Consider the following 230,686-nt stretch of genomic DNA (forward strand, 5'->3'; position numbering starts at 1 on the left):
TGCGGCTCGACCGCGAGGGCTCGGGCAATGCAAAGGCGCTGCTGCTGGCCTCCCGAGAGCCCCAGGCCCGATTCTTCGATGCGATCCTTCACCTCGTCCCAGATGGCGGCCTGACGCAGCGCGCGCTCGACCCGGTCGCGCAGGGTGCTCGCGTCCTTGATACCCGCAACCCGCAAGCCATACGCCACGTTCTCGAAGATGCTCTTGGGGAACGGGTTCGACTTCTGGAACACCATGCCGACGCGCTTGCGCAGCTCGGTCACATCCATCGAGCCGTGGTACACGTCGCGGCCGGCCACCAGGATCCGACCGGTGATCCGAACGCCGTCGACCAGGTCGTTCATGCGGTTGAGGCAGCGGAGCAGGGTCGTCTTGCCGCAGCCCGAAGGACCGATGAAGGCGGTGACCCGGTTCTTCGGCACCTGCATCGAGATGCCCTTGAGCGCCGGCTTGTCGCCGTAATGGAGCGTCAGACCCTCGATCAGGATCATCGGCTCCTCGGCCTTGGCCTCGTCGCGGCCCGGGGCTCGCGGCTTCGCTCTCGTCTCGATTTTCACCGCGGTCATCAGGGCCTGTCTCACGGACGGTGCATCCTTTCGAGGCGGCGGGTCATCGCCCGGGCGAGGAGCGAAAACGTCAGGATGGCCCCGATCAGCACGGTCGCCCCGGCCCAGGCCTGCCGGTGCCAGTCATCATAAGGAGAAATGGCGTAGGTGTAAACCTGCACCGTCAGCGAGGCGATCGGCTGGTCGAGACGCGTCGACCAGAAGCGGTTGTTGAAGGCGGTGAACAGGAGCGGGGCGGTCTCCCCCGCGATGCGGGCGAGGGCCACGAGCACGCCGGTCAGGATCCCGGGCAGGGCGGCCGACAGGATCACCGTGAACACAGCCCGCGCCCGCGTGGCGCCGAGGGCGAGCGCCCCGTCGCGCAGAGTCGGCGGAACGAGGTTCAGGAGCTCCTCGGTCATCCGGACGATGAGCGGGATCATCATGATCCCGAGCGCCAGGCCGCCCGCGATCGCCGAGAAGCGCTGGAACGGCAGGACCGCCGTCGTGTACGCGAAGAGGCCGATGACGATCGAGGGGACGCCGTTCAGGATGTCCGCCGAGAACCTGACGGCGGAGGCCAGGGATGTCTTGCGGTACTCGGAGACGTAGATGCCCGAGACGATCCCGATCGGCACGGCGATGCCGGCCGCCAGTCCGATGAGGATCAGCGTTCCGGCGATGGCGTTCGCCATGCCGCCGCCGGGCTCCCCCACCGGCTTGGGCATCTGGGTGAAGAACGCCGCGTTCAAGGCCGGGAGCCCGTGCCCGATCACGAAGAACAGGATGAAGCCGAGGGGGATCAGGGCCAGCACGACCGCGGCCGCGCAGAACGCGACGACCGCACCGGAGACGACCTTGCGGCGCAGGCGGTTCCAGGACATGGCGCTCACACCGCCGCCGCGGGGACCGGCCGCCCGGCCCGGACCGTCCGCTCCCTGCCCACGCGCCAGACGAGGACGCGCGACAGGGCGTTGATCGCGACGGTGATCAGGAACAGGACGAGGCCGATTTCGACCAGGGCGTCGAGGTAGAGCGGGTCCGCCGCCTCGGTGAACTCGTTGGCGATGACCGCGGCCATGGTGTACTGCGGCGCGAACAGCGACAAGGAGATCCTGGGGTTGTTGCCGATCAGCATGGTGACGGCCATCGTCTCGCCCAGCGCCCGCCCGAGCCCGAGCATGACGGCGCCGATGATCCCCGTCCGCCCATAGAACAGCGCCATCCGGATCGCCTCCCAGCGGGTCGCGCCGAGGGCGTAGGCCCCTTCGCGCTGCGCGGAGGGGACCGCCTTGAGGATCTCGCGCGCGACGCTCGCCGTGAACGGCACCATCATCACGGCCAGCACGAGGCTGGCGGCGAGAAGACCCACGCCGAGCGGCGGCCCCTCGAAGAGCGGCACGCCCTTCAGCCAGGCGGGGGTGGCGATTTCCAGGCGGCGGACCAGCGGAACGAGAACGAAAATGCCCCACAGGCCGTAGACGATCGAGGGGATCGCCGCCAGGAGCTCGGTCAGGAAGATCAGCGGCTGCCTCAGGGCGTGCGGCGACAGATCCGACAGGAAGATGGCGATCCCGAGCGCTACCGGCGCCGACAGAAGCAGCGCCAGGAGCGACGAGTAGAGCGTCCCCCAGATGAACGGCAAGGCGCCGAACTGCCCCGCGACCGGGTCCCAGATGGATGTGCGCCAGAAGGCGAACCCGAACTCGCGGATCGAAAGGAGCGATTCCCGCCAGAGGACGAGCGCGATCCCGGCGACCAGGCATGGGACGAGAACGGCCGCGGCGCCGGTCAAAAGCGGGAAGAGCCTCCCCTCGCCGGACGATCGCCCGAGTGGTCCCGTCGTGCTCATTCGACCTTGATCTTCTTCAAGGCGGCGTCCTCAAGGCTGACGACCGTCTGCGGGAGAGGGGCGTAGCCAAGATCGCCGGCGAATTTCTGTCCGTCCGTCAGGGCCCACTTCATGAAGTCGACCATGAGACGGGACTTGTGCTTGTCCTTGGGGCTCTCGTACAGGAGGATCCAGGTGAACGAGGAGATCGGATAGACGTTCTTCCCCGGAGCGTTCGTGATCGAGACACGGAAGTCGGCGGGCATCTTCGCCGTCGCGGAGGCGGCCGCGGCCGATACCGAATCGATGGACGCGCGGACGAACTCTCCGTCGAAGCTCTTCACCGAGCCGAAGGCGATCTTGTTCTGCAGCGCGTAGATCAGCTCGACGTAGCCGATGGCCCCCGGAGTCTGCTTCACGAGACCGGCGACCCCCTCGTTCCCCTTGCCGCCGATCCCGGCCGGCCAGTTCACCGAGGTGGCCACGCCCACCTTCGACTTGTACTCGGGGGAGACCTTGGCCAGGTAGTCGCAGAAAATGTAGGACGTTCCCGATCCGTCAGCACGATGGACGACGGTGATGTCGCTGTCGGGCAGATTCACGCCGGGGTTGTCCTTGGCGATCGCCTGATCGCTCCACTTGGTGATCTTCCCCAGGAAGATGTCGGCCAGAACCGTTCCTGCAAACTTCAGCTCGGCATCGACGCCCGGAAGGTTGTAGATCGGCACGACGCCCCCCAGCACCGTCGGAAAGTGGAAGACCTTCCCAGGGGCGCCCTGGAGCTGATCGTTGGTCATAGGGCCGTCCGAGGCGCCGAAGAATACGGTCTGGGCGGTGAGCTGGCGGATACCGCCGCCCGATCCTATCGACTGGTAGTTGATCCGGACGTCGGGGTGGAGTTTGTTGTATTCGGAGAACCACTTCGAATAGATCGGGTACGGGAAGGTCGCCCCCGCGCCGTCGATCTGGACCGGATCGGCCCAGACGGGCGGGACCAGGACGGCCGCCACGGCGGCCAGGAGCAGCGCGATGAGCAGGCAGCGCGACAGTTTCGGCACGATGTCACCTCGTGTGAGCGGCATGATCAGCCTCAGAAATTGAACAGGGTGTGGACGGCGTAGCGCTTCTCGTCCGGCTTGGCGAGCAACGTGTCGTAGGTCACGTTCTCGTAGTCCAGCAGGATCGCGGCGGTGGCCGGCGCCTGCTGGCTGTGGAACCAGTAGGCGACGCCCGCGATCTTGCGATCCTTCGCCGCATCGACCGACTTGTTCGGCTTCAGGTAGTCATAACGCAGCAACGCCTCCCATCCCTTTGGGAAGCGAGGCGTCGCCCAGACCGAGTACCCCTGCGCCTTCACTTCGGCCGCGACGGCGGTCGGCTGATCCGTGGCGTCGAGGTGCGTGTAGCCGGCGTTGACGTACTTGTGCTCGAAGGTCGCCGCGTAGATGGTCCGACGCCGTGCGTCCCCCTGCATGTAGTTGTCGGCGTCATAGAAGGCGGTGAGGCGGAGCCCCTTGAGCACCCCCAGCATCGGGAAAGGGCGCAGGGTGGCGCGGATCTGCACGGCCTTCTGGTCGTTCGCCTCGGCTTTGCTGTAGGTGTCGCCGTTGTAGTAGCCGCCGTGCACGTCGCCGAAATTTCCCTTGAAGTTGTAGTGGGTCGAGAGACCAAAATCTGACGAACTGATGAAACCCTCCCGCTCCGCCATGATCTGCCCCTGGAAGCGGTACCTGTAGACTTGCTCCTCCCAGTCCACGTAGGGCGTGTGGTGCTCCCCCAGGCGGACCCAGGAGCCCTTGGACCACCTGTCGTCCAGGTTGAACTGGCCGTAGGCGTACTTGAGGCGGAAGGTGAGGCTGCCGTCCAGGCTGGTGGTCGCTCCCGTGGTGGTCAGCCGCGAGACATCGGGCGTGACCCGGAACGAGACATTGTGCGAGATGTTCCCGGTCACGTTGATGTAGGCGCGCGTGACGTTGAAGGCCGCCGGATGAATCGTATTGCCGTCCGTGTCCACGGTCGTGGGCTCTTCCGTATAGGTGTAGTCGGTGTAGATCGTCGTCCCCACCTTGATCGTCGGCGTGTCGTCCGGGGGCGTATATCCGGCGGCCGGCGTCACCTGGGCGAAGACCGGCAGGCCGCGCAGCAGGCCCACCGTCGTTGCGAGGGCGGCCAGCGACCGCAGGGTGGTTCTCGATGCGTTCATCGACAGGGCTCCTCCATGAGGGTTCACCTCTCCTTGTCCAGTTTCGGCGGGGAGAATGTATCGGTGGGGTGACGCCGCGGAGTCGGTCGTGTGACGGTCGTGTGACGACCGCCCTCAGACGGCGGGAAGACCGACCCGGAGATCTTTCAGCCTGTCGGGCGGGCTGGTGATGATTCCCCGGACGTCAATGTCCGGCCTGCCGAACCGTCGATCCCCTCCTGGAGCTCATCGAGCCGCTTGGGTTGCCGCCAGGTCGCGCTAAAAGCAAGCCTGCCCGGTAGGAACCTCGGCCAGGAACACGTCGCTTCGCCCGCAGGGCCGCGTCTCGCACGCCTGCGGGCTGTACTCACACCCGGAGGGCAATTGGACCTTCTGGGTCGCCTTAGTCCCCGCGTTCGGGTGCGTGCCGTCCGCCCAGCAGGGGCCGTTGCATGCCGTATTCGAGCACTGATCGTTCATGTTGGACGTGAACAGGACGTAGCGTCCGTCCGGCGACAGCTTCGCGAAGGAGTAGAAGTTGTACACCTCGCTCGTGTTGTAGGGGTGGCCGAGGAGGCGACGCTCGCCGCCCGGCGTGATGAAGACCATCCCTCCGGGGGAGAGCCAGCTCCAAGCGGGGTCCGGCACCAGGCCGCCATAGCTGGAAAATAGCGCCCACTGGTTCTCGAGAGAGGCGGCTTCCTGGATCCAGTTCCCGTTGCCGTAGATAAGGCTCCCGTTCGCGGGGCCGCCGATATGGTCGGTAGGGCCGAGCGGAGTGAACTTGGTGAATCCCGTGGGAAAGGAAAGGTTCCAGTCCACTCCCAGCCAGCGATCCCTGAGGCTGGCGACGTGGGCGAAGGGGACCGTCCCGTCGGCTCTCTGAACTACGGTCATCGGCGCGTAACGATCCGGTGGATCGGCCGAGCCGAAGTCCAAGACGACTATGCCGTTCTGCGGGTCGTCCATGGTGAGTCCGATGTATCGGCCCTCGCGGTCGATCCGAGGCTCGTTGATGGCGCATTCGTTGTAGGTCTTCCGTGTTCCACTGGCGGGGTGGTAGGCGACCACGACATCCGTGTTGCCGCGCATCCAGACGAAGAGCCCGTCATTCTTGCTCTGGTGCATCCACGACGGACGATAAATCAGATCGTCTACCAGGGGCCAGCCGTTCCCCATGATTTCGGTGCAGGCCTGGGTCTGGGTGCAGGTCGTGAAGTCGACCTGATGGATCGCCCCGTCCCAGCCCGCGATGTAGGCATAGTTCGGCGTCGCAGGGTTGTTGGAGAAGGCGAAGGCCAGATCGGTCCAGGGGGAGATGGTCCCCGTGAGCTTGCGCCAGTTCGAGACCCCTGTACTCGGGTTGAAATCGATCAGCCAGTGAAAGCCGTCAATCGTGGTGAGGTGGATGGTTCGGGTCGAGCCGTTGTAGGGCAGGGACACCTCGTCCCCCCCTTCGGAGTAAGCGTGCCCCCAGGAGAAGCCCGTGGTCGGGAAAGTGGCCGACGTGAGCTTGTAGACCTTCACCTGCGTCCTCGGGTCCGGATAGTAACTGCCCGCAGCCAGCGCAGGCACATTGAGCGCGCTATAGGCGCTCGTCATGGGCGTTTGATCAGTCCCGGCCGCCAGAAGATGGCATGGAGCCGGCTCGTCGGCCGATGCCTGCCGCCACCCCGAGAATGGAACGATCGATGCGATCATCAGGAGTCCCACCGCACGCCAGCTCTTTCTCATGGTTTGCACTCCTTCCTGAGGTTGACGAGCTGCCCGATGTCAGATGACCCACTGACAGGTTTCGACCCGATTAAGGTAGGCGGGAAGTGCTCGACAACAACAAGCCGAATCCTGAATCCCTGATGCGGGGATCCCGGAAAACGGCTCCGGGATATCCCGGGCCGATCGACCCGGTGTTCACCCGAGACCCGCTGGAAGGGCGTGAGTGGCGCCGGGTCTGCCGGACGAACCGCAGCCTGACGGAGCGGTCAGGTCCTGGACAGGACGGCGTCGGGGTAGGGAGCCGTCAGGCGGACGGGAGACTCACCCGGAAGGTGGTGCCTGAGCCCTGGGTGCTTTCGACCTCGATCGTCCCGCCCATCGCCTGGGTCAGGTGCTTGGCGATCGCCAGGCCGAGCCCCGTCCCCCCCTCCCGGCGGTCGCGGGAGCGGCCGACTCGGTAGAACCGCTCGAAGATGCGCGGCAGGTCACCGGGAGGGATCCCGACCCCGTTGTCACTCACCGCCAGGACGACGCGTCCGTCCGCCATCTTCGCCGACAACGTGACCCGCCCCCCCTCGGGCGTGAACTTCACGGCGTTGTCGAGCAGGTTGATCAGGATCTGGGCGAGCCGATCCCGATCGGCGAGGATGTCCGGGAGATCGGCGGGCAGGTCGATGGCAAGGGTCTGACCGCGGGCCTCGGCCGCGGGACGAACCAGGCCCTCGGCCTGGGCGACGACGTCGCGCGCCCGGACGACGGCGGGCTTCAGGCGCGCCTCCCCCTGCTCCACCGCGGCCAGATCGAGGAGGTCCTCGATCAGGGCGCGCAGTCGCTCGGCGTGCCTGTGGATGACACGCACGAACTCGGCCGCCGTCTCGGGATCGCGCAGGCCGCCGTCGCGCAGAGTCTCAGCGTACCCCTTGATCGCCGTCAGCGGGGTGCGCAGCTCGTGCGACACGTTGGCCACGAACTCCTGCCGCACCCTCTCCAGTCTCTTCAGCTCGGTGACGTCGTGGAACACGGCCACCGCTCCGACCGTAGCACCGCGCTCGCGGATGGCGGCGAGGCTGGCCTGGATCACTTTCTGCTGAGCGCCGCCGAGTGCTATCTCCCGCGTGAGCGGCTCGTCCGCCTCGAGCGCCGACTCGATCGCGTCCTGGAGCGCCGGCACGCGCGCGGTCTCGAGCGGCCGGCGGCCCTCCACCGGGAGCTGCGCGTCGAAGATCCTCCGGAACGCATCGTTGGCGACCAGGATGCGTCCGGTCGGGTCGGTCAGGACCACCCCCTCGACCATCCCCTCGAGAACGGTGCGGAGCTGGCTTCTCTCGCGCTCCACGAGGATCAGGCGCTCCTCGAGCTGGTCCGCCATGCGGTTGAGCGACCTCGCCAGGACCGAGGTCTCGTCGTCACCGCCCGGCTCGGCCCGCACGTCCATCCGGCCGGCGGCGAATTGCGACGCGACGCGCGCGATCGCCTCCAGGCGGCGCGCCGGGCCGCGCGCCACCGCCCACCCGATGAGCCCCGCGACCAAAAGCGACAGGACGGCCGCGAGGAGGATCGGCACGCGCACGGCCTCCTGGGCCCGGGTCACGTCGGTGAGCGGGAGGGCCAGGCGGATCACCCCGCGGGCAGGATCGTCCGGGTCGATGCGCGAGGCCACGTACAGCATGTTCTCGGCGACCGTCCGGCTGTAGCGCATGGATCGGCCCGTCCCGTCACGCACCGCCTCCATCACCTCGGGCCGGCTCGCGTGGTTCTCGACCTCGCGAAGCGCCGCGCCGTCCAGATCGGTGTCGCCCAGCACCGCCCCGTCGGAGGAAATGATCGTCACCCTCACACCGAGGTCTCGTCCAAGACGATCGGCCAGCCGGTCGGCCGTCGAGGGCAGGTCCGGCTCGGCGCGAGCCAGGTCGCGGGCGAGCCGGACCTCGTCTCCCAGGCGGGCGGCGATCTGCTCGGTCACGCGCCGTGCCACGGCGCGATCGAGGACCAGCGCGGCGAGAAACGACGAGAGACCGGCCACGAGGACGAACAACAGAGTGAGCCGGTGCTGGATTCGCAGGGAAGGATCCTTCCGTCAGTCCGCGGCCGCGAAACCGGCCGGCCGGAATCGGTACCCGACGCCGCGCACCGTCTGGATCCAGTCTCCGACCGGTCCCAGCTTCGCCCGCAGACGCTTCATGTGCGTGTCCACGGTGCGTGTCTCGATCTCTCCGCCGTAGCCCCACACCTCCGAGAGGAGCTGGTCCCGGCTGAACGCGCGGCCGGGCCGCCGGGCCAGACGGTGCAGGAGCTTGAACTCGGTGGCGGTCAGGACGATCTCCTTTCCCTTCAGCCGGACGAGGTGCGCGCCGACGTCGATGACCAGCGGCTCGTGGACGATGCGCTCGTCCGGCCCCTCCTTCTCGTCGCGTCTCAGGATCGCCTGCACGCGCAGAACCAGCTCGCGCGGCGAGAACGGCTTCACCACGTAATCGTCCGCGCCCAGCTCGAAGCCGACGACCCGGTCGACCTCCTCGCCCCGCGCGGTCAGCATCACGATCGGGATGCCGCGGGTCTTCTCATCCTGCTTCAGCATGCGGGCCACCTCGGCTCCGGGCAGGACCGGCAGCATCAGGTCGAGCACGACGAGGTCGGGCCGCTCGCGGCGCGCCATCTCCACAGCCTGGCGACCGTCGGTGGCCGACACCACCCGGTACCCGGCCTGCGCCAGGTTGTAGCGCACCAGCTCGACGATGTCGCGCTCGTCGTCCACCACCAGGATGGTCTGCGGCATGAGCGCTCTGTCTCCCCGGGACCCCGGCCGGACGGGCCGATTATAGCCCCCGGGCCCGCCGGCCCGGAGATTGCCCCGGCCAAGCGTGTGTCGGGAGGGTGAGAGCGGGATGGCGGTGGAGTGACGAATGGGTGACAACCACCTGGGCTGCCTATAATAATGATAGCGGACCCGGGCGGGCCCGGGTTCGAAGGAGGACCACTCCCCTGGGCCGTCCCCTCGCAGTCGGGTCACACGCGCCGGATTTCGACCTGCCGGGGATCCCCTCCCCCGTCTCGATCCGGACGATGGGCGCCGTGCCGCGCGTCATCGAGTTCCACCGCGGCACCTGGTGACCCGCCTGCCGCCACAGGCTCTCGCAGTTGCGAGACGGATGGGCGAGGGTGGAGGAGCGTGGCGCCCGCCTGGTGGTCGTCCTCTGTCAGGATCCGGGGGCCGCGCGGGCCTATTTCGACGCGCATCCCGTCCCGTACCCGGTGGCGATCGACCAGGAGAGAAGGGTCGCGAAAGCCTACGGTGTCTACCGTCTCCTCGGTTTCGACTCGGTTCACATCGCGCGTCCCGCCACCTTCATCGTCGACGGCGGCGGGATCGTCCGAGATCGGTTCGTGGCGCAGGTGCAGTGGCAGAAGATGCCGATCGATGCGATCCTGCGAGCCCTGACGGTCAAGGGTTCCTAATGGCAGCCCGGCGTCCGGCGCCCGAAGTACTGGACGAAGACGGCGAGATCGTTCCCGTCGACGACATCGTCTCCAGTCAGGTCCCACTGGGGACTGAAGCCCGGATCGGCGGACGTCGTGGCCCAGGCACGGGCGAGCACGTTGAGGTCGATCCCGTCCACCGTGCAATTGCCGTTGAGGTCCGGCGTGCGCACCACTTTCAACGCATTGCGGAGCGTGCCGGACAGCTGGTCCGGGTTGGTGACCGTGATGTCGCGAGGTCCGAGGGCAGCCGTCGTATCGACCGTGAGCGTCGCCTTCAGGTGCATCGCGTCGATGAGGACCGTCGGGCCGGATGTGATCCCGGATCCGAGGTTCAGGACGGCGCCCTGCTGAAAGCCTGTCCCGGTCACCTGGATATCCTGCACCCCCGGTTCAACGATGATGGTCGAATTGGTCGTCGTCTCCATGACCGAGGTCACGGTGGGTATGGAGGAGACCGTGGTGCTGACAGAGGCGCCCACGGTCGGCGCCGTCTCGACGGGGTCGATGCTGTAAGAGGCGTTCGTGATGACGGTCCCGCTCGCCAGCGGACTGGCGACACTGACCACCAGCTGCACGGAGCCTGAGCCGCCGGCCGCCAGAGCCCCGATCGACCAGGTTACGACACCGCCCGACAGCGCTCCGCCCCCTGTCGCGGACACGAACGTCGTATTGACCGGGACCGTGTCGGACAGCACCACTCCGGTCGCGCCCGAGTTCCCCGTGTTTGCGTAGGCGAGCGTGTAGGTGATCGTTCCACCCGCCGCTACCGGGTCCGGGGCGTCGGTCGCCGACACCGTCAGGACCGGCGCCGAGGTCACGGTCGTCGTGATGGCACTGCCATTGACCGGCGCGGTCTCCGTGGAGTCGATGCTGTAGTTGCCGTCTGTGATGACCGTCCCGTTCGCCAGCGGGCTGTTGACGCGGACCACGAGCTGGACGGAGCCCGAGCCGCCAGCCGCCAGCGCCCCGATCGACCAGGTGACCACGCTGCCCGACAGCGTCCCACCCCCGGTCGCCGACACGAACGTCGTATTCACCGGGACCGTGTCCGACAGCACCACTCCGGTCGCGCCCGAGTTCCCCGTGTTCGCATAGGCGAGCGTGTAGGTGATCGTGCCGCCCGCCGCCACCGGGTCCGGAGCGTCGGTCGCAGACACCGTCAGGACCGGCGCCGAGGTCACGGTCGTGGTGATGGCATTGCCGGTGACAGGCGAAGTCTCGGTGGAGTCGATGTTGAGTGTGCCGTTCGTGATGACGGTCCCGTTCGCCAGAGGACTGTTGACCCTGACCGTCAGCGTCAAGGATCCGGAGCCGCCCGCTGCCAGCGCGCCGATCGACCAGGTGACGACACCGGCCGACAACGTCCCGCCGCCGGTCGCCGACACGAACGTCGTATTGACCGGAACCGTGTCCGAGAGCATAACCGCGGTCGCGCCGGAGTTCCCCGTGTTCGAATAAACGAGCGTGTAGGTGATCGTGCCGCCCGCCGCCACCGGGTCCGGCGCGTCGGTCGCAGACACCGTCAGGACCGGCGCCGAAGTCACTGTGGTGGTGATGGCGCTCCCACTGACCGGCGCGGTCTCCGTGGAGTCGATGTTGTAGGTGCCGTCGGTGACGACGGTCCCGTTCGCCAGAGGACTGTTGACGCGGACCACGAGCTGCACCGAGCCGGAGCCGCCCGCCGCCAGCGCGCCGATCGACCAGGTCACGACTCCGGACGACAGCGTCCCGCCTCCCGTCGCCGACACGAACGTCGTATTGACCGGAACCGTGTCCGACAGCACGACCGCGGTCGCGCCCGAGTTCCCCGTGTTCGAGTAAGCGAGCGTGTAGGTGATCGTGCCGCCCGCCGCCACCGGGTCCGGCGCGTCGCTCGCCGACACCGCCAGGACCGGCGCCGAGGTCACGGTGGTCGTGTCGTCGACACCGTTGACCGCGGTGGTCTGGGCGCTCGCGACGCTGTACGTCTGGTTGTGGATCACGGTGCCGTTCGCAAGCGGGCTGGCGACGCGGACCGCGAGCTGGACGGTGCCTGAAGCGCCGGCGGCGAGCGAGGCGATCGACCAGGTGACGACGGAGCCGGAGAGGGTGCCGCTGCCGGCGGAGACCAACGTGGTGTTGGCCGGCAGGGTGTCGGTTACGCGGATCGACGTCGCGTCGGCATTGCCGGTGTTCGCGTAGGACAGCGTGTACGTCAGGGTCGCTCCCGCGGGGACCGGGTCGGGCGTATCGGTGGATACGATGGTCAGGACCGGTGTTGACATCACGGTCGTAGTGATGCCCGGTCCGGCGACAGAACCGGTCTCGTTGCTCACGATCGCATACGCGGCATGTGTGATCAGCGTCCCGTTCGGCAGCGGGCTGGCGACGCGGACGACGAGCTGCACGGAGCCGGAGGCGCCGGCCGCCAGCGCACCGATCGTCCAGGTGACGACGGAACCCGACAGGTTGCCGCCGGCGGTGGCGCTGACGAACGCCGTATTGGCTGGAACGGTGTCGCTGATCAGCACGCCGGTGGCCGTGACATTTCCCGAATTCGAATACGACAGCGTGTAGGTCAGGGTCGCTCCGGCGGCCACCGGGTCCGGCGCATCCGTCGCCGTGACGGTCGGGCTCGGCGCGAGCACGGTCGGTGTCGACGAGATCTCGTTCGAGGGCCCGCTCACGTTGCCGGCCAGGTCGTACGCGACGACGGTGAAGTAGTAGGTGGTGCTGGCCGTCAGGCCGCTCACGGCGTACGACGTCTGATTGCCGACATCGATGGTTGCGGTGTAGTTGCCCGAGGTCGTTCCGTACAGAATCCGGTAGCCGGAGAGATCCGACTCCGTGTTCGCGTCCCAGGCGAGCTGGACGACCGTCGATGCGTATGCCGTGCCCGTGGCCGCCCCCAGACACACGACGAGCCAGGACACGATTAGCCGGAGACTCCAGCGTCCCGACACTCAGCCACCCCCCCGCAGCACGGAAATGAAATCTCGACGGTCTCGCTCTCTTGAGAAGCAAGCGGGATGCCTGCACTCTTTCGAAATGCTTTCGAGATTCAGAATTCAAGAGATTGGACGGACAGAACTTGCGATGGGTGGATCTTCGACACGCGCGCCGTCAAAGAGATGTGGCACCGTCAAAGTGATCGCGCGTGACAGGAATGTGCTGTGCGGCGCTTCAGAAATGTCATGACGCGGGACTCACGCGCGGCTTCGAACGTGCTGATCCACGTCTGCGCGTTCTTCGGGGTGTCCGATGGGGAGGGCTTCTTGTCCCTTCAGGCTGGCAGGGCCGAGAGACAGTGGCTCAACGAGGACTCCGAAGGTCGGTGGCTTGACATGAACGGGAACGCGGATATATATGAATTCGCATTCATGTTCATGGACGCCTCGTGGCGGAGCCCGGCATGAAGAGAAGTCGGGCGGCGGCCCGCATCCCGGAACCTCAGCAGGAGAGAAGCCGGCGGACGATGCGGCGGCTGATGGAGGCCGCCGAAGAGGTCATCGCCGAGCGCGGAGTGAGCGGTCTGACGGTCGGCGAGGTGGCCCGGCGGGCCGGCACGGCGGTGGGGACGATCTACACCCGGTTCCCCGACAAGGACACCTTCCTGCGCACCCTCCATGACCGGTTCTTCGCGCGGGCATCCGTCACCGCGGATACCGTCTTCGATTCGTCGCGCCGTCGGAACCTGCCCGTGCGTGATTTGCTCGCCGGCTGTGTGCGGCTGCTGGTGAGGAACTACCGCGCGCGCCGCGGCCTGCTGCGTGCCCTTCTGCTGTACGTGCGCATGCATGACGATGGGGCGTTCCAGACGCGTGCCGAGCGCCTCAACCTGCGCTTCCTGGCTCGGCTCAAGGGGCTGATCCTGAGCCGTCGCTCGGAGTTGCGGCACCCCGATCCGGAGCGCGCCGTTCTGGTCGGCCTCATGATGATCGACGGGGCGGCCAAGGAGGCGATTCTCTTCGGCGAGGCGCGGCCGGCGTCGCTCTCCGTGTCCGACGCCTTCCTGGTCGCCGAGCTCACGCGGGCCATCTGCGCCCACCTCGGCGTGGAGACGGCACCCCGCCGACACGCGAGATTGAAGTCGTGAGGATCTACTTCTTCCTCAGTGACTGTGAGCCAGGAAACCCACTCGCCTCGCCCGGGCAGGCGAGATCGCAAAGCGTCGGCTCCTCCGGCCAGGGAGCCGTCTCCGTCCCCCACCCGCTCGGGGTCTGCGCGTCCCAGTACTGCACGAGATAGAAGAAGGCCTTCCCCGCTGTCGGGATATCAGCCGTATTCCCTTCCGTGTAGCTCGCCACCGGCAAGCCCGAGGCCAGGACACGGACCGGCCCCAGCCACAGCGTTCCCGATTGCTCCGTCACCTGATCGAGATCGCCCTGGATCACGTCGTACTTCAGCGCCCCCGGCACGTCATTCCAGTACACATGCGCCAGGGCAGGGGCCCCGCCCGGCTCGAGAATCATCAGCAGGGGCTCCGGCCCCGTCCCGAGATCGTGAGGCACCGTCACGACTCCGAGCGCGGACGTCGCGTTGCCCGAAGCGTCGCGTGCCCTGTACGTCAGCGTGTAGGTCCGCCCCGGTCCATCGGCGGATCGCTCCGCGCGCAAGTGCGGCCTGTTCGCCGCGGTGTCGTGGACCGCATCCTGGATGTCTCCCGAGGTGTTCCCGTCCCCGGCGCCCGGATCGTCGTCTGGCTCGCTGCTCGTCGCCGAGACCAGCACCGCGCCCGCCGTCGGGTCACAGACATCGCTCACCTGCCACGCCGCTGGGTCCGGAACCATACGGTGATTCGGCGGCCAGAGAACGGTCTCCGCAAGGGCGAGCGAGATCTGAGGCGGAGCCGTATCCACGACGTTGGCGACGACACCTTCCGTGGCTCTGCGGCCGTCGCTGTCCTCGACGGTCAGCGTCAGGTGACTCGTCCCGAGAGGAAGCGTGACCACGGGCGCGGCCTCCTTGAGTACGCCATCCCCCTCGGGGAACGGGCCGCTCCAGCTGAACGAGAGCTCGCTCGCGGGGTTGCAGCTGAGCGCCGTGGCGCTCAGCGCGACAGGCGTGCCGGCGGCCCGGGCGCACTCGATCGTCCGGCTCGCATCGGTCGAGATGCCGATCTCCCCGATCGCAGCAGGGATGTATTGACCGCCCGTGCTCTCGTCGCCCCAGAGGATCATCGAGGTGCCCGTCCAGATCGCCACGTGGGCCTCGCGTGCCGAGGGGGCATCGTCGAGCGAAGTCGCGCTCCATGCATCGCGGACCGGATCGTACCTTCCCCCTGTATTGAGGGTGTTGCCGTACCTGCCGCCCCACACGATCATCTCGTGCCCCGTCCAGACGGCCGAGTGCGACCAGCGGCCGGCGGGAGCAGCGACCGTGCTCGTGGGCGTCCAGGCATCGGCGATCGGATCGTACTGCCCCCCAGTGTCCAGTCCGGAGGACGCATCGTTGGCTCCGCCCCAGACGATCGCTTCGTGTCCGTCCCAGAGGATCGAGTGTCCGTATCGACCGGAGGGTGCGCCGGTCGTCGAAATCGGGGACCATGCATCGGCGAGCGGATCGTATCGCGCACCATCGTCATAGTAGGTCGTCGGATACTCCGCCGTCGCCCCTCCCCAGACGAGCATGACGCTCCCGGTCCAGGCCGCTGTGGTGTCGCTCCGGTAGGTCGGGAAATCCCGCGGCGCGGGCGCTCCGACGGTCGAGGTGGGCAGCCAGACGTCGGCGTCGGGATCGTAACGCCCGCCGGTGTTGAAACCCGCGGAGATGTAGGGGCCACCGCTGCGCCCGCCCCACACGATCATCTGGTGACCCGTCCAGACGGCCGTGTGATTTGCCCTGGGGGCCGGGGCATCGACCAATGAGGTCGTCTGCCACGCGTCCGCGATCGGATCGTACCGTCCCCCGCTGTCCAGATCGGTGGAGCCGAAGGATCCTCCCCAGACCACCATGCGAGTACCGGTCCAGATGGCCGTGTTGAAGCCGCGTGCCGACGGAACATCGATCATGGAGGTGGCCGCCCAGGAATCGGAAGCCGGGTCGTACCGTCCCCCGGTGTTCAACAGGCCCCCGCTGTACGTGCCTCCCCACACTGCCATCACGCTGCCAGTCCAGATTGCCGAGCTCGTGAAGCGCGGCGAGGGGGCATCGCCGGTCGAGATGGGCGTCCAGCTGTCGCTCGAGGGATCGTATCGTCCACCGTCTCCGGGAGGACCCGGAGTCGACTGGCCCCCCCAGACGAGCATGAGACCCCCCGTCCACACCGCCTCATGGTTGACCCGGGCGCCCGGCGCATTGCTCTGGGACGTGGGCGTCCAGCTGTCGACTTCCGGGTCGTATCGGCCTCCGGAGCTCGTCCCATTCGAGCCCGCCCAGACGATCATCAGGGACCCCGTCCAGACGGCGGAGTGAGACGAGCGCCCCTCCGGCGCCCCGGCCGTTGTCATCGGACTCCACGCATCTGTCTCGGGGTCGTATCGACCTCCGCTGTTCATGTCGTCGTGTCCTCGTCTCGGATCGTCGAGACCCCCGCCCCAGACGAGCATGACGCTCCCCGTCCAGACCGCGGAATGCGCCGAGCGCTTCGTGGGCACGTTGATAATCGAGGTGGTCTCCCAGCTGTCCGAGTCCGGATCGTAACGTCCCCCCGTGTTCAGGCTGAAGGTCCCGTCCGTGCCCCCCCAGACGACCATCCTCGTGCCTGTCCACACCGCCGTGTGTCCCGACCTTGGCGATGGAGCGTTCACCAGGGATGTTGGACTCCAGGCATCCGTCAGCGGGTCGTACATTCCCCCGGTGTCCTGACCGAAGCCTCCCCATACGATCATCCTGCTCCCGGTCCAGACCGTGGTGTGCTGTGTCCGGCCGCTCGGAGCATTGATCGTACTCATGGGCATCCAGGTGTCCGTGAGAGGGTTGTATCGGCCCCCCGTCGGAAGGTAATCGACCGTGATGCCGCTCCAGACCAGTCCGCCCCAGACGATCATCTCCGTACCGGTCCAGATCGCAGAATGCGCCAGGCGGGGGTCGGGCGCGCCCTTGGTCGTGATCGATGTCCAGGTGTCGGTCAAGGGATCGTATCGAGCCCCCGAATTTCGCGACGCACCCCCCCAGACGATCATGTCCGTGCCGGTCCAGACGGCCGATTGCCCCGTGACGAATTCGGGTACGTCATCCAGGCTGCCGTTGTCCCAGGTGTCGCCCGGGAGACAGGGCTGTCCCCCGACCGTGAGAGGACAGGCCTCGGGCATCCCGTCGATCACGGTCCCCACGGATTCCGCGCTCAGCGCGGCCGACCCCTGTCGCGTCTGCGCCCACCAATCGGCCCATGTCATCTTGGGAACCGTGTATGCCGCGAACGTGAGGTGTCGAGCATCCAGAGCGAGGGTCGCGGTCATGACGAACCTCTCCCGTTCTTCGGCGATGGGGCTCACCTGGCCGACCGCGGACGGGAGCCGACCTCGTAGTCTCTGGAACTCCTCCTCTGCCACCGGCAGGATCAGCCGGTCCGGTTTTCCGCCCGGGCCCTTCGGCTGTCCGTGAGCCATCGGCACGACTTCCATCACCGATCGCTGCGGCTCTTCCTCCCAGACACTGCGCCTTCCGCTCGACAGGGAGTCGTGCAGGTCCTGCGACTTCCGACGGCTGTCGCCGTGGATGCGCGTGTCATGGTCGAAGAAATTGTGCGCCAGACGCTCGGCCAGAATCGCCCGGACATAGCACTCCTGGAACAGGAATGAATCGCCGCCGAGAGCCGATCGAATCTCCCGCAGGCGCTCGGGCAGGCGCGAGTGGCGACTGATGCGCTCCTGCTCCGCGTGGAGCATCTTCGCGGTGATGGGAGTCCGCCAGATCGACCGGAGCGCCGTCGATTCCTCGAGGTAGGTCCTCACCTTGCGCTCCAGGGTCGCGCGCGGCACCGCCTCCTCGAACGACTTCGTCGCCCCGATCTGATGCGAGTAGTAGACGCGCTCGATCGCCTCCTGGGCCCTGACGCGGTCCTCGAAGGACAGATCGCGTGCAACGGCCCCGGTGGCGGAGGCGAGCAGAGTGCTGGACGCGAGGATTGAGGCTGCGGCCAGGCGACGTCGAATGGGGGTCAACTCCTGAAAGGCTCAACTCCGGCTAAGCCAGGTGAGATGCGGATCATTTACGCTGCACGGGCATTCGTGTCAAGGAGATTCACCCCCCGCCTCCGGGTGGGACCGCCTTTCGAAAAGGAGGCCGTCCGATTCCCAAAGCGTAAGACGCCGGGAACGCGCCCCCGACTCCGGGCGCTGAAGAACGGGACACGAGCCGGGCGTGGCGGGGACTTGGCTCCCGGAGCGCGCTTGGAGTACGATTCGGGCATCCTCGCGCCAGGACTCGATGGGGTACGCCGCGACTCGCGGCAAGGGGGGCGTCCGATGTCTTCGCGTCGAACCTGTCTTCCGCTCGCTCTCCTCCTCTTCTCCGGAGCCGGGTCTCTCGCCAGCCCCGCCGGCGGCGCTTCCCTGCCCCCTGACTTCGACGAGGAGGAGATCGTCGCTCCGCTCGATTTTCCGACCGCCTTCGCGTACGCCCCGGACGGCAGGCTGTTCGTCGCCGAGAAGGAGGGGAGGGTTCGCGTGGTGTCGGCTTCGGGGGCTCTTCTACCGACTCCTTTCGCGACAGTCGACGTCAACACCGACAACGACCGGGGGCTGATCGGGTTGGCCCTCGATCCGGATTTCCCGACCACGCCCTACGTCTACCTCGCGTACACGACCGACATCGTGCCGCCGAATCCCATCAACCGGCTCTCGAGGATCCACAGGATCACGCGCATGACGGCGAACGGAGACGTCGCGCTCCCGGGGAGCGAGGTCGTCCTGATCGACGGTATCCCGTCGGACACCGATTCGCACGCCGGCGGCGCCCTGCGGTTCGGACCGGACGGCAAGCTGTACGTCTCCACCGGCGACGGCTCCACCTATCACGGCGCCACGTCCCAGGCCTTGCGAGCCCTGGACATCGATCAGCTGGTCGGCAAGATCCTGCGCGTCAACCCGGACGGCTCGGCGCCCCCTGACAACCCGTTCTACAGCGGACCGGAGGCGGTGAGATCCAAGGTCTGGCAGTCGGGCCTGCGCAATCCGTTCAAGGCGAACTTTCGCCCGGGGACGGGAAGGCTCTACATCAACGATGTCGGATGGGACTCCTGGGAGGAAGTGAATCTGGGCTCCCCGGGCGCGAGCTTCGGCTGGCCCTGTTTCGAGGGGGATGCCCCGGAGGGGGAATACACTTCACTCTTCGGTTCCCTCTGCGCGTCCGTCCTGCCCGTGCCTCCGCTCTACAGTTACGAGCACCCTCCCAACCTGGGAGGGGCGATCACCGGAGGAGCATTCTACGAAGGCTCGAACTACCCTCTTCTCTACCGCGACACCTACTTCGTGGCCGACTATGTCCTGAGCCGGATCCAGGCCCTCACGCTCACGCCGGAGGACTCGCTCGTGTCGAGCGCCGACTTCGCGACGGGCGACACGACGTTCACCCCGGTCGATCTCACGATGGGCCCGGACGGCAACCTCGTGTACCTGAACCTGGCCAGCAATTTCACCATCCCCTCCGGCAGCGTCCACCGGGTCGTCTATGTCGGCGCGGGGAACCACGCGCCGCAGGCGGTCGCCTCGGCGACCCCGACCTCGGGGTACGCGCCCCTCTCCGTCTCCTTCTCGAATGCCGGTTCGATCGATCGGGACGGCGATTCGCTCTCCTGCCACTGGCAGTTCGGCGACGGCGGGGAGTCGGACACGTGCCTTGCGGAGCACGTCTATGGATCGGGCGGTCCCTATGTCGCCACCCTCCGGCTGAGCGACAGGACGGTGACGCGGGAGGCGAAGGTGACGATCACCGTCGGCTCGCTGCCTCCGACGGCGCTGATCACGGAGCCGCCCCCCTATGCGACCTTTCTGGACGATGACGGCGTCCGGTTCTTGGGTCTCGCCCAGGACCCGGACGATGGAGCGATCGATCCCGGCTCGCTTCGCTGGACCGTGATCCTGCACCACAATGAGCACCAGCACGACTACCTCGACGCGACCGGTCCGGAAGGATCGTTCATCGCCGCCGGGGGCGCCCCGGGCGACATCATCTCCTACGAGGTCGTCCTGACCGCGACCGACTCCTCGGGCCTCTCCGACACCCGCAGCGTCACGGTGCGCAAGAACCATCCTCCGATCGCAGTCGTCGGGCCCACCTGGACGGTCGGGTGCGCGCTGGCCGCTCCGACCGTCACCCTCGACGGCAGTCGGAGCGCCGACGCCGACAATCAGCCGTTCTCATATTCCTGGAGCCAGATCGGCGGCCCTCCGGTCTCCCTGACCCGGGCCGACACACCGTTCGTCTCCTTCCAGGCGCCCACCTTGCCGGGGGGGGCGATCCTGACGTTCAGGCTGGAAGTCGACGACAGCCACGAAGTCTCTTTCGCCACGATCGATTTGAGCGTCCCCGATCTGACAGACACGGACGGCGACGGCGGTCCTGCCTGCTCGGATTGCGCGCCGTTCGATTCCACTCTCGCGGCGCCGGCGGAGGCGGCCGACCTGTCGATCGACTCGGACGAAGCCACGATCTCGTGGACAGGTGTCCCGAATGCAACCGGCTACGATCTCGACCGAGGCCTCATCACGGGTCCATTCGTCTACGATCACGCGTGCCTGGGGACCGATCTCGGCGCGCCGGCGTTTCGAGATGTCGAAAGCCCTCCGACCGGCCGGGCGTTCTACTACGTGGCGCGCGCCCACAACGCGTGCGGCGCGGGAATACTGGGGATGGCCAGCCGGGGATCCGCGATCGAACAGACCACCTGCTCCGGTTCGCAATAACGATGAGGCGCGAAAGGGCGGGCGCTCCGCGGAGCGGCGGGGATCTCAGTCGGGCGGGTGGCGATCGAGGATCCGCTCGAGACCTGCCCGATCGAGCGAGCCCATCTGGACATGCTCGGCCACCCGGCCGTCCGGCCCGATCACGAGCGTGATCGGGAGGGACAGGACACCGTACGCGGCGGCCACCTTCCCGCGCGCGTCCAGCAGAATCGGGAAGGAAATGCCCGACGCCTTGACGTAGGTCGCGACCTTCGAGCGCTTCTCCCCCAGATTGACCCCCAGGATCACGAGCGTGCGCGGGTGGGCGCGCGCCGCCTCCTCCAGGATGGTCATTTCCTCGCGGCAGGTCGGGCACCAGGTCGCCCAGAAGTGCAGGAGGACGAGGCGGTCCTTGAATGACGATAGCGTCACCGGCCGGCCGTCGAGATCGGGAAGCGTGAACGGATGCGCCGGCTCCCCCGGGTCCGGGGGGCCGGAGGCGGGCGCGGGGCCTGCGAGGAGGAGCCCCGCGCCCAGGATCAGAAAGAAGAGGACGACAGCGCGCCGAGACAAGGTCAGTAGCTCTTCGAGACGCCCAGGAGCAGGGCGGTGCGTGGCGCCAGCTGCACCTCGTTGACATCCTGTCTCACCGGGACCTGGACGAAACCGTACAGGGACGTCCCGGTGGACGTTTCGAGGCGGAGGCCCGGGGTCAGGTCCAGGAAGGTCGCGCCCGTCGAGGGGACCACCTGGGACAGGAAACTGTCGCGGCCGGTGTGGCGCCAATTCACCTGAAGCGACCAGATCACGCGGTCGCCGGCTTTGTGCCACAGCCCGGCGTTCGCGACGGTCTCGTCGCCGAACTGGTATTCGAGATCGTTCTTGCGGCCGTCGCGCCAGGCAGCCGAGACGAACCACTCGAGACGCGCCGGCACGACCTGGTGGGCGTAGTGCGCCGACAGGATGACATCGGTCGTGCCGGTCCCAGGCTGGATCGTCGGCTCGTTGATCGCCCCCTCGCTGTCGTGCAGCGTGTACGCCCCGGTCGGCAGCTTGAGCGTCACGGCCCCGGTCAGGAGGTCCTTGGTCTTCACGATGAGAGCGTAGCGCGCCCCGAGCCGGACGTCGCCGAACCCGGAGGAGCCGTCCGAGCGGGTGAAGTGCTCGTCGACGGGATCCCCGACGTCATCCCAGTGCTCGTGGTCGCGCTGGTTGATGATCGGCAGCGATCCCGCCAGGGTCAGTCGCGGGGTCAGCCCGTACGACAGGTCGATCTGCACGAGCGTGTTCTGCGTGCGGATCTCGCGGTGATGGTCGAGAAGGAGAACACCGTTCTCGAAGTCGACCTTCGGGGTCAGGACCTCGCTGACCTCCTTCGTCCCGGACAGCTTGCGGCTCTGCGAGATGAACCGGTACGACAGATCCACGGTCAGGATGCCGGAGGCGCTGACCCCCTCCTGCGTCCCTGTGACCAGGAAGCAGTTGGCGGAACCGCAGGTGGCCCTAGCCGAGGGTGCAATGGTAAGAACACCGAGGAGCACGACGCTCCCCAGGAAAATCTGATGCCTCGCTTGCATGCGCGACTCTCCAGTCTCGCCGCGCGGGGAGCACCCTGTCTCCGCCGCGCCGCGGACCATCGTCTGTTGGTATGCCGATCCTTGCCTGTGGACGATCGAACGACTAGAGAGAGGGCTCGGGCGGCGGGTCGGGCGGGACAGCGGGGAGATCGGCCGGCTCGAAGGGAGAGTCGATCCGGAGGGCCGGTTGCGGCGCCGGCGGCACGAGGGGGGTGACCGGCGCTTCTGCCAGCGCCTTCTCCAGATCCTGTGGCGCCATCACGCCCTCACCGCCGGCGGCGGGTCCGCACGGACGGGCCAGCCCGCAGCCACCCGTTCCCCGCGAAGGAGCGCAGCAGCACCGTGCGGCCCCGGCGCAGCGAGCACAGTCGACGCGAGCCGAAGCGACGAGCGGCGCCGCCAGCGGACCCGCGATGGCCAGCGCCAGGACGAAAGCGACCCATCGGCGTTTCATGAGAGGCCCATCCTAGCACGGGCCCGCGCGACCCGCCACGCCACGGTCCTTTCAGTCGCTCATCAGGAAGATGATCGGCCGCACGTCGTCCTCGGGCGTCCACTGCCAGTAGCGCCTCAGGATCTTGTAGGTCATGAGTCCGATCTCCCCCTCGCCCCACAGGAGGTAACGCAGCGCCTGGGTCATCTGGTTCTCCCCCGTCAGGCTGAGGAACAGGCGGATCGGATCGATGAGCTCGCTGATGTAGGCGACGGTGTTGGCGACCGAGACGGCGCCGTGCACGTCGATGACGTAGTCGCCGCCGGCGCGCCGCACCGTGACGCGAAGGTCGGCCATGAACTCGCTGCGGTCGTCGATCAGGTGGACGTGCAGGAAGGCCAGGGGCCCGCTGACCGCGTAGTGACGGCGCAGCTCGGCCGTCTTGCGCTCGTAGGCCGCCGGCTCCTTCGAGCGCAGCGGCACGAGGTTGACCTTCTTCGACACGACCGACTTCCACAGCTCGATCGAGTCGTCGTCCTCGAAGCGGATCTTCGCCGCCCGCAGCTCGGTCGAGCGGATGTACCGGCTGATGCCTCCGAAGGCCATGATCCCGACGATGAAGACGCTGGCGATGATCACGCCGTCGGGCCGCGTGATCACGTTGTCGACGAAGGTGAACGTGAAGACACCGGTCACGACCCAGAAGTACAGGCTGAGACCGAGCGTCTGCAGGCGCTCGCGCAGGTCGCGTCCGGCCCGGGACTCCTTCCACAGGGCGAGCGCCACGGCGACGGCGGCGGACAGGATGAGCGCCAGGACGCCCGTGGCGTAGGCGCCCGCCTGCGACTCCACGTCGGCCCGGAAGATCAGGGTGACCACGACGCACACCGCGAACAGAAGCAGCACGAGAGGACGGCGGTACTCGGTCCACTGGGGGGCCATGCCGAATCGCGGCAGGTAGCGCGGCAGCAGATTCAGGAGCCCCGCCATGGCCGAGGCCCCCGCGAACCAGAGAATGGCGATGGTCCATAGGTCGTAGAGGGTGCCGAAGCCGCTCCCGAGGAGCCCGTGCGCCAGGTAGGCGATGGCGCGGCCCGAGGCGCTCCCTCCGCGGGCGTACGCCTCCGGCGGGATCAGGAGGGTGGTCACGACGCTCGACAGGAGCAGCATGAGGCTCATCATGAGGGCCGCCGACAGGAGGAGCCGGCGCGTGGCGCGGATGCGGCCGCGCGGGACGGGCGCCGCCTCGTCCCCGGGCTCCCCTTCCACGATCGGCATGACCGACACTCCGGTCTCGAAGCCGCTCAGCCCCAGCGCCAGCTTGGGGAAGATGATCGCCGAGGCCAGAAGGAGCGCCGGGAAGTCGCCGTGCACGTGCAGGGCGGCGCGCCAGTCCACGACCCGATCAGGGTGCACTAGGATCTCGACCAGGCCGCGCAGAAGGACCACGAGGTTCAGCCCCATGTACGGGATCGCCACCAGCATGGCGACCCGGATAGCCTCGCGGAACCCCTTGAAGAACACCGCCGTCAGGAGCGCCAGCAGTCCGAGGGTGAGGAGCAGGCGGTGACTTCCGAGGTAGGGATGCAGGAGCGGGTTCTCCACCGCGTGCTGCGCGGCGTCCGCCGCCGACAGGGTCATGGTGATCACGAAATCGGTGGCGGCGAAGCCGAGGAGGGCCAGGACGAACGTCTTGCCGGTCCACTCCGGCAGGAGCGCCTCGAGCATCGCGATCGACCCCTGCCCCGCGTACGACCGGCGCGCCACCTGCGCGTACACCGGCACCGCGCCGAGGAGAGTGACCAGGACGAGGATCCCGGTCGCCAGAGGGGACAGGGCCCCCGCCGCGAGCAGCGCGATCCCCGGCTGGTAGCCGAGGGTGGAGAAATAGTCCACGCCGGTCAGCCAGAGGACCTTGTGCCAGGGGTGCGGCGCCTCGGCCGCGTGCTGCGGCTCGCTCAACCGCTCCCCCGCCGTCAGCCAGCGCCCGACGGCGGTGCGCGGCGGCGTCGTGCGCGGCACCGGCAAGAGAGGAATCGTGTAGTCGACGGCCAAGGCACCTCCGTGCAGCGGGATTCTACGTCGTGTCGCCACGGCCCGGGCCGCCGCGTGTGTTAGCATGCCCGAACGTGAGCGCACCGGTCCTCGCTGGTGACCTGCGGGTCATTCCCCTCCCCGACATCCTTCTGCTCCTGAACACGAATCACAAGACCGGCACTCTGCGTTGCCTGGCGGCCGGAGCGACCAAGACGATCGAATGGGAGAAGGGGGACATCGTGTTCGCGCGCTCGACCATGCCCGGGGATCGACTGGGCGCCTTTCTCCTGGCCCAGGGCAGGATCACCACCGCGCAGCTGCAGGAAGCGTCCCCGCTGGTGTCCCGGCAGGACCGGCTCGGAAAGGTGCTCATCAAGATCGGCGCGCTGACGCCCGCGACCCTGTGGAGCGGTGTCCAGACACAGGTCACCGAGATCGTCTACTCCCTGTTCCACTGGAAGGAGGGGCTGTTCGAGTTCCGCGAGGGGCCCCCCTCGGGGGAGAAGATTGCCCTCGACATCAGCGTCATGAACCTCATCATGGAGGGGACGCGGCGCCTGGACGAGTGGTCGCGCGTCAAGGAGAAGATCCACAACGACCGGGTCATCCTCGCGCCGGTCAAGTCGGCCGACGAGCTGGCGCGCCAGGTGAAGCTGTCCGACTTCGAGAGGACCGTCCTGGGTCTGGTGGACGGGCGCCGCGCCGTGCGCGAGATCGTCGCCGTCGCCGGCCGCGCCGAGTTCGAGACCTGGCAGGCGCTGCACGCCCTGCTGTCCGCCGGCGTCATCCGGATCCAGCTCCTGTCGTTCGATCCCGCGGAGGCGGCCGCTGACCCGCCGGCCGCCGCCCGCACCGAGGACGACGCGGATCTGGAGAAGGCGATCGACCAGTATGGCGGAGCAGTGACGCTCCTCCTGGCCCGCGCCGCGACGGTCGGTCCCGACGAGACCGCCCGTCTGCGCCTCCGCCTGCGCGACGCGACGTTCGAGCGGGCCGAGCTCCTCAGGGAGATGGCGATCGATCCCGACGGCCGCATCGACCGCAGGGTCCTCCTGGCGAACGTCGCCGACTTTCCGCCCGGCGAGCGGGCGCACGCCCTGCAGGGCGCGCTCGAGCGGCTGCTGCGACTCTTGATGGAAGAGCTGAAGGGGAAGGTCTCGGTGGACGACGTGGCCGCGGCGCTGGAGCCGGAGGATTGAGGGCCAATTGGCGCCATGTCGCGGCGCTGGCGATCGCCGTCGCCGCCGATGCCGTGCAGATCGGCCTGCTGCCTCTGTTCATCGAGGGAGCCGCGGCGCCGTGGAACGACTCGCTGGACATCGCCGTGGGCGCGGCGTTGCTCGCGCTGCTCGGCTGGCACGTGGCGCTCCTGCCGGCGTTTCTCGGCGAGCTGGTGCCGGTCTTCGATCTATTCCCGACGTGGACGGCGGCCGTGCTGTTCGTGGTTACGAGGAAAAGATAGAACCGGCAGCGTCGGGTTGGCCGCCTGGCTTCCAGCGCGTCCATTATGTTTCATGGTGTACAATGCATCGCTCATTGGCGTTTCAGAGTCAGTCGACTCCCGGGAGCCTCCCACAACCCGGACTCTGGCCCCGACTCGGTTGGGCAAACCCGACCCGATGGAGGATAGCGATGTCCGACAGGGTGGACGCAGGTGAAGTCGACTTGAATGACGCTGAAGGGACCGCCGGATGGAGGGCCGGTGTCATCACGGTGCTGCTCGCGATGCTCTGGGCCGCGACGGAGAGCCGGGCGGCGGTCACTTTGGTGGATGGGGTGAAGGGGAAGCTCGAAATGGAGGCCCGATTCATGTTCTGGGCGGTGGACAGCGGGCCGGACCTGATAGCCGGAACCAACACCGCTCCGCCTCCGCCCCAGGAAGAGAACATGACTGACTTTTTCGTGCGCCGCGCCCGTCTGATCTTCCACGTGCAGCTTTCGAAATCCCTCGAAATCGGGCTCCAGGTCGGCCAGGACAACATCGGCAGCAAGGTGCTTCGGGACGACGCTGGATTTCGCGTGAAGGATGCTTTCATCAACTACAAGAAGAATGACACGCTGCAGCTGATGGCGGGGCAGTTCAAGATTCCGTTCCTCCGGCAGAACCTGCAATCAGGATTCAACCAGCTCCTCGTGGATCGCTCCCTGGTCACGGCGCTCCGGCCGGCGCTCGAAGGCTCACGTGACGAGGGGGGAATGATCTGGGGGAATCACAAAGGGCTCCAGTATCGCGTGGCCGTCTTTGACGGCTCCGACCAGGAGGACATCAACACCCGGAGCAGCGTGCGCGGCTCGGCGCGGGTGTCGTGGAACTGGTTCACTCCCGAGCCGACCTACGGCCTCACCGGCACGACCTTCGGGCAGAAGAAGATCCTGCAAATCGGCGTCCAGGGTGATGCCCAGAACGCCCGCCTCGATTCACGCGACGACCCGGCCTTTGCCACCCAGACGCGTGCCTACCGTAATTGGGCCGTGGACCTCTTCTACGACCAGCCCCTCGGAGCCGGAGCCTGGGCCGTGACCTTCGAAGGAGCGTGGCTTCAGCGCCGCGACGATTACGATGCGCCCGGCCTCGAGACCCGCTCGATCGACGGGGATTACGTGCAGGCTGGGGTGCTTATGCCCGGGCACCTGGGGCCGGGCCGGGTACAACTCAACGCACGCTACGAGAGCATCCACAGCGAGCGCGGCTCCGCCGACACCGATCTGGATGCGAGCACGTTCGGCATGACCTGGTTCACCAAGGGCCACGATCGCAAGATTCAATTCGACCACATCAACATCCACGAGCGGCCGACCGATCTTGACGACGACGTCTACCGGCTGTCCCTCGTGGTCTGCTTCTGACTCGCGTACCCGGGTTCTCGAACCGGATTCAGTTCTGCGGGGTGAGCGTCATCAGGTGGCGGGCGATCTCGAAGCGGGCCCGGCCGGCCGGCATCTCCTTCACGCGCTCTAGGAGAGCGTCGCGCGACTGTGAATCCAGGCGGACGGCGCGGCCGGTCGAGGCGATGACCTCGGCGACCACTTCCTCGTACAGCCCTTTGAGATTCGAGTCGCCGCCCGCCGGCCAGTCGAAGGTCGCGCACGACTGCGCCAGCTCGGGCGGAGCCGGCAGGCGGGGGGAGGTCAGGACCAGCATCAGACGCGAGGTCTCCAGGTCCATGACCATTTCGCGCAGGACGCGCACGACCGTCTTGTCGTCGAGACACGGCCGGAAATCGGCCAGGACGTAGAGTCCGTTGTTCTTCTGTCGCCTGATGAACTCCAGGGTGCGGCCGGCGTCGCGATAGGTTTCCCCCATCGCCTGGCCCCCCTCCTTGACCAGGCCGCGGGCGGCCGACCAGACGAAGAACTCGCGGTGCAGCTCTGTGGCGAGGCGACGCAGAGCCGCGATGGCGCCTCTTTCCTCCCAGGTCTGCAGACAGACGATCGGCACCTGCATGCGCATCCTGCCGGTGTCGAAGCTCGTGGCCATTCGGAAGATCGCCTCCAGATCGGCCGGCATCTCCGGGATCGCTTCTTCGGGCGCTTCGTGGACCGCCGTGTGATCGGGGCGGGGGTGCGCCGGGTGCGCCGCGGGACGGACAGTCTCGTGCGGGGTGGGCGGGCTGGGCGCGGGTGGTGCGTGGCGTGGATCAGGCGGCGGCGTTGCAGCGGGGCGCGCCGCCTGCACAGGCGCGGGGGCTGCCGGTGGTGCGATGGGTGCGGGCGTTGCGGTCGGGGCCGGGCGCGACGCCGGCGGCGATGCCGGGGGGCGCGCGGGGGACGCTGGTCGCGCCGGTGGGGCCGGCCGCGCAGGGGGCGGCTGGGGTGTCGCCTCGGTGCGGGCCGGTACCGGTGGAGCCGTCGGCATCGGCGATCCCTCGGGCACCACCGCGGCGCGTGCCGGCGCGGGTTCGGCCGGCGGCCTGGGCGATGGAGCCGGCGGCGTCTCGTTTCCCGTCAGATCGGCCTGCCATGTGTCGAGATCGGGAAGAGCCCCACCATCGGAGGACCCCGTGGTCACCACGGGCTCCGGCGCCGTCTCCGCCGGCGCCACCGGGACCGGCGCCGGCGCCGCGCTCTTGCGCGCCGGCCACAGCTCCTTCTTCGGCGCCGACCACGAAGCGGGCTTCACCGGCGGCGTCTTGACCGCATGGGGAGCGGGCCGCGCGGGCGTCTCGTGCGCGGGGGTCTCGCGTGCCGGCGGCTCGGGCCCGGCCTGCGCGACCTCGGCCGCGGCGACCGGCTGCGGCAGGCCGTGGCCGTTCCCGTCGCCGTTGATTCGGGCACGCGCGGTCTTGACGGACCGCAGCGCCTTGTTGATCTCCGCCTCGATCACCTCCAGGTCGTCGAACGGCTTGAGGATGACGCTGCGGGCGCCGAGCCTGCGCGCCGTCTCGACGTTCTCGGGCGTCGCGTTGGCGGTCATCACCAGGATCTCCGGCTTGAAGTTGATCTTCTTCATGTCGGCCATCAGCTCGAGCCCGGTGAACCCCGGCATGTGGATGTCGGTCAGGACCATGTCGATGCGGTTCGCCGCGAACTGCCGCACGGCCTCCTTGCCGTCGGCCGCGATCAGCAGACGGAATTCCGGCCGGCTCGCCAGGAGCTCCGACAGGAGCCTGCGGATGTTGGGATCGTCATCGATCACCAGAAGGTTGTAGGTGTCCATGGCTTCTCAGCGCAGGTTGATGACCCTGACGCGCTTCTCCTTCGCAGTCGACGGCGCCGCGGCCGCCTCCGCGCTCTGCTGCACCCGCGGGATCAGGATCGTGAACGTCGTCCCCTCGCCCATCCTGCTCTCGACCGAGATCTCCCCCTTGTGCTCTTTCACGATGCCGTACGACACCGACAGCCCGAGGCCGGTCCCCTTCCCCACCGGCTTGGTGGTGAAGAACGGATCGAAGATTTTCCCGACGACCTCCGGCGGGATGCCGCTGCCGTTGTCCCCCACCCGGATGCGCGCCATCGAGGCTTCCGGCGCATCGACGGTCACGGTGATCCTCCCCTCCCCCTTCCCCTCCATCGCGTCCCCGGCGTTGATGAACAGGTTGAGGAGGACCTGCTCGATCTGGTTGGCGTTCCCGTTGACGTAGAGGGATTGCGCGAACAGATGGGGCTCGAGCCGGACCTCCTTCATCATCAGCTGGTGCGACACCAGCTTGACGGTATCGGCGACGACCGCGTTGAGGTCGATCACCATCATCTCGGCGGTCTCCTGGCGCGAGAACTTCAGGAGGTTCTTCAGGATCTCCAGCGAGCGGTCGGTCTCCTTCTCGATCGTCTTGAAATACTCGCTCAGCGGGTGATCGTGCGGGATCTTGCGCTGCCCCATCTGGGCGTAGCCGCGGATCGAGGTCAGGGGGTTCTTCACCTCGTGCGCGATGCCGGCGCCGAGCTGCCCCAAGGCACTCATCTTCTCCGACTCCATGAGTCGCTGGTTGGCATTCTTCAGGGCGTGCTCGCGTGTCGACAGCTCCTCGGTCATCCGCTGGAAGCGGGTCGCGAGCGCTGCGATCTCTCCGCCGCCTGTCACCGGCACCTGGACGTCGAACTGTCCCTGCCCGATCTGCTCGGTGGCGCGCGCCAGGGTCACGAGCGACCGGGTCAAGGACGACGCGAACAGGAAGACGAGGGCGAGAGCGCCGACGCAGACGACGCCCGCGATGATGAGCGAGCGCGTCACCAGACGCCGGGCGGCCTCGAAGGCGCGCGCCTTCCGGATCTGCACGATGCTGAACAGCCCGAGGTCGCCGACCGGCGAGTAGGCCGCCAGCATCGGCACGCCCGAGGCGGCGTACTCGCGCGTGCCGGCCGTCTGCGCCGTCTTCGGCAGGAGGTCGGCGAACGACCCGGCGGCCCCGGCGCCGACCGCCGATTCCATCCCCTCGGTGACGGAGATCAGCGGTCTTCCCGTCGTATCGGTGACGTAGATCTCGAACAGCTTCGACTCGCCGCGCGCCGTGTACAGGCGGTCGAGGGGGAACTCGGCGATCAGGATCGGCCCGTCCGGCGCGGGGGCCGCCGCCGCGGCCCCGACGGCCGCACCGGCCGCGGGCGCCCCGCCCGACGGCAGGCCGCGCACGGCCAGGGTGAAGGTCGGGAGCTTCGCGGACAGGATGAGGCGCGCGATGCTCGGCCGCTCCCCTGTCAGGGCGTCGAGATTCAGGATGCCCTCCGAGTAGGCCACGTGCATCTTCTCCACGGACAGGCCGAGATCGGACAGGGTGCGCGACAGGAAGACGTTCTTGAGAGTTCCGTCGGTCTCGCGCACGCTGAACAGCAGGAACTCCGGGTACTGGCGCAGCATGGCCGACAGCATGACGCGCCTGTCGGTTCCCTCCGGCACCGGCAGGCGGGCCGCCTCGGCGAAGATGCGCATCTTCTCGGTGAGGTGCCGCACGTTCGCCTGGACCTCGTCCGCGATCTTGATGGCGCGCGAGGCGTTGAGGTCGAAGATGTAGGAGGACTTGTCCTGCTGGAACAGAAGGACCGCCTGGCTCGCCACGAGCCCGATCGACACGCTGATGATCAGGAACATCGCGAGCAGGAGCTTCGCCCGCAGGCCCAGCCGGTTCATCAGTGTCCCGTCATCGAGGCGGTCGCCCGCTTCGATCCCTTGTAGGTAATGAGACGCTTCCCGTACTCCGAGTTGCCGGCCGTGTCGATCGCCTCGATGGTGAACAGGTTGACCCCTTCCTTGAGCGTCAGAGGGAAGGTGAACGTCCCGTCGGGGCCGACAGTGACCTTCTGCCCGTTCACCTTGACCCTCGCGTCCCGCTCGGTCTTCCCCTTGAGCTCGACGCTCGGCGCGGGGGCGACGAACATCTCGGGGGGGGACAGGATGGCGAGCACCGGCGGCGTGTCGTCGTAGTCCGCCTTCACCGAGCGCACGACGCTGTAGGGTCCGGCGAAGCCGTCGGCGTCCTGCGCCCGCACCCGCCAGTAATAGGTCCCGGGCTGCCGGATCTGCACGGGGAGGGATGTGCCGTCGACCTTCTCGTCGGCGAAGATCCTCTGGAACCTGGGGTCGGTGGCCACAACCAATCGGTAGGAGCGGCCGCGATCGGCCGGACGCCACTTCAGCTCGACCTTGGGGGCCTTTCTCTGGAATCCGTAGGTCGCGCCGTCCGCGGGGAAGAGCGGCTCCGGGCTTCCGGGGAGAGCGCGCGGCTGCAGCACGCCGTTCTCGGTGACCTTCACCACCATCTTTTCCTTGAGGACCACCTCGCCCCCCTTCGGACCGGTGATCTTCAGCGATCCGGAGAGGGCGGCCACGCTCGTCGATCGATCCGGCAGCGTGTGCAGGGCGACGCGTGTCTTCTCTCCCGGCTTGCGGCTTCCCGGGACAGGCCTGATGGTCAACGAGCGACTCGAAGCGGCGGCCTGGATCGCCTTCGCCTGCTCGGGGGCCGGCTTCGACGCCAGACCGTCCAGGAAGTCGGAGGACAGGAGTGCCAGCGAGATCTCCGAATCCTCCGCCCCCTTCGCGCGCGGCTTGATGATCACCAGCGCGTTCTGGTCGACGTCGAGGAGGTCGTCCGGTCCGAACGCGATGGTCGCGGACGACTTGTCGAAGGTGCGCACCGCGTCGTTCTCGTACAGCGGCATCTGCTGCCGGGCGTCCTCCCACGACAGGTCGGAGGCGCGCTTCGCCTTCACGTTCCGCTCCAGGTTCACGAGGGTCGCCATGACGTCCCCCCCGGCCGGGGGCGCCGTGGGCTCGCCCGACAGGATCGGTGGCTGGAGCTCGACCGGAGCGGGGGTCTCGGCCGGGGGGGCCGCGGGCGGCAGCGGCTTCGGCGGCTGGAATCCCGGCAGGGAGCCCGTGAAGTAATAGAACCCTCCCCCGGCCAGTGCGGCCAGGACCAGCAGAACCGCCAGCACCGTGAACGTCTTCTTCATGTCCCCCCCCTCAATCCGCGGCGGCGGTCAGTACTTGCCCTGGATGCGGAAGAAGTAACCCTGGGCCGAATAGTCGTTCGCCGAGAACTCGTTGTCGGTGAAATCGGTGAAGTTGTAGCCGACGCCGATCCGCATGTGCTTGAAGAACAGGCGGTTCACTTCGAACAGCGAGCCGCTGGCCGAATCGTCCGCGCCCTGGTCCATGCTCAGGGTCCGGTACTCGAGCGCCGCGTCCCAGGTGTCGCTCAGGTGATAGCTGAACCGGTTGATCCAAAGCCGCATGCGGCTCTTGAGGTCCGCCAGAAGCGCCTGATCGATGGCGCGGTCGCGAACGGCGTACTTCTCTGTAAGCGACAGGCGGCGGTGCAGGTCGACGACTGTCTGCAGCGAGAAGACCTGGTCGGTCTTGCGATCCGGCACCGCGGCCGCCTGGATCGCGGGGGGCAGGTTCTGCACCTGCGTGTAGCGCGCCAGGACCTGGATCCAGTCGTAGCCGATGGGCCTGAAGGCGATGCCGTAGCTCTCCTCGCGGAACAGCGACTCGTCGATCCCGGCCACCTTGTCCCTGGTCACGCCATAATTGAGCCGGCCGAGGAAGGTGAAGTCGCGCGACAGTTTCACCTCCACCGCGTTGCTCGACACCCACTGGTCGCGGTCGGTCGGCGGCGCGGGCAGGCCCGGCGAGGGGGCCTCGTCGTGGCGCAGCTCGAACTTGGAGAAGATCTTGAACCAGGTCGAGGCGTACGACGCGCTGACCGACGCTGCCTGGCGCAGCGTATCGGGGTTCGTGCCCGTCCCGTCGAGGCGCGAGCGCTCGAAGTTCACTCCCGTCGTCAGGCGGTCGCTGACCTTGGTGTTGAGCCCGACCACCGTGCTGGCGCCGGCCTCGCTGGAGTTCGACTTGAACTGCTCCTCGGTGTACAGGCGCGTGCGATCGCCCAGGAGGGTGGCGGCGCCGGCGGTCAGGACCGAGGTCATGGCACCGGTGTGGTCGGGCGACATGGCGTAGGTCCCGTACAGGACCGTCTTCTCGTCGACTTTCGTGGTCAGGCCGACGAGGCCTCCGTCCCCCTCCTCGGCGGCGATCAACTCGGCCTTCGCGGTCACCTTCGGGCTCACCTGCGCGTCCAGGCCGACCGCCGTCTGCCGCTTGGTGCCGGTAATCGCGGTCGTCCCGCCCACCTGCTGCAGGAAGTCGTCCTGATAGCGGGTGTAGAAGTCGAGCCTGGTCGTCGGCCGGTAGTCGAAGCGCAGCGCGCCGATCCCCTCCGCCTGGTCGGGCTGTGTTGTGTTGTCGGTCGAGCGGTAGCGCGCCTCGATCGTCGCGCCGAACTTTCCGAACGTCTGCTGGTACTGCAGGGTCGACGTCAGGATGGTCGCCGTCCCCTTCACGTCGCGGTCGTCGACCATCAAGTTGAGGGTCCCGCTCTTGCCCATCCGGACTCCCAGCGTCACGCCGCTCTGGTCGCTCTCGTCCTGCGCCACGGTGAAGGAGGACGAGAAGCCGGCATCGATGTGGCGGAAGTAGCCGGTCGCACGGACGGGGCCGCCCCCCGTGGCGAACTCGAGCTTGTACGCCTGGGCCTTGCCGGCCGAGAACGGCACGGTCTTCTTCTGGAAGTCGAGACCGCCGTCGGTGGACACGTACTGCGGCAGCGCCTCGTTGGCGCTCTGGCTGAACTCGGCGGTCACCGAGGACGAAGAGCCGAGGCGCGCCGTCACATCGCCGCCCGTGAGCGTATAGGTCCCGGTCGGACGCTGCTCCTGCACGTAGGTGCCCCCGACAACGACTCCACCGCCGAGCGCCGTCTTCGCCCGTGCGCCGTAGGTGTTCACGTCGATCGCCGAGCCCGACAGATCGGTGTACTCATAGTCCACGACGACGAAGACCGGATTCCCGTTCAGGATCCCGTCGCTGATGATCGTCGACGAGTCGCTCACCGACGAGACGGGGGCACGGAACAGGATCCGGCCTTCCGCATAGTCAATCTCGTAATCAACGTAATTCCTGCGGGTTACGTTCGCAACCGGGATGCCGGTGATCTTGTCGCGCACCTCCAGGCGGACCTTCTCCGATCCCGGCACGACCCCCTGGTTGCGCAGGAAATAGAGCGACCCGCCGGTGCCGGCGAACTCGTCGTGCGCCGCGATGGTCTCCGGCACCGCGGCGAACACGAGGGCCTGACCGAGCGGCTGGCCGTCCTTCTGTTTCGCCAGGCTCTTCCAGGTGACCTTGCCGCCGTACAGGGAGCGATTGAAGGAGGAGAACTCGTTGCCGGTAATTCCGGAATTGTAATTGCCCCACTGCGCGCTGCCGTACGGCGCCTCCAGCAGGACGTAGAAGCGCCCCTGGCTGTTGGTGTCGGCGTAGGTGCGGCTGGAGTCGCCGTACACGGGATAGAACGCGTCCGGATCGAGGTTGCGGTAGAACGAGGAGTCGTCCCGCTGGCCGAGACGCGAGCCGGCGTCCTTCAGGTCCCCCTGGCCGGTGTCCATCGAGGCGGTGATCAGATATTTCCCCTGGATCCTTCCCTTCAGGTAGAAGGCGATCCTGCCGTCGACGAAGAGATCGTCCTTGTATTTGTCGGGGACCGGACCTTCGGTCGTGATCTTGTTGACCGTGGCGTCCCCCAGCGCGACCAGGAAGACGTAGTTGCTCTGCACCTGGACCGGCACCCCCACGCGCCCCTCGGTGCTGTTCGGCATCGACACCACGACGTCGATGACCGACGGCCCCTCGGGCAGGCGGACGGTCCCCAGGAACGCGCCGTTCGGCAGGACCGGCACGCGCCACTTGTTGATGGTCACGGTCGCCTTCGCGGGGGCCGTGCCGCGCACGAACAGGCTCGGGCTGGACAGGACGGCGCCGCGCGGCGGCAGCTCGATGCTGAACTGCGGCACCGGCTTGCGCACGACGATCAGATCCAGCTGCTTGTCGACGCCGCTCAGGTTGACCGCGAGGTTGACCAGGCTGGTGAGACCGCCCGGGGCCATGGCCACGACACCGAAGGTGTTCTCGCCGACCGCCAGGGGCAGGTCGGTCTCGAACGCGCCGGTCCCCTGGACCTGGACCGCCTCGCCGTCGATGAACACCTGGTTGCCCGGCTCCGTCCTCCCGCGCACGCGGATCTTGATGCTCGGGTAGCGCGGCCCGTCCTTCGACGGAGTCGGCTGCATCAGCTTGATGACGTCCTCGCGCTTGCCGATCTCGAGCTTCACGTCGGTCGTCGGCTCGAGGATGGCGATCGTCGGCAGGGTCACGGTGGTCGCCGCGACGCCGCCGTCCTCCGTCTTGATCCCGACGTACACCCTGCCGTGGTCCTTGATCGGATCGACGACCGTCCGGAACGAACCGTCCTCGTCGGCCGGGATGGTCTTGCCGTTGACCACGACCTCGCGCTCCCCCGAAGCGGACGTTTCGGCATAGGTGCGCGCCACTTCGGTGTCCTCGAGCTGGGCCTTGATCTCGACGCGGCGGTTGCGCGCCCGGCCCGCGGAGCTCGTGTTCGGCACCACCGGGCTGGCCGAGCCGCGCCCCTCGCTGGTGAGGCGCTCGCCGTCGATGCCGGCGGCCACGAGGTACACCTTCACCGCCTCGGCGCGCATCAGGGACAGCCTGGTGTTCCAGTCCGCCGCACCGGTGTTGTCCGTGTGGCCGCGGATCACCACCTTCTCGTCGGGATATTTCTTCAGGGTGTCGGCGACCTCCTTGAGCGTCGTCACGGCGGTCGAGTTGAGCACGGCGGTGTTCGTCTCGAAGGAGGCGCCGGTCAGCTCGAACGAGATGGCGTTGGTCCGGTTGACGCCGAAGATGCGCAGCGGGCTCTTCGACAACGACCCGTCGGTGAACTCGATGGTGAGCTGGTACGAGTAGATCGCACCCCCCTTGACCAGGTTGCCGGCGGCGTCCTTGCCGTCCCAGGTGAGCTGCGTGGTCTTCTGATCGGTGCCGCGGAAGCCCCGGATGCGCCGCATCTGCGCGTCGAAGATCTCGAACACCCACTCCTTCACGAAGCGATCGCCCGGATAGGAGATGCGGAACACCGCCGGTTTGTCGAGCCGGCCGTTCACCACGCGGAGGTTCCGCTCCAGGCTCATCACGTCCATCTTGACGCGTGTCTTCGGCAGGCGCGCCTGGACGCCGTTGACGACCGCCGTCATGTCGTCGAGGTTCCCGATGACCTCGGCCTGGGCCTCGACCTTCTCGTCGGTCACGGCGATCCCGTAGGTGCCGGGGCGGCCCTGGCGGATCACGACCGGCGGCTTCAGGCGGGCGGCGAAATTCACCTTGGCCAGAAGACCCGGCGTCAGCGTGATCGTCTGCGCCTCGGGGAGGGTCAGGCCGTCGTTCGGCGGCAGCGTGTGGACGTTGATCTTCACCAGGCGGTTTCCCGGACGCACGGCGGCGATGTGGTACAGGCCGTTGCCGTCGGTGACCGAGTAGACGCCGTCCTCCATCGCCACCATAACACCGCCGACGCCGTTCTCGCCCGGTCCCTGCACGCCGTTGCCGTCCTTGTCGTCGAACACCTTGCCGACGATCGTCCCGAGGTCGAACTCGGGGTCCTCGAGGAGCTCGACGGTGTTGTCCGCCTGCGCGGACAGCGGCTGGGCGATCGCGTCCTGCGCCCGGACCTTGGTCACGAGGCCGCCCAGGAGCGCGCCCGTGTTCACCAGCGCCCTGTAGCTCAGCGTGATCGTCTGTCCCGAGGCGATGGCGCCCACGGGGACGAGACGCGGGATGGCCGGTGCCGGATCGGGCTGTACTGTGCAGGCCGGGGAGCACATCGACATCGTCCCGGAAACCAGCTGCATCCCGACGGGCAGCAGGTCGCTCAGGTCCACGTTGGTCACCGCGAGCGCCGTGGGGTTGGCGAGAGTGACGGTGTACAGGATGAAGTCGCCCCGGCGCACGACCGGCGTGTCGGACGTGATCGACAGCCGCAGGACGTCGCCGAGGAAGACCGGAGCCGTCACGGTCGGATCGTCGTCGGCCGGGTCGGCCGGGTTGTTGCCGGTCTCGAGGGCGTCGGAACGGCCCGGGTCGTCGGAGATGGAGATCAGCGGCCCGGCAGCGGTGAGCGCCGCCTGGTTGCTGATCGCCGTGCCGCCCGGCGCCGCCCCGTCCACGGTGACGCGGTACATCAGGGTGGCCGAAGTCATCGACGGGACACCACCGACGTTCCACACCAGGCTCGGCAGAGCGGTGTCGTCGGCGCCGGGGCCGCTGATCGACGCCGGCACGTAGGTCGTGTTCGCCGGCACCGGGTCGGTCACCACGACCGCGGCGGCGGCGCCGAAGCCGCTGTTCCTGACGGTGATCGTGTAGACCAGCGTATCGCCTGGATTGAGGCTTCCGCCGTTCAGGTCGGCGACCGTCTCGAGGAGCTGGATCACGGGGCCGGACGACGTCACGACGAGTGCGGTCCCGTCGTTCGGGGCAGGCGTCGACGGGTCGTCCGAGACGAGGCTGACCCCTCCGTTGGCGATGACCGAGGCCTGGTTGGCGATCACCGTGCCGCCCGCCAGCGGACTGTTCAGACGCACCCGGAAGGTGATCACGACGTCGCTGTCGGCTCCGCCCGCGCCGTTGAGCGTGCCGATGGCCACCGACAGCGGGTTCCCCTCGACCGTGACATCGGCCGCATCGTCCGAGGCGAGGCTGCCGGCGACCAGAGTCGTGTTGGCCGGGATCGCATCCGTCAGGACGACGCCCGTGGCGTCGTCGTTGCCGGTGTTGGTCACGGTCACGGTGTAGGTGACCGTCTCGTTCTCGAACAGCGGCGCGCCGTTGTCGTCTGCGGCGGTCTTGGTCGCCCGCAGGACCGGCGCCGAGACCACGGTCCGGACCGTCGCGTCGTTCGGGACGGCCGTCGACGGATCGTCGGTGACGATGCTGACGCCTCCGTTGGCCGTGATCGTCGCCTGGTTCCCGATCGCGGTGCCGTTCGCGAGCGGCGTCTGGACCCGCACGCGGAACGTCACGACGACGTCGTTGTCCGCGCCGCCGGCCCCGGTCAGCGTCCCGATCGCCACGCTCAGCGGGTTGCCGGGGGTCAGCGCGTCGGTCGGATCATCCGAGGCCAGGCTGCCGGCCACGAGGACCGTGTTCGCCGGGATCGTGTCGGACAGGACCACTCCCGTGGCGTCGCCGTTCCCCGAGTTCGTCACCGTGATCGTGTAGGTGATCACGTCCCCCGGCTGCAGCGAACCGCCGTTGTTGTCCGTGAATGTCTTCGTCGCGGACAGGCTCACGGTCGAGGTCACGGTGTTGCTCGTGGCCAGCCCGGCGATCGCGGGCGTCTCGTTCGAATCGATGCTGTAGGCGCCGTTGGTGATCAGAAGCCCGTTCGGAAGCGGGCTGTTCACCCGCACGACGAGCTGCATCGAGCCCGACCCGCCTGCGGCCAGTACGCCGATGTTCCAGGTCACGACACCCGCGGCGACGGAACCGCCGGCGGTCGCCGACACGAACGTCGTATTGGCCGGCAGGGTGTCCCGCACCGCCACGCCCGTGGCGTTGGCGGTGCCGGTGTTGACGTAGGACAGCGTGTAGGTGATGTTCGACCCCGCATTGACCGGGTCGGGGGCCCCCGACTTGGTGATGCTGAGGACGGGGGACGAGTTCACCGTGGTGGTGACCGCGGCGCCGCCTACCGGGGCGGTCTCGTTCGAGTCGATGCCGTAACTGCCATTGGTGATGACCGTGCCGTTCGCCAGCGGCGTCACCACCTGCACGACGAGCTGCACGCTGCCGGAGGCGCTGGCCGGCAGGGTGCCGATCGCCCAGGTCACGATGCCCCCCGCCAGCGTCCCGCCGCCGGTCGCCGACACGAAGGTGGTGTTCACGGGAACTGTGTCGGTGATCGCCACACCGGTCGCGTCGGCCGTGCCTGTGTTGGAGTACGCGATCGTGTAGGTGATGTCGCTGCCGGCGTTAACCGGGTCCGGCGCGTCGGTCTTGGAGACGTTCAGCACCGGGGTCGACGTGACGGTCGTCGTCGCGGCCGCTCCGGCGACCGGCGCCGTCTCGTTCGAGTCGATCGTGTACGAGCCGTTCGTGATGACCGTGCCGTTCGCCAGCGGGCTGTTCACCCGGACCACGAGCAGCACCGAGGACGACACGCCGGTGTTGAGAGCCCCGATCGTCCAGGTCACGATGCCTCCCGCGAGCGTCCCGCCGCCGGTCGCGGACACGAAGGTCGTGTTCGCGGGGACCGCGTCGGAGACGACCACGCCGGTGGCGTTCTCGTTCCCGGTGTTCGAGTAGGACAGCGTGTACGTGATGTTCGCGCCCGCGGCCGCCGGGTCGGGCGCGTCCGTCTTCGAGATCCCGAGGACCGGGCTCGAGGCCACGGTCGTGGTCGCGTCCGGGCCGGTCTGCGGCAGGATCTCGTTGCTGTCGATCGTCCAGCCGGTGTTGGTGATCACCGTGCCGTTCAGGAGCGGACTGTTCGCGCGGACGACGAGCTGCACCGATCCCGACGCCCCGGCGCTCACCGCTCCGATGTTCCAGGTCACCACACCGGCGGACAGCGTCCCGCCGCCGGTGGCCGACACGAAGGATGTGCTGGCCGGAAGCGGGTCGCGCAGGACCACGCCGGTCGCGTTGCTGGTCCCGGTGTTCTGGTAGCCGAGCGTGTAGGTGATGTCGCTCCCGGCCGCCACGGGGTCCGGCGCGTCGGTCTTGGTCAGGGTGAACCGCACGCTGGAGAGGACCGTCGTCCCTATCGCCGTGCCGCTGACTGCGGCCGTCTCGTTGCAGTCGATGCTGTAGGTGCCGTTGGTGACCACCGCCCCGTTGGCCACCGGCGTGTTGATCGACACCACCAGCTGGACCGAACCGGAGCCGCCGGAGGGGACGTTGCCGACGGTCCAGGTCACGACACCCCCCGCCAGCGTCCCGCCGGCCGTGGCGCTGACGAAGGCGGTGCCCGCCGGCAGCGTGTCGGCGATCACGACGCCCGTGGCGTTGGCGTTGCCGGCGTTCGAGTACGACAGCGTGTAGGTGACGCTGTCCGTTCCCGCCACGGCGGGGTCGGGGGAGTCGGTCTTGCCGATGCTCAGGATCGGGTCCGATGTGACCGTGGTCGTGATGGGCGCTCCGGATACCGGGGCGGTCTCGTTGCTGTCGATGTCGTACGACCCGTTGGTGAGGAGCGTGCCGCTGGGCAGCGGGCTCGCCACCTGCACGACCATCTGCACCGAGCCGGACGAGCCGGCGTTCAGAGCGCCGATGTTCCAGGTCACGACACCGCCCGCGAGGGATCCGCCGCCCGTGGCCGACACGAACGCGGTGTTGGCCGGCACCGTGTCGGTGATCACCACGCCGGTGGCGTTCTCGTTCCCCGTGTTGGAGTACGAGAGGGTGTAGGTGACGTTGTTCCCCGCCGCGACCGGGTCGGGGGCGTCGGTCTTCGAGATGCCGAGGATCGGAGCCGACGTCACCGTGGTCGTGATGACCGCGCCGGCCACGGGGGGGGTCTCGTTGCTGTCGATGGCATAGGTCGAGTTGGTGATCACCGTGCCGTTCGCCAGCGGGCTCGCGACCTGCACGACCAGCTGTACCGAGCCGGACGACCCCGCGGGCAGGAACCCGAGATTCCAGGTCACGATTCCCCCCGCCTGCGTCCCGCCGGCCGTGGCCGAGACGAACGTCGTGTTCGCGGGCAGCGTGTCCGTGATCACGACGCCGCTGGCGTTGGCGTTGCCGGTGTTCGAGTACGACAGCGTGTAGGTGATGTTCGCGCCCGCGCCCACCGGGTCGGGCGCATCGGTCTTCGAGAGGCCGAGCACGGGGATCGATGTCACCGTCGTCGTGATGGCCGCACCGGCGGTGGGGGGGGTCTCGGTGCTGTCGACGCTGTAGGTCGAGTTCGTGATGACGGTGCCGTTCGCCAGCGGGCTCGCCACATGCACGACCACCTGCACCGATCCCGACGATGCCGCGTTCAACGCGCCGATGTTCCAGGTCACGACACCGGCCGACAGCGTCCCTCCCGCTGTCGCGGAGACGAAGGTGGTATTCGTCGGCACCGTGTCGGCGATCACGACGCCGCTGGCGTTGGCGTTGCCGCTGTTCGAGTAGGACAGCGTGTAGGTGATGTTCGCGCCGGCGCTCACCGGGTCGGGGGCGTCGGCCTTCGAGATCGCCAGGACCGGAGTCGAGGAGACGGTGGTCGGGATCGCCGCGCCTGCGGTCGGCGCGGTCTCGTTGCTGTCGATGCCGTAGGTCGCGTTGGTGATGACCGTCCCGTTCGCCAGCGGGCTGGCGGCCTGGACGACCATCTGCACCGAAGAGGACGACCCGGCGTTCAGCGCCCCGATGTTCCAGGTCACGACCCCGGCCGACAGGCTCCCGCCCGCCGTCGCCGACACGAAGGTCGTGTTCGCCGGCACCGTGTCGGTGATCACGACGCCGCTGGCGTTGGCGTTGCCGCTGTTCGAGTACGACAGCGTGTAGGTGATGCCGGCGCCGGCGTTCACCGGGTCGGGGGCGTCGGTCTTCGAGATGGTCAGGACCGGCACCGACGACACCGTCGTCGTGATCACAGCGCCCGCGACCGGGGCCGTCTCGTTGCTGTCGATGCCGTACGTCGCGTTGCTGATCACCGTTCCGTTCGCCAGCGGGCTCGCGGCCTGCACGATCATCTGCACCGACGAGGACGCCCCGGCGTTCAGCGCCCCGATGTTCCAGGTCACGACGCCTGCCGACAGGGTCCCGCCCGCCGTCGCCGACACGAAGGTCGTGTTCGCCGGCACCGTGTCGGTGATCACGACTCCGCTGGCGTTGGCGTTGCCGCCATTCGAGTACGACAGCGTGTAGGTGATGTTCGCGCCGGCGTTCACGGGATCCGGGGCGTCGGTCTTCGCGATCGCCAGGACCGGCGCCGACGACACCGTGGTCGTGATCGCGGCCCCCGGCGACGGCGCCGTCTCGTTGCTGTCGATGCTGTAGGTCGAGTTCGTGATCACGCTGCCGTTCGCCAGCGGGCTCGTCACCTGCACGACGAGCTGGACCGACGAGGACGACCCGGCGTTCAGCGCCCCGATGTTCCAGGTCACCACACCGGCCGACAGGCTCCCGCCCGCCGTCGCCGACACGAAGGTCGTGTTCGCGGGCAGCGTGTCGGCGATCACGACACCGGTGGCGTTCGCCGACCCGGTGTTCGAGAACGACAGGGTGTAGGTGATGTTGCTTCCCGCGACGACCGGGTCCGGGGCGTCCGTCTTGGAGATGCCCAGCACCGGGGTCGACGCCACCATGGTCGTCACGGCGGCGCCCGACGTGGGCGCCGTCTCGTTCGAGGTGACCTGGTAGGAGCCGTTCGTGATGACCGTGCCGTTCGCGAGCGGGCTCGCCACCTGCACGACCATCTGCACCGAGCCCGACAATGCGGCGTTCAGCGCCCCGATCGTCCAGGTCACGACACCGCCTGCGATCGTCCCCCCGGCGGTGGCGGAGACGAACGAGGTGTTGGCCGGCACCGTGTCGGTGATCGCGACTCCGGTGGCGTTCATGTTCCCGGTGTTGGCGTAGGACAAGGTGTAGGTGATGTTCGCGCCCGGCGCGACCGGATCCGGCGAGTCGGTCTTGGACAGGGTCAGGACCGGCGCCGCGGTCACCGTTGTCGTCGCGTTCGGGCCGGTCTGCGGCAGCGACTCGTTGCTGTCGATGGTCCAGCCGGTGTTGCTGATGACCGTGCCGTTGGCCAGCGGACTGTTGACGCGCACCACGAGCTGGACCGACCCGGACGTCCCGGCGTTCACGTTGCCGACGTTCCAGCTCACCACACCGCCCGAGGGCGTCCCGCCCGCGGTCGCCGACACGAACGTCGTGTTGGCCGGCAGCGTGTCGCTGATCACGACCCCCGTCGCGTTGTTGGTGCCGACGTTCTGGTAACCCAGCGTGTAGGTGATCGTGCTCCCCGCGGCCACCGGGTCGGGGGCGTCGGTCTTGGTGAGGGTGAATCGCGGGTCCGAAAGGACCGTGGTCGTGATGGCCGCCCCGGTCGTCGGCGCCGTCTCGGTGCAGTCGATGGCGTACGTGCCGTTGGTGATCGTCGTGTTGTTGGCGATCGGCGTGTTGATCGACACGACCATCTGCACCGAGCCGGAGCCAGCCGCCGCCAGGCCGCCGAGGGTCCAGGTGACGACGCCGCCCGACTGCGTCCCGCCCGCGGTCGCCGAAACGAAGGTCGTGCTGGCCGGCACGGTGTCGGTGATGACCACCCCGGTCGCGCCCGCCGTTCCGGTGTTCGAGTACGACAGCGTGTAGGTGATGTTGTCGGTCCCCGCGACCGCCGGATCGGGCGCGTCGCTCTTGGCGATGTTGAGGATCGGGTCGGACGTGACCGTCGTCGTGATCGCCGTTCCCGGGGCGGGGGCCGTCTCGTTGCTGTCGATGGCGTACGACCCGTTCGTGATCACGGTGCCGTTCGCCAGAGGGCTCGCGACCTGCACCACCAGCTGGACGCTGCCGGAGGCGCCGGCCGCCAGGTTCACGATGTTCCAGGTCACAACACCGCCGGCGAGCGCGCCGCCACCCGTGGCCGAGACGAACGCCGTGTTGGCCGGGACGGTGTCGGTGACGACGACACCGGTCGCATTGGCGTTCCCGGTGTTCGAGTAGGAGAGCGTGTACGTGATGTTGTTCCCCGCCGGGACCGGGTCCGGGGCGTCGCTCTTCGAGATCGACAGGATCGGCGACGACGTGACGGTGGTCGTGATCGCTCCCCCCGCGGCCGGCGCGGTCTCGTTCGAGTCCACGCTGTAAGAGCCGTTGGTGATGACCGTGCCGTTCACGAGCGGGCTCGCGACTTGAACGATCAGGGTGCGCGTCAGCGTCGTGCCGGCCGCCAGGATCCCGATGTTCCAGGTCACCACGCCGGCCGAAAGCGTGCCGCCGCCCGACGCCGATACGAAGCTGGTGTTCCCCGGGACGGTGTCCGTGACCACGACGCCGCTGGCGTTGGCGTTCCCCGTGTTGCCGAAGCTCAGCGTGTAGGTGATGTTGCCGCCGGCCGCCACGGGGTCGGGAGCGTCGCTCTTCGAGAGGGTCAGGATCGGCGAGGAGGACACGGTCGTGGTGATCGCCGTTCCCGCGACGGGCGCCGTCTCGTTGCTGTCGATGTTGAACGTCGCGTTGGTGATGACGGTGCCGTTCGCCAGCGGGCTCGCGACCTGCACGACCATCTGAACCGACCCCGAGGCGCCCGCGTTCAGGGCGCCGATGGTCCAGGTCACCACCCCGGCCGACACGCTCCCCCCGGCGGTCGCCGACACGAAGCTGGTGTTCCCGGGGACCGTGTCGGTGATCACGACGCCGCTGGCGTTGGCGTTCCCGGTGTTCGAGTACGACAGCGTGTAGGTGATGTTCGACCCCGCGTTCACCGGGTCGGGCGCGTCGGTCTTGGAGATCGTCAGGACCGGCAGGGACGACACCGTCGTCGTGATCGCCGTCCCCGCCACCGGCGCCGTCTCGTTGCTGTCGATGCTGAACGTGGCGTTGCTGATCACCGTGCCGTTCGCCAGGGGGCTGGCGACCTGCACCACCAGCTGCACCGACGCGGAACTGCCCGCGTTCAGCGCCCCGATGTTCCAGGTCACCACCCCGGCCGCCAGAGTGCCGCCGCCGGTCGCCGATACGAAGCTGGTGTTCCCCGGAACCGTGTCGGTGATCACGACGCCGCTGGCGTTCGCGTTCCCGGTGTTCGAGTACGACAGCGTATAGGTGATGTTCGACCCCGCGTTCACCGGGTCGGGCGCGTCGGCCTTCGAAATGGTCAGGACCGGCTGGGACGACACGGTCGTTGTGATCGCCGTCCCCGACACCGGCGTCGTCTCGTTGCTGTCGATATTGAAGGTCGAGTTGGCGATCACGGTGCCGTTCGCCAGCGGACTCGCGACCTGCACCACGAGCTGCACGGAGCCGGAGCCGCCGGCCGCCACGGCGCCGATGTTCCAGGTCACCAGCCCGGCCGCCAGGGCGCCGCCGGCCGTCGCCGAGACGAACGTGGTGTTCGCCGGAACGGTGTCGGTGATCACGACCCCCGTGGCGCCCGCCGTGCCGGTGTTCGAGTACGACAACGTGTAGGTGATGTTGCTCCCCGCGTTGACCGGGTCCGGCGCGTCGGTCTTGGAGATCGTCAGGACCGGCTTCACGACCGTCGTGGTTGCGGTGTAGTTCGCGGGACCGCCCAGGTTGTTGCAGCTGTCGGCGTAGGTCGTGGTGAGGACGTCGTCCCTGGCGACCGCCAGGACACCCACGGCCGGATCCGGGACCGATCCTTCCGAGCTCGCGAGCGTGCCGCTGAACACCCCCGTGTTCACGCCGGTCTCCGTGAGCGTCACGGTTTCGGTCTCGCCGGTCGTCGGGTTGTTCACCGTGACGGTGAACGTCTGCGCCGTGGCCGGGTTGGTGTTGCGGTCGGCGTCTGTGACGGTGATGGCGATCGCCTGGGTCGGCAGGATGGTCGCGGACGCGCCCGGCGCCCCGGTCACACAGGTCGTCGTCACCGTGGTCGTGGCGGTCACGGTCGCGCTCCCGCCCGATGCGGTGAAGGCGTCGTTGTAGGTCGTCACCAGGGTGTCGCCGGCCTTCACGTTGAAGGTGCCGTCGTTGTTGGTGCCGGCCGAGGCCCCGAACACGGTCGCGACCGTTGCCGTGAACACGCCCGTGTTCGCACCGGTCTCCGTGCAGGTGCGCGTTTCGCTCTCCCCCGTGACCGAGTTCACCGTGGTCAGGGTCAGCGTCTGGACGGTCGCCGGATTGGTGTTGAGGTTGCGGTCGGTGAGCGTCAGCGTGACGGTGCTCCCCGGGCCGATCGGGGTCGTCGACGTCAGCGTCCCCGAGAAACCCGCCTGCACGGTCGAGGTGGCGGTGTTGGTGTTGACGGCGGCCGTCTGCGTGCTCGCGATCGACGCGACGTTCGAGATCACGGTGCCGCCCGCGACCGCGTCGCCGAGGGTCGCGTCGAACGTCAGCGTCGTCGTCGCCCCGCCGCCGTTCAGGGGTCCGACGTTCCACACGAGATTGGGCGCGCCCGCTGCGTTGGCGCCGGTCCCGGTGATCGAGCCGGCGACGTAGGTGGTGTTCGCCGGCACCGTGTCGCTCACGACGATGCCGGTCGCGTTCATGTTGCCGCTGTTGCGCACGACAATCGTGTAGCGCAGGACATCGCCCGTCGTGACCAGGCCGCCGTTGAGGTCGCTCACGGTCTTGGTCGAGATGGTGAAGTTCGGCGAGGCCGTGATGTTCGTCGTGGCGGTGCTGGTGTTGACCGCCGCGGTCTGTGTGCTCGTGATGGACGCGGTGTTGGTGATCGACGTCGTGCCGGCCGGCACCGGGTTGTTGACCAGGGCCTGGTAGGTCAGGTTGACCGTTGCGCCCGCCGCCACGTTCCCCACGTTCCACACCAGGTTCGGGTTGCCGGCGGCGCTGGCGCCCGTCCCGGTGATCGACCCGCCCACATACGTGGTGTTCGGCGGGATCGTGTCGCTCACGACCACACCGGTGGCCGGATTGACGCCTGAATTGATGACGCTGATCGTATAGGTGAGAGTCGAGCCGGGCGTCGCGATGCCGAAATTCACGGTCTTCGTGCTCGTGGCGAACGACACGGGCGACTGGACCGTCGTGGTCACGGTCGCCTGCACCGGGGTGCCGAGGCCGGTCTCGGTGCTCACGACCGACACCGTGTTGCTGATCACGGTGCCGTTCGTCACGCCGGCACCCACGGTGACCGTGAGCGTCAGGATCTGCGACGCCCCCGAAGCCATGTTTCCGATGGCCCACGTGACCGTGCCGCCGACGTTGTTCCCGGGGGCGCTCGCCGAGACGAAGGTCGTGTTCGCGGGCACGGCGTCGGTCACGCTGACCCCGGTCAGAGCCTGACTGCCGTTGTTGGTCACCGCGATCGTGTAGGTGATGTTCGAGCCCGCCGCCACCGGGTCGGGCGAATCACTCTTGCTGATGGCGATGCTCGTCGTGCTCGGTGACACGCTCGTGGTGAAGGTCGCCGTGTCGGAGACTGCCGGGTTGAAGTTCGAGGTCGCCAGGATCCTGTAGATATCGGTCTGGTTGTTCCCGCCCCCGCCCGGCTTCGTGAATCGGACCTGGTAGACGACCGTCGTTCCGGCGGCGATGTTCCCCGTGTCGGGCAGTCCGTCCCCATCGGTGTCCGCGGCCGGCAGGACCGAGTCCCAGGTTCCGTTCGCGGGGGAGTTGTCGGTCGCGAGAACGGTCCCCGTGGGATTCAGCAGCTCGACCATCACGTTGTACTGGTTCTGGACGAGAACATCGGTCAGATCGAACCGGTCGGTGCCGTTGCCGGTATTGGTGACGGTGAAGGTGTAGGTGTAGAGCGTCCCGTTCGAGGGCCGGATGCTTCCGGACTGATCCGGGTCCACCAGGACCGAGGCGACCTGCGTCACGGTCGTCGTGACGGTGCTGGAGGCCACCGGGTTCTGCGTGTTGCCCAGGTTGTCCTGGAAGGAGATCGACCCGCTGTTGCTGATGATCGTCCCCGCCACCACCCCCGCGTTGATCGTGACCGTGAATTGCCGGGAGCCCGAGCCGCCCGCCGCGATCGACCCGATGTTCCAGGTGACCACGCCACCGGTCAAGATGCCGCCGCCGGTCGCGCTCTGGAACGTGGTGTTGGACGGCACGAAGTCGGACAGGGTGACGTTGGTGGCGCTCACGCTCCCGGCGTTGCCGTACGTGAGGGTGTAGGTGATCGGCTGGCCCGGGCCGGCGCTCGCGACGCTGCGCGTCTTGGTCAGGGAGATGTTCAGCGGATTCACGACTGTGATGCTGGTCGGGTCGTTGAGAGCACCGGTGCCGGGGTCGTCGGAGAGGACGGTGATCGGTCCGGTCGCCGTGATCGTCGCCTGGTTGCCGATCACGAGACCGTTGGCGGCGCCGGCGCTGATCTGCACCTTGAAGGTGACCGTCACGCTGCCGCCCGAGGCCGCGAGCCCGCCGGCCTGCACCTGAAGCGGGTTCCCCTCGATCACGATGTCGGTCGGATCGCTGGACGTGAGGGATCCCGGCAGGTAGGTGGTATTCGCGGGAATCGGATCGGAGATCACGACGTTCGCCGCCGCCGTGGTGCCGGTGTTCGTGACCGTCAGCGTGTAGGTCAGGGTCTCGCTCGGCCGGGGCGATCCGCCGTTGTCGTCGGCGACCGTCTTGCTGGCCACGAGATTGACCGCGGCCAGCGCCTGGGCCGACAGGACCGGACAGAAGGAGACGGCCGCCGCCAGCAGCGCAAGGAGGGCGACTCGCCGGGCCGGACCGGGGAGGCGGCTCATCGTCCCCCTCCGTCCAGGGCGCGCAGGAGCGCAGCCACGACTTCGGGATCGTGCTTGCGGCCGCGTCTCTTCTCGATCGCCTCCAGAGCCAGCGCCCTGGCCCGCGTCTCGTCGCCCGCGGGGCACAGGGAGACGAACTCCTCGCAGGTCGCCAGGACGCGGGACTCGACCGGCACGTTCCCGGCGCCGCCGCCGAGCGGCGAGGGGGAAGCGTCGAACCAGTCGGCGGAGCGCAGGATGATGTCGCGCACGTTGCGCAGGGAGGCGATCGGCGCGAGAAGGCGTTCGGTCGCCATGACGGCGACCGGGAACCACTCCGCCGCGGGACGCAGCCGCCCGCCGGCCCGTTCCTGCTCTTCGGGCGGCGCCGTCAGGCGCCCCGCCTCGTGCAACGCCGCGGCGCGCGTGACCAGGTCCACCCGCTCTTCCGGCAGGCCGAGCCCGCGCGCCACGGCCGCCGCCAGCTCCGCGACCCGCCGCGAATGACCGCGCGTCTCGGCGCGAAGCCCCTCCATCGCATGGATCACGCCGATCAGCGCCGTGAGGTAGCCGTCCTCCATCTCCTTCACCAGGCGGGCGTTCTCGATCGCGACCGCCATCTGCGACGCGAGAGTCGAGAGAAACTCCAGGTCCTGCTCGGTGAACGGCTCGCCCGAGTGCTTGTCGCTGACGTTGATGACGCCGACCCGCCTGCGCTGGTAGCGGATCGGGTAGGAGACCGTGAGCGGCGTGATCATGAAGGAGGCGGTCGAGTACTTCCCGCCGGTGCGCATCGTCCTGAGCGCGGTCTTCTCGATGTCCTGCACCAGGAGGGGCGCCTGGGACGCGGCCACGCGCCCGGCGATCCCCTCCCCGACCCGCAGCGTGCGCCTCAGGCCTTCCTCATCCGGGATGCCGACGGAGGCGACCAGCTTCAGCGTGTCGCTGTCGGTGCCCGACACGAACACCGACACGCGGCGCGCCTTCAGGTGCTGCGCGACCAGGCGCACCAGCGAGTCGTACAGATCGCCCGTGTCGAGGAGCCCGGCGGTTGCCTTGCCGATCTCGTTGACCGCCGCCAGGCGGGCCACGGTCTCGGTCAGCTCGACGTTGCGCGTCTGCAGGCTGCCGACGAGCATCCGGTTCTCCTGGGCGAGGCGGCGTTTCTCCAGGGCGCGGTCGACCACGCGGTACAGGGCATCGAGCTCTGTCACGGGCTTGGTGATCAGGTCGTAGGCGCCGTCGCGCAGCGCCTGGATCGCGGTGTCGAGGCTGGCATGCGCCGTGACGACGATCACCTCGGCGCCCGGGCTCACCTGCTTGACGGTCTGCAGGACATGGAGCCCCGACATCCCGGGCATGCGCACGTCGGTCAGGACCACGTCGCATGGCTGCGTCCGGAAGATCTCGACTCCGCGCTCGCCGTCCTCGGCCGCGGCGACGCTGTGACCGGCCTCGGTGAGAGCGGCGACGAGGAACTTGCGGACCGAGGCGTCGTCGTCGATGACCAGGATCCGGCCCGGCGCCTCGCGCGCGCTCCTGCGGGGGGAGGTGACGCCGCCGGTGGCGGTGGCGCCGGCCGGAGCCGCCGATGGCGCCTCCGCCCTTCGCGCCGTGTCCGTGCGCGCTGCGGAAGGACCCCTCGGGTGGGAGTAAAAGGCGGTCCCGCCGATCAGTCGCCTGTCGAGAAGACCCTTGTCGTGCAGATCGACCAGCGCGCGCTCGACGACACCTCGATCCTCCCGCACCCAGAAGCGGGCGATCCCCTCGACCGAGTCCATGGCCTCCGAGTTGCGGCGGAAGTACGCCAGCACGCGCTCGCTGATTTCCGGACTCGATCCGTCGGCCGGCGCCTCCACCGGTTCCGGCTGCGGCTCTGTCCCCTTGACCGACTCCATCTGACGGACCTCCGGGTCCATGCACTGCGAGGCGCATGCCCCCGTGGGGCTTTGGCCGACGGACGCTTCATGGGTGTGTTTTCAGCGGGTTGGAGCGGTGCGACAGAATGGCGCCCGGGAGCGATGACAGAAAAGGACATCGCTCCCGTGGGGAATCCCCCGCATGCGGCCTGTCATGACGATTCCAGGCGCGGGGTTTTCGGGGCGCGTGCGGGGAATTTCCCTCGGTGGACCGTCCTGGATCTGAGGAGATTCGACCGGCTCGTTGAGGAATTCACCTGATTGCGGACGACGGACCCGCAACCGAACGTGGACTATGGAGAGGTCTGAGGTCGAGGAGTACACGATGGGCAGACGCATGGAAGCAACGGGCCCGCTCTTGAAGACCGCCGCGCCCCGCGGGACGCCGCTCGACATTCTCCTGGTGGAGGACAACCCCGCCGATGCGCGCCTGGCGGCGGAGGCCCTGAAGGAGAGCGGCTTCCCCAGCAGGCTGCACTGGGCCGCGGACGGAATCCACGCCCTCGAGATCCTGCGCGGACAGGACGAGGCGGCGACCGGCGTGCACCCCGGCCTGATCCTCCTCGACCTGAATCTGCCCAAGAAGGACGGCCGCGAGGTCCTGGCGGAAATCAAGCGGGACCCTGCTCTGCGCCGCATCCCGGTCATCGTCCTGACCAACTCGCGCGCCGAGGCCGACCGCGACCAGAGCTACGATCTGCAGGCCAACTGCTTCATCAACAAGCCGGCGCAATGGGACGAGTTCGTCGCCGTGGTGCGGTCGATCAAGGAGTTCTGGTTCGGCCGTGTCGCGCTCCCGGGGGCCGATCGGCTGCGCGCCGGCCAGCCCGGAGTATCGTCACCGTTCGCGACGGCCGAACCCGGCACCCGCGGCGCGGCAGGCCCGCCGCTCAGGGTCCTTCTCGTCGAGGACAACCCGGGCGACATCCGGCTGGTGCGTGACCTGCTGGCGGGAGTCGGCCAGAGGCAACTCGAGGTCCTGACCGCCGGCTCGGTCAGGCAGGCGCTCGTTCTGCTCGGGGAGGAGAAGGTCGACGCGATCCTGCTCGACCTGACGCTGCCGGACGGCGAGGATCTCGAAGGGCTGGCGGAGCTGCACGGCCTCATGACCGGTGTCCCGATCCTCGTCCTCGCGAGCCAGCACAACGAGGCGACGGCGGCCCGGTCCCTGCGACGGGGGGCCCAGGATTATCTGGTCAAGGGGTTGTTCGACGGCGAGGGGCTGGCGCGCGCCGTCGGGAACGCCATCGAGCGGAACCGATTCGAGAAGATCCTCGAATACATGGCCCAGCACGACGTGCTCACGGAATTGCCGAATCGCACCCTCCTGGAGGACCGGCTGTCCCACACGCTGGAGCATGCGCGACGCGACAGCCAGGGACTGGCGGTCCTCTTTCTCGACCTCGATCGCTTCAAGATCCTCAACGACTCCCTGGGTCACGTGGCGGCCGACCAGCTTCTTCAGGCGATCGCGGGCCGGCTCTCCGCCGCAGTGCGCGCCAGCGACACGGTGTCGCGTGTCGGCGGCGACGAATTCGTCATCCTGTTGCCGGACATCGATAGTACCGAGGACGTGACCCTGGTGGCCCGGAAGATCCTCGACTGCCTGCGCTCGCCGTTCTCGATCGGCGGCTGCGAGGTGAGCGTGTCCGCCAGTCTGGGCGCCAGCGTGTATCCGCAGGACGGCTCAGACGCCGAGACCCTTCTCAAGAACGCGGACACCGCCATGTACCGCGCCAAGCAGATCGGACGCGGCAATTTCCAGATGCACTCGCCGGCCGCGGCGGTGCCGCGGGGCGAGCGCGAGTCGATGGTCATCGCGCTGCAGCGGGCGCTCGAGCGGGACGAGCTGCTCCTGCACTACCAGCCGGTCGTCGACGCCCTCAGCGGGTCGATCGTCGCACTCGAGGCCCTCGTCCGCTGGCGGCACCCGACCGGGGGACTCCTCTCGGCGAAACGGTTCCTTCCCCTGGCGGAGGAGACCGGCATGATCGTCGACGTCGGGGAATGGGTGCTCCGGCACGCCGGCCTGCGGGCGCGGGACTGGCAGGGGGAGGGACTGCTGCCGATGCGCATCGTCGTCAACGTGTCTTACCGCCAGCTCAACCGCGGCCGGGAGTATTCCGACGCGGTGTCGCGAATCCTGCGCGAGACCGGCCTCGAGCCGCAGCGCCTGGAGCTGGATGTCACGGAGGAGACCTTCCTCAGGGAAGGGTCGACCGCCGTGCGGACTCTGCGGACCCTGCACGATCTGGGGATCCGGATCAGCGTCGACGATTTCGGGAGCGGATTCGCCTCCCTGATCCGGCTCAAGAATTTTCCCTTCGCCAACATCAAGATCGCCCGCTCGTTCATCCATCACGTCACCGTCAACCCGGACGACGCCGCCGTGGTGTCCGCGATCATCGCCATGGGACACAACCTGAGGATGAGCGTTCTGGCGCAGGGGGTGTCGACCGCCGAGCAGGTCGCCTACCTTCTCAGGCATCAGGTCGATTTGATGCAGGGTTACTACTTCTCGCGCCCGCTGCCCGAGGACGCCTGCACCCGGCTGATCCGTGGACCCAGGCTGCACCCGGTGGTCGACCGGCTCAAGGTCCCCTGAATGGGTGTCAGGAACGATAGGCCGCCGGGTCGACGTGGTGCCGCTTCATGAGATCGTAGAAGTCCTTGCGGTCCTTGCCGGCCAGCCGGGCGGCGGCCGCGACGTTCCCGTTCACGAGCTGCAGGCACCGCACGAGGTAAGTCCGGACGAATTCCGCCTTGGCCTTCTTGAAGGAGGGGAACGACGTTCCGACGGTCCCCGCCGGGAACAGGTCGAGGGCTTCGACGTCGATCACGTCTCCCTTCGCCATGACCATCGCCTGCTTGACCCGGTTCTCCAGCTCGCGCACGTTGCCCGGCCAGGCGTGGCTCTTCAGCCGTTCGAGAGCCTGCGGCGTGAAGGCCCGGATCGACCGGCCCAGCTCGCGGTTGAACTGGTGCAGGAACTGGTCCACAAGCAGCGGGAGGTCCTCGCGCCTGTCGCGCAGGGGGGGCAGGTGGATCGGCAGGACGCTGATGCGGTGGAACAGGTCTTCGCGGAAGCGTCGGCATTCCATCTCGGTCTTCAAGTCCTTGTTGGTCGCGGCGATGATCCGGACATCGACCTTGCGGTTGCGCGTCTCGCCGAGCCGCCGCACCTCCTCCTCCTGCAGGACGCGGAGCAGCTTCACCTGGCAGGAGAGGTACAGGTCCCCGATCTCGTCCAGGAAGAGGCTCCCGCCTTCCGCCTCCTCGAACACGCCCTTCTTGTCGCCGTGCGCCCCGGTGTAGGCCCCGCGCGCGTGGCCGAACAGCTCGTCCTCCATGAGCGTCTCGGGGATGGCCCCGCAGTTCATGGTCAGGAAGGGGCGCGCCGCCCGGGGCCCCGTGTAGTGGATGGCGCGCGCCACCAGCTCCTTGCCGGTCCCGCTCTCACCCTGGATCAGCACCGGGATACCGGTGCGGGCCGCGACGGCGATCAACTCCAGGACGTGCGCCATGGCCGGAGCGGTGCCGACGATGAGATCGGTGCGGCGCCTGACCGGGTAGCCGGAGGTCTCCGCCTGAAGGCTCTCCGACGGCAGCTCGTGATGGGCCGAACCGGGCATGCTCCCCTCCCCTCGGGGCAGTGTCGCGCTCTGGGGCGAATATAGGAGCGCGCCGGCCCCTAATCCAGCGCGAGCGAGGGTTTTTTCCCACTCCTGCGCAGGAGCGCCTGGCGTCCTCCGAGAACGCTGAGAGCCAGGAGGAGCCGGAGTCCGGCCAGGAGGAGCATGCGGCCGGCGACTTCCCCCGGGCCGGCCGCCCCCGCCAGGGCAAACAGGAGGGTGTCCTCGATGATGGCGTGGCAGGTGCAGAGAAACAGTCCCAGGCTGTGCAGCTCTTCCGGTCCGATCTTCTTCTCCTCGGCGATGGGGATGATGATCCCCGCCCCGTAGATGATCCCGAGGAAGAACCCCGCCACGAGCGGCGCTGTACACGGCGGGGACATCCCGAGTCGCGACAGCCACGGCCCCAGCGCGCGTCCCCAGCGCTCGAACAACGGCAGCGGCGCCAGCACCTCGTACAGGATCAGCGCCGGGACGAGGATGAGCGCGATCTTCAGCGAGAACAGCACCCCGGACAGGGCCGCCCCGAGAACGGCGCCGCCGAACGATCCCCCTTCGGGAATGAACGCCGCGAGGAAGGCCGCTCCGCCCGGCGTCATGGGGCCGACCCGATGAACAGGCGCGACGCGGCCCACCCGACCACGAGCGCCATCACCATCCGGTAGACCAGGAGCCGCAGGGCCCGGGCCCCGGCCGACCTTAGAACGGTCGTCTCGACGAACAGCGAGTGCGCCATCCCGAGCATCAGTCCAAGGGTGGTGATCTGGCCGCCGCTCAGACCGAGGCTTCCGAGGGCGGCGGTGGCCGTGTAGACGTTGAGGAAGCACCCGAGAAGGACGGGGATCGCCGCCTCGCCGGGGAGCCGGAAGATCGACATGAACGGGGAGCAGGCCACGCCGATCGCCTGGACGACACCGAGGCGGCCGAGCAGATCCATGACGATGAAGGTCGGCACGGTCACGCGGAACAGGACGAAGCAGGTGTGGCCGCCGCGACGCAGGCCGCGGCGCATGCGGTCGCGCAGCGCAGGGGACGGCTCCACTAGGGGACCTGGATCTCCGCGGCCCCGGTGCTCACCGGAAGCAGGCGGCTGTCGGCACCCCAGGCCATCGCCGAGCCGATCGCGACCGTCGTGGCGCCGGAGGCGAGCACCTTGAACCGGACGAGGCACAGAGTGCCGTGACCGCCGGACTCGTGGGAGCGGTCGGTCCGGCCGATGCCGATCACGACGTCCCCCGGACGCGACTGCCCGTTGACCAGAAACACCGTGGAGGCGCCATCGCGATTCATGAAGTCTCCCTCCGTCGCCGCGACGAACCGGAGCCGCGCCGGATCATAGAGAAGATGCAGCGGCGCGTCCACGACCCCGGTCGAGGTCGCGGCTCCAATCTCGACCGTCACCTCGTCCCCCACGCGAGGCGTCCCCGGTCTCATGACGACCGACAACGCCAATCCCCCCCCCGAGGATCCGCCGGCCGGCGCCGGAACCGGCACCGTCGTGGCCTCGCCTCCCTGGGGGGGCGGAGGCGGGCTCGCCGTTCTCGACGCGGACGACTTGTCGTCCGGCCTCCTGCCGGAAGAGGTGCCGATCGCCGTGCCTCCGTTCGCGCCACCGGCTTCCCCTTGCGTCCCCGCATTCGCTGATCCCTCCGCTGCCACGCTCCTGTCCCCTTCCCCCGACCCTTGCCCCACGGCCGGCCTCGGGGTGGCGGGCGGCTGTGCCGGGGGGGGCGGAACGGGGGTGGGCGAGGGGGTCGGCGCCGCTGCGGCCGGGCCGGGCGCGGGGCTCGTCGGTGCAGGGGGGACCGAGACGCACGCCGCCAGCGTCCAGGCGAGGACGAGCGGCGCTCCGGCGCGGGAGCGCCCGCTTCCGGATCGGCCCCGCACGGCCGGTCGGCGCGCCGCGGACCTATTGAACCGACAGCAGGAGCTGGTCACTGAACGTGATGGAGGGGATCGGTTGAGCCTGGGCGGACGAATCGAGGGCCTGGAATCTATTCATGTCGAACGCCAGGTGTCGGGGGTCAGCATCGAACTCCGCCCCCGGCACGGCCTTCATCGAGAAGCTCATGATGAGATCATATCCGGGAATCCCTTGGACGCCCGCCGCCCCGCTGGTCCGGTTGATCCCGACGACCAGGCGGCCCGGGTCGCTGATCCGCGCGATGAGAAGCGGCGTGTCGGCATCCTGATACAGCATGGCCCCCGCGCGGGCGCTGTCAGGCACATACTCGAGAATCGTCGGATCGAACAGGAGGTCGAAGGCGAACCCCCCGATGTCGGTGGAGGTCGTCGGGGTGCCGATCACGACGTCGATCTGCCAGACGTTTCCGGGGAGCGGGGCGCCGCACTTCAGGGCGACCTTGTTGACCATCACCAGTGAGTCCGTGCACCGGAAGGTCGGCGTGGGCGGAGGGGGCGGCGTCACCACGCCTCCGCCGCCGCCGTCGCCGCTCTTGCGGCCGCAGCCCAGGAGGAGTGCGACGAGCACCGCCGACAGGAGCCGGCGATGATACTCGAACACCGGAGGTCTCATGATCCCCCTGCGCAAGTCACCGCGAACACGCTCATGAACAGGTGGAAGTCCGCCATGTCCACACAGGCCCCGGTTCCGCTGGTCGCCAGATCCAGGTTCGCCGCGCTCCCCGCCGAGGCGGCCGCAGGACAGGTCCCGAAGGCGCGCGCGAAGCTCGCCAGGTCGCGGCCGTCGACGCGATCCTTCGAGAACCCCTCGGCGTCCAGGTTGGCCCGCAGGCAGATCGCCTGCGGCTCGCAGGCATCGCCGATGCCGTTCCCGTCGGCGTCCTCCTGGAGAGGGTTCCAGACGACCGGGCAGTTGTCACAGATGTCGCCGATCAGATCGCCGTCGGCATCCAGGCCCGCGAGACTCTCGTCGATAAGCCCGTTGCAGTTGTCGTCGAGCCCGTTGCAGGTCTCCTCCACGAACGGATGCACGACCGCGTTCGAGTCGTCGCAGTCACCGCAGCGGTTGTTCCCCGCGAGCGCGCAGGCGCCGCTGCAGACGGCGTACCCGTCCTTGTCCTGGTCCGGGCAGATCGGGTCCACCGTGATCGACGCCGGGATGTTCAGGAGCGGTGTCGTCGGATCGTTGCTCATGACCTCGATGTCGGTCCGGTAGGTCCCGCCGAACAGGTCGCCGCTGTCGAACAGGACGGACAGGTCCATGGAGCCCCCCGGGGCGAGCTCCCCGGCGGTCGGATCGACCGTCAGAAAATCGATCTCGCAGCCGGCGGGGGTCAGGACCGCCACGCCGGCCGGTCCGGACAGGCCGTGCCCGAGGAGGGAATTGATCCCGGTCTGCAGGTCGACGACTCTCAGGCTGTTCTTGCGGAACTCCGCGATATAGGCGATCGTTCCGCCGGCGAAGATCGACAGGCCCTGCGGATCCTCGAGATTGAAGGCGAGGATGGTGACCGTCTTCGTGGCGAGGTCGACCTTCAGGAACCGGCCGCCACCCGACTCGGTGAGGTAGGCGGTCGACTCGTCGTGGCTCAGGACGATGCTGTTCGGTCCGATGAGACCGGAGAGGATCGTCGTGACCGCACCGGTCTGCAGATCGATCGAGGAGAATTTCCCCGCCGATCGCTCGTTGACGTACAGGGTGGTCAGCGCCGCGTTCAGGGCCAGGCCGTTGGGCGCCCCCAACCCCGTCGCGACCGGGGTCTTCGCGCCCGTCGACAGGTCGACCAAGGTGACCTGCCCGCTGCGGGCCTCGCTGATGTAGGCGGTGGTCCCCGAGGGGGTGATCGCCACGCCGACCGGGAACTCGAGCCCGGAAACCACCCGGCTCACCCTGCCGTTCGACAGGTCGATCGCGGCCAGCGTCCCGGGATCCGACTCCGCCACGTAGGCGACCGTGCCGGTGGGGTCGAGCGCCACGTTCTCCTGCGGCGTGCGCAGGCCGACGGTCACGGGGGTCGTGGCCCCGGTGGTCAGGTTGACCGCCGACAGCCGGCCCGCGCTCCACTCGGAGACGTACGCGGTCGGCGCGCAGAGCGCCGGGTCGGGCGCGGTCGTCCTGGTTCTCAGGTTCAGCGAGAAGTCGAGGGGGTTGCCGCCCGAGTTCGACAGCGTGAGAGTCTGGCTGCTGCGCTGCCTCTTGAACAGCGTCAGCCCGAACTGGGACGGACTGGCGCCGATCACCGGCGACAGCAGCCCCGAGCCGCGAAGCGCGAGCGTGGCCACGTGGGTGTCCGGGTCGTTGCTCGCGATCGACAGCGTCCCGGTGTACGAGGTGTCGGACGTCGGAGCGAAGGTCACGGACAGCGCCGCCGTGCTTCGTGCCGGAACATCGAGGGACACCGCCGACGGCGTGAACGCCGGCTGGTCGGTGCCGATCGGCTGGACCTTGAGCGACTCGCTCCCCCTGTTGTGGATGGCGATTGTCATCGTCTTCTGCAGGCCGATGAAGAGGGGGCCGAAATCGAGCAGGTCGCGCGCCCCGGCGTAGGTGAGTTTCAGGGTGTGACGGTTGATCTGACAGAAGACGTCGACGTTGTCGTTGTTTTGGACCGTCACCTCGACCGCATCGTCGGCGGCCATCAGCGCGAACAGGAAGGCGTCGATCGGGAAGCTCCTCGTCACGGTGCCGCAGTCGCCACCGCCGGCTCCCACCTTTCCCAGCAGGATGCGCTCCGCCGTGACGTCCGCCGTTTCGAACGTGGCGCCGAAGTTTCCCTCGACAGTCACATCGAGAGTGGCCGCTCCGCCCGGGGCGAATGTCAGCGGCAGCCGGTGGACCGTCCTGGCCCCGAAGACGCTGAACGTCTTCTGCGACTGGACCAGGAACGGCTCGTCCGAGATGGCGATGTTCGGGGCGCCGGCGACGTTCAGGACCACCGGGATGCGCTGGACGGGATTGCCCAGCAGGTTCGACCGGATGGAGACGTCGCCGCTCAGGCTCGTCGTGCCGAAATCTCCGGCGTCCAATTTCACCGAGAAATTCTGGGTCGTCCCGGGGGCGATCGAAGCACCGGAGGGCGACACGCTCAGCCAGGGAGCCAGGCCCGTGAACTCGGCCTGCAGGGCGACCTCCAGGCTGCTCCCGCCTTGGTTTTGGATCTGAAGCTGGCGGGTCACGGTTGCACCGGTCCGAAGCGTCTCATTGAAACCCGCGGGCGTGACCAGCATCTGCGGCGGGGGCGTGGACGAGCCGCGGGCCGGGATCGGGAGCGCCTGGACGTTCGCGGCGTTGCTGGTGATCACCAGGATCGCGTCCAGGGTCCCCGGCACCGCCGGGGAGTAGGTCACGGTGACCGCCTGGCTTCCCCCCTTCGGGACGCTGAACGCGGTGGGAGACGCCGAAACGGCCGAGTCACCCGAGGAGATGCCGCCGACCGCGAGGACGTCGGTGCCGGTGTTGCGCACCACGAGCGGCAGGCTGCGGGAGTCGCCGGAGAACACGTTGCCGAACTCGAGGGCGGCGGCGTCCACGGCGATCATCGGGACGGGAGTCACCTGGACCGTCACGGCGTGGGCGACGGACGGACGGAGCGGATCGTTCGTGCCCACGATCACGGCCCCCTCGTAGTCGCCCCCCTCCAGCCCTGTGGCGTCGATCGTGAGGGTGATGTCCCGGCTCTGGGCGGCGAAGAGTCGCCCGGCGGTCGGGGAAGCCTTCAGCCACTGGGGTATGTTGAAGATGCGGATCGCCATCCGGTCGTGCAGATACAGGGAGTTGAAGACGACCTGAAGCCCTTGACTCTGGCTTTCGTCCTGGATGCCGATCGTGGCGCTGCCGGTCTCGCCGGTCATCGAAAAATAGCGATAGACGATCTCTCCGCTTCTGTACAGGGTCGCCTGGAACGTGAAATCGCCCACCCCCGCGAATGGGGGCACGTGGTTGTACTGCACCGTGAAGCTGTCGGCGTCCCGGGTGTAAAGGGCACGGGTGTCTCCCAGGAACCTCAGATCGTCCCAGAACGGTGCGATCAGGTTCGGCGGGGCGGCGAGGTTGGGAAGAGGCTTGTTCAGGTAGGGGGGGCTGCTGCCGGTGAACGTCAGGAAGCCGTTCGTGCTGATCCGGACGGAGTTGAAGGTCTGTCCATAGAAGGGAAAGGGGAAGCCGAGCGGAATCGCCTCCGAGATCTGATCATCTCCGACGAGGGATTCGACCGGGAGTCCCTTTCCGGAGATGGTCAGATCGTCCCAGCTGAAAACCGGACCGCCCGGCTGATCGCTGTCGATGTAGCGGTACCCGAAGGGGTCGGGTCCGCCGGTTCCTCCCGACTGCGCCGATTCGTCCTGCGCGGCCGCCACCGAGGCGCCCGCCACGCTCCCGCCGGGTCCGCTGATGATCGGAGTCGGGATGGTCCAGTCGAGCGTCCCGACGCCGGTGTTCCGGATCGTCAGGGTCCGTATCGCGGACTCGCCGGTGCTGAGCGCCGCCGAGAAGGAGGGGGGCGACGAGTCGAAGGTCGGAGACGGGAGCGTCCTTCCGGAGGCCAGGTTTCCGAAGGGGCCGGCGTTTCCCCAATCGTCCCGGGCCCTGATCGCCAGGACGTAGTCCGTGTCGGCTTCGAGATTCGGGACCTCCATCGATTCGGTCGCTGCGGCGAGCTGCGGGAGGGGCGGATGGTCCACGGACGGCCACTGGGTGATGTCCGCGGTCGACGGCGGATCGGGCGAGTAGCGCAGGTCATAGGCCCCCGCCCGGCCGACGCCGCCGTCGTCGCCGGTCGCCGTCCATCGCAGGACGAGCGAGTTGCTGTTGGACGAGGTCACGCTCAGGTCGAGGATGGACCCGGGCGGTACGTCGTCCTTCGTGGCGACGAGAGTGCTGAGGTTGAGGCGTCCGCCCCCGGCGATCAGGCCGGAGAGGGAGGGGAGGTGCGTGGCCGAGTCCATGATCCTGCGCCTGACCTGGTCGGCGGGGATGTCGGGCGCCACCGAACGGATGAGGGCCACCGCCCCCGTGACGTGGGGCGCCGCCATCGAGGTGCCGCTGTCGAGCCCGTATTCGCGGCCCGGAAGCGTGCTCAGGATGTCCTTTCCGGGCGCGGCGATGTGGACGGACGTGGGGCCGAAATTGGAGAACGAAGCCTTCTGATCGAACGGATCGACGGCCGCGACCGAGATCACGTTGGGGAGGTTGTAGCCCGCAGGATAGAAGGGCGTCTGGTCGTTGTTGCTGGACAGATTGCCCGCCGCGGCGACGAACACCACGTCCGAGGCACCCGCAACCGCGATCGCCTCCGCCAGCGTCTGCGAAAAGTCCTCGTTCCCCCACGAGTTGTTCAGGATGCGCACGCCCATGCGCGTGGCGTAATCGATGGCGCGCACGGCCGCCGAGGTGGGGCCGCTGCCCGAGGATCCCAGGAACTTCAAGGGGACGATCGAGACGTTCCACGCCACTCCCGTGACCCCGAGGTTGTTGTCGCCGACGGCCCCGATGATGCCGGCCACGTGGGTGCCATGCCCGAAATCGTCCATCGGATCGTTGTCGTCGTTGTAGAAGTCCCATCCATGCACGTCGTCCACGAAGCCGTTGCCGTCGTCGTCGATGCCGTTTCCCGGGATCTCGCCCGGGTTGGTCCAGATGTTCGCCGCCAGGTCGGGATGCGTGTAATCGACGCCGCTGTCGATGACCCCCACCAGGACGGCGTGGTCCCCCACGGTGGTGTTCCAAGCCAGCTCCGCCGAAATGTCGGCGCCCGGGATGCCGCCCGTCTGTCCGGTGTTGTTCAGCCCCCACTGGGACGCGTAGCCCGGATCGTCCGGGGTCCGTGCCGCCTGCACGATGTAATCCGCCTCGGCGTAATCGACGTGCGGGTTGCGCAGCAGGCGCTCGATCGCCTGCGCCGTCGTGCGGCCCGGTCCCAGGCGCAAGTGCTCGGCATGGCTCCTGAATTCGTGCAGACGCTTCGCGCCGAGGTCGGCGCGCGCCTTGCCGCGCTCGCTCTGGGGAGCGCGCGCCTTGAACTTGACCAGGACGTCCCCCTCGACGTAGGGCAGCCCGGTCTTCTTCCCGGTAAGCGCGGGGGTTCCGGAAGTCGGCCCTCCGGTCTGCGGGGCGCCGCCGGCAGACAGTGCCGACAGGGTCAATGCCGTGAGGAGGACGAGGGCAAAGCGCGCCCCCGCCCTGAAGGCTGGTGCCTGGCCTTGTCCCCGTTTCATGCCGCCTCCGGCCGGCCCGGGCCCCGGATCCTGGCAGGGTCCACGACGGGCTGGGGGGCCTTCCGTCCTGAGGGCTGACCTGTCGCGACTATACCCCACCCGGGCACCGGCTCACAAAGCGCGGGGTGCGCGGTCGCGGCCGTTGCGGCTCGGATACAGCAGGCCTCGGGAGTCTTAGTTTTTGACCCGGATCCGCGCTGCGTTCACCACCGCGACCCCCCCGAGGATGATTCCGGTGCCGGCGGCCATCCTCCAGTCGAGCGACTCGTCGAGCAGAAGCCAGCCGAGGAAGACGGCGATGATCGGGTTGACGTAGGCGTACGTGGATACCTTGGCGGCCGGCACGTGGTGCAGCAGCCAGATATAGGAGGAGTAGCCGCACAGGGAGCCGGCGACGACGAGCCATCCCACCGCCAGCGCGGCGCGGGGCGTGAGATGGTAATGGGGCGCCTCTCCGAGGAGAAGGCCCGCCAGCGTCAGGGCCGCGCCGGCGATCAGCATCTCGAGGGCCACGCCCATGAGCGGGGCGATGCCGCGGATGTGCCGGCGGGAGTAGATCGATCCGTACGCCCAGCACAGGTTCGCGGCCAGGAGCGCGAACTCGCCCCGGAAGTCGCCGAGCCCGTGGTGCCCGGTCGAGGCCAGCTTGGGCCACATCAGGACGAGCATCCCGGCGAATCCGATCACGAGCCCCAGCACACCGGTGCCGGACAGGCGCTCGCCGTCCTTGCGGCCCGCTTCGATCGCGGCCACGAAGAACGGCAGATTCGCCACGATGACCGCCGCCATGCCGGACGGCACGGTGAGCTCGGCCCAGGTGACCAGATAATTTCCGCCGAACAGGAGGAGCATCCCGGTGATTGCGATCGGCAGGAGCAGCGACCTCGGCGGCAGCGGCACGCGGCGCACCAGGAGCCACGAGAACAGGAGCGCGCCGGCGATCAGGAAACGGGTCCCGGCCAGGAGCGCCGGCGGCAGGTCCTGGACCCCGAACCGGATGGCGAGGTAGGTCGACCCCCACAACGTGTAGACGGAGGCGAAATTCAGCGCGACCAGGAATGTACGGCGGGACTCGGCGGCATCCTGCATAAGAGCGCCGGATTCTAGCAGAGCGACCGCGCCCGGGGGCGCGGCGTCTCGTGTAGAATCCATGCGTTCAGGCGCGGCCCGAGGGGGAATCGCGTTCGTGGCGGAATCTTCAGTCTCCAAGTGGCCTTCGCTTCTGGCCGTGATGCGGCACGCCGAGAGCCTCGCGACCGAGAGACGCAAGCATCTCGAGGACAGCCGCTCGCAGGAGATCCATCTCGGCCTCCCGATGCGCGACGTCGACGTGCCGCTGACGTCCGAGGGACGCGAGCACGCGCACGCCACCGGGACGCGCCTGAACGACCTCGGCCCCTTCGACGTCCTGTATGTCTCCCCCTACCGGCGGACCGTGCAGACCGCCGAGGAGGTCATGACCGCGCTCGCGGAGCGCCCTCCCCTCGTCAAGGAGGAGCGGCTGCGCGAGAAGGAGTGGGGCGTCCTCGAGGGGCTGACCAAGCACGGCATTCGCGCGCGCTATCCCGACGAGGAGGCCCGTCGCCGCCACGTCGGCAAGTACTATTACCGGCCTCCGGGAGGCGAGTCGTACGCCGACGTCAACCTGCGCGTCCATTCCTTCATCGGAACCCTCGTGCGCGAGCACGCCTCCCAGCGCGTCCTGCTGATCACCCACCAGGTGGTGGTCGTCGCCTTCCGCAAGCTCCTCGAGCGGATGGAGGAGGAGATGGTCCTGGCCCTCGATCGCCAGGACGAGGCACGTCCCGCGTCCCTCCTGATCTACGAGCTCGAGCATCCGGACGGGCGGAACGCGGCCCTCGTTCGGACCCACTGGAATCTGATTCTGTACGGGCACGACTCCCCTGCCATTGCTCGGACACGCTCCTAGTCGAGGGACACACATGGCCGATAACCTCGTTCTCTACATCGGAGAAAAGAACGTCTCCTCGTGGTCCATGCGAGGCTGGCTCGGTCTTGCGGCCAAGGGTCTGCCGTTCGACGAGCGCACCATCGAGCTGCGCGAGGACAAGGATCGCGTGAAGCGCAGGCGCGTGTCGCCCACGGGCCGCGTGCCGGTCCTGCACCACGGAGCCCGCGTCATCCCGGACTCGCTCGCGATCCTCGAGTACCTGGAGGAGGTCTTCCCGCCCCCGGAACACCCGCCGCTGTGGCCGGCCGACCGGGAGGCGCGCTCCCACGCCCGCTGGCTGGCCGCCACGATGCACTCGTCGTTCCTGAAGCTGCGCGAGTCGATGTCGTTCAACCTGTGCTTCCTCCCGCAGCCGCCGCACCCGACGCCGGAGGCGCTGGAGGAAGCGGCGGAGATGCTGCGTCTCCTGCAGGACGCTCTCGACCGCAGGAGGGCCCAGGGGCCGTTCCTGTTCGGGGCGTTCGGGGCCGCGGACATCATGTACGCGCCCGCGATCGTGCGCCTCACCGCCTTCAAGGTGCCGACGACCCACGCCCCGAAGACAGCGGCCTTCATGGACGCGGTCCTGTCGCATCCCCCGGTGAAGCGCTGGATGGATGCCGCCCGGGCCCTGCCGCCGCGCCCCACCTATTGAGGCGGGCGGCGCGCGCTGCGCCGTCCGCGGAGGACCGCACCGTGGCTTCCGAACGTGCCATCCGGATCGAGGCGGACGGCGTGCGCGTGTACGCCATCCTCGCCTCGACCCCGACCGCCCTTGCGGTCTGGGACGCCCTTCCCCTCGGCGGGGCCGCGCGTCTCTGGGGCGAAGAGATCTATTTCGACGTCGCCCTGAAGCTGCCGCTCGAGGCACAGGCGCGCGCCGAGGTCGCCGTGGGAGAGATCGGGTACTGGCCGCAGGGACCCGCCATCGCCCTGTTCTTCGGCCGCACGCCCGCGAGCCGCGACACGGCTCCGGTCGCCGCCTCGCCGGTCAACGTCTTCGGCCGCATCACCGGCGACGCCACGCGCCTGGCCCGCGTGCGCGCCGGCGGCAAGGTCCGGCTGACGCGCCTCGACGGCTAGAACACCGCGATGCCCCGGACAGGCTCCTAGCGCGCAGAATCCCCCAGGTAGTGCCGCCTGTGGCTCCTCTCGGGAGCATCCTCCCGGGGGCGCTCCTCGATCAGATCTTCCGCGAGCGCCGTGTGGAACGACAGGACGACCCAGTGCCCGCCCCGCACCACCACCTGGTGCCAGGTGCCGGCCGGGATGGTGACCCATCTCCGCCGCAGCGGGGCGCTGCCGTCACTCACGAGCCTGTGGCTCGTCCAGCGGGCGCCCGTCCGGGTCATCAGGTCGCCGGCGCCGCGCCAGGACAGAGTGCGCTGGACGCTGTTCGGGTGTCTTTCGGCCCCGGTCACGGCGCCGTCGCGCAGGATGAAGACCCAGCCCGAGCGGATCGTCTGCGGCAGGCCGGGGTCGAACGTGGACAGCGGCACGGTCTCCCAGGCCATCTGCGCCCCGGGAGCGGCGAGCAGCGTCTTCTCCACCCTCTCGGCTGCCGCGTCGATCACGGCGCGGACTCCGGGGCGTTTCATGATCGGATCGAGCGCCGCGAGGATCCCTTGCTCCCCGGCGGGCAGGGGCATTTTCATGGTCGTCACCTCATCCTGGGAGGAGCCGGGCAGCGCGATCTGGCGATCGTGTGAGCGCGGGGCTGCCCGAGTCACCAGCTGTAGCGGGCCTGGTACGTCACGACCCTCTCACCGTCCGGCGGCACCTTCACGCGGAACTCGATCGTCCTCGAGTCGGTCTTGTCGTAGGGATCGGATGACACCGCGATCTTCCAGGTGGCCCAGCGGTACAGGTGCTCGACGATCCGCACCTCGACCGGCTCCTTCTTGTGGTTGCGCACCTTGATCTCGTAAGACTCGTCGGCGGCCTGCTTGCTGGTGTCGACGCGGTAGTTCACCTGGCGGCGCTCGCCGACGAGGTCGAAGGCGTTGCCCAGATACAGACGCACCTTCTCCCCCGCGGGAGTATGGTCGATGACGTTCTCCCCGACGAACTGGCGCGCGCCGTCGGTGTCGGTGCGATAGATCTTCAGCGTGCCGCGCGGCAGCGGGATGCCGAGCCCCGACGTCTTGTTGTTGACGAACTCCAGCATGGTGTAGACCTTCGTGTTGCTCTCGGTGCCGTAGTCGGGGCGGTTGCGGGCCATCCCGGGATCCCAGCCGCCATACATCCCCATCTGGGCCCCGTCGTAGACGTACAGGCGCGCGGCCGGGACATCCGCGCCGCGGCAGAACTCGACCTGCTTGACCTCCCGATCGCGCAGCAGGGTCGGCTGCGGCAGCGTGTAAAGATGATATTCGTCGAAGGCCTTCTCGGTGACCTCCGGCGGGGGGCTGACCGCCCTCTCCATGACGGCCGACTCGAGCATCGCCCGTGCCCGCTGCGGCTGGATCTTGCTCACCTCGCCGGCCATCAGCTTGATCCGCGCATCCTTGAAGGCGACGCCGCTCTGGTTGTTCAGGGTGATCCAGCCGACCAGGTCGAACCGGTCCCCTTTCTCGGGGGTCACGGCATTGTAGGTCGCCTGCCATCCGAGCCCCCCGGTCAGGTAGGAGATCTCGACGTCGCGCCCGCCCGCCTTGTCGCTCCACAGGCGCCACAGGAGCGTCGGCTCGAGAATCGCGTCGGCCCCGAGGGCCGTGAACAGCGGCTCTCCGGGAAGCGAGAACTGGATCCTGCCGTCGACCTCGATGATGGGGGTCGACGGCGCGTACGCCATGCCCGGCTGCTGGGGAGCGTAACCGCTGCGGACCACGCGCCCGTTCACGATCTCCTTCTTCCCAGTCGCCGGGTTGAGCGACTGGAACGCCACCACCTTTCCCTCGTTCTGGCGCAGCAGGAACCCCTGGCTGAGCGGGTCCCCCTCGTAATTCTGCTCCAGGATCCGGAGCCCCTTCGGGTCCTGGCGATCGCGCAGCACCACCGAGTCGGGCTCGAGCAGGGCGGTGACCCCCGCCACACGCGTCTCGCTCTCACCCTCCTTCACGAGGATCGTGCGGATCTGCCGGACGAGCGCGAAATCCTGGTTGTAGATCGTGATCTGGGGCCCCTCCTCGCCGGCGCGCGCGGCGCCCGCCAGGGCGACGATCCCCAGCGCGGCCCACGCCGTGACGACGACCGATCGGCTCAGGTTCATGAAGTCTCCTCCCGTGGCGGCACGATAGCACCGCAGCCGCACCTCCACAACCGCGTTGCGGCCCGCCCCCTTGACCTCCGAGCCCCCTCTCCCTACGATGCGCCCCACGCCATTACTGAGGAGGGCCACACCATGAGACAGGCCGCGATCGCGTTCGTCTCGCTGTTTCTTCTGGCCGGGGCCGGCCCGGCGCCGCAGGGGCCCGGGGAGCCGCCGTACGGAGCCCGGGAGGGGGCGGGACGGATCTATCACGTCGAGTATCTGCGGGCGTTCCCTGGAAAGTCCGGCGACTATGATAGATTCGTGAAGACGGTCTTCCGGCCGATGCTCGAAGCCATGGTGGCGCGGGGCATCTGGACAAGGTACAGCTTCCTGACGGTCCCCTACCACGGTCCCGCTCCCTGCGCCGATTACACCCACGTCTTCGTGGCGCAGCTTAGGGACTTCGCGGCCCTCGATCGCGAGCAGCCGTCCTGGGGGGAGCTCCAGAAGAGGTTCCATCCGGACGAGGCCGAGCGCCGCCGTCTGTTCGAAGACGAGCTGCCGAAGATCCGCGAAATGGTGCGCGAGGAGTTCCTTCAGGACTTCGACTGGAAGTGATCTCCCGGCCGCGGCAACGGCTACCTTGTCCCGGATCTCTTCCGAGCGGGACCGACCAGCCGGAGAAGAGCCTCCTCGTCGAACCCCATGACCGCGTGACCGCCGCGCACGACGATCGGCCGGCGGATCAGGTTCGGGTTCTGCGCCATGAGGCGGATCGATTCGGCCGGCGACGGCGGGTTCTCCGCCATCTTCATGGTCCGGTACTGCTCGTTCCGCGTATTCAGGAACTCGCGCGGGTCGCGGTCGCCGAACAGATCCTTCAGCTCACCTTCGGTGAGAGGGTTCCTGCCGATGTCGCGCTCGACCAGGACGACCCCCTTCTTCAGCAAAAGACCTTTTGCTTTGCGGCAGCTCGTTCAGGTCGGCTTGTGGTAGAAGCGCAGCTCGGTCTTCGCCATGGCGGCCTCCCGTTGCGTGCGGCGGGAGTGTAGCATCACTACTCCTGAAAGTAATTCGGATCGTCGGCGATGAGAATCGAAGCGAACACACCGTTCTTCAGCTCGACCGAGCAGGTGGAGTGCGCGAGGACCAGCCGGGTGTACCCCTCGCCGCTCGACACCGTATCCACCGGTTTGCCGAGGACGCTCGCGACCTCCGACGAGGGGGCTCCGAACCGCAGGGTCCTGAACACGGCGGGCCGCTGGCCCGGCTGCCCGGTGAGCTGCACGGAGAACACCTTGTCGCGGTACCCTTCGCCGGCGTCCCCCACGACGACGTACGTCTGCGACTCCAGGTCGACCAGGAACACGTAGAGATTCTCCTGCCCGCGCCGCATGACGTGCGGCTCGCCGTATTTGGCCTTAAGCCCCTCGAGGACCGGCGCCAGCGGCCGTCCCACGGCGATGCCGAAGAGCTGCCTCGCGAAGCACGTGTCCCGCGGCAGGGGCTTCGGCGGGCCCGCGTCGAAGTCGATGAGGAGGTAGAGGCGATCGGGGCCGGAGAGCGCCGCCCCAAGGTAGCGCACGTACACGGTGAATTCCTGCCCGGGGTTCAGAAGCTTCGCGAGCTCCGACAGCACCTCATCCTGGATCGGCAGCCAGTACGACCGACCCTGCTCGACCACCTCGATCTCCTTGCGGTAGAGGGCGGAGTATTCCGGCTTGTGCAGCGAGCGCGCCACCATCACGATCTGGGCGGCCCGGAGTGCCGCGATCGAACGGGTCGCACCGGAGTACTTCACGCCGACCGCAAGGGCCGGCGTCGCGGCATCGAAGACGAAGTCCCGTCCCTCGGCCGCCGCCGGCTGCTGTCTTTGGAAGTTCTTGAAGGTCGCCGGATGGAATTCCGCGGAATCGAAGGCAAGAACCGCGACGCACGCCGTGGAGGCCACCAGGACGAAAACGGCTCTTTTCATCTCATCACCTCCGCGCCAGCGCCCTGTCGATCCGCGACAGCAGCTCGGTCATGGTGAACGGCTTCTGCAGGAGGCCGAGCGCCCCCTCCTTGATCGCCTTCTGCGCCTTGTCGTTGTCGGTGAACCCCGAGCACAGAAGGACCCGCGCCGTCCGGTCCATGCCGAGCAGGCGCCTGTAGGTTTCGAGACCGCCCATGCGGGGCATCACCATGTCCAGGAGCACGAGATCGAGGCGGCCCCACTCGCGCCGGTAGACTTCGAGCCCGTCGACTCCGTCGACGGCGGTCACCACCTCGTAGCCGGCGTTCTCCAGGATGTCCCGCGCCATCTCGCGGATCGCCCCCTCGTCGTCGATGACCAGGATCCTTCCCTTCGCCGGGACCCTGGCCGGCGCCGGCGCGGGAGGCTCGGTCGCGGCGGCCGCCGGTGCGGGAGGGTCGGTCGCGGGGTCCGCCGGCGCGGCACGCCCGGGAGGCGCCGGCGGCTGCGGAGGGACCGCGCGCGCGCTCGGGCGCTCCGGTGCGGCCGCCCCGGCCACGACTTCCGCCGCCTTCGGCTTGCGGCGCTCGACCTTCACGACCGCCACGCGCTCGAACGGGGCCGGCAGCAGGGGCGCCCGCGCGGACCGTGCCGCCGGCGGACGGGAGACCGGGGCCGCGGCGCTCTCCGCCTGTCGGACGCGGTCGAACGCCGGCAGGTACACGCGTACCGTCGTGCCGAGTCCGGGGGTGCTGTTGAGGGTCACGTGTCCCTTGTGGTTCCGGACGATGCCGTAAACGACCGACAGCCCGAGACCGGTCCCCTTCCCCTCGCTCTTGGTGGTGAAGAACGGCTCGAAGACGCGGTCGGTGATGTCCGGCGGCATGCCGACGCCCGTGTCGCCGATCACCACCTCGACGTAGTCCCCCGACTCGAGGTCGGGCCGCGATCGGACGAAGCCTGAGTCGAGGTGCGCCACGCGTGTCTCGAACGTGATCCGCCCCCCCTCCGGCATGGCCTCCGCGGCGTTGACCGCCACGTTGACCAGGACCTGCTGCAGCTGGCTGGCGTCGGCCTCGACCAGCGGGAGGTCCGGGTCGGCGCGCGTCTCGATCACGATGCGCGGGTCGATGCTCTTGGACAGGAACGACACCGTGTCCGCGATCGCCTGGTTCATGTCCAGCGGCTCCAGCGTGTACTGACCGCCGCGCGCGAAGGCTAGGAGCTGCCGCGTCAGCTCGCTCGCGCGCCGCGACTGCTGCTCGATGGTGATCGCCTGGCGGTGGATCGGATTGTCGGTCGTCGTCAATCCCCGGATGTGGCTCGCGTAGCCGAGGATGGCGCCCAGGATGTTGTTGAACTCGTGCGCGATGCCGCCGGCGAGCGTGCCGATGGATTCCATCTTCTGGGCCTGCACGAGCTGCACAGGCAGCTCCTGGTTCGGCGGCCCGGCCGGGGCCGTCTGCTGGAAGGCGCGCGCGTTCTCGACGGCCAGCCCGAGAAGCTCCCCCATCGCGGCCAGCGTCCTCGTGTCGGGCTCCTCAAGGACGAGGTCGTGCGGACCGGCCAGCGCCAGCACGCCGTGCACGCCGCTCATGGCCCGCAGCGGCACCGCGGCTCGGAAGCGCAGGCCGTCCGTGTCGAGCAGGTCGGCGGGGTCCGTCGACCCGAGGATCGGCTGTCCCGCCTCGAGCGTCCTGCCGATCATCGTCCGGGACAGCCGGGAGCCCAGTTCGTCGAGGGCGTTCTGCGGCAGACCTTTCTGTGCCTTCAGATGCAGGGCGCGCGTGCCAGGGTCGACGAGATGGACCGTCCCCGCCGGAAGGTCCAGGAGGGCGAGGGCGCGATGGAGGGCGCTCTCGACGACCTCCCTCAGATCGTTCGAGCGGCTCGCGGTCTCGAGCGTCGCCTGCAGCGCGGCGATCACGTCGTGGCGCCGGGCCAGGTCATGCGTTTGCGTCTCGATCTGCGCCTCGAGATTCAGGCTGTGGCGCATCACGTCCGACAGCAGCCGGCCGTTCTGGATGACGATGGCGATCTGGCCGGCGATCGCCTGCGCCAGGCTCGGCCGGCTCTCGAGCTCCGGACGCGCCTCGGTCGACAGGAGCTCCATCGTGCCGATGACGCGGCCGCGCGCCACGAGCGGTACGACCGCCAGGGCACGATAGCCGGCGCGCCGCAGGACGACGAGCTCGTCCGCGTGCCCCTCGAGAGACAGATCGGCCGAGAGGTCGGCGATGGCGACCGGCTCGCCGCGCTCCCACACCCGGCCCGCCACGCCCTGGCCCTTGCGGTGCTCGCGCCCCCGCGCCAGGCCGAGGTACGTCGGGTCGCCCACGCCGCGCGCGAAGCGGAGCGTTTCGCCTGCGCCGGCGTCCTCGACGAGGAAGATCGCGCCGACCTTGAAACGGGTCACCTCGAGCGTCTTGCGCAGCGCGATCTCGATCTGCCGTTCGAGATCGAGCGACGGCGTGGCCGCGGCCGCGACGCTGTTGATCGCCTGGAGCTCCAGGGTGGTCTCGTGCAGGCGCTTGATCGCCGTCCCGCATTCGTCCTGGATGCGCTCGCTGGCGCGCCGCGCGTCGGTGGCGCGCAGCGCCCGCTCGATCTGGATGGCCATGAGCGTCGCGAGGATGTCGGCGAGGAGGACCTGCTCGCGGCTGAACGGCAGAGGATCGTGACGCGCCAGGACGATAGCACCGCGCGGTCCCATGGCCGCGTCGATCCCGAGCACCAGCATCGATCCGAACTGCGGCGCCCGCATCGCCTCCATCGGCCGGCCGCCCGGTGCCGTGCCGAGCTTGCCGGCGGTGTCCGGGCCCTCGGCTGCCCCGAGAACGACGCGCGAGACCTTGCCCGAGCGCACCCTCTGGATCGGCTCCTCCAGCCGCCGCAGGACCATCGCGATCTCGTGCTGCGCCATGGGCCGGCCCTCGAGCCATCCGAAGCGCAGGGTCGGCTGTCCGTTGGAGGGCTCGACGACGGAGACGGCGCAATCGGCGCCGACGATCTCCACGGTCCCGGTGGTTCCTTCTCCCAGAATCGACTCGGCCCGGCCTTCCTGCGACAGGGTGATCTGCAGCTCGCGCAGGCTTTGAAGATGGGCCAGGAACGGGTTCGCGACCTCACGCGGACGAGGTTCCGAGTCCGACCCGGGCGGTCGGGGGAGAGCCGGGCCCGCCTGGTCGGCGGCGCGGGCGGGCTCGAGCCCCGGCGCGGCCGTCTCGGTCGTGTCGGGGTCGACCTGTCTGGGCGGGCTGGCCGGATCGGTCTCGCTCATGGTGCTAGAATCGGCTCCCCGGGGAGGTCTCCTGATGGACGGGTGGCCACGCTATGACCTCTACGTCATCACGGACCAGGCCCTGTCCCGCGGGCGCTCTCACGTGGAGGTCGCCCGCGCGGCCCTGGAGGGCGGTGCCGACGCCATCCAGATCAGGGACAAGTCCTCCACGGCCTACAACTTAAGTTGCGTCACCGCCGAAATCCAGCCGATCGCCCGCAAATTCGGGGCGGCCCTTCTCATCAATGACCGGGTAGACGTGGCGCTGGTGTCCGGGGCGGACGGCGCGCACGTCGGCCGGGACGATCTGCCGGCGCGCGAGGCCAGACGCCTTCTGCCGAGGCCGCGCCTCATCGGGGTCTCCGCCTCGACGAGGGAGGAGGCCAGGCGGGCGCAGAAGGACGGCGCCGACTACATCGGCGCGGGCCCCGTGTTCGCCACCTCGACCAAGCCGGACGCGGGGGAGCCGCTCGGGCTGGAGCGTCTCGCGGAGATCGCCTCATCGGTGACCATCCCGGTCGTGGCCATTGGCGGGATCACGGTCGAGAACGTGGCCCGGGTGTTCGAGGCCGGAGCCGGGGGCGCGGCCGTCGTGTCCGCCGTCGTCTCGGCGGAGGATGTCACCGCCGCCGCGCGCGCCCTGAAGCGCGTCATCGCCCAGGTGAGGAGGAGCGGGCGCATGCCGGGAGGCTAGGAGCGTGTCCGGACCTTCCCGTTGCTCCCCGGCAGCGCGTTCGATATAGTGGCCCCGACACGCTCCTGGGGAGGCCCGATGAAACGTGCCCTGACCGTCGCCGGCTCCGACTCCGGCGGAGGCGCCGGCATACAGGCCGACCTCAAGACCTTCGGCGCCCTCGGCGTGTTCGGCACGTCCGCGATCACCGCCGTCACGGCGCAGAACACGGTCGGCGTCACGCGCATCCAGACCATCGACCCGGACGTGGTCGCCGCGCAGATCGAGGCCGTCGCCCAGGACATCGGCTTCGATTCCGTCAAGACCGGCATGCTCGCGAGCACGGCCATCGTCGAGGCGGTCGCCGCAGCGCTCAAGAAGTTCCGCGCCCCCAACCTGGTCGTCGATCCGGTGATGGTCTCCAAGAGCGGCACGCGCCTTCTGGACGAGGACGCCGTCACGACGATGAAAGCGCGCCTCCTGCCGCTCGCCGAGATCGTCACGCCGAACATCCCCGAGGCGGAGGTCCTCTCGGGACACACGATCGCGGACGTCGAGGCGATGCGCGACGCCGCGAAGCGCATCTTCGAGCTCGGCCCCAGGCGCGTCGTGATCAAGGGGGGTCACGCCGAGGGGCCCAACGTCGTGGACCTCTACTACGACGGCGAGCGCTTCGAGGAGTTCAAGGCGGAGCGGGTCGTCACCCGCAGCACGCACGGCACCGGCTGCACCTATTCGGCGGCCATCGCCGCCTATCTGGCGCACGGTCTGCCGCCCCTGGACGCCGTGGCGCGCGCCAAGGAGTTCCTGATCGCGGCCCTGCAGACCGCCCCCGACATCGGCAAGGGGATCGGCCCGGTCAACCACTTCCACGCCTTCCACAAGGCCTGACCGTCCCGCGGCCATGCCCTCGCACCCGCGCGTCATCCTGCACGTCGACATGGACGCGTTCTATGCGGCGGTCGAGGTGCGCGAGGAGCCGCGCCTCGCGGGACGACCGCTCATCATCGGACACAAGGGACCGCGCGGCGTCGTGTCGACCTGCTCGTATGAAGCGCGGCCCTACGGTGTGCGCTCGGCGATGCCGTCGATCGTCGCCATGAGGCTCTGCCCGCAGGCCACATGGCTGCCGGGACGGATGGGGCTCTACGTGGAGGTGTCGCGGCGGATCCGTTCGATTTTCGACGACTTCACCCCCCTGGTCGAGCCACTGTCGATCGATGAGGCGTTCCTGGATCTCACCGGGGTCGTGGCCGACCTCCGCGGAGGCGCCGAGACCGCGCGCCGTCTCAAGGAGACGATTCGCGCCCGGGAGCGGCTCGGGGCCTCGGTCGGCGTGGCACCGACGAAGTTCCTTGCCAAGGTGGCCTCCGATCTCGAGAAACCGGACGGCCTGGTCATCTTTCCGCTCGAAGATGTGCCGGCGCGGTTGTGGCCGCTGCCGGTCGAGCGCCTGTGGGGCGTCGGTCCGAAATCGGCCGCCCGGCTGCACCTCCTCGGAGTCCGGACGATAGTCCAGCTCGTCGAGACCGGCGAGGACCGGCTCGCCGCGGCGCTGGGGGAGGGGCCGGCGCGTCACCTCCTGTCGCTGGCCCGCGGCGAGGACCTCCGGCCTGTCGTGCCGGATCGGGCGTCCAAATCGATCTCGGAAGAGCGCACGTTCGCCGCGGACCTGTGCGATCCAGACGCCATCGAATCGGAGCTCCTGGAGCGGTCGGAGGGGGTGGCGCGCGAGCTGCGGCGCGAGGGACTGGGCGCGCGGACCGTCCGCGTCAAGGTCCGCGCCGGCGATTTCACCACCTGGACGCGGGCGCTGACGCTGCCGGCCCCGACCTTCCTGACGGAGGAGATCTACGCCGCGGCGTGCGACTTGTTCCGCACGCGCATCCGTCTCGGAGGGAGGGGGGTCAGGCTGCTCGGCGTCGGCGTGACCCACCTCGCGCCGCCCGGCTCCGGCCAGCTCGATCTCTTCGCCGATCCGGTCCACGAGCGTTCCGCGCGGGTGGCGCGCGCTTCCGACACGCTGGCGGAGAAGTTCGGCGCCGGCATCGTGACGCGCGCGCGTCTTTTGAAGCGGCCGCGCGGCAAGGACGGGCGCGCGCGGCCCGGACCGGGGAAGCCCCCCCTCGCCTCGAGTCTGCCCACGGTGGACTGAGTCCCCTGACGAGGGCTCACTCTTCGCTCACAGCCGCCTTCGGATTCTCGTCCGGCACGGTGCCCAGTCCCGCCGCCAGGCAGTTCAGGAAGGCGCTCAGCGCGGTGACCTGCACCGCCTCGAGGATCTGCGCGTCGGCGAAGCCGTGGGCGCGCAGGGTCTCGACGTCGTCGCGCGTCATCCGATCGGGACGGCGCGTCAGCTTCTCGACGAAGTCCAGGAGGGCCTTGTCGGTCCCGGGAATGTCCGCCGAGCGATGGTCGGCGGCCAGATCGTCCGGGTCGAGCCCGCCCAGATCGAGATGACGCAGCATCTCGCTGTGGCGGGCGACGCAGTAGGAGCTCAGGTTGGCCACCGACGCCACGAGCATGATGCATTCCTTCTGCAGCCTCGACAGCGCGCCGTCCTTCGCGACGATCGCGGCGTAGAGATCGGTCTCGGCCTGCACCACGTCCGGCCGCAAGGTCTGGGCCCGGAACAGATTGGGAACGAACCCGAGGCTCTGGCGGAAGGCGATGAACGGCTCGAACAGGGTTTCGTCCAGGGGGGACTCGCGGAGAAAGCTCATGACTCCTGGCCGCCGGAATCCTTCGTGGTGCAGCCGGCGGCCCGGATTCTGGCCATGATCTTCGCGGACATCTTCGCCGGCAGCTCGAACGAGCGGCACCCGGTGATGATCTTCACGGTCCTTTGCGCCGAGTCCGCCACCACCTGGCACGGGCGGCAGTCCGACAGGTGCTCTTCGAGCTCGCGCCGCAGATCGGGCGCCAGCTCTTCGTCGAGATAGTCGCCCAGCTCGTCGAGCAGGTCCTTGCAGCTAATCACGGCCGCCCTCCCGCCCCTTCGGCACGGGCCTCCCCCCGGTCGTCTGCCTGAAATGCGGCGCCAGCGCCTCGCGCAGCATCAGCCGGCCGCGCAGAAGCCGTGTCTTCAGGGTCGCGACGTTCAGCCCGAGCGCGGTCGCCGCTTCCTCGGTGTTGAGCTGCTCGAGGTCGCGCAGCATGACGACCACGCGGTACTTCGCGGGCAGCTTCTTGATCTCCTTCTCCACGATCTCGCGCACCTCGGCCTGCGAGTATTTCTGCTCCGGGTTCTCATCCCACGGCCGGACGCTGCGCGGGCGGAAGGTCTCCTCGTCCGCCGCGTCCCACTCGTCGAGGTTCCGGTTGAATTTGCTCCGGCGCCGGCGCAGGACCTCGAGCCCCTCGTTCATGGCGATGCGCAGAAGCCAGGACGAGAACTTCGAATGACCCTGGAACTCCCCGATGTTCTGGTAGGCCTTCAGGAACGTGTTCTGCACGCCGTCCTCTGCGTCCGACTCGTTACCGGTGATCCCGAGGATCATCCGGTAGACCCGCCGCCCGTGCCTGTCCACCAGCTTCTCGAATGCCTCCATCTCCCCGGCCTGCGCCCGCGCCACGAGCGGCGCATCGGGGTCCGTACGGAGGACCGCCTCCACGGGGACCGGGGCGGTGTCCAGAGGGAGTGGTTCCATGGGAGGGTTGCCTTTGGGGGACTCCATGGCCTGTTTTTCCCTCTAGATGATCGCGCCCGCGGGGAAGATTCGCTCGACCGCTCCCTAAGTGTACCCTGGAGTCGTTCCAAAGCAACAGCAGGCCCCGTCAGCGGACGACCCGGAAGGCCCCCCGGCCCTCCGCTTTCGCAGCGGTGCGGTTGTCGGTGACCCGGACGCGCACCTGGTAGCTCCCTTCCGGCCAGCCCAGGAGCGGCAGAGAGTAGGCGTGTGACTCGCTCGTCTGGTGCTTCAGCGTGACCGGCCTGCCCGCCTGACGAGGGTCCCCCTCGGTCTCGAGGAAGAATTCATACGTCAGTTCGAGGTCGGTCGTGGCTCCACCCTTGTGCTCGGCGTTGTACACCTCGAACGTGAACCCGATCGTCTCCCCGGGATGGAAGGCGCTGTCGGGCTCCGGGATCAACGCCGGCCCGCCGCTTCCGCCCGCATCGTCGCGCAGCCGCCCCACGGCGATCGAGCTGAGGGCCAGACCGCGACCGAAGTCGGGCGCGTCGATCGCCTCGGTGCGTCGGATGCCCCGGTGGCTCTTCGTGTCGAGGATCGTGACCATAGCCGTATAGGCACCCGGCTCGATCGTGAACGAGCCCTGGAGCAGAAATGGCCGGTCCATCGAGGCCGAGGCGGCCCCCGCGGACCGCAGCGTTTCCGAGAAGCTTCCCACCGGCTTGTTCTTCTTCGGATCGTCGATGGCCACGGACAGTGTCACCTCGGGCGTCTGAACTCCGCCGTCCCCGCCGCGAAACTGATCCTTGGGCAGCGCCAGCGTCACCGCCACGCGCGTCGAGCCGCGCTTGACCCTGTAGAAGTCGTAGCGCAGACGACAGTCCAGAGACGCCGTGGCGAAATCGGCCCGCACGCTCGCCACCGGGAACTCCGTCATCCGGAGCCGCCCCTTCATGATCTGGGGCGTGCCGTTTTCAGAGCGCACGGCCAGGAAGGTCTCCCCCGCCGGCGGTCCGTCGGTTTCGGCGGTGGGGTCCCAGAAACGGAGCGCGCCCCGCCCGACGTACTCCTGGTGCCCCATGCGGTATTCCCCCTCGCTGTTCCTGCCGAATCGGAACGTGACATCCGGGTCCGCTTCCGGATGCGGCGGCACCTGATACTTCCAGATCTCGGCGGGCCCCTTCGTTTCGCGCCTGTCCGGCGGACCCATCAGGATGTACACCTTCCCGCGGTCGGTCTTCCATCCCGGTGTCATCGCCTCCCTGAACAGGCGGTCCGCTGCCTCGACCCGCTTCCAGAATTCCGTCCGCCGCTCGTTCGACTCGGTGCCCGGGGTCGGATCGAGCGCCGCCCAGAACCTCTCGATGAACGCACCGCGCTCCTCGTCTGTCGCCAGCGACTTGTACCCGTGGTCTTCCTGGACGACGAGGATGTAGCGGACGGGACCCTGACGCCAAGCGGCATCGGGGACGTCGATCTGCGCGTCTCCCGTCGCGGCGAACGACGGCACGAGGAGCCGGCAGGCCAGGACGTGAAGGATCAGAAAGGTGCTGCGACGCATCATGGATCGGCCCGGCTGTGACGCGAGGATACCAGAGAGCCGGTGGATCCGCTCTCGCGGATTTGACAGCCGCGGCCGCGCGTGATAACCGTACGCCCCGCGCTCGACGCGTCTCTCACATGCCCAAGAGCCTGATCGTCTGCTGCGACGGAACCTGGAACTCCTACGATGACCCCTGTCCGACGAATGTCTTCAAGCTCCGCAATCTGATCCTGCCGGACGGGCCGGCAGGCGTGCGGCAGTCCGCCTACTACGATAGCGGGATCGGCACACGCGGCTCCTGGATCGAACGCACCTTCGACGGCGCGACCGGGCGCGGGCTCTCCGAGAACGTCCGCCAGGCGTATCGCGCGCTCGTCGACAACTACGAGCCCGGGGACGCCCTGTACCTGTTCGGATTCAGCCGGGGAGCGTTCACGGTGCGCAGCCTCGCGGGGCTGATCCGCAACTGCGGCATCCTGCGCCGCGACCAGCGGGACATGGTCGAGAGCGCCTACGACTACTATCGCGATCCGGATCCGGCGAAGCGGCCGGACACGCCGGCGGCCGAGGCCTACCGCAGGGCGCACGCCGTGGAGCCGGCGACTTTCATCCATTTCATCGGCGTGTGGGACACGGTCGGGTCGCTGGGGAATCCTCTCATGCGGCACAGTCTGATCAACAGGAGGCTGCGGTTCCACGACCTCAGCCTGAGCTCTTACGTGAGGAACGCGTTCCAGGCGCTGGCCATCGACGAATACCGCCTGCAGTTCCAGCCCGCGATCTGGCGTCAGCAGCCGCACGCGCGGGAGCAGGTCATGCGGCAGGCCTGGTTCGTCGGCGCGCATTCCGACGTCGGCGGGGGCTATCCGGACTCGGGACTGTCGAACATCAGTCTCGGATGGCTGGCCCGTCGCGCCGCCCGGTGCGGCCTTGCGATCGACGAGGCGAGCCTGAGGGGACGGCTCGGCGAATCCTACCCCGACTGGATGTCGATGCCGCACGACTCCCACCGCGGCTTCTACACCTGGTTTCCGTCCAGCCCGCGCGCCATCGACAGGCCGGCCGCGGACAAGGGGGGACGTCCGGCCACGAACGAACGGCTGCACTGGACCGTGATCGAGCGCTACCGGCAGGACCTGGGTTACCGCCCGGTCGCGCTGCTCGAGTACATCCGCAGGAACCCCGGCGTCCTCGAGGGGGAGCCGCGCAGCAACACCCTTTTGGAGAGCCCCGATCTCTGAGGCTCCTCCTTCAGTGCCGCTGCTGCCGGTACGGGTCCGGAGCGAATCCGGGCTCCAGGAACCCGCGGGCGGACTCGCGGCGTGACAGCGGGGTGTCGCACGGGCGATCGGGCGGGACCACGCCGAGGCGCACCAGGGTGTCGCGATACTCGTAACGGAGCTCGAGCAGGGCGCTCGGGGCGTCCTCGGCATCGAAGGCGACCTGCACGACGTTGTGATCGACCTCGCGGCCGATGCCGGTCGCGGCCAGATAGCCGAGGCTCTCGAGACTCTTGCGCTGCTCCGTGGATGGAGCCGCGGAGGGCTCCGGGGCCCTGCGTGAATCGGCGCCGGAATCCTGGCGCCGCTCCTCCCCCTGGATCGGGATCGGCAGACTCCTCTTCTGGCGGAAGACCGCGGCGGCGACGATGCCGAGGTTCTTCGTCCGCCCGAGCCAGGAGCCGTACGATCGATCCTCGGTCGTGAAGACGAACCGCCGCGCCGTGCTCGTGCTCGTCTGCCAGCCGTCGAGCGTGATCGTCCCGTAGGGCTCGAGGATCCACTTGCGCGCCTCCGACGCCGTGGTCGTGCGCGCGTCGATCGAATTGAGCCCGTCCACCGAGAGGGCGATCGCGACGCGCTCGCCGGTGCGGTTGCGCAGCCGGACCGAATACTCGCGGCCCCTCACGGCCTCGACGTAGCTGGTGCCGCGGCCGGCGTATTCCTGAAGCGGCGCCCCGTCGATGAGGATCTCCATCGAGCAGGACTCGCGATCCAGGGCGAACGCCGCGCCGGACGGCACGAGGGGCGTCAGAAGCGACGCGAGAGCGAACACGAAAAGGGGAAGCCTGCGAACGAATCGGGACATGACCGGCCACCTCCATCGGGCCCCTCACCGCGGACCCTGAGGATTCGACAGTCCCGGGACCCTGAAGTTCCCGCGTCCCGATCAGGGCCACGACTTGAGGTACGGGAACACCTGGCAGGCGATCTCCTGGGGTGGCCGCCGGGCCATCAGGCAGACCCGCACATCCACGCTTTTGTAAGGCCCGCGGCGGTACTTGCGGATGAGGACGGAGGAGGTCCCGCTCCCGGCCTGCACGTCGGCGGAGCCGGTCCCCCTCTCGAACCCGGTATCGGGAACCTGCCGGCCGCCCTGCATGCGCGCCATGGCCGCCAGATAGACCGAGCGCGGATCGGAGCCGAACTGGCCGGCATAGCTGTAATCCACGGTGACGAGCAGGGACGAGTCCGCCGGCTCCACACCCCGGAGGTTCCACACGGCGTCGCGGCGATGCTCCGGCTGCGGCGGACCGGTCAGGCTGAAGCGCAGGGGGAACTTCCGGCAGGCCTGCCTCGCCCTCCCGTCCGCGGCGGGCGCCCCGACGAGACAGACCTGGACCGACTCGATCGGGTAGGCTCCCGGGCGGTCGGCGCGCAGGTCGATGGCGAAGCTGCCGCTCCCTTTCGGGACTCTCGTCGTCGACACGGCAAGGCCGGGCGGCAGGGGGCCGCTCGATCCGGCCGGGGTGAGCAGGACACCCGCCACATCGAGCCCCAGATCTCCCGTGTAGGTGTAATCCACCGTCACCCGCAGCTCGCGCTCCGACACGCCCGTGGATGAGATCCCGCGGATCTCCGTCCTTGAAGCGTCGCCGGGTGGACGAACGCCGCCCTTCGCGCGGCCGCCGATGATCCCGGCGGTATAAAGGGCGGTGGTGAGGGCCGCCACTGCCCCGACGAGGCCGGCCAGGCCGGTGAGGATTCCGGGAAGCGTCTTCCAGAAGGACTCGCCTTCGGACATCAGGCCCTCGTGGAGGAAGCGGCGTGCACGACAGGACGTTGCGCGAGAGTATAAATGATGCGGCCTGGGCGCGCGACCCCCGGTGGTAGGATGGCCGCCGCATCCTCTGGAGGGATCATGCGCCGGTCAAACGCACTCTGTCGGGCACTCTTCCGTCTGTCCACCCTGACGCTCGTCGTCCTGCCCCCGGCGGCGATCCTTGGCGCGGCCCCCGCTCGTCCCGCTTCAGGGGAGGCCGACCTCCAGGCGGCGCGCGCGCTGTTCGAGAAGAACCTCGACGCCATCCGCAGGCGGGACCGCGCCGGCTATCTGGCGTGCTACCTGCACGCCGACACTCTCGCCCGCACCGGGTTCGAAGGATCGACGCTCGGCTACGATTCGTTCGTAAAGGAGTCGGGGGACGACTGGCCCGATCTGTTCGAGGGGCTGGACCTGCAGCTCGTCCCCGTCCGGCCCGGGCTGGTCTACGGGACGTATCGATACCGGGTGCTCTACGGTCCGAAAGAGGACTCGGGGATCTCCGAGCGGTTCTTCGTGAAGACGGGCGACGGCTGGAAGATCGCGGTCACCACGGCGTTCTCGGCGCCGCCGGCCACACCTCCTCCGCCGCGCGCTCTGGTCGGCGCGACGCTCGTGGACGGCACCGGCGTCCCTCCGGTCCCCGACTCGGTCGTCGTGCTGCGCGGGGGCAAGATCGACTGCGCCGGCACGCGGGCCCAGTGTCCTCCCCCCTCGGGGGTCGCGGTAGTCAATCTGAAGACCTTCTACGTCACGCCGGGGATCGTGGACGCGCACGTGCACTTCTCGCAGACCGGCTGGGCCGACGGCCGGCCCGATTCGATCGACGTCCGCGACCGCTATCCCTACGACGAGGTCGAGGCCCGCCTGCGCGCTCATCCCGAGCGTTTCCTGCGCTCGTATCTCTGCTCGGGCGTGACGGCGGTCTTCGACGTCGGCGGCTACTCCTGGACCTGGGACCTCAGGGCGCGCGCCGACGCCGACCCCCTGGCGCCGCACGTCGCTTCGGCGGGGCCCCTCCTGTCGACCCTGGACTTCTGGCTCAATCTTCCGGCCGAGAGGCAGTTCATCTATCTCGGAACCGAGGAGGACGCGCGCGCCGGCGTGCGCTACCTGGCGTCGCACGGCGCCGACGCCGTCAAGGTCTGGTTCATCCCTGTCGCCGAGCGGAATTTCGATGACATGGCGAAGGCGGTCCTGGCGGCCGGCGACGAGGCGCGCGCCAGGAAGATACCGCTCATCGTCCACGCCACCGGGCTGAAGGAGGCCACGGTCGCCCTGCGGGCGGGTGCGTACCTGCTGGTGCACAGCGTCGGCGACGTCCCGGTCGACGCGGAGTTCCTGCGCCTGGCGAAGGAGAACCGCACGATCTACTGCCCGACGCTGACCGTCCTCGACGGCTACCGTCGTCTGCAGGAAGCGGCCGCGGGAAAGAGCGTACCGGCCATCGATGACCCGAACGGCTGCGTGGACCCCGAGACGCTCTCCCACGTGGCCGAGACCGCCCGTCTGTCGGTGAAGGACGCCGACCCGCAGACTCTGGAGAGACGCAGGCAGCGCATCGCGACCTTCAACACGGTGGGGCCCGCCAACCTGAAGGCGGTCCGCGATGCGGGCATCACGATCGCCATGGGGACCGACGCAGGCAATCCGCTGACCCTGCACGGTGCCTCCGTATATGCGGAGATGGAGGCGATGCAGGCCGCCGGGATGACGCCGATGGAGGTCCTGATCGCCTCGACCCGGGGCGGTGCGCTGGCGATGCATCGTCTGGATCATTTCGGCACCGTGGAGAAAGGGAAGCAGGCCGACCTGCTCGTGGTCGCCGCCGACCCGGCCCGCGACATCAAGAACCTCCGGCAGATCCGCTACGTCATCAAGGGGGGCGTCGTGCGCGCGCAGTCGGAGCTGCACCCGGCGGCCCCCGCGGCACGTTAGAAGCCGACCGCGCCTTCGTCCCGAGCGTCGGTGTCTCAGGCTCCAGTCGAGGGCTGCGCCGTGCCCGCGATCTGGACGCCATGGACCGCGGCGATGTTCTGCCGGATGACGGCGGTCATGGCGCGCTCGATCGACTCGCGGTCGGGGAAGAGACTCCAGGCGTCCTCGGCGTCCCGCGACGAGGTCCCCGTGCCCGAGGCGTTCATCGCGCGCACCCAGGCGATCCGGTCGGCGGGGGACGGGTGGCTGTCGTACGGGGAGGGCTTCGACTCGAGCGCCTCCTTCACGCTCGTCTCGACGCCGGTGGCGATCGGCGGGCGCTCGGGCCTGTAGGTGTAGAGGTTCTCCAGCGGCCGCTTCGCGTTGATGACTTCGTTGAGGGTCGCGTCGGCGTGCGCGTTGAAGCGCACGGCGCGCGCCACCACGTGCCGCAGTCCCTCCTCGAACGCCCGCGATCCGTAGGACAGGGCGGCCCAGCGATCCGCCAGCACTTCCTGAAGCCGCGACGCCCCCTGCGAGATACGCAGGAAGACGCGGTAGAACCCGATCACGAACAGCCACGCCGGGTTGTACCAGGCGGCCGCTCCGCCGCGTGCGATCCCCTGCCCCATGGTCAAAAGCGATCGACGCACCGCCAGCGCGAACCCTCCGCCCGCCGTGTCCCGGTTCGAGAAGTGGCCGTACTCGTGGGCGAGAATCGCCTTGAACGGCCCCAGGCGCATCTCCTCGAGCGCGGCCGCTCCCAGGATGAGACAGCGCTCCGCCCGACCGCGCGCGCGGGCGAGCATGCTGCGCCCCCGCTCCATGACCGCGACCTGGGCGCCCGGCGTTATGTACACGTTGTCCACCGTGCGCGTCCCGACCCGCTGCGCGACTTCATCGAGCACGGTCTTGAGTCGTGAGTGCCGCTCCAGATCGAGACGCTCGCCGGGGTCCTGGTCCACGCCGCGGACGAACAGGCTCCGGGCCATGGCCGCGAGGGTGTAGAGGGTGATCGCTCCGACGACGAACACCAGCTTGATCGGGATCTGGCCCAGCCGCAGGAAGGCGTAGATCGTCCCGCCTCCCGCGGCCAGCACGAGGAACGCCACGATCGGGACAGAAATGTAGTAGTACCCGCAGCACAGCCAGAGCACGCCCTGATAGATCCGTCGCAGCCGGGCGTCCATCCCGGTCACGGCCCCTTCGTATCCGGACGGCACCTGCCCCGCGGCGCGCAGCGCCGCGCGACTGAGGATGAGGCCCGCCACGAGCAACGCACCCAGGACGCCGAGCCAGATCCCTCCGGCGGGGAGCACCAGCGCCGCCACGTGCGACATCGACCAGCGGTCGCGGCGCAGCAACTTCAACTGCTGCCGGTAGGCCTCGTCGGGGAGCAACCCCGCGTCGTGCGCCTTCTCCAGATGATCGACCGCCTCGTCGTAGCGTCCGGCCTCGGCGGCCCGGATCATCTGGAAGAAGTGGGTGATCCCCTCGTCGGGGTAGCGGGTCGCCATGTTTCCCACGCAGCCCTCGAGGATCCTGCGCTCGCCCCTCCCGAGCGCCGCCTGGCACTGCACCGCCAGGGCGAAGATGTTGCCGGGCTCCATCCCGGCCGCGCGCGTCGCCAGTTCCAGGGCCTCGATCTGGTCCGGCGGACGGCTCGGAAAATTCGGCGTGCCCGCCATGAGGGCGCGGGCCAGGGCCGCCAGATTGTCCGCCGATTCCTTCTGACGCACGGCATTCCTGCAGAGCGCGACCGCCATCTCCCTGTGCCCCTGCGCCAGCTCCTCGTTGCATTGCCGGCGCAAGGCGTGCGCGAACGAGGGCACCCTGTCGTAGACCTGCCCGTAGAGCAGGCAGGCCGTGGCATGGTCCGCCCGGTCGCGCGCTTCATTGGCTTGCGTGAACAGGCGCGCCGTCTCGGGATCCGAGTGTTCCAGCTCCGCCGTGAGCCGCCCGTCGATATCCCTCCCCTGCCTCTCCATCTCCGACATCGGTCGAGAGATCGTTGCCGCGGACGATGATTCGGGCTGTGGCGGGTTCTGGAGGGCGAGGGTCGGCGGGCCGCCGAGCAGACCGACCGCGAGCGAAAGGACCAGGAGAGGAATTCGAATCGGGTTCAGGGACAGGCGCCCCGAGCGGCGTCGATCCGCGCGTCGCAGGTGCCGTCCCTGCCGGGGTCGCCTGAGTCGTAGGTCGTGCCCGCGACGCCGCCGTGCGCGCGGACGAGGTACCAGAACGCCTCGCCAAACGGAGGATCGGACGAGCCGGCGACGGGAGAGGAGGGGACGTCGCTCCCGAGGCAGCCGGACGTCGCCGCGGTGAAATCTCCCCCGGTCCCGCGCAGCACGCTCACGCTTCCGAAGACGGCGTCGTAGCCGGGCGAATCCGGGAACAGGTCCCAGACGAGATCGGACGGATCGACCCGCAGGCTCAGCGTCACCGGCCGGGCCGGCGCGGCCTTCAGGTAGAAGGCTTTGTCGTTGCAGTAGAAGCCGTGGATGCTGATGGCGATGTCGATGAACGGAAAGGGTGCGGTCACGGGCACGAGCCCGCTGTCGAACTTCTCGGGCGGCGCGCCGTTCTCGCTGAGATTGACAAGGAGTTGCTGCTGCGCGGTTCCCTTCCAGCCGATCAGGTACCGGCCGCTGCCGGTGAAGGTCTTGCCGAGGACCGGGACGGTCCAGTTGATGTCCAGCACGTCGTAGACGATGAACGGCGGCTGGAAGCCGCTGAAGCTGAGCGTGAATCCCCCCTTCGTCCCGTCCTGGAGCAGGATGGGACACATGCACGGCGCGAAGCATCCCTCTTCGTACCGGGTGTCCGGGAGCAGGACGTACGGGATCGGGAAGGGGGACGTGCCGTTCGACTGGGCGCCGGCCGGGAGGACAGACGCCGCAAGAATGATGGCCAGCGTGAGAGCCGCGATCGAGCGCATCGAGATCCTCCTCTCGAGATTCTTCGCGCCCCCCGAATGTCCCCGCGAAGACATCTACCCGGCGTCCCTCCGCGGACCCCGGAACACCTGACCGCACTGCCTCTCGTGTGCGTGGATTATACCAGCCTCGGCGCGTCAGGGCAGGTGGTCAATTCCGACTTGCCTGACGGTCGAATCGCCGTATAGTCCCCCCATGAGCCGCCGACTCTCTGGCACCCGCATGCGGACGTCGTGCATCGGCGTCACGCTCCTCATTCTCGCGGCCTTCCCAGCCGCGGCGCAGACGGTCAACGATCCCGGGCTCCAGGTCGAAATCATCGCCGGCGGTCTGGCGCAGCCGACGACGATGGCCTTCATCGCGGACAACGACATCCTGGTCCTGCAGAAGGGGAACGGACAGGTGCGCCGGGTCATCGGCGGAGTCGTCCAGGCGGCCCCGGTGCTCGACGTGGCCGTCGACTCGGCCAGCGAGCGGGGGCTGCTCGGCATCGCCCTAGACCCGGACTTCGCGGTCAACCGGCGCGTCTTCCTGGATTACACCGAGAGCGCGACCGGCGCCGACACGGCGGGCTCCCCGGTCCCGCTCGGGAACCGGGTCTACCGGTATACCTGGGACGGGACCGCGCTCGTCAACCCGGTGCTGGTGCTCGATCTGCCGGTGACGTCCGGCCCGAATCACAACGGCGGGGTCCTGACGTTCGGCCCGGACGGCGCCCTGTACGCCGTGATCGGCGACCTGAACCGCGGCGGCAAGCTGCAGAACTTCCCTACGGGCCCCGCCCCCGACGACACCGGTGTGATCTTCCGCGTGGACACGAACGGTGCGGCGTTCGCCGACAATCCCTTCTTCAACCCGCTCAACCCATCCGACCCGATGAACCGCTACTACGCGTACGGCGTGCGCAACTCGTTCGGGCTGACGATCGACCCGGTCACAGGCGCCTTGTGGGACACGGAGAACGGACCGGACGCGTACGATGAGGTGAACCGGATCGTCCCCGGTCTCAACAGCGGCTGGACGCAGATCATGGGACCCGACCTCCGCGACCCGCAGGGGCAGGGCGACCTCTGGGTCGCCCCCCGATCCGTCTACAGCGATCCGGAATTCTCCTGGGCGATCCCGGTCGCCCCCACCGCCCTCGCGTTCCCCGCCAGCCCGCTCGCCGGATGCGGGCAGCTGCACAACCTCCTGGTCGGAGACAACAACTGCGGGCAGCTCTACCGCTTTGTGCCGAATGCCGCGCGCGACGGCCTGGCGTTCTCCTCGCCCGCGCTGCAGGACCTGGTCGCCGACAACAACGCCGCGATCTGCTCCGCGGAGATGTCGGAGATCGTCTTCGGCTCGGGCTTCGGCATCGTCACCGATCTCGAGAACGGACCGGACGGGAGACTGTACGTCGTGTCTCTCACCCAGGGGAGGGTGTATCGCATCGGCCCCAAGCCGGGCGCCTTCCCGGACGCCGACGGCGATGGAGCCGCCGACGCATGCGACTGCGCCCCCTCGGACGCCGGTTCATACGCCGCGCCCGTCGAGGTCCCGCGCCTGCGCGCCACGGGCGTGGCGCCGACCGATCTGAACTGGGATCCCCAGGCGGCTTCGGCCGGCCCCGGCACGGTCTACACCGTCGTGACCGGTGACTCCACCGTGCTCAGGAGCGACGGCGGATTCGCCTCGGCCTGCACGCTCAGCCGCGGCGTCGCCGCCACGAGCCTTACCGAGACACGTCCCGATCCCCCGGCCGGCTCCGGGTACTACTACCTCGTGCGGGCAGAGAACGCCTGCGCCAACGGCACGTTCGGAGAGCCTCCGCTCGATGCGACCCTGCCGCCCGACTGCCCGTGCAGCGCGCGTACCGGCGGAGCGATGATCAGATTCGGGATTCAGAACGAGTCACTGACCGTCTGGGTGACGAACGGCCCCTTCATCGACCGGGCGGTGCAGCTCCTCGCCACGGGCGGCCGTCAAGTCCCGATCTTCGGAACCCTTTTCGACGGTGCGGCCTGCGACCCCCAGTGGACCTGGCACGTCGATCCGCAGAACGTCTCCTTCGCCGACGCCGCCATCGAGCTGTGCGACGGCCTCCCCTCCCACATCGAGGCGAACAAGGCGTACTGGCTGGGTACCGTGAAGTCGTATTGTCCCTGGTCGGCGGTGGTCACGGCCATAGACGACCGACGTTGAGGCGCGGCTCGATCCTCGTCGGTATTAACCATTATTGCTCAACATCTGCAGCATGGGCCGCTTTCGGCTCTTTCATGCCCAGAAAGGAGCGGAACATCGGATGCACGTGAAAGCGCTGGATGTTCCGGACATTAATGTTCGATACCTGGTGAGGACCAACATAGCTGCTGCCGCTTCTTCTGAGCGCCTTCAGCCCGCCAACAGCGTAGGCTCGCAAGAAGCCCACGCGCCAGAGGATCTCAATCAACAGTTCGTGATCCTGATTTTCAAGCCATCTTGCTGCGGGATCCGTCGGATGTTCCCCCGTAATAATCCCGAGGCACACCTCCTCAAGATCAGTTCTCTCCATCAGGTAAGGACGTCCCCGGAACACCTCGAAGACACTTAGAAGGCCGGGATACTGAAAACGATACTCACCGGCGATGTCTCTTGTTCGTGCCTCTGAGTAACGAAGTTCCGCCCGACTAATGACTGGATAATCAATTGGGACTACCTTACTTAGGCGGCTCTCCTCAAGTGCGTCCGAACAGAACTGAATAATTTCGCGTGGCCTATACAACGTTCTGTCAATCATGTAATTGAAGGAATTTGCCCCCCGGTATTGGAGCACCTCGGCAAATATGGCGGCCCAGCAAGCGTCATTAGTACCTTCGACGAATTCTGGCAGGCTGTGTCGAATTCGGCTAGCGATGACAGACTTCAAAGATGGTTCATCCCAGTGGATCGTCTCAATTATGTCCCGGTACTTCTGAGTATCTTCATAGAGCACCGGGATGCTATCGTACAGCTCTTGTCTTAGAGATACGTACACGGTCAATTGGGGATTAAATTCGTTTAGCGAGATCGCTGCCTGGAACAGCCCCGCGACAAACGCCTGTGCATTTTCGGACGCGTCCCATCCACGATCGAGCTCGTCTACGAAAACCAGTGCACGGCGTTGTCTGAGGATTTCCGATAGTGGAGCGAGCAGAGGCTCAAGTTCCTCAAGCTTGTAGAGTCGGGCCAGTTCTCTCGTTTTAAGAGCTGCCTCAAACTGCCCAACTTTGATTCCTTCAATTCGCTTGAGATAAGAGATCAGAATGGCGGCAACATTGCCTTGGGAATTCTGATAATTATCGCGAAGGTATTCGTAGATCCGTGCGGCCCCACCCCTCTTCAGCGTTGGACCAGATTGCGTTAACGCCTTCATTACTAATACTAGGATGAGGAACTTCCATGCAGCCGCGAAGGCTCCATGCTTTACCCAAGAGCCTTCTCCTTGAGAACGGAGAGTTTGAGCAAGCATCTCGTATGAATAATCCTCGGGACGCATTTCGAGGACCGAGGCCCCTGCGCTCCTCGATCTTTCGGCAAGGACCTTGAATATTGCGCTCTTGCCGGTCCCCCGGTTTCCAAGAACGATAGTCTTCTCACCTCGAGCAACTCTTTGGTAGGTTTCAGAGTCGACGAAATACTCAACAAGCCCCTGTTGAATGTCTCGTTCGGCTGCTGGTGCACCAAATGTTAGACGACTTATGTCCATTTCTGCTTTCCCCATCAATCGCTCTAAAGCGAAGGGGGCCAAACTTGGCCCCCTCTCTGAACTACCGCGTCCACAGCCTTTGAGGAGAACTCCGTACTCCCCGTATTGAATTCTCCCCTACGAGCACCCGCTCGTCGCGCCGCAGTTGAGACACTTGTAGCACGCCGCGTTCCTGACCATGATGCTGCCGCAGTCGGGACAGGGCGGGGCGTCCTCGTCGGGTCTGAAGGCGAACATCGGGCGCGCGGGGTCGGAGACGGCGGCCCCTACGGATGAGGGTCCGCTCGGGCCGCGACCGGTGGTCGTGGTGGCGGGGCCGGGTACGAGGCTGATCGGCATGGGGCCGCCAGGGCGCGTGGGCTCTCCCGCGGTCGAGGCAGGTCCAGCCGGGGACTCGGCGTCTTCCTTCACGTGCACGCCGATCGCCCTCTGCTGATCCTTCGCCAGGAACTTCGACGCCAGCCATCGGAAGATGTAGTCCACGATCGACTTGGCGATCGGGATCTCGGGGTTGTTGGTGAATCCCGACGGCTCGAAGCGGACGTGGCTGAACTTGTCCACCAGGACCTGGAGCGGCACGCCGTACTGCAGGGCCATCGATACGGCGGTGGCGAAGCAGTCCATCAGGCCGGAGACGACGCTTCCCTCCTTGGCCATCACCAGGAAGATCTCGCCGGGCTGGCCGTCCTCGTACATGCCGACGGTGACGTAGCCGTCGTGCCCCGCTATGGAGAACTTGTGGGTGATGGCGCGGCGCTCGTCGGGGAGTCGGCGGCGCACGGCGCGCGGCTGCCCTTCGACGACGATACCGACTCCGGGGGCCGCCTCGACCTTCACCTTGGTCTGGTCCTTGCTGGTCGAGAGCGGCTGGCTGCGCTTGCAGCCGTCGCGGTAGATGGCGACCGCCTTCAGGCCGAGCCGCCAGGACTGCAGATACGCCTCGGCAATCTCCTCCACCGTGACGTCGGAAGGGACGTTGACGGTCTTGGAGATGGCACCCGAGATGAACGGCTGGACGGCCCCCATCATTCTTATATGTCCCATGTACTGGATGCTGCGGCTGCCGCGGAGCGGCCGGAAGGCGCAGTCGAAGACCGGCAGGTGCTGGTCCTTCAGGTGCGGCGCCCCCTCGATCGTCTCGTTCTCATCCACGTACTCCATGATCTCCTTGACGTGCTGCTCGGAGTACCCGAGGCGCTTGAGCGCTCTCGGCACGGTCTGGTTGACGATCTTGAGCATGCCGCCGCCCACCAGCTTCTTGTACTTGATGAGCGCGATGTCCGGCTCGATGCCGGTGGTGTCGCAGTCCATCATGAAGGCGATCGTGCCGGTCGGGGCGATGACCGTCGCCTGGGCGTTGCGGATGCCGTTCTTCGCCGCCAGCTCGTACGCCTCATCCCAGCACTCGCGCGCGGCGTTGTACAGGTCGAGCGGCACGTGCGCCGAGTCGATCTTGGCGACGTGCGAACCGTGCTTCTTGATGACGCTGAGGAACGGCTCGCGATTCTTCTCGTAGCCGTTGAACGGCCCCATCACCTCTGCGATGCGCGCCGACTCGGCGTACGCCTCGCCGGTGAGCACGGCCGTGATGGCGGCGGCGTAGTCGCGCCCCGTGTCCGAGTCGTACGCCAGGCCGCGGCTCATCAGGAGCGCCCCGACGTTGGCGTACCCCAGGCCGAGCGGCCGGAAGCTGTGCGAGTTGTCGGCGATCCTCTGCGTCGGGTACGAGGCGTTGTCGACGACGATCTCCTGCGCCAGGATCGTCGTGTCGATCGCCTTCCTGTACGCCTCGACGTCGAGCTCTCCCTGGTCGTTGCACAGCTTGATCAAGTTGAGCGACGCCAGGTTGCAGGCCGTGTCGTCGAGGAACATGTATTCGGAGCAGTTGTGAACGAGGATCCCACCCGCGACGAAGTGATGGTCGCGAGGTTCCATCAGATCGAAGACTTCCTCGCTTCCGAGGGGGGTCAACGACTCGAAGCCATCGCTCGGCGGATCCCAGTAGGCCGCGACGCTGGCATTCAGGTCGCGCAGCCTGGACGCCTTGTCGCTCCCAGGATGGAACCCGATCCAGCGCTCGAAGAGGATGCGAGAATTGCGGCTGATCCGGAGCGAGTGCATTTCCTGGACGTCGGGCATTTCGGCGGTCGTTTTGCCGTTCCGGCGGTTCTCGTAGATCTTCCCCTTGATCCCGAAGCACAGAAGGATCTGCTGCACCTGCTGCAGGAGGCCCAGGCTGGTCGAATCGAGCGACACATAGGCGTTCTTGTCCTCGGTGAAACCGACCGTGCCGTCTGTGGTGAACAGACCGCGCAGGAGCGAGGCCGAGCTTTCGCGATCGAGCCGGAAGGCGGCATCCAGAAACGCTTTCCTGGCCGACCCCTGATCGAGGACGGCGTATTGACTGACAACGGATGTGATCTCGGTCGCGGAGGTGGCGAGACGCACACCCGTATCGGTTCGCGTCACCCCCTCAATCTTGCGATCCGGCTTCACGGAGTTCAGGTAATCGACGTATTCCTCGAGGATGTGCTGCTCGGCGTGGCCCAGAGTGAGGAAGATCTGGCCCTGATCGCCGCTCTTGCAGACGTCGCCGACAGTCATCCCGATGAACTCGGCCATCTTCGAGGGCAGGTGCCCCTTGCCGAAGTGTCCGGGCACCAGGATGAGCTGGTCTCCTTCGTTCAACTCGCCGGCCGGTACGTCGCCGCGATTGGTCGTGGAGATCGGGTGATCCTTGGTGACCTTGAGCGTGAATCCGTGCTTCGTCTTCAGCAGAAACGTCTCTTTGACCCCGGTGCGGAAAATCTCGGTGACGGGGGCCAGCTCACCGTATTCGGTGACGATCCTGACCATCTTCCGTCCGACCAGGTCCTTGATCGGAACGAGCCCTTCTTCGGTGGCGACGCGCGTGTCACCGGTGACGCACGGGTTGCTGGCGTTGATCCGGCCGCTGTCCGGGCACGGATGCCAGTCGTTGATCGTGGTGTCGAACTGCATCCCGGGATCGCCGCAGGCCCAGGCTGCTTCGCTGATCATCTTCATGAGATCGCGCGCCTTGAACGTCTCGAACGGCTGGCCGCCCAGGACCCGCTTCGTGTCCCAGTCGGCGCCGTTCTCGATCGCCTTCATGAAGTCGTCGGTGACGCGGACCGAGTTGTTGGAGTTCTGGAAGAAGACGGACGAATAGGCGGGGCCGTCGAGGGCCGACGAGTAGCCCGCGTCGATCAGCGCCCAGGCCTTCTTCTCCTCCTCCTGCTTGCACTTGATGAACTCGACGATGTCGGGGTGACCGATGTTGAGGATCACCATCTTGGCGGCGCGCCGCGTCTTGCCCCCGCTCTTGATGACGCCGGCGAAGGCGTCGTACCCCTTCATGAAGGATACGGGACCGGAGGCGGTCCCGCCGCCGGCCAGAAGCTCCTTGGAGGAGCGGATGGGGGACAGGTTCGAGCCGGTGCCGGAGCCGTACTTGAACAGCATCCCCTCGGTCTTGGCCAGGGAGAGGATGGAGTCCATCGTGTCCTCGACCGAGTTGATGAAGCACGCCGAGCACTGCGGCTTCGGCTCGATCCCGACGTTGAACCACACCGGCGAGTTGAACGACATTTTCTGGTAGACGAGCAGGTGCTTCAGCTCGGCCTCGAATGTCTGCGCGTCCGCCTCGGTGTTGAAGTATCCCTGGGCGCGGCCCCAGCCGCCTATCGTACGCACGACGCGGCCGATGAGCTGCTTGACGCTTCGCTCCCGTTCGGGGGTGCCGAGGGTGCCGCGGAAATATTTCGACGCGACCACGTTGGTGGCGGTCTGCGACCAGAACTTGGGGACCTCGACGTCCTTCTGCTCGAAGACGATCTCACCCTTCTCGCTGCCGATGACGGCGGGGCGGATGTCCCATTCGACCTCGTCGAACGGGTCGACCCCGGGGCGGGTGAAGTACCGCTCAATCGTCAGGCCCTCGGCCGCTTTCCTGAGCGTCAGCGCTCCCTGGTAACCGGTCGAGGTGCGGACCTCGGCCTTGCGGTCGGTCCGTGAAGTTGAATCGGGTCTCCGCTCCTTGAGCTCGGATTCCTTCTTCATCGATACCCCCGAAAAGGTCGGGCCATCCTGAATGGCTTCCGACCGACGTTTGGACTACCCTCGCCCTGCCACGGCATACCGATTTTCACGACGAAACGACCCCGCCCGGGGCGTCTGACTTCCCGGGAAAAGCACGGCCACCGTCTCATAGATGGGGTCGCGCGACCTCCGACCGAGGGTCCAGCACTCACGCTCGCGGTGACGAAACGCGCCTCGGCCGCGATGCTCGGAGAATATCCACCGACCGGGGACGTGTCAAGGGGCGAACACAAAATGTTGGGGGCCGTCCACAGGCGTGACACAACATCCTGAGCTTTCTAGCGTTTAGTCTGTGGGCGAGCCTGTGGAAATCGTGTGCGCTGGAAACCGCCTTCCGGCAAGCCGCCGACCGGCGAGCGTTCGGCGGAGAACGTCGAGAGAGGCGGCGCGAAACCCGTTGACCGGCGCGACCTCCCGGCGCTGAAGTTTTTCATCTCGCCCCCCTTCCGTCGAGGAACCCGCTCGTCAGTCGCGGAGGTAGTGACAGGTGTACCCGCCGGGGTGCTTCTGGAGATAGTTCTGGTGGTAGTCCTCGGCCGGCCAGAACTCGGTGGCCGCGACGATCTCGGTCGTGATCGGGCGTTTCCACTTCCCCGAGGCGTCGACGCGCGCCTTGACCTTCTCGGCGATGCGCTTCTGCTCGTCGTTCTCGTAGAAGATGGCCGAGCGGTACTGGGTGCCGACGTCGTTCCCCTGGCGGTTCGGGGTCGTCGGGTCGTGCATGCGGAAGAACCACCCGAGCAAGTCCTCGTAGGACAGCTTGTCCGGATCGAAGACGATGCGCACCGACTCGGCGTGGCCGGTCCTGCCGGTGTGGACGTCCTCGTACGTGGCGTTCGGGGTCGTGCCTCCGGTGTAGCCGGCGATCGTCTCGACGACACCCGGGATGCCGCGCAGGATCTCCTCCATTCCCCAGAAGCAGCCGCCGGCGAGCACGGCCACCTCGCTCCGGCCGGTGGACGTTTTCGAGGCGGCGGGCTTGACGGCGCCGGCCGGCTTCGCCGCATCGCCCGCCGGCGCGGGCTTCCCGAACAGCGGCAGGTACTGGCCGTACCCTTCCTCCTCGAGCTTCTCGACCGGCACGAAGCGCAGCGACGCCGAGTTCATGCAGAAGCGCTGGCCGGTCGGGGCGGGACCGTCGTCGAACACGTGTCCCAGGTGCGAGCCGGCGTGCTTCGAGCGCACCTCGGTGCGGCTCATCCAGAACGTCCGGTCGGTCTTCGTCATCACGTTCGCCGGATCGAGAGGGCGCGTGAAGCTGGGCCAGCCGGTCCCCGAGTCGAACTTGTCGAGCGAGGAGAACAGCGGCTCGCCGGACACGACGTCCACGTAGATGCCGGCCTGGTGATTGTCCCAGTACTCGTTCCGGAAGGCCGGCTCGGTCCCCTCCTTCTGGGTCACCTTGTACTGGTCCGGGGTCAGGCGCTTCTTGAGCTCGTCGTCGGAGGGCTTGGTGTAGTCCTTCATGGCGTCTCCTTCCCATCGGGGAGGCGCTCCGGCCGGCTGACCGGCCGCGGCCACCCCGCCGCCCGAGCAGGCGGCACAGGCAAAAAGGACCGTGACGACGAAGATGGACGCCACGATCCTCAATGAGTTCAGTGCGGTCATGACGGCTGTCCTCCTTGGGAGTGCGACGCCATTCTGATGCCCCTGGCGGCGGCCCGGATTCAGCCGGATGAGAATAACTTAGCGCAGTCCGGCCCCCCCGGCAAAGGCCAAATCAGCCTGCTCCAGACGTGGCTCGTCCTGAGGAAGGTCTAGCAGGCGGCCGGGAGGAGATCGGAATGGGTCCGGCCGACCACCTGGGAGACGCGGGCGTAGGAGGTCATGTCGGCGTCCCCCAGCTCGTAGCAGCACAGGAGGCAGAACCGGTACAGTCGCGCAAGATCATTCAAGTACGTCTCCAACTGGATGGACGCCGCCGTGTTACGGGAGCGCCACAGGTCGCTCACCATCTCGCCGTAGACGCGCATCCCGCTCCAGCCGCCGGCCTGGGCGGCCTCGATGGCGGGACCGAGCGTCGCCTGGAGGTCGTCGCGCCGGGGCATGCCGTCCCGCATGAACCGGCCCAGCAGCTCCTGCGAATCCCGCACGACCAGTTGCCCCGACTCCTTCAGCTCGCGCGTGTCCAGACCGCGCTCCTTCAGAGAGTGCAGGTAGCGCTCCGTGTGGAAGGCCGCCGCGATCATGATGACTGAGTCACCCCGGCGCAGCCCCGAAGAGGCGAACTCACAGACCGATTCCATAAGAGTCTGCCGATCCTTGTGCAGTTGCGCCATGTGGTGGCCGGCGGGCGCCACGAGTAGCAGATCGGTGAGGTTTCGTGAGGAGATCCTGGCCGTTCTGTCCGCCGACATAGGAACCTCTTATAGGACCTCGGCGGCGGCCGGGCAATGGGGTCATGACCTCAGGAGGCTCAGGAAATTCGCCGGATGTCGCGTTGACTCCGCCCCTCGGGCGGTCTATCATCCGGCCCGATTCCGTCAGCCTGAGCACACGCTTCCCGCGGAGAGGTGTCCGAGTGGCTGAAGGAGCACGCTTGGAAAGCGTGTGTGGGGGAAACCTCACCGTGGGTTCGAATCCCACCCTCTCCGCCATACTCCCCCCGCCCGAGTCCGCGATCCCGGAGGGTTCCATGATGAGGTCACGCACCGCCGTTCTCCTCTCCATCATCTTGATATGCGCCGGAGCGCCGCCTGCCCGCGCCGCGACGCAGGCGCTGTCCGAGGTCTTCAGGCGGGTGGACCCGGCGGTCGTGGAGATCCACACGCAGGAGACCGGCCTGCCGACGGTGCCACAGGGGCAGCCGGTCAGCATCGCCGGCCTCGGCTCCGGCGTGCTGATCTCCCCGGACGGCAAGGTGCTGACCGCGGCGCACGTGGTGCAGACCGCCGACGCGATCGAGGTGCAGTTCCTGACCGGCGAGTCGCTCAAGGCCAGGGTCCTGTCGTCCGAGCCGTCGGCCGACGTCGCTCTCCTGCAGCTCGAAAAGCCTCCCAAGTCGCCGTTCGTGGCCAGGCTCGGCGACTCGGACGCGGTCGAGGTCGGCGAGTCGGTGTTCGTGGTGGGCGCCCCCCTGGGCGTCAGCCATACCCTGACGGTCGGGTATATCAGCGCGCGCCGCAAGCCGAACGCGACGTTCAGCGGCATGTCACGGGCGGAGTTCTTCCAGACCGACGCGGCGATCAACCAGGGGAACTCCGGCGGGCCGATGTTCAACATGCAGGGGGAGGTCATCGGCATCGTCTCCTACATCCTGTCCCACTCGGGCGGCTCGGAAGGGCTCGGGTTCGCGGTCACCTCCAAGGTGGCGCGCCAGCTCTTGGAGCAGAAATCGTTCTGGAGCGGTGTCTCGGGCTACATGCTCTCGGGCGACCTGGCGCAGGTGTTCAACATTCCGCCTCCGGGAATCGGCCTCTTGGTGCAGCGCGTGGCCGCCGGCTCCCCCGCCGATCGCCTCGGCCTGAAGGCGGGATCGATCAAGGCCACGATCGGCGAGGAGGACCTGATCGTCGGGGGGGACATCATCCTGGCCATTCTCGGGATTCCCCTGTCGGGGCCGAACAGCCTGACGATCGTCCGGCAGAAGATCACCAGCCTGAACCCGGGCGACCCGGTCACGGTGATGGTGCTGCGCGGCGGCGTGCCGGTCACGCTGACCACGACGGCGCCGCCCGCGGCCGCGCCTTGAGCGCGCCCCCCGCCCGGGGGCGCGCCCGGCTCGCCGCCGTCCTCGCGGCCGGCCTGTTCGGGCCGGCGCACTTCGCCGTCGCCGGCGGTCCGCCGGCGGATCAGACGCAGGGGCCCCCGTCCCCTGCTGCGACTCCCCCGTCGCGCCCGAAGATAGGCCTCGCACTCTCCGGCGGCGGCGCGCGCGGCATCGCGCACATCGGCGTCCTCGAGGTCCTCGAGGAGCAGCGGATCCCGGTCGACGTCATCGCCGGCACGAGCATGGGGTCGATCATCGGCGGGCTGTACGCCGCGGGCATCAGGCCGAGCGACATCGAAGCGGAGATGCTGCGCCTCGACTGGAACGATCTGTTCAACGACAAGCCGCCGCGGCGCGACCTGTATTACCGCCGGAAGGAGGACGTGACCGCGGACCTCATCGACCTGGAGGTCGGGCTGAAGGGCGGGAAGCTCGTCCTGCCGCGCGGACTGGTCTCCGGCCAGAAGATCAGCTTCGTCCTGGAGGCGATGGCGCTGCCCGCCGCCGCCATCCATGACTTCGACCGTCTGCCGATCCCGTTCCGGGCGGTCGCGACCGACATCGACCGGGGCCAGATGGTGGTCCTCGATCACGGCGACCTGGCGCAGGCGCTGCGGGCCAGCATGAGCATTCCCGGCGTCGTGGCGCCGATCGAGATCGAGGGCCGGCTCCTGGTGGACGGGGGCCTGGTGCGCAACCTTCCGGTGGACGTGGCGCGCGCCATGGGGGCCGACGTCGTCATCGCCGTGGACGTGAGCACGCCGCTCCGCGAGGCGGGCTCGATCCGCTCCCTGCCGGAGGTCACGGGCCAGGTGACCGGGATGCTGACCCGTCAGAACGTCGAGGAGCAGCTGCCGCACGCCGACATCAAGATCACGCCCGCGCTCGGGTCGCTGACTTCGAACGATTATGCCGAGGCCGGGCGGATCCTGGATCTGGGGGAGGCGGCGGCACGCGCGCACCTCGGCGAGCTGTCCCGCTACGCCCTCTCTCCGGAGGAGTTCGCCGCCCGTCTAGAGCGTCTGCACGCCCCGACGGGGGGGCCGCCCCGCATCGACGCCGTCCGCGTCGAGGGGGTGACGCGTGTCGATCACCGCATCATCGAGCGGCGCGTCCGCACGCGCCCCGGCGGCCCGCTCGATCTCGACGTCCTGAAGGCCGACCTGGCGCGCCTGTACGAGCTTGGGGACTTCGAGACGATCGATTATGCGCTCGTCGGATCCGGCGACCGGACCGATCTCGTCCTCAGGGCGAGCGAGAAGTCGTGGGGGCCGGACTACCTCCGCTTCGGCGTCAACCTGCGCAACGACCTCGAGGGGAACACCGATTTCACGGTGGTGTCGCGCCTGACCGCCACCCGCCTCGATGCGCTGGGGGCCGAGTGGCGAAGCGACCTTCAATTCGGCGAGCTGCGCCGCCTGTCGAGCGAGTTCTACCAGCCGCTCGATTTCGGTGGCGTCTGGTTCGTCTCGCCCAGCATCGACTACGCCAGCAATGTCACCGATGTCTTCGACGGAGACGAGAAGTTCGCGGAGTACCGGACGGGCATCCTGTCGGGGGCCCTGGCCTTCGGCGCGCAGCTCGGAAAGTACGGCGAGGCCAAGGTCGGTCTCGCGCGCGGCCGGGCGCGCGCCCGTCCGAGCATCGGCGCATCGGATCTGCCCCGCTTCAACATCCCGATCGCGGCCTACGCCGGACGCCTGGTGATCGATCGCCTCGACAATCCATCCTTCCCCCACCAGGGCCGCTTCGGGGGGCTCGACATCTACCTGGCGCGCAGGAGCCTCGGCTCGGACGTTTCCTACGATCGCGTGTCCGGATCGATCGGGCAGGTCCTCAGCCGCAGGCGCAACACTGTCTTCATGACGCTGGCGGGGGGCACCAACCTCGGCAGCGACATCCCCTTCTACGATCAGTTCCCCCTGGGAGGGCTGTTCTCACTCTCCGGCTTCAAGGAGGGCCAGCTGAACGGTCAGGTCTTCGGCGTGGCGCGCCTCGGCTATTACAGGCGCAACCGGAAGCTCTCCGGCATGATCGGCCGCGGCATCTACGCCGGCGGGTGGCTCGAGGCCGGGAACGCCTGGGCCTCGAGCCGGGAGGCCTCCTTCTCCGACCTGCACTACACCTCGACGCTCGTCCTGGGGATGGACAGCTTCTTCGGTCCTCTGTACCTGGCGTACGGCCACGCCGACGGCGGGCGTGACGCCTTCTATCTGTCGATGGGCCGCTCGATCGGCGGGCCGAGGCAGTACGGGTTCAGCCACTACTGAGCCGAGGGCGGCGCCCTGCGCCCCTTCGTCACCCTGCTGATGGTCCCCGTCCTCACGGGCCCCGTCACTCCTTCACGAACGTGCCGCGCCTCAGGTCCTCCAGCGCCTGCTCGATCTCGGCTCGCGTGTTCATGACGAACGGGCCGTAGCGGGCGATCGGCTCGTTGAGCGGCTTGCCGGAGACGAGCAGGAAGCGCGCCGGCTCGGTGCCGGTCGTGACGCGAACTTCGTCGCCGTCGTCCAGGACCACGAGACGCGGCTCGTGGACCGTGATCGTCTCGTCGCCTGGGCCGGGGAAGGTCGCGGTCCCCTGGAACACGTAGGCAAACGCCGTGTGCCCCGGCTCGATCCGCTCGCGGTAGGTGCTCTTGGGCGGGACGAGGACATCGAGATAGGTCGGATCGGCGGCGATGTCGGTCACGGCTCCGCGCGTGTCGCCCGCCATGCCGGCGACCACCCTGACCCGTGCGCCGTCCCGTGTCTCGATCTCGGGGATGCGGTCCGACCGCACGTCCTGGTAGCGCGGTCTCGTCATCTTGACCCTGGCCGGAAGGTTGACCCAGAGCTGGAAGCCGGCGATCCCCTCCGGGCGGACCTGTGGCATCTCCTCGTGCATGATGCCGCGCCCGGAAGTCATCCACTGGATGTCCCCGGCGCCGATGCTGCCGGCGTTCCCGAGGGTGTCCTTGTGGCGCACCGCCCCCGACAGCATGTACGTGACGGTTTCGATCCCTCTGTGCGGATGCAGCGGAAACCCCGCTTCATAGTCCCTCGTGTCGTGCGACCCGAAGTCATCGAAGAGCAGGAACGGGTCGAGGTAGTTGACCTCTCTCGTCGCGATGCTCCGCTTCAGCCGCACTCCCGCCCCTTCGAGCACCTGCTGCGGTTCGATGATCGACCGCACGCGTCTCGTCCCGGTCGCTTTCATTTTCGTCTCCTCCTCGGCCCCGCCGCGAAATCGTGTCGGAATGGGACGCTAATGACGGTGCGCGCCGCCTTCAGGATTCACGCACCCGGCGCGGAAAATTCCCCGTCCGTCGAACTCGCGCGTCCCTGCGATATGCCCCGCCGCATGCTGCCGATATCTGCTTGACAATCCACAGTTTTAAGGTATCTACAACATTCGCATCGTGAAAATTGCCCTGCTCCACCGACTCTCGACTCGATTGGGGTCAAGGCGCCGCTCGATGGAACACTGGGGGCATCCGAGGGCCCGTCCGGGGTCGAACGCAGCGCTGTCGCTGCTCCTTTTCATCCTGGCCGCCTCCCCTGCCTCCGCCCAGTCGTCCCTGAAATCGCGCCGGGACATCGGAACCGGCAACCATCCGGTCGGGGCAATTGCCATCGATTTCGACGGTGACGGGCTGCTCGACATCGTCAGCGTCGACCAGCTGGACGACTCGCTCGGTCTGGTGAAGGGGTTCGGCGACGGCACCTTCCGCCGCGTGAAGAGCCTGGCGGTCGGCTCGCTTCCGTCGGCCGTGGCGTTCACGGACACCAACGGCGACGGTCTTCCGGATCTGATCACCGCGAACCTGCGCACCCAGGAGGTCACCGTCAACCTGAACGACGGTCACGGCGGCTACGGTGCGAAGATCAGCAGCCAGGTCCTCGGGACCACCATGTCCGGCATGGCCGTCGGCGACTGGAACGGCGACGGCAAGATCGACGTCGCCGTGATCGCCGCCTCCCTGAATACGCTGGTCACGATGACCGGTGACGGGGCGGGACACTTCGGCACCCCTGTTCAGTATACCGTCGGGACTTACCCGAAGCAGGTGATCACGGCCGACTTCAACAAGGACGGCAAGGCCGATCTGGCTGTGGTCAACAGCACCTCCGCATCGATCCAGATCTGGGGCGGCGACGGGACCGGACAGTTCACGCTCACGACCACGCTCGCCACCGGCACCGGCACACAGCCCCAGGGGCTGTCCGCCGGCGATCCGGACAATGACGGCGACGCGGACCTCGTCGTCTGCGACTACGGCACCGACAAGGTCGCGGTGTACCTCAACAACGGCAGCGGCGGCTTCGGGAGCCCGACGCTGCTGTCGCCCGGCTTCGGGCCGCGGGCGACGGTCCTCGCGGACGTCAACAAGGATGGCAAGCCGGATCTCTTCGTGACCCTCTCCAAGGTGAGCGGCGTCGGTCAGGCGGCGACCCTGCTCGGCAACGGCGCGGGCGGGTTCGGGGCGCCGTCCCTCGTCAACACCGGTCCGGTCCCGAACACCGCGACACTTGGCGATTTCAACCAGGACGACAATCTCGACCTGGTCACGGTCAACCTGACCGGGAACACGCTGTCGATCCTGCTGAACACCGGCTCGGGAGCGTTCATCCTCGGGAGCAAGGTGGCTCTGGCGAGCGGCGCCTACCCGCAGGGGGTCGTCGCCGCCGATCTGAACAGGGACGGCAGGCCCGACCTGGCTTCCGCCAACCAGGCGCCGGGCAACGTCAGCATCGTGTACGGCGACGGGGCGGGGGGCTTCTCGGCGCCTGGATCTCCGGTCGGCACAGGCACGACTCCGTCGGCCATCGTGGCCGCCGACTACAATCACGACGGCAACGTCGACCTGGTCACGGCCAACAACGGCACCGACAACATGACTTACCTCCAGGGAAACGGCACTTCATTCGCCAATTACAACTTCTCGACCGGCTGCACGGGCCCGGTCTCGATCGCGACGGGCGACATCTCCGGTGATCTTCTATCCGACCTCGCCGTGGTCTGCGAGGGAACGAGCCAGTTGTGCACGAGGCGCGGAACCGGAGCGAGCGGCAACGGCGCCTTCGGCGCGTCGGTCTGCACGACCCTGGGCGGGATCCCGACCGACCTGACCCTCGGAAATTTCAACGGAGACGCCTTCGCCGACGCGGCCATCAGCTTCAGCGCCCTGGGCTCGGTTTCGGTCGCCCTGTCGAACGGCGCGGGAGGCGTGAGCGGCACCCCCGTCTCCGTCCCCGTCGGCCTGCAGCCCTCCGGGATGGCCAGCGGCGACGTCACCGGTGACGGTATTGCGGACATCGTGGTCACCAACAGCGGCTCCAACTCGATCACCGTCCTGCCGGGCGGTGCCGGCGGAGCGCCCATCGAAAGCCCGGCCGGGCTCTCCCCCACCGCGCTGGTCCTGGCGGATTTCAACATGGACGGCAAGGTCGACGCCGCGGTCGCCAATACCGACGACAACAACGTGTCGCTCCTCCTGGGAGACGGCACGGGCCGCTTCGTGAGCGCCGGCTACTTCGGGACGCGGGATCTGCCGGTGGCGCTGGGGGCCGGCGACTTCAACGGCGACGGCAAGCCGGACCTGGCGGTCGCCGACAGCTTCTCCGACTCGCTGACCATCCTCCTGAACCAGTCGATGGCGGGCGACCCGCTGCAGTGGGTGTCGATGTTCGGGGGGGAGCGAAACGTGTTCCGCTGGGGAATGGTCCCGGGCGCCGTCTACGATGTGATCCGCGGCAGCGTCAAGTCGATCGTCGCTCAATCGAACCCTATCGATCTCGGCCCGGTCATCTGCGTCGCGAACGACATCACCGAGACCGACACGACCAGTTACCCCGACAGCGTCAATCCGGCGTTCGGTCAGGCGTTCTTCTATCTCGTCCGGTCGGTCGTCGGCGGTGTTCCCGGGATCTACACGGTGGCGAGCAACGGCAAGGTCGGCGTCCCCTCCTCCGGCGACTGCAACTGAACCCGCTCTTCTCCCCGACACCCCTCCCTGCCTTTTCCCGTATCATGAATCCCAAGGTCGTGCAGCGGCATCGAAAAGTTGCGCGGCAAGGGAGGCATCTTCCATGGACTTCGAAGTGACGCGTGACGAGCTGAAGAACAAGATGGATCGCAAGGAGCGATTCTTTCTGGTCGAGTCCCAGTCGCCCATGATGTTCGAGGACGCGCACCTTCCCGGCGCGGTCAACATCCCGCCCGACCGGGTGGCGGCCCTGGCCCCCGCGGTCCTTCCCGAGAAGGACGCCGAGATCATCGTCTACTGCTCGGGACCCACCTGACACTCGTCTCTGAACGTCGCCCGGGAGCTGGCGGCGCTGGGGTACACGAACGTGAGACATTACGGCGGCGGAAAGCAGGAGTGGGCCGAGGCCGGGCTGTCGTTCGAGGGGAGGTCGGCTTGATCGCGATCCGGGCGCACGACCAGCGGGGCGGCACGAAGTTCGACTGGTTGGACAGCAGTCACACCTTCTCGTTCGGCGATTACGGCGACGCCGATCACATGGGGTTCCGGACGCTGCGCGTGATCAACGACGACTATGTCGAGCCGGGACGGGGTTTCTCGCCCCACTCCCATCGCGACATGGAGATCATCTCCCTGGTCCTGGACGGGGCGCTCGAGCACAAGGACAGCACCGGGACGTCGTCGGTCATCCGGCCCGGCGACGTGCAGCGGATGAGCGCCGGGACCGGCATCACGCACAGCGAGTGGAACCACTCGAAGACCGAGGAGGTCCACTTCCTGCAGATCTGGATCATTCCGGACACGCGCGGCCTGTCGCCGGGGTACGAGCAGAAGAGCATCCCGGAGGAGAGCCGGCGCGGCCGCCTTGTCCTCCTGGCGTCGCGCGACGGGCGGGACGGCTCGGTCAGCCTGCACCAGGACGTGGCGCTCTTCGGGACCCGGCTCGCCCCGGGGCAGACCGCCGTCCACGCGCTCGGGCCGGGGCGCCAGGCGTGGGTGCATCTGGCGCGCGGAGCGGGCATGCTCAATGGCCGGCCGCTGGTCGCCGGGGACGGTGCCGCCGTGAGCGACGAGACCAGACTGACGATCGCGGGCGCGGAGCCGCCGAAATCCGGGGCCATCGGGAGGCACGCCGAGGCCGCCGCGTACCCTTACGCCGACGTCCTGGTGTTTGATCTGGCTTGAGCGAGACCCTCGATTTCATCCTGCGCCACGGCTACTCGGTCCTGTTCGCGTGGATGGCGGCGGAGCAGCTCGGCCTGCCCATCCCGGCAATCCCTCTGCTTCTCGCCGCCGGTGCCCTGGCCGGATCGCAGCGCCTGAGCCTCTCCCTCATCCTCCTGGTGTCGGTCGTGGCCTCGCTTCTGGCTGACACGCTGTGGTACGAGCTCGGCCGGCGGCGCGGCGTGCCGGTTCTCAATTTCCTGTGTCGCATCTCTCTCGAGCCGGATTCGTGCGTGCGCAAGACCGAGCAGATGTTCGGGCGCTACGGAGTCCGATCGCTCGTCGTGGCGAAGTTCATCCCGGGCCTGAGCACGGCGGCGCCCCCGCTCGCCGGGATCTTCGGCATGCGCCTCCCCCGGTTCCTGCTGTTCGCCGGCGTGGGAGCCCTTCTGTATGCCGGGACCTTCGCCGGAATCGGCTATCTGTTCAGCGCGCAGCTCGAGAGGATGGCCGGGATGGCGCTCCGCCTCGGAGAGTGGGCGATCCTCCTCATCGGCGGTGCGCTCGCCGCGTACGTCCTGACGAAATTCTGGCAGAGGCGGCGCTTCCTGCGCGTCCTGCGGGTCGCCCGGATCACGCCCGAGGAACTGAAGGAGCGGCTCGACCGCGGCGAGGAGATCGTCATCGTCGACCTTCGCCACGCCCTCGACGTCGACTCCGAGCCGCACCACATCCCCGGCGCGCTCCACCTGTCGCCCGATGATCTCGACGCGCGGCACATGGAAATCCCGCGCGACCGCGACATCGTCCTCTACTGCACCTGACCGAACGAGGCGACGAGCGCCCGGGCGGCGCTCCTCCTGCACCGGCACGGCATCAAGCGCGTCCGGCCGCTCCTGGGCGGCCTGGACGCCTGGCGCGCGAGACACTACCCGCTGCAGCCGCGCGTGCGGCCGGCGGCGACGGCGGGCGAATCGGCTCAGGCCTTCTCGGGTGACGGATAGAGGGCGTACCCCAGCCCGCTGACGGTGACGAGGTAGCGCGGCGCGGACGGATCGTCCTCGATCTTCCGGCGCAGGCGGTGGACCAGCTGCTTCAGCAGCTGGCGGTCCCCCATCCCGCGGTAGCCCCAGACGTGCGACGTCAGTCTCTCGAGCGGCAGCGTGTGGCCGCCGTTGGCCAGAAGGAACTGCAGGAGGCGCGCCTCGAGGTTGGTCAGCCGCAGCGGCGCACCGCCGCGCACCCGCACAGACTGGGTCTCGAGGTCGAGGACGAGATCGCCGGACGAAAGCGGCGCGGGCTTGTCGACTCCCGCGCGGCGCAGCAGGGCCCGCACCCGCGCCAGCAGCGTGCGCGGGCTGAACGGCTTGGCCAGGTAATCGTCGGCGCCGAGGTCGAGCCCCTGCACCTGGTCCTCCTCGGCCGAGCGGACCGTGAGCATCATGACCGGGGTCGTGGCCGAGGCGGCGCGGATCCGTTTCAGGACTTCGAAGCCGTTCAGGCGCGGCATGTTCACGTCGAGCACCACCAGGTCGGGGCGCTCGCTTTCGAAAGCGGCGGCACCCGACGGACCGTCCTGCGCCTCGAGGACCATGTAGCCGGCCTGGCGCAGAGCGAAGGCGATGAGCCGCAGAAGCTCCAGGTCGTCGTCGACCACGAGGACCTTCATCGACCCCCTCCCGCCGGCAGGATAACGCACATGCGCGTTCCCGCGGCGCCGCCGCGGTCCCCCGCCTCCACCCGTCCGCCGTGTCTCTCGACGATCGATTTCACGATGAACAGGCCCAGACCCATGCCGCTCTCCCGCGGCTCCTCGCCGGCGGCCCGCATGAAGCGCTCGAACAGGCGGTCGCCCGCCTCGGGCGGCAGGCCCGGCCCCTCGTCCTCGACCCACAGCACGATCTCCCGGCCGCGCGTCTCTCCCCCGATGCCGATCGCCGAGCCCGCGGGCGCGAACTTGTTGGCGTTCGCGAGCAGGTTGACGAACACCTGCACGAGCCGGGGCGCGTCGCCGCTCACCGCGGGCAGCGGGTACGGCAGGTCGACGTTCAGCGTCTGCTCCCGCAGGGCGAGGAGGGGGGAGGCGAGATCGACCGCCTCGTCGACCACCTCCTCCAGAGCCACCGGCTGGCGACGGATCGAGTCGTGCCCGGCGTCGATCCGGACGCTCTCCAGCAGATTGTCGATGAGCTGCGTCAGACGCAGGGTGCCGCGCTCGAGGGACAGGACGAGATCACGAGCCTCGTCCGTCGTCAGGTCCGCCAGACGGTCGCGCAGGAGCTCGATGGAGGCGAGCTGCGCGGACAGCGGTGTCCTGAACTCGTGCGTGATGTTGGCCAGCACGGTGTCGCGCAGGCGGCGCGTCGCCTCGACCTCGGTCTCGTCGCGCATCACCTGGAACTGCCGGGCGGAGTCGAAGGGGGCCCGCGCACCCGTCCGGTCGCCGTTGCCGTCGTCCCCCGCGGGGGCGCTGGTGATCACGACGCTCCTGCGCTCTCCCGAGGCGAGCAGCAGGTCCTCGGTGGCCCGGGCGCTGCCGCGGAAGCGCGCATGCACGATCGGGCAGCGCTCCTCGCAGGGGCGCACCCCCTCCGGACCCTGCGGGTTCAGGATGTCGCCGCAGAAGCGGCCGATCGCCGCCTCCGGCCGCACGCCCAGAAACGCCGCGGCCTGCGGGTTCAGGTAGCGGATGCGTCTCTCGCGGTCGACCGAGAAGACCGACTCCACGATGCCTGTGAGGATCGCCTCCGCCTCAGCCTGCCTCTGGCGCAGCTCGGCAGTCAGGTGCAGGAGGTGGCCGCGCATCTCCTCCATGGTCGAGGCCAGAGCACCTATCTCCGCCCCGGGAAGGCGCGGGACCGGCGTCGACAGATCCCCCAGGCCGATACGCGCCGTGACCTCCTGGAGGGCCTCGAGCGGCCGCACCAGGCGCCGGGCGAACAGGACGCTGGACAGGGCGGCCAGGCCGCCCACGACCAGGGCGATCAGGAAGAGAGAGCGCAGGAAGCGCCGTTGCGAGGGGAGCACACCGGCCGACGGGAGACTCGTCTCGATCAGGCCCGCGACCTGGCCGCCCGGCGCGCGCAGCGGCTGCACCGACAGGTACAGACCGGCCTCATCGAGGCGCTCGGCGATCGGCTCCTCGCTGTCGAGGACGCGGGATCGGATCGAGGCCTGCGGCGCATCCTGGAGCGCGTCGCCGCGGTCCAGGATGGCGACCGGAAGACCGGCCTGACGCGTGATGACCTGGGCGAACTCCCGGTCGAGGACGAGCGCCACCGCCACGCCGGTCTGCGGCGCCGACGACACGGCGGACCAGGCGCCCAGGACGAGCGGCGTCCCGGGCCGGGGGCTGGCGAAGAATCGATAACCCGGGTCGTGCGGCGCGCGGGCGATCTCGTCCCAGGGAATCGCGCCGCCGTCGCGCGCCAGCAGGCCGCCGTCGACGAACACGGCGCACCCCGACAAACGGCCGGTCCGCCGGACCCGGCCCAGCAGGTCCTGCAGGCCCGGCACGTCGCGCCCCTCGATCAACCGCGAGAGCGCCGGCCGCTCGGCCAGCAGGCGGGCCGAGGTGCTCAGATCCCCGCCGGCGCGCTCGACGGCCCGGAGGGCGGTGGAGCCGGCGAGACCGACCCGGGCCAGCGTCTGCTCGTCGGCCAGCCGCCGCAGGAGACCGGCCGCGGCCAGGACCACGCAGACGACGGCTGCGGTCACCAGGCCAACGTTGACCAGGGTCAGGAGGGACCCGAGACTCAGGCGGCGCATCGGTTCAGCGGCTCGTCCGCATGCTCCATGATAGCAGCGCCGCTCACGCCCCCCCCGAGCCCGCGCGCCATTCGATGATCCCCTTGACCACAAGGGTCAGGACCGCCAGGAGGGTCAGGAGCGAGGCGACCGCGAACGCGGCCGCGAACTGGTACTCGTTGTAGAGGATCTCGACGTGCAGCGGAATGGTGTTGGTGACCCCCCGGATGTGCCCCGAGACCACGGACACGGCCCCGAACTCACCCGTCGCCCGGGCCGCGCACAGGACGACACCGTACAGAAGACCCCACTTGATCTTGGGCAGGCTGATCCGGAAGAACGTCTGCCAGCCGCCGGCGCCGAGCGTCAGTGCCGCGGCCTCCTCGTCGTTCCCCTGTGATCGCATCAGGGGGATCAGCTCGCGGGCGACCAGCGGGAAGGTCACGAACAGGGTGGCGAGCACGATCCCCGGCAGTGCGAAGATGACCTTGACGCCGCGCGCCAGGAGCCAGGGCCCCGCCAGGCCCTGGGCCCCGAACAGCAGGACGAAGACCATCCCCGAGATGACCGGCGACACGCTGAACGGCAGGTCGATGAGGGTGGTGAGGAGGTTCTTTCCCCGGAACTCGAACTTGGCGATCGCCCAGGCCGCCGCAACGCCGAAGACGGCGTTGAGCGGCACGACCAGGACGGTGACGAGCAGGGTCAGCCGGATCGCCGCCAGCGCCACCGGCTCCCTGATGGCGGCGACGTAGACGCCGAGACCCTTCTGCAGCGCCTCCGTGAACACCACCACGAGAGGCAGGAAGAGGAAGAGCACGAGGAAGGCGAGCGCCGTCCCGGTGAGGACCCAGCGCACGGCGCGCGGCTCGCTGAGATGGCGCGGGCGCACGGTGAATCCTCAGGCGGAGGACGACGCCGCCCGCTGCCTGAGCGACATCACGTTGACGAGGAAGAGCAGGATGAACGAGGCCAGGAGGAACACCAGGGCGATCGCCGTGGCCCCGGCGTAGTCGAACTGCTCCAGCTTGATCATGATCAGGAGCGGCGTGATCTCGGAGCGCATCGGCATGTTGCCCGCGATGAAGATGACCGACCCGTACTCCCCGAGCGCGCGGGCGAAGGCCAGGGTGGAGCCGGTGAGGGTGGCCGGCACGATCTCCGGCAGGATGACCCGCCCGAACGTCTGCAGGCGGCTGGCGCCCAGGCTGGCCGCGGCCCCCTCGACCTGGATGTCGAGGTCGCGCAGGACCGGCTGCACGGTGCGCACGACGAACGGCAGGCCGACGAACGTCAGGGCCACCACGATGCCCAGCGGCGTGTAGGCGACCTTGATCCCGCGCGGCTCAAGATACTGGCCGACCCAGCCGTTCCCCGCGTAGAAGGTGGTGAGGACGATCCCCGCCACCGCGGTCGGCAGGGCGAACGGCAGATCGACCAGCCCGTCGACGAGTCTCTTCCCGGGGAAATCGTACCGCTCGAGGACCCAGGCGACGAGCAGGCCGAACACGGCGTTGACGAGCGCCGCGGCGAACGAGGCGCCGAAACTGAGGCGATAGGCGGCCAGGGTCCGCGGCGCAGTCACCGTCTCCCAGAACTGTCCCCAGGTCAGCGTGGCGGTCCTGAGCGGGATCGTCGCCAGGGGGATCAGGATGACCAGGCCGAGGTACGCGAGGGTGAAGCCCATCGCCAGCCCGAATCCGGGCAGGACCACGCCGCGCCGCGCTCGACCTTCCGCCATCGGCTCACCTCCCCGGCTGGTAGATCTGGTCGAAGAGGCCGCCGTCGGCGAAATGCGTCCTGTGCGCCTTGGCCCAGCCGCCGAAGACCTCGTCGATCGTGAACAGCGTCAGTTTCGGGAACTGCGCGGCGTACTTCGTCGCGGTCGCCTGGAGCCGCGGGCGGTAGTAGTGTCGCGCCGCGATCTCCTGCCCCTCCGGGGTGTACAGGTAGTCGAGGTAGGCCTGGGCGACGTCCTTGGTGTGGTGCTTCGAGGCGACCCGGTCGATGAGGGCGACTGGGGGCTCGGCCAGGATGCTGACGGAGGGGGCCACGATCTCGAACTTCCCCTTCCCCAGCTCACGCTCAGCCAGGATCGCCTCGCTCTCCCAGGCGATGAGCACGTCGCCGATGCCGCGCTCGACGAAGGAAACGGTCGCTCCGCGCGCCCCGGTGTCCAGGATCGGCACGTTCTTGTACAGACGCGTCACGAAGTCCTTGGCCTTCGCCTCGTCGCCGCCATTCTTCTTGAGGGCGTATCCCCAGGCCGCCAGGTAGTTCCAGCGGGCGCCGCCGGAGGTCTTCGGGTTGGGGCTGACGACCGCCACACCCGGCCTGATGAGGTCGTCCCAGTCCTTGATCCCCTTCGGGTTCCCCTTGCGCACGAGGAAGACGATGGTCGAGGTGTAGGGGGCGCTGTTGTTCGGCAGCCGCGTCTGCCAGTTGCGCGGCAGAAGACCGCCCTGCGCAATTGCGTCGATGTCGTAGGCCAGGGCCAGCGTCACGACGTCGGCCTCCAGACCGTCGATGACGGCGCGCGCCTGCTTGCCGGAGCCGCCGTGCGACTGGTTGACGGTGACGCCCTGCCCGCTCTTCTTCTTCCAAGAGGCGGCGAACGCGGCGTTCATCTCCTGGTACAGCTCGCGCGTCGGATCGTAGGAGACGTTGAGCAGGGTCACGTCGGCCCGCGCGGGTGGCGGCAGGAGGAGACCCGCCGCGATCGACACCAGGGCGATGCCGTGCACGACCGTCCGTCTCATGACCGCCACCACTCCAGGGGGTGGGGGCGCACGATCAGGACCGACTTCTCGCCGGCGCTCTCCAGGACGCTTCCGATCACGCCGGTCAGGTTCACCCTCGAGCGCCACACCTGAAGGGGCGCCCCCACGACGAGAAGGTCGTGGTTCCCCTCCTGCAGCTCCGACAGGATCTCCTTCTGCACCGACCCGTAGCGGACGGCGCTCTTCGCGGCGACCCCCAGGAGCGACAGGGTACGGGTGCCCGCGGCGAGGAAGCGCTCCGCGTGACGGATGGCGTGCGGGTCCCTGTCATCCGCCAGCACCGTGATGATCTTCGCCTCGGCCCCGAGGTGGCGCACCAGACGCCCCGCGAACAGGACGTCCTCCTTGGCCGGCTCGCCGACGGCGACGCAGATCAGGGCCCGTGTGGGGATCGGCGGAGAACCGTGCAGGAGGAGCAGGTTGTGATCGCCCGTCTGCAGCAGCCGTTCCGAGAACTCCACGCGGCCCCGCGCGGGCATCGAGTGCACGACCAGGTCGTAGTGCTGCCGCGCCGCCTCCAGGGCGACCGCCATCGCCGGCGGATCGGGGGACGGCAGCGCCTCGACCGCCGCCAGGCCGCCGCCGATCCATTCCCGCGTCCGTTGCACCAGGGGGTCGCTCTGTCCCCCGACCGCACCGCTGCACAGGACCGTCAGGCGCGCGTGCGCCAGGCGCGCCATCTGCGTGCCCACCTCCAGGGTGGCGCGCGACGCCGGTGATCCGTCCGTGACCATGAGGAAGCTCAGACCGGGGTGGGTCAGGGCGTGCACGCGCCGCACCCCCACCCAGGCGGGATCGCCCGCGCGCAGCGGGAAGCGACGCGCCTGGTGCTGCGACCGCCAGGCTTCGACCAGCACGAAGTCCCCTCCGAAGGGGGCGGGTGGCGCAATCGGCCGGACCCCCTGCAGCTTCGGCAGCCGCAGGCGCAGACGCTCGAACGATCCGTTGAAGCCGCTCTCCTCGACCACCGCCTGTCCGAGGAGCGGCCAGCCGAGCGCCTCGGCGCTCGTCTTCACCGCCACGTCCTCCGGGCGGAACAGCACCTGCACGCGGCGCGTCTCACCGACCGCCGCGGGGCGCGTGCTGAGCGGGAAGTGCACCGGGCCGAGGCGCACCCCGTCGCGCGTCACCTCGCCGACCATCAGGTTGGCCGTCCCGAGAAAGGAGGCCACGAACTCCGTCTGCGGCCGCAGGTACAGCTCGTTCGGGCGGCCCAGCTCGAGGAGCCGGCCGAAGTTCATCACACCCATCCGGTCCGCCAGCTCGAACGCCTCTTCCTGGTCGTGGGTGACGAACAGGGTGGTCATCTTGAGCTCGCGCTGGATGTCGTGCACGGTCCGGCGCAGCTCCGTGCGGATGCGCGCGTCCAGCGCCCCGAACGGCTCGTCGAGGAGCAGGACCTCGGGCCGGTGCGCCAGCGCCCGCGCCAGCGCGACGCGCTGCTGCTGGCCGCCCGAGAGCTGCCCGGGAAAGCGGCGGCCCAGGCCGGCGAGACCCACGAGCTCCAGGAGCTCGTCACGCCGGCCCCGGCGGTCGGCCGCCGCGACCTTGCGGACGCGCAGGGGGAACTCGATGTTCTCCGCCACGGTCATGTGGCGGAACAGGGCGTAATTCTGGAACACCAGCCCGATGCCGCGCGCCTGCGGCGGCAGGCGGGTCACGTCCCGTCCGTGAAGCACAACCCGCCCCGAATCGCCGTCGGCCAGGCCGGCGATCATCCGGAGGAGCGTGCTCTTGCCGCTGCCGCTCGGGCCGAGCAGGACGAAGAACTCTCCGTCGGCGATCTCGAGGGACACGTTGTTCACGACCGCGTGCCCTTCGTACCGCTTCAGCAACTGGTCCAGGACGATCGACATGCTTCGCGACTCCCTGAAGCCCGGGTTCCGGGACGGTTACAAAACGACGCGGGCGGCGCGACCAGCCGCCCTCTCCCGGCGATCGTCCCTGCAGGACCGACGCTCGTCCTCGGCCCCCCGCGTGTGAATCGCCCCGCGCCGTTTTGGAAATCCAGCCCGCCGGGGCCCGGCGGCCGGGTCCGGGCGCCGCGACGACGCGTCCGGAGAGGGTACACCGGGGAGGTGACATCGTCAGTCGCGGCGGGGTGACGGGGATCGAAGTGGGGAAGCGCAGGGAGACCGACGGGGACCGGCCTCATCGCCGGTCCCCGCTGACTTCTCTAGCAGGTGCTGACCGCGCAGTCGCGCCCGCCATTGACCGCCTTGCAGTTCGTCCCTGCCGAGGTCGCGCAGGTGAACTTCAGTCCGCGCGGAGCCTGCGTGCAGGCCTTGTTGTTGCACACGGTAGCGGCTACGGCGGTCGCCGCACCCAGGCCGTCGAGGGCCGAGACGTACGGGCCGCCGGATCGGCCCGTGGACGGGACGAGAGTCGGCAGCAAGGCGACTGCGGCTGCGAGCGCGAGACACTTGACGACCAAGCGGGACCGGGTGCGCATACGGAGAGTCTCCTGTTCCGGCTCGAGTGATGCGCCGCGCGCTGGAGCCGGATCCTGCGCGCGCGGCGTTTCCGCCGGCAAGGGAGCGACCTGATTCGGATGGAGATCTACCATGGAAGTGTCCTCCTCGTAAACTCGGCGGCGGCCCGGCGGGTCTATCATGGGGTCGGGGAAGGATCGGTCCTGGGGGCACGATGACCAAGCCGCACGCACAGCCCGTTCCTACCGAGGCACCCGCTGCCGGCCCGGCCCTGGCCGCTTCACCCGTCTGGGAGCCGCTGAGGCAGCCGCTGTTCCGCGCCCTGTGGCTCGCCGCCCTGGCGTCGAACGTGGGGACCTGGATGCAGGACGTCGGCGCGACCTGGCTGATGACCTCTCTCACCACATCTCCGATCCTGATCGCCCTGATCCAGGCGGCGACCACGCTGCCGGTCTTCCTCCTGGCGCTCGTGGCGGGGGCGCTGGCGGACGTGGTCGATCGACGGCGGCTCCTGATCGTGACGCAGAGCTGGATGCTCCTCGCCAGCGCCGCTCTCGGCGCTCTGACGGTCCTGGGCCTCGCGAAGGCCTGGGTGCTCCTGCTGTTCACCTTCCTCGTCGGGACCGGCAACGCCCTGAACGCCCCGGCCTGGCAGGCGATCATCCCGGAGCTGGTCGGCCGCCGCGATCTGCCGTCGGCGCTCGCGCTCAACGGCATCTCGGTCAACCTGGCGCGCGCCGTCGGGCCGGCGGTCGCGGGGCTGATCCTCGCCGCCGCCGGGCCCGGCGCCACGTTCCTCCTGAACGCGGTGTCGTTCCTCGGGGTCGTCGTCGTCCTGTTCCGCTGGAAGAGACCGCCGCGCCAGAGTCTGCTGCCGGCGGAGACTCTCCTCGGTGCGCTGCTCGCCGGGATGCGCTACGCGCGGCACGCGCCCGACCTGCACGCCGTTCTCCTGCGTTCGAGCGCCTTCATCGTGTGCGGCATCTCGATGTTCGCGCTCCTCCCGGTGCTGCTGCGCTTTCAGCTCGGATGCGGTCCGACGGCCTACGGACTGGTGCTCGGCTGCTTCGGCCTCGGGGCCGTCGCGGGGGCGCTCCTTCTTCCGCGGCTGCGGCAGGCCCTGTCGTTCGACAGGCTGGCCCAGGCGGCGAGTCTTCTGTTCGGCCTCATACTCGGGGGGCTGGCCTTCGCGGAAAGCTACGCCCTGGTCTGCCTGTTGATGACGCTCGGCGGGGCCGCCTGGATCGCCCTCCTGACGACCTTCCACACGAGCGCGCAGGCGTCGCTGGCGCCCTGGGTCCGCGGGCGCGGGCTGGCCGTGTATCTCCTGGTGTTCTTCGGCGGGATGGCCGGCGGCAGCGCCCTGTGGGGCGCGGTGGCGACGCACCTCGGACTGCGCGCGGCGCTCGTCCTGGCCGGCGCCATGACGATCCTCGGCGTGCCCGCCACCGTCCGCTTCCGGCTGCGGCGCGGCGAGGCGCCCGACCTCGCGCCGTCGCGGCACTGGCCGGCCCGCGTGGTCGTGGGAGAACCGGACGCCGATCACGGTCCGGTCCTGATCACCGTCGAGTACCGCGTCGATCCCGATCGCGCCGAGGATTTTTCCCGGGCCATGCGGGACGTGAGGCGCATCCGGCTGCGCGACGGCGCGTTCCGCTGGGACCTGCTGAGCGACCCGGCCGACCCGGGGCGCTACGTCGAATCGTTCCTCGTCGAGTCCTGGATCGAGCACCTGCGCCAGCACGAGCGCGTCACGGTCGCCGACCGGGAGGTCGAGGACCGCGCCCGCCTCTATCATCTCGGGCCGGGGCCGCCCGTCGTGAGCCACTTCGTCTCCAGGGATCTGCCGCGATGAGCGCCGCTCCGGACCTCCTGATCCCGTCGCTCCGCGAGCGCCTGCCGCGGCGCCCGCGGCGCGCGCTCGGCCGCCCGCAGCGTGCCGCGGTCCTGGTGCCGATCGTCGACGACGGCGGACCGCTGCGCCTGCTCCTGACGCGCCGCACCGAGGACCTGCCGACGCACGCCGGCCAGGTGGCGTTCCCCGGCGGCCTGGTGGAGCCCGGCGACGAGGACCCGGTGAACACGGCCCTGCGCGAGGCCGAGGAGGAGGTCGGTCTGCCGAAGGGAGCGGTCGAGGTGCTGGGGCTCCTGGACGACTTCCCCACGCGCACCGACACGGTCGCCGTCACCCCGGTCGTCGGGGTGCTGCGGCGCGTCCCGCCGCTCCGGGCGCTCGCCGCCGAGGTGGCGCGCATCTTCGACATCCCGATCCACGACCTGATGCAGACCGATCGCTGGACCTGGCGTGAGGAGCCGCGCGGCGACAGGCGCCTTCGGATCTATTATTTCCTGCACGAAGGGGAAACTCTCTGGGGTCTGTCGGCCCGCATCGTCCTTCACCTTCTCGAGGTCAGCGACCTGGGCTCTCCCGTGCCGCTGCGCCCGCCGGAGTACTCATGATCACATCCCTCGTCCCGCGTCCCTCGCTCCGACTGCTCGCCTCCGGCCTCGCCGCCGCGGGCCTGCTCGCCTGCACCTCGCACGGCAGCGAGACGGCGCCGCCGGACGCGGTGGCGCTGGGGGCCAGCGCCGAAGATCTGGCGGCGATCAGCCGCGTCCACCAGCAATACGTCGCGGCCCACAACGACTCGGACGCCGACCGGCTGGTGGCTCTGTTCACCGAGGACGCCGTCCTCATGCCGATGGACGAGCCGAGCCTCAGCGGCAGGCAGGCGATCCGCGAGCACTACGAGGAGTTCTTCGACCAGAACCCCTCCGCCATCGAGCTGTCTCCCGTCGAGACCCGCGTCGCCGGCGACTGGGCCTTCGAGCGGATCCTGGTGAAGGTCACTCTCCCCGACGGCAAGGGGGACGACCGGCACGCGGACGTCAAGTACCTCTGGATCCTGCAGAGACAGCCGGACCGCTCCTGGAAGATCGCGCGGGCGATCTACAACCTGGACGGAAACATCGACGACGAGGAGGGGGCGGTCGCCCGGGGCGGCCCGGGCCGGCGCCTACAGGAACAGGCCGGAGGCGAGACCCGTCTCCCAGGCGAGCAGAAGACCGACCGCCAGGCTCCCGAAGCCCGCGGCGCCGCGCAGCGCACGCGACAGCCCGGCGGCGCGGCGCTCGGCTAGAACGAACGGCGCTGAGAGCGCGAGACTCATCAGCGCCATCCCGACCATCGTGCCCATGCCGAACACCAGAAGGTAGACGCAGCCCGCCAGGACCGTGGGCATGGTCGCAAGCACCAGGATGGCGAGGGCGGCGCTGCCCGCCAGCCCGTGCACGGTTCCCACCAGGAACGGCCTCAGGGCCAGGCGGACCGGGTGAGGGTGATGGTGCAGGGCCTCCAACCCCGCCTCGTGGCGGACCGCGTGGAAATGCAGATGGGCGTGGGTCACGTCGTCGTGCCGGTGCCGGTGGACGTGCAGCCGGTCGCGCAGGGCTCCGCGCATCGCCACGACGCCCAGGACGATCAGCATCAGGGCCGCGGCGAACTCGAACACCAGCGCCAGTCGCTCGGGGAAGGCGGATCGCAGGAGGATCGCCGTCCCGCCGGCCAGCCCGATCGTCAGCGCGTGCCCCATCCCCCAGGACATCCCGTTGGCGAGGGCGCGGCGCAGCCCGCCCCTCGATTCCGTCAGCGCCGCCACCGCAGCGATGTGGTCGGCATCCAGCGCATGCCGCAGTCCCAGGACAAACCCGAGCGTGAGAGTAGTCAGTAATGGAAGATTCGACATCAGGTCCTCAGCCATCCCCGCACGCAATGTAGCATCAACTCCAGGCCGTTGCACGCCCCCACGGAGTCTTGTCGGGTCTGTCCTCGCCTCCGCGGCCCGGCGGGGAGCGGCCGCCCGCCTGGCCCGCGCGGCCGTCTTCGACCCTGCGCCGGGGTCCCGCCGCGCGCTTCCCACCGCGGTGGGCGGCGCAGGGCGAAGCCGAGGGGAGGGCACGCGAGAGCGTGCCCGGACCCGTGCCGCGCGGGCCAGGCGGGCGGCCGCTCCCCGCACGAGGGCGGGAGGTCGCGTTGACAGCCCGCAGGCGATGCATTAGCATCGCGTCGTCACGGCCACGAACCACGGACGCGGTGCTGCGCGGCAGGCCGGCGTGACGGCCGGTTCGAGCCCCGCGCGATGCGAACCGCCGAACCCGGTCAGGCCCGGAAGGGAGCAGCCGTCAGGAGGACCTCGCAGGCGCCGCGGGTCCACTTGAACCGGCTCTCAGGCCGGCCTCATTCCAAGGGAAGGCCGCGCACCCCTTGAAGCGCCCGATCTTCCCGTGATCGATCAGGTCCCCCCGTGAGCTACCAGGTCCTCGCCCGCAAGTACCGGCCGCAGACGTTCGAGGAGGTCGTCGGCCAGAAGCCGATCGTGACCACCCTGCAGAACGCCGTCGCCAACCGGCGCATCCACCACGCCTACCTCTTCTCGGGATTGCGCGGCGTCGGCAAGACGACCGTGGCGCGTCTCATGGCCAAGTCGCTCAACTGCGTCAAGGGGCCGACCCCGGTCCCGTGCAACGCCTGCTCTTCCTGCCTGGAGATCGCCGAGACGCGCTCGATGGACGTCCTGGAGATCGACGGCGCCAGCAACCGCGGCATCGACGCGGTGCGGGAGCTGCGGGAGACGGTGCGCTACGCCCCGGCGCGTGACCGCTCCAAGGTCTACATCATCGACGAAGTGCACATGCTCACCAATGAGGCGTGGAACGCGCTCCTCAAGACCCTCGAGGAGCCGCCGCCGCACGTCGTCTTCCTGTTCGCGACGACCGACTACCGGAAGCTGCCGCTCACGATCCTGTCGCGCTGCCAGCACTTCGAGTTCAAGAAGATCCCGCAGGCGGAGATGGCGGCGCATCTCGGGCACATGGCCACAGGGGAGAAGGTGCAGGTGCCGCAGGCGGTCGTCGATCTGATCAGCCGGATGGCGGAAGGGTCGCTGCGCGACGCGCAGAGCGCTCTGGACCAGGTGATCGCCTTCTCCGGCGCCAACGTGACCGAAGAGACGGCCCGCACCATCCTCGGGGTCATCGACCGCGATCTCATCCTGGACTTCTACGACGCGGTGCGGGGGCGCGACTACGCCCGCCTCGTCGAGATCGTCGAGACGGTCTTCGAGAAGGGGTACCAGCCGGCGCTGTTCCTGGAGGACCTGATGGCCTACGGGCGGGATCTCCTGCTGGTCAGCGTCCTCGCGGACCCGGCGCGGCACATCGCCGGGGGGGCGGACGAGGTCAAGGCCCTGCGCGAGCGCTCCGCGAAGTTCGCCGAGGACGAGCTCCTGAGGATTCTCGAGCTGATGACGCGCGAGGAGCAGCGGGTCAAGAACTCCTCGCACCCGCGCTTCCTGCTGGAGGCGCTGGCGATCAAGCTGGCGCGTCTCGCGGACCTGCGACCGATCGAGGAGCTCGTGGCGCGGGTGGACAGCACCGCGTCCGGGCGTCCGCCGGGCGAGGCGGAGGGGGCGACCCCGAAGCGCCCTGCCGGACCGTCCCCCTCCGATCCCGGGACGGAGCCCGCGTCGGGCGCTCCGTCCGGCGGAGGAGGCGCCTCGGCGCGGGCCGGGACGCGCGACCAGGCGGTCGTCGAGGCCTTCCTCAAGAGGGTGCACGAGGAGCGCGGTGCTCTGGGCGGGTTCCTCGAGGCGGCCTCCTGGATCGAGATCGAGGACGCGGCGCTGGAGATCGCCTTCGGCGAGAAGCACCTCGTCTTCCGGGAGAAGATCGAGGCCCGGGAGAACCTCGAATATCTGAGACGGGTGGCCCGCGATGTCGCCGGGCGCGACCTGGCGATCAAAGTGACGGTCGCGACGCCCGGCGTGGTCGCGGGGCGGGCCGCCGCCCAGGGGGAGTCGGAGGAGACGCGCAAGGAGCGCCTGCGCAGGGAGGCGGAGCGTGCCCCCATGGTGCGCTCGCTCCTGGACACATTCGGCGGCCGGATCGTGGACGTCGACCCGGTCTAAGCGGGACGGAGAGGTCATGGACATCAAGGCGTTGATGAAACAGGCGCAGAAGATGCAGGAGAAGCTCCAGAAGGAGATCGCCGAGATGAAGGTCGAGGCCTCGGCGGGCGGGGGCATGGTGACGGTCACGATGGGCGGCACGCACGAGCTCCTGTCGATCCGCATCGCGCCGGAGGTCGTGAAGTCCCAGGACGTCGAGATGCTCGAGGACCTGGTCCGGGCGGCGGTCAACGAGGCCCGGCGCAAGATCGAAGAGGCGATGGCCGAAAAAGTCGGCGCCCTGCGCGTGCCCGGGCTGTGAGTTGATGCGGCTCGCCGCGCCGCTCGAGCGGCTGATCGAGGCGTTCCGGAAGCTCCCTGGCATCGGCGCCAAGTCGGCCCAGCGACTCTCCTTCCACGTCCTGCGCGCCAGCCGGGAGGACGCCCAGGCCTTGGCGGCCGCCCTCCTCGAAGTCAAGGACGCCCTGCGTCTCTGCTCCGTCTGCTTCAACATCACCGACACCGACCCCTGCCTGGTGTGCGGCGACCCCGACCGCGACCGCGCGCAGGTGTGCGTGGTGGAGGAGGCGCACAATCTGATGGCCATCGAGAGATCCGGCTTCCGCGGCCTGTACCACGTGCTGCACGGGTCGATCGCCCCCTTGCGCGGCCTCGGACCCGACGACCTGAAGATCGGACCCCTGGTCGCGCGCCTGCGTGACGGCTCGGTCAAGGAAGTCATCCTGGCCACCAACCCGAACGTGGAGGGGGAGACCACCGCCGTCTACCTGTCGCGCCTGCTCAAGCCGCTGGGCGTGCGCGTGACGCGCATCGCGCTCGGGCTGCCGGTCGGCAGCGAGCTGGAGTACGCCGACGAAGTCACGGTCGGCAAGGCGCTCGAAGGACGGCGGGAGCTCTGATGCCGCGACCCGGCGGCCTCAAGCAGGGGCTGTTCCTCCGGATCGAGGAGTTCGCGCGTCTCAACTACCGCCTCGTCTTCGGTGTCACGGTCGTTCTGGTGCTGGCGTCGGCCTATCTGGGGACGCACCTGGCGCTCGACGGCGACGTCCTGAACCTGGTGCCGCGCGACAACCGAGTCATCAACACGTTTCGCGAGGCGCTCCGGGACTTCGGCAGTCTCGATTACCTGCTTGTCCTGGCCGAGGCTCGCCCGGGGCAGACCGTCGAGGAGCTGCAGGACTACGCCGACGCCCTGGCGGCCCGCCTGCAGTCGGTCCCGTCGATCCAGTACGTCGAGCACAAGATCGACACGCGCGGCCCGTTCTTCTCTTTCTTCCGGACCAACCAGATCCTGTTCCTGCCGCCGTCGAAGCTGCCCGATCTCGCCGCCCGGTTCAGCGACCGCGCCATCCACGAGCAGGTGCGGGAGAACTACCGCCAGCTCACCGGGCCGTCGTCGTTCCTGGTGAAGCAGCTTCTCGAGCAGGACCCGTTCCAGGTGTCGTCCCTGGTGTTCAAGGAGGTGCTGCGCAGCAAGGGGCCGCTCAAGGTCGACCTGTCGAGCGGCTACTACCTCTCGAAGGACGGCACGGCGCTCCTGATCATCGCCAAGCCGAGACGACCGGCCCAGGACGTCCCGTTCGACAAGAGGCTGGCGGACGAGGTCCATGCGGCGATCGCCGAGGTCTCCACCCGGTTCGAGACCGACCTGAAGGAGCAGGCGCGCGAGGAGATCCGCCGGCCGGAGGCGCCGGCCGCGGGCGCGACCCCGGGAGGCCCGCGCGCGCCGGAGGTGTCGCTCGGCGGCGGCTACATCATCGCGCTCGAGGACAGCACTCTGATCATGAACGACATGCTGTGGAACGGGACGGTGTCGTTCCTGGTGATCCTGGCGCTGTACTACTTCTGCTACCGCCGCTTCGGGGCGATCCTCTACTCCTCCGTACCGCTGATGGTCGGGCAGTTCCTCACGCTGGCGGCCGCCTACCTGTTCCTGCGCAACCTGAACTCGGCGACCACAGGCTTCTCGGCGATGCTCATGGGACTGGGCACGGATTTCACCATCGTCATGTACGCGCGCTACGTCGAGGAACGCACGCGCGGCAGGAGCCTGCCCGAAGCTCTGCGTCTGATGATGGGCGTCTCGGCGTTCGGCGTGTTCACCGGCGCCATCACCTCGGCAGGCACCTTCTATGCCATGTGCATCACCGAGTACAAGGGGCTCCGCGACTTCGGGTTCCTGGTGGGAACGGGGATCCTGTTCTGTCTCGTCGCCATCCTCTTCCTGCTGCCGGCGATGATCGCCTGGAACGAGGGGCGCGCACGCAAGACCGACATCACGAAGAAGCTCTACCTGCACTCGTTCGGCATCGAGGAGGTCATGGCCTGGTCGACACGGCATCCGGGGCCGGTCCTCACCGGCTCGGTCCTGCTGACGCTCGGCCTGGGGTACTACGCCTGGAACGTGGAGTTCACGAGCGACGTGCGCGAATTGCGCTCGCCGAACAACCGCGGCATCCTGATGCAGGAGGTCATCGCCAGGAAGTTCGAGGCCTCGTTCACCCCGATGATGGTGATCTGCCGGGGCAGGGACCTCGACACGGTCATGGACAGGAACCGCCAGGCGAACGGCCTCCTCGAGCGGTTCGTTAAGGACGGCACGCTGCGCGGCTACGAGTCGATCTTCAACTACCTGCCGCCGCGCCAGGACCAGGAGCAGGTCATCCAGGCGCTGCGCGCCGGGCAGGACGGCGCCTTCGACATCGCGCGCATCTCCCGGACCTTCCGGACCGCGCTGCGCGAGAACGGCTTCCGGGAGGAGACCTACGACCCGTATCTCAAGGCGCTGCCGGCGATCCTGCGGCCCGAGCGCCCGGTCGTGATCGACGACCTCGAGGAGGCCGGGCTGGAGCGCTTCATCTCGCGCTATATCAAGAAGGATGAGGACGGCACGTACAAGTCGGTGACCTACCTCTTCCCCGCCAACGCCGAGTCGAAGCGCACGGCGCCCCCGGCGCTCGTCGACGCCCTCGATCACCCCGCGCAGGGGATCGAGATCACCGGGGTGAACATCGCCAGCGCGGAGATGAAACGGATCTTCGGACGCGACGCCTGGCGCGCCGTCTACCTCGGGCTGATCATCGTCACCATCCTCCTGTGGCTCGACTTCCGGAGTCTGTGGCTGACCACGCTCGCCAACATCCAGCTTCTCCTCGGCGTCGTCTGGATGCTGGGCTGCATGTGTCTTCTCGGGATCAAGATGAACTTCGTCAACGCCTTCGTGACCACCATGATCCTCGGCGTCGGAATCGACTACGGCATCCACATCATCCACCGCATCTCGCAGGAGGGTCTGAGCAATTTCGGGGGGCTCATGGAGACCGGCAAGGCGGTCGTGATGGCCGCCTTGACGAACGTCGCCGGCTTCGGCACCATCGGCTTCTGCAACTACCCGGGGTTGCGCTCCATGGGGATCGTCGCGGCCATCGGATCGGTCACCTGCCTCGTCACCGCCCTGACGACGCTGCCGGCTCTCCTGATCCTGACCAAGACGCGCGTCGCCCGCCGCGAGGAGGACTGATGGAGATCCGTCCGTCCCGCGTTCTCTTCGCGCTCGCGGCCGCAGCGCTCGTCATGATCCAGGCGACGGGGCCTGCGCCGGCGGCCGAGACGCCCTGCAAGGACGCGGCCATCACGCGGATCGTGCAGGCGCGCCTGTCCGCGGACCGGGAGATCGGCCAGTTCCGCATCGACGTCACGACGACCGAGTGTGTCGTGACGCTCCGCGGCTGCGTGGAATCGCGCGATCAGGCGAAGAAGGCGAAGGAGCTGGCGAAGCGGCTGGTCAAGGTGAAGGTCAGGAACGAGCTCACGGTCTGCACCATAGCACCGCGCAAGCCCGCGATCCGCCCGAAGAAGTCGTAGACGACCCCCGGCGCCTCAGCGCGCGTGCGCGCGGATCATCTGCTCGATCCACGGGAGAGAGGCCCAGCCGACCTCCACGTGGCCGTTGATCAGGAAGCCCGGCGTGCCGAGGGCGTTGGCGTCGAGCGCCTCCTTCGCCTCGGCCGTCACCTGCAGCTTCACCTTCGGGTCGTCGAGGTCGCGCGCGAACGCGTCGCGGTCGAGACCCAGGTCCGCCGCGAGACCGGTGAGCGCCTCCCGATCGAAGCTCCTGGCTTTGAGAAGCGCCTCGTGGTACTCCCAGAATTTCCCCTGTCGCTGCGCCGCCTTGGCTGCGACCGCCGCGTCATAGGCGTGCGTGTGCATCGCCAGCGGATTGTGATGCAGCTCGACTCGCAGCTCCCCGTTGAAGTCGGCCACGAGTCGATCGAGCTCGCGCGCGGCGCGCGGGCAGACCGGGCACTGATAGTCCGTGAAGAACACCAGCGTGTTCTTCGCGTCGGCCGGACCGAGCGAGGGATACCCCTTGCGCGGCGAATGCCGCTCGGCCGGCGCCGCGGGGACGGCCTCCCCTCCGGCCTGGACGGTGCGCGAAGACCCGTTGGAGTCTTCCGTCCCGGCGGCCCCGGCGGCCGTCCCCGCGGTATCCCCCGCCTGAACGGCGGCCCACGCGAAGAGGGCCGCCGCGAGGCAGGAGGTGGTGCCGAGAACCTTTCGTGTCATCCAGCCCCGGTAGGTATTCCAGTGCGTCGCGTCGGGCGTCGGCGCCCAGAGGATCGCCGCGATTGCAAGACACCTGGCGGCGCCGGCCCCGGCGGTGAAGTTCCAGGATAAGAGGCGGCTACAGCGTACGGCGGGTCGAGGACGCACAATGGATCCTCCAGAACGGGATTCGGGTGAGGCGGGGTGCGGAGCAGCACCGGACGGGCCGGCGCGTCGCCTGCGCATCGTTTTCCTCTAGGGACTGTCCGGGAGGTTCGCCGATCTCGGCCGCTCCCCCCGGTTCGGCCGAAAAGTGCCTGACGTTGTCGGTCAGGGTGGTACCGTCGATTCGTACCAGCCTTATACCCCCATGCCACGCGAGGATCAACGGGATTCGGGGTAGGCGCCGCGGATTCCGATGCGGGGTGCCGGATCCCGCAACACACCCCCGCCGGCGTTTCATCGGACCCGCACGTCCGGTCAGCGCGTCGCGTCCGGGTCCGCAAACGCCGCCGGTATCGGCGGTCCCGCGGCGGGGTTGAACCTCACCGGGTCGAGATCGAAGAATTTCAGAACTGTCGCGGCGAGGTCCGCCTGGTGCACGGTCGGGTAGGGGGCGAGTTCGCCGACATCCGGGGTATCGGGGCCGATGACCGCGATCCAGATGTCCTCGGAGCCCGCGATCCCCTCATCGTGGTCGACCCAGTCGGCGGGGGTGACGCCGCGCCCATGGTCGGTGGTGAGGACGAGGGTCGTCCTGCCGCGGTACGTGTCGAGAGACTGCACCGTCTGCCACAGCGTCTTCAGATACCCGTCCACCACCTGGATGTAGTCCAGAAGTCGATCGTAACGCCGCGCGTGCGCCCAGTCGTCCGATTCATCCAGGGCGATATAAAGGAGCCGGGGGCGCTGCGTCTTCAAGTATTCGAGCGCGAGATGGAACGTCACGGCGTCGCTCCGGCCGACCTCCCAGAGCGCCATGATCTCGAACTGCAGATCAGAGAGATACGCCATGCGCGCGTTGGCGATCTCGGGCGGCACTCTCTCGTACCCGGCGTTGGTGAAGAACGCCTTGTCCTCGCTCGACGACAGCGCGGCGAACCCGTCCCAGGACCCGAAGGTGGCGACCTGTGCGCTGCCGAGGCCGAGCTCGCGGCGGACGAACTCGAGCACGGTCGGGTGGGCGTAACGCTTCACGTCGTTGCTCACCACGTCCGGCTGGTACTGCCCGGTCAGGATCTCCGCGTATCCCGGGGCGGAGAACAGGTGCGGGTTCCGGGGCTGCACGCTGCTCCCCTTCCCCTTGTCGCCGAGCACGACCCCCTGTCCCGCGAGCGACCCCCAGAAGAAGGGCCACAGCGCCAGGCGTCTCTGTTCCGGAGTGTCGCGCCAGTAGCGCGCGCGCGCCCGCTCGAGGTCGTAGATCCCCGAGCGCTTCTCCTTCTGCGAGATGACCTCGTCCATCCCGGCGAACATCTCCTGGATGCGCAGACCGTCCAGCGTGACCAGGATGACGTTGCGAGTCCGGAGGCGCCGGCCGGCGCGCTCGCCCGAAGAGGCCGCCGCGCGGCCGGCCGGGGCGGCCCGGAGGGAGGAAGCGACGCTCAGGAGGATCATCGCCGCGACGAGGCCCGCGAGGGGACGGCCGCGCCGACCCTTCATTCGGCGGCCGCCTGCCGGGGCCGCCGCCGCGGCGCCCGGCGGCGAGAAACCGTGATCCGTCGCCGCAGCTCCGCGAGGGTCGTGTCGATGCGCGCCAGCCCCCGCTCCAGGCGGCCGGCGTCATCGCCGTAGCCGACCCGGATGTAGTGGCCGATCCCGAAATGCGCTCCGGGGGTGATGAGGACCGATTGCTCCCGCCGCAGCCTGTCGAACAGGGCCACCGAGCCTATCGGAAGGTCGTAGCGCAGGAGGAGGATGGCGCCGGCCAGCGGAGGGATGCAGTCGAGAACGTCGCCGTGCGCGCCCATCCAGCGCTCGAGCCGCGGCAGGTTCGCCCGGAGGATGCCGCGCGTGCGCTCGAGAATCGCTTCGCGCCGGGAAGGCTCCATCACGATCTCGGCGAAGCGGTTCGAGAGATACGTGGGCGTGAGAGTCAGATAGTCGTGGTAGGAACACAGGCGCTCGACCGTCTTCGGCGGACCGACGATCCAGCCGGTCCGCAACCCGGGGAGCCCGAACGCCTTGGACAGCGAGCCGGTGACGAGCACCCTGTCGTGGCGCCCCCAGAACGTCGGGGAGGTCGCGCCCGACAGCTCGGCGCCGCGGTACACCTCGTCGGCGATGATCCAGGCGCCGCTCCTGCGCGCTGCGCGCACGACGGCATCCATCTCGTCCTCGCTCAGGATTCCCCCGGTCGGATTGTTCGGGTTCGTGACCAGGATCACCTTCGTCCGCCGCGTCACCGCGCGCTCGAGCCCCTCGACGTCGAGAGCCCAGCGTCTGCCCCGGTCGTCCCGTCTCTCGACCAGGCGGAACGGGTCGGCGCGCGAGGCGTAGGCCCGCGCCAGCCCCCAGCCCTGCAGGTAATTGGGGATCATGATGGCGGCGCGGTCGGTCGGCTCGAGCAGGCCCCAGAGGGCGACGTAGTTCGCCTCCGACCCGCCGTTCGTGACCATCACGTGGGCGCGCGTCGCCGCCCCGCCGTAGAACAGCGCGATCCGATCGCGCAGCGTCTCCGAGCCCCGCGAGGGCGGATATCCGAGACGCGCCTTCAGAAGCCATTCCGGCTCGGGCGATCCCTCCAGCAGATCCTCCAGGCGCAGCGGCAGGACACCGCTCTCCGACAGGTTGTACTCGACCTCGTTCTCGTACAGGCACTGCGTCCGTTCCATCCGGAACAGGTCGATGCGCATCGTCTCTCCACCGGGAAGCGCCCAAGAATAGCAGAGGCCGGCCGCCGGCGGACCGGCGGGATGACAGCGCTCGTCCGACGGTGCTAGTGTTACGCGCGATGGACAACGCCCCCGTCGCGCTGCCGATCGACGGAACGCTCGACCTGCACACCTTCGCGCCGCGCGAGATCAAGACACTCGTGCCGGACTACCTGGCCGCCTGCCGGGAGCGCGGCATCCTGCAGGTCCGCATCATCCACGGCAAGGGAACGGGGGCCCTGAGGCGGACGGTGCACGCGCTGCTCGCGAGGCTCGAGGAGGTGGCCGCCTTCAGCACGGCGTCCGAGGACGCCGGCGGCTGGGGAGCCACTCTCGTCAGCCTGCGGCCACCGCGGGGCGACTGATCGACCGGAGGAGAGGCGTGGCGAGCTTCCTCAAGGCGCTCCTGGTGGTGGGGGTGTTGATCGTCGTCGTGCTGATCGTCGCCGGGGTGGCGGGCTACTACTGGTACTCGAAGCACGGGCACGAGTTCATGGAGTCGGCCCGGCAGGCGCAGACCGAGGGGGCGCAGTTCGGCGAGGAGACGGACGACCAGGGGTGCCTGGACGAGGCCCTGGCCCGACACAAGAAGGCCGGCGGGCTCGCGCAGGCGATCGCCCAGAACCTTTTCCTGAAGGGGTGCCTCTCGTCCAGCGAGCAGACGGACGGATTCTGCGACGACGTCCCGAAGCGCAGGCAGGTGATGGCCAGCGCGACCTGGCAGATCAAGAAGTGCGGCGCCGCCGGGTTCAACGATCCCTTCTGCCGTCAGATCTTCGGCCAGGTCCAGGAGTACTGCGAGTCGGACCTGTCCCGGCCGGAGCACGACCGCAACTGACCACGCCCTATTTGCGAGTGTAGCGCCCCTCCAGGAGCATCGTCCAGGTGCGGCCTGAGCTTGACGGATCCGGCGGCGGGGCGCTAATCTGCACGGCCCGGGACACCATGCGCCATCGCTTCCTGACCGCCGACGTCTTCACCGATCGCATCTTCGGGGGGAACCAGCTCGCCGTCTTTCCTGACGGCAGGGGGCTGACAACCACGCAGATGCAGAGCACGGCGCGCGAGTTCAACTTCTCGGAGACCGTGTTCGTGCTGCCGCCGGAGTCTCCGGCGCACGCGCGCCGGCTGCGCATCTTCACGCCCGGAACCGAGCTGCCGTTCGCGGGTCATCCGACGATCGGCACGGCGTTCGTCCTGGGCTCGATCGGGGATCTCAGGCTCGAGGAGGAGTGGACCCGTATCGTGCTCGAGGAGGGGGTGGGACCGGTCGCCGTGCGCATCCGCGCCGAGGGAAGGCGACCGGTGTTCGCGCAGCTGACGGCGCCGCGTCCGCCCGAGTTCGGCCCGCCGGCGCCGGCGCGCGCCGACCTGGCCGCCATGCTGTCGCTCGACATCGCCGACCTTCTGGACGAGCCGAACGGACCGCAGGGCGTGTCGTGCGGTCTGCCGTACCTGTTCATCCCGCTCGTAAGCCGCGACGCCGTGCGCCGGGCGCGCCTGAGGCTCGACGTGTGGGACAAGGTGCTGGCGCGGTACTGGTCCCCGCACCCGTACATCTTCGCGTTCGATCCCGAGATCCCGGGGCACGACCTGCGCGCCCGCATGTTCGGCCCCGCGGTCGGCGTCGCCGAGGACCCGGCGACCGGCAGCGCCGCGACGGCCCTGGGCGGCTACCTCGGAGTCCGCGACCCGCGGAGCGCCGGGACTCTGCGTTACGTGGTCGAGCAGGGATTCGAAATGGGGCGGCCGAGCCTGCTCGAGATCGAGGTGGAGAAGAACGCGGGAGCAATCACGGAGATCCGGGTCGGCGGCTCCTCCGTGCTCGTGACCGAAGGGACGATCGAGATCCCCTGAGGAGGGGCTGCCGCGCCGTGACGCACCTGCCTCTCCTTCTGGCCCAGATCGTCGTCGTCATCCTGGCGACGCGCGTCGTCGGCTTCCTGTTCGCGCGGATCGGACAGCCGAGGGTCGTCGGTGAGATGGCCGCCGGGCTCCTGCTGGGTCCGTCCCTTCTCGGGCTCATCCTCCCTGGCGTTTCGGCGTCCCTGTTCCCGGCGGGGAGCCTGGACCACCTGAATTCCCTCAGCCAGATCGGTCTCATCCTGTTCATGTTCCTGATCGGGGCCGAGCTGAATCTCGGCGAGCTGCGCCGGCGCGGTCGGACGGCGCTGTTCGTGAGCAATGCCGGGATCGCGGTCCCGTTCCTGCTCGGTGCGCTTCTCGCGCTCGTCCTGCATCGCGATCTCTCCCCCGCGGGCGTTCCGGTCCTTCATTTCGCCCTGTTCGTCGGCACGGCGATGAGCGTGACCGCCTTTCCGGTACTGGCCCGCATCCTGGCCGAGTCAAACCTGCTCGGCACGAGGCTCGGAACCGTGGCGATCGCGTGCGCGGCGGTCGACGACGCCGCGGCCTGGTGTCTCCTCGCAGGTGTCGTCCTCCTGGTCCGGGCTCCGCAGGCGGGCGTTCCGCTCGGGTGGACCCTGGGTGGCGTTCTCGTCTTCGTCCTGCTCATGCTCGCCGTGGCGCGTCCGCTGCTCAGGCGACTCCGGTGGATCGAGCGCGAACGCACCGCCCTGACGCACGACCGCCTCGCGACCCTGGTTCTCCTGGCGTTCGCGTCGGCGTGGGTCACGGAGCGTCTGGGGCTCCACTCCGTGTTCGGGGCGTTCCTGATGGGATGCATCCTGCCCCGGGACCGGCGTCTGGCGCGCGCCCTGGCGGAGAGCCTGGAAGGGGCCGTCATCCTGCTCCTGCCGCTGTTCTTCGCCCAGACCGGGTTGCGCACGAGCGTGCGGCTGCTCGACCATCCCTGGCTGTGGCTCGTCTGCCTGCTGATCATCCTGGTGGCCGTGGCCGGCAAGTTCGGCGGCGCCGTGCTCGCCTCCCGGCTGACCGGCCTGCCCTGGCGCGAGGCCGCGGCCCTGGGCGTCCTGATGAACACGCGGGGCCTGATGGAGCTGGTGATCCTGAACGTCGGCCTCGACGTGCGGGTGATTTCGCCGACACTGTTCTCGATGATGGTCATCATGGCCCTCGTCACCACGTTCATGACGACGCCGATTCTCGGATGGCTCGATCCCGGACGCCTGCGCCGCCCGGCGACCGCGAAGTCACGCGCGAGCCGTGCCGCGACGGCCGGCTGAACGGACGGCTCACATCGAGCCCACAAGGAGGTCCCGATGTCACTTGGCAGCAGGTCGCTCGTCATGGTCCTCGCATGTCTCTCGTGCACCCTCGCTTCTGGTGCTACGGCGCGCCGTGACCCGCACTCCGAGGAGACGGCGATCCGCGCGCTCGACCGGAGGTGGGAAGAGGCGATCGTCGCGAAGGACCTGGACGGAACGCTGGCGCCCTATGCGGACGACGCCGCCTTCCTGGCCCCGAACGCCGCGGTCTCGTCGGGGAAGCCGGCGATCCGTTCCGCGTGGGCCGAGTTTTTCAAGTCACCGGGTCTATCGCTGACCTTCGGACCGATCACGGTGCGCGTGGCCCGCGCGGCCGACATGGCGTACGAGATCGGCACGTACACGATGAGCCTGGACGGGCCGAACGGCCGGGTGGAGGAGCAGGGGAAGTACGTCGTGGTCTGGACCAGGATTGGAGGTGACTGGAAGGTCGCGGCCGACATCTCCAACAGCAGCGGGCCGCCCACGGTCCCCGCCGGATCGTGAGCGATCCCACCCGGTTCATCGCGGCGGTCGTGGTCGCGCTGTTCCGCGGCGGCCGCGTGCTCGCGATGCGGCGCGCCCCGGACAAGGACGCCGGTGCGGGGGCGTGGGAGGCTCTCTCCGGCCGCGTCGAGCCGGGTGAGGACCCGCTGCAGGCGGCGCTGCGGGAGACGCGCGAGGAGTGCGGCCTGGAGCCGGCGATCGATCCGCGACCGATCGCGTCGTACCAGGCGAAGCGCAACACGGACGGCATGATCGTCGTGGTCTACCGGGCCGCCTCGGAGACCGGGGACGTCGTCCTGTCCCCGGAGCACGACCGCTTCTCGTGGATGACCCTGGAGGAGTTCACCCGGGCCTGCCCGTTTCCGCAGCTGGTCGAGGCGGTGCTGCGGGCCGGTTCGCAAGCCGCGATCGGCCGCCCGTGCCTCGAGATCGTCTACTGCACGCAATGCCGCTGGCTCCTGCGCGCCGCCTGGACCGCGCAGGAGATCCTGACGACCTTCGAAGGAGAGATCGGCGCCGTGGCGCTGAGGCCCGGGACGGGGGGTGTTTTCGACGTGCGACTCGGGGAGGAGACGATCTGGTCCCGCCAGACGCAGGGACGATTCCCCGAGATCAAGGAGCTGAAGCAGATCGTCCGCGACCGGATCGCCCCGGACAAGGACCTGGGTCACTCCGAACGGAAGTGAGGCCCCACGGCCCGCGTCTTCGGGGCATGCATCATATTAATACGTCCCATGCGGGGCGGATCTCTAGGCCCGCTGTCCGCGCCGGTACAGCAGCCAGCCGAAGCCGAGCAGCACGGCGCATCCCCCGATGAGCTTCCCCTCGTAAAACAGCCAGTCGGACCAGTCCATCTCACCGGGCGGCACGAGGGCAAGGACGATCGCGACCGCCGTGGTCGCGAAGCCGACGATTCCGACCAGAAGGGTTCCGGCGCGGCCGCCGGGAATCGGGATGATCCCGGGCGTGGTCTCGGCCCGTCCGGCCAGCTTCAGGACGGCGGCGAACAGATAACAGTAGGGAATGAAGTACACCACGATCGTGAAATCGGCGAGGAACACATAGGCCCGCTCGACATCGAAGCCGACGAAGCCGACCAGGATCAAAAGACTGGAGATCCCTCCGGTCACCAGAAGCGCAACGTGCGGGGTGGCGTACCGGGGGTGCAGGCGGCCGAAGGCGCGCGGCAGATAGCGGTCGATCCCGGCGACGAACGGGATGCGCGAGCAGCCCGCGAGCCAGGCGCTGCAGCCGCCCACGCCGCCGAGCGCGATCAGAAGAGCCATGAATCCCGCCAGGAACCCGAACCCCATTTTCTGCTGCACCACAGCGATGGCGGCGGCGACACCGTCCAGAAGTCCGATGTTGCCCTGGGGCAGCGTGACGAGAAGCGCCGCCGTCCCGAGGACGTAGATCAGGGTGATGATGACTCCCGAGATCAGGATGGCGCGCGGCACGTTCTTGCGCGGCTCGATGATCTCCTCGCCCATCAGCGCCCCCAGATCGAGACCCGAGAAACCGAAGCAGATGGTCGCGAAGAACGACAGCGTCGCGAATTTGAATACGGGGACGAGGGCCCGCGGCTCGAACGGAGTCGCGGCTCCGTAGCGCACGAGCGCGAAGCCGCCCATCAGGATCAGAAGCGTTGCCGGGAGCCAGGTGCCGTACGCACCCAGGTTGTTGAGCCAGCGGGCGCGTCTGAGACCGATCACGTTGAACCACACGACGATCCAGAAGATCACCAGCGAAACGGCCGCCATGAACGGCGGGCTCGACTCCAGTCCCTTGTGCTTCGCTCCCATCATGAAGACCAGGTTTCCGACCGTGAAGATGAGCAGGTGCGGGAAATAGACCAGGTTGTTGGTCCACAGGCACCAGCCGGAGATGAAACCGTGGTTGTCACCGAAGGCGTGCTTGGTCCAGGCGTAGATCCCCCCTTCCTCGGGATAGCGCGAGGTCAGGTGAATGACCGCCAGGCCGGAGGGAACGAAGAAGCACAGGAAGGCGAGCAGCCACAGCGGAAGGGCGGCGTAGCCGTAGCCGCTGGCCGATGTGAGCCACCAGCGCAGCCCCACGATAGCGACGACGTTGAGGAGGACGAGATCCCACAGCCCGAGCTCGCGACGCAGGCCGGTCGGCCCGCCGCCGGAGGCCATCGACGGCGCCGGCGCGCCGCTGTCCAGTCGGTCGGGTATCAGGACTTGATCCCCGCGAGCTTCTGCCGCGACTTGACGTACAGCAGGTAGCAGAGGCCGAGGAAGACGATCACGGCGACGGGATCCGCAAACCCCTTCATGCGATCCGCGAAGTGACCGCTGTGGTCCTGGATCCACGTGAGAAGATTCGTCTGGTGATTGTTCCATTCGATCATCGACATGCCCGCGATCAGGACGCCGGCGACCGATCCGCCCGCGACCAGGCCGGTGCTGTACAGCATCCCGGACGAGACTTCCGACTCGGACTCCTCTCGTCCGGTCATCCTCTCCACGATGAACCGCACCGCGCCGCCGACGAAGATCGGCATCGTGGTCGAGAGAGGCAGATAGGCCCCCACCGCCCAGGCCAGCGCCGAGATCCCCATCACCTGCACCGAAACCGCGAGCGCCGCCCCCACGAACACGAAGCCCCACTGCAGCTTGTGGCCGAGGATCCCCTGGATGAGCGTCGCCATCAGGGTTCCCTGCGGCGCCGGAAGCTTGTCCGAGCCGATCGGGCCGAACGCGGGCGAGTTGTGCATCAGGAACAGCGTCACGCCGATGGCGAACGCCGAGGCGAACACCCCGATGATGAAGCCGATCTGCTGCCGGTAGGGCGTCGCTCCGACCAGGTAGCCGGTCTTGAGATCCTGCGACGTCGCGCCGGCGTTCGCCGCCGCGGTGCTGACGATGGCGCCGATGACCAGCGCCGCGGTCTGGTAGGTGATCCCGGACCAGCCGACCGCCAGGAACAGCATGCACGTCCCCATGATCGTGGCGATCGTCATGCCGCTGATCGGGTTGCTCGTCGTGCCGATGATTCCGACGATCCGCGACGAAACGGTGACGAAGAAGAAGCCGAAGAAGATGATGAGGACGGCGACCAGGAGGCTGCTGGGGAAATGAGTGGGGAGGCCCGGCATGAAGGAGATCGCGAGCGCCAGGAAGAGCGAGCCGATCGCCACCACATTGATCGGGATGTCCCTCTCCGTCCGCCGCGTGGCGGCCGGCCCCGTCCCCTTGCGCAGACTCTTGACGCTGTCGCGGAACGAGGCCCAGATCGTCGGCAGCGTCCGGGCGAGGGACATCATGCCCGCCGCCGCCACGGCCCCGGCCCCGATGAGGCGGATGTAGGCCCTGTAGAACTGCTCGTTGAGGCCGTGCGAGGCGATCCAGGCGTCCGAGAACGACAGCGAGCGGAGCTGCTGGTGCAGCTGATCCTCGCTCACGAACATCGACAGGAGCGGCGTCAGGCCCATCCATCCCAGGATGCTCCCGGACACCATGATCCCGGCGATCTTCGGACCGATGATGTATCCCACCCCCAGGTACTCCGGGACGATCTCGCAGTTGACCGTCGCGTTCGGGTACGGCGAGGTCCGGCCGGTGACGTAGGAAGGGATCTCCTTGAAGAAACCGAGGACCGAGTTGAACGCCTTGTAGATCATCGCGGCCCACAGTCCCCCGAAGACCATCTTCGCCATCTCGCCGCCCTTCTCTCCGGCGACGAGCACTTCGGCGCACGCGGTCCCTTCGGGGTACACCAGGTTGCCGTGCTCCTGGACGATGAGCGAACGGCGCAACGGGATCATCATCAGGACGCCGAGGAATCCGCCGGCCAGCGCCATCATGAGGATCGGCCAGTATTTGAAGAAGCCCAGCCCGCCGGCTCCGGCCGACAGGAACAGGAAGCCGGTCACCGTGAAGACGATGCCGGCGGCGACCGACTCGCCGGCCGAGCCGATGGTCTGGACGATGTTGTTCTCCAGGATGGTCGAGCCGATCTTCTTGAAGACGGCGATCGACAGGACCGCGATGGGGATGGAGGCGCTCACCGTCACTCCCGCCCGGAGCGCCAGATAGACCGTGGCGGCGCCGAACAGGACGGCGAAGAAGGCACCCAGGAGGATCGCCTTCGGGGTGAACTCGGCGACGTTCGCTCCGTCCGCCACGAACGGCTTGAAAGCCTTCGCCGCGGACGCTTTGGAGGCGGCCGACCGGGTCTCGGTTGCCATGCCGAATCTCTCCTCTCGTCGAGACTGCGTGGTTTCCGGACTTTCCGAATTTCGGCGGACTGTACCTCACACCCCGGGGTGTGTCAACGGACCGGGCGGCCTATATATAATGACGCGCTGCGCCCGGGGCTCTCGTCGCCGCGGACCCGCGGTGCGGCATGGACATGACACCGCGAACCCCAAGGATGGCCCGGCTCGAGGCCTGCTCTCTGGCGCTGGCCTTCCTTGTGGCCGCCTGCGGCGGCGCCGGGACGGGATCGATGCCCCCTTCGAGCACGACCGACACGCGCCCTTATCTCCTCGAGACCGTCGGCGAATACGCCGTGTCGCGCGTGTACGCGGACGGATTCGAGGAGCTGTCGAAGAACGACCGGGCCCTGGCGTTCTACCTGTACCGCGCGGCCCTCGCCGGCCGCGACATCTTCTACGACCAGATGGGGCGTGACGTCCTGGAGATCCGGGATCTCCTGGAGGAGATCCTGATCCATCCCCAGGCAATCGACCCGAAGTTCCGCGAGCGGCTCCTGCTCTACCTCAAGCTCTTCTGGATCAACAACGGGAACCACAACGACCGGACCCGGCAGAAGTTCGTCCCGGAATTCACCTTCGAGGATCTGCAGACCGCGGCCGGGCAGGCTCAGCGGGCCGGCGCAAAGATCAAGCTGGCGTTCCGGGAGACGCTCCAGCAGAAGCTCGACCGCCTGCGGCCCGCCCTCTTCGATCCACGCGTCGACCCGCTCTCCACCTGCAAGTCACCCCCTCCCGGCGGCGACATCCTGACCTGCAGCAGCGTCAACTTCCAGGACGGCGTGAGCCTCGCCGACCTGAAGGGATTCCAGGAAACCCACCCCCTGAACTCGCGCCTGGTGAAGAAGGACGGCAAGGTCATCGAGGAGGTCTATCGGGCCGGGCGCGGCGACATCCCCCCGGGACGCTACGCCAAGGAATTGAAGGTCATGGTCGGTTTCCTCGAGAAGGCGCGGCCCTTCGCCGACGAGGCGCAGGGGGAGATCCTGGGCCACCTGATCGACTACTTCGCGACCGGCGACCCCGCGGCGTTCCGCGCCTACAACATCGCCTGGGTGAAGCACGAGACGCCGGTGGACGCGATCCTGGGTTTCATCGAGACGTACAAGGACCCGCGCGGCCAGAAGGGGGCGTTCGAGGGGATCGTCCACTTCGTCGACCGCCGGACCACCCGCCTGCAGAAGGACCTCGCCAACCTGGCCCAGCACTTCGAGGACAGGGCACCGTGGGACGAGGCCTACAAGCGCAAAGGGTTCAACATCCCGATCGCCAACGCCGTCAAAGTCCTCCACGCCGCGGGCGACTCCGGTCCGATGCCGCCGATCGGCGTCAACCTGCCGAACGAAGAGGACATCCGCGAGCGCTACGGCAACAAGAGCGTGTCGCTGGTCAACGTGATGGACGCGCACAGCCGGGCCTCCCACGCCCGCGTGGTCGAGGAGTTTTTCCTGCCGGAGGACCGCGCGCTGGAGATGAAGTACGGCTCCGTGGTCGACCTGCTGCAAACGACGATGCACGAGGTGCTGGGGCATGCCTCCGGCAAGGTCTCCGCGGGGCTGAAGGGGGATCCGCGCGAGCACCTGCGGGAGTACTACTCGGCCCTGGAGGAAGCGCGTGCGGAGCTCATCGCCCTCTACAACTTCTTCGATCCCAAGCTGATCGAGATCGGCGCCCTGCCCTCCCCGGAGGCGGCCGAGGCGGCCTACAGGGACTACGTCACAGACGACCTCTACAACCTGAGACGGGTCCGCCAGGGGGACGTCCTCGAGGACGACCACATGCGCGCCACGCACCTCATCGTCTCGTACATACGCGAGACCACGCATGCAGTCGAGACGGTGAAGCGCGACGGCAAGACCTTCTACCGAGTCAATGACATGGCCGCGATGCGCGCGGGGGTGGCCGATCTCCTGAAAGCCCTGCAGCGCATCAAGGGGGAGGGGGACTACGAGGCTGCCCGCGCCCTGACCGAGCGCTACGCCGTCCGCTTCGACCCGGTCCTGCGCGACGAAGTCGTGGCCCGGGCGGAGCGGGCCTCGATCCCGTCCTACGTCGCGTTCGTCATGCCGGACGTGGTGCCGGTCCGCGACGTCCTGGGAAATGTCGTGGACGCGCGCGTCGAGTACACATCCGACTTCACCACCCAGATGCTCCGGTACTCCGGGAAAGCCCCGCTGGAGGACCCTCTCGAGTCCCCTGCTCCGTCCGGGAGCGACCGCTAGTCGCACGCCCCGCGCGAGCGCGCGGAGTTCGAGCCCCTGCATTCCACGCGGCGCGATGGCCGGGCGCCCTGCCGCAACCTATATTGACGAAGGCCGGTCCCGGTCGCACCGCGAGGAGCGTCATGAAGTCGACTCCGTCGTTACAACGCCCGTGTCCAAGGGCCGCCACCGCACTCCTGGCGGCGGTCCTGGCCGCGCTCCTGTCCGCCTGCCTCACCTTCCGGCGTTACGACATGACGCGCATCCACCAGGATGCCGCCGCCCTGCCGCGCAACCCGGTCATCCTCATCCACGGGTTCCTCGGCAGCAAGATGAAGAACGTCCATACGCAGCAATCGGTGTGGGGCCGCGTCGTGAACGCCATCCGTCGGGGAAAGCCGGACGACCTGGCCCTGCCGATCGATCGCCTGCCGTTGAGCGAGAACCGCGACGACCTCGTGCCGTACGCGATCTGCGAGTCGGTGCTCGGCGTCAAGTTCTACGGCGCCATCCTGCAGGCCCTGAGGGAGGTGGGGGGATACCAGCTCGGGGACATCAACAACCCGAAGGCAGGCGACACGGCGTACATCTATTACTACGACTGGCGGCGCGACAACGTCGAGTCGGCCATCGGCCTGGGACGGGCGATCCACAGGATCAAGACGCGGCTGCGGTCCCCCGGTCTGCGGTTCGACATCGTCGCCCACAGCATGGGCGGGTTCCTGGCGGAGTACTATCTGAAGTACGGCACGGTGGACGTGCTCGAGCACGCCGGCGCGGCCCCGGTCACCTATGCCGGTGCCGCCGACATCGGCCGGATCGTGACCATCGGCACGCCGCACCGTGGCACCATGTCGGCCTTCCGGATCCTGAACAACGGGTTCGCGCGCACCATGTCGCCGCGCGAGATCTTCAGCATGCCGTCGGTGTACCAGCTCCTGCCGGACGACCCGACCGGGCATTTTCTGGACATGCAGGGAAACCAGGTGGCGGTGGATCTCTATGACGCGCGGACCTGGGTCGAGAACCGCTGGGCGATCTGGAGCCGCAGGGGCGCCGAGAGCGGCGAGGCCCCGCCTCCGCATGCGGAGCGCTTCCTGCAGGCCGCGCTCGACCGCGCCCATGCCTTCCACGCGGCCCTCCGCAAGGATGCCCCCGGCGACGCCCCCGTGGTGCCCATCCATCTGTTCGGGTCCGACTGCATTCCGACGCTCGATCGCGTGGTCCTGAGCCCGGCTGCGGAGGGAGTCGAGATCCTGTTCAACGACGGGACGGAACCGTTCCGTAACGCCCGGGAGCTGGAGAGGCTCATGCTGGCCCCCGGCGACGGAACCGTGACGGCCGACTCGCTCGTGGGGCTGTTCCCGGCGCCGCCCCCCTCATCGACGGCGTCGACGTTCTTCTTCTGCGCGACCCACGGTCTCCTGCCGGCCAACCGCGGCTTCCAGGACAACCTGTTCTACGTCCTTCTGGGACAGGGGGCGCGCAAACCCTCGGTCGTGCCGGCCGTCCAGGGCGGTTAGCGGGTCGACTGGCGACCCGCATCCCTTTTCAAATTCGCAATGACGGAATGGAAACGGCGGGGACTATCCGCGCGGCGCGGTGGACGGCGCAGTCGCGGCGGCAACGGCCACGGACGATGCTCGTGCCGAGATCTTGAGGATCAGCTTGAACAGGAGCGACAGCGCCAGGGCTCCGACACCCAGACCGAACATCACGCACAGGAAAATCACCGCGAACAGGAAGAACATGTCCATAAGACCGCCACCCCTCTGCAGAAATCGGGGGGTGGCGCCTGTCGCCACCCCCTCGTTCGTTTCATTCCAACCGCGAGCGCAAGGCTAATATAGGCGCCCGCGTCCGTCAAGCAAGCCCCGGCGCGCTCGATCAGTTCGACGATTCTTGCCCGCCCTCCGTGATGTTTTCGTCGTCGACCGTTCCGCCCAGGCGCGCCAGGTTCGGCCCGGCGTGGTCCGATCCGCCCGCTTTCACGGCCTTTCCATACGCCTCCTTCGCCTTGTCGGTCTGTCCCGTGCGCTCGTAAGCCATGCCAAGATTGTTCTGGAAGAAGCCGACCGCCGGGTCGAGGCGCACCGCTTCCTCCAGATAAGGCACGGCCTCGGAGAAGCGTCCCTGGCCGATGAGGGCGTACCCGAGGTTGTTCTGCGCGTAGGCGTTCGCGGCGTCCTTCTCGACGGCGGTCTTGAACGCCTCGACCCCTTCGTCCTTGCGGCCGAGGTTCAGGAGGGCCCGACCGCGCACGTTGTGAGCCGGGGAGCTCTCCGGATCGAGAGCGATCGCCTCGTCGGCGACCTCGAGCGCCTCCTCGTACGAGCCGGCGTCGTTCAGCACGCGGCCCAGGTTGACACGGGCCTTGACCGAGCCCGAGTCGAGCGACGCCGCGGACGTCAGCGACGTGATCGCCTCGTCGAGCTTCCCTTCCTTCCAGAGAGACAGTCCGAGCAGGTAGGCGGGATAGAACCGATCCGGGTGCCCGTCCACCTCCGCGCGGAGATAACGAGTGGCGGACGCGTAGTCACCGTCCTTGAAGAACCCCTCACCCTTGCCGTAGAAGGTTTCACCCTTCTGCAGCACCAGGTTCTCCGTGACGCCGCCCGGCAACCGACCCTCCGTTCCCGTGATCGGCACCGGGCCGAGGGTGCCCCCCGCCGTCCCTTCCTGCGACGAGGGATTCACCGGAACGCCCGGCTCGGCCGGTCCGAACTTCGCCGGCACGAGCTCGGACGCGCTCCCTCCGTGCCCGGCATTGCGATCCTTCGACTGCACGCCGACGATGACGACTCCCGCGGCCGCGACGACGATCGCCGCGCCGCAACAACCCACGATCCATTGTCCAGTCCTGCTTGTGCTCATGGTGGTTCCTCCTTGCCGGCCACGCATAGCGAGACCGGTGCCAGGCGCTCGCGGAGGGCCGGGCGGATCCCGGCAACGGCGTCAGATACGGAGACTTGCAGGCGCGGACCCGAGGGCGCGCGACGCCCGCGGCCCGTCGGCGGAGCGCTCCGGGGGTGTCCCGCCGACGACAGCCTGCGGCCGGGCGCACACACGTCGTGGAGGGGCGGACACGCGGGGGTTGCCGTTAATCGGGCGGAATCGTGATGCCGAGAGCCTTCAACTTCTTGTAGAGGTGGCTGCGCTCGAGGCCGAGCTCACGGGCGGTCCTGGCCATCTGCCACCGGTTGCGCTCGAGCGCGGTCCTGAGTGCGGCCCGCTCGGCATCTTCGAGAATCTGGCGGAGCGTCGGCGTCACGGGGGCGGGCGCGGGACGCGCCGCCGGCTCCGGAGTACGGGACGACCCCGGAGCGGGTGGTGGCAGGACGGCGCGCGCCTCGTCCTCGACGATCGTCTCCCCCGCCGCAAGCAGGGCCAGACGCTCGACGAGGTTGCGCAGCTCACGCACGTTCCCCGGGTAGTCGTGGGCGACGAGCAGGCCGAGCGCACCGTCCGAGAACCGGCGGGCGCGAGTCGCCCCTTCGCGCCGGGCCAGGTCGAGGAAGTGGGACGCCAGGGCCGGCAGATCCTCGCGCCGGTCGCGCAGGGGCGGCACGGCGATCGGCAGGACGGCGAGCCGGTAGTAAAGGTCCTGGCGGAACGAGCCCGCCGCCATCGCGGCGCGCAGGTCGCGGTTAGTCGCGGCCACGACGCGCGCGTCGACGCGCAGGGGGCGCTCCCCTCCCAGGCGCTCGATGGTCATGGTGTCGAGGGCGCGCAGGAGCTTCGCCTGGAGCGTCGCGGCGATCTCGCCGATCTCATCCAGGAACAGAGTCCCCCCCTGGGCCCTTTCGAACCGTCCGATCTGCCGGCGGAGCGCGCCCGTGAACGCTCCCTTCTCGTGCCCGAACAGCTCGCTTTCGAACAGCTCGGCCGGAAGCGCGGCGCAGTTCACCGCGACGAACGGACCCTCGCGGCGCGCCGAGGCCTCGTGGACCGCGCGCGCCACCAGCTCCTTGCCCGTGCCGTTCTCGCCCGTGACCAGCACCGGGCTCTGGCTCCCCGCCGCACGCGTGATCTCGCCGCGCAGGGCCCGCATCGCGGGAGACTCTCCGACCAGCGGGTTGCGCTCCGCCAGGACGCCGCGCAGCTCGCGGTTCTCGCGGCGCAGGCGACCGAGGGCCAGGGCGTTGCGCGCGCTCAGCATCAGGCGCTCGGGATCGGGCGGCTTCTCGATGAAATCGTGCGCCCCCTGCTTGACCGCGAGGACAGCCTTCTCGATGCTTCCGTGGCCGGTGAGCACGATCACCGGCGCGTCCAGTCCGGCGTTCTTCATGTCCTCGAGGACCGAGAACCCGTCCCTCTTCGGCATCTGCAGATCGAGGATGACCAGATCGACGTCGTCGCGGCGCAGGAGGAGGATCGCCTCCTCCCCGTCCGCCGCCGCGAGGACGCGGTGCCCCTCCAGGTCGAACAGGCGCTGCACGGAGGCGCGGATGTTCTTCTCGTCGTCGGCGATCAGGACGGTCCCCATGCCTCCTCCTTCGAGCCCGGAGTGACGACCTCGGCACCACGCCCCGCCGGCCCCGCGGGCGGCGCCGTGGCCGAGGGAATGAAGACGCGGACCTCCGCGCCCCCCTCCGGGCGGTTCCCCGCCTCGATGCGGCCGCCATGGTCGAGGACGATGCGCCGCGCGATGGCGAGCCCCAGCCCGCCGCCACCGGGACGGGTCGAGACGTACGGCTCGAACAGACGTCGCAGGACCGCCTCGCTCATCCCGGGGCCGGTGTCGCGGACGCGCAGCTCGGCGCCGTCCTCGAGGGCCTTCGTGATCACGGTCACGGTGCCACCCGTCTCCTGAAGCGCCTGCACGGCGTTCACCAGGAGATTGTTGATCACCTCGCTCATGCGATCGGGATCGATCAGGACGGCGCCCAGGGCGGGATCCAGATCGGCGGCAATTCCGGCACCGGCGCTGTTCTCGGAATAGAGACGCAGCACGCCCCGGACCAGATCGTTCAGATCGGCCGGACGCGGATGTGGCAGGGGCAGCCGGCCGAAGCGCCCGAAGTCCTCCAGAATGCCGCGCATCCTGTGGATCTCCTCCTGGATGGTGCGCACCGCCTCGTCGAAAGCGGCATCGAACTCTCCCGGCCGCAGGCGGCGCGTCCTGACCAGCCCCTCGAGCGTCAGGAGGATGGGGGACAGCGGGTTCTTGATCTCGTGCGCCACGCGCCGGGCCACCTCCTCGGCCGCCGCCAGCCGCTCGGTCTGACGCAGCCGCTCGCGGCTGTCGGCGAGGCTCCTGGCCATCCGGTTGAACGAGGCGACGAGCGCCCCGACTTCGCCCGGTCCCTCGGCGTCCTCGAGCGGCTCGTAGCGTTCCTCCGCGATGCGACCCGTCATCTCCTCGAGCCTGCGCAGCGGGCCGGTGACCCCGCGCGCCAGCACGAGGGCCACGACGAGCGAGCCCAGGGCACCGGTCACGACCACGACGAGCGCCACGAGGGACAGGGATGACGACAGTGCCTGGAGCCTCTCCTGCGACACGGCGGCCAGTAGCGTGCCGACGTCCTCTCCCTTCTGATCGTGCAGGCGGATCGTCCGGACGATGTGCGGAACCCCCCGGACCCGCATCCCGCCGCCGTCGAGCGAGCCGGGGCTCCAGCCCGCAGGAACCGGCAGCGGGTTCTTGGGGTCCGAGGCGGTCAGGATGGTCCCGTCGCGATCCAGGAGGACGGCCTGCACCGTCCCCGCCGGTGACAGCCGCCGGAGGAGGGTCGAGTCGAGGAACCGTCCGCCGACCAGGTGGAGCGTGCCGCCGGGGAACTCGATCGTCCGCCGGGACTGCAGCGTCAGGACTCGTCCGATGCCGGGAGTGATGTTCTCTTCGAGAAACGACGAGCCCGTGACGGACAGAAGGAGCTTGTCCCGCTCGATGCGGCCGACGCTGGCCGGCGCGTGGCCGGAGGAGACGACGACGCCCGTCGCGTCGAGGATCGAGAGGCAGTCGAGACCGACCTCGTCCATCAGTCGCGGGGCGACATCGGCGAGCCCCGGGAAGAAGAAGACCACCGGGGCGCCGCGGCCGGGCCTCGTCGCGGGTGCTGCGCGGTACCGGGGATCGTCCTCCAGGAGGCTTCCGGCCGTGGCCAGCGCCTGGGTCGCGTCTTCCCCTTCACGCTGGATCGCGGCGCCGAACTCGGCGAGCGCGTCCTCGATGCGGCGCACGTCCTCCGCGCGCACGAGGGCCATGACCCGTTCGCGAATGAACCAGACGACCGCCCCCGGCGGGGCGATGCTGAGAACCAGGAGCAGTGCGGTGATGCGGGCCCGGAGGCCGAGTCTCATGACGCGAAGATATCACGCCACCGGCCGGACTCCGGGAATCGAATCGATCGGAAGGACAGGCTCCTAACGAATCTCCGACTTCATCATCTTGCCCGACGTGAAGCGCACCACCCGCCGGGCCGGTATCTGGATCGGGGAACCGGTCTGCGGGTTTCTGCCGGTGCGGGCCTTGCGCTTCGCGATCGTGAAGGTCCCGAAGCCCACCAGGCTGGTCCGCTCCCCTCTCTTGAGTGTCCTGGTGATGTGCTCCAGGAGAGAATCGATGACGCGCGCCGCATGGACCTTCGTCATCTTGGTGTCCCGAGCCACCCGGGCCGTCAGTTCCGCCTTGTTCATTACCCCACCTCCTGAGAACCCCCGGTGCACAAAACGGTCTTTTATCTAGGAACAGCAATTGGCGCGCTTATAGCAAATGCACTACGGGTTGTCAATGAATGGAGGACCCCAAAGTCGGCGGAGGCGGTAGAATGGCGCTCCAAGTTCGAGCCTCGGAGAATGACGTGTCGACCCTCCTGCAGATCGAGCTGCCGCAGCGCCGCCGCGGCGCCGCGTCCGCGCCCGAGCCGCGCAGCCTGCTGAAGCCTCTGGCCCGCCGCGTAGGCAGGGCGATCCAGGACTTCCGCCTGATCGAGAACGGCGACCGGATCCTGTGCGCCATGTCCGGCGGCAAGGACTCGTACGCCATGCTGCACCTCCTCGAGCACCTGCGGCGCCGCGCGCCCGTCGCGTTCGAGCTGGTGGCGGTGACCGTCGACCAGGGCTATCGTGGATTCAAGACGGATGTCCTCGAACGCTACTTCCGGGAGAAGGGTCTCGAGTACCGCATCGAGCGGACCAACATCGCCGAGGTGATCGACGACACCATGCCGCTCGGCGACACCCACTGCTCCATGTGCGCGAGGCTGAGGCGTGGCGTGCTGTACCGCCTCGCCCCCGAGCTTGGCTGCAACAAGATTGCCCTCGGGCACCACGCCGACGACCTGCTCGAGACCCTCCTGATGAGCCAGTTCTTCAACGGCGAGATCTGCTCCATGCCCCCCATCCTGAAGGCGCGCGACGGCCGGAACATCGTCATCCGGCCGCTCTGCTACGTCTGGGAGGACGAGATCGTGCGCTTCGTCGCCGAGATCGGCTTCCCGGTCATCTGCTGCGCCTGCCCGGCCTGCGGCGACAACTCGCTCAAGCGAAAACAGATGAAGAACCTGCTCCACCGCCTCGAATCGGAGCATGCCGGGATCAAGTCGTCGCTCCTGCGGGCCCTCTCCAATATCAGGACCGGGCACCTCCTGGATCGCCGTTTCCTCGCGGGGTTGTCGGCGACGTCACCGGATCGTCCTGAATCGAAGGAAGCCAATCGATCGGAGGCATGAAAAGAGGGGCGGTGACCGGTCTTCCGGGCCACCGCCCCTGCGCGGGCACCCAAGACTTCCGCCCGCGGGAGGGAGCAAAGGTCGGTCGCTGTCAGAACACTCTCTGGCTCGCCGCTAACCGGAAAGGCCCTGAAGAATCAGCGACCGTTTTAAAGCCTGCCGAGCCATGATCCTCTTGCTATTACAACATGAAACTACCTTCAAATCTGTAATTGTCAAGCGAAAAATAACAAGTCATTTTTTACCCCGGCGGAGTCCATTCGAGGTGGACCATATATTGGGATGAATCAGCGTTCGTTGGCTCCGGGAGATGTTGGGATTTGAGCAATGGGCGCGCCGCTTTTCACTGCTCGAACCGCACGATCGTCTCCGCCTCGATCCCCGTGGGAGTCGCGCCGGTCCGGGGGGCGGTCCCCGTCTTCGAGGGGTCCGGCAGCCGGGCTGCCAGATCGTCGAGTGTGACATGCAGCCGGTAGCGGCCCGCGAACAGCACAGGCCCGGCATTGAATTCGAAACGCCGGATTTCACCCGGTGCCAGATCGACCAGGCGATCGGCGAACACGTCGAGAGTCTCCATGATGTCCCCGCCCGCCGGGACGGAGCCGCGTGCCGGCGGAACCTCGTCGTGCGCCGGGGCGGTCGGTGACAGGCGCACCAGGGGGCCCTCGGGCGGCGGGGCGATCGCCAGGGAGCCTTTCGACGCGTTGCGCACGACGAGGGCGCACGGGATGATGTCACCGGGACGAGGCGGCTCGTCGGGCAGGCAGACGACCTCCGCCGTCAGGTCCGTGGGCCGGCGCGCCAGCGCCTCGCGCAGCGCGGGTAGCGCCCGGGGCCCGATGAGCGCCAGAAGGCGCAGCCCTTCGAGCCGGTGCGGGCCGTGGTCCCTTCCGGCATAATCCCGTCCCCGTTGGATCCCTTCCTGCACCCACTCGTCCCGCGGCAGCTGCCGTCTCGCCAGGAACCATTGTCGCCAGCGCGTGATGGCGTCCCGCTGATCCTCGCGCGAGGCCGTGACGTCGTAGTGAAACGACTGGCAGGTGATGACCATGAGGGCCCGATCGGCCCTTTCACTGATCGACCAGGCCCCCTCCCCCGTGACGATGCGTCGGCGATCCGAGAGGCAGCCGAGCAGAAACGGCACGGCGTCCGCCATCAATCTGCGCCGGGCTGCGTCGATCAAGGCGTCGACGACCCCCGCTGCGCTGTCGAGGATGTAGCCGCTGTACGCCTGGAAATCCGAGCAGGCGGCGGCGTCCATGACCCGGACCGCACTCTCCCGCACCCGACTCTTGGGACTCGACGCATAGGCGCCAAGCGCCTGGCAGGGAGGGCGCCCCTCGTCCTTGAGCAGGGTCAGGACCTGCGCGCGCGATTGAGAATCATCCCCCTGCAGGTACGGCAGGAGCGGATCGGCGGCCGTCTTGGGTCCCGGGGCGGCCGTGACGGGTGGTATCGTGACCAGGAGGATGACCCAGCACGTCGCGATCGTCCTGGAAATCACACACATCCGGCCGGCCTCCTGTCAAAAACTTGCCTCTCCGCGTGGCGGCATATATATATTGGGCGGGACGGATCACACAAGGCCTAGGAGCGCTCCTAGTTGCCTTGACGCTCCCGGGACCGTGTGTTACAGTCCTCGTCTTCGAAGCGACGATCGGTTCCGAGTGATCCCGTGGGGAGCGTGGGCTCCCACATTCCTCCCCGCAGACGCCGGTGATTTTCCCGGCGCCGGACAGGCTCCTGCTTCTCCTCCAGAGAGTAGGGGCATTCTGTCGAGCGGGGAACAACGAGCCACCCGGAATCCACCGGGTCTTTCAGGGAGGTCTCCATGTGGGATAAGAGAGACGCCAGCGGTCGCCCGAACGAGGCACCAGTTCATCCCGTCTATTCCTCCGAACCTTCGAAGGGAGGCCGTATCGTGAATATCGGACCCTCGATCCAGATTAAGGGCGAGTTGCAGGGAGATGAAGACCTGACGATCGACGGCCGGGTCGAAGGAAAGATCGAGCTGCGGGATCACAACCTGACGATCGGGCCGAACGGCAAGATCAAGGCCGACCTGCACGCCAACACCATCGTCATCGCGGGCGACGTACAGGGCAACGCCTATGCCAAGGAGCGGGTCGAGATCGCCCCGACCGGCCGGCTGAACGGCGACATCATCTCGCCGCGGATCACCATCGCGGACGGCGCCCACTTCAAGGGCAGCGTCGACATGGAGCGCAGCAGCGAGGCGGCCCGCAAGACGTCGGGCCCGTCCAAGTCCGAGGAAGTGCGCCGTATACCCGAAATGAAGGACGACGCCAAGACCCAGGGCACGCGCCTGTAGTGGCAGGTGCCTCCGCCTCCGTCCCGGAGGAGCCCTCCGGGACGAAGGCGGGCCTGGCGCGAGTCATGCTGCACATCTTTCGCAGGAACGGCACGCAGGACGCCACGCCGATCGAGCGCGGAGACGGCTCGATCGTCGTCACGCACATCCTCACCAAATTCCTGAAGCGACTGCTGCACGCCGAGAAGCCGCGTCTCCTCGATCTCGGACGGCTCTCCGGATCCAACATCGAGTTTTTCGCGCAGCGCGGCTGCAGGGTGCAGGTCGAAGATCTGCTGCTCGCCCTCGAAACCGAGGAGCCGGGCGACCCGCCATCCGGAGCGGGCGGCGACGGCACGGTTCGGGCCCCAGCGGCCTCGAACGATCGGGAGGCACCCGGCGGAATCGTCGCTGCAACCGATGCGCCGGTCCCGCCGGCCTCGACCGGCCGGGGGGATTCGATCGCTGTCCCGATTCCCCCCCGCCAGGCTTCGGGCGAGGCCCGGCGTCCCGCTGGCGTCGCGGCGGACGCAGGCACGGCGGTCCTTCGCCCGGGCGCGCGCCCCTCGCGCCGCATCATCCTTCCGCCGCGCACGTTCGCGAGCCAGGCGTCGCGCGCGGGGGGGGGCCTGGAGCAGAATCGTCAGCGCCCCCGCCAGCCGGCGTCGTTCGCCGCGAAGAACGACCTCCTGCCCACCCGGTTCGCCTACCCGGACGAGACCTTCGATGCCCTGGTCGCCTGGGACATCTTCAACTACTACGATCCCGGCGCGATGACCCTCCTCGCCGCCGAGGCGCGCCGGATTCTCAAGCCAGGCGGCCTTCTGCTGGGCTATTTCCATGCGCGGCGGCCCGAGGGTCCCGAGACGCCCCGGCGCTACCGTATCCTCGACGAGGGGAGGGTGGCGTGCGACAGGCAGCCCGGCCCGCCTCTCCGGCGCCACGTCTACCAGAACCGCGACATCGAGAAGATGTTCATGGGGCTTTCGATCGTCGAGCTGTACTTCCTCAAGAACGCCACGCGCGAGCTTCTCATGGAAAAGAAGACGGGGCGCCCGCCGGTCACCCGCGCTCTGGTCCGCCAGGCGACGCCAAGACCCAAGTTCACGATCGAGTGAGCCGCACGCGCGACGGGATATAATCCACCGTCTCAAGAGAGGAGCACCGTGCCCGGACACGCCCGGCGGGGCGACATCCGCAACATAGCCATCATCGCGCACGTCGACCACGGCAAGACCACGCTCGTGGACCGTCTGCTGCAGCAGACCGGGACGTTCCGCGCCAACGAGCGCATCGTCGAGCGCGTCATGGACAGCAACGACCTGGAGCGCGAGCGCGGCATCACCATCCTGGCGAAGAACACATCGATCCGTCACCGCGGAGTGAAGATCAACATCGTGGACACTCCCGGTCATGCCGATTTCGGAGGCGAGGTCGAGCGCATACTCGGGATGGTGGACTGCGCCCTCCTTCTGGTCGACGCCGCCGAGGGCCCGCTGCCGCAGACCCGCTTCGTCCTCAAGAAGGCGCTCGAGCTCGGCATGCGTCCGATCGTCGTCATCAACAAGATTGACCGCCCGGACGCGCGGCCCCACCAGGTCCTGGACGAGGTCTTCCAGCTGATGATCAACCTGGGCGCCGCGGACGAGCAGCTCGACTTCCCGCATGTCTACACGTCCGCCAAGCTCGGGTACGCACGGCGCGAGCTGGAGCACGCCGACAGCAACATCTTCCCTCTGCTCGACGTCATCATCGACAGGGTGCCGGGGCCGCCGGGGAACGCCGACTCTCCCCTGCAGCTGCAGATCGCCACCCTCGACTACAACGATTACGTCGGACGCATCGCCATCGGCCGCATCACCCGCGGCCGGATTAAGATCGGCGACCCGATCGCCCTGCTGAAGCTGGACGGGAAAGTGGAGAACTGGAAAGTCACGCGGCTCGAGACGTTCGAGGGGCTGAAGCGCACCGGGGTCGAGGAGGCTGCCGCGGGCGAAATCGTGGCGATGGCCGGCATTCCCGAGATCCAGATCGGCGAGACGATCGCCGATCCGGCCGCTCCCGACGCGCTGCCGCCCATCCGAATCGACGAGCCGACCATCTCGATGGAGTTCATGGTGAACGATTCGCCGTTCGCCGGACAGGACGGCCGTTTCGTCACGTCGCGCCACCTGCGCGAGCGCCTGCTGCGCGAGGCGCGCGCCAACGTGGCGCTGCGGGTGGAGGAAACCGCTTCCTCCGACACGTTCACGGTCTCGGGGCGGGGCGAGCTGCACCTGGCGATCGTCGCCGAGACCATGCGCCGCGAAGGGTACGAGTTCCAGCTGTCGCGGCCCCGGGTCATCCTGCGCCGGGACGCCGCCGGGCGTCCGCTCGAGCCGATCGAATATCTCGTGCTCGACCTGGAAGAGGCCTACAAGGGGCGCGTGATGGAGATGCTGGGCGCGCGCCGCGCCGAGCTCGCGGACATGACCGGGGCGGGGACGGGTCGCGTCCGACTCGAGTTCACGGTTCCGGCCCGGGGGCTGCTCGGCTTCCGCCGGGAGTTTCTCACCGAGACGCGGGGCACCGGCATCATGTCGCACGTGTTCCATGAGTACGGACCGCACCGGGGCGACATCCCGTCGCGCACCCGGGGCGCCCTGGTCGTCAAGGAGCCGGGGACGACGGTGACCTTCGCGCTGCACAACCTCGAAGACCGCGGCACCCTGTTCACGGGCCCCGGCGTGCCGGTCTACGAAGGGATGATCGTCGGCGAGCATTCGCGCGAGAACGACCTGGTCGTGAACCCCTGCAAGAAGAAGCACCTGACGAACATGCGCGCCTCGACCTCGGATGACACCATCCGCCTGGCACCGTCCCGCGACATGTCGCTCGAGGACTGCATCGAGTTTCTCGGCGACAACGAGCTGGTCGAAGTCACGCCGAAAACCGTCCGGCTGCGCAAGCGCCTGCTCAGCGCGCACGACCGGAAGCGCGACGATAAGGCCGCGAGCGAAGCCGCGGTCTCCTGATGGGCCCTTCGGCGCGCACGGCCCCCGCCGCTCCGGCCGCGGCCCCGCTGCGCCGCCCGCTGCGCATCGCCCACCGGGGCGCCTCGGCGCGCGCCCCGGAGAACACGCTCGCGGCCTTCGCCGAAGCCGTGCGGCTCGGCGCCAACGCCATCGAGCTGGACGTCCATCTGACCGCCGACGGCGTGCCGGTCGTGATCCACGACGGCACCGTCGATCGCACCACCAACGGTCGCGGAGACGTGGGGAGGATGACGCTGAAGGATCTGCGCCGCCTGGATGCAGGGGCGTGGTTCTCGTCCCGCTTTCGCGGCGAGCGGATCCCGACTCTGGAGGAATCCCTCGAATACGCGCGGGGCCGCTGCGGCATGAACATCGAGATCAAGGACCCGCCGGCCCGCGGAAGGACCGCGCGCGGAGCGCCGGCCGCCCCGGATGCCGTGGCGCGCGCGGTGGCGCGGGCGGTGGCGCGCACGCGGTTCAACGACCTCCTGGTCGTCTCCTCCTTCTCGCCCCGGGCCCTCCGGCAGGCCCGCGCCGCCATGGAGCGCATCCGGCTCGGGTTCCTCGTTTCGCGCTCGCTCCGTGGACTCCGCGCCATGCACCGGCGTGTAGGTCTGTTCTCGGTCCATCCGCACGTCCGCCTGGCCGGGCCGCGCCGCATCCGGCTCTCGCGCCGGCTTGGTCTTGTGGTGGTCTTCTGGACGGTCAACGATCTGCGGCTCATGCGCCGTCTGCTGGCGCTCGGCGGCGACGGCCTGATGACCGACGACCCCGCGCTCTTCCAGGAGCTGCGCTGACGCGTTGACAGGAGAGGTCTCTCGCCGTATAGTTCGGGCTTCCGATGAGGAGCCTGAACGTTCCCATGCTGAAGCGGCCGGTCCGTCCTCGTTCCATGGCCCCTGAGCCATGTCGCTGTTGTCGCAGCGGCGGGCGTGTGGTTTCCGGGAGGTAGGTCGGCAGAGGCGGGTCATCAGACGATATGCCAAACCCTTTCCGGGAGACCGGGAAGGGTTTTTTCATGTTGAGGAGAGTGGAAGAGTCATGCAGGAAGAGAAAGGTGTTCTGACGAAGGCCCGGTCCGGGCCGACCCCGGTGGGCGGGAAGCTGGTCGATCGCGTGCTCGCGGGTGCCCTGCGGGACAAGGCCAAGAACCTCGCGGCCCGTCTTCCGAAGCTGACCCTGACGCTCGACCAGGTGGTGACGGTCGAAATGATAGCGACCGGGGTCCTGAGCCCGCTCGAAGGGTATCCGGGGAGCGGCGACTACGCGTCGATCCTCGACCGCGGGCGGCTGGCCGACGGAACGCCCTGGACCCTGCCGCCGACGCTGGCCCCCGGCGACGACGCGGCTCGTGGCGTGGTCGATCGCGTGCGCGAGGGGGAGGCCCTGGCGCTCATCGATCCCTCCGGCGTCCCCATCGCCATCCTGCACGTTCAGGAGAAGTACGGCTTCGACAAGACCGAGCGCGCCCGCAAGCTCTTCGGCACCGTGGAGAGACGGCATCCCGGCGTGGACTCCATCTTCAGGCGGCTGGGCGACACGGCCCTCGCGGGGCCGATCGACCTCCTCGAGAAGACGCACTGGGGCCCGTTCGAGAAGTACCGTCTCGAGCCGAAGGACGCCTGGAGACTCTTCCATGAAGAGCGCGGCTGGAGCACCGTGGTCGCGTTCCAGACCGCAAACCCCCTGCATCGCGGTCACGAGCACCTCCAGAAATGCGCCCTGGAGATCTTCGACGGACTGTTCATCCATCCCGTGATCGAGACGACCCGGCGGGCTTACTTCCGCAACGAGTTCCGCATCAAAGCCTACGAAGTGGCGCTGCGCGAATACTTCCCGGCCGATCGGGTGGCGATGGCGCCGCTGCGCATCACCATGCAGTATGCCGGTCCGCGCGAGGCGATCCTGCACGCGCTGATCCGCCGCAACTTCGGCTGCACCCATTTCATCGTCGGGCGCGATCACGCCGGGTTCGGCAGCTTCTACGACCCGTACGCGTCGCAGCGAATCTTCTCCGATTACGGCCGCGAGGAGCTCGGCATCGAGCCGATCTTCTTCCGCGAGTCCTTCTACTGCACGCGCTGCGGGGCGGTGGCCTCCGAGAAGACCTGCCCGCACGGCCGCGAGCAGCACATCACCATGAGCGGCACGGGAGTGCAGGACATCCTGCGCTACGGGTATCTCCCCCCCAAGGAGGTCCTGAGGCCGGAGGTCGGGCAGGTGATCCTGCAGGGGATCCAGCCGAAGGGGGTGGGGCCCGACGGCCACGCGATCAAGCCGGTCGGGGACACGATCAAGGGACTGTTTCCGTCCTATCTGACGCACACCCGCCTGGGCGGGCCGAAGCGGCCGCAGCCCCTGGATCCGAAGAACCTCCAGGCCCGCGACCTCGAGGCGGCCCTGCGCGACACGCGGGACAACGCCTCGCGCGTCTACGAGCGGGTGTACGAGACGTACGCGTCGCTGTTCGACATCGAGCGCGGCGCCGACCTGACGCTGCTGGAAGAGGCGCGGCGCAAGGCGATCGCCATCCAGGAGGAGCTCATCCAGGCCCTCGAGCAGAAGGTCGCCATCGCCCCGACCACGGTCGAAGACAGGTACATGTATCAGGATCGCGAGGAGGCCGAGCGCGAGCTGCAGGTGGCCCGGAAAATCCTGGACGACCTGCGACACGGCGCTGACACGGATTTCCGCGAGCGGGTCTGGAACCAGCGCCCGTACGACGACTACAGGTCCTGAAGCCTCGCGTTGAGGATCCGCGGCGGGGCGTCCGTCTTGACAAAGGATCACCCTTGTGATGTATTGGGTTCGGCTTCCAAACATACGCTGAGGAGGGGGTGAGACCGTGGCGAAGAAAAGATCCAAGCGGAAGGCGCCCCGCCGAAGGAAGGCTGCCGGCAAGTCTTCAAAGCGAAAGGTGTCGGCCCGCAGGCCGACCCGCAGGAAGGTGGCCAGGAAGGCGCGCCCTGCGCGGAAGGCCGGAGCCCGCAAGTCGGCGAGGCGCAAGTCCTCGGCCCGGAAGGCGGCACCCAGGGCCCGCCGCTCCCCCGCCCCGGTGCCTCCGAGCCCGGCTCCGGCTTCGGCCCCCTCGCCGAGTCCGCTGACGGGAGGGACGTACACCCCGACGTACGGAAGCGGGTACGGCTCGTCCGAGGAGGAATAGCCCCACCGAAAAACCGCAGCGAACACGCAGAACCGCCCGGTGGCCTTCCAGGCCCCCGGGCGGTTTCATTTCCAGGGATCCCAGCGCCGCCCTTCCGGTTGACTCCCCCCCACCCTGGACTATATTGGGCCATGGACTCTTGTCGAGTCGTCAACGCGAAGAGGTGTCATGGCCAACACACCCTTGCCCCCGTCGGAAGTCGCCTGGCGCAACGGGATGGTGACTCTCGAACGGCGCAGTTACAAGGAATCGATCGCCCTGTTCCAGCAGGCCATCGACCTGGAACGTCAGGAAGGGGCGAAAAACCCAAAAATGAAATACCTGTCCTATCTCGGACTGGCGCTGACCCTGTCGCAGGGCAAGTCCGAGGAAGGGCAGAGGCTCTGCGAGCAGGCGGTCAAGCGCGAATTCTTCGATCCGGACCTGTACTGCAACCTTGGAATCGTCTACCTCAGGAACCGCTTGAAGGCCCAGGCGTTCGAGGCGTTCCAGAAGGGCCTGAATCTCAAAGCCGGACATTCGCGGATCCTGGAGGAGCTGGAGAAATACGACCGCCGCGGCGAGCCGGTCCTCTCGTTCCTGCCGCGCGGCCACTACGTGAACCGTCTGCTCGGCCGTCTGCGCTTCCGACTGCGTCACCTGCTCGACGGCGCCGCGGCCCAGCAGACCTGATCCGCCCGGCCACCCCGCAGCATCGGTCCCCACGGATGACACCGCCCGGGATCCTGTCCGTCCTTCTGTCCGGCGCGTGTCTTCTCGCGTTTCATGGCGGTGTGGCGGCTCAACCGCGTGACGAGACCCGCCTCGGGCCGGACGCGCTGGTGCGGCGCGGTTTCGAATACCTCGCCCGGTCGCGCCCCGAAGATCAGGACGAGGCGGCCCGGCTGTTCCGAAAGGCGCTCCAAACCGGTCCGGACCGCGCCGATGCGCATGTCGGTCTGGCGCGTGTCTCGATCTACCTGTACACGCTGGGTCAGGACGAATCGCCCGGGAGGGTGCGCTCGGCCCTCGAGGAATCGCGCCAGGCCGTCGACCTGGCGCCTCACGATCCGGCCGCGGCCGCGGTCCGCGCCATGGCCCTCGCCGCGGACGACAGGCTGACGCCGGCCCTCGCGGAGGCGCGTCGCGCCGTGTCGACCGACGCCGCATCCGCCGAGGGGCATCTCTCCCTGTGCATCATCCTGCGTCTGCGAAAAGACAATGACGGCGCTCTGCAGTCCTGCCGCCGCGCCGCGGAGATCCTCCCCGAGGACCCGCGCGTTCTGTCGGCGCTGGGCGAGGCCCTGAGGGAAGGGGGCCGCTACTCCCAGGCGCTGGAGATGTTCGGCCAGGCGATCGAGCTGGATCACGAGGCGATGGTGCCCCAGCTCGGCGCCGCCGCGACGCTCCTGAAGGAGGGGAACGACGCGTCGGCGCGCCGCCTCTACAACGCCCTGCTGCAGAAGTGGGATTACGGGAAGAGCCGCGCCCGTCTCGGCGCCGCTGCCCTGCTCGTGATCGCACAGGACTACGAGGCGGCGCTTCAAGTCTACGGAGGCCTGGACGTGCCCGAAGGGTACTCCCTGCCGACGATCCTGACTCTGTACGGGAAGGGGTACAGCCTCAGGCGCCTGGGGCGCGACGCGGAAGCGGAGTATTTCTTCACCTCGTTGATCGAGCGGGTCCCGGTCGATTACGACGGCCCCGCCCGGGGCCGCGAGCTGCTCTTCAAGGCCTATCAGGACCTGATCGACTACTTCGGCTCCAAGGGCCGGGACGGGAAGGTCCTCACACTATTGAAATCGGCCTGCGAGCGGCCGCTGGTCCCGACCCGGCTGGCCCGGGCCCTGGCGGAACGGCTCGAAGGACGGAAGGGGGCGGATGAGGCCGTCGGCGTCCTCGAAAAGGCGATTCTCGGCGCCGATCCCCTGGAGGATCCCCTGGAGCTCGCGGATTCGACCCTGAAGCTGGTCCGCCTTCGTACTTCGAACGGCGGACATCGAATGCAGGACGACTCCCCAGCAGCCCGCGCCCTGAAGCTGGCCACGGAGCGGCTGGAATCGACCAACCTGGGGGCCGTGCATTACCGCCTGGCCCGGGCCCTGGCGCTGGCCCAGAGGCCCGAGGCCACGCTCAAGAGCCTCGAGCGCGCCCGCGCTTCCGGGTACTTCCCTTCCGATCAGATTGCTGCCGAGCCCGACTTCGCGAAGATTCGGGAGGACCCCGGTTTTGTGATCCTCCTCAAGGAACGGGAAGCCGCCGTCGCCCCTGAAGGACACTGACCTCCTGACATTCATGGGCGATTGCCTGTCGTCTTTTGTCTGACCCAAGCGTGATCTGTCCAGGAACACCTCACTCGCGGTTATTTCACCCCACACGGAAGGGACTGTCGTCCGGGACCTTGGGCGGTTTGCCGCAGGACTCGTCCAGAATCGCGACATGGTATCTCCCTTGCTCATGCTGAAGGGTGCGACGTGACCCGGGACATGTGGGCGCGTCTCAGGAGGAGAATGAGATGAAACGCGCTCTGGTAGGTGCGGCAATCGTTCTCGCGACGCTCGCAGTCGCGAAGCCCGTGTGGGCTCAGACGGTCACGCGGGAATCGCAGTGCACCGAAGTGAACGGCTCGAACAGGATGTCGTACGACTGCAACTTCAACGTGAAGAACTACGTCATGGGCACGCCAATCATGTTCACCATGAACTTCAGCTGCAACGGGAATTGCGGCCCGGTGACCAGCTTCGGCCTGCGCAACGGCGGGTTCACCCCGGCGGGCGTGGCGGGCCACATGGTGACAGGCCACCGCATCGAGAACGGCGTCGAGCTGACGTTCGTGTTCGACTCGGCGGGAAAGAGCGGCAACAGCAGGGCCGCCAACGGCCACTTCAACGTGAACGTCGCCATGGACGACGGTGAAGGCAACTGGACGGCGACGCCGTGCAAGGTGAACGTGCACCTGGGAGACTGATCGGGGGCTGAGCCCCTCTGCCGCTCCCGGGCGGCAAGAAAAAAGCCCGGCGCACGAAGGTCCGATGCTGAATCGGGCCGGTGCGCCGGGCGGTTTTTTTGCCCGGCCTTGAAAGTGACCGCGTTCAGGGCCGCAGCGTGGTCTGAGCCGACCGCTCCAGGCCCACCTGAATGTCCTCCTCCGGCTGGATCACTGCCTCCTTGCCCTTGGTGCTGCCGGCCACGGCCGTGCCGATAGCGCCGCCGATCAGGGCACCCCCCTTGGCGTCCTTCCCGAGCACCTTGCCGAGCAGGGCGCCGCCCACCGCGCTGCCGCCGATGATCCCGGCCTTCTTGCCGGCGCTGCCGGTGGCCACCTTGGTGAAGCCGGCGCTGATCGCCGCCGAATGACCGTCCGGAGCGATGATGCGGTTGAACTTGAGCGACAGGGCGCCACCGGTCTCCTTGAACCCCTTCTTGGCGCTCTTGACGTCGCTCACATCCCCTTCAACCGTGCTGCCCGCCGGAAAAACCACGCGATCTCCGACGATCAACGGGCTCTTCAGCGTCGCCCTGATCCTGTCCCCCACGAGCGCCGTCTCCGACGACAGCGCCTCGGGCAGGTTGACCGACAGCGATGTACCGGCCGGGATCGTGACGACCACCGGAGCCGGCTGCTTCGGCTCGACCGCGTGCGGGCGCTCTTCCGGAATGGAGCCGGTCGACTGCGACGTGCGCGTGCGCTTCGGGTGCGCCGGCGCCGTGCTGTTACGCTCCGCCGGGGGGGGTGGCGGCGGTTCCGGGGCCGTGGTGCCCGCCATCTCGGAATCGTTCGACGTGGCGGGGGGTGGCGGGGCCTGCTCGGCGGTGTCCAGGTTGTCGTTCTTCTGACTCGAGCAGCCCGAAGCGAGAGCGAAAAGCACCGCGACGAACGCTGAAACTGTCGGGTTGAGACGTTTGCGATTCATGATCCTCCTCTCAGAAACGGGGCGCCGGAGCGCCGTCCCTGCAGACAGTCGAGAACTCCGCCATCATAGCGCCGGCCCCCCGGTTCGCGCCACCCCCGGCGAATTCCTCACTGCTTGACCTTGATGCGCAGCGACTCCTTCAGGACGATGACCAGCGACGTGTTCGGCTCGAGCAGCGCCTCCCTGCCGCGCGCGCCGGCGACGACCGCGCCGGGGTCCGAGGGGCCGGCGAGGACGGCCGAAGCCCTCGGGGGGGTCAGCCCCTTCAACGCGGCCTTCAACTCTGTGCTGGCCCCGGTGGGCGTGTTGATCCGCTGGAATTCGAGCCGGAGCATGCCGCCTCTCCCCTTGGACCCCGTGGCGGCCGGGGTCGCCTCGGTCACTTCTCCCATGACATTCGATCCGGACGGAATGGCGACGACGCCGTTGATCAAGATCGCATCCGTCACGAGGGTGCGGAAAGGGTCCCCCTTGCGCGTCGACCCAGAGTTGAGCGAATCGATGCTGCTGAGATTGAGGACCGTTCCCTCCGGCACGGTGGCGTCCAGCCATTTGACGGCCGGAAGGGGCTTGGTGTCGGGAACGAATCCGCTCGAATTGTCATGGGCGGGCACGGGTGCCTGGCTGCTGCTCGATTGACCACAGGCCCCAAGACCAGACACGACGATGACGATTGTGAGGGTGGCGAGCGGGGAGGTCAATGTCATCCGGTTCATGTTCGGCCTCATGCGACGCCCGGCCATTGTAGTGTCTTTTGGAGACTCTTGGGAGCCGCCCTTCATCCAACGATTCGGATTTATTGTCCAATGGATTGGATGATCTGCGTCTTATTCTCAGCAAGAATTCGCTGACCAGTTCGCGCTGGTAATCGTGAAACTCACTGTGAATCATCAAGATGCGCAGATAGCAGCACGCCTGTCACCAGAATGGCAGCCACCTTGCAGTATACCTATACGTCATCGCATTCTGCGTTGACGCTCGTTGACTGAGAAAACCATTCACGAAGGAGGTGAGAAGGGGGGGGAATTCTGCGACATGGCCACGGCGGACAGGGGGGACCCGACCCCATGCCAGCACGATGAGATACGCCGGCCGGCCGCTGAAAGTGATTTTGCTTGTTACGCTTTTTCCAGTTCGTTCAACCCACTTGTGAGGAGGTTTTCGAATGAAGAAGTTGCTGTATGTCGCGCTCCTGGCCGTCGGCGTGATCGTCATGATCGCACCGCCCGTCATGGCGCAGGAAGAGAAGCCGTTCACGATCCACGGCGAGGTCCGGTCCCGCGGCGAGTACCAGGCCAACGCATCGGATTTCGACAAGGGCGCCAACGACAACGCCGACTTCTGGCCCTACAGGGTCCGGATCGCGGCCGAGGGGCGCTTCGCTCACAACGTCGCTGCCTGGATCGAGTTCCAGAGCGCCGGTGAAGCCGGTGGCACCACAACGCCGGTCCGCCAGGGTAACCTCGATGTCTTCGCCGGTGAAGGAGTCGAGATGTACCAGGGGAACATCACCCTCAACCAGCTCTGGAGCAAGAACTTCAGCCTCCGGGTCGGCCGGCAGGAGATCGTGGCCGGCAACGAGCTGATGCTGGGTGACCTCGATTTCTACTCCGGCCAGTCGCATGACGGCTTCGTGGCCAACTGGAACCTCAAGAAGGTCAGCCTGATGCTCTGGGCCACCCGCCCGGCCCAGGTTGGCTTAGATCGCCTACGCTCGAACTTCACGAGCCCGGATAGGACGTTCATCGGGGATGTCGCCGGGACGCAGAATTTCCTTGGCGGGTACGCGACCTGGACCTTCAACAAGGACCAGACCTTTGATGTTTACCTGATGGATCTCGACACCAAGACCGCCTCCAACATCGAGACCGTCGGCGCGCGCTACGCCCACGACCTCGCCGGGAAGACCGGCTTTTTCTGGGACGTGGAGTTTGCGAAGCAGTTCGGCAAGGCCTCTTACGCGGGCGACGTGAAGGCCGAAGGCAACGTGCTGGAAGGCTGGTTCGGCTACAACTGGCGGTCGGGCAAGAACAACCACCGCGTCTACGGCCGCCTCGAGAATGCTTCGGGCGACGACACGGGGACGACCGACAAGTTCGAGGGTTTCGTCCCGATGTTCGGTGACTTCCACAACCGGACGGGACACGGCGACTGGTTCCAGCTGGCCAACGCTCCGACCAATCTGGGCGGCGGCGGGATCGATGGCGCTGCGGGCGGCGCTGGCCTCCAGGCTTGGTCTGCTGGCTACACCGGCTACTACAGCGACAAGCACGAGTTCGGCGTGGCCTACTGGAAGTACACCCTCGACCAGAACGAGACGCTGTCCGGGAACGACGACGATGATCTCGGCAACTCGACCGACATCTGGTACGGGTACAACTACAGCAAGAACGCCACCTTCACCGTTTCCCTGTCGCAGTTGAGCCCGGGCAAAGCGTTGAAGGACATTTCAGCCACCGGGAACCTCGACGACACCGTGACGCGGCTGTACGGTCAGGTTCGCCTGCGATTCTAGGGCGACTCCCGATCAGCTCTACGCAATCGACCCCGCGGGGGATCCTCCCCGCGGGGTTTTTCTTTTCAGAAGCCCCCGGATGCCAGGCGATCGAAGAGATCCCAGAATCCCGGGAAGGACTTCGAGACGCAGTCGGGGTCGACGATCACGACGCCCGGGACGCGAAGGCCCGCCACGGCGAACGCCATCGCCATCCGATGATCCGAGTATGTCTCGACACGCGCGCCGCGAAGGGGACACGGCTCGATCGCCAGGCCATCGGGGGCCGAAGCTGCGGAACCGCCGAGGCGCTCGATCCCGCTGACGAGGGCGGCGATCCGGTCGCTCTCCTTCAATTTAAGATGCGGCACCCCAGTGATGCGTGTCGGGCTGCCGGCGAACAGGGCGACCACGGCGAGCGTCGGGACGATGTCCGGCATGGCGCCACAGTCGGCGTCGATCCCCCGGAGGCTTCCCGTTCCCTGGACCTCGACCCAACTATCCCCCCGCGTCACCCGGCAGCCCATACGCTCCAGCAGCCGCACGAATTCGGCATCCCCCTGGCGCGAGCCCGGATCGAGCCGCTCGACCCGGACCCGGCCCGAGGTGACCGCCGCGGCCGCGAAGAAGTAGGAGGCTGATGAATAGTCCCCCTCGATCTCCATGTCGCAGGGACGGTACGGGCGCCCCGCGGGCACCCGGAAGAGGTTCGGCTCGGGACCGGCGGGGAAGGTCTCGACGTCGGCCCCGAATCTGCGCATCACGTCGATGGTCAGGTCGACGTAGGGGCGGGACACGAGCGGCCCTTCGATCTCAACCTGCACGCCGAGGGGGGCGGCGGGGGCGGCCAGGAGGATCGCCGACAGATACTGGCTGCTCGTGCCGCCGCGCAGGCGCGTCGTGCCGCCCTGGAGCCCCGGACCGCCGACGCGCACGGGGGGGCATCCGTCGCCGTGCAAGGACACCGCCCCGGCTCCCAGATTGCGTAACGCCACGAGCAGGTCCTCGATCGGGCGCTGGCGCATCCGCTCGTCGCCGTCGATGACATACTCGCCGCGTCCGAGCGTCAGCATCGCGGTGAGGAAGCGCATCGCGGTGCCGGCGTTCCCGACCGACAGGCGGGCGTTTCCGGCGGGGATGGCGCCGCCCCGCCCCTCGATTTCGACTTCGGGCGCCTCCACCGGTCCAGACAGGCGCGTGGCGATTCCGACCGCGTCGAGCGCCGTGATCAGGTGACGCGAGTCGTCGGCCAGGAGCGGATGACGAAGTCGCGATCGTCCGGCGGCCAGGGCCGCGGCGACGAGGGCCCGCTGTGTCGCGCTCTTGGACGGCGGGGCGGGGACGCTGCCGCGCGCGATCTTGACGGTCGCGATCGGTCGATCGGATGACACCTTCGAGTCCTCCGCGGGGATTGAATCGTACACGAGATCGCGGCCACTTGACGCCGTCGCGGCACGTCTCTATCTTCTCCTTCTCGCAGCTCGGTGATCCACTGGGAGTCGTGACGTGATTCTCCGAAGAGGTCGATTCGCCCTGGTCGCGGGCCTCGTGACGTTCGCGGCCCTCCTGATCGGTCTGGGCAGCCTTCTGATCGGGGCGCAGACGCCGGCGCGGCCGCGTACCGCCGTCAAGGAGGCGGGCCGGCACAGCGGCGACGACGGTGGGTTCTCGGTGACGCTGACGGAGCCGAGCGAGGCGTACCTGGTGGGGATCAAGAGGATCGTCATCGAGGCGCAGATCCCGCCGGGCGATTCCGTGGTCGGCGCCGACTTCTTCGTGGACGGCCGGCTGGTGGCGACCGACCGCAAGGCTCCCTACTCCACCGAAATGGACTTCGGACAGGAGATAAGGAGGCACACGATCATCGTGACCGCCTTGACCGCCGGCGGCCGGCGCGCCAAGGTCTCCTTCATCTCGCGGGCGGCCGACCTGGAGGGAGACGGGGCCGTGCCTCTCACGCTCGTCCCCGCCGTCGTGCGCGATGCGGGAGGCCGGCTCGTCGACGGCCTGTCCGTCGGTGATTTCGTCCTGGTCGAGAACGGCGCCCGCCAGCCGATCGTGCACTTCGACGACGACCCGGTGCCTCAGTCGATCGTGGTGACGATCCAGGCCACAGCACCCGAGGAAGCGCGGGATGCCCTGCTGCACGGCGCGGCCTCCTTCGCCGACTCGCTCCTGTCCTTCGACGCGATCGGTCTGGTCGAGGTCGGGGCGATTCTGCCGGACGACGGCGCGGCGCGCGCGGTCGCCCTTCGTCCAGAAAAGAAGAAGAAGGACGCCTCGGCGACCCCCGAGGCCACGCCTCCGCTGGTCGCCGCGTTCTCCTTCGACCATGCCCTTTTCGAGCAGCGCCTGTCCGATCTCGACGGCCGCGCCGATCGGCCGACCGGCGCTCCGCTCGCCGTCGCGCTCCAGGAGGCCACGCGCGGCCTGCAGACCCGACCGCGCGGGCGCGTCCTCCTCCTGCTCCTCTCGGGTCCGGGACCTCGGGTGGCGGAGGCCGCCCTGTTCCCCCGGCCCGACCCGACCCCCACCCCCTCGACCCACGTCGCGCGGGAGGAACCGGATCATGCCGCGGACCAGGATCTCCCCGCCGCCCTCGACGCCATCAAGCGATCGGGGGCGACCCTGCACGTGGTGGTCTACGGCGGGGTGGAGAGCGCTCCCTTTCCGCAGATCAAGAAGACGGCCGAGGAGACCGGTGGCGAGTTCCTGGTGACGGCGAGCGCCGAGGCGGTCGACGCCGCCTGCCGCCGCATCGCCGAGTCGCTCCTGCATCAGTATCTCGTCAGCTTCGCGCCCGCCTCCCCCGAGCACGAAGGGTGGCGGACGATCGAGCTGCGCCTGCGCCGGGCCGGCCTCGCCGTGCAGGCACGCAGGAGCTACTTCGCTTCGCAGCCTCTGAAGCGGCCGTGACGACGGCCCCGGCCACCACCCTGCCGGCGAGGAGCGTCCCCTCCTGGCCCGCTCTCTCTCTTCTCGCGTTGCTCGGCTTCTGGACCCTGCGTCTCGTCGCCGTGCCGGGGCGCGGCTGCTTTCTCGATCTGGTCAACCTGGCCTTCCACGAGGCCGGCCATCTTTTCCTGACGCCGTTCGGATCGACGGTGCATTACCTGGGAGGCACACTCGGCCAGCTCGCGGTCCCGGCGCTGCTCGCGGCGTACTTCCTTCTCTTCGGCCAGGCCTCCCCGCTGGGAGCCGCCGTGTGCGCCTGGTGGCTCGGAGAGAACCTGGTGAACATCTCGGTCTACATGGCCGACGCGCGCGACCTCGCCCTGCCGCTCGTCGGCGGCGGCGACCACGACTGGAACGAGCTGTTCTACCGGTTCGGCCTGCTCGGGGAGACCAGCGTGCGGGTCGTCTCCACCGGCACTCTGTGTGCGGGGATCGTGCTGATGCTGCTCGGTCTCGGCTGGGTGACGTTTTTCGCGCTCCCCTCCAGGACCAGGGAGGCCCTCACCGCCGCCGTCGAGGCGCAGGCGCCGGCGCTGCTGTTTCTTCTGAAGGACTCGAGAGACTAGGTCAGGCGGGACTGCTGTTCGAGGCGTCGCCGTTTCGCGGGGCCCGCTTCACGTTGGCCGGCGTCTCCTCCGTCTCCCGGGACTGCCAGTTGATCGCCCGGCACTCCGCCAGAAGCTCGCAGCGGACGCACTCCTTCATCTTCTTAAGGCTGGCGATGACCGTTCCGAAACAGTCCTTCGTGATCCTCGACATCCCTGCATAATCTATTGACTCCCCTCGGGTTGTCAACCTGCACGCGCATTGAAAATGCCCCTTTCATGTTCTATACTCCGCCGGTCTTTCCCCCTCCCGATCGCACGGTCCGACCCGGGCCGGCAGTCCGGACGGAAGGCCCGGTGCCCGAGCATGCGAATCAAGGCCCTGCGACTTGCCTGCATCATCCTTATCGCATCGGTCTTTCCGGGGGCCGCCCGGCGTGATAATTTCAAGCAAGAGATGCGCTTCGGCGCCGAAGCGGCGCAGCGGGGATTGTGGCGTGAGGCGGCGTTTCGCTGGGAGAAGATTCTCAAGACCGATCCCGACAACGCCCGCGCGCACAACAACCTGGCCGTGGCCTCGGAGAGTCTCGGCCAGTTCGACAAGGCCCGCAAGGAATACGAGCAAGCCCGCCGCCTCGCCCCCGACAGCAAGGAGATCCGCAACAATTATGAATCGTTCCAGGAGCTCTGCCGGACCATCAAGACGTGCGGCGGCGAGGCGGCCACCCCGTCACCGGGCCCCGGGGACGCGGGCACCGCTCCGCTGCCGGCCCCCGAGGGTGGAACTCCCCTCCCCTCACCCTCCCCCGGCGGTGTCTAGAAGAGCGGGTCGGGGCGTCACCGCCGCGGCGCTCGCGGTCCTGTCGCTGGCCGCGCCGGCGGCGGCGTGGGCCGGCGACGTCGCCAAGGTCACGATCACGGCACCGATGCCGGCGCGACTCGACATGACCGGCCTGCGGAAGATCCTGGTCACGAGCTTTCTGGTGGACAAGGAGATCTCCGGCGTCGATCTCAACAAGGAGATCGTGGGGTTGTTGCGCAAGGAGCTGCGCAAGAAGACCAACCTCGACATCCTGGATGTGGAGCCGCCCCCTCTGCCGGAGCAGCCGCTGAAGGACCTGCTGGCGAACAGCGGTTTCTGGCGCCGGCTGGGCGAGACCCACGGCGCGGACCTGATCATCTCCGGGAAGGCGTCGTACGAATCGGCCGACCGGTCGGGATTCGTCACGCAGGACGAGATCTCGCCGGTGACGGGGCAGCGCGTGCGCCGCACGCGTTACGTCGAGCGCGAAGGGTACACGCTCGGTCTCAACCTCTTCTTCATGGACGGGTCGACGGGCCGGCTCCTGTACGAAGACCAGTTCACCGGCGAGAACACCCTGCCCGGGCACGGCACCGATCGCCTGACCGTCCTGTACACTCTGTTCGAGCAGTTCGAGGACGACGTGCTGGGAATCGTGATGCCCAAGCCCAGAACGGCGCAGCGATACATCTTCACAGAGTAGGAGCCCCTTGAAACGCCTCCGAGTGGGCGCCTGTTGCGCGCTTTTCGCCGCGGCCCTCCTGAGCCCGGGCAGCGTTTTTCCGTTCGGGAAGAACAAGATCGCCTACCAGAATTTCGACTGGCATCTCTACAAGTCGCCGCACTTCGACGTGTACTACTATCCGGAGGAGGAATCGCTTCTCCAGGAGGTCGTCTCCGACGCCGAGAGCCAGTACATGCGGCTGTCGCAGATCCTGGACCACGAGATCAAGTTCCGGATCCCGCTCATCTACTACAAGACGCACGCCGAGTTCGAGCAGACCAACGTCGTCCTCGAGTTCCTGCCCGAGTTCGTGGGCGCCTTCGCCGAGCCGATCGAGAACCGCATGGTCCTGCCGATGGATGCGCCGCCGGACAAGAAGTATTCGCTCATCGGCCACGAGCTGACGCACGTCTTCGAGTTCAGCATCCTGTACCAGGAGTCGCTGTCGCGCGCCTTCCGCTCGAACGTCCCCGGCTGGATCATGGAGGGCCTGGCCAGCCACCTCGGCCACGACGAGGACAACTTCGACCGGATGATCATCCGCGACGCCGTGGTGAACGGGCTGATCCCGCCGATCCACCGCGTGCAGGGCGTGAACTTCATCATCTACCGGTACGGCCAGGCGGCGTTCGACTTCATCGAGGAGAAGTACGGGTCCGAAGGGATCCGCAATTTCCTCTGGGAGTACCGCAAGAGCCTCCTCGCCAACAACGTCGCCAAGCCGCTCAAGGACGCCTTCGGGCTGGAGGCCGACGAGTTCGACAGGCAGTTCAAGAAGTTCCTCCAGAAGAAGTACCTGCCGGCGCTTCTGGACAAGAAGGAGGCGGAGGACTACGGCAAGGAGATCGCGCCCAAGAGGAAGACCGACTATGAGCGGGAGTACGTCACGTTCTCGCCCGCGCTGTCCCCCTCGGGCGAGCTGATCGCGGCGCTCACCACGCGCTACGAGGACCTCGATGTCGTGATCATCTCCGCCAAGGACGGGAAGGTGTTCCGCAACCTCACGAAGGGGTTCACCAACAAGTTCGAGTACCCGGTCTACGGCGCCTTCCAGGGGAAGAAGGACCTGACCTGGTCCCCCGAGGGGGACAAGGTGGCCTTCTTCGCCCGTCGCGAGAACGAGCGCGCGCTCCTGATCTACGACGCCGTGCGCGGCAATCTCGATCGGATGATCAGCATCCCCGGCGTGGACGACGAGCTGTCCCCCGCCTGGAGCCCCGACGGCAAGAGGGTCGCCTTCGAAGGGAACAAGGGGGGGCAGGTCGACCTGTTCACCTACGACCTCGACAGCGGCGAGATCAAGAACGTGACCCAGGACGAGTTCTACGACGGCAATCCCGCCTGGTCGCCGGACGGCCAGCAGATCCTCTACAACCGGCGGATCAACGCGACCGAGAAGATTTTCATGGTGGACGCCAACGACCCGTCCCGCAAGATCCAGCTCACCTTCGGCGACAGCCTCGATCTCCAGCCGTCCTTCTCGCGGGACGCCAAGAAGGTCTTGTACACGTCGGACTCGAACGGCGGCATCTTCAATCTGTGCTCGTTGAGTCTCGACAACGGGGAGATCCGGCGCTACACCGACGTGGTGGGAGGTGTATTCACCCCGCTCGAGCTGCCGGACGAGGACGGCAAGTCCTCGCTGGCCTACACCTACTACGGCGGCGGACTGTTCCGCCTGTTCCGCATGACCCCGGGTGAGCCCGAGGCGATCATCCGCCCGGCGGACCAGGCGCGCGAGCCGGCGGAGATCCTGCCGTTCCAGCCCCCCCTGCGGCTCACGCTCGACGACGTCAAGAAGACGAAATACGCGACGCGCCGGTACCATGTCGAGAGCGCGCCGTCGGTCCTGGTGGGCGTCGCCAACGACGGCACGGTCCTGAGCAACGCCCAGATCCTGCTCTCCGACCTCCTGGGCGACCACCGGCAGTTCTTCGACTTCCAATCGGTCTCGACCTTCTCGAACTTCAACTACGCCTACCTGAACCTGAAGCACCGCTGGAACTGGGCCGCCACCGCCACCGATTTCCGGGACTTCTACGTTGTGAATTCCGCGGCCGGTCAGACGTTCCGGACGCGCCAGTTCAGCCGTTTCACCGGCGCCAGCTTCGAGCTCAGCTACCCGTTCAACCGCTACTACCGCATCGGCACTTCGGCCGGCTATTACGAGCGGAGCATCGACCGGCCTCTGGGTGTCAATATCAACACCGGCTTCACCGAGTTCGCCCAGCTCTCGGAGAAGTTTCCTCTCGTGTCATGGAGCATCGACGGGGACACGACCCGCTTCAAGGAGTTCGGCCCCTACCACGGGCAGCGCTTCCAGCTGCGGCAGGACTGGGCCCCGACGCTGAACGCGGGGGGTGACACGTCGCTGTTCCGGAGCGGCCCGTTCGTGAACTCGACCCTCGATTACCGGCTGTACCGGCGCGCGACATCGCGCTCGCTCCTGGCCCTGCGCCTCGTGGGGATCGTCGGCAACGGCCGGGGCTACAACGTCTACTCGGTGGGCGGATTGAACCAGCTGCGCGGCTACAACTACCGCGAATTCTTCGGCAGCCGCGTATCGTTCATGAATCTCGAATTCCGCTTCCCGCTCGTGGACGCGCTCGCCTTCCCGTTCGGAGTCATCCGCGATCTCCGGGGCTTCCTGTTCTTCGATGTCGCGTCCGCCTGGTTCGGCAGCGGTCAGCTCGGGGGAACGGGCCAGACCTTCTTTCACTCCACTCTCGGCTCCGAGGTGACCGACCCTACCTTCTCGTATTTCGTCCAGGGTCCGAACACTCCGGGCCAGGGCCTGCTCCGCCGGTTCGATTTCTGGGACTCGAAGAACGGCAAGCTGGGGGACGGCCGCGCCGCCTACGGCTTCGGATGGGGTTTCTACCTCGGACCGTTCGAGTTCACCTGGTCGTTCGCCCACCAGCTGCCGAACACGGTCGAGGTCTGCAACGACGGAGGAGACGGCATCTGCAATCCGGGCGATCGCATCAGCCGGATCAACGATCCCTTCCACAAGGGCGGCACCGTCTCGCAGTTCTACATCTCCCGCGAGTTCTGAGGCCGCGCGGCGGCGTACGCCCCTATTTCTTCGGGCAGTCGAGGACGTCGATCTCGACCAGCCGCACGGGCGTGGATCCGGTGTTCGTGATCGAATGCTTCTCCGGCCCGCGCCAGACGATGTCGCCGTTCTTCAGGGACATCGTCGAGACCTTGCCGGACGCGTCGCGGATCTCGAGGGTCCCTCCCTCGACGACCACCACCACGCGCGAGGTCTTGTGCTCGTGCTCCGGCGAGGATGTCCCGGCCGGATAGTAGTTCATCTGGGCGCGGACCCGCTCGTTCTGCAGCACCAGCTTCTGCGTGAAATCCGTGCTCCCGGCCAGCGCGACGCTGAGCCCGAGCGCGGCCAGCGCGAGGAGGGCCGGAGGAGCCAGGCGTTGCCATCTGGTGCGTGGCGGCATCATCGTCTCCTTGTCACACTTTCGGATGATCCAGACTTCTCGTGCACATCCTCACACGGTGCCGGCGCGGCGCAGCGACAGCAGGGCGGCGACGATGCCGAGCAGGGCGCCGCCGGCGGCCAGGGTCAGCGACGCGCCGGCTGGCAGAAAGCGGCCGGCGACGATCGACAGGAACGGGTTGGCCCGGAAGAACTCCGCGCGCTCGACGAGCCGGTGCGTGCACAGGAGCCCGGCGACCGCCAGGACCCCGCCCGCGAATCCCTGCGCGGCCGCCGCCAGCATGAACGGACCGCGGATGAACCCGGCGGTGGCCCCGACCAGCTTCATGATCTCGATCTCCTCGCGCCGGGCCAGGACCGTCAGGCGCACGGTCGCTCCGACCGTGACCAGAGCGGCGAACGCCAGGAGGGCGCCGAGGCCGTACCCGCCCCGGCGCACCAGGGCGACGATCGCGGTCAGGCGCTCGGTCCAGTCGCGGTCGTAGCGCACCTCCTCGACACCCGGCGCCTTCTGATACGACTTGGAGATTCGGTCGAGCGCCTCGGGCTCGCGGTAGGCGTCGAGGATCTCCAGCTCGAACGAGGCCGGGAAGGGATTCCCCCCGACCCTCTGCGGCAGGTCGCGCAGCGTGGGGAAGTCGCGCTGGAACCTCGACCGGGCGTCGGCCTTCGTGATGAAGCGCACCGCGGCGATGGCGGGGTCCGAGGCGAACTCGGCCCGCAGCGTCCGCATCTGGTCGGGAGTGACCTCCTCGCGGAGATAGACCTGGACCTGCGTCTGGCGCCCGAGATCCTCGACGAAACGGTTCAGGTTGACGGCCAGCAGAAGGAACAGCCCCAGGACGTAGAGCGAGATGCCGATGGCGGCGGCGGACAGCAGGCTCAGCGTCGGATTGCGCCACAGGCCGTCCCAGGCCTCCCGCACGTGGTGCCGCAGAGCGCGCAACATCAGGCCGCCCCGGGAGCGGCCAGCCGGCCCTGGTCGAGAGAGATCACGCGGCGCCCCATGCGCCTGATCAGGTCACGGTCGTGGGTGGCGATGATCACCGTGGTGCCGTGCGAGTTGATGTCACGGAACAGTCCCATGATCTCCCGCGCCAGGTCGGGGTCGAGGTTGCCGGTCGGCTCGTCCGCCAGAAGGATGAGGGGGCGGTTCACCAGCGCCCTGGCGATCGCCATGCGCTGCTGCTCCCCTCCCGACACCTGCTCGGGATAGTTGTGCAGCCGATGATTGAGACCGAGCATCTCCAGAACCTGGAACGTCCGGCTGCGCTGCTCTTTGCGCGACAGGCCGATGACCTGGGTGGCGAAGGCGACGTTCTCGAACACCGTCTTGCGCGGCAGCAGCTTGAAATCCTGGAACACCACCCCGACCTGCCGGCGGAGGTACGGCACGCGCCGCGCCGGCATCGTGGCGACGTCCTGGTCGTTGACCACGACCTGGCCCGAGCTCGGGACCTCGTCGCGGAAGACCATTTTCAGGAAGGTGGTCTTGCCGGCCCCGCTCGGACCGGTGAGAAAAACGAACTCCCCCTTCTCGACGTGCACGCTGACGTCGGTGAGCGCCTGCGCCCCCTGCGCGTACCTCTTCGTGACGTGGAAGAACTGGATCATGCCGGGCGGCCCGGGGAGTGTGGCGTCAAGGCCTGTCCAGGCGCTCTTTCAGCAGGCGGTTCACGAGCGCGGGGTTCGCCTTGCCGCCGGTCGCCTTCAGCACCTGGCCCACGAAGAAGCCCAGAAGCGCGCTCTTGCCGGCCCTGTATTGCGCGTGCTGCGACTGGCTCCCGGCGATCACCTTTTCGATCGCCTCGCGGATGGCGTCCTCGTCGGTCACCTGGGACAGACCCTGCTCGCGAACCACGTCGGCCGGGTCCCTGCCTGAATCGTAGACCGCCTCGAAGACCTCCTTGCCGATCTTCCCCGAGATCGACCCGTCCTTGACCATGACGACGATCTTCGCGAGACGCTCCGGATCGAGCGGGATGTCCTTCGGGTCCCTGACGTCCAGCCTCCCCTCCTTGATTTTCCGGAGGACCTCCGTCTCGATCCAGTTGGCGGCGGCCTGACCGTCCCCCGCGGCCGTCGCGGTCGCCTCGAAGTAGTCGGCGAGCGGACGGCTCGCGGTCAGGACCTGCGCGCTCTGCTCCTTGAGCCCCCATCTCTCGACGAGGCGCCGGCGACGCGCGGAGGGAAGCTCCGGGACCTGGCGGCGGACCGCCTCGATCCAGGACTCGTCGACCCGCAGCGGCTGAAGATCGGGCTCGGGGAAGTAGCGGTAGTCGTGCGCCTCCTCCTTGGAGCGCATCAGGGTGGTCCTGTCCTCCGCCGGTTCGTACAGGCGGGTCTCCTGCGTCACCGTGCCGCCGCGGGACAGGAGATCCGTCTGGCGGCGGATCTCGTACTCCAGCGCGTGCTGCACGAACTTGAACGAGTTCAGGTTCTTGAGCTCGGTCCTGGTGCCGAACGCCTTCTGTCCGCGCGGCCGCAGGGACACATTGGCGTCGCAGCGCAGCGACCCCTCTTCCATGTTGCCGTCGGTCACCCCGAGATAGACCAGGATGGTTCGAAGCGTCGAGTAGTAGGCGTGCGCTTCCTCGGGCGAACGCATGTCCGGCTCGCTGACGATCTCGATCAACGGCACTCCGGAGCGGTTGAAATCGACGCGCGACGTGCTTCCGGAATCGGGAAACCCCTCGTGCAGGAGTTTTCCGGCGTCCTCTTCCATGTGGACGCGCGTGATGCCGACGCTCCGGGTCGTCCCGCCCGTTTCGATATCGAGACGCCCCCCGACCGCCAGCGGGCGGTCGTACATCGAGATCTGATACCCCTTCGGCAGATCGGGATAGAAGTAATTCTTGCGTGCGAAGATCGACACCGGCTCGACCCGACAGCCGAGGGCGAGCGCGGCGCGCAGGGCGAACTCGACGGCGCGGCGGTTCAGGACCGGGAGCGTACCCGGCATGCCGAGGCAGACCGGACAGACGTTGGTGTTGGCGGGGGCGCCGAAGCGCGTGGAGCAGCCGCAGAAAATCTTCGAGTCGGTCAGGAGCTGGCAGTGGACTTCGAGCCCGATGACCGGTTCGTATTCCATGCCGCTCCCCGACGCGGGTCTCGGGCGCCCCGCCGCGATCCGCGCGCCCGGGTGCGCGTCGCCGGCGGATTATAGCATCGGGCCTGTGCTAGAGTACGCGCCGGTCGCGGGCTCCTTTCGCACGGAGGCGGGTGTCGTGGGCGTGAGAGTCGCGGTCCTGGGCGCCGGGAACCTCGGGACCACCCTCGGCATCGTCCTCGCCGGCGGCGTGCCGGGAATCCGGGCCGGCAAGAGCCGCGACGTCGTGCTGTGGACGATCGAGCCGGACGTCGCGAGCGAGATCCGCGACCATCAACTCAACACCAAGTACCTGCCGGGCGTGCAGCTGCCGCGCGGACTCGCGGTCACAGGCGAACTTCCCGAGGCCGTGGCCGGGGCCGCGATCATCCTCGTCACCGTCCCGTCCAAGGTCGTGAGGGAGGTCGCGCGCCTGCTCGGACAGGCGCTGCGGCCGGGGGACGCCGCACCCTTCATCGTGAATGCCTCCAAGGGCCTCGAGACCGGGACCTATCTCCGCATGACGGAGGTCCTCGCTTCCGAGCTTCAGCCATCCCAGGGCGAACGCGTGCTCGCGATGTCCGGTCCTTCGATCGCGCACGAGCTGAGTCGCGGCACGCCGACCGCTGTGGCGCTCGCCAGTCGCGACCCGCGCCTGGCGCGCTCCGTCCGCCGCGACATGCAGACTCCGGTCCTGCGTTTCCAGGTCAGCCGCGACGTGGCCGGCGTCGAGCTGGCCGGCGTCCTGAAGAACGCCTACGCGCTCGCCTTCGGCCTGTGCGACGGGCTCGGCCTCGGTCTCAACACCAAGGCGGCGCTTCTGACACGTGCCCTGCCCGAGCTCGCGCGCCTGGGCGTGGCCCTCGGCGGCCGGCGCGCCACCTTCTTCGGTCTCGCCGGCCTGGGCGACCTGGTCGGGACCGGCCTGAGCGACCACAGCCGCAACCGCCGCATGGGAGAAGAGCTGGCCCGCCGACGCCCCGCCGAGGAGGCGCTCGCTTCCATCCCCGGCGTGGTCGAAGGGATCGGGTCGGTCCGCCTGGCGCGCGAGCTGGCCGCCCGGCACCGCCTGCGCCTGCCGCTCCTCGAGGGCATCGCCGCGGCCGTCGAGCGGACGATCGATCCCCTGAAGATGATCGAGCGGATGATCGGCTAGGGCCACCGGATCCTCGTCGCCCGCCTTTCCCAGTGCTAGAATGAGCGTCATTCGACCTAATGGCTCCGCTTTCCAGCGTCCACTCGATCGCTGCTTCATGGAGGTTGAGATGCAGGCCTCGGCTGGGTTGCTTCTCCGGCGTCGTGTCCTCATCCTGGCCCTCGGGCTGATTGTGCTCGGGGCGCCGGGTCTCTCGTCCCGTGGAGGCTCGCCCGCCGCGCAGACGGCTCCGCAGGCAACCGCGAGCCCGGCATCCCCCGCGCCCGCCCCGGCGCCGGGCGGGTTCGATTTCGCCGGCAACCGCGAAGAGGTCTTCAAGGCCTTCTACGCGACCGGCCTCGACCTCTCGGCCGCCTATACGGTCACGAACCTGGCCATCAAGAAGGACAACATGACGTTGCTGTTGAAGCAGGGCACGGTCTTCCTGATGAAGCCGATCGGCGGAGAGGTCACCGGCGGGGCCTTCGTCGGAGACGGGGAGGCATCCATGACTCCTCCGAGCCGAGCGCAGCGTTTCATGCTCAACAAGAATTCGGGAGCCGAGACGCTCAAAGAGCCATTCACGGAGGCCGTCTTCCGCTTCAGCGACGGGACCGACAAGACGATACGCGTATCGGGAAAATCGGGCACAGGGACCGGGGCTGTTGCTGATCGGTCTTCGAAGATCTTTGCGGAGCGCAACTCATGGCTCGATGGAACCCGTTCGCTGCAGCTGGAGATGCAATATCTCGAAAATCGAATCTCCGGCTTGCGCAACCGCGATTTCTTCGTGGCGGATTTCCATACCCTCAAGCACGACTGGGTGACGTACTCCTACAACCCCGCACACCTGAAAGAAAACGTCCTGACGAGCAGCGAGACCATGGGCGCCAAGGGACGCCGGTACCTCGTCCCATGGTGCCAGTGGCACAAAATGTCGGACTATGAGCCAACGGGACACTATGTCCTGTTTCCTGATCATGATGGTTCCTGGTTGATACGCATTCCGCACCACGACCTGACACTCAACCTTCCGAACACGAAAGAGGTCCAGTGGGAGATTCGAATGCAGGTCGAGCCGCTGTTCGATAACCTCAAGGCGGTCGCGTTCGATCTCGACAATAACGCCGACTCTCAAAGTCACTGGTACGAAGACATGCGACCCGTGAGCGTGACCTCGGTCTCTGACGAATCCGGCCAGCCGCTCACGTTCATGCACATGAAGGACCAGATGCTGGTGATCCTGCCCCCGGGCGCGAAAACGGGCGTCCCGATCGCGCTGACGGTCCACGGCAAGGCCCAGGTCATCTACCAGCTCACCGCGGAATCGTATGGCCTCCTGGAGAATGACTGGTATCCCAAATACGGAAACCAAGGTGGACGCGGCTCGTTCGACTGGACAATCCGAGTTCCAAAGCCCTTCTTGATTACCGGCTCGGGCAAGGTCGTCCGGGAATTTGAGGAAAACGGCCAGAACGGTCTGGAGACCCGCTGCGACGCATCCGTTGAGTTTCCCTGGGTCATATTCGGGCGCTTCCAGAAGGCCACGTCGGACTATGTGAGCGAGGAGACCAAGAAGACCTGGCCCCTGACGATTCATTCCTTCCCGACGATGACCGTCTCCATCACGGACCCCGAGCTCCTGGATCTGTTGGACGCGCCCGCCCCGTTTACCGTAGACCTCGCTGCGCCCACAGACAAGGTCAAGAGTTTCTTCAATGAGTGGAAGGAGGTCCTCAAACTCTACGAAAAGATCTATGGACCCTATCCGTACGATGAATTGCACATCGCCCAAATGGCTCCACAGCTTGGTTTCGGTCAATCGCCGCAAGGATTCGTTCAATTAACGGGGGCGGCTTTTCTCTCGCAGGCCACATTGACAAGCGATTTCGTCCATGGGTTCGTGGCTCACGAATTCGCCCATCAATGGTGGGGGCATCAGGTTGACGGCGCGACGGGGGACGACGAGTGGATGAGCGAGTCCTTCGCCGAATACGCATCGGGCATATTCGTGAAGGAGTACCAGGGCCCAAAGCGGTTCCAACGAACTCTGGAGGAGTGGAAGAAGTCGGCGAGACTGGGCGACCCCCAGGGACCCATCTCGACCGCCAACATGCAGTCCGGTCCGAACGGTGCAGACTATCGGACGTATCTACTGTACAGCAAAGGTCCGTACGTACTGCACATGCTGCGGGTCCAGCTCGACGATGAAATGTACGCCAAGGTGATGCGCAGCATCCAGGAGACCTACAGGAATCAGAATATCTCGACGGAGATGCTCCTGCGGGAGGTCAACAGAGTCTCGGGCTCGAATTACACTTACTTTTTCGACCAATGGTTCTGGGACGTCGGCATTCCGAAATTTCGTTATTCCTGGCGCTCCGAAAAGCAGCCGGACGGCAAGTTCCTTATCACGGTCCACGTCGCCCAGGAAGACAAGAATCATCTGAAGCGAGTTCTGATGCCGATCCACATTCACGCTAAGGGCACAGACATCCCTCCCCAATATAAGGGCGTGGTCCAGGCCGAGCAGGACATCAAGCTCATGTCTCCGGTTGAGCCGAAGGATGTGACGCTCGACGACGATCACACGCTGCTGGCCGATATCTCCAAGGCGAGCTGAACCCGCGTGACCTGGGGCTCGGTCGCCCTGCAGAGCGTCCGCCTGATCCTGGTGGTCTCCGGGGTCGTCGTTGCGGGCGTCCTGGCGCTCAAGATCGCCGCCCTGCTCCTCGAGCCGCGTCTCGCATTCCATCCGCCGCGAGGATACGCCGCCACTCCCGGTGCGCTCGGCCTGCCGTTCGAGGACGTCCTCATGCTGACCGAGGACGGTGTCAACATCCACGGCTGGTTCATTCCGGCAACGGAGCAGCCGGCCCGGCGGGACGATTCCCGGACGCCGACTCGCCCGCCGCTGACGCTCCTGCTCTTTCATGGCAACGCCGAGAACATCGGCGGCTTTCTCGACCTCGCGCTCCTGGCCCGGCCCGCGGGATACAACCTGATGCTCGTCGACTACCGGGGGTACGGCGAGAGCGCGGGCCAGCCGTCGGAGAGCGGTCTGTACAGCGACGGCCGCGCCGCGCTCGCGTACCTGCGATCGCGGCGGGACGTCGACGCGGGGCGGATCGTCGTGTGGGGACGTTCGATCGGGTCGGCGGTTGCGGTCGAAGTGGCGGCGGCCGACGCGGGGGCGGATCGTGGCCGGGCCATCGATGCCCCACCGCCGGCGGGCATCATCCTCGAGTCGCCTTTCACCTCTGCTGCCGATCTTCTTCGCGACGGCGGCCACACCGTCCTGCTGGTCCTGTCGCGGTTCGGGACGTACCGGTTCGACTCGGCGTCTCGGATCGGGCGGGTCAAATCTCCGGTCCTGGTCATCCACGGGACGGCGGATGACATCGCTCCGTTTCACCTCGGCCGCCGGCTGTTCGAGCTGGCGCCCGGGAGGAAGGAGCTCGTCGCGATCGAGGGAGGCGGGCACAACGACCTGTGGGCCCTGCACGAAGACGAGGTGTGGGGCGCCGCCCGGCGTTTTCTTGAGTCTCTCGAGTGACGGGCTGCGAAGTCTTCTATCCGGGAAAGGTCTCGGCGACGGCGACCGTCGTGCGCGCGCCGCGCGTCTCGAGATCGCGGAAGAAGGCCGCGGGATCGACGGCCTGCTCGGGGGGCAGCGCACCGGCCTGCTTCATCTGTCCGCGCGCGATCCTTCGCGCCACGATGGCCGGAGGCGAGGCGACCAGCATCGTGCCGCCCGAGATCCCCCACGCCTTGTGCGGCCAGGCGATCGTCTCGACCCGGCCGGTCACCGGTTTCCCCGCGCGGGTGCCGCGCACCTCGGTCACGATGTCCTTGAAGCCGAGGCTCCCCTTGCGTTCGGTCTGGGGCGCGCGCTTCAGGACCTCGACCAGCACGTCGCGCGGCCGCACCTTCATGCCGCGCACCTCGATCGGCTCGCCCGAGGCCATGCCGATCTGCGCCAGGAACTGCAGCTGCCGGAGCGCCTTCTCCGAGTAGCCGAAGAACGAGATCTTGAAGAAGCAGTCCTTGATCCCCTTCGGGCCGTAGGTCAGGGGCAGAGTCGCGACCTCGGAGTGCAGCGACAGGTGCACTTTCGAAACTCCTATCGGGTCCTGGAAGCGGTACAGCTCCTCTTCGCCGAGCGGCTCGGTCTCCAGGAACCTGCCCTCCCTGAACACGACCGGCGGCTGGGTGATCTCGTCGAAGATCGTCTGGATCGAGTAGGCCCATGCAAGGGAGTCGCCCATGTCGGGTGTGGCGCCGTTGTAGATCCGGATCGACTCGACGCTGTCGAATCCGTCGGCGACGGTGCGCGCCTGCACGTTCGCGATTCCCGGGCAGGACCCGAGACCCAGGACCGCCAGAAGACCCGTCTTCTTGAATTCGCCGTGCAGCTCGAGCTGCTTGCGCGTGGTGTGGAACAACCCGCCCAGGTCGATGTAGTGCGTCTTCGCCTCGAGGCAGGCGCGCATGATGGGGACATTGAAATAGTACTGCACCGAATTGACGACGCACGCGGCGCCCTTGAGGAGAGCGACGAGCGCGGTGCTGTCGGTGACGTCGGCCCTGACCGCGCTCACCCCGGGGCGGGCCAGCGTCCCGGCCACCTTCCTCGCCCCGTCCAGATCGAGGTCGGCGACGACGATCTCCTCGACCTCCCTGTCGTCGGCCAGGTCCCGCACGATGGAGCGTCCGATGATCCCGGCCCCGCCCAGCACCACGATCCGCACGCCCCGCCTCCCGCGTTCCCGCGGCCCGTCAAGCCGGCCGCGACGTGAAACGCCCGTCGATGCAACGATGCGTCGCATGCTAGCGTTTCCGCCGAATCCGAGTCAACGTCCCGCCGGCCCTGTCGGGCCAGGTTGCGCGCGGCCTTTCCGTTCCAATGAGAAGATGACATGAGCGTGTCCTGCCCTGCCACGAAGAACCGCGGAGGTCCGTGGCGGGCCTGCCGCAGGGGCGCGCCGATTTTGAGCCGCGCCATGCATGTGACGATGGACACTCGTTGGGCCGCGCGAACGAACATGAGGCGAGCCCCTGCGGCAGGCCCGCCACCGGGCACCGCGGTCATCCCGAAGGGCAGTTCAGGCGATCAGGTCTTCGCCGAAGCCGTTCTGATCGTAGGCGAGGTCGCTGACGCGCACGAGGTTTCTGTCCTGGTTGTGGGTGACCTGGTGCAGACGACGGCGGATGCGTCGCCAGGCGGCGTTGCCGAACGTCCGCGTGAGGAGGATGTCCCGCTTCGCCTTGTCGGTCCCGTCCTCCCGGATGCGGGTGTTGGCGCGCGACAGGCAGGCGATGAGCGCGTACAGGTCTCCGGCCGACTCCGAGAGCCGCTCCTGGATGAACTCGCGCTCGAGGATCACCTTTCCATGCTCGCGCAGGGCGGCTTCGGCTGTGGTGGACAGCGCCTCGGCGTAGTGGGCCGCGCGCACGGCGGTTTTCTGCAACAGCGGGTGGATGTCCGGGAACTGCTCGTCGGTGATCGCCTGCCGGATCTTCTTCAGGGCGAAGTCGGACAGGACGCCGATCTGGGAGATCGGATCGCTCAGGGCCCGCCCGACCTTCTTCAGCTCCTCGCCCAGCTTCTGGATGCCGGCCAGGGTCACGAAGGCGCGCAGGATCTCGTTCGTGCCCTCGAAGATCATGTTGATGCGGCAGTCGCGCAGGTAGCGCTCGTACGGGTACTCCTTGATGAAACCGTTTCCGCCGGCGATCTGCACGGCGTGGTTCACCACGCGCCAGGCGTTCTCCGAGGAGAAGATCTTGCAGAGGGCCGACTCGATGGAGTAGTCGACGTCGCCGCGCTCCGCCAGACCGGTGGTCAGGTAGACCATGCTCTCGGCGGCGTAGGTGCCGGTCATCATCTCGGCGACCTTGTCGCGGATCATCTCGAACTCGGCGATCGGGCGTTCGAACTGGCGGCGCTGCTTCGCGTACTCGACGCTGCGATCGATCATCTCCTTGGCGCCGCCGACGGCCCCCGCGGCGAGGGACACGCGGCCGTCGTTGAGGATCTCCATGGCGTACTTGAAGCCGCGCCCGGGCTCGCCGAGCAGGTTGTCCTTCGGCACCGGCACGTTCTCGAGGTACAGGTCGGTCGTGGACGAGCCCTTCAGGCCGAGCTTGTCCTCCTCCTTGCCGGTCGAGACTCCGGGCAGGTCGCGCGTCACCACGAAGGCGCTGATCCTGTCCTCGCCGCCGACCTGCATGCGCGCGAACACCGTGAACAGGCCCGCCTTGCCTCCGTTGGTGATGAAGCGCTTGCCGCCGGTCAGGACGTAGACCTGGCGCGCCTCATCCCACACGGCGCGGGTCTTGAGGGACGCGGCATCCGACCCCGAGTCGGGCTCGGTCAGGGCGTAGGCGCACAGGAGATCCCCTTTCGCGACGGCCGGCAGCCAGCGCCTCTTCTGGGCCTCGCTGCCGTGCAGGAGGATCCCCTTGCTGCCGATCCCGAGGTGCGCGCCGAGGATCGTGCAGGTCGCCGCGCAGAAGTGGCAGGTCTCCTCCATCAGGCGGCAGTACGAGGTGATCGACAGTCCGCCGCCGCCGTACTCTTCGGGGATGGTGAGCCCCAGGAGACCGAGCTCCTTCAGCTCGCGCACCTGCGCCTCGGGGAAGACGGCCGCCTTGTCGATGGCGGCGCCATCCAGGCGCTCGCGCGCCCACGCTCGAAACGACTCCAGGACCAGGTTCAGCGTCTCCCTGTCCTCCGCGTCCTGCCGCGGATACGGGAACACCATCCCCGCCTCGAGACGGCCGCTGAACAGCGACTTCATGAAGCTCGCTGGCGCCGCGGCGGCCGCCGGACGGGCCTTGCTCCCGGTCTGGACCATCGGGGTTGCCACGTTACTCCTTCTCGAAAAAGGCCCGCCCCTCGCGCGCCATCTCCAGCAGAAGCCGGGTCGCCAGGAAGCGCGGACCGTGCCGGCCGGCGAGGGCCTCGAGACCCTGCACGACCGCGGTGAGGCCGAGCGTGTCGGCGTGACGCAGGAGACCGCCGCGGAACGGCGGGAAACCGGTGCCGAGGACCATCGCCAGATCGACGTGCGAGGGATTGGCGACGACGCCGGCCTCGAGGCACCGTGCCGCCTCGTTGATCATCGGCAGGACGAGCCGCGTCTCGGTCGGCCCGGCGTCCACGTGCTCCCGGGGCCGGGCGGAGATCAACGCGTACACCGCCTCGTTCACGTCGCGCGGCGGCCCCTCGGATCGGCTCGTCCTGCGCCGGGGGGCGGGTCGCCCGCCGCCGGGACCGCCGCCGTCGTCCGCACCCCCGTCGTCCGGGCCGTCCGGGTGGATGTAGAACCCGCGTCCCGTCTTGCGCCCGAGCCACCCCTTGTCCTTGAGAATCTGCAGCGCGGTGGAGCGCGGGGCGCGATCGCGGAAGGCCTCGGAGAGAACGCCGGCGACGTGGTTGGCGACGTCGATGCCGATCTGATCGAGGAGCGCCAGGGGACCCATCGGCATCCCGAAGTCGAGCATGACGCGGTCGATCTCGTCGATCCTGCCCCCCTCCTCGATCATCACGAGCGACTCGCCGAGATAGGTCATCAGGATGCGGTTCACCAGGAAGCCGGGGGCGTCTCCGACGACGATCGGAGTCTTGCCGATGCGCTTGGCCAGAGCGACCGCGGTCGCCACCGCCTCCTGCGACGTGCGCGGGCCCTTGATCACCTCGACCAGCGGCATCTTGTGGACCGGGTTGAAGAAATGCAGGCCGACGACGTCCTCGGGGCGGCGCGCCTCCTTGCCGATGGCCTCGATCGGCAGGGACGACGTGTTGGTCGCGAAGATGAATCCCTCCGGCACGACCGCCTCGACTTCGCGCAGCACCTTGTGCTTGACCGCCAGCGACTCGACGACCGCCTCGATCACGACGTCCGAGCGGCGCAGGCCGGTGTACTCGAGTGTCGGCTGGATCAGGGCCGCCTTCTGGTCGCGCTCGCGCCGGCTCAGGCGCCCCTTCCTGACCTCCTCCTGGTAGAGGTCGTGCGCGTGGCGGATGCCACGCGACAGCGCCTGAGGGTCGATGTCCTTCAGCCGGACTTCGACACCGCTGCGCGCCAGCGCCTGCGCGATGCCTCCACCCATGACGCCGGCCCCGATCACCGCGGCGGCCCGGACGTCCCGCGGCCGGACGGCAGGATCGTCGACCCCCGGGTCGCGGCGCGCGGCGCGCTGCATGAGGAAGATGGACACGAGGTTCTTGCTGGTGCGCGAGGCGGCGAGAGGACCGAGAAGCTCGGCCTCGCGCAGCAATCCTTCCGCCATCCCGTGGCGCAGCCCGTGGAGGACCGCCTCGAGCGCCCGGTACGGGGCCGGGTAGTGGACCTCGGCGACGCGCTTCCTGAGACCGCGGCGGGCGAACTGCGAGGCCAGCGCGAGACGCGCCAGGTGCACCGGGTTCAGCCGGGCCAGGGTGGAGTCGGGCAGCCGTCGGCGGGGCCGCCGCCGGCCCTCGGCCGCGTCCATCACCAGCTTCTCGGCCGCCTCCAGGAGCAGCTCGGAGGGCACGATCTCGTCGGCCAGACCGATGCTCACGGCGCGGCGGGCGTTCGCGCTGCGGCCCGTCAGGATCATGTCGAGGCCCGGGGCCAGGCCGACCAGGCGCGGCAGGCGCTGCGTCCCGCCCCAGCCGGGCATGATCCCGAGACGGACTTCCGGGAGCCCGATCTCGACGCGCGGGTCGTCGGCGACGATCCGGAAATGACAGGAGAGGACGAGCTCGGTCCCGCCCCCGAGGCAGGTGCCGTTGATGGCGGCCACCACCGGGAAGGGCAGACGCTCGACCGCGTCGAACAGACGCTGTCCCTTGCGCGAGGCGTGCTCGGCGTCCTGGATCGAGCGCAGGGCGCGGATCTCGTTGACGTCGGCCCCGGCGATGAACGACGCCGGCTTGGCGCTCATGACCACCAGCCCGCGGACGTTCTTGTCGTGCGACGCCTGGTCGATCAGGATCTCGAGGACCGCGACGACGGGCGCGGTCAGGAGATTCACCTTGTCGTGCGGCTTATCGAAGATCAGGAAGGCGAGACCGTCGCGGCGGGTCTCCAGGACGACACCCGGCCCCTCCATCGACAGGGTCTTCTCCCCCGTCTCGGACACGGCCGCCCGTTTGGCCTCCATGCGCGCATCCTCCGATCGATCGTGCGACCCGCTGCCGGTAAGATGCTCTACGACCGCTCCAAGATCAAGGCCGCGCCCTGGCCCCCGCCGATGCACAGCGAGGCCAGCCCCAGACCCAGGTCGCGGCGCGCCATCTCCTTCAAGAGGGTCAACGCCAGCCGCGCTCCCGAGCAGCCGACCGGGTGACCGAGCGCGATGGCGCCGCCGTTCACATTCGTGATCTCGGGTTTGATCTCCCCCAGCGCCGCCTTCAGCCCCAGCTCGTTCGCGGCGAACTCGGCGGAGGCGAACGCCTGGCGCACCGCCAGGACCTGCGCGGCGAACGCCTCGTTGATCTCGACGAGCTGCACGTCCCGCAGCACGGCGCCGGCGCGCTCCAGGGCGACGGCGGTCGCGTACACCGGTCCCAGGCCCATCACCGCGGGGTCGAGTCCCGCGAACCCGTACGATCGGATCCGCCCGAGGTACGGCAGACCGAGCTCGCGCGCGCGCTCCTCGGAGGCGATCACGAGCGACGCCGCGCCGTCGGTGAGCATGCAGGAGTTGCCGGCCGTCACCGTCCCCCACGTCCTGTCGAAGGCCGGCTTCAGGCGCGCGAGCTGCTCCAGCGTCTGGTCCTCGCGCGGCCCGATGTCGTCCAGGACCGGCTGGAACCGCGGCGGGGGGTAGACCGGGACGATCTCCTGGCGCAGACGATCGCGCGCCGCCACGGCGCGCCTGTGGCTCTCGAGCGCGAAGGCGTCCTGCTCCTGGCGCGTCACGTGGAAGCGGCGCGCCAGGACCTCGGCGGTCTCCCCCATGTTCAGGCCGCAGATGGCGTCACGCAGCCCCACCTCGAGAGCCGAGACGGGACGGAGGTCCCTCAGACGCGCCTTCCACAGGGCGGCCAGACGCTGCGGCAGGGTGCGGGCGCGCCGGAACCTCATGAGATCGTCGGTGAACGCCTGCCCGAGCTGGAACGGGATGCGCGACATCGACTCGACGCCGCCGGCGATGATGACGTCGGCGGCGCCCGACTCGATGCGATGGAACGCGCTGACGATCGCCTGGATCCCCGACCCGCAGTTCTGGTTGACCGTGAAGCCCGGAACGCGGCGCGGCACGCCGGCCTTCAGCGCCGCCACACGGGCGATGGTCGTGGATTCCGCGGGCTGGGCGATGCTGCCGATGATCACCTCGTCCACCAGGCGCGGGTCCAGCTCGACGCGGGCCATCGCCTCCGCGATGGTGATGCGGCAGAGCTCGTCGGCCGGCACCTGATTGAGAACGCCCCAGGACCTGCAGAAGGGCGTCCTGACCCCGTCCACGATGACGACGCCGCGCCGCGGGCTCACGAACGCGGCCGCCGCGCGCTCGCGAGGGCCTGCCTCATTCCTGCACCTGGTCTCTCGAGATCCCGTATTGCTCGAGTTTCTTGTACAGATTGCTCCGGGGGGTGTCGATCGCCCTCGCCGTTCGCGAGATGTTCCAGCGGTTCTCCTTGAGCTTCCTCAGGATGAAGATTCTCTCGGCCTCGTCCTTGTAGTCCTGCAGGGTGCGGAACGAGGTCGGATCGGGCGCGTCGAGGGCGGAGGGGGCGCGCGCCTCGCCGGCGGCGGCCGGCGCGGTTCCGCCCTCCGGGGGCGCGACGGCGGGTCCGGCTGCGCCGGCCTGCGCCACGGTCGGCGCGACGTCGGGTGCCGGGCCCGCCGGGGTCTCGCCCGCCAGCGCGTCGACGTCCTCCGCCTCGATCGTCTCCCGTTCCACCATGATGAGCAGCCGCTCGACCGCGTTGCGCAGCTCGCGGGCGTTCCCCCGCCAGGGCCGGGCCGCCAGGCGCTCGACGGCGGCCGGCGAGAAGCGCTTGGGGCGGTAGCTGCTGTCGGAGGTGAAGGTCTCGACGAAATAGTCGAGGAGGGCCGGGACGTCCTCGCGGCGCTCGCGCAGGGACGGGCAGACGATCGGCAGCACGTTCAGACGGAAGAACAGGTCCTCGCGGAAGGCCCCGGCGTGGATCCGCTCGCGGAGATCCTTGTTCGTGGCGGCGATGACGCGCACGTCGACCCGGCTGGTCTTCGCCATGCCCACCGGCTCCACCTCGCCGTTCTCGAGGACGCGCAGCACCTTCGCCTGCGTGCGCGCGCTCATGTCCCCGATCTCGTCCAGGAAGATGGTCCCGCCGTCCGCCTGCACGAACTTGCCGATCTGTCGCACGGTCGCGCCCGTGAACGCCCCTTTCTCGTGGCCGAACAGCTCGGATTCGATCAGCTCCTCGGGGATGGCCGCGCAATTGATCTTCACGAAGGGCCTCTCGGCCCGATCGCTGTTGCGATGGATCTCCCAGGCGACCAGCTCCTTGCCGGTGCCGCTCTCGCCCGTGATCAGCACCGTCGCGTGCGCCGGCGCCGCCCTCGCGATCGCCTCGCGCACTCCCTTCATCGCCTTCGACTCCCCCACCAGCCGGAGGCTGGCCTCGACCTGGTGCCGGAGGCGCAGGTTCTCCTGGCGCAGCCGCTTGCGCTCGATGGCGTTGCGCAGGGCCGTGAGGACGCGCTCGGACTCGAGCGGCTTCTCCAGAAAATCGTACGCCCCCTTCTGGATCGCCTCGACCGCGGTCGGGATGTCGCCATGCCCGGAGATCATCAGAACGGGAGTGTGCGCGTCCTTGGAGCGGATCGCCTGCAGAGCCTCCAGTCCGTCCATCCCCGGCATCTTGATGTCGAGAAGGACCGCGTCCGGAGCGTCACGGCGGATCGCCTCGATCCCGTCCGGGCCCGAGGCGGCCTCGAGACACTCGTACTCCTCGTACTCGAGGACCATGCGCAGCGACTTGCGGATGTCCTCTTCGTCGTCGACGACCAGGACCTTGTGTTTCATGGGACCCCGGGCTTCATGACCGCGCGCGTCATCGGGTGGCCCCCGGATCTTAGTCCGTCGGCGGGGAAAGGCACACACAAAAAAGCGGGGCCCGCCGCGCGGGCCCCGCTGGTATCGCGAAGACAGGCCGGGTCGTTCCGGCGCGGGGCTATTCCCCCTCCTCCTGCGGCGTGCTCAGGCGGAGCGTCACGTAGCGCGAGATCGGATCGCCGCCCGTCCGGCCGGAGGGGCTGATGACGTACAGCACCACGAGCCCCCCTTCCTTGACCTTCCCCAGCTCGCGCCGGTATTCCGCAACGCTCTTCACCGGCACGCGGTTGACTTCGAGGATCACGTCCCCCTCTCCGAGCCCCTTCTCGAACGCCTCCGAGACTCTCGACACGCGCGTCACGAGGACGCCCTTGGTGTCGTCCGGGAGATCGAGCTTGTCCAGGACCTCCGGGCTCACGTCGTCCACGGAGATTCCGAGCTTCTTCTCGTTCGGCTCCTCGCTGCGCCCGCCCTTCTCGGGGACGGCCGCCTCCTTGCCGATGTGCTCGCTCCGATCGGCCAGCTTGGCGGTGAGCGTGCTCTCCTTGCCGTTGCGCAGCACGGTCAGCTTCACGGTCGAGCCGGGCTCCTTCGCCGAGACCTGCCGCACGACCTCGTTCGTGCTTCCCACCGGCTTGCCGTCCACGGCGACGATCACGTCACCGCGCTTCAGGCCCGCCGACTCCGCGGGCAGGCCGGGCTTCACCGAGTTCACCAGGGCGCCCTTGTCGGTCGAGAGACCGAACGCTTCCTGGAGATCCGGCGTGATTTCCGCCAGCTCGATCCCCAGGTAACCGCGGGACACCTTCCCCTTGGTCCTGAGCTGGCTCATGATGTCCCGGGCCACGTTGATCGGGACCGCGAAGCCGATACCCTGGCCGACGCTGCTGATGGCGGTGTTCACTCCCACGACGTCGCCGCCCAGGTTGACCAGCGGGCCGCCCGAGTTTCCGAAGTTGATCGCGGCATCCGTCTGGATGAAATTGTCGAGGGAGAAGTCGCGCGACAGGTCGCGCAGAACGCGTCCCTTGGCGCTCACCACGCCGACGGTCACGGTGTGGTCGTAGTTGAGCGGGTTGCCCACCGCCATCACCCAGTCGCCGACCCGCATCGTCTCCGAATCGCCGAGGGACAGGTACGGCAGCTTCTTGTCGCTCTTGATCTTGATCAGGGCGATGTCGGTCGAGGGGTCGGTGCCCACCACGTCGGCCATGTAGTCGCGGCGGTCGCCGGTGAGGTTGACCTTGATCTTGGAGGCGTCCTCGACCACGTGATAGTTGGTCAGGATGTATCCGTCATCGCTGATCAGGAAGCCCGACCCGCCGCTGACCTCGATACGGGGTTCCTCCTGCTGCTCGGGCGAGAAGCGGCGTCGCTGCTCGGGCCCGAAGAAGAACTCGAACGGATCGCCGTGGAAGGGAGCCCGACCACCGCGCCCCTTCGATTTCACCGTCTCGGTCGAAGTGATGCTGACCACCGCCGGGTTGACCCTGTCGGCGATGTCGGCGAACGAGACCGGCGCGCCGATGGGGGCCCCGTGACCGGCGGCCAGCTGGGCCCGGGCCGCGGCATGCAGGGGCCGATCGTCCGCCGTCTCCCCGGCGGCGTGTCCCGGAGTGGTGAGGTGGAGGCCGCCGGCCACCACCATGCCGAAAATCATCGAGGCCGCCGCTATCAATGCAAGCGTGACCGGTTGACCACTTCTTTTCATGGACATCATCTCCTTGAGGAAAGTCAGTATAGGCCCGCCCCGATCCTCCGTCAAGGACGCGGGAAAAGGCTGTAAGTCCTGCCTCATCAACGCGGGATCAGCGGGTCCACCGGGCGCGGGCAGGCCGCCCCGGAAAGGGCGGCGCGCACGGAAGCCAGAAGGTGCGCGGTGTCGATCGGCTTCTCGATGACCTCCACGACGCCGAGCCGGGCCGCCTCGACCCTGAGCTCGTGGCTCAGAAGCGCGCTGATCAGGATGACGGCCGGCACACCGCCGGTCGTGCCCTGCGTACCGAGGGCCGCGGCCACACGCCGCCTCAAGCCGGCCAGAAGAGCGAGCCCGCTGGTGTGCGGCATGCGCTGATCGAGGATGAGAAGATCGATTTCCTGGAGGCTTTCAGGATCGGTCATCACCTTCTCGGAGTCCTCCGACAGGAGGACACGGTGCCCCAGCCTTCGGAGCAGCCGTCCGTACGACTGCAGGACGGCCGGATCGTCGTCCACAACGAGAATCGTCTTGGTCATGACATCCGGGATCGGACAGCAAGCGGTGTGCCATGGAAAAGTGGGAGCGGGTGGGCAGCCCGCCTGCCCACTAACATCTTGCGGCCGGGATGGTTAGGTCCGGAAGCCTCGGGGCGACGCGTGCGCTCCCCGGGTCGAGGCGTGGTGATTGTGGCGCGCCAATTTGACGCCCGCGTTCATTCGTCCGCCTGGGGCTGCCCGTCCCCTGTCCCCGGGGACTGCTCGTACTCCCTGAGCTTCCGTTGCAGGGTCCTGAGGCCGATGCCGAGGATCTCCGCCGCGCGGGTTCGATTGCCGCCCGTCTGCTGCAGGGTGCGCAGAATCGCATCCTTCTCGATGTCCTCCATGCGGCGGGACGAGCCCGCCGGAGGAAGGACGGGGGCGGCGGGGAGGGGGAGACGCGAACGGTAGTGCTCCGGCATATGGTCGAGCGTGAGAACGCGGATCGAGGCGTCGGCGAGGACCACGAGGCTCTCCATCAGGTTCCGCAGCTCGCGCACGTTCCCTTCCCAGCGCGCCTCGGTCATCGCCTCGAGGACCTCGGGCGAGAGCTGCAGCAGCGGACGGTCGTTCTCGTTCTTGAACATCTCGAAGAAGCGGTGCGCCAGCAGGGGGATGTCCTCGCGACGCTCGCGCAGGGGCGGCACGGCGATGGTCACGACCTTCAGCCGGTAATACAGATCGCTGCGGAATGCTCCGGCCGCCACCTTGGCCTCCAGATCGGAGTTCGTCGCGGCGATGATCCGCACGTCCACGGTGATCGTCTCGGTGCCGCCGACGCGCATGAAGGAGCGGTCCTCCAGGACGCGCAGCAGCTTGGCCTGCAGCGGCACCGGCATCTCTCCGATCTCGTCGAGGAACAGGGTCCCCCGGTCGGCCAGCTCGAACTTCCCCTGCTTGCGCTGCACGGCCCCCGTGAACGCGCCGCGCTCGTGGCCGAACAGCTCGCTCTCCAGGATTTCGCCCGGGATGGCGGCGCAGTTGATCGGCAGGAAGCGGGACTCCTTGCGGGGCGAATTCTGGTGCAGGGCGTTTGCAATCAGCTCCTTGCCGGTGCCGCTCTCGCCGACGATCAGGACGCTCGAGCGCGTCGGCGCCACGAGCGCGAGCTGGTGCAGCACCTGCTGCATCGACTTCGAGGCCCCGACGATCGTCCCGAACGAGAACTTCTCCTCCAGCCTCTCCCTGAGCTGTCTCACCTCCTGGGCCAGCCGGCGCTTCTCGACGGCGGCCGCGACGCGCTTGCGCAGCTCGACCAGGTTCACCGGCTTCTGAAGATAATCGTCCGCCCCCTGCTTCATGGCATCGACGGCGGACTCGACGGAGCCGAAGCCGGTGATCACGAGCACCGCCAGGCCGGGATCGCTCGACTTGGCCAGCTTGAGGACCTCCAGACCGTCGATGCCCGGCATGCGCAGATCGGTCACCAGGAGATCGGTGCCGCTCCCCTTCAGGTAGTCGAGCCCCTGCGAGCCGCTCGCGAACGAGACGACGCTGTAGCCGTCCTTGCGCAGGGCCATCTCGATGCCCCGCCGGTTCCCTTCGTCGTCGTCGATGACGACGATCTGCCCCTTCGACTCGGCCATCACGTCCTCCCGCCGGCACCGGCCAGACTGAGGAACTCCTCCGCCTGCATGATCCTCACGCCCAGGGCGCGCGCCTTGTCGAGCTTCGACCCCGCGTCCCTGCCGCACACCAGGAGATCGGTCTTCTTCGAGAGCGACTCCGAGACGCGCGCCCCCTGGCGCCTCAGCAGGGTCCTGATCTCGTCCCGCGACAGGCCCTCGATCGTCCCGGTCACGACGACGGTCTTACCCGCGAACGGTCCGGCGGCGAGCGCGGGCCTGTCGCCGGCCTTCATGTTGACCCCCGCCTCCTGCAGCCGCTCGACGAGCCGCGCGTTCTGCGGCTGGTCGAAGAACTGGCGGATGGCGTCCGCGACTCTGGGGCCGACCTCGTGGACGGACTCGAGCTCGTCTTTCGACGCCTTGCTCAAATGGTCCATGTCGGGGAACTCCTCGGCGAGGAGCTGCGCCGTGCGCTCGCCGACGAAGCGGATCCCGAGAGCGTAGATGACCCGCTCGAAAGGGGCCGCCTTGCTCTTCTCGATCTCAAGGACGAGGTTCGCCGCCGATTTCTTGCCCATGCGTTCGAGCCCGGCCAGGGTCGGGGCGTCCAGGCAATAGATGTCCGGGATCTCCTTCACCAGGCCCTTGTCCACCAGCTGGTTGACCAGCGCCTCGCCGAGCCCCTCGATGTTCATCGCCTCGCGCTGCGCGAAATGCAGAATCGACTCCTTGAGCCGCGCCGGGCAGGAGGCGTTGACGCAGCGGGCGAACACCTCCCCCTCCGGGCGCGGCGCCGCGGAGCCGCACACGGGGCACATGCGCGGCATCTCGAATTTCATGGCATCGGGCGGGCGCGCCTCCGGGATCACCTTGACGATCTTCGGGATGACGTCCCCCCCCCGCTCGACCAGGACACGGTCGCCGATGCGCACGTCCTTGCGCTCGAGCTCGTCCTCGTTGTGGAGCGTGCAGCGCGAGATGGTGGCCCCGCCGATGTCCACCGGCTCGAGGATTGCGACCGGCGTGAGCGCCCCGGAGCGCGTGACGTTGACCTGGATGTCCACGACCCTCGTGGTCGCCTGGCGCGGCGGGAACTTGCAGGCGACCGCCCAGCGCGGAGCGCGCGCCGTGCTGCCCGCCAGCTCCTGAAGCTCGATCGGGTCGACCTTGACCACCGTGCCGTCCGCCTCGAACGGGAGGGTATCGCGTTTCTCCTGCCATTCCCGGTAGTAGGCCTCGACCTCGTGAAGCGTCCGGCAACGGCGCGTCGGGTTCACCCGGAACCCGAGAGCGCCCAGGAGCTCGAGACAGGCGGAATGCGTCCCGGGTATCGGGGCGCCTCCGATCCGGGTCAGGTTCCAGACCAGCATATCGAGCGGGCGCTGAGCCGTCACCTTTGGATCGAGCATCCGGATCGACCCGGCCGCCGCGTTGCGCGGGTTCGCGAACGGCGGCTCTCCCGCCTCTTCGCGCCGGCGATTCATCTCGTGGAAGGCGGCGATCGGGTAGTACACCTCGCCGCGCACCTCCAGGAACGGCACCGGCCGCAGCAGGCGCAGCGGAACGGACGGGATGGTGCGGATGTTGAACGTCACATCCTCGCCCAGCAGGCCGTCGCCGCGGGTCACGCCGCGCGTCAGCGACCCGTTCTCGTAGATCAACGACACCGAGACCCCGTCGATCTTCAGCTCCGCGGCCAGGGGCACCTGTCCCTCGATACCCGACGTCCCCAGAACGCGCAGAAGCCGGTCGTACCACTCCCGGACTTCGTCGCTTGACGCCGCGTTGTCCAGGCTGAGCATCGGCACGGCGTGCCGCACCGTCGGCAGGTCGCCCACGACCTCCGACCCGACGCGCTGCGTCGGCGAGTCGGGAACGACCAGGTCCGGCCACGCGGTCTCGATCTCGACGAGCTCGCGCTCCAGGTGGTCGTATTCGGCGTCGGAGATCTCGGGGTTGGCGTCGACGTAGTACCGCTTGCGGTGGTGCCAGATCTGCCGCCGCAGCTCCTCGGCGCGGGCCTCCGCTTCCTGACGCGCGCGCGGACGCTGCTTTCTCCGGGCGGCTTCCATCAGGAAGCCTCGCTCGCGGCGGCCGTCCCCAGGACGCCCGCGGTCGCGACGTGGCGGCGCGGCAGCGTGAGGATGAAGCGGGCCCCCTTCCCCGTTTGGCTCTCGACGGCGATCGACCCGCCGTGCGCCTGCAGGATGCGGGCGGCGATCGGCAGGCCGAGTCCCGTACCGCCGCCGCGGTTGGAGAAGAACACGTCGAAGATGCGCTCGCGGTCCTCCGGACGGATGCCGGGCCCGTCGTCCTCGATGGTGGCGATCGCCTCCCCTTGCGGACCGACCTTGCTCGATATCGTGACCGTTCCGCCTTCCTTCAGGACCTGCGTGGCGTTGATCAGTATGTTCATGACCGCCTGGCGGATGAGGCCTTCGTCCAGGTCGACCGGCGGAAGGTAGGGGGACAGGTCCTGTTTCAGGTTGAGCTTCCGGGCCTCGAACTCCGGACGCAGGAACACGCACAGATCGCGCAGGATGGCGTTGAGATCCTTGCTTTCGAAGTGCGCCTGGTGGGGGCGCGCATAGGTGAGGAAGTTGTTCACGAGGTTGCTCAGGCGTCTGATCTCCCCCTGCAGCGCCGCGAGGAACAGCTTGGCATCCCCCAGATCTCCGGCCTCGCGATCGCCGAGCTCCTCCTCCAGCATCTGGAGATTCATGCTGAGCACGTTCAACGGGTTCCGGATCTCGTGCGCCAGGCCGGCGGCAAGCGCTCCGACGAACGCCAGGCGATCGTCCATCTGCGCCTGCGCCTCGAGCATGCGCGTCCGGTGCAGGAGCCGCAGGACATACAGGAACGCGGCCAGGAGGACCAGGACCGCGAAGCCGGCGCCGACCCACAGTTTGACCTGGAGATCGTGCCGCAGCTGTCTGATCTCCTGCTCGATGAGATCGCTCGGCACGCCGACCTCGCGCACGTTCATCGCGTTCGGGTCGCTCGGATGGCCCAGGGCGATGACCTTCTCGGGCCGGCCGGCGACCTGCCACTCTTCGGCGACCTCCGGGTGGCCTGGGAGCGCCTCCATCGGAGCCGCGTCGGTCCGCCGGTGCTCCCCCTCCTCGATGTCGACCCGCAGGACACGTCCGTCGGGCCTCGCGAGGATCCTCTGCCAGCGGTAGCGGAACCTCTGGAAGATCCGGGGCCCGGGCGTCGCGGAGGGGGGCGGACTGAGACAGGGCCGGCTCCTGGGGGAGGACTGCGGCTCTCCCGGAGGGCACGGCTCCGCCTGGAGCGGCTCGGCGTCGTCCACGTCGATCAGATCGGGCCCGCCCGTATGGTGCGTCTCCAGGGTCCGGAGCGAGGCCCGCAGCGCCTGGTCGATGACGCGGTGGCTGAGGTCGCTGAAGGCCAGGTGACCGATCACGAACAGATCGGCGACGAACAGGGAAATAAAGAGGATGGAGGCGAACAGGAGCCGCCTGCGGAATGTAGGCTCGGACCTTGCGACTTCCCGCAACGCAGCCTCTCCCAGGTTCAAAAAGAATAGCACATCCTCCCTCCTCCGACCTCCGGCGCTGCGCGTAACCCGCAGAGAATACCGATCTTCCGCGCCACGGACGTTGACAGCCCGAAAAACCGTGTGCTAGGATCCGCCGCCTTTTGAATCGCCAACGTCACCAGAAGAATTGTGCCGCGGCACATGCGGGTGTCTTTTCGCGTCGGCGTCCGGGCGAGCGTGAGAGCGTGAGGTCGAGATGATCGGGTATCCGGACGTCCGGTTGCGTCGCCGCCTCCTCCACCTCCTCCCCTGCCTCCTCGCCACCGCGGGACTGCTGTCTTCGTCCGCGCGCGGCGAAGAGAAGAAGGGGGCCTGGGAAGCGGGGTTTCTCTTCGGGAACAACTTCTTCACCAACGAGCAGCGTATCGCGAATGCGGACGAGTACGGCATCCGCATCGGCTGGTACTGGAAGCCGTCCTACGAATGGGAGTTCCAGTACCGCACGACCTCCGACGCCAAGGTGCAGGAATCGAGCAGCACGCTCATCAAATCGGACGTGGTCTTCTTCGCCAATCCGGATCGCACCTTTTCGACCGACTCCTACGCCTTCCGCTTCCTGATCAATCCGCGCAACGAAAGGCGCCGCCTCAAGCCGTACGCCGTTTTCGGCTACAGCCTCCTGCGGTACGCCCCCAGCCCGACGCTGCAGCATAGTGAAGAGGGGCAGATCAGAGGCCGGCCGGTCATCCTGGGCGGCGGCATCCGCATGCGTCTGATGCCGCACATGGCGTTCAGGGGGGAGTACACGACCGAGTACGAGCCGACCCACATCTACCACAACGAGCACCTGGACCTCGGGCTGACCTGGGTCTGGGGCGGCGGCGGCGGCGCCGGCGGATCGGCCGACAGCGACGGCGACGGCGTGCTCGACCTCAACGACCGCTGCCCCGATACGCCCAAGGGAGCCCGGGTCAACCGGCAGGGCTGCCCGTGGGACACGGACCAGGACGGCGTCCTGGAAGGGCTCGATCAGTGCCCCGACACGCCGCGCGCCTGGCCCGTGGACGAGGTCGGCTGCCCGCTGGACACCGACAAGGACGCCGTCCCGGACGGGATGGACAAGTGCCCCGACACGCCGAAAGGAGCCATCGTCAACGAGCAGGGCTGCCCGAGCGACAGCGACGGCGACGGCATCCCGGACGGCATCGACAAGTGCCCGGACACTCCGAAGGGAGCCATCGTCGACCCGATGGACAGCCCGACCGCGGGCTGCCCGCACGACACGGACAACGACGGCGTGTTCGACGGAGTCGACACCTGCCCGCTCACCCCCGCGGGGGCCATCGTCGACGAGAAAGGCTGCCCGCACGACTCCGACGGCGACCGGGTGCTCGACGGCCTCGACCAGTGCCCCGATACGCCGAAGGGACAGAAGATCGACAAGGAAGGGTGCCCGCGCGTCCGCCTGGACAAGCCGGAGCCTCAAATCCTGCCGAACGTCAAGTTCGTCCAGGGGATCGAGCTGTGGCCCGGGACCGACGCCTGGCTGCAGCTCCTGGTCGACGCGCTCACCTACTGGAGCGACGTCAACGTCGAGATCGGTGTCTACACCGACAGCAAGGGAAGCGCCGCGGCGAACAGGCAGATCGCCCAGCGTCGCGCCGAGGTGATCAGGGAGTGGCTGGTCCAGCACGGGATCGACAAGAGCCGCATCTCGATCAAGGGATACGGAGCCGTCAACTTCGTCGCGGACAACGACACCGAGGAAGGGCGCGAGAAGAACCGGCGGGTCGAGGTCAAGCGCACCTCCGGCGACCTCCGCAAGCATCCGAAGCCGGTTCCCGAGGAGGCCGCTCCACCGGCCGCGCCCGAGCCGGCCCAGCCGTCTCCTGAGCCCGCGCCGGAGCAGCCCGCTCCCGCTCCGCCGGCCACAACACCTCCCGCGGCCGCACCACCGGCGCCCGAGGCGACCCCGGCCCCCGCGCCTCCGGGACCGGAGCCGACGCCCACGCCGGCGCCCGAGCCGACCCCGAGTCCCGCACCGACCCCGGCGCCGCCGGTGCCGGCCCCCTCCCCCACGCCGGGACCCTGAGGCCGCGCCTCAGGCACCGGCGGCTCCAGCGGGTCCCGCTTCTCTTCAGGGATTGACGATCTCGCCGCGCAGGACGCCCATGGCGCAGTGGTCGGGATCGAGGTAGCGCCAGATCGCGTCGTGCACGTCGTCAAAGCCGACCGAGGCGATGCGCTCGGGATAGACCTGCACGGCCTCCATACCGATGCCGCGCACCTCGGCGTCGGTGAAGCGGTAGGCGCGCGGGGCGTTTCCCTGCAGGGCGATGGCGTGGCTGCCGCGCACATAACGCGCCGCCCTCTCGACCTCCTCCCCGCGCGGACCCTCGTGACGCAGCCGTGCGATCTCCTGGAACAGGACGCGACGCGCCTCCGTCTCGTCCGCCGGCGACGTCGCGAGGTAGACGGTGAAGGCGCCGCCCGCGACCTTGTGGTAGTTGAAGGCGTGCACGGCGTACGCCAGTCCCCGCTTGCCGCGCACTTCCTCGAAGAACCGCCCGCCCAGACCCGAGGTCACCGCCTGGACGATGTCGAGCGAGAAGCGCTCGGGGGTCTGCAGCCCTGGCGTGGGGAAGCCGATCACCTGCGCGGTCTGCTGCCGCCGTCTCGACTCGACCACCTCCGACGCTCCCCACGCGACGAGCTGTCCCGGATCTTTCTCGCCATGCCCCTCCTGCACCCAGTCCACGATCGAGGACCCGACCATGTCGATCGCCTCCTGCTCCTCCAGGTCCCCGACGACTGCGACGACCATGGTCGCCGGCCGCACCATCGCCCTGTGCCAGCGCACCAGGTTCTCGCGCTTCATCGACTGCACCGGCACCATGAGACCGAACGAGGGCAGCGCGTACGGATGGCTGCCGAAGGCCGCCTGACGGAAGAGCTGGAAGGTGAACGGCAGCGACTGATCCTTGATGCTCTCCTGCGCGGCGAGCTGCAGGCTCCTCTCCTTGTCGATCTCCTCGTGGCGGAAGGCCGGGTGGCGGACGAGGTCCATCAGGATGTCGAAGCCCCGGCGGGCGTGCTTCGACAGGATGCTCAGGGCGAAGCCGAAATAGTCCTCATCGATCAGCCTTTCGATCGACGACCCGAGCCCCTCGATCTGGAGCGCCACCTGGCGCGCGTCGCGGGTCGCGCTCCCCTTGATCATCGTCGCCTGCATGAGCCGCGTGATCCCGGAGTTCTCGCGCCCCTCGCCCGATCGGCCGCCGCGGAAGGCGACGCACATCGTCACGAGCGGCAGCTCGCGGCGCGATTCGTGCAGCACGACCGGGCCCGAGTCGAATCGGTGGCGCGACACGCCCTGGCTCTCCCCGACGCGCGTGACGCGCGGCGTGGTCGGGCGGGGCGGCATGAGGGCCACGCGGGCCGCGGCGGACTCGGCGGGCGCCGGCGCCGGGGCGATCCGCTTCAGCTCCAGCTCGAGCTCCGCCGGGTCCGGCGCCGGGAGGCGCGCCTCCGCGGCCTCGGGGACGTACTCGAGGAGCGTCATGTTCTCGAGCGACAGGTGGGCGCGCGCCACGCGCAGCACGTCGGCCCCGGTCACCAGGCGCAGCTTCTCGACCAGCTCGTCCGCCAGGTGAAAGTCGCCGAGCGCCTCGTAGTAGGCGAGGATCGACGACTGGCCCAGGACCTCCGAGCGACTCTGGTGATAGCGATACTCGATGGCGCTCCGGGCCCGCTCCATCTCGGCGGCCGTCGGGGGCTCGCGGCGCAGACGCTCGACCTCGCCCTGGATGGCCCGCGCGGCCGCCAGAGCGCTCCTGGGCTCGCCCTCGGACATCACGGTCAGGATGCCGATGTCCCGGAACGAGTCGAGCGAGGCGCCGATCGAATCCACCAGACCGGCCTTCTCCTTCACCGACTGGTACAGGCGCGACGCCTGGCCGCTGCCCAGAACGTACGCCAGGATGCGCAGCGCCGGGTCGTCGTCGGTCAGGACCGCGGGCGTGTGGTATCCGACCACGATGTACGATCGTTTGATGTCCCCTTTGATCCGACGGTACTTGAAGCCCGTCTGCGCCGGCTCCGCGGGCGATCCGAGCGGGGCGCCCGGCTGCGCCGTCATGCCGCCGAGGTAGAGGTGCGCGGCCTCGATGACGTCGGCCGCCTTCACGTCCCCCACCACCGAGAGGATGACGCGCTCCGGGACGTAGTGGGTCCGGAAATAGGCCAGAAGGTCGTCCCGGGTGATCGCCCGGAGGGCCTGCTCCTCGCCGATGCGCCAGCGTCTGATGCGGTGCGTGTCGAACGCCTCGCGGAACATGATCTCGAGGGCGTAGGCGCCCGGCGTGTCCATCTTGCGTCTCCCCTCCTGCAGGACCGCCTCCAGCTCGCGCTTCAGCTCCCCGGGATCGAACAGGGGGTGCATCAGGGCGTCCGCTTCGATCTCGAGCCCCTTGCGGAGATTCTCGGACGGCAGCACGACGTAGTAGTTGGTGGAGTCGTAGTAGGTGCCGGCGTTCAGCTCGCCGCCCAGCGACTTGATCTCGGTGGCGATCTGGTCCGGGCGCGGCCGGTCGGGCGTTCCCTTGAAGAACATGTGCTCGATGACGTGCGAGATGCCGACCTCCCTGTCCTCCTCGTCGAAATAGCCGGCGCGCACCCAGAGGTTGATCGCCACGACCGGCGACGAATGGTCCTCGCCGATCAACACGGTCACGCCGTTCGGGAGCACGTCCTTCTGAGTCGGGATTCTCGGTGTCACCCTGTCACCTCGCGGTCATCGTCAGCCGGCGCCCAGCCAGCGCCGAATCGCGTGTCACCCTCTTCGGTAAGATACGTCCCCGTCTTCGAAGATGCACATCGACGGCTCAGGGAGTCTTCGTCGGCTGACCGGGGGCGGGGGAAGGCCGACCCGCCGGGGACGGCGCAGCCTGCGGGGCCGCCCCTTGCGGTCGGGGGGGCTCGCTGCCCGCGGGGGGCCCGGGCTTCTCCTGGCCGGCCAGCGCGGGCGGCACGGGAGAGTAATGCGCATGGATCAGCCGCCACTGGCCCCCCTCTTTCCGATAGATCGCCGTCGCCTGGCCGCGATCCTCGAGCGCGTACGACCCGAGACGTCCGGTCATCGACCAGTCGTACGTCGCGTAGCCGAGCGACCCCTGCGCCTCGGTCCGGACCGCGTCGACGGTCAGCCGAATCTCCGTCACCTTGTCGAAGAAGTCCTTCCACAGACGGCCGATCTGATCCCATCCCTGGAACCGGCCCGGAGGCGGCACGTCGAACATCAGGATGTTTTTGTCCTTCGACCAGATCTCCGACAGGGCGCGCAGGTCCTTGCCGTTGATGGCCGCGACCTCCCGGTTCACGAGGGAACGGATCGCGTCGGCGTCGGCCCGGCCATCGCCGCAGCCCAGGAGCGCGGCCGCTCCGAGCAACAGGCACGTCGCCAGCGCCGGCGGAACGGAACGACCTGCGCGGAGCGGAACGGGGGGTTCGAGGCGGGCGGTCATTTCGGGGCGGTACTCTAGACCACGCTCCGGACGGAGTCAATCAGCGGAGCCCTGGAGTAAGATGTCCGCGGGTGCCGCATGATCTTCACCTACTACGACGAACGTCTCGACGCCGTTCCATTCCTGTGCGTGGACGGTGTCGTCGAGAGCGGGCTGAACGTCAGTCACTGGCCCGGCAACCGCACTCCCCCGCATCTGAAGGCCGACACCTCCACCGAGATGGTGCTGAAGCTGGCGCGCGATCCCGGCCGCGCCTCCTGGCTCGCGGGCGTGTCGATCGTCACCAACAACCACTTCGACACCGACGGGCTGCTGTCCGTCTTCGCCGCCCTGCGGCCGGAGGAGGCGCTGCGGCACGAGAAGGAGCTGATCCAGGCCGCGCGCACCGGCGACTTCGGGGAATGGACCACGCCGGACGCCTTCAAGTTCGACGCCGTGGTCACCGCGTACGACGATGAACGGCGCTCGCCGATCGCCTCCGAGATCCGCGGCAGGCCGGAGCACGAGCGCTACCCGATCATCTATGACCGCCTCCTGTCGGCGCTCCCGGAACTCCTGACCGGCGCCGCCGCCCGCAAGGAGCTGTGGTCCGCCGGCCTCCAGTCCTACATGCGATCGATGATGCGCATCAAGGACGTGGCGCGCGTCCGCGAGCACGACGGGGCGCGACTGACGGTCATCGAGACCAGCGAGCCTCTGGATGAAATGGCCCGCTTCAACGTGGCCCGGCATCACCGCGTGCTCACCGCCACCCGCACGGCCGACGGCTACGTGTACGAGATGGCGTTCCAGATCTTCTCCTGGTTCGAGACCGTCACGCCGCCGCGCGGCAGCCGGTTCGACCTCACCGACGCAGGCCGCGAGCTCGATCGCCTCGAGACCGGGGATGGCGGCCGCTGGACATACACGGGTGACGGCTCGCTCGAGTCGCGCCTGTACCGCGCGGCACCGGACGGGAGCCCGGTGGCGAGCACCCTGCCTCTCGAAACCGTCGAGTCGCACCTCTCCCGAATCTTCGCGCAGCGTCCCTGAGCCGGTCTGCCCTCTCGCGGTCCCGTTGATCGTCCGGACGTCTCTTTGCGTCGGCACCTCGAGAGTGGTTACAATCCCGCCGCTTCCTGGAGGCGCCTCCGACCCGCATGGCCTCGACCGAACGGAGCTTCTTCGACCTGTACGCGCAGAACTTCGCGCGGCTGACGGTCGCCATCCCGCGCGTGGCGCTGGCCGATCCGGCCGCCAACGCCCGGGAGATCGCGCGCCTGTACGCCGAGGCGGCCGACGACGGCGCGGCGCTCGTCCTGTTCCCCGAGCTGGCGCTCTCCGGCTATTCCCTGGACGACCTGCACCAGCAGGAGGCGCTGCTGCGGGGCGTGCTGGACGGCGTGCACGCCCTCCTCGAGGCGACCCGGAAGCGGCCGGCGGTCCTGGTCGCCGGGGCACCGCTGCGGCTCGAGGGGCGTCTGTTCAACTGCGCGGTCGTCCTGGCGGGCGGCCGCATCCTGGGAATCGTGCCGAAGACCTATATCCCGAACTACCGCGAGTTCTACGAGAAGCGGCAGTTCGCCTCGTCGCGCGACGCGCTGGCGCGGGAGGTGGAGTGCTGCGAGCAGAGCGCACCTCTGGGGGCCGACCTCCTGTTCCGCTGCGCCGAGAACCCGGATCTCACCCTGCACGTCGAGATCTGCGAGGACGTCTGGGCGCCGATCCCGCCCTCCACGTACGCCGCGCTGCGGGGGGCGACGGTGCTCGTCAACCTCTCCGCCTCGAACATCACCGTCGGCAAGACGGCCTACCGGCACGTCCTGGCGGCGAGCCAGTCGGGGCGCTGCATCGCGGCGTACCTGTACGCCGCCGCGGGACAGGGGGAATCGTCCACCGACCTGGCGTGGGACGGTCACGGCATGATCTACGAGAACGGCGATCTCCTCGCCGAGTCGGAGCGCTTCCTGGCCCGGAGCCAGCGGATCACCGCCGACGTCGACCTCGACCGCCTGGTGCAGGAGCGGATGCGGTTCACGTCGTTCGGAGACTGCGCGACGGCGCATGCCCGGGCCCTCGACGGCCTGCGGCTCGTCCCCTTCTCGTTCACGCCCCCGGCGGCGACCTTTCACCTGCGGCGACGGATCGAGCGGCACCCGTTCGTCCCCGCCGATCCGGACCGAAGGGACGAACGCTGCTACGAGGCCTGCAATATCCAGGTCTCCGCCCTGGAGCAGCGCCTGCGCGCCACCGGCATCAAGAAGGTCGTGATCGGCGCGAGCGGCGGACTCGATTCCACCCAGGCCCTGATCGTCGCGGCGCGTGTCATGGACCGGCTCGATCTGCCGCGCACGAACGTCCTGGCGTACGTCCTCCCCGGCTACGCCACGTCCGAGCGCACGCAGCAGAATGCCCTGCGTCTCCTCGAGGCGCTCGGCGTCACGGGACAGACCATCGACATCCGGCCGTCGTGCGACCAGATGCTCCGGGACATCGGTCACCCGTTCGCCGAGGGGAAGAAGGTCTACGACGTGACGTTCGAGAACGTGCAGGCGGGAGAACGCACGAGCCACCTGTTCCGGCTGGCCAACCGGCACGAGGCCCTGGTCGTCGGCACGGGCGACCTGAGCGAGCTGGCGCTGGGCTACTGCACCTACGGCGTCGGCGACCAGATGGCGCACTACGACGTGAACGCCTCCGTGCCGAAAACGCTGATCCGTCATCTCATCCAGTGGGCGGCCGACAGGAACGAGGTGGGAGACGCGGCATCCGCGGTGCTGCGCGACGTGCTGACGACCGCCATCAGCCCGGAGCTCGTCCCGGGCCACGACAACACGTCGCCGGCCCAGAGCACGGAGAAGACGATCGGCCCCTACGAACTGCACGACTTCAGCCTGTACTACCTCACCCGGCGCGGCTACCGCCCGGCCAAGGTGGCGTTCCTTCTGGCCTGCGCGTTCGGGCGCGACGTGCCCGGGGGCCCCGCCGACGGCCGCTACCCGACGGACGAGATCGGGCGCTGGCTCGGCGTCTTCCTCGATCGCTTCTTCCGCCAGAGCCAGTTCAAGCGCTCGGCGCTTCCGAACGGACCGAAGGTCGGCTCGGGCGGCTCTCTCTCACCTCGCAGCGACTGGCGCGCGCCGTCCGACAGCGCGGCTGCGCCGTGGCTGTCGGACCTGGAAGGGGCGATCGCCTGGATGACGCGCTCCCTGCCCGCCCGCAGGACGCCGGGACCGAAGACGGCCGGCGCGACCCGGAAATCCGCGGCCTCCTCACGGAGAGGGGGCCGCCGGGCGGGTCGCAGGCGCTGACGCTACCCCTTCGGGTCGTGGCAGACGGCCTCGATGTTGTTGCCGTCGGGATCGAGAACGAAGGCCCCGTAGTAGTGCGGGTGGTAATGCGCGCGCGGGCCCGGAGCGCCGTTGTCCTTCCCGCCCGCCTTCAGGGCGGCGGCGTGGAAGGCGTCGACGGCCTTGCGGTCGCGGCTCGCGAAGGCCAGGTGCACGCCCCTCGTGACCGCGTCGTCCTGGCCGATCCAGAGGTCGGTCTTGTCCCCCGCGCCGAGCCCCACGAATCCGGGGAACTCCTTGAGTCTTCGGTATCCGAGAGACTGGAGCGCCGCCTCATAGAAGCGCGCGCTCCTCTTGAGGTCCCTGACCCGCACCACCGCGTGATCGATCATCCTGGAATCCTCCTTGTGGGGAGCTCGATGATTTCGGCGGAGAGCGACGACCCGCTGACGCGCAGACGGGCGACCGCGATCGGGAGGTTGAACCGCCGGGGGCCGGCGCTGCCCGGGTTCAAGTACAGCACGCCTCTGCGTTCCTCGGCCAGCGGTCTGTGCGAATGGCCGCTGATGACCGCCCGGAACCCGGCCGCCACCGGATCGACGTCGAGTCCATGCAGATCGTGAAGGACGTAGAGATGGACGTCCCCGACCTCGACGACCTCCGTCTCGCCGAGGGTCCTCCCCCACTCGTCCGTGTCGTTGTTGCCGCGCACGGCCACCACCGGGGCCAGCGCGCGCAGGGCGTCCAGCACCTCCGGGGCGCCGATGTCCCCGGCGTGCACGATCAACTCCGAGCCGCGCAGCGCCTCGATCGCCTCGGGACGCACCAGACCGTGGGTGTCGGAGATCACCCCGATGGAGTGCCCTCCGCGGCTGGGGCCCAGGCCGGCCCGCATGGATGTCTCCCGGTTCAGACCCTGAGGCTGACGCTGACACCGTCCCGCAGCGGCAGGAGGGTGGTTTCGAGCTCCGCGTCGGCGTACAGGAGACGCGTCAGCTCGCGCACGCCGAGCGTGTTGTCGTCCTGGTGCTCGCTCGAGGCCACGCGGCCGGACCAGAGCATGTTGTCGCACACGAACAGCCCGCCCGGTCTCAGACGCGGCTTCATCAGCGGATGGACGCGCGGGTAGTCGCGCTTGTCGATGTCGCAGAAGATGATGTCGAAGGGACCGGGGTATCGCGGCAGGACCTCCAGTGCGTCCCCCTTCTCGATCACCACCTTCCCCATCAGACCGGCGCGCCCGAGGAAGCCGCGGGCGCTGGCGCAGTTTTCCGCCGAACCTTCGGTCAGCACGACCCGCCCGCCGTCCGGCAGCGCCCGGGCGAACCAGTATGCCGAGTAGCCGAACCCCGATCCGCACTCGAAGATGTCGCGAGCACCGATCGACCGGGCGAGGACGAAGAGCAACCGCCCGACCAGCGGGCCGACGATCGGAAACCGCCGACGATCGGCGAGACGCTCCATCTCGACCAGCACCTCCTCGGACGGCGGCAGGATGCGACGCAGGTATTCCTCGATGGCCGGGTTGACGATGTCCATGCCGGAGATCTTAGCACGCCGGATCGTCCCTGCCCGTCGTCTCCGCCACGGCGACCTCGTAGTGCCGCACGTGGGGATCCATCTCGAGGAGGAAGTCGCGGTCCTCCGGGAAGTAGACCGCCTTGTCGATATCGGCCCCGGCGAACGCCCGGATCGCGTCGAGCGACTCCCACAACGAGATGAACAGGAACCCGGCCCGCCCGTCGGCGACCCGCCTCAGGACGTAGACACCCCGGTTTCCAGGGGTCGCCCGACACTCCTTCACGCCGGTCTTCTCGAGATACTCCAGGTACTCATCCGATTTCGTCCCGGGGGTGTCCCCCGTCCAGACTCGGGCGATCATCGAAGACCTCCTTGCCGCCTCAGGGCGGCTCTCCGGCCCACCGACCGGTCCGGTGGCTCCAGGCCTTTAGGACGGAGCAGAGGCCGGACGAGTTGCGGGTCCCCGGCGCGGTGTAGGATGTCTCGAACGCTGGGCACGGCGGAGGCGCGGATGATGGACCGGGAGATCGAAATGCTCGGCCGTTTCTGGACCGCCGCCCTGCTCATCTCACTGCTCGGTCAAGGGTGCGCTCCGGGCCGTGTCGCCAGCGGGCCACCGGCCGCGTCCGATGCCGCGCGGCCGGCCTCCACCCCCGCTCCCTCCCCGAGCCCCAGCCCGTCCCCGTCCCCCACGCCGGAACGGATCGATTTCGCGAAGCAGATCCTGCCGATGCTGGAGGAGAAATGTTCTCCGTGCCACTTCCCGGGCGGGAGGATGTACGAGCGGCTTCCGTTCGATCGCCAGGAGACGATCCGGACGCTCGGAAAGGCCACGTTGACGCGGCTGCGGGACCCGGTGGACCAGGAGCTGATGCGCACCTTCCTCGAGCAGCGGACGGAGGAGCCGGGCGCGCATCCCGCCCCCTGAGGGGTGTCTGGATCGAACGACTCCGGGATACCTACTGGAGGTCCTGGATGTCCAGGACGACGGAGTGGGCCGGGTAGCTGAACCAGGCTTCCACCAGGCGCCCGTCCTTGTGAAAAGTCATGCGGTGCGGGGCGAGGATCTCGACCGTCCAGCCGTCCGACCTGCTCTGCTCGCGCAGGTCGCACACGGCGTTGCTCGCTTCCCCGGTGAAACGGAAGCGGACCGTCAGGTTGCCGCTCCTCGCCCCTCCGGAATTGCTCTCCAGCCGGAAGGACCGCGGGATCGGGAAGTCCCTGGGGAAACGGGGATGCAGCTTCACGCTGGAGGAGAAGTGACCGGGATCAAGCAGCGCGTGGGTGGCGCTCCTGGATCCCCTGGTCAGAGCCTTGTCCGGTTCGACCTGCGCGACGCCGGCCTGCAGGGGGGCGTTCCCCGGCCGCGCCGAGGCGTTTGCCGGGGAGCCGATGTACACCATGCAGGCGGCGCACCCGAGGATGCCGGTGGCGGTGGCCCACAGCCAGCGTTTGTGCTCGCAGGCCCAGAGCGTCAGTGCGAGCGCAACGAGGACTAGAGGGAGCAGGGCCGGATAGGCCAGCGCTCCTTGCTCGACGACCGCCAGGAACTCCATCGTGAGCCTCCGCCCACCCCCGTAATTGCCAACCCCTTGAGCGGTGACGGGCCCTACGATTTGAAAATCTAGAGTCCGTGCACGCCAGCGGCAACCCGGGTGACGGATTCTTGACGCTAACTGGGTGATTTTCGGACAGATCGGCTGCCCGAATCATCGGAGCTCAGTCGAGAGCGGACGCAGCCGGGCCGTGAAGTGTCTCAGGATAGGAGCCTGCCATTCGATCTCGAGACCCCGGATCGTGTCGCGCATGCGGTGGACCTCGACGATCGCCTCCACGACATAGTCGATGTGGCTCTGGGTGTACACCCGTCTCGGGATGGCCAGCCGGACGAGCTCCATGCGCGGGGTGGCCGGGGCCCCGCCCGACATCGCAACGCTCTTCCCGAACATCAACGAACCGATCTCGACGCCCCGTATGCCGGCCTCAAGGTAGAGCTCGCACGCCAGGGCCTGTGCCGGCAGGTGAGCCGGGTCGATATGAGGGACGAACCGCAGGGCGTCGAGGTATACGGCATGCCCTCCCACCGGACGGAGGATCGGCACGCCTGCCTCCGTCAGGTGGGCACCGAGATACGCCGTCGAGACGAAGCGGTAATTGAGGTAGTCCTCCTCCAGGACCTCGATCAGTCCCTGGGCCATGGCCTCGAGATCGCGCCCCGCCAGCCCGCCGTAGGTGGGGAACCCCTCGGTGAGGATCAGGAGGTTCCTGGCCCTGGAGGCGAGGTCATCGTCGTTCAGGGCGAGGAACCCGCCGATGTTCACCAGCCCGTCCTTCTTGGCGCTCATCGTGCAACCGTCGGCCAGCGAGTACATTTCGCGCGCGATGTCGCGCACGGGCCGGCCCGCTTGCCCCGGCTCGCGCAGCTTGATGAAGTAGGCGTTCTCCGCGAACCGGCAGGCGTCGAGGAACAGGGGGACTCCGTGACGTCTCGTGATGTCCCGCGTCTTCCTGATGTTCTCGAGCGACACCGGCTGGCCGCCACCCGCGTTGTTGGTCACGGTGAGAAGGACCAGCGGCACACGCGCGGCACCGTGGGTGCTGAGGCAGCTCTCCAGGGCCGCGAGATCGATGTTCCCCTTGAACGGGTGCTCGGACTGGGGGTCCCGCCCTTCCGGGATCAGGAGGTCGAGGGCCTCGGCCCCGGTATACTCGACGTTGGCGCGCGTGGTGTCGAAGTGCGAGTTCGCCGGGACGATCTTCCCGTGGCCGCCGACGATGCCGAACAGGATCTTCTCGGCCGCCCTGCCCTGGTGGACCGGGATGATGTGCCGGAACCCGGTGAGGTCCTTCGCGACCTTCTCGAAGCGGTAGAACGATCGGCTGCCGGCATACGACTCGTCCCCCGCCATGATGGCCGACCATTGCTCCGCCGACATCGCCGCCGTGCCGCTGTCGGTGAGCAGGTCGATGGTCACATCCGCGGCGCGCACCTGGAACAGGTTGTAGTGCGCCTCGCGGAGGACTCTTTCGCGGTAGGCGCGGTTGGTGATCTTGATCGGCTCGACCACCTTGATGCGAAAGGGCTCGATGATCGTCTTCATGAGGGACCTCTCCGGAAGCGCGTTTATGCTGTTTCGCTATTCGGTACCGGCTGGAGCTTGAGTTTCGTTTTGTGGTTTGGTACCATCCGACCGCTCGGTTACCTTTCGCAGTCCGAGGGCGTCATGGCTCGCGCCAGGAAACGCCGAAAGCTGCCGACCTTGATCGATCGGGGAATGGGCCTGCTCGAAGTGATCCTGCCGCACGGCAGCCACGACGGGACTGTCTCGACCCTGCCGCCAGGCCAACGGGACACCGGCGGCTTCTGGTTCCCCGAAGGGTACACAGACCCCGGTGACATCTTCACACCGGCGCAGAGAAAACTCCAGGCCAAACAGCGTCAGGTGCAGCGGCACAGACTCAAGGATCGGCCGATCCCGCCTCCCATCGTGTCGGGGTCTATGGGAACGGCGGCCGGCACGACGCCCTCGCTGCAGCACGCCCCTCCCGACGCGTGCGCTGAGGGGTTGGGGGACAGGACTCTTCCGCTCCCTGCCCTCTCTCTCGAGGCCCCCGAGATGTGCCTGGACCACACCCGACAGGCCGCTGCCGTGGTGCGATCGACGCTCCCGGCGGCGCCGCAGGCGCGCGCGCTGGCTCCGGGCCCCGTCGTTGACTCTCGTGAGGGTTCCGATTAACATCGGCGCCCATGCCAGCCGAACAGACGATCGCGCCCGGCCGGCTGTACATCGGCGGCCAGTGGGTGGATGCTCTCGCCTCCGGCACCTTTCCGACGGTCAATCCAGCCACTGAAGAGCCGCTGACGCTGGTCGCCGAGGGGCGTGCCGAGGACATCGATCGGGCCGTTCGCGCCGCTCGCCAGGCGTTCGAGACCGGCCCGTGGGCCAGGATGTCCGGCTCCGACCGGGGCCGCATCCTCTGGAAAATCGGCGATCTTCTGGAGGCACGCGTCGCCGAGATCGCCGGGATCGAAACCCGCGATTCCGGCAAGACGATCACCGAGTCCTCGCGTGTGGACATCCCCATGGCCGCCGACTGCTTCCGCTATTTCGCCGGCTGGGCGTCCAAGATCGAAGGCGGGACGATCCCGGTCCGGGCGCCCTGCTTCAATTACACGGTGCGCGAGCCCCTGGGTGTCGTGGGCCAGATCATCCCCTGGAACTTCCCGATTCTACTGGCCGCCTGGAAGGTCGCGCCGGCCCTGGCCGCGGGGAACACCATCGTCCTGAAGCCGGCCGAGCAGACACCGCTCTCGGCGCTGCGCCTGGCGCAGGTGGCGGAGGAGGCGGGTCTGCCCCCGGGCGTGCTGAACGTCGTCACGGGCTTCGGCCCGACGGCCGGCGCGGCGCTGGTGGACCACCCGGGTGTCGACAAGATCGCCTTCACCGGCTCGACCCCCGTCGGACAGGAGATCATGCGGCGGGCCGCCGCCACGCTGAAGCGCGTGACCCTCGAGCTGGGGGGGAAGTCGCCGAACATCGTGTTCGCCGACGCCGATCTCGACGTCGCGGTGCGGGGCGCCTCGAATGGCATCTTTTACAACAAGGGAGAGGTCTGCACCGCCGGCTCGCGTCTGTTCGTCGAGGAAGCGGTGCACGACGCTCTGCTGGAGAGATTGATCCCCTTCACCTCGAAGCTGCAGCAGGGGGACCCGCTCGACCCGAAGACGCGACTCGGCCCGCAGGTCAGCGAGGCGCAGATGAGACGCGTGCTGTCGTACGTCGACAAGGGGAAGGAGGAAGGGGCACGTCTCGTGACCGGCGGCGAGCGCTCTCCGGGACGGGGATTCTTCGTGCGGCCGACGATCTTCGACGACGTGAAGAACGACATGACGATCGCGCGGGAGGAGATCTTCGGACCGGTCCTGTCGGTGCTGCGCTTCCGCGACCTCGAGGAGGTCGTGCGCCTGGCGAACGACACGCCGTACGGGCTCGCCGCGGCGGTCTGGACCAGGGACATCAAGAGGGCCCACCGCGCCGCCCGGCTATTGCGGGCCGGCACCGTGTGGATCAACACCTACGGCCTGTACGACAACGCCATGCCGTTCGGCGGGTACAAGATGAGCGGCTTCGGACGCGAGCTGGGACACGACGGCCTGATGGAATACACCCAGACCAAGTCGGTCTGGGTCGATCTCTCCTGAACCCTCCCCGGAGACGCCGATGCCCCAGGCGCTCGTTTCTATGCGGACCGAGAGCGGGATCGCCGTTCTTGAGCTTTGCAATCCCCCCGCCAACACCTATTCCTACGAGATGATGCAGGAGCTCGACGCCGCCATCCTGAAGGCCCGGCTGGACGAGACGGTGCATGTCCTGGTGCTGCGCGGCGCGGGCGACCGGTTCTTCTGCGCCGGCGCCGACATCAACATGCTCAAGAGCGTCACGCCGCGGTTCAAGTACTTCTTCTGCCTGCACGCCAACGAGACGCTGAACCGCCTTGAGCAGACTCCGAAGCTCGTCATTGCGGCGCTCAACGGTCATGCGGTCGGGGGCGGGCTGGAAATCGCCATGGCGGGAGATATCCGCATCGCCAGGAGGGGGGGTGGCACCATCGGTCTGCCCGAGGTCGCGCTGGGGGTCCTTCCCGGCACGGGCGGGACGCAGCGCCTCGCGAGGCTCGTGGGAAAGGGGAAGGCGATCGAGCTCCTGGCCACCGGCCGGATCTTTTCCTTCGAAGAGGCCGCGGCGATCGGACTCGTGACGCGCGTCCTCGAGCCTGAAAACTGGTGGGAAAGCGTGATGGACTACGCCCGCCAGTTCTGTCCGCCCGGCAAGGCGAGCCTGGCGGTCGGCCGGATCAAGCGAAGCGTCGTCACCGGGAGCGAAATGTCCTTCTCCGACGCCCTGGCCCTCGAGCGCGAGCTGCAGCAGCAGCTGTTCGAGTCGGAGGACGCCCAGGAGGGACTGCGCGCCTACACCGAGAAGCGGACTCCCCGGTTCAAGGGCGTCTGACGGGAGTCACCCGCATGAAGGCGGTCGTCATCCGGAGACACGGAGGTGTCGAGGTCCTCGAGATCGCCGACCTGCCGAAGCCGCAGGCGGGGCCCGGCCAAGTGCTCCTGAAGTTGAAGGCGGCCGGCATGAACCACCTGGACACCTGGGTCCGCCGCGGGCTTCCCGGGATAACCCTTCCACTCCCGATGATTCCCGGCTCGGACGGCGCCGGGGTCGTCGAGGAGGTCGGTCCCGGAGTGCGCGATCCGAAGCCCGGCGACCGGGTGTTCGTCTCGCCCGGATACTCCTGCGGCCGCTGCATCGAGTGCGGCTCGGGCCGGGAGCCGCTGTGCAAGGATTACGGGATCTTCGGGGAGCATGGCAACGGCCTCCAGGCAGAATACGCGGCCCTTCCGGCCCTGAACGTCATGCCGCTTGCGGACGGGTTGTCGTTCGAGGAGGGGGCGGCCTTCCCGCTCGTGTTCCTGACGGCCTGGCACATGCTGATCGGCCGGGCCCGGTTGCGCCTCGGCGACGACGTCCTGGTCCACGCCGGCGGGAGCGGAGTCGGCACGGCGGCCATCCAGATCGCGAAGCTCCACGGAGCGCGCGTCATCGCGACCATCGGCTCGCACGACAAGGCGGCGAAGGTGAGAGGCCTGGGGGCCGACGAGGTGGTGAACTACCGCGAAGTCGATTTCCTCGAGGAGGTCCGCCGGATCACCGGCAAACGGGGTGTCGACGTGGTGGTCGAGAGCGTCGGCGAGGAGACCTGGGACCGGAGCCTCAAGGCGCTCGCCCGGGGCGGACGCCTGGTGACGTGCGGGGCGACCAGCGGCTACGAGGGTCGGACCGACCTCCGTTACGTCTTCTCGAGGGGGCTGTCGATTCTCGGATCGACCATGGGCGGGCGCGCCGAGCTGCTGCGCGTCGCCCGCCTGGTGGGGGATAGACTTCTGAGACCGATCATCGATCGGATCCTGCCTCTCGAGCAGGTCGCCGACGGTCATCGCGCCATGGCCGGGCGCTCGCTGTTCGGCAAGATCGTGCTCGCGCCGTGAAGCGCGCGCGCCCTCGTCCGGCGAGACGAAGCACGGCCGCGGCGCGCCGCCGGCCGGCGACAGCCCTTCCCGCCCGCTTCAGGAGCCTCCGGGTCGAGTCCTCGGACGGCATCGCCGTCGTCACGATCCACCGGCCCGAGGCCCGGAACGCCATCAATCTTGAAGTGGTGAACGAGATGCACGCGGCGTTGTCGGGGCTGGCCGACGACGCGAGGACGCGTGTCCTGATCCTGACCGGTTCGGGTAGGATGGCCTTCGCCTCGGGCGCCGACATCCGCGAGCTTCGCGACCGCCGGGCCGCCGACGCCCTGCGCGGAATCAACTCGAGCCTGTTCATGACGATCGAGCGATTCCCGCTGCCGACCATCGCGGCGGTGTCGGGATACGCGCTGGGGGGCGGCTGCGAGCTGGCCCTCGCCTGCGATCTGCGCATCGCCGGGGAATCGGCCCGCTTCGGGCAGCCGGAGGTCGGGCTCGGCATCATTCCCGCCGCCGGGGGGACCTACCGCCTGCCGCGCATCGTCGGCGCCGGCCGGGCCCGGGAGCTCATCCTGACCGGCCGGATCATCGACGCCGACGAGGCGCTCGCCATCGGACTGGTGAACCGCCTGGTGCCCGACGAGCGGGTCCTTCAGGAGGCCCGGGCGACGGCGCTCGTAATGGCCCGCAAGGGACCGCTCGCCCTGCGCGCCGCCAAGATGGCCCTCGCCGCCTCGGCCTACGGGCCGGACGCAGGACACGTCGCCGAGCGTCTGGCGCAGGCCATCCTGTTCGAGTCGGCCGACAAGCGGGAAGGGATGACCGCCTTCCTGGAGGGGCGGCCGCCGCGCTTCGCCGGAAAGTAGCGGGCCGCATCACGCATGGTCATCGACGCCCACATCCACGTCCAGCCCTGGAGACAGCTCAGGCCGGCGGCGCTCGACCGCATCGCGAGCGGCCGGCGTGATCTCGATCTGATTCGCCGACTGTTCGATGACCCGCCGGCGTTCCTGCGCTTCCTGGACGAACAGGGGATCGATCGCGCCGTTCTGGTGAACTACGTCAGCCCTGATGTCATCGGGTTCACGGACGAGGTGAACGAGTGGATCGGCAACTACTGCCGACGCCACGCCGACCGCCTGATCGCGGTCGGTGGCGTGCACCCGCGCCTGACGCCGGACCCGGCCGGGGCGCTGCAGCACATCGTCGAGAAGGACGGCATCCGCGCTCTCAAGCTCCACCCGCCGCACCAGCACTTCTTCCCGAACGGCTACCGGGACGGCGGAAGCCTGCCGGGCCTCGCCGACCTGTACGAGAGGGCGCAGACCCTCCGGATCCCGATCATCGTCCACACCGGCACGTCGATCTTTCCGGACGCGCGCAACACGTACGGCGACCCGATGCCGCTCGACGACGTGGCGGTCGATTTCCCGCAGCTGACGATCATCATGGCCCACGGCGGCCGGCCGCTCTGGATGGAGACCTGCTTCTTCCTGCTGCGCCGGCACCCGAACGTTTACATGGACATCTCGGGGATCCCGCCGAAGGCCCTCCTGCAGTACTTCCCCCGGATCGAGCAGGTCGCGCACAAGACGTTGTTCGGCACCGACTGGCCGAGCCCCGGAGTCGAGAGCCCGGGCGGCAACGTCCAGGCGTTCAGGGCCCTGGCGCTCCGTGCCGAGGCGATGGAGGCGATCCTCGGCGGGACCGCCGGGAGGATCTTCGCGAAGCGTTGAGGGTCAAGTCGCTCAGACCGTGGGGATCTTGCGCCCGTCGGGAGTCCGTTCCGGTCCCGGATCCCCGCCCCATACGACACTCGCATCGCGCGGGAAGAGCTCGACGAGACGCTCCTTGTCGGTCTCGGCCATCTCCAGGAACTCAACTCCCACTGCGTAGCCGATGCCGGTGTCGATGTTCGCCCGGACCGAGGCGACCCGGCCGCTGACCGCGATCGGCTTTTCCTCCGTATTCCGGTAGATCCGCAGGGCGAGGTGCTCCCCCCCCTTGATGCGCGCGAGGGTGTCGAACCCGATGCCCCCCTCGCTCACCGCGTTCGAGTAGCCGAGGAACTCGCGGATGAACCGGCCGCGCGCGACCGGCAGGACGACGGGGTAGCGCGGGTGCTGCCTGAGGCGCATTCCGAGCATGGCGGCGATCTTCTCCTGCAGGAGCGCCGCCGGGATGGAGGCGCGCACCACGTCGGTGCAACCGGCCTCCCTGAACAGGAACTCCTGCGTGTCGTCCGAGGCCAGCGCGAGGATCGGGATGCCGCGCGTCCGGTCGTCCTGACGGATCCGCCGGCAGAGATCCGGCGCGCCCATGTCGGACGCCTCGGGGGCCAGGACGATGAGGTCGGGGCGATCGGTCGCGGCCACATCGAGCAGGACCGAGCCGGCCCCGGCCGACAGCGCCTTGAGACAGGCCCTGGCGAGAAAGTGGGGTCTGCCGCTGTCGATGCGATCGCGGACCGATTCGCTCCACAGAACCTGCTTGACCAAAGGGCTCCCTTGCCCCGGCGCGGGTCACCCCGGCACGCGCGCCATATTGTGGAAGCGTAGCACACAAAGACGGCCTCCCGCGCTCCGTTCGGCCGGAAGCATCTCCGAGCCATCCGGCAGCCAAGGAGAATCTTTGCACGGAGATCACTTGCGCGGCCCGCGACCGGGCGATATTCTGGATGCCGACGCCGGCTGAGGCCGGGAGAAGGGTGGACGTGATCCTCGCTTCGATTCTCAACAGCTACCCGCGCATCGGGGACCGGCCCGCGGAGCAGATCCTGCGCCGGGCGCTGCATGGCGTCGACCGGGGAGAGCTCCAGCCGTCGGAGGTGGCCGGGGCCGAAGACGAGATGACCCGCATGGCCCTCCGGGATCAGTCCGAGGCCGGGATGGATCTCCTCACTGACGGGCAGATCCGCTGGCACGACCCGGTGTCGCACGTGGCGCGCGGGCTGGCCGGATTCCGGATCGAAGGGCTGCTGCGCTACTTCGATACGAACACCTACTATCGCCAGCCGGCGGCGGCCGGACCGATCGGCCGCGAGCGGCCGTTCCTGGCCGAAGCCTACCGCTTCGCGTCGGCCGCCGCGGCGCCCCGCCCGGTGAAGGGGATCGTCACCGGCCCGATCACTCTCGCCCGGCTGTCGCGCGATACGCGCGGGCGCGGCATGCGCGACCTGGCGCTCGAGATCGCCTCCGCCCTGAACCGCGAGCTCCTGGACCTCGAGGCGGCCGGCGCCGCGATCATCCAGGTCGACGAGCCGGTCCTGGCGCGGTTCCCGGAAGCCGCGGATCTTCTTCGCCTCGCGATGCGCCGGCTGGTGGCCGGCCTGACTTCCGCGCGGATCATCCTCGCGACCTCATTCGGCGACGCGACTCCCTTCTCCGGCGACCTCGCCGCTCTCCCCGTGGCGATGCTCGGCTTCGACGTGGTGGCCGCCCTGGACCGGATGAAAACCACGGCGACCGCCAGGGAGGAGATCGCCGCCGCGGCCGCCGGCCTCGGGACCCGGCTGGCCGCCGGCCTCGTTCCGGGGACCGGTCTCCTGCTCGGCGTCATCGACGGCCGGAACACGCGGCTGGAGGATCCCGGAGAGACCTACGAGCAGCGCGTGCGGCCCATTCTCGAGGCGCTGCGGGCCTCCCAACGGGCCACGTCCGAGGTGCACCTCGCCCCGAACCACGGCCTGGAGTTCCTGCCCCGCGATACGGCGCGGGCGAAGCTGTCACGACTGGCGGCCTTGCGCGACCGGGCCAGACAGGAGTTCGCATGAGCGACATCGCGCCTCTCGCGGACGGCGACGCCCGGGAGGCTCCGGCGCTGCCTGCCGGACTTCTCCTGCCGCTCAGCACGATCGGGTCGTTCCCCAAGCCGGAGCGGCTGAAGCGGGCGCGCGCCGAGGTCTCCCGCGGCGGCGACGCGGAGTCGCTGCACGCCATCGAGCGCGAGGAGACCAGCGCATGCCTCCGGCTTCAGGAAGACCTGGGCCTCGACCTGCTGGTGGACGGCGAGATGTACCGCGGCGACATGACGACCTATTTCGCCGAGAACCTGGAAGGGTTCCGCATCTCGGGGCTGGTGCGCTCGTACGGCAACCGCTACTACCGGAAGCCGGTCGTGGTCGGCGAGGTGCGCTGGAGTCGTCCGGTCACGGTCGAGTGGTTCCGCTACGCCAGCGGGCAGACGCGCCATCCGGTGAAGGCGATCCTGACCGGCCCCTATACCTTGATGGACTGGGCGTTCGACGAGCACTACGCCTCGCGCGAATCGCTGGCCCTGGCGCTGGCCGACGTGGTCCGCCAGGAGTGCGAGGCGCTGGTCGCGGCCGGCGCGCGCTACGTCCAGATCGACGAGCCGGCCGTTTCGGTGCGCCCGGACGAGATCGATCTCGCGATTCGCGCCATGCACCGGGTCACCGACGGTCTGCGCGCCAGGACGATCACGCACATCTGCTATGGAGACTTCGCGGCCATCTATCCCCGCCTGCTGGACCTGCCCGTGGAGCAGTTCACCCTGGAGCTGTCGAACTCGGCCCTCGGCCTGCTCGATCTGTTCCGCACCTCGCCGTTCACGAAGGAGCTGGGGGCGGGCGTGCTGGACGTCCACCACCACGCCATCGAGACGGTCGAAGTGGTGAAGGAGCGCATCCGGGCGGCGCTCGGCGTCGTGCCGGCGTCCCGTCTCTGGATCAACCCGGACTGCGGTCTCAAGACCCGCTCCCCCGAAGAGGCGGAAGCCAAGATCAGGAACATGGTCGCGGCCACCCTCGAGGTGCGGCGCAGCCTCTGACCCGGGAGGGGAAAGAACACCTCCTACGGAACTCCGCCGCACGCGCCGTTCGGCATCGGGCGTCTCTGGCCGTTCTTGCCCCTGCCGGCGGAGCCCTCGCCGCAGCGGTCGCTCGCGGTCACCAGATAGTAATGGCTCGTCGTGCCGGTGGGGGTGATGTCGAGAAACCGGTTGCCGGCGCCGTCCGAGGCGCCGGTCACGTGGCACAGAAGCGGCACGTGCGAGTACCAGCTTCCGAGCGTCCCCTCGTAGATGTTGTAGGCCGGGACCGTCGCACCCTGGTCTTCCCAGGTCAGGCGCAGGCCGGAGCCGCTCCCCGTCACCCCGACGGGGTGGAACGAGCCGGGCAGCGATACGGTGCCCGGCGGTCCCTGGCCGAAGGCGATGCCGGTCAGGCCGGAGATGAGGGGCGAGAATTGCACCCGCCGGTCCGCCACGCCGTCCCCATCGTCGTCCGGCAGCGCCAGGACCCGGCTGGCGCTGTCGACGACGTACAGCACGTCCTGGTCGTCGAACGCCAGTCCCGAGAAGGCGTCGAGAGAGAGCCCGGGCGCATAGGTCGTCACGCTGTCGGCGACACCATCTCCGTCCCGATCGACGATCCGATCGATCTCGCCCAGGGAGATGTTTCCGGCGAACACCTCCCCGGCGCGGTGCGCGATGATGTTCACATAGGGGGACGCGTCGGCCAGGAAGACGGTGGATGTGTCGGCCACCCCGTCGTTGTCCGAATCGCGGTACGCGATCAGGCCGCCGATCCCGTTGAAGGACACATCGAAGACGTAGAGGGTCCCCGCCTCGTCGGCGGACACGCCCAGGACCGACTGCGGAGCCGGCGCGAACGGGGTGGTGCGTTCCGGCAGCGCATCTCCGCCGGAATCGAGCATCTCGAAAAGCGGCGCGGCGCTGAACAGGTCTCCGGTGAACAGGTATTCCGCTCCGGCGCGCCGGGCGCCGCCGAGGGCCCGCGTGTCGCCGACGGACGTCGGAACGACCACCGTCCGGTCGAACGTGAAATCACCGGTGTCGTCGTAGAGGGCGAACACGGTCTGCGACTGGTTCCCCAGGCAGACGCCACCGTCGCGCCGCGTGACAATCGCGCCCAGCCCGCTCCCGGCGCCGGAGGCGAACACCGATTGCCCGTCGAAGCGGAGGTCGTGGTCGCTGTCGGAGATGGCGTAGATCGCCCCGTCCCCGTTCGAACTGGCGTAGAGAACCCTCCCGCCGCACGTGCCGGTCCGCACTTCCGGAATCGAGCAGCGCACTGTCATCGAATAGTCGCCGACGGTGCGCGCGTCGCTGCCGGTGAACGTGCTGTCGTTGAAGGACGCCGCCGCGATGTAATAGGTTCCCGGGGAAAGGAGATCCACGTTGAGGATGGGGTCGAAGGACACCGTGTTGTCGGCGAAACCCAGGCGGTTGCCCGCCGCGTCGAACACGCCGACGATCGGGTCGAGGGGAGAGCCGCTCCTAGCCGCGTTGATGTCGACCTGCAGCGCGGTGGCGTTCGTGATCGACAGCGCGTAGTAATCAATGTCCCCCTGCGGCACGATCGAAGCGTGCACCGTCTGCTCGCACGTGACCGGCGTGGCCGAGGCGCGCGTGTTGTTCGGCTCGTTCGGATCGGGCGCGGCGACGTTGGTCAGGAAATCGATCCCCGTGACGGTCTGGCCGGCCGCGACGTCGATCGCGACCCGGTCGGTCGCCAGGTCGAAGCCCGACTCGGTGGCCCCGTCGTAGAACTCCGGCGGGAACGACGTGTTGAAACCGGTGAAGTGGGTGTTCGACTGGGTGAACGGGTTGCTCGTTCCCACCAGCGGCTCCAGACGCAGAGAGTAGCTCCCCGGCGGCAGGCCGACGATGGTGTATCCCCCTCCCGGTCCTCCCCCCTGCACGTCCGAGATCACTCCGACCACCGGTACGTCCGGAGCGGAGGCGGCCACCGCCACGACGTGCGCCCCCTTGATGGGACTGAACGTCCCGCCGTCCAGCACCCGTCCGGAGATCGTCCCCATGGTCGAGGCGAGCGTGCTGTTCGGATAGATGAACGACACGCCGGACATGTCGTCCTGCGACAGGCTGCGCCCCTGGATGGTCCGGGACCCGTACGGGTACAGGGTGGCCTGGGAGGAGAAGTCTCCCGACGTGAAGCCGGACACCTCCAGGCCGGTCGACGCGAACCGGCCCGCCACGGCGCTGTGGTCGAAGCCAAGGCAGTGACCCATCTCGTGGGTCGAGAGCTCGCCCAGATCGTACGTGGTCGGACCGAGGTTCTGGTTCGGGTTCGCCGGGGTCGTGGTGCTGAAGGTGTAGAGCCGCTCGTTGAAAACGATATCGCAGTCGGTGATCCGGCCGTCCCCCGCCACATAGAAGAAGGAGACCGCGATGGCGCTGCTGAGATGGTTGGACGTGTCGGTCTCCGCGAAGTAGACGCGGTTGATGCCGTCGTTCCCGAGACCGGCCCCGGCGTCGATGGGGCTCGCCAGGTTGAAGCGGGCCCCCTCGGTGATCGTGGCGTTGGAGGTCGGAACGTCCGTCCAGCGCTGCATGCTCGCCTGGAGCGTCGTGATGTCCGACCCGTCGGTGATCCGGAACGAGGCGTCCTGCTCGAGGCGCAGCACGAGGTTGCCACCCAGCTGGAACACCCCGATGTCGGAGAAACCCAGGTCCACAAGGTTCGTCTGCACGTAGGCAAGGGCGGCCGCCCCGCCCGCCACGGACAGGACGGCGACCAGGAGGGCCGCGCGGATCGGCGGGAACGACCGCGTGATCCTCACGGCGCCGACCCGCGCGGTCTTTCGGCGACCAGCCGCTCGACCTCACTGAGCAAATTCTGAAGTTCCGCCGGCCCCTTCCCCGAGCGGCCGGAGCCGACCGGCTTCCCCTGCCGGTCGAGATAAAGCGTGCCCGCGGTCCGATCCTCGACGAGGTCGCGACCCGTGCGGCGGTCGCGGCGCACGATCATCCCGCCCTGGTTCCAGCCGACGACACCGTGCCGCCGTCCGCCGTCCGCCCCCGACACGCCGCCGGCCGTTATCCCCGCCGGCTCCAGGAACAGGAGCAGGCGCTCGCCGGCGTGGAACACCGGCGCTCCGGCAGCCACCATCGCCAGGTCACCCACCCGGCCGCCGGGGGTCTCGACCACGACGCGGGCGCGCGGTCCTCCCTTGAGGGAGCGCTCCACGGTCACCGTGGCGCGCGTGACGATGATCCGGCCGTCATCGCTCCAGCCGCTCTCGACCGAATCGACCGTTCCGAGAACGATCACGTCGGCCTGCGTCGTGATCTCCTTCAGGTCCATCCACGGCACGACCGTGGCGCTCGCGACCGACAGAGCCAGCCAGACGACAGCGATTCCGCAGACGGCCGGGCGGACCAGGTTCCTATATAAAGAAGACACGCGCCGGCAGCCCCTGCCGCACCCCAAGTCCAGCGAATTCAATCGCTTACTCCCCCAGATGCGCGGAAATATACGGTGAAGGTGCGGTGCGGACAACGCGACTTTCCCTCCAACATGCGGTCAGGATGCATCAGGAGTCGGAGGAGGGGGTCAGGCCCTGCGAGTATGGCTGGCGGTCACGACGGTGTGGATGCCGCCCCGGACGTTGAAGTCTCCCACCACGGTCATCTCCCGGGGCTCGAGGAGCTTCACGAGGTCGTCCAGGATGCGATTGGTGACGTCTTCGTGGAAGTGTCCCTCGTCGCGGAACGACCAGACGTAGAGTTTCAGGGACTTCAGCTCGACACAGAGGCTGTCGGGGATGTAGCGGATCCGCAGCGTCGCGAAGTCGGGCTGGCCGGTCTTCGGGCAGAGGCAGGTGAACTCCGGAATCTCGAACGAGATCTCGTAATCGCGACCGGGGCGCGGGTTAGGAAAGGTCTCGAGCCGCTTCGAGGGCTGCGCCGGCATCGGTCAGGGGGCCGTGGGGTGGGGAGCCGGCTCAGGACCGGCCGGGGTGCCGGGCGCGCGTCTCCCGGGCAGTTGCGGCGCGAGCTTCACAGCCAGCCAGTCGCGCATCTGGATCCAGGCGTCCTTGGCCTCCTCGGGCTCGTAATCGGCGTGCGCCCCGTCCATGAAGCAGTGGCCGATCCCGGGATACGAGACGATCTTCACGTCCTTCCCCGCCTCTTTCAGGGCCGCTTCGAACAGCTTCACGTCCTTCTCAGGGACGGCGTGGTCGCCGCCGCCGAATACTCCCAGGATGGGCGCCTTGAGCGGGGCCACGCCCTCGCGTGTCGTCTCGACTCTGCCGTAGAAGAGCACGGTCGCCTGCACGTCGGCCCCCCGGAGCGCCGTCGCGAGCGAGACGCGGCCTCCGATGCCGAATCCGATCGTCGCCACAGGCCGGTTGGTCACGCGGTCCAGCTTGCGGAGCTCGTCGATCGCCCCCTTGACGATGGTCACCGCGCGCGTCTCGTCCAGAGCGCGTCCCATGTCCTGCGCAAGCCCGGGATCGGCCATCAGCTTCCCCTTGAACAGATCCGGAGCCAGGGTCACATACCCGAGGGAGGCCAGGCGATCGACGACCTCCTGAATCTCCTCGTTCAGGCCCCAGTAGTCGTGGATGACCACGATGCCGGGGCTGCTCCTCGACCCTGGAAAGTTCCCCAGGTAGGCCCGGACCGTCTCGCCGCCCGCCTGGTAGGTCACGGTCTCGCCCGCGGCGGCTGCCAGGCTCGGCAGCAGCAGCGCCACGAATGTTGCGACGGCCAGCTTGACCCGCACGAAAGCAGCCTCCGGAGCGCCCTTCAGACCGATATCGAGGCCTGCGATCCTAGCATACGACGATCCGCTAGTCAGCCAGCGGGTACCACCACGGCTTGATCCGTCCCTCGATGTCCCAGTGCACGTGCTTGGTCTGCTGGAACTCCAGGAGCCCCTCCTCGCCCAGCTCGCGGCCGAGACCGGACATCTTCATGCCGCCGAACGGCCCGGCCGGATTGTCCACGAGGGGATCGTTGACCCAGACGTTGCCGACCTGGATCTCCTCGTAGTAGCGCCGGACCTTCTTCGCGTCGGTCGAGAACAACGTCGCGCCGAGCCCGTACGGCGAGTCGTTCGCCAGGTCCAGCGCCTCGTCGAATGTCGAGAACGACAGGATCGGGACCACAGGCCCGAAGATCTCCTCCTTCAGCAGGCTCATGCCGTGGCGCATCCCGGCCAGCACGGTCGGCTCGTAGAACCATCCCTTCGTCAGACGCTCCGGTCTGCGTCCACCCGTCACGATCTCCGCCCCCTCGCGCCGGGCCTGCTGCACGCGTGCCTCGACCTGATCGCGCTCCGCCCTGCCGATGAGCGGCGTGACCTCCGTCTTCTCATCCATGCCGGGCCCGACGACGAGTTTCGACGTCAGCGCGGAGAACATCTCCAGGAACCGCCGGTGGACCGGCTGCTCGACGTACACCCGCTCCGCGCTGGTGCAGACCTGCCCGGCGTTGAGAAACCCGGTCCAGGCCACGGCGCGCGTCGCCGCCTCGAGGTCGCAGTCGGCGCAGACGATGACCGCGTCGCTCCCGCCCAGTTCGAGATGAAGCTTCTTGATGCGCTCGGCCCCCATGCGGTAGATCCGCTGCCCGGTCGCGGTGCTGCCGGTGAAGGCGATGCACGGCACGTCCGGGTGCATGACCAGGGCGTCTCCGACTTCGGCCCCGGCTCCGGTGATGATGTTCACGACCCCTCTGGGCAGGTGGTCGAACACACGGCTGAGATCGAGTGTGGTCAGCGGTGTCTGCGAAGCGGGCTTGATCACCACGACGTTTCCGGCGGCGAGGGCGGGGGCGACCTTCCAGGCGAGGAGCATCAGCGGGTAGTTGAACGGGACGATGCAGCCCACCACACCCATCGGCTCCTGGAGGACCAGATTCAGCTGACCCGTCTCGGCGGAGGGGATGACCCGCCCGCGCCGGTCGCGGATGAGGCCTGCGTAATACTCGAAGCAGGTCGCGGACCAGTCGACGTAGCCCCGGTTCTTCCGCAGCGTGCGGCCGGTTTCGCGTGTCAGGGTGATCGCGAACTCCTCCCTGTTCGCGCGCAGGCGGCGCGCCGTCTCCACCAGCAGCTCGGCGCGCTCCAGGGCCGGCACGCGCTTCCACGCCGGGAAGGCCCGCCCGGCGGCGGCAACCGCCCGGTCCACCTCGGCGACGCCCCCCTTCGGGACGACGTCCACGATCTCCTCGGTGGCCGGGTCGACGACCTGGATGGTCCGGCCGGTCGAGCCCTCCGTGAACTCCCCGTCGATCCAGAGACGCCGCATCGATCCCCCCTGCCGGATGCGGGTGCATTCTACCCGACCCGGCAGTTCGGGTAGGATGGGCGGCGAGGGGGAGACCCCATGCCGCAGACTCCTCACACCGAAAGGCACTTCACGTCCGGCGCCATCGTCCGGGACATCGTCATCGGCATGTCGGACGGTTTGACCGTTCCGTTCGCGCTGGCGGCGGGTCTCTCGGGCGCCGTCGACTCCACGGCCGTCATCATCACCGCCGGCCTGGCGGAGATCGCGGCCGGCTCGATCGCCATGGGTCTCGGCGGGTACCTGGCCGCCCGCAGCGACGCGGAGCACTACGCCCGCGAGCGGGCGCGCGAGCGCGCCGAGGTGAAGGAGAAGCCGCTCGAGGAGGAGGCGGAGATCCACGAGCTGTTCCGGAAGTACGGCCTGACGCCCGAGGAATCGGAGCCGGTCGTGGCGGCGCTGCGCAACCGCCCCGAGGCCTGGATCGACTTCATGATGCGTTTCGAGCTGGGTCTCGAGAAGCCCGACCCCGGACGGGCGCTCAGAAGCGCTCTGACGATCGCCTCCGCGTACGTCGCCGGCGGGCTCATCCCGCTGGCGCCGTATGTCTTCGCGCCGGGCGCGCGCGCCGGACTCGGGTGGTCGGTCGTCTCGACCCTCCTGGCTCTCCTGGTGTTCGGATACGTCAAGGGTCGCTACACCGGCATCACGCCCGGACGCAGCGCCTGCCAGACGACGCTCATCGGCGGCCTGGCGGCCGGCGCCGCCTACCTCATCGCCCGACTGATCGCCTGACCGGAGACAGCATGGAGATCGACGACAAGAGTCTCGAGGACCTCCGGAGCCTCGGTCCCCGCAAGGCCTACGAGGCTGTGCGCCGCGCGGTACTGCAGAACCCCTGGGGCGCCTCGTCCGAAGACCTCCGTTCGGCGCTTGACCAGATGATCGCCGTGGGCATCCTGACCTGGGATGACGTCGAGCGATTCGAGGAGTCCTGACCGGATGCGCGGCCTGACGCGGCGGTCGCTTCTGAAGGGCGGGGCAGCGCTGGTCGCCCTGCACGCCTCGCGCCTCCTGTCTCCTTCGGCCGCGGCGGCATCCGCGAAGCCGCGCGTGGCCGTGGTCGGCGCCGGGGCGTTCGGCGGCTGGACCGCTCTCCACCTGGTGCGGCGCGGGGCACGCGTCGTGCTCCTGGACGCCTGGGGCCCGGGGAACTCCCGCGCCTCGTCCGGCGGAGAGACCCGGGTCATCCGCGCGACCTACGGCCCCGACCGGATCTACGTCGAGATGGCCGCCCGCTCGCTGCGGCTCTGGCGGGACAGCGAGAGGAGCTTCGGGCGGCCGCTGTTCCGGAAGACCGGTGTCCTGTGGATGGCGGGGAGCGACGACCGCTACGAGACGGCGGCGCTGCCGCTCCTGCGCGCGGCCGGACTCCCGGTCGAGCGGCTGGAGACGGCCGCGGCAGCGGCCCGGTATCCTCAGATTGATTTCGCAGGGGTGAGCTGGGTCCTGCACGAGAAGGAGGCGGGCTATCTGCTGGCGCGGCGGGCCTGCCAGGCGGTCCTGGAGCGGTTTCAGGCGGAAGGGGGCGAATACCGGCAGGCCGCGGTCGCTCCCGGGCCTGTCGTCGGCGACCGGATGGGCCCGCTCCGGCTTTCCGACCAGAGCGTCCTTTCCGCGGACCGCTACGTCTTCGCCTGCGGTCCGTGGCTGGGGACGATGTTTCCCGAAATCCTCGGCGCCCGCATCCGCCCGACCCGGCAGGAGGAGTTCTTCTTCGGGACGCCCGCCGGCGATCCGACCTGGCTGGAGGACCGTCTGCCGGTCTGGATCGACAATGGATCGAGGATCTTCTATGGAATCCCGGGGAGCGAGTGGCGCGGATTCAAGGTGGCCGACGACACGCGCGGGGAGGATTTCGACCCCACCAACGGCGAGAGGAAGCCGAGCGCGAAAGGACTGCGCTCGGCGCGTGATTACATGGCCTTCCGTTTCCCCGGTCTCAAGGACGCGCCGCTGCTCGAGGCGCGCGTCTGCCAGTACGAGAACTCACCGGACGGGCGCTTCATCATCGATCGCCACCCGCAGGCCGCGAACGCCTTCATCGCGGGGGGCGGCTCGGGGCACGGCTTCAAGCACGGCCCCGCGATCGGCGAGCGTATTGCCGATCTGGTCCTGGGGACCTCCAGACCCGAGCCATTCTTCGGTCTCTCCAGATTTTCCTGATGCGTGACCCGCCGGCGTCCCCCGCCGGTGGTCGCGTGAACCGCACTGCGCTAGATTGAGTGTGTGCGGCGCCCCGTTCGATGTCTGGTGATCGCCCTCTGTGTTCTCTCGACCGCCGGCCTGGCGCCGGTCCTGGCCGACCAGGAGGACGACGGCGCGCCGGATCCTTCCCGCGGCCTGCCCGCCTACCTCGAGCATTACTCCCGCCCCTTCGTGATCGACGGCCGCGAGTTCAAGTTCACGCAGAAGTATTACTGGCACCGCCTGTTTCATCCCGGGATGAAGGACAAGGTCCGGGGCGCGGGAGTCCTGATGGCGTCGTTCGTTCTGGCGACCCGGAAGAACCAGATCCAGGCGGACGTCGCCGAGGACGACACTCCGTCCCGCGAGCGCTTCTTCAGGCAGGCGCAGGATTTCGGCGGCAAGGGGATCGTTCCGGCGATCGCCGTCCTGTTCTATATCGGCGGCTCGGCCTTTCACGACTACCGCGCCAAGGAGACCGGTTTCATGCTGGCCGAGTCGGGACTGTTCACAGGCATCCTCACGGTGACCGGGATGTGGATCCTGAGCGAGGACCGCCCCAGGGACGGCGGGCGCCTGCATCCCTTCCAGGGGATCGGTCACGGGGTGTCCGGCCACGCCGCGACGGCCGCCTCGGTCTCGGGCGTGCTGTCGCGCATGTATCTTCAAGTCAAGCCCGAGGATGGGCGCATCCGAAGGACCTTCAAGTGGATCGGGAAGGGGTTCGCTTACGGCGCGCCTTTGGCGGTGGCCCTCGGGCGCGTGAACGAGCAGGAGCACTTTCTCTACAGCGCCGTCCTCGGCATGGCGATCGGTTTCTGGAGCAGCAACGCCGTCGCCGACGCTCACGGACTGTACCTGGAAGGGGGGCGCCCGCGCCTCAGACCGGCGAGCGTCGGGCCGATCCTGGGAGAAGGGGGCGGGGCCGGGGTCGGCGTGCGCTGGGAGTTCTGATCTCAGTAGTTCCAGCGCGCCCCGATGCCGGGCGCGCCCCGGTCGTTCGTGATCGGACCGACGGCCGAGGGCCTGAAGCGCGACGGGGTGCCGTGGATGTAGAGACCGTGGGCGTCCGCCACGACGTTGCTGCTCCAGTAGCCGATCGAGAGCCCCAGGACGGTGTTGTAGAGATAGTGCTGCTGGTCGTTGACGCGGCCGAAGGCGACGATGGCCGGCAGGCCGTACGCGAACCCCTTCCCGATACGTTTCCACACGGCGGCGGCGTGGCTGTCGTCCGGATCGATCTGAAGATACATGCGCGACAGGACGCCCGAGATGGAGGCGGCCGTGGCGCTGTGGCCGGAGATGCCGCCGCCGAAGCCGCGGAACGGGTGCAGGCTGCCCCCGTATTTCGGCCGGTCCTCGGCCAGCACGAAGCGTCCCCCCAGGGTCACCAGGTCGGTCAGAAGGAGGGAGTGGGCGAGCATCACGCCCGTCTCCTTCGAGCGGTAGTCGCGCATCGTCGAGCCGCCCACGTACATGAGCAGCGCGGTCGCCGGCACGACGATGCCGCCGCCGAGCTTCTGGATCCTCTTCAGCGTGGTCTCATGCTCGAGAGTGGTGTCGCGCTGCGCCCAGTCGCTCTGGATCTGCTCCTTCTGCGACCAGAGGGCGAACGCCACGGCCAGGACCGCGCCGCCTGTTTTCTTGTCGCTGGTCGTGGGGTGCGTCAGGCGGTGCCAGTAATACTTCTCCGTGAACGCCAGCTCGCCGGTGTCGATCCGGAACGGGCGCGAGTACCGATCGAGGTAGTCCGGGGCCGCTTCGCCGCCCTCCTCGCGGACGTCGAACCCCGGCGCCGCCGCGGGATCGCCGGGCTCCGAGGCCCCCGCTCCCGCCACGTCATCGGCGGCACCGTCCATCATGGCTCCCCATGACGGCGTCAGCCCCTGCAAGGCTCCGACGATCACGACGAGCGCCAGAGGCGCCCGGACCTTCTGCATCGCTCTCACCCCCCTCAGGGTCAATATAGATTCCGGATCATCGGAACACAGGCCTGGGCCCATTTCAAATTTGTCCTCACCGGAGGGAAAAATCCCGCTCAGCAGAGGGCCGATTTCACGCGGGTGATCAGACCGCGTCCGATTTGCTGGTGAAGGTGAACTCGCGCGCCTTGATGGCCGGCACGAGCATGCGGCCGGCCGGGACGGGGGAGGTCATCGCCTCGATGTTCCGCAGCATCACGACCGGGCTCTCGTTGAAGCGCAGATTGACCGCCGGGGCGGCGATCTTCCCCTTTTCGATCAGGAACAGCCCGTCCCGCGTGAGCCCCGTGAGATGCCAGGTCTGCGGATTGACGGTCCGGATGTACCAGAAGCGCGTCACCAGCAGGCCCCTGTCGGTCGAGGCGATGAGGTCGTCGAGCGTCGCGCCGCCTCCCGCGAGGACCAGGCTTCCCGGGGACGGCGTCGGCGCGACACCCGTCTTGGCCGCCCAGTAGCGGTCGGCGTACAGGGTCTTGAGAACGCCCTTCTCGATCCAGGCAATCCTGCGGTTCGGCAGGCCCGCGCCGCTCCACGGCAAGGCCGGGACGCGCGCCTCGAACGGATCGGTGACCAGGGTCACCGTGTCGTGCGCGACCTTCTCCCCGATGCGGCTGCCGCCTCCCTCCTTGGAGAAGACGCTTCGACCTTCGTCGGCGGAGCGCTTCGACAGGGCGCCGAACTGCAGCGTTTGCACGAGCGCCGCCACCGCCGCGGGCTCCAGGATGACGGTGTAGTCGCCCGGAGGGACTTCGCGGGGCTTGGCCGACGCGATCCCCTTGTCGGCGGCGCGCCGGGCGACCGGCTTCGGGTCGACCTCCGAGAAGCGCGGGGAGTAGGAGGAGGCCCATCCCGACCCGGTGCCGTCGGAGGTCCGCATGGTGACCGAGAACTCGACGTCGGTCGAGACGTGGTGCCCGAAGTTCCCCTTGCTGTTGCCGATCGCGCGCGCCTCGGCGTTGTTCTCGTAGAACCCGGCCGCCGTCAGATGACGGCGCTCCGCCAGGGTCAGGGCCGCTTTGACGCCGGCGGCCCGGTCGGCCGCGTCCGCCCGGCCCGCCTGCTCGTCGCGTGTCTCGAAGAGCGGGTAGCTCTGGGGCGGCAGGGTCTCCACCCACTCGGGGTCGACCGGCATCAGGTCGCGCAGACCGACGGCGCGCCCCACCGCCTCCTTGAGGCCGCCATCCGAGAGATCGTTGGTGCCGACGGTTCCGATCTTCCCTTCGCGGCGGGCGGCGATCGACAGCGTGACGTCCTCGACGCGCCCCGACGTCGTGATCTCGTTGCGCGCGAAACGTGTGTGCGACGCGGTGCGGGCCAGAAGCTCGACCTCGAGGTCCCCGTCCTGCCGCAGCGCCAGGACGCGCTCGATCGTTCTCTTCGCCTCGTCGCGGTCGAAACGCACGGGTTCTCTACTCCGTCCGGATCACGGTGATGCCGCGGAAGCGGCCGGCGGGACAGCCGTGGCTCATGGCGTTGATCTGGCCGGGCTCCCCCTTGCCGTCGCGGTTCAGACCGACGTTCTGCCACGTCGACTGGTCGCCGAGGAGATCGCAGGCCTGCCAGAAATCAGGGGTGCGGCTCTGGTACGCGACGTCGGCGATCATCGCGCCGACCTTCCCCCCCTTGATCTCCCAGAACGCATCGCCGCCGAACTGGAAGTTGTAGCGCTGGTGGTCGATCGAGTACGAGCCGCGCCCGTCGATGAGGACTCCGTCGTCGACTCCCGCGACCAGGTCGTCGATCGACGCCGGCTTCCCGCCGGCCTCGAGCCAGACGTTCGGCATCCTCTGGAACGGCACGGACGCGTACGAATCGGCGTAGCAGCAGGCCATCGACTCCTCCTGCCCGATGAAATGGGCCTGCTCGCGGATCGTCTGGTAGCCGACGAAGATTCCATTCTTGAGGATCGGAAAGCGCCTTGTCGCAACACCGTCATCGTCATATCCGCACGTGGAGAGCCCCTGCGGCAGCACGCGATCGCCGAAGACGTTGACGATGTCCGAGCCGACGCGGAACGTCCCGAGCCTGTCGGGCGTCAGGAACGACGTGCCGGCGAAATTCGCCTCGTACCCCATCGCCCGGTCGAGCTCGGTGGAATGCCCGATCGATTCGTGGATCGTCAGCGCCAGGTGCGTCGGCAGCAGGACGAGGTCCTTCCTGCCGGCCGAGACCGACGGCGCCTTCAGGTGGTTCACCACCTCCTCGCCGACGCGGCGGCCGCTCTCGACGAGACCGGCCTTCTCGACGAACTCGTAGCCGCCGCAGACGGCGTTCGGACGGTAGGTGCGCGTCTTCGCCTTGCGCGTCTTGAGGTCGCGCGCCGTGGCCGTGTACTCCGGCGCCACCTGGACGATCGTCTGCCTCAGGACGCTGCCCTCGGTGGACATGAAGAAGCGCTCCTCGAGCCGCTGCTCCATGAACCCCGTGACCGAGAACACGCCCGCGACCTTGCGGACCTCGGTGCTCGCCGCCTCGAGAAGGGCGAGCTTCTCGGCGACGCCGACGTCGAAGGGGTTCTTCTCGAGGGGGGTGCTGTAGGTGTCCTTGGCCGCCGGGGCCCTGGCGAGACGCACGGGCTCCTTCCGGAGCTTCGAATGCGCCCTCGCGATCGAGACCGCCTCCGTCGTGATCCGCGCGACGGTGTCCTTGTCGAGCGTGGCGCTGGCGGCGAAGCCCCAGGCACCGCCGTGGATCACGCGCACGCCGAAGCCGAAGGATTCCTCGTCGGTGACCGACGGCACGTTGTTGATCGCCCCGGTCGCCCAGTCCGGGGTCGAGCGCAGAAGGATCGTCTGCGTGCGGTAGCGATTGATGCGGATGTCGGCGTACGTGGCGCCGAGCGCCCTGGCCTTCTCGAGGGCGACCGCGCCGAACTTTTCGAGCTGATCGGGCGGCAGGTTCACCGCTTCGATGCGACGCGTCACGAAGGCCCCGGGGACCATCTCGATCGCGGCGAGCGCGAGGGCCGAGGCGCCGCAGGACCGGAGAAAGTCCCTGCGGTTGCCGTGGAGAATGGACCGGCTCCTGGAGCCGGACGGCGGCGCAGACACGCCTCCCCCGCCGCCGGGCCATTCCAGGCTCCAGGAGTCGGCCCGCATGCGGCTCAGCGCCTGGATTTCCTGCCCCGTCCGCGACCGCGCATCGGCGGACGGCCCCGGCGGCCGCGTCGCCGTCCGGCGGCGGCGCGGCGTCCCGTCCCGGCGCGACGGCCGCGCTGCGTGGCGATCTTCTTGAGCCTGCGCTCCAGCTTCCTGAGCTGGCTGTCCAGCTTCCGGAAGCGTGGGCCCACCGTCGCCTTCAGCGTCCTGGTGATGACCGCCTCGAGTGCACCTGCGACATCAGGAGTTCGCGCCATGGTCCTCCCTCAATGTGTCCGCGCCTCAAGCGGCGCGGATTTCATGCTGGTCGACCGCGCGAAGCCTATCATCCCTTCCCGCGGGAGTCCACAAGGCCGATCGAAACGCGTCAGGAATGATGCCCGGATGGATTGCGGAGTCGCAGCGCGCGGACCGCGGTCTTCTGCTCGCGACCACGTGTCGCGGCGCTCGAAAAGAAGCGCCGAATCAGATCCGGATACAGAACGCGCGCCGCCTGGCCTCCGGGCTCGATCAGATTTTTCGCGGCGTCATAATCGTCGAGCGGGTAGGGACGCTCGAGCGGGACGTTGACGCGGAGGTACTGCTCCGTATCGAGAAGGCGCAGCGCAATTTCGTGCGAAATTCTCGCCTGCGCGATGAGCATGTGCTCGATGGCCGCCGTCCTCCAGAACCAGACGCCCATGCGTTTCGCCTTCTCGTAAGGAATGCGCTCGGCCCGCTCTCCGGCGCCGACGGACAGGATACGGATCATCGCGAGCGGCTGACCGAAGTACCGCACGGCCTCGGTCAGGCCGATGAGCGTCGGATTGTTCGCGAACAGACCTCCGTCCACGTGGCTGTCGCCCTCGGAGACCTGGGTCCCCGGGAAGAAGATGGGGGCCGAGGACGACGCCAGCGCCACCTTCCAGGCGGGCTCGTCGCCCGCCGGGACGAGGTCGGCGGCATGCTCGTCCTTCCAGACGCGGGGGTAGGAATTTTCCAGCTCGTAGGAGGTGACGCAGACGGGCGTCGTCGCGTCGTTCAGGACCTTCGATCCGAAAAACTCCCGGAGGGTCGCGGCGAGCACGCGATTGTCGTACTTGGGACGCAGCAGCATGCCGAGCCGCCGTGGCCTGCTGAAGACGAGCCTTCCTTTTTCGAGGAACAGATCCAGCACCGTCCGCGCCGGCGTGCCGTACGCCAAAGCCAGCGCGATGATCCCGCCCATCGAGGTCCCGACGATGAGATCGAAATGGTCGCCGATCCGACCCCCGCCGAGGTCCTCGAGCGTCGACAGGAAGGATGCCGTGAACAGGCCGCGGATTCCGCCCCCGTCCAGCGCAAGAACGCGGAACCCGGGGTCTTTCCCCGCGTCGGACGAGTCCTTGAAGCGCAGCGCGGTTCCGTACACGGGATGGACACGCTCCTAGACGGCGAACCGCTCCGGGTCCCAGCGCAGGCCGATCTCGGAAGGCGGGGCCATGTAGCCGGCGAGCGCCGACGACGCGACGACGGCGGGGCTGGCGAGATACCCCTCCCCGCCGACCCCCATGCGGTTCTGCCAGTTGCGGTTGAACGACGTGATGGCGCGTTCTCCCGGCTTCAAGGCGTCGTCACCCTGGCCGAAGCAGGGTCCGCACCAGGACTGGCGGATTTCGCCGCCCGCGGAACGGAAGACGTCGGCGATCGACTCGTCCCCGAGGCGCGGATCGGGACGCTCGATCTGCCCGCGCACCGTGCCGCTTCCGGGAAAGACGATGAAATGGACGCTCTTCGGTACGCTCTTCAGTCCCGTCTCCCGGGCCGCCCGGATTACCAGGGCCGCGCCCAGCAGATCGTCGTAGGAGCCGTTGGTGCACGATCCGATGAGCGCCTTGTCGAACGTCAGCCGCTCGCGCGCCACCTCGTCCGCGGCGAAAGCGTTCCCGGGACTGAACGGCTTCGCGATCATCGGGCCCACAGTGGTCAGATCGAACGTCTCGTCGATCTCGAAGCGCGCGCCGGTGCCCGTCAGGAGGGGCGGGTACGGAAGCGCGATCCCGCGCGCGGCGTACCAGCCGTCGGTGATTTCATCGCGGGCAAAGATGCCGTTCTGCGCTTCGGCCTCCGCCATCATGTTGGCGACCGTGTTCCGGAACGGCATCGGGAGCTGTCGATCGCGGTCCACGAACTCCACCGACATCCCCTGCGCCTGTCTCTCGCCCCAGCGGCGCAGAAGATCCAGGACGATGTCCTTGCCGCTCACCCAGGGCTGCAGTCGACCGGCGAACACGACGCGACGCTGCCGGGCCAGGGTGACGTAGACGGCTCCAGTGGCCCATCCGAAACCGAGGGTGGTGCTGCCGACGCCGATACCGACCGCCCCGTACGCCCCGTAGGCCCGGCTGTGCGAGTCGGCGCCGGGGTAGAAGCCGCCCGGAACGATGAGTCCCTGCTCGGGAAAATAGAAGTGGAATATGCCGTCGCCCGGCGAAGCGTAATGCGGCCTGCCGATCGAGTGCAGACGCGCGAATTCCTCCGAAATCGACGTCTGCTTCCGATCATCCTCCTTGCCGGTGAACACGAAGTGATCGCTGGCGATCGCCGCCTGGCGGGGGAAAACGGTCCCCCCTCCCGTGATCGCGTTGAACGTGTGGATGGCGAACGGCGCCGTGCCGTCCGACGCCGGCAGGAGGTCCGCATACAGCCGCAG

The 230,686-nt window shown here is 68.3% G+C and carries 171 protein-coding genes, 1 tRNA gene, 1 other RNA gene and 4 pseudogenes (1 of these 177 cut by a window edge); 76 read left to right on the plus strand and 101 right to left on the minus strand.

The window, feature by feature from the left end:
* The 8 genes from VEW47_08780 to VEW47_08815 all read right to left on the minus strand — a co-directional run.
* Window positions 1-491, minus strand: a 491-nt coding sequence (locus VEW47_08780; GenBank protein ID HYS05274.1) for an ATP-binding cassette domain-containing protein, incomplete at its 3' end; no start/stop codon positions are given.
* 86 nt (window positions 492-577) lie between these two features.
* Window positions 578-1,429, minus strand: a complete 852-nt coding sequence (pstA, locus tag VEW47_08785; protein HYS05275.1) for a phosphate ABC transporter permease PstA — start codon at window positions 1,427-1,429, stop codon at window positions 578-580.
* Between the two features lie 5 nt (window positions 1,430-1,434).
* On the minus strand, window positions 1,435-2,397 hold the full coding sequence (pstC, locus tag VEW47_08790) for a phosphate ABC transporter permease subunit PstC (protein ID HYS05276.1): 963 nt from the start codon (window positions 2,395-2,397) through the stop codon (window positions 1,435-1,437).
* Window positions 2,394-3,458 carry a phosphate ABC transporter substrate-binding protein PstS gene (pstS, locus tag VEW47_08795; GenBank protein HYS05277.1) on the minus strand — a complete coding sequence of 355 codons (1,065 nt, stop codon included), beginning with the start codon at window positions 3,456-3,458 and terminating at the stop codon, window positions 2,394-2,396. Before pstS ends, pstC begins: the two co-directional genes overlap by 4 nt.
* A gap of 8 nt (window positions 3,459-3,466) precedes the next feature.
* Entirely contained in the window at window positions 3,467-4,579 is a 1,113-nt protein-coding gene (locus VEW47_08800) for a porin (protein HYS05278.1), read from the minus strand.
* 258 nt (window positions 4,580-4,837) lie between these two features.
* A complete protein-coding gene (locus VEW47_08805; GenBank protein ID HYS05279.1) occupies window positions 4,838-6,292 on the minus strand; it encodes a hypothetical protein in 1,455 nt (484 codons plus the stop codon).
* A 286-nt stretch (window positions 6,293-6,578) separates the two neighbouring features.
* Window positions 6,579-8,309: an ATP-binding protein gene (locus VEW47_08810; protein ID HYS05280.1), complete on the minus strand. Its 1,731-nt coding sequence runs from the start codon at window positions 8,307-8,309 to the stop codon at window positions 6,579-6,581.
* Window positions 8,310-8,351: 42 nt separating this feature from the next.
* A complete protein-coding gene (locus tag VEW47_08815; protein ID HYS05281.1) occupies window positions 8,352-9,050 on the minus strand; it encodes a response regulator in 699 nt (232 codons plus the stop codon).
* Window positions 9,051-9,397: 347 nt separating this feature from the next.
* On the opposite strand from VEW47_08815, the pseudogene VEW47_08820 reads away from it, so the two are divergent.
* Window positions 9,398-9,730: pseudogene (locus tag VEW47_08820) on the plus strand (redoxin domain-containing protein).
* Here the strand turns inward: VEW47_08820 and VEW47_08825 are convergent.
* On the minus strand, window positions 9,727-12,666 hold the full coding sequence (locus VEW47_08825) for a fibronectin type III domain-containing protein (GenBank protein ID HYS05282.1): 2,940 nt from the start codon (window positions 12,664-12,666) through the stop codon (window positions 9,727-9,729). The pseudogene VEW47_08820 and the gene VEW47_08825 sit on opposite strands and share 4 nt — an antisense overlap.
* Window positions 12,667-13,145: 479 nt before the next feature.
* Between VEW47_08825 and VEW47_08830 the strand changes: the two genes are divergently transcribed.
* Window positions 13,146-13,829: a helix-turn-helix domain-containing protein gene (locus tag VEW47_08830; GenBank protein HYS05283.1), complete on the plus strand. Its 684-nt coding sequence runs from the start codon at window positions 13,146-13,148 to the stop codon at window positions 13,827-13,829.
* Between the two features lie 4 nt (window positions 13,830-13,833).
* Here VEW47_08830 and VEW47_08835 read toward each other — a convergent pair whose 3' ends face one another.
* Complete coding sequence (locus VEW47_08835; protein ID HYS05284.1) at window positions 13,834-17,838, minus strand: hypothetical protein; 4,005 nt, start codon at window positions 17,836-17,838, stop codon at window positions 13,834-13,836.
* A 303-nt stretch (window positions 17,839-18,141) separates the two neighbouring features.
* Here VEW47_08835 and VEW47_08840 point away from each other — a divergent pair, with 303 nt between their 5' ends.
* Window positions 18,142-20,580, plus strand: coding sequence for a PQQ-dependent sugar dehydrogenase (locus VEW47_08840; protein ID HYS05285.1), 2,439 nt, complete (start codon window positions 18,142-18,144; stop codon window positions 20,578-20,580).
* 45 nt (window positions 20,581-20,625) lie between these two features.
* On the opposite strand, the gene VEW47_08845 is transcribed toward VEW47_08840, so the two are convergent.
* The 4 genes from VEW47_08845 to VEW47_08860 form a co-directional block, all read right to left on the minus strand.
* Window positions 20,626-21,132, minus strand: a complete 507-nt coding sequence (locus VEW47_08845; GenBank protein HYS05286.1) for a TlpA disulfide reductase family protein — start codon at window positions 21,130-21,132, stop codon at window positions 20,626-20,628.
* Window positions 21,133-21,134: 2 nt separating this feature from the next.
* Window positions 21,135-22,136 (minus strand): hypothetical protein, encoded by a 1,002-nt coding sequence (locus tag VEW47_08850; GenBank protein ID HYS05287.1) that lies wholly within the window; start codon window positions 22,134-22,136, stop codon window positions 21,135-21,137.
* A 103-nt stretch (window positions 22,137-22,239) separates the two neighbouring features.
* The gene (locus VEW47_08855) at window positions 22,240-22,590 is read right to left on the minus strand and encodes a hypothetical protein (GenBank protein ID HYS05288.1); all 351 of its coding nucleotides are present in this window, start codon (window positions 22,588-22,590) and stop codon (window positions 22,240-22,242) included.
* Window positions 22,591-22,641: 51 nt separating this feature from the next.
* Window positions 22,642-24,624, minus strand: coding sequence for a hypothetical protein (locus tag VEW47_08860; GenBank protein HYS05289.1), 1,983 nt, complete (start codon window positions 24,622-24,624; stop codon window positions 22,642-22,644).
* Between the two features lie 74 nt (window positions 24,625-24,698).
* On the opposite strand from VEW47_08860, the gene VEW47_08865 reads away from it, so the two are divergent.
* The 3 genes from VEW47_08865 (at window position 24,699) to VEW47_08875 (ending at window position 27,453) form a co-directional block, all read left to right on the plus strand.
* A complete protein-coding gene (locus VEW47_08865; protein ID HYS05290.1) occupies window positions 24,699-25,805 on the plus strand; it encodes a DUF4388 domain-containing protein in 1,107 nt (368 codons plus the stop codon).
* Window positions 25,802-26,068, plus strand: coding sequence for a hypothetical protein (locus tag VEW47_08870; protein HYS05291.1), 267 nt, complete (start codon window positions 25,802-25,804; stop codon window positions 26,066-26,068). Before VEW47_08865 ends, VEW47_08870 begins: the two co-directional genes overlap by 4 nt.
* A gap of 170 nt (window positions 26,069-26,238) precedes the next feature.
* The gene (locus tag VEW47_08875; protein ID HYS05292.1) at window positions 26,239-27,453 is read left to right on the plus strand and encodes a porin; all 1,215 of its coding nucleotides are present in this window, start codon (window positions 26,239-26,241) and stop codon (window positions 27,451-27,453) included.
* A gap of 28 nt (window positions 27,454-27,481) precedes the next feature.
* Here the strand turns inward: VEW47_08875 and VEW47_08880 are convergent, their stop codons facing one another.
* The 5 genes from VEW47_08880 to VEW47_08900 are packed head-to-tail and all read right to left on the minus strand — an operon-like array spanning window position 27,482 to window position 50,690.
* Window positions 27,482-29,263 (minus strand): response regulator, encoded by a 1,782-nt coding sequence (locus tag VEW47_08880; GenBank protein ID HYS05293.1) that lies wholly within the window; start codon window positions 29,261-29,263, stop codon window positions 27,482-27,484.
* 6 nt (window positions 29,264-29,269) lie between these two features.
* Window positions 29,270-31,171, minus strand: coding sequence for an ATP-binding protein (locus VEW47_08885; GenBank protein HYS05294.1), 1,902 nt, complete (start codon window positions 31,169-31,171; stop codon window positions 29,270-29,272).
* Window positions 31,171-32,496, minus strand: a complete 1,326-nt coding sequence (locus VEW47_08890; protein HYS05295.1) for a hypothetical protein — start codon at window positions 32,494-32,496, stop codon at window positions 31,171-31,173. The genes VEW47_08885 and VEW47_08890 overlap by 1 nt, the downstream gene beginning before the upstream one ends.
* Before the next feature lie 27 nt (window positions 32,497-32,523).
* Window positions 32,524-48,813, minus strand: coding sequence for an OmpA family protein (locus VEW47_08895; GenBank protein ID HYS05296.1), 16,290 nt, complete (start codon window positions 48,811-48,813; stop codon window positions 32,524-32,526).
* Entirely contained in the window at window positions 48,810-50,690 is a 1,881-nt protein-coding gene (locus tag VEW47_08900) for a response regulator (protein ID HYS05297.1), read from the minus strand. The genes VEW47_08895 and VEW47_08900 overlap by 4 nt, the downstream gene beginning before the upstream one ends.
* Window positions 50,691-51,048: 358 nt before the next feature.
* Between VEW47_08900 and VEW47_08905 the strand changes: the two genes are divergently transcribed.
* Entirely contained in the window at window positions 51,049-53,316 is a 2,268-nt protein-coding gene (locus tag VEW47_08905) for an EAL domain-containing protein (protein ID HYS05298.1), read from the plus strand.
* A 7-nt stretch (window positions 53,317-53,323) separates the two neighbouring features.
* Here VEW47_08905 and VEW47_08910 read toward each other — a convergent pair whose 3' ends face one another.
* From VEW47_08910 to VEW47_08940, 7 genes are all read right to left on the minus strand, one after another.
* Window positions 53,324-54,343 (minus strand): sigma-54 dependent transcriptional regulator, encoded by a 1,020-nt coding sequence (locus VEW47_08910; protein HYS05299.1) that lies wholly within the window; start codon window positions 54,341-54,343, stop codon window positions 53,324-53,326.
* Between the two features lie 59 nt (window positions 54,344-54,402).
* Window positions 54,403-54,942, minus strand: a complete 540-nt coding sequence (locus VEW47_08915; protein ID HYS05300.1) for a nucleoside recognition domain-containing protein — start codon at window positions 54,940-54,942, stop codon at window positions 54,403-54,405.
* Window positions 54,939-55,385, minus strand: coding sequence for a nucleoside recognition domain-containing protein (locus VEW47_08920; protein ID HYS05301.1), 447 nt, complete (start codon window positions 55,383-55,385; stop codon window positions 54,939-54,941). Before VEW47_08920 ends, VEW47_08915 begins: the two co-directional genes overlap by 4 nt.
* Window positions 55,385-55,837, minus strand: coding sequence for a cohesin domain-containing protein (locus tag VEW47_08925; protein HYS05302.1), 453 nt, complete (start codon window positions 55,835-55,837; stop codon window positions 55,385-55,387). Before VEW47_08925 ends, VEW47_08920 begins: the two co-directional genes overlap by 1 nt.
* A gap of 415 nt (window positions 55,838-56,252) precedes the next feature.
* Window positions 56,253-56,879, minus strand: coding sequence for a hypothetical protein (locus VEW47_08930; GenBank protein HYS05303.1), 627 nt, complete (start codon window positions 56,877-56,879; stop codon window positions 56,253-56,255).
* Window positions 56,876-62,479, minus strand: coding sequence for a S8 family serine peptidase (locus VEW47_08935; protein HYS05304.1), 5,604 nt, complete (start codon window positions 62,477-62,479; stop codon window positions 56,876-56,878). Before VEW47_08935 ends, VEW47_08930 begins: the two co-directional genes overlap by 4 nt.
* A gap of 174 nt (window positions 62,480-62,653) precedes the next feature.
* Window positions 62,654-63,568, minus strand: a complete 915-nt coding sequence (locus tag VEW47_08940; protein HYS05305.1) for an EamA family transporter — start codon at window positions 63,566-63,568, stop codon at window positions 62,654-62,656.
* A 97-nt stretch (window positions 63,569-63,665) separates the two neighbouring features.
* Here VEW47_08940 and VEW47_08945 point away from each other — a divergent pair, with 97 nt between their 5' ends.
* The 3 genes from VEW47_08945 to VEW47_08955 are packed head-to-tail and all read left to right on the plus strand — an operon-like array spanning window position 63,666 to window position 65,513.
* Window positions 63,666-64,409 carry a histidine phosphatase family protein gene (locus VEW47_08945; GenBank protein ID HYS05306.1) on the plus strand — a complete coding sequence of 248 codons (744 nt, stop codon included), beginning with the start codon at window positions 63,666-63,668 and terminating at the stop codon, window positions 64,407-64,409.
* A gap of 13 nt (window positions 64,410-64,422) precedes the next feature.
* Window positions 64,423-65,085 (plus strand): glutathione S-transferase, encoded by a 663-nt coding sequence (locus VEW47_08950; GenBank protein HYS05307.1) that lies wholly within the window; start codon window positions 64,423-64,425, stop codon window positions 65,083-65,085.
* 41 nt (window positions 65,086-65,126) lie between these two features.
* Entirely contained in the window at window positions 65,127-65,513 is a 387-nt protein-coding gene (locus VEW47_08955; GenBank protein ID HYS05308.1) for a cyclophilin-like fold protein, read from the plus strand.
* Window positions 65,514-65,539: 26 nt separating this feature from the next.
* Here the strand turns inward: VEW47_08955 and VEW47_08960 are convergent, their stop codons facing one another.
* Together VEW47_08960 and VEW47_08965 are read right to left on the minus strand one after the other, a co-directional pair.
* Entirely contained in the window at window positions 65,540-66,085 is a 546-nt protein-coding gene (locus VEW47_08960) for a hypothetical protein (protein ID HYS05309.1), read from the minus strand.
* Between the two features lie 71 nt (window positions 66,086-66,156).
* The gene (locus tag VEW47_08965) at window positions 66,157-67,641 is read right to left on the minus strand and encodes a DUF4139 domain-containing protein (protein HYS05310.1); all 1,485 of its coding nucleotides are present in this window, start codon (window positions 67,639-67,641) and stop codon (window positions 66,157-66,159) included.
* 132 nt (window positions 67,642-67,773) lie between these two features.
* On the opposite strand from VEW47_08965, the gene VEW47_08970 reads away from it, so the two are divergent.
* A complete protein-coding gene (locus VEW47_08970) occupies window positions 67,774-68,241 on the plus strand; it encodes a hypothetical protein (protein ID HYS05311.1) in 468 nt (155 codons plus the stop codon).
* A gap of 20 nt (window positions 68,242-68,261) precedes the next feature.
* On the opposite strand, the pseudogene VEW47_08975 reads toward VEW47_08970, so the two are convergent.
* The 3 genes and pseudogenes from VEW47_08975 to VEW47_08985 form a co-directional block, all read right to left on the minus strand.
* A pseudogene (locus VEW47_08975) lies at window positions 68,262-68,588 on the minus strand (ArsC/Spx/MgsR family protein).
* 92 nt (window positions 68,589-68,680) lie between these two features.
* Window positions 68,681-69,598 (minus strand): hypothetical protein, encoded by a 918-nt coding sequence (locus VEW47_08980; protein HYS05312.1) that lies wholly within the window; start codon window positions 69,596-69,598, stop codon window positions 68,681-68,683.
* A gap of 4 nt (window positions 69,599-69,602) precedes the next feature.
* The gene (locus tag VEW47_08985; protein HYS05313.1) at window positions 69,603-72,857 is read right to left on the minus strand and encodes a GAF domain-containing protein; all 3,255 of its coding nucleotides are present in this window, start codon (window positions 72,855-72,857) and stop codon (window positions 69,603-69,605) included.
* A 34-nt stretch (window positions 72,858-72,891) separates the two neighbouring features.
* Here VEW47_08985 and thiE point away from each other — a divergent pair, with 34 nt between their 5' ends.
* From thiE to dinB, 3 genes are all read left to right on the plus strand, one after another.
* Complete coding sequence (thiE, locus tag VEW47_08990; GenBank protein ID HYS05314.1) at window positions 72,892-73,551, plus strand: thiamine phosphate synthase; 660 nt, start codon at window positions 72,892-72,894, stop codon at window positions 73,549-73,551.
* Between the two features lie 78 nt (window positions 73,552-73,629).
* Window positions 73,630-74,421 carry a bifunctional hydroxymethylpyrimidine kinase/phosphomethylpyrimidine kinase gene (gene thiD / locus VEW47_08995; protein HYS05315.1) on the plus strand — a complete coding sequence of 264 codons (792 nt, stop codon included), beginning with the start codon at window positions 73,630-73,632 and terminating at the stop codon, window positions 74,419-74,421.
* 13 nt (window positions 74,422-74,434) lie between these two features.
* Window positions 74,435-75,685, plus strand: coding sequence for a DNA polymerase IV (gene dinB, locus VEW47_09000; GenBank protein HYS05316.1), 1,251 nt, complete (start codon window positions 74,435-74,437; stop codon window positions 75,683-75,685).
* 16 nt (window positions 75,686-75,701) lie between these two features.
* Here dinB and VEW47_09005 read toward each other — a convergent pair whose 3' ends face one another.
* The 4 genes from VEW47_09005 to VEW47_09020 form a co-directional block, all read right to left on the minus strand.
* Entirely contained in the window at window positions 75,702-76,253 is a 552-nt protein-coding gene (locus tag VEW47_09005) for a peroxidase-related enzyme (GenBank protein ID HYS05317.1), read from the minus strand.
* On the minus strand, window positions 76,250-76,510 hold the full coding sequence (locus VEW47_09010; protein HYS05318.1) for a zf-HC2 domain-containing protein: 261 nt from the start codon (window positions 76,508-76,510) through the stop codon (window positions 76,250-76,252). The genes VEW47_09005 and VEW47_09010 overlap by 4 nt, the downstream gene beginning before the upstream one ends.
* On the minus strand, window positions 76,503-77,180 hold the full coding sequence (locus VEW47_09015; protein HYS05319.1) for a sigma-70 family RNA polymerase sigma factor: 678 nt from the start codon (window positions 77,178-77,180) through the stop codon (window positions 76,503-76,505). The genes VEW47_09010 and VEW47_09015 overlap by 8 nt, the downstream gene beginning before the upstream one ends.
* Window positions 77,181-77,307: 127 nt before the next feature.
* The gene (locus VEW47_09020) at window positions 77,308-78,723 is read right to left on the minus strand and encodes a GWxTD domain-containing protein (protein HYS05320.1); all 1,416 of its coding nucleotides are present in this window, start codon (window positions 78,721-78,723) and stop codon (window positions 77,308-77,310) included.
* Between the two features lie 119 nt (window positions 78,724-78,842).
* Between VEW47_09020 and VEW47_09025 the strand changes: the two genes are divergently transcribed.
* Complete coding sequence (locus VEW47_09025; protein HYS05321.1) at window positions 78,843-79,946, plus strand: DUF2235 domain-containing protein; 1,104 nt, start codon at window positions 78,843-78,845, stop codon at window positions 79,944-79,946.
* 10 nt (window positions 79,947-79,956) lie between these two features.
* On the opposite strand, the gene VEW47_09030 is transcribed toward VEW47_09025, so the two are convergent.
* On the minus strand, window positions 79,957-80,793 hold the full coding sequence (locus tag VEW47_09030; protein ID HYS05322.1) for a hypothetical protein: 837 nt from the start codon (window positions 80,791-80,793) through the stop codon (window positions 79,957-79,959).
* 81 nt (window positions 80,794-80,874) lie between these two features.
* Window positions 80,875-81,729 carry a hypothetical protein gene (locus tag VEW47_09035; protein ID HYS05323.1) on the minus strand — a complete coding sequence of 285 codons (855 nt, stop codon included), beginning with the start codon at window positions 81,727-81,729 and terminating at the stop codon, window positions 80,875-80,877.
* Window positions 81,730-81,846: 117 nt separating this feature from the next.
* Between VEW47_09035 and VEW47_09040 the strand changes: the two genes are divergently transcribed.
* Complete coding sequence (locus VEW47_09040; protein ID HYS05324.1) at window positions 81,847-83,685, plus strand: amidohydrolase family protein; 1,839 nt, start codon at window positions 81,847-81,849, stop codon at window positions 83,683-83,685.
* 35 nt (window positions 83,686-83,720) lie between these two features.
* On the opposite strand, the gene VEW47_09045 is transcribed toward VEW47_09040, so the two are convergent.
* On the minus strand, window positions 83,721-85,661 hold the full coding sequence (locus VEW47_09045; GenBank protein HYS05325.1) for a M48 family metallopeptidase: 1,941 nt from the start codon (window positions 85,659-85,661) through the stop codon (window positions 83,721-83,723).
* Between the two features lie 125 nt (window positions 85,662-85,786).
* A complete protein-coding gene (locus VEW47_09050; protein HYS05326.1) occupies window positions 85,787-86,605 on the minus strand; it encodes a hypothetical protein in 819 nt (272 codons plus the stop codon).
* 193 nt (window positions 86,606-86,798) lie between these two features.
* Here VEW47_09050 and VEW47_09055 point away from each other — a divergent pair, with 193 nt between their 5' ends.
* Entirely contained in the window at window positions 86,799-88,787 is a 1,989-nt protein-coding gene (locus tag VEW47_09055) for a PQQ-dependent sugar dehydrogenase (protein HYS05327.1), read from the plus strand.
* Between the two features lie 31 nt (window positions 88,788-88,818).
* On the opposite strand, the gene VEW47_09060 is transcribed toward VEW47_09055, so the two are convergent.
* The 4 genes from VEW47_09060 to VEW47_09075 form a co-directional block, all read right to left on the minus strand.
* Window positions 88,819-90,351 carry a hypothetical protein gene (locus tag VEW47_09060; GenBank protein ID HYS05328.1) on the minus strand — a complete coding sequence of 511 codons (1,533 nt, stop codon included), beginning with the start codon at window positions 90,349-90,351 and terminating at the stop codon, window positions 88,819-88,821.
* Window positions 90,352-90,426: 75 nt separating this feature from the next.
* Window positions 90,427-94,389 (minus strand): LAGLIDADG family homing endonuclease, encoded by a 3,963-nt coding sequence (locus VEW47_09065; GenBank protein HYS05329.1) that lies wholly within the window; start codon window positions 94,387-94,389, stop codon window positions 90,427-90,429.
* Between the two features lie 504 nt (window positions 94,390-94,893).
* Window positions 94,894-95,895, minus strand: a complete 1,002-nt coding sequence (locus VEW47_09070) for a bifunctional methionine sulfoxide reductase B/A protein (protein ID HYS05330.1) — start codon at window positions 95,893-95,895, stop codon at window positions 94,894-94,896.
* A 290-nt stretch (window positions 95,896-96,185) separates the two neighbouring features.
* The gene (locus VEW47_09075; GenBank protein ID HYS05331.1) at window positions 96,186-96,785 is read right to left on the minus strand and encodes an MEDS domain-containing protein; all 600 of its coding nucleotides are present in this window, start codon (window positions 96,783-96,785) and stop codon (window positions 96,186-96,188) included.
* Between the two features lie 150 nt (window positions 96,786-96,935).
* On the opposite strand from VEW47_09075, the gene VEW47_09080 reads away from it, so the two are divergent.
* From VEW47_09080 to VEW47_09090, 3 genes are all read left to right on the plus strand, one after another.
* Window positions 96,936-97,025 (plus strand) — tRNA-Ser (locus VEW47_09080).
* Window positions 97,026-97,063: 38 nt separating this feature from the next.
* Window positions 97,064-98,119 (plus strand): trypsin-like peptidase domain-containing protein, encoded by a 1,056-nt coding sequence (locus VEW47_09085; GenBank protein ID HYS05332.1) that lies wholly within the window; start codon window positions 97,064-97,066, stop codon window positions 98,117-98,119.
* Complete coding sequence (locus tag VEW47_09090) at window positions 98,116-100,407, plus strand: patatin-like phospholipase family protein (GenBank protein ID HYS05333.1); 2,292 nt, start codon at window positions 98,116-98,118, stop codon at window positions 100,405-100,407. Before VEW47_09085 ends, VEW47_09090 begins: the two co-directional genes overlap by 4 nt.
* A gap of 64 nt (window positions 100,408-100,471) precedes the next feature.
* On the opposite strand, the gene VEW47_09095 is transcribed toward VEW47_09090, so the two are convergent.
* Window positions 100,472-101,335 carry a pirin family protein gene (locus VEW47_09095; protein ID HYS05334.1) on the minus strand — a complete coding sequence of 288 codons (864 nt, stop codon included), beginning with the start codon at window positions 101,333-101,335 and terminating at the stop codon, window positions 100,472-100,474.
* 259 nt (window positions 101,336-101,594) lie between these two features.
* On the opposite strand from VEW47_09095, the gene VEW47_09100 reads away from it, so the two are divergent.
* From VEW47_09100 to VEW47_09115, 4 genes are all read left to right on the plus strand, one after another.
* A complete protein-coding gene (locus VEW47_09100; protein ID HYS05335.1) occupies window positions 101,595-104,105 on the plus strand; it encodes a VCBS repeat-containing protein in 2,511 nt (836 codons plus the stop codon).
* 103 nt (window positions 104,106-104,208) lie between these two features.
* Complete coding sequence (locus VEW47_09105) at window positions 104,209-104,421, plus strand: rhodanese-like domain-containing protein (GenBank protein ID HYS05336.1); 213 nt, start codon at window positions 104,209-104,211, stop codon at window positions 104,419-104,421.
* Window positions 104,422-104,540: 119 nt separating this feature from the next.
* Window positions 104,541-105,290 (plus strand): pirin family protein, encoded by a 750-nt coding sequence (locus VEW47_09110; protein ID HYS05337.1) that lies wholly within the window; start codon window positions 104,541-104,543, stop codon window positions 105,288-105,290.
* Complete coding sequence (locus VEW47_09115; protein ID HYS05338.1) at window positions 105,287-106,093, plus strand: VTT domain-containing protein; 807 nt, start codon at window positions 105,287-105,289, stop codon at window positions 106,091-106,093. The genes VEW47_09110 and VEW47_09115 overlap by 4 nt, the downstream gene beginning before the upstream one ends.
* Before the next feature lie 155 nt (window positions 106,094-106,248).
* Here the strand turns inward: VEW47_09115 and VEW47_09120 are convergent, their stop codons facing one another.
* The 7 genes from VEW47_09120 to VEW47_09150 all read right to left on the minus strand — a co-directional run bounded on the left by VEW47_09120 (window position 106,249) and on the right by VEW47_09150 (window position 114,248).
* Complete coding sequence (locus VEW47_09120; GenBank protein HYS05339.1) at window positions 106,249-106,938, minus strand: response regulator transcription factor; 690 nt, start codon at window positions 106,936-106,938, stop codon at window positions 106,249-106,251.
* Window positions 106,935-109,037 carry an ATP-binding protein gene (locus VEW47_09125; protein ID HYS05340.1) on the minus strand — a complete coding sequence of 701 codons (2,103 nt, stop codon included), beginning with the start codon at window positions 109,035-109,037 and terminating at the stop codon, window positions 106,935-106,937. The genes VEW47_09120 and VEW47_09125 overlap by 4 nt, the downstream gene beginning before the upstream one ends.
* A 43-nt stretch (window positions 109,038-109,080) precedes the next feature.
* Window positions 109,081-109,908, minus strand: a complete 828-nt coding sequence (gene cysW / locus VEW47_09130) for a sulfate ABC transporter permease subunit CysW (protein HYS05341.1) — start codon at window positions 109,906-109,908, stop codon at window positions 109,081-109,083.
* Between the two features lie 9 nt (window positions 109,909-109,917).
* Window positions 109,918-110,757, minus strand: coding sequence for a sulfate ABC transporter permease subunit CysT (gene cysT / locus VEW47_09135; protein HYS05342.1), 840 nt, complete (start codon window positions 110,755-110,757; stop codon window positions 109,918-109,920).
* A gap of 4 nt (window positions 110,758-110,761) precedes the next feature.
* Window positions 110,762-111,775 (minus strand): sulfate ABC transporter substrate-binding protein, encoded by a 1,014-nt coding sequence (locus VEW47_09140; protein HYS05343.1) that lies wholly within the window; start codon window positions 111,773-111,775, stop codon window positions 110,762-110,764.
* Window positions 111,772-113,652: an ATP-binding cassette domain-containing protein gene (locus VEW47_09145; GenBank protein HYS05344.1), complete on the minus strand. Its 1,881-nt coding sequence runs from the start codon at window positions 113,650-113,652 to the stop codon at window positions 111,772-111,774. The genes VEW47_09140 and VEW47_09145 overlap by 4 nt, the downstream gene beginning before the upstream one ends.
* A 320-nt stretch (window positions 113,653-113,972) precedes the next feature.
* Complete coding sequence (locus VEW47_09150) at window positions 113,973-114,248, minus strand: hypothetical protein (GenBank protein HYS05345.1); 276 nt, start codon at window positions 114,246-114,248, stop codon at window positions 113,973-113,975.
* A 194-nt stretch (window positions 114,249-114,442) separates the two neighbouring features.
* On the opposite strand from VEW47_09150, the gene VEW47_09155 reads away from it, so the two are divergent.
* Genes VEW47_09155 through VEW47_09165 form a run of 3 tightly spaced genes read left to right on the plus strand, consistent with a single transcriptional unit; the run spans window position 114,443 to window position 117,368 of the window.
* Window positions 114,443-116,083 carry an MFS transporter gene (locus VEW47_09155; protein HYS05346.1) on the plus strand — a complete coding sequence of 547 codons (1,641 nt, stop codon included), beginning with the start codon at window positions 114,443-114,445 and terminating at the stop codon, window positions 116,081-116,083.
* Complete coding sequence (locus tag VEW47_09160) at window positions 116,080-116,688, plus strand: CoA pyrophosphatase (protein ID HYS05347.1); 609 nt, start codon at window positions 116,080-116,082, stop codon at window positions 116,686-116,688. The genes VEW47_09155 and VEW47_09160 overlap by 4 nt, the downstream gene beginning before the upstream one ends.
* Entirely contained in the window at window positions 116,685-117,368 is a 684-nt protein-coding gene (locus VEW47_09165) for an SgcJ/EcaC family oxidoreductase (GenBank protein HYS05348.1), read from the plus strand. The genes VEW47_09160 and VEW47_09165 overlap by 4 nt, the downstream gene beginning before the upstream one ends.
* 21 nt (window positions 117,369-117,389) lie before the next feature.
* Here the strand turns inward: VEW47_09165 and VEW47_09170 are convergent.
* Window positions 117,390-117,989, minus strand: a pseudogene (locus VEW47_09170) (urease accessory protein).
* A 362-nt stretch (window positions 117,990-118,351) separates the two neighbouring features.
* Between VEW47_09170 and ffs the strand changes: the two are divergent.
* The 6 genes from ffs to VEW47_09200 all read left to right on the plus strand — a co-directional run bounded on the left by ffs (window position 118,352) and on the right by VEW47_09200 (window position 124,058).
* An RNA gene (gene ffs / locus VEW47_09175) (signal recognition particle sRNA small type) lies at window positions 118,352-118,451 on the plus strand.
* 81 nt (window positions 118,452-118,532) lie between these two features.
* Window positions 118,533-120,194, plus strand: a complete 1,662-nt coding sequence (dnaX, locus tag VEW47_09180; protein ID HYS05349.1) for a DNA polymerase III subunit gamma/tau — start codon at window positions 118,533-118,535, stop codon at window positions 120,192-120,194.
* A 16-nt stretch (window positions 120,195-120,210) separates the two neighbouring features.
* Window positions 120,211-120,495 (plus strand): YbaB/EbfC family nucleoid-associated protein, encoded by a 285-nt coding sequence (locus tag VEW47_09185; protein HYS05350.1) that lies wholly within the window; start codon window positions 120,211-120,213, stop codon window positions 120,493-120,495.
* Between the two features lies 1 nt (window position 120,496).
* On the plus strand, window positions 120,497-121,093 hold the full coding sequence (recR, locus tag VEW47_09190) for a recombination mediator RecR (GenBank protein ID HYS05351.1): 597 nt from the start codon (window positions 120,497-120,499) through the stop codon (window positions 121,091-121,093).
* Window positions 121,093-123,714 carry an MMPL family transporter gene (locus VEW47_09195; GenBank protein HYS05352.1) on the plus strand — a complete coding sequence of 874 codons (2,622 nt, stop codon included), beginning with the start codon at window positions 121,093-121,095 and terminating at the stop codon, window positions 123,712-123,714. The genes recR and VEW47_09195 overlap by 1 nt, the downstream gene beginning before the upstream one ends.
* Window positions 123,714-124,058 (plus strand): BON domain-containing protein, encoded by a 345-nt coding sequence (locus VEW47_09200; protein ID HYS05353.1) that lies wholly within the window; start codon window positions 123,714-123,716, stop codon window positions 124,056-124,058. Before VEW47_09195 ends, VEW47_09200 begins: the two co-directional genes overlap by 1 nt.
* 15 nt (window positions 124,059-124,073) lie before the next feature.
* Here VEW47_09200 and VEW47_09205 read toward each other — a convergent pair whose 3' ends face one another.
* The 3 genes from VEW47_09205 to VEW47_09215 form a co-directional block, all read right to left on the minus strand.
* Window positions 124,074-124,760 (minus strand): thioredoxin domain-containing protein, encoded by a 687-nt coding sequence (locus VEW47_09205; GenBank protein ID HYS05354.1) that lies wholly within the window; start codon window positions 124,758-124,760, stop codon window positions 124,074-124,076.
* 459 nt (window positions 124,761-125,219) lie between these two features.
* Entirely contained in the window at window positions 125,220-126,401 is a 1,182-nt protein-coding gene (locus VEW47_09210; protein HYS05355.1) for an AP protein, read from the minus strand.
* Window positions 126,398-127,594 (minus strand): aminotransferase class I/II-fold pyridoxal phosphate-dependent enzyme, encoded by a 1,197-nt coding sequence (locus tag VEW47_09215; protein HYS05356.1) that lies wholly within the window; start codon window positions 127,592-127,594, stop codon window positions 126,398-126,400. The genes VEW47_09210 and VEW47_09215 overlap by 4 nt, the downstream gene beginning before the upstream one ends.
* A gap of 98 nt (window positions 127,595-127,692) precedes the next feature.
* Between VEW47_09215 and VEW47_09220 the strand changes: the two genes are divergently transcribed.
* From VEW47_09220 to VEW47_09250, 7 genes and pseudogenes are all read left to right on the plus strand, one after another.
* On the plus strand, window positions 127,693-127,977 hold the full coding sequence (locus tag VEW47_09220; protein HYS05357.1) for a Smr/MutS family protein: 285 nt from the start codon (window positions 127,693-127,695) through the stop codon (window positions 127,975-127,977).
* Between the two features lie 17 nt (window positions 127,978-127,994).
* Window positions 127,995-128,450 carry a hypothetical protein gene (locus VEW47_09225; GenBank protein HYS05358.1) on the plus strand — a complete coding sequence of 152 codons (456 nt, stop codon included), beginning with the start codon at window positions 127,995-127,997 and terminating at the stop codon, window positions 128,448-128,450.
* Window positions 128,451-128,497: 47 nt separating this feature from the next.
* A complete protein-coding gene (locus VEW47_09230) occupies window positions 128,498-129,469 on the plus strand; it encodes a PhzF family phenazine biosynthesis protein (GenBank protein HYS05359.1) in 972 nt (323 codons plus the stop codon).
* A 17-nt stretch (window positions 129,470-129,486) separates the two neighbouring features.
* Window positions 129,487-130,758, plus strand: coding sequence for a cation:proton antiporter (locus tag VEW47_09235; GenBank protein ID HYS05360.1), 1,272 nt, complete (start codon window positions 129,487-129,489; stop codon window positions 130,756-130,758).
* 36 nt (window positions 130,759-130,794) lie between these two features.
* Window positions 130,795-131,286: an SgcJ/EcaC family oxidoreductase gene (locus VEW47_09240; protein ID HYS05361.1), complete on the plus strand. Its 492-nt coding sequence runs from the start codon at window positions 130,795-130,797 to the stop codon at window positions 131,284-131,286.
* Between the two features lie 29 nt (window positions 131,287-131,315).
* Window positions 131,316-131,618: pseudogene (locus VEW47_09245) on the plus strand (NUDIX domain-containing protein).
* Between the two features lie 75 nt (window positions 131,619-131,693).
* Window positions 131,694-131,972 carry a SelT/SelW/SelH family protein gene (locus VEW47_09250; GenBank protein ID HYS05362.1) on the plus strand — a complete coding sequence of 93 codons (279 nt, stop codon included), beginning with the start codon at window positions 131,694-131,696 and terminating at the stop codon, window positions 131,970-131,972.
* A 63-nt stretch (window positions 131,973-132,035) separates the two neighbouring features.
* Here the strand turns inward: VEW47_09250 and VEW47_09255 are convergent, their stop codons facing one another.
* Together VEW47_09255 and VEW47_09260 are read right to left on the minus strand one after the other, a co-directional pair.
* The gene (locus tag VEW47_09255) at window positions 132,036-133,442 is read right to left on the minus strand and encodes an APC family permease (protein HYS05363.1); all 1,407 of its coding nucleotides are present in this window, start codon (window positions 133,440-133,442) and stop codon (window positions 132,036-132,038) included.
* Between the two features lie 38 nt (window positions 133,443-133,480).
* Window positions 133,481-135,496: an oligopeptide transporter, OPT family gene (locus VEW47_09260; protein ID HYS05364.1), complete on the minus strand. Its 2,016-nt coding sequence runs from the start codon at window positions 135,494-135,496 to the stop codon at window positions 133,481-133,483.
* A gap of 164 nt (window positions 135,497-135,660) precedes the next feature.
* Here VEW47_09260 and VEW47_09265 point away from each other — a divergent pair, with 164 nt between their 5' ends.
* Complete coding sequence (locus VEW47_09265; GenBank protein ID HYS05365.1) at window positions 135,661-137,745, plus strand: peptidase M49; 2,085 nt, start codon at window positions 135,661-135,663, stop codon at window positions 137,743-137,745.
* Window positions 137,746-137,867: 122 nt separating this feature from the next.
* Window positions 137,868-139,247, plus strand: a complete 1,380-nt coding sequence (locus VEW47_09270; protein ID HYS05366.1) for a hypothetical protein — start codon at window positions 137,868-137,870, stop codon at window positions 139,245-139,247.
* A 63-nt stretch (window positions 139,248-139,310) separates the two neighbouring features.
* Here the strand turns inward: VEW47_09270 and VEW47_09275 are convergent, their stop codons facing one another.
* The 5 genes from VEW47_09275 to VEW47_09295 form a co-directional block, all read right to left on the minus strand.
* Window positions 139,311-139,481: a hypothetical protein gene (locus tag VEW47_09275; protein HYS05367.1), complete on the minus strand. Its 171-nt coding sequence runs from the start codon at window positions 139,479-139,481 to the stop codon at window positions 139,311-139,313.
* Between the two features lie 130 nt (window positions 139,482-139,611).
* Window positions 139,612-140,598, minus strand: a complete 987-nt coding sequence (locus VEW47_09280) for a tetratricopeptide repeat protein (protein ID HYS05368.1) — start codon at window positions 140,596-140,598, stop codon at window positions 139,612-139,614.
* A 226-nt stretch (window positions 140,599-140,824) separates the two neighbouring features.
* Window positions 140,825-142,210, minus strand: coding sequence for a sigma-54 dependent transcriptional regulator (locus tag VEW47_09285; protein ID HYS05369.1), 1,386 nt, complete (start codon window positions 142,208-142,210; stop codon window positions 140,825-140,827).
* Window positions 142,195-144,027, minus strand: a complete 1,833-nt coding sequence (locus VEW47_09290) for an ATP-binding protein (GenBank protein HYS05370.1) — start codon at window positions 144,025-144,027, stop codon at window positions 142,195-142,197. The genes VEW47_09285 and VEW47_09290 overlap by 16 nt, the downstream gene beginning before the upstream one ends.
* Before the next feature lie 63 nt (window positions 144,028-144,090).
* On the minus strand, window positions 144,091-144,363 hold the full coding sequence (locus tag VEW47_09295; protein ID HYS05371.1) for an HU family DNA-binding protein: 273 nt from the start codon (window positions 144,361-144,363) through the stop codon (window positions 144,091-144,093).
* A gap of 164 nt (window positions 144,364-144,527) precedes the next feature.
* On the opposite strand from VEW47_09295, the gene ttcA reads away from it, so the two are divergent.
* A complete protein-coding gene (gene ttcA, locus VEW47_09300) occupies window positions 144,528-145,397 on the plus strand; it encodes a tRNA 2-thiocytidine(32) synthetase TtcA (protein HYS05372.1) in 870 nt (289 codons plus the stop codon).
* Window positions 145,398-145,740: 343 nt separating this feature from the next.
* Here ttcA and VEW47_09305 read toward each other — a convergent pair whose 3' ends face one another.
* Entirely contained in the window at window positions 145,741-146,907 is a 1,167-nt protein-coding gene (locus VEW47_09305) for a hypothetical protein (GenBank protein ID HYS05373.1), read from the minus strand.
* Window positions 146,908-147,318: 411 nt separating this feature from the next.
* Here VEW47_09305 and VEW47_09310 point away from each other — a divergent pair, with 411 nt between their 5' ends.
* The 8 genes from VEW47_09310 to VEW47_09345 all read left to right on the plus strand — a co-directional run bounded on the left by VEW47_09310 (window position 147,319) and on the right by VEW47_09345 (window position 156,832).
* Window positions 147,319-147,729: a polymer-forming cytoskeletal protein gene (locus VEW47_09310; GenBank protein HYS05374.1), complete on the plus strand. Its 411-nt coding sequence runs from the start codon at window positions 147,319-147,321 to the stop codon at window positions 147,727-147,729.
* 65 nt (window positions 147,730-147,794) lie between these two features.
* Entirely contained in the window at window positions 147,795-148,826 is a 1,032-nt protein-coding gene (locus VEW47_09315) for a hypothetical protein (protein ID HYS05375.1), read from the plus strand.
* Between the two features lie 48 nt (window positions 148,827-148,874).
* Window positions 148,875-150,722: a translational GTPase TypA gene (gene typA, locus VEW47_09320; protein ID HYS05376.1), complete on the plus strand. Its 1,848-nt coding sequence runs from the start codon at window positions 148,875-148,877 to the stop codon at window positions 150,720-150,722.
* Window positions 150,722-151,519 (plus strand): glycerophosphodiester phosphodiesterase family protein, encoded by a 798-nt coding sequence (locus VEW47_09325; protein ID HYS05377.1) that lies wholly within the window; start codon window positions 150,722-150,724, stop codon window positions 151,517-151,519. The genes typA and VEW47_09325 overlap by 1 nt, the downstream gene beginning before the upstream one ends.
* A 244-nt stretch (window positions 151,520-151,763) precedes the next feature.
* Window positions 151,764-153,461: a sulfate adenylyltransferase gene (gene sat, locus VEW47_09330; protein HYS05378.1), complete on the plus strand. Its 1,698-nt coding sequence runs from the start codon at window positions 151,764-151,766 to the stop codon at window positions 153,459-153,461.
* A gap of 592 nt (window positions 153,462-154,053) precedes the next feature.
* Entirely contained in the window at window positions 154,054-154,557 is a 504-nt protein-coding gene (locus VEW47_09335; protein HYS05379.1) for a hypothetical protein, read from the plus strand.
* A gap of 35 nt (window positions 154,558-154,592) precedes the next feature.
* Window positions 154,593-156,146 (plus strand): tetratricopeptide repeat protein, encoded by a 1,554-nt coding sequence (locus tag VEW47_09340; GenBank protein HYS05380.1) that lies wholly within the window; start codon window positions 154,593-154,595, stop codon window positions 156,144-156,146.
* Window positions 156,147-156,379: 233 nt separating this feature from the next.
* The gene (locus VEW47_09345) at window positions 156,380-156,832 is read left to right on the plus strand and encodes a hypothetical protein (GenBank protein ID HYS05381.1); all 453 of its coding nucleotides are present in this window, start codon (window positions 156,380-156,382) and stop codon (window positions 156,830-156,832) included.
* 124 nt (window positions 156,833-156,956) lie between these two features.
* On the opposite strand, the gene VEW47_09350 is transcribed toward VEW47_09345, so the two are convergent.
* On the minus strand, window positions 156,957-157,778 hold the full coding sequence (locus tag VEW47_09350) for a hypothetical protein (protein HYS05382.1): 822 nt from the start codon (window positions 157,776-157,778) through the stop codon (window positions 156,957-156,959).
* Between the two features lie 107 nt (window positions 157,779-157,885).
* Entirely contained in the window at window positions 157,886-158,494 is a 609-nt protein-coding gene (locus VEW47_09355) for a hypothetical protein (protein ID HYS05383.1), read from the minus strand.
* A 449-nt stretch (window positions 158,495-158,943) separates the two neighbouring features.
* On the opposite strand from VEW47_09355, the gene VEW47_09360 reads away from it, so the two are divergent.
* Window positions 158,944-160,293, plus strand: a complete 1,350-nt coding sequence (locus VEW47_09360) for an alginate export family protein (GenBank protein ID HYS05384.1) — start codon at window positions 158,944-158,946, stop codon at window positions 160,291-160,293.
* 65 nt (window positions 160,294-160,358) lie between these two features.
* On the opposite strand, the gene aroA is transcribed toward VEW47_09360, so the two are convergent.
* Window positions 160,359-161,663, minus strand: coding sequence for a 3-phosphoshikimate 1-carboxyvinyltransferase (gene aroA, locus VEW47_09365; GenBank protein ID HYS05385.1), 1,305 nt, complete (start codon window positions 161,661-161,663; stop codon window positions 160,359-160,361).
* 115 nt (window positions 161,664-161,778) lie between these two features.
* On the opposite strand from aroA, the gene VEW47_09370 reads away from it, so the two are divergent.
* Together VEW47_09370 and VEW47_09375 are read left to right on the plus strand one after the other, a co-directional pair.
* Window positions 161,779-163,188, plus strand: a complete 1,410-nt coding sequence (locus VEW47_09370) for a hypothetical protein (GenBank protein HYS05386.1) — start codon at window positions 161,779-161,781, stop codon at window positions 163,186-163,188.
* On the plus strand, window positions 163,185-163,793 hold the full coding sequence (locus VEW47_09375; protein ID HYS05387.1) for a hypothetical protein: 609 nt from the start codon (window positions 163,185-163,187) through the stop codon (window positions 163,791-163,793). Before VEW47_09370 ends, VEW47_09375 begins: the two co-directional genes overlap by 4 nt.
* 1 nt (window position 163,794) lies before the next feature.
* Here the strand turns inward: VEW47_09375 and VEW47_09380 are convergent, their stop codons facing one another.
* Window positions 163,795-163,986, minus strand: a complete 192-nt coding sequence (locus VEW47_09380; protein ID HYS05388.1) for a hypothetical protein — start codon at window positions 163,984-163,986, stop codon at window positions 163,795-163,797.
* 153 nt (window positions 163,987-164,139) lie between these two features.
* Between VEW47_09380 and VEW47_09385 the strand changes: the two genes are divergently transcribed.
* The 3 genes from VEW47_09385 to VEW47_09395 are packed head-to-tail and all read left to right on the plus strand — an operon-like array spanning window position 164,140 to window position 168,353.
* Window positions 164,140-164,592: a tetratricopeptide repeat protein gene (locus VEW47_09385; protein ID HYS05389.1), complete on the plus strand. Its 453-nt coding sequence runs from the start codon at window positions 164,140-164,142 to the stop codon at window positions 164,590-164,592.
* Complete coding sequence (locus VEW47_09390) at window positions 164,585-165,277, plus strand: hypothetical protein (GenBank protein HYS05390.1); 693 nt, start codon at window positions 164,585-164,587, stop codon at window positions 165,275-165,277. Before VEW47_09385 ends, VEW47_09390 begins: the two co-directional genes overlap by 8 nt.
* Window positions 165,278-165,284: 7 nt before the next feature.
* On the plus strand, window positions 165,285-168,353 hold the full coding sequence (locus tag VEW47_09395; protein ID HYS05391.1) for a hypothetical protein: 3,069 nt from the start codon (window positions 165,285-165,287) through the stop codon (window positions 168,351-168,353).
* A gap of 22 nt (window positions 168,354-168,375) precedes the next feature.
* Here VEW47_09395 and VEW47_09400 read toward each other — a convergent pair whose 3' ends face one another.
* Genes VEW47_09400 through gatB form a run of 4 tightly spaced genes read right to left on the minus strand, consistent with a single transcriptional unit; the run spans window position 168,376 to window position 171,846 of the window.
* Window positions 168,376-168,756, minus strand: a complete 381-nt coding sequence (locus tag VEW47_09400; protein ID HYS05392.1) for a cupin domain-containing protein — start codon at window positions 168,754-168,756, stop codon at window positions 168,376-168,378.
* Window positions 168,757-168,807: 51 nt separating this feature from the next.
* On the minus strand, window positions 168,808-169,704 hold the full coding sequence (locus VEW47_09405) for an ABC transporter permease (GenBank protein HYS05393.1): 897 nt from the start codon (window positions 169,702-169,704) through the stop codon (window positions 168,808-168,810).
* Window positions 169,704-170,369 carry a cell division ATP-binding protein FtsE gene (ftsE, locus tag VEW47_09410; GenBank protein HYS05394.1) on the minus strand — a complete coding sequence of 222 codons (666 nt, stop codon included), beginning with the start codon at window positions 170,367-170,369 and terminating at the stop codon, window positions 169,704-169,706. Before ftsE ends, VEW47_09405 begins: the two co-directional genes overlap by 1 nt.
* Window positions 170,370-170,394: 25 nt before the next feature.
* Complete coding sequence (gene gatB / locus VEW47_09415) at window positions 170,395-171,846, minus strand: Asp-tRNA(Asn)/Glu-tRNA(Gln) amidotransferase subunit GatB (GenBank protein ID HYS05395.1); 1,452 nt, start codon at window positions 171,844-171,846, stop codon at window positions 170,395-170,397.
* Window positions 171,847-171,982: 136 nt separating this feature from the next.
* Here gatB and VEW47_09420 point away from each other — a divergent pair, with 136 nt between their 5' ends.
* The 3 genes from VEW47_09420 (at window position 171,983) to VEW47_09430 (ending at window position 176,534) form a co-directional block, all read left to right on the plus strand.
* Window positions 171,983-172,999 (plus strand): NAD(P)H-dependent glycerol-3-phosphate dehydrogenase, encoded by a 1,017-nt coding sequence (locus tag VEW47_09420; protein HYS05396.1) that lies wholly within the window; start codon window positions 171,983-171,985, stop codon window positions 172,997-172,999.
* Between the two features lie 109 nt (window positions 173,000-173,108).
* The gene (locus VEW47_09425) at window positions 173,109-175,601 is read left to right on the plus strand and encodes a M1 family aminopeptidase (protein ID HYS05397.1); all 2,493 of its coding nucleotides are present in this window, start codon (window positions 173,109-173,111) and stop codon (window positions 175,599-175,601) included.
* 6 nt (window positions 175,602-175,607) lie between these two features.
* A complete protein-coding gene (locus VEW47_09430) occupies window positions 175,608-176,534 on the plus strand; it encodes an alpha/beta hydrolase (protein HYS05398.1) in 927 nt (308 codons plus the stop codon).
* A gap of 16 nt (window positions 176,535-176,550) precedes the next feature.
* Here VEW47_09430 and VEW47_09435 read toward each other — a convergent pair whose 3' ends face one another.
* From VEW47_09435 to VEW47_09480, 10 genes are all read right to left on the minus strand, one after another.
* The gene (locus VEW47_09435; protein ID HYS05399.1) at window positions 176,551-177,729 is read right to left on the minus strand and encodes a saccharopine dehydrogenase NADP-binding domain-containing protein; all 1,179 of its coding nucleotides are present in this window, start codon (window positions 177,727-177,729) and stop codon (window positions 176,551-176,553) included.
* A 354-nt stretch (window positions 177,730-178,083) separates the two neighbouring features.
* Entirely contained in the window at window positions 178,084-179,850 is a 1,767-nt protein-coding gene (locus tag VEW47_09440) for an acyl-CoA dehydrogenase family protein (protein ID HYS05400.1), read from the minus strand.
* A gap of 1 nt (window position 179,851) precedes the next feature.
* On the minus strand, window positions 179,852-182,131 hold the full coding sequence (locus tag VEW47_09445; protein HYS05401.1) for a 3-hydroxyacyl-CoA dehydrogenase NAD-binding domain-containing protein: 2,280 nt from the start codon (window positions 182,129-182,131) through the stop codon (window positions 179,852-179,854).
* 47 nt (window positions 182,132-182,178) lie between these two features.
* Window positions 182,179-183,465 carry a thiolase family protein gene (locus VEW47_09450; GenBank protein ID HYS05402.1) on the minus strand — a complete coding sequence of 429 codons (1,287 nt, stop codon included), beginning with the start codon at window positions 183,463-183,465 and terminating at the stop codon, window positions 182,179-182,181.
* 34 nt (window positions 183,466-183,499) lie between these two features.
* Window positions 183,500-184,987, minus strand: coding sequence for a sigma-54 dependent transcriptional regulator (locus VEW47_09455; protein ID HYS05403.1), 1,488 nt, complete (start codon window positions 184,985-184,987; stop codon window positions 183,500-183,502).
* 148 nt (window positions 184,988-185,135) lie between these two features.
* On the minus strand, window positions 185,136-186,728 hold the full coding sequence (locus VEW47_09460; GenBank protein ID HYS05404.1) for a Do family serine endopeptidase: 1,593 nt from the start codon (window positions 186,726-186,728) through the stop codon (window positions 185,136-185,138).
* 86 nt (window positions 186,729-186,814) lie between these two features.
* Entirely contained in the window at window positions 186,815-187,252 is a 438-nt protein-coding gene (locus VEW47_09465; protein ID HYS05405.1) for a response regulator, read from the minus strand.
* Window positions 187,253-187,428: 176 nt separating this feature from the next.
* Window positions 187,429-188,838, minus strand: coding sequence for a sigma-54 dependent transcriptional regulator (locus VEW47_09470; protein ID HYS05406.1), 1,410 nt, complete (start codon window positions 188,836-188,838; stop codon window positions 187,429-187,431).
* Entirely contained in the window at window positions 188,838-190,892 is a 2,055-nt protein-coding gene (ligA, locus tag VEW47_09475) for an NAD-dependent DNA ligase LigA (protein HYS05407.1), read from the minus strand. The genes VEW47_09470 and ligA overlap by 1 nt, the downstream gene beginning before the upstream one ends.
* Window positions 190,892-192,340: an ATP-binding protein gene (locus VEW47_09480; protein ID HYS05408.1), complete on the minus strand. Its 1,449-nt coding sequence runs from the start codon at window positions 192,338-192,340 to the stop codon at window positions 190,892-190,894. The genes ligA and VEW47_09480 overlap by 1 nt, the downstream gene beginning before the upstream one ends.
* 238 nt (window positions 192,341-192,578) lie before the next feature.
* Between VEW47_09480 and VEW47_09485 the strand changes: the two genes are divergently transcribed.
* Window positions 192,579-194,414, plus strand: coding sequence for a thrombospondin type 3 repeat-containing protein (locus VEW47_09485; protein HYS05409.1), 1,836 nt, complete (start codon window positions 192,579-192,581; stop codon window positions 194,412-194,414).
* Between the two features lie 45 nt (window positions 194,415-194,459).
* Here VEW47_09485 and VEW47_09490 read toward each other — a convergent pair whose 3' ends face one another.
* Both VEW47_09490 and VEW47_09495 read right to left on the minus strand, forming a co-directional pair.
* Window positions 194,460-197,099, minus strand: coding sequence for a pitrilysin family protein (locus VEW47_09490; protein HYS05410.1), 2,640 nt, complete (start codon window positions 197,097-197,099; stop codon window positions 194,460-194,462).
* A gap of 106 nt (window positions 197,100-197,205) precedes the next feature.
* Window positions 197,206-197,769 (minus strand): nuclear transport factor 2 family protein, encoded by a 564-nt coding sequence (locus VEW47_09495; protein HYS05411.1) that lies wholly within the window; start codon window positions 197,767-197,769, stop codon window positions 197,206-197,208.
* Window positions 197,770-197,922: 153 nt separating this feature from the next.
* Here VEW47_09495 and VEW47_09500 point away from each other — a divergent pair, with 153 nt between their 5' ends.
* Together VEW47_09500 and VEW47_09505 are read left to right on the plus strand one after the other, a co-directional pair.
* Window positions 197,923-198,876, plus strand: a complete 954-nt coding sequence (locus VEW47_09500) for a DUF6687 family protein (GenBank protein ID HYS05412.1) — start codon at window positions 197,923-197,925, stop codon at window positions 198,874-198,876.
* Between the two features lie 107 nt (window positions 198,877-198,983).
* Window positions 198,984-201,134 (plus strand): NAD(+) synthase, encoded by a 2,151-nt coding sequence (locus VEW47_09505; protein ID HYS05413.1) that lies wholly within the window; start codon window positions 198,984-198,986, stop codon window positions 201,132-201,134.
* Between the two features lie 2 nt (window positions 201,135-201,136).
* Here VEW47_09505 and VEW47_09510 read toward each other — a convergent pair whose 3' ends face one another.
* Genes VEW47_09510 through VEW47_09525 form a run of 4 tightly spaced genes read right to left on the minus strand, consistent with a single transcriptional unit; the run spans window position 201,137 to window position 202,995 of the window.
* Window positions 201,137-201,505: a VOC family protein gene (locus VEW47_09510; GenBank protein ID HYS05414.1), complete on the minus strand. Its 369-nt coding sequence runs from the start codon at window positions 201,503-201,505 to the stop codon at window positions 201,137-201,139.
* Window positions 201,502-202,008, minus strand: a complete 507-nt coding sequence (locus VEW47_09515; protein HYS05415.1) for a metallophosphoesterase family protein — start codon at window positions 202,006-202,008, stop codon at window positions 201,502-201,504. The genes VEW47_09510 and VEW47_09515 overlap by 4 nt, the downstream gene beginning before the upstream one ends.
* 14 nt (window positions 202,009-202,022) lie before the next feature.
* The gene (locus tag VEW47_09520) at window positions 202,023-202,652 is read right to left on the minus strand and encodes an O-methyltransferase (GenBank protein ID HYS05416.1); all 630 of its coding nucleotides are present in this window, start codon (window positions 202,650-202,652) and stop codon (window positions 202,023-202,025) included.
* 10 nt (window positions 202,653-202,662) lie between these two features.
* Complete coding sequence (locus VEW47_09525) at window positions 202,663-202,995, minus strand: antibiotic biosynthesis monooxygenase (GenBank protein ID HYS05417.1); 333 nt, start codon at window positions 202,993-202,995, stop codon at window positions 202,663-202,665.
* Between the two features lie 117 nt (window positions 202,996-203,112).
* Here VEW47_09525 and VEW47_09530 point away from each other — a divergent pair, with 117 nt between their 5' ends.
* Window positions 203,113-203,562 carry a hypothetical protein gene (locus tag VEW47_09530; GenBank protein HYS05418.1) on the plus strand — a complete coding sequence of 150 codons (450 nt, stop codon included), beginning with the start codon at window positions 203,113-203,115 and terminating at the stop codon, window positions 203,560-203,562.
* A 31-nt stretch (window positions 203,563-203,593) separates the two neighbouring features.
* On the opposite strand, the gene VEW47_09535 is transcribed toward VEW47_09530, so the two are convergent.
* The gene (locus VEW47_09535; GenBank protein ID HYS05419.1) at window positions 203,594-204,190 is read right to left on the minus strand and encodes a hypothetical protein; all 597 of its coding nucleotides are present in this window, start codon (window positions 204,188-204,190) and stop codon (window positions 203,594-203,596) included.
* Between the two features lie 153 nt (window positions 204,191-204,343).
* Window positions 204,344-205,735, minus strand: a complete 1,392-nt coding sequence (locus VEW47_09540; GenBank protein ID HYS05420.1) for a tryptophanase — start codon at window positions 205,733-205,735, stop codon at window positions 204,344-204,346.
* Window positions 205,736-205,858: 123 nt separating this feature from the next.
* Between VEW47_09540 and VEW47_09545 the strand changes: the two genes are divergently transcribed.
* The 6 genes from VEW47_09545 to VEW47_09570 are packed head-to-tail and all read left to right on the plus strand — an operon-like array spanning window position 205,859 to window position 211,403.
* Window positions 205,859-206,371 (plus strand): hypothetical protein, encoded by a 513-nt coding sequence (locus VEW47_09545; protein HYS05421.1) that lies wholly within the window; start codon window positions 205,859-205,861, stop codon window positions 206,369-206,371.
* Between the two features lie 11 nt (window positions 206,372-206,382).
* The gene (locus tag VEW47_09550) at window positions 206,383-207,837 is read left to right on the plus strand and encodes an aldehyde dehydrogenase family protein (protein ID HYS05422.1); all 1,455 of its coding nucleotides are present in this window, start codon (window positions 206,383-206,385) and stop codon (window positions 207,835-207,837) included.
* Between the two features lie 19 nt (window positions 207,838-207,856).
* A complete protein-coding gene (locus VEW47_09555) occupies window positions 207,857-208,645 on the plus strand; it encodes an enoyl-CoA hydratase/isomerase family protein (GenBank protein HYS05423.1) in 789 nt (262 codons plus the stop codon).
* A gap of 14 nt (window positions 208,646-208,659) precedes the next feature.
* Entirely contained in the window at window positions 208,660-209,688 is a 1,029-nt protein-coding gene (locus tag VEW47_09560; protein HYS05424.1) for a zinc-binding dehydrogenase, read from the plus strand.
* Window positions 209,685-210,533 carry an enoyl-CoA hydratase-related protein gene (locus tag VEW47_09565; protein ID HYS05425.1) on the plus strand — a complete coding sequence of 283 codons (849 nt, stop codon included), beginning with the start codon at window positions 209,685-209,687 and terminating at the stop codon, window positions 210,531-210,533. The genes VEW47_09560 and VEW47_09565 overlap by 4 nt, the downstream gene beginning before the upstream one ends.
* A 15-nt stretch (window positions 210,534-210,548) precedes the next feature.
* On the plus strand, window positions 210,549-211,403 hold the full coding sequence (locus VEW47_09570) for an amidohydrolase family protein (GenBank protein HYS05426.1): 855 nt from the start codon (window positions 210,549-210,551) through the stop codon (window positions 211,401-211,403).
* 12 nt (window positions 211,404-211,415) lie between these two features.
* On the opposite strand, the gene VEW47_09575 is transcribed toward VEW47_09570, so the two are convergent.
* The gene (locus VEW47_09575; protein ID HYS05427.1) at window positions 211,416-212,165 is read right to left on the minus strand and encodes a PilZ domain-containing protein; all 750 of its coding nucleotides are present in this window, start codon (window positions 212,163-212,165) and stop codon (window positions 211,416-211,418) included.
* A gap of 179 nt (window positions 212,166-212,344) precedes the next feature.
* Between VEW47_09575 and VEW47_09580 the strand changes: the two genes are divergently transcribed.
* Window positions 212,345-213,439, plus strand: a complete 1,095-nt coding sequence (locus VEW47_09580) for a hypothetical protein (GenBank protein ID HYS05428.1) — start codon at window positions 212,345-212,347, stop codon at window positions 213,437-213,439.
* Entirely contained in the window at window positions 213,436-214,455 is a 1,020-nt protein-coding gene (locus VEW47_09585) for a methionine synthase (protein HYS05429.1), read from the plus strand. The genes VEW47_09580 and VEW47_09585 overlap by 4 nt, the downstream gene beginning before the upstream one ends.
* A gap of 23 nt (window positions 214,456-214,478) precedes the next feature.
* Here the strand turns inward: VEW47_09585 and VEW47_09590 are convergent, their stop codons facing one another.
* From VEW47_09590 to VEW47_09610, 5 genes are all read right to left on the minus strand, one after another.
* Window positions 214,479-217,232, minus strand: a complete 2,754-nt coding sequence (locus VEW47_09590) for a hypothetical protein (protein ID HYS05430.1) — start codon at window positions 217,230-217,232, stop codon at window positions 214,479-214,481.
* The gene (locus VEW47_09595) at window positions 217,229-217,855 is read right to left on the minus strand and encodes a hypothetical protein (GenBank protein ID HYS05431.1); all 627 of its coding nucleotides are present in this window, start codon (window positions 217,853-217,855) and stop codon (window positions 217,229-217,231) included. Before VEW47_09595 ends, VEW47_09590 begins: the two co-directional genes overlap by 4 nt.
* 150 nt (window positions 217,856-218,005) lie before the next feature.
* Complete coding sequence (gene queF, locus VEW47_09600; protein HYS05432.1) at window positions 218,006-218,365, minus strand: preQ(1) synthase; 360 nt, start codon at window positions 218,363-218,365, stop codon at window positions 218,006-218,008.
* A gap of 3 nt (window positions 218,366-218,368) precedes the next feature.
* The gene (locus tag VEW47_09605) at window positions 218,369-219,181 is read right to left on the minus strand and encodes a dienelactone hydrolase family protein (GenBank protein ID HYS05433.1); all 813 of its coding nucleotides are present in this window, start codon (window positions 219,179-219,181) and stop codon (window positions 218,369-218,371) included.
* Window positions 219,182-219,248: 67 nt separating this feature from the next.
* Window positions 219,249-220,709: an aldehyde dehydrogenase family protein gene (locus VEW47_09610; protein ID HYS05434.1), complete on the minus strand. Its 1,461-nt coding sequence runs from the start codon at window positions 220,707-220,709 to the stop codon at window positions 219,249-219,251.
* 78 nt (window positions 220,710-220,787) lie between these two features.
* Here VEW47_09610 and VEW47_09615 point away from each other — a divergent pair, with 78 nt between their 5' ends.
* The 4 genes from VEW47_09615 to VEW47_09630 all read left to right on the plus strand — a co-directional run bounded on the left by VEW47_09615 (window position 220,788) and on the right by VEW47_09630 (window position 223,889).
* Complete coding sequence (locus VEW47_09615; GenBank protein ID HYS05435.1) at window positions 220,788-221,483, plus strand: VIT1/CCC1 transporter family protein; 696 nt, start codon at window positions 220,788-220,790, stop codon at window positions 221,481-221,483.
* A gap of 11 nt (window positions 221,484-221,494) precedes the next feature.
* Window positions 221,495-221,686: a hypothetical protein gene (locus VEW47_09620; protein ID HYS05436.1), complete on the plus strand. Its 192-nt coding sequence runs from the start codon at window positions 221,495-221,497 to the stop codon at window positions 221,684-221,686.
* A 4-nt stretch (window positions 221,687-221,690) separates the two neighbouring features.
* Window positions 221,691-222,914 (plus strand): FAD-dependent oxidoreductase, encoded by a 1,224-nt coding sequence (locus VEW47_09625; GenBank protein ID HYS05437.1) that lies wholly within the window; start codon window positions 221,691-221,693, stop codon window positions 222,912-222,914.
* 87 nt (window positions 222,915-223,001) lie between these two features.
* On the plus strand, window positions 223,002-223,889 hold the full coding sequence (locus tag VEW47_09630; GenBank protein ID HYS05438.1) for a phosphatase PAP2 family protein: 888 nt from the start codon (window positions 223,002-223,004) through the stop codon (window positions 223,887-223,889).
* Window positions 223,890-223,891: 2 nt separating this feature from the next.
* Here VEW47_09630 and VEW47_09635 read toward each other — a convergent pair whose 3' ends face one another.
* The 6 genes from VEW47_09635 to VEW47_09660 form a co-directional block, all read right to left on the minus strand.
* Window positions 223,892-224,875: a phosphatase PAP2 family protein gene (locus tag VEW47_09635; protein HYS05439.1), complete on the minus strand. Its 984-nt coding sequence runs from the start codon at window positions 224,873-224,875 to the stop codon at window positions 223,892-223,894.
* 127 nt (window positions 224,876-225,002) lie between these two features.
* Entirely contained in the window at window positions 225,003-226,319 is a 1,317-nt protein-coding gene (locus tag VEW47_09640; GenBank protein HYS05440.1) for a TldD/PmbA family protein, read from the minus strand.
* Window positions 226,320-226,326: 7 nt separating this feature from the next.
* Window positions 226,327-228,015 carry a TldD/PmbA family protein gene (locus VEW47_09645; GenBank protein ID HYS05441.1) on the minus strand — a complete coding sequence of 563 codons (1,689 nt, stop codon included), beginning with the start codon at window positions 228,013-228,015 and terminating at the stop codon, window positions 226,327-226,329.
* A 5-nt stretch (window positions 228,016-228,020) separates the two neighbouring features.
* Window positions 228,021-228,272 (minus strand): hypothetical protein, encoded by a 252-nt coding sequence (locus tag VEW47_09650; GenBank protein ID HYS05442.1) that lies wholly within the window; start codon window positions 228,270-228,272, stop codon window positions 228,021-228,023.
* 110 nt (window positions 228,273-228,382) lie between these two features.
* Window positions 228,383-229,405: a CBASS cGAMP-activated phospholipase gene (locus VEW47_09655; GenBank protein ID HYS05443.1), complete on the minus strand. Its 1,023-nt coding sequence runs from the start codon at window positions 229,403-229,405 to the stop codon at window positions 228,383-228,385.
* 15 nt (window positions 229,406-229,420) lie between these two features.
* Window positions 229,421-230,686 carry the 3' portion of an aconitase family protein gene (locus VEW47_09660; GenBank protein HYS05444.1) on the minus strand. It continues 777 nt past the right edge of the window, so only the last 1,266 of its 2,043 coding nucleotides appear in the window; its start codon lies off the right edge, out of view; it ends in the stop codon at window positions 229,421-229,423.

The sequence above is a fragment of the Candidatus Dormiibacterota bacterium genome (assembly GCA_035635555.1).
In the GTDB taxonomy this organism is placed as follows: Bacteria; Acidobacteriota; Polarisedimenticolia; order Gp22-AA2; family Gp22-AA2; genus Gp22-AA3.

What these genes read in the sequence shown, in the direction of transcription:
- pstA (HYS05275.1), bottom strand. Translation starts at nt 1,429, where the DNA reads ATGTCCTGGAACCGCCTGCGCCGCAAGGTCGTCTCCGGTGCGGTCGTC.
- pstC (HYS05276.1), bottom strand. Translation starts at nt 2,397, where the DNA reads ATGAGCACGACGGGACCACTCGGGCGATCGTCCGGCGAGGGGAGGCTC.
- pstS (HYS05277.1), bottom strand. Translation starts at nt 3,458, where the DNA reads ATGCCGCTCACACGAGGTGACATCGTGCCGAAACTGTCGCGCTGCCTG.
- VEW47_08800 (HYS05278.1), bottom strand. Translation starts at nt 4,579, where the DNA reads ATGAACGCATCGAGAACCACCCTGCGGTCGCTGGCCGCCCTCGCAACG.
- VEW47_08805 (HYS05279.1), bottom strand. Translation starts at nt 6,292, where the DNA reads ATGAGAAAGAGCTGGCGTGCGGTGGGACTCCTGATGATCGCATCGATC.
- VEW47_08815 (HYS05281.1), bottom strand. Translation starts at nt 9,050, where the DNA reads ATGCCGCAGACCATCCTGGTGGTGGACGACGAGCGCGACATCGTCGAG.
- VEW47_08830 (HYS05283.1), top strand. Translation starts at nt 13,146, where the DNA reads ATGAAGAGAAGTCGGGCGGCGGCCCGCATCCCGGAACCTCAGCAGGAG.
- VEW47_08840 (HYS05285.1), top strand. Translation starts at nt 18,142, where the DNA reads ATGTCTTCGCGTCGAACCTGTCTTCCGCTCGCTCTCCTCCTCTTCTCC.
- VEW47_08850 (HYS05287.1), bottom strand. Translation starts at nt 22,136, where the DNA reads ATGCAAGCGAGGCATCAGATTTTCCTGGGGAGCGTCGTGCTCCTCGGT.
- VEW47_08855 (HYS05288.1), bottom strand. Translation starts at nt 22,590, where the DNA reads ATGAAACGCCGATGGGTCGCTTTCGTCCTGGCGCTGGCCATCGCGGGT.
- VEW47_08875 (HYS05292.1), top strand. Translation starts at nt 26,239, where the DNA reads ATGTCCGACAGGGTGGACGCAGGTGAAGTCGACTTGAATGACGCTGAA.
- VEW47_08880 (HYS05293.1), bottom strand. Translation starts at nt 29,263, where the DNA reads ATGGACACCTACAACCTTCTGGTGATCGATGACGATCCCAACATCCGC.
- VEW47_08885 (HYS05294.1), bottom strand. Translation starts at nt 31,171, where the DNA reads ATGAACCGGCTGGGCCTGCGGGCGAAGCTCCTGCTCGCGATGTTCCTG.
- VEW47_08890 (HYS05295.1), bottom strand. Translation starts at nt 32,496, where the DNA reads ATGAAGAAGACGTTCACGGTGCTGGCGGTTCTGCTGGTCCTGGCCGCA.
- VEW47_08895 (HYS05296.1), bottom strand. Translation starts at nt 48,813, where the DNA reads ATGAGCCGCCTCCCCGGTCCGGCCCGGCGAGTCGCCCTCCTTGCGCTG.
- VEW47_08900 (HYS05297.1), bottom strand. Translation starts at nt 50,690, where the DNA reads ATGGAGTCGGTCAAGGGGACAGAGCCGCAGCCGGAACCGGTGGAGGCG.
- VEW47_08905 (HYS05298.1), top strand. Translation starts at nt 51,049, where the DNA reads ATGGAAGCAACGGGCCCGCTCTTGAAGACCGCCGCGCCCCGCGGGACG.
- VEW47_08910 (HYS05299.1), bottom strand. Translation starts at nt 54,343, where the DNA reads ATGCCCGGTTCGGCCCATCACGAGCTGCCGTCGGAGAGCCTTCAGGCG.
- VEW47_08915 (HYS05300.1), bottom strand. Translation starts at nt 54,942, where the DNA reads ATGACGCCGGGCGGAGCGGCCTTCCTCGCGGCGTTCATTCCCGAAGGG.
- VEW47_08930 (HYS05303.1), bottom strand. Translation starts at nt 56,879, where the DNA reads ATGAGACCTCCGGTGTTCGAGTATCATCGCCGGCTCCTGTCGGCGGTG.
- VEW47_08935 (HYS05304.1), bottom strand. Translation starts at nt 62,479, where the DNA reads ATGAAACGGGGACAAGGCCAGGCACCAGCCTTCAGGGCGGGGGCGCGC.
- VEW47_08940 (HYS05305.1), bottom strand. Translation starts at nt 63,568, where the DNA reads ATGCAGGATGCCGCCGAGTCCCGCCGTACATTCCTGGTCGCGCTGAAT.
- VEW47_08950 (HYS05307.1), top strand. Translation starts at nt 64,423, where the DNA reads ATGGCCGATAACCTCGTTCTCTACATCGGAGAAAAGAACGTCTCCTCG.
- VEW47_08960 (HYS05309.1), bottom strand. Translation starts at nt 66,085, where the DNA reads ATGAAAATGCCCCTGCCCGCCGGGGAGCAAGGGATCCTCGCGGCGCTC.
- VEW47_08965 (HYS05310.1), bottom strand. Translation starts at nt 67,641, where the DNA reads ATGAACCTGAGCCGATCGGTCGTCGTCACGGCGTGGGCCGCGCTGGGG.
- VEW47_08970 (HYS05311.1), top strand. Translation starts at nt 67,774, where the DNA reads ATGAGACAGGCCGCGATCGCGTTCGTCTCGCTGTTTCTTCTGGCCGGG.
- VEW47_08980 (HYS05312.1), bottom strand. Translation starts at nt 69,598, where the DNA reads ATGAAAAGAGCCGTTTTCGTCCTGGTGGCCTCCACGGCGTGCGTCGCG.
- VEW47_08985 (HYS05313.1), bottom strand. Translation starts at nt 72,857, where the DNA reads ATGAGCGAGACCGATCCGGCCAGCCCGCCCAGACAGGTCGACCCCGAC.
- thiE (HYS05314.1), top strand. Translation starts at nt 72,892, where the DNA reads ATGGACGGGTGGCCACGCTATGACCTCTACGTCATCACGGACCAGGCC.
- thiD (HYS05315.1), top strand. Translation starts at nt 73,630, where the DNA reads ATGAAACGTGCCCTGACCGTCGCCGGCTCCGACTCCGGCGGAGGCGCC.
- dinB (HYS05316.1), top strand. Translation starts at nt 74,435, where the DNA reads ATGCCCTCGCACCCGCGCGTCATCCTGCACGTCGACATGGACGCGTTC.
- VEW47_09005 (HYS05317.1), bottom strand. Translation starts at nt 76,253, where the DNA reads ATGAGCTTTCTCCGCGAGTCCCCCCTGGACGAAACCCTGTTCGAGCCG.
- VEW47_09015 (HYS05319.1), bottom strand. Translation starts at nt 77,180, where the DNA reads ATGGAACCACTCCCTCTGGACACCGCCCCGGTCCCCGTGGAGGCGGTC.
- VEW47_09020 (HYS05320.1), bottom strand. Translation starts at nt 78,723, where the DNA reads ATGCGTCGCAGCACCTTTCTGATCCTTCACGTCCTGGCCTGCCGGCTC.
- VEW47_09025 (HYS05321.1), top strand. Translation starts at nt 78,843, where the DNA reads ATGCCCAAGAGCCTGATCGTCTGCTGCGACGGAACCTGGAACTCCTAC.
- VEW47_09030 (HYS05322.1), bottom strand. Translation starts at nt 80,793, where the DNA reads ATGTCCCGATTCGTTCGCAGGCTTCCCCTTTTCGTGTTCGCTCTCGCG.
- VEW47_09035 (HYS05323.1), bottom strand. Translation starts at nt 81,729, where the DNA reads ATGTCCGAAGGCGAGTCCTTCTGGAAGACGCTTCCCGGAATCCTCACC.
- VEW47_09040 (HYS05324.1), top strand. Translation starts at nt 81,847, where the DNA reads ATGCGCCGGTCAAACGCACTCTGTCGGGCACTCTTCCGTCTGTCCACC.
- VEW47_09045 (HYS05325.1), bottom strand. Translation starts at nt 85,661, where the DNA reads ATGTCGGAGATGGAGAGGCAGGGGAGGGATATCGACGGGCGGCTCACG.
- VEW47_09050 (HYS05326.1), bottom strand. Translation starts at nt 86,605, where the DNA reads ATGCGCTCGATCGCGGCTCTCACGCTGGCCATCATTCTTGCGGCGTCT.
- VEW47_09055 (HYS05327.1), top strand. Translation starts at nt 86,799, where the DNA reads ATGAGCCGCCGACTCTCTGGCACCCGCATGCGGACGTCGTGCATCGGC.
- VEW47_09065 (HYS05329.1), bottom strand. Translation starts at nt 94,389, where the DNA reads ATGAAGAAGGAATCCGAGCTCAAGGAGCGGAGACCCGATTCAACTTCA.
- VEW47_09070 (HYS05330.1), bottom strand. Translation starts at nt 95,895, where the DNA reads ATGAAGGACTACACCAAGCCCTCCGACGACGAGCTCAAGAAGCGCCTG.
- VEW47_09075 (HYS05331.1), bottom strand. Translation starts at nt 96,785, where the DNA reads ATGTCGGCGGACAGAACGGCCAGGATCTCCTCACGAAACCTCACCGAT.
- VEW47_09085 (HYS05332.1), top strand. Translation starts at nt 97,064, where the DNA reads ATGATGAGGTCACGCACCGCCGTTCTCCTCTCCATCATCTTGATATGC.
- VEW47_09095 (HYS05334.1), bottom strand. Translation starts at nt 101,335, where the DNA reads ATGAAAGCGACCGGGACGAGACGCGTGCGGTCGATCATCGAACCGCAG.
- VEW47_09100 (HYS05335.1), top strand. Translation starts at nt 101,595, where the DNA reads ATGGAACACTGGGGGCATCCGAGGGCCCGTCCGGGGTCGAACGCAGCG.
- VEW47_09105 (HYS05336.1), top strand. Translation starts at nt 104,209, where the DNA reads ATGGACTTCGAAGTGACGCGTGACGAGCTGAAGAACAAGATGGATCGC.
- VEW47_09120 (HYS05339.1), bottom strand. Translation starts at nt 106,938, where the DNA reads ATGAAGGTCCTCGTGGTCGACGACGACCTGGAGCTTCTGCGGCTCATC.
- VEW47_09125 (HYS05340.1), bottom strand. Translation starts at nt 109,037, where the DNA reads ATGCGCCGCCTGAGTCTCGGGTCCCTCCTGACCCTGGTCAACGTTGGC.
- cysT (HYS05342.1), bottom strand. Translation starts at nt 110,757, where the DNA reads ATGGCGGAAGGTCGAGCGCGGCGCGGCGTGGTCCTGCCCGGATTCGGG.
- VEW47_09140 (HYS05343.1), bottom strand. Translation starts at nt 111,775, where the DNA reads ATGAGACGGACGGTCGTGCACGGCATCGCCCTGGTGTCGATCGCGGCG.
- VEW47_09145 (HYS05344.1), bottom strand. Translation starts at nt 113,652, where the DNA reads ATGTCGATCGTCCTGGACCAGTTGCTGAAGCGGTACGAAGGGCACGCG.
- VEW47_09150 (HYS05345.1), bottom strand. Translation starts at nt 114,248, where the DNA reads ATGCGCACCCGGTCCCGCTTGGTCGTCAAGTGTCTCGCGCTCGCAGCC.
- VEW47_09155 (HYS05346.1), top strand. Translation starts at nt 114,443, where the DNA reads ATGACCAAGCCGCACGCACAGCCCGTTCCTACCGAGGCACCCGCTGCC.
- VEW47_09160 (HYS05347.1), top strand. Translation starts at nt 116,080, where the DNA reads ATGAGCGCCGCTCCGGACCTCCTGATCCCGTCGCTCCGCGAGCGCCTG.
- VEW47_09165 (HYS05348.1), top strand. Translation starts at nt 116,685, where the DNA reads ATGATCACATCCCTCGTCCCGCGTCCCTCGCTCCGACTGCTCGCCTCC.
- VEW47_09185 (HYS05350.1), top strand. Translation starts at nt 120,211, where the DNA reads ATGGACATCAAGGCGTTGATGAAACAGGCGCAGAAGATGCAGGAGAAG.
- VEW47_09195 (HYS05352.1), top strand. Translation starts at nt 121,093, where the DNA reads ATGCCGCGACCCGGCGGCCTCAAGCAGGGGCTGTTCCTCCGGATCGAG.
- VEW47_09200 (HYS05353.1), top strand. Translation starts at nt 123,714, where the DNA reads ATGGAGATCCGTCCGTCCCGCGTTCTCTTCGCGCTCGCGGCCGCAGCG.
- VEW47_09205 (HYS05354.1), bottom strand. Translation starts at nt 124,760, where the DNA reads ATGACACGAAAGGTTCTCGGCACCACCTCCTGCCTCGCGGCGGCCCTC.
- VEW47_09210 (HYS05355.1), bottom strand. Translation starts at nt 126,401, where the DNA reads ATGAAGGGTCGGCGCGGCCGTCCCCTCGCGGGCCTCGTCGCGGCGATG.
- VEW47_09215 (HYS05356.1), bottom strand. Translation starts at nt 127,594, where the DNA reads ATGCGCATCGACCTGTTCCGGATGGAACGGACGCAGTGCCTGTACGAG.
- VEW47_09220 (HYS05357.1), top strand. Translation starts at nt 127,693, where the DNA reads ATGGACAACGCCCCCGTCGCGCTGCCGATCGACGGAACGCTCGACCTG.
- VEW47_09240 (HYS05361.1), top strand. Translation starts at nt 130,795, where the DNA reads ATGTCACTTGGCAGCAGGTCGCTCGTCATGGTCCTCGCATGTCTCTCG.
- VEW47_09255 (HYS05363.1), bottom strand. Translation starts at nt 133,442, where the DNA reads ATGGCCTCCGGCGGCGGGCCGACCGGCCTGCGTCGCGAGCTCGGGCTG.
- VEW47_09260 (HYS05364.1), bottom strand. Translation starts at nt 135,496, where the DNA reads ATGGCAACCGAGACCCGGTCGGCCGCCTCCAAAGCGTCCGCGGCGAAG.
- VEW47_09265 (HYS05365.1), top strand. Translation starts at nt 135,661, where the DNA reads ATGACACCGCGAACCCCAAGGATGGCCCGGCTCGAGGCCTGCTCTCTG.
- VEW47_09270 (HYS05366.1), top strand. Translation starts at nt 137,868, where the DNA reads ATGAAGTCGACTCCGTCGTTACAACGCCCGTGTCCAAGGGCCGCCACC.
- VEW47_09275 (HYS05367.1), bottom strand. Translation starts at nt 139,481, where the DNA reads ATGGACATGTTCTTCCTGTTCGCGGTGATTTTCCTGTGCGTGATGTTC.
- VEW47_09280 (HYS05368.1), bottom strand. Translation starts at nt 140,598, where the DNA reads ATGAGCACAAGCAGGACTGGACAATGGATCGTGGGTTGTTGCGGCGCG.
- VEW47_09285 (HYS05369.1), bottom strand. Translation starts at nt 142,210, where the DNA reads ATGGGGACCGTCCTGATCGCCGACGACGAGAAGAACATCCGCGCCTCC.
- VEW47_09290 (HYS05370.1), bottom strand. Translation starts at nt 144,027, where the DNA reads ATGAGACTCGGCCTCCGGGCCCGCATCACCGCACTGCTCCTGGTTCTC.
- VEW47_09295 (HYS05371.1), bottom strand. Translation starts at nt 144,363, where the DNA reads ATGAACAAGGCGGAACTGACGGCCCGGGTGGCTCGGGACACCAAGATG.
- VEW47_09305 (HYS05373.1), bottom strand. Translation starts at nt 146,907, where the DNA reads ATGTGTGTGATTTCCAGGACGATCGCGACGTGCTGGGTCATCCTCCTG.
- VEW47_09315 (HYS05375.1), top strand. Translation starts at nt 147,795, where the DNA reads ATGCTGCACATCTTTCGCAGGAACGGCACGCAGGACGCCACGCCGATC.
- VEW47_09325 (HYS05377.1), top strand. Translation starts at nt 150,722, where the DNA reads ATGGGCCCTTCGGCGCGCACGGCCCCCGCCGCTCCGGCCGCGGCCCCG.
- sat (HYS05378.1), top strand. Translation starts at nt 151,764, where the DNA reads ATGCAGGAAGAGAAAGGTGTTCTGACGAAGGCCCGGTCCGGGCCGACC.
- VEW47_09335 (HYS05379.1), top strand. Translation starts at nt 154,054, where the DNA reads ATGGCCAACACACCCTTGCCCCCGTCGGAAGTCGCCTGGCGCAACGGG.
- VEW47_09340 (HYS05380.1), top strand. Translation starts at nt 154,593, where the DNA reads ATGACACCGCCCGGGATCCTGTCCGTCCTTCTGTCCGGCGCGTGTCTT.
- VEW47_09345 (HYS05381.1), top strand. Translation starts at nt 156,380, where the DNA reads ATGAAACGCGCTCTGGTAGGTGCGGCAATCGTTCTCGCGACGCTCGCA.
- VEW47_09350 (HYS05382.1), bottom strand. Translation starts at nt 157,778, where the DNA reads ATGAATCGCAAACGTCTCAACCCGACAGTTTCAGCGTTCGTCGCGGTG.
- VEW47_09355 (HYS05383.1), bottom strand. Translation starts at nt 158,494, where the DNA reads ATGAACCGGATGACATTGACCTCCCCGCTCGCCACCCTCACAATCGTC.
- VEW47_09360 (HYS05384.1), top strand. Translation starts at nt 158,944, where the DNA reads ATGAAGAAGTTGCTGTATGTCGCGCTCCTGGCCGTCGGCGTGATCGTC.
- VEW47_09380 (HYS05388.1), bottom strand. Translation starts at nt 163,986, where the DNA reads ATGTCGAGGATCACGAAGGACTGTTTCGGAACGGTCATCGCCAGCCTT.
- VEW47_09385 (HYS05389.1), top strand. Translation starts at nt 164,140, where the DNA reads ATGCGAATCAAGGCCCTGCGACTTGCCTGCATCATCCTTATCGCATCG.
- VEW47_09400 (HYS05392.1), bottom strand. Translation starts at nt 168,756, where the DNA reads ATGCCGCCACGCACCAGATGGCAACGCCTGGCTCCTCCGGCCCTCCTC.
- VEW47_09405 (HYS05393.1), bottom strand. Translation starts at nt 169,704, where the DNA reads ATGTTGCGCGCTCTGCGGCACCACGTGCGGGAGGCCTGGGACGGCCTG.
- ftsE (HYS05394.1), bottom strand. Translation starts at nt 170,369, where the DNA reads ATGATCCAGTTCTTCCACGTCACGAAGAGGTACGCGCAGGGGGCGCAG.
- gatB (HYS05395.1), bottom strand. Translation starts at nt 171,846, where the DNA reads ATGGAATACGAACCGGTCATCGGGCTCGAAGTCCACTGCCAGCTCCTG.
- VEW47_09425 (HYS05397.1), top strand. Translation starts at nt 173,109, where the DNA reads ATGCAGGCCTCGGCTGGGTTGCTTCTCCGGCGTCGTGTCCTCATCCTG.
- VEW47_09445 (HYS05401.1), bottom strand. Translation starts at nt 182,131, where the DNA reads ATGGAGGCCAAACGGGCGGCCGTGTCCGAGACGGGGGAGAAGACCCTG.
- VEW47_09455 (HYS05403.1), bottom strand. Translation starts at nt 184,987, where the DNA reads ATGAAACACAAGGTCCTGGTCGTCGACGACGAAGAGGACATCCGCAAG.
- VEW47_09460 (HYS05404.1), bottom strand. Translation starts at nt 186,728, where the DNA reads ATGAAAAGAAGTGGTCAACCGGTCACGCTTGCATTGATAGCGGCGGCC.
- VEW47_09465 (HYS05405.1), bottom strand. Translation starts at nt 187,252, where the DNA reads ATGACCAAGACGATTCTCGTTGTGGACGACGATCCGGCCGTCCTGCAG.
- VEW47_09470 (HYS05406.1), bottom strand. Translation starts at nt 188,838, where the DNA reads ATGGCCGAGTCGAAGGGGCAGATCGTCGTCATCGACGACGACGAAGGG.
- ligA (HYS05407.1), bottom strand. Translation starts at nt 190,892, where the DNA reads ATGGAAGCCGCCCGGAGAAAGCAGCGTCCGCGCGCGCGTCAGGAAGCG.
- VEW47_09485 (HYS05409.1), top strand. Translation starts at nt 192,579, where the DNA reads ATGATCGGGTATCCGGACGTCCGGTTGCGTCGCCGCCTCCTCCACCTC.
- VEW47_09500 (HYS05412.1), top strand. Translation starts at nt 197,923, where the DNA reads ATGATCTTCACCTACTACGACGAACGTCTCGACGCCGTTCCATTCCTG.
- VEW47_09505 (HYS05413.1), top strand. Translation starts at nt 198,984, where the DNA reads ATGGCCTCGACCGAACGGAGCTTCTTCGACCTGTACGCGCAGAACTTC.
- VEW47_09510 (HYS05414.1), bottom strand. Translation starts at nt 201,505, where the DNA reads ATGATCGATCACGCGGTGGTGCGGGTCAGGGACCTCAAGAGGAGCGCG.
- VEW47_09515 (HYS05415.1), bottom strand. Translation starts at nt 202,008, where the DNA reads ATGCGGGCCGGCCTGGGCCCCAGCCGCGGAGGGCACTCCATCGGGGTG.
- VEW47_09520 (HYS05416.1), bottom strand. Translation starts at nt 202,652, where the DNA reads ATGGACATCGTCAACCCGGCCATCGAGGAATACCTGCGTCGCATCCTG.
- VEW47_09525 (HYS05417.1), bottom strand. Translation starts at nt 202,995, where the DNA reads ATGATCGCCCGAGTCTGGACGGGGGACACCCCCGGGACGAAATCGGAT.
- VEW47_09530 (HYS05418.1), top strand. Translation starts at nt 203,113, where the DNA reads ATGTCTCGAACGCTGGGCACGGCGGAGGCGCGGATGATGGACCGGGAG.
- VEW47_09535 (HYS05419.1), bottom strand. Translation starts at nt 204,190, where the DNA reads ATGGAGTTCCTGGCGGTCGTCGAGCAAGGAGCGCTGGCCTATCCGGCC.
- VEW47_09540 (HYS05420.1), bottom strand. Translation starts at nt 205,735, where the DNA reads ATGAAGACGATCATCGAGCCCTTTCGCATCAAGGTGGTCGAGCCGATC.
- VEW47_09545 (HYS05421.1), top strand. Translation starts at nt 205,859, where the DNA reads ATGGCTCGCGCCAGGAAACGCCGAAAGCTGCCGACCTTGATCGATCGG.
- VEW47_09550 (HYS05422.1), top strand. Translation starts at nt 206,383, where the DNA reads ATGCCAGCCGAACAGACGATCGCGCCCGGCCGGCTGTACATCGGCGGC.
- VEW47_09555 (HYS05423.1), top strand. Translation starts at nt 207,857, where the DNA reads ATGCCCCAGGCGCTCGTTTCTATGCGGACCGAGAGCGGGATCGCCGTT.
- VEW47_09560 (HYS05424.1), top strand. Translation starts at nt 208,660, where the DNA reads ATGAAGGCGGTCGTCATCCGGAGACACGGAGGTGTCGAGGTCCTCGAG.
- VEW47_09570 (HYS05426.1), top strand. Translation starts at nt 210,549, where the DNA reads ATGGTCATCGACGCCCACATCCACGTCCAGCCCTGGAGACAGCTCAGG.
- VEW47_09580 (HYS05428.1), top strand. Translation starts at nt 212,345, where the DNA reads ATGCCGACGCCGGCTGAGGCCGGGAGAAGGGTGGACGTGATCCTCGCT.
- VEW47_09585 (HYS05429.1), top strand. Translation starts at nt 213,436, where the DNA reads ATGAGCGACATCGCGCCTCTCGCGGACGGCGACGCCCGGGAGGCTCCG.
- queF (HYS05432.1), bottom strand. Translation starts at nt 218,365, where the DNA reads ATGCCGGCGCAGCCCTCGAAGCGGCTCGAGACCTTTCCTAACCCGCGC.
- VEW47_09610 (HYS05434.1), bottom strand. Translation starts at nt 220,709, where the DNA reads ATGCGGCGTCTCTGGATCGACGGGGAGTTCACGGAGGGCTCGACCGGC.
- VEW47_09615 (HYS05435.1), top strand. Translation starts at nt 220,788, where the DNA reads ATGCCGCAGACTCCTCACACCGAAAGGCACTTCACGTCCGGCGCCATC.
- VEW47_09620 (HYS05436.1), top strand. Translation starts at nt 221,495, where the DNA reads ATGGAGATCGACGACAAGAGTCTCGAGGACCTCCGGAGCCTCGGTCCC.
- VEW47_09625 (HYS05437.1), top strand. Translation starts at nt 221,691, where the DNA reads ATGCGCGGCCTGACGCGGCGGTCGCTTCTGAAGGGCGGGGCAGCGCTG.
- VEW47_09635 (HYS05439.1), bottom strand. Translation starts at nt 224,875, where the DNA reads ATGCAGAAGGTCCGGGCGCCTCTGGCGCTCGTCGTGATCGTCGGAGCC.
- VEW47_09645 (HYS05441.1), bottom strand. Translation starts at nt 228,015, where the DNA reads ATGCGGGCCGACTCCTGGAGCCTGGAATGGCCCGGCGGCGGGGGAGGC.
- VEW47_09650 (HYS05442.1), bottom strand. Translation starts at nt 228,272, where the DNA reads ATGGCGCGAACTCCTGATGTCGCAGGTGCACTCGAGGCGGTCATCACC.